233 protein-coding genes, 4 tRNA genes and 1 other RNA gene (2 of these 238 cut by a window edge) are annotated in these 218,319 nt (G+C 68.2%); 104 read left to right on the forward strand and 134 right to left on the reverse strand.

The window, feature by feature from the left end:
- Together NKT36_RS05555 and mch are read right to left on the reverse strand one after the other, a co-directional pair.
- On the reverse strand, positions 1-356 hold the 5' portion of the coding sequence (locus NKT36_RS05555) for a hypothetical protein (protein ID WP_327052963.1). It extends 130 nt beyond the left edge of the window; the window shows 356 of its 486 coding nt (coding positions 1-356); its start codon is at positions 354-356; the stop codon falls past the left edge of the window.
- A complete protein-coding gene (gene mch, locus NKT36_RS05560) occupies positions 353-1,285 on the reverse strand; it encodes a methenyltetrahydromethanopterin cyclohydrolase (protein WP_327052964.1) in 933 nt (310 codons plus the stop codon). Before mch ends, NKT36_RS05555 begins: the two co-directional genes overlap by 4 nt.
- Before the next feature lie 95 nt (positions 1,286-1,380).
- Here mch and NKT36_RS05565 point away from each other — a divergent pair, with 95 nt between their 5' ends.
- Positions 1,381-1,749: a HesB/IscA family protein gene (locus tag NKT36_RS05565; protein ID WP_327052965.1), complete on the forward strand. Its 369-nt coding sequence runs from the start codon at positions 1,381-1,383 to the stop codon at positions 1,747-1,749.
- Positions 1,750-1,775: 26 nt separating this feature from the next.
- On the opposite strand, the gene NKT36_RS05570 is transcribed toward NKT36_RS05565, so the two are convergent.
- The 28 genes from NKT36_RS05570 to NKT36_RS05705 form a co-directional block, all read right to left on the reverse strand.
- Positions 1,776-1,976 carry a dodecin gene (locus NKT36_RS05570; RefSeq protein WP_327052966.1) on the reverse strand — a complete coding sequence of 67 codons (201 nt, stop codon included), beginning with the start codon at positions 1,974-1,976 and terminating at the stop codon, positions 1,776-1,778.
- An 80-nt stretch (positions 1,977-2,056) separates the two neighbouring features.
- Positions 2,057-2,686 carry a GNAT family N-acetyltransferase gene (locus NKT36_RS05575; protein ID WP_327052967.1) on the reverse strand — a complete coding sequence of 210 codons (630 nt, stop codon included), beginning with the start codon at positions 2,684-2,686 and terminating at the stop codon, positions 2,057-2,059.
- 100 nt (positions 2,687-2,786) lie between these two features.
- Positions 2,787-3,308 (reverse strand): histidine kinase, encoded by a 522-nt coding sequence (locus tag NKT36_RS05580; protein WP_327052968.1) that lies wholly within the window; start codon positions 3,306-3,308, stop codon positions 2,787-2,789.
- Positions 3,309-3,488: 180 nt separating this feature from the next.
- Positions 3,489-4,949, reverse strand: a complete 1,461-nt coding sequence (gene secY / locus NKT36_RS05585) for a preprotein translocase subunit SecY (RefSeq protein WP_327052969.1) — start codon at positions 4,947-4,949, stop codon at positions 3,489-3,491.
- Between the two features lie 3 nt (positions 4,950-4,952).
- Positions 4,953-5,444 (reverse strand): uL15m family ribosomal protein, encoded by a 492-nt coding sequence (locus NKT36_RS05590; RefSeq protein ID WP_327052970.1) that lies wholly within the window; start codon positions 5,442-5,444, stop codon positions 4,953-4,955.
- Positions 5,445-5,446: 2 nt separating this feature from the next.
- Positions 5,447-5,911 carry a 50S ribosomal protein L30 gene (gene rpmD / locus NKT36_RS05595; RefSeq protein ID WP_327052971.1) on the reverse strand — a complete coding sequence of 155 codons (465 nt, stop codon included), beginning with the start codon at positions 5,909-5,911 and terminating at the stop codon, positions 5,447-5,449.
- Positions 5,911-6,552, reverse strand: coding sequence for a 30S ribosomal protein S5 (locus tag NKT36_RS05600; protein WP_327052972.1), 642 nt, complete (start codon positions 6,550-6,552; stop codon positions 5,911-5,913). The genes rpmD and NKT36_RS05600 overlap by 1 nt, the downstream gene beginning before the upstream one ends.
- Position 6,553: 1 nt before the next feature.
- Positions 6,554-7,108: a 50S ribosomal protein L18 gene (locus tag NKT36_RS05605; protein ID WP_327052973.1), complete on the reverse strand. Its 555-nt coding sequence runs from the start codon at positions 7,106-7,108 to the stop codon at positions 6,554-6,556.
- A 2-nt stretch (positions 7,109-7,110) separates the two neighbouring features.
- Positions 7,111-7,551 (reverse strand): 50S ribosomal protein L19e, encoded by a 441-nt coding sequence (locus NKT36_RS05610; RefSeq protein WP_327052974.1) that lies wholly within the window; start codon positions 7,549-7,551, stop codon positions 7,111-7,113.
- Positions 7,548-8,255, reverse strand: coding sequence for a 50S ribosomal protein L32e (locus NKT36_RS05615; protein WP_327052975.1), 708 nt, complete (start codon positions 8,253-8,255; stop codon positions 7,548-7,550). The genes NKT36_RS05610 and NKT36_RS05615 overlap by 4 nt, the downstream gene beginning before the upstream one ends.
- A gap of 3 nt (positions 8,256-8,258) precedes the next feature.
- On the reverse strand, positions 8,259-8,795 hold the full coding sequence (locus NKT36_RS05620) for a 50S ribosomal protein L6 (protein WP_327052976.1): 537 nt from the start codon (positions 8,793-8,795) through the stop codon (positions 8,259-8,261).
- Between the two features lie 5 nt (positions 8,796-8,800).
- Complete coding sequence (locus NKT36_RS05625) at positions 8,801-9,193, reverse strand: 30S ribosomal protein S8 (RefSeq protein ID WP_327052977.1); 393 nt, start codon at positions 9,191-9,193, stop codon at positions 8,801-8,803.
- 2 nt (positions 9,194-9,195) lie between these two features.
- On the reverse strand, positions 9,196-9,378 hold the full coding sequence (locus tag NKT36_RS05630; protein ID WP_327052978.1) for a 30S ribosomal protein S14: 183 nt from the start codon (positions 9,376-9,378) through the stop codon (positions 9,196-9,198).
- On the reverse strand, positions 9,375-9,893 hold the full coding sequence (locus tag NKT36_RS05635) for a 50S ribosomal protein L5 (protein ID WP_327052979.1): 519 nt from the start codon (positions 9,891-9,893) through the stop codon (positions 9,375-9,377). Before NKT36_RS05635 ends, NKT36_RS05630 begins: the two co-directional genes overlap by 4 nt.
- A complete protein-coding gene (locus NKT36_RS05640; RefSeq protein WP_327052980.1) occupies positions 9,890-10,594 on the reverse strand; it encodes a 30S ribosomal protein S4e in 705 nt (234 codons plus the stop codon). The genes NKT36_RS05635 and NKT36_RS05640 overlap by 4 nt, the downstream gene beginning before the upstream one ends.
- A complete protein-coding gene (gene rplX, locus NKT36_RS05645; protein ID WP_327052981.1) occupies positions 10,591-10,947 on the reverse strand; it encodes a 50S ribosomal protein L24 in 357 nt (118 codons plus the stop codon). Before rplX ends, NKT36_RS05640 begins: the two co-directional genes overlap by 4 nt.
- Positions 10,944-11,342: a 50S ribosomal protein L14 gene (locus tag NKT36_RS05650; protein WP_327052982.1), complete on the reverse strand. Its 399-nt coding sequence runs from the start codon at positions 11,340-11,342 to the stop codon at positions 10,944-10,946. The genes rplX and NKT36_RS05650 overlap by 4 nt, the downstream gene beginning before the upstream one ends.
- Complete coding sequence (locus NKT36_RS05655) at positions 11,342-11,686, reverse strand: 30S ribosomal protein S17 (protein ID WP_327052983.1); 345 nt, start codon at positions 11,684-11,686, stop codon at positions 11,342-11,344. The genes NKT36_RS05650 and NKT36_RS05655 overlap by 1 nt, the downstream gene beginning before the upstream one ends.
- Positions 11,677-12,063 (reverse strand): ribonuclease P protein component 1, encoded by a 387-nt coding sequence (locus tag NKT36_RS05660; protein ID WP_407652202.1) that lies wholly within the window; start codon positions 12,061-12,063, stop codon positions 11,677-11,679. The genes NKT36_RS05655 and NKT36_RS05660 overlap by 10 nt, the downstream gene beginning before the upstream one ends.
- On the reverse strand, positions 12,063-12,272 hold the full coding sequence (gene rpmC, locus NKT36_RS05665; protein ID WP_327052984.1) for a 50S ribosomal protein L29: 210 nt from the start codon (positions 12,270-12,272) through the stop codon (positions 12,063-12,065). Before rpmC ends, NKT36_RS05660 begins: the two co-directional genes overlap by 1 nt.
- Positions 12,272-13,195 (reverse strand): 30S ribosomal protein S3, encoded by a 924-nt coding sequence (locus NKT36_RS05670; protein WP_327052985.1) that lies wholly within the window; start codon positions 13,193-13,195, stop codon positions 12,272-12,274. The genes rpmC and NKT36_RS05670 overlap by 1 nt, the downstream gene beginning before the upstream one ends.
- Positions 13,195-13,656: a 50S ribosomal protein L22 gene (locus tag NKT36_RS05675; protein ID WP_327052986.1), complete on the reverse strand. Its 462-nt coding sequence runs from the start codon at positions 13,654-13,656 to the stop codon at positions 13,195-13,197. Before NKT36_RS05675 ends, NKT36_RS05670 begins: the two co-directional genes overlap by 1 nt.
- A 3-nt stretch (positions 13,657-13,659) precedes the next feature.
- A complete protein-coding gene (locus tag NKT36_RS05680) occupies positions 13,660-14,085 on the reverse strand; it encodes a 30S ribosomal protein S19 (protein ID WP_327052987.1) in 426 nt (141 codons plus the stop codon).
- A complete protein-coding gene (locus tag NKT36_RS05685) occupies positions 14,085-14,804 on the reverse strand; it encodes a 50S ribosomal protein L2 (protein ID WP_327052988.1) in 720 nt (239 codons plus the stop codon). Before NKT36_RS05685 ends, NKT36_RS05680 begins: the two co-directional genes overlap by 1 nt.
- Positions 14,805-14,807: 3 nt before the next feature.
- A complete protein-coding gene (locus NKT36_RS05690; RefSeq protein WP_327052989.1) occupies positions 14,808-15,059 on the reverse strand; it encodes a 50S ribosomal protein L23 in 252 nt (83 codons plus the stop codon).
- Positions 15,056-15,808, reverse strand: a complete 753-nt coding sequence (rpl4p, locus tag NKT36_RS05695; RefSeq protein ID WP_327052990.1) for a 50S ribosomal protein L4 — start codon at positions 15,806-15,808, stop codon at positions 15,056-15,058. Before rpl4p ends, NKT36_RS05690 begins: the two co-directional genes overlap by 4 nt.
- Positions 15,809-15,811: 3 nt before the next feature.
- A complete protein-coding gene (locus NKT36_RS05700; protein ID WP_327052991.1) occupies positions 15,812-16,828 on the reverse strand; it encodes a 50S ribosomal protein L3 in 1,017 nt (338 codons plus the stop codon).
- A 4-nt stretch (positions 16,829-16,832) separates the two neighbouring features.
- The gene (locus tag NKT36_RS05705) at positions 16,833-17,678 is read right to left on the reverse strand and encodes an RNA methyltransferase (protein WP_327052992.1); all 846 of its coding nucleotides are present in this window, start codon (positions 17,676-17,678) and stop codon (positions 16,833-16,835) included.
- 206 nt (positions 17,679-17,884) lie between these two features.
- Here NKT36_RS05705 and NKT36_RS05710 point away from each other — a divergent pair.
- Positions 17,885-17,955 (forward strand) — tRNA-Gly (locus NKT36_RS05710).
- Positions 17,956-18,075: 120 nt separating this feature from the next.
- Here NKT36_RS05710 and NKT36_RS05715 read toward each other — a convergent pair.
- Positions 18,076-19,080 (reverse strand): AI-2E family transporter, encoded by a 1,005-nt coding sequence (locus NKT36_RS05715; RefSeq protein WP_327052993.1) that lies wholly within the window; start codon positions 19,078-19,080, stop codon positions 18,076-18,078.
- A gap of 140 nt (positions 19,081-19,220) precedes the next feature.
- Between NKT36_RS05715 and NKT36_RS05720 the strand changes: the two genes are divergently transcribed.
- Positions 19,221-19,291: transfer RNA gene (locus NKT36_RS05720), tRNA-Gly, on the forward strand.
- 298 nt (positions 19,292-19,589) lie between these two features.
- Complete coding sequence (locus NKT36_RS05725) at positions 19,590-19,904, forward strand: MTH1187 family thiamine-binding protein (protein ID WP_327052994.1); 315 nt, start codon at positions 19,590-19,592, stop codon at positions 19,902-19,904.
- Between the two features lie 3 nt (positions 19,905-19,907).
- Here NKT36_RS05725 and hisD read toward each other — a convergent pair whose 3' ends face one another.
- The gene (gene hisD, locus NKT36_RS05730; RefSeq protein ID WP_327052995.1) at positions 19,908-21,176 is read right to left on the reverse strand and encodes a histidinol dehydrogenase; all 1,269 of its coding nucleotides are present in this window, start codon (positions 21,174-21,176) and stop codon (positions 19,908-19,910) included.
- A 92-nt stretch (positions 21,177-21,268) separates the two neighbouring features.
- Between hisD and NKT36_RS05735 the strand changes: the two genes are divergently transcribed.
- Entirely contained in the window at positions 21,269-22,963 is a 1,695-nt protein-coding gene (locus tag NKT36_RS05735) for a lipopolysaccharide biosynthesis protein (RefSeq protein ID WP_327052996.1), read from the forward strand.
- 12 nt (positions 22,964-22,975) lie between these two features.
- Here the strand turns inward: NKT36_RS05735 and NKT36_RS05740 are convergent, their stop codons facing one another.
- The gene (locus NKT36_RS05740; protein WP_327052997.1) at positions 22,976-24,025 is read right to left on the reverse strand and encodes an Acg family FMN-binding oxidoreductase; all 1,050 of its coding nucleotides are present in this window, start codon (positions 24,023-24,025) and stop codon (positions 22,976-22,978) included.
- A 313-nt stretch (positions 24,026-24,338) separates the two neighbouring features.
- Here NKT36_RS05740 and NKT36_RS05745 point away from each other — a divergent pair, with 313 nt between their 5' ends.
- Genes NKT36_RS05745 through NKT36_RS05755 form a run of 3 tightly spaced genes read left to right on the forward strand, consistent with a single transcriptional unit; the run spans position 24,339 to position 26,130 of the window.
- Positions 24,339-24,710, forward strand: a complete 372-nt coding sequence (locus NKT36_RS05745; RefSeq protein WP_327052998.1) for a cytochrome c maturation protein CcmE domain-containing protein — start codon at positions 24,339-24,341, stop codon at positions 24,708-24,710.
- Entirely contained in the window at positions 24,707-25,462 is a 756-nt protein-coding gene (locus NKT36_RS05750; RefSeq protein ID WP_327052999.1) for an ABC transporter ATP-binding protein, read from the forward strand. The genes NKT36_RS05745 and NKT36_RS05750 overlap by 4 nt, the downstream gene beginning before the upstream one ends.
- A complete protein-coding gene (locus tag NKT36_RS05755) occupies positions 25,459-26,130 on the forward strand; it encodes a heme exporter protein CcmB (RefSeq protein WP_327053000.1) in 672 nt (223 codons plus the stop codon). Before NKT36_RS05750 ends, NKT36_RS05755 begins: the two co-directional genes overlap by 4 nt.
- A 13-nt stretch (positions 26,131-26,143) precedes the next feature.
- Here the strand turns inward: NKT36_RS05755 and NKT36_RS05760 are convergent, their stop codons facing one another.
- Genes NKT36_RS05760 through NKT36_RS05770 form a run of 3 tightly spaced genes read right to left on the reverse strand, consistent with a single transcriptional unit; the run spans position 26,144 to position 30,221 of the window.
- The gene (locus tag NKT36_RS05760; protein ID WP_327053001.1) at positions 26,144-27,334 is read right to left on the reverse strand and encodes a carboxypeptidase-like regulatory domain-containing protein; all 1,191 of its coding nucleotides are present in this window, start codon (positions 27,332-27,334) and stop codon (positions 26,144-26,146) included.
- An 8-nt stretch (positions 27,335-27,342) separates the two neighbouring features.
- Entirely contained in the window at positions 27,343-29,742 is a 2,400-nt protein-coding gene (gene ccsA / locus NKT36_RS05765) for a cytochrome c biogenesis protein CcsA (protein WP_327053002.1), read from the reverse strand.
- A complete protein-coding gene (locus tag NKT36_RS05770) occupies positions 29,739-30,221 on the reverse strand; it encodes a thioredoxin family protein (protein WP_407652233.1) in 483 nt (160 codons plus the stop codon). Before NKT36_RS05770 ends, ccsA (NKT36_RS05765) begins: the two co-directional genes overlap by 4 nt.
- A 289-nt stretch (positions 30,222-30,510) precedes the next feature.
- Here NKT36_RS05770 and NKT36_RS05775 point away from each other — a divergent pair, with 289 nt between their 5' ends.
- From NKT36_RS05775 to NKT36_RS05795, 5 genes are all read left to right on the forward strand, one after another.
- Positions 30,511-31,920, forward strand: a complete 1,410-nt coding sequence (locus tag NKT36_RS05775) for a c-type cytochrome (RefSeq protein WP_327053004.1) — start codon at positions 30,511-30,513, stop codon at positions 31,918-31,920.
- Between the two features lie 28 nt (positions 31,921-31,948).
- Positions 31,949-32,641 carry a cytochrome c biogenesis CcdA family protein gene (locus NKT36_RS05780; protein ID WP_327053005.1) on the forward strand — a complete coding sequence of 231 codons (693 nt, stop codon included), beginning with the start codon at positions 31,949-31,951 and terminating at the stop codon, positions 32,639-32,641.
- A 49-nt stretch (positions 32,642-32,690) separates the two neighbouring features.
- Positions 32,691-33,416, forward strand: a complete 726-nt coding sequence (gene ccsA / locus NKT36_RS05785; protein WP_327053006.1) for a cytochrome c biogenesis protein CcsA — start codon at positions 32,691-32,693, stop codon at positions 33,414-33,416.
- A 2-nt stretch (positions 33,417-33,418) separates the two neighbouring features.
- Positions 33,419-33,538 carry a CcmD family protein gene (locus NKT36_RS05790; RefSeq protein WP_327053007.1) on the forward strand — a complete coding sequence of 40 codons (120 nt, stop codon included), beginning with the start codon at positions 33,419-33,421 and terminating at the stop codon, positions 33,536-33,538.
- Between the two features lie 187 nt (positions 33,539-33,725).
- A complete protein-coding gene (locus NKT36_RS05795; RefSeq protein ID WP_327053008.1) occupies positions 33,726-34,418 on the forward strand; it encodes a halocyanin domain-containing protein in 693 nt (230 codons plus the stop codon).
- Positions 34,419-34,541: 123 nt separating this feature from the next.
- Here the strand turns inward: NKT36_RS05795 and NKT36_RS05800 are convergent, their stop codons facing one another.
- Positions 34,542-35,225, reverse strand: a complete 684-nt coding sequence (locus NKT36_RS05800) for an HAD family hydrolase (RefSeq protein WP_327053009.1) — start codon at positions 35,223-35,225, stop codon at positions 34,542-34,544.
- Positions 35,222-35,854 (reverse strand): GNAT family N-acetyltransferase, encoded by a 633-nt coding sequence (locus tag NKT36_RS05805; RefSeq protein WP_327053010.1) that lies wholly within the window; start codon positions 35,852-35,854, stop codon positions 35,222-35,224. The genes NKT36_RS05800 and NKT36_RS05805 overlap by 4 nt, the downstream gene beginning before the upstream one ends.
- A gap of 104 nt (positions 35,855-35,958) precedes the next feature.
- Here NKT36_RS05805 and NKT36_RS05810 point away from each other — a divergent pair, with 104 nt between their 5' ends.
- Positions 35,959-36,882: a DUF7351 domain-containing protein gene (locus NKT36_RS05810; RefSeq protein ID WP_327053011.1), complete on the forward strand. Its 924-nt coding sequence runs from the start codon at positions 35,959-35,961 to the stop codon at positions 36,880-36,882.
- Positions 36,883-36,911: 29 nt separating this feature from the next.
- Here NKT36_RS05810 and NKT36_RS05815 read toward each other — a convergent pair whose 3' ends face one another.
- Positions 36,912-37,796, reverse strand: a complete 885-nt coding sequence (locus NKT36_RS05815; RefSeq protein ID WP_327053012.1) for an aldo/keto reductase — start codon at positions 37,794-37,796, stop codon at positions 36,912-36,914.
- A gap of 69 nt (positions 37,797-37,865) precedes the next feature.
- The gene (locus tag NKT36_RS05820) at positions 37,866-38,384 is read right to left on the reverse strand and encodes a hypothetical protein (protein ID WP_327053013.1); all 519 of its coding nucleotides are present in this window, start codon (positions 38,382-38,384) and stop codon (positions 37,866-37,868) included.
- Positions 38,385-38,509: 125 nt separating this feature from the next.
- Here NKT36_RS05820 and fni point away from each other — a divergent pair, with 125 nt between their 5' ends.
- Complete coding sequence (fni, locus tag NKT36_RS05825) at positions 38,510-39,571, forward strand: type 2 isopentenyl-diphosphate Delta-isomerase (protein ID WP_327053014.1); 1,062 nt, start codon at positions 38,510-38,512, stop codon at positions 39,569-39,571.
- Between the two features lie 182 nt (positions 39,572-39,753).
- Positions 39,754-39,987, forward strand: a complete 234-nt coding sequence (locus NKT36_RS05830) for a DUF7385 family protein (RefSeq protein WP_327053015.1) — start codon at positions 39,754-39,756, stop codon at positions 39,985-39,987.
- Between the two features lie 479 nt (positions 39,988-40,466).
- On the opposite strand, the gene NKT36_RS05835 is transcribed toward NKT36_RS05830, so the two are convergent.
- On the reverse strand, positions 40,467-41,840 hold the full coding sequence (locus NKT36_RS05835; protein WP_327053016.1) for an NAD(P)/FAD-dependent oxidoreductase: 1,374 nt from the start codon (positions 41,838-41,840) through the stop codon (positions 40,467-40,469).
- Positions 41,841-42,053: 213 nt separating this feature from the next.
- Here NKT36_RS05835 and NKT36_RS05840 point away from each other — a divergent pair, with 213 nt between their 5' ends.
- From NKT36_RS05840 to NKT36_RS05860, 5 genes are all read left to right on the forward strand, one after another.
- Positions 42,054-43,199, forward strand: coding sequence for an MFS transporter (locus tag NKT36_RS05840; protein WP_407652234.1), 1,146 nt, complete (start codon positions 42,054-42,056; stop codon positions 43,197-43,199).
- A 52-nt stretch (positions 43,200-43,251) separates the two neighbouring features.
- Positions 43,252-44,352, forward strand: a complete 1,101-nt coding sequence (locus NKT36_RS05845; RefSeq protein WP_327053018.1) for a glycosyltransferase family protein — start codon at positions 43,252-43,254, stop codon at positions 44,350-44,352.
- 53 nt (positions 44,353-44,405) lie between these two features.
- The gene (locus NKT36_RS05850) at positions 44,406-44,939 is read left to right on the forward strand and encodes a DUF5815 family protein (protein WP_327053019.1); all 534 of its coding nucleotides are present in this window, start codon (positions 44,406-44,408) and stop codon (positions 44,937-44,939) included.
- A gap of 120 nt (positions 44,940-45,059) precedes the next feature.
- Complete coding sequence (locus NKT36_RS05855) at positions 45,060-45,287, forward strand: hypothetical protein (protein ID WP_407652203.1); 228 nt, start codon at positions 45,060-45,062, stop codon at positions 45,285-45,287.
- 89 nt (positions 45,288-45,376) lie between these two features.
- Positions 45,377-46,264: a Vms1/Ankzf1 family peptidyl-tRNA hydrolase gene (locus NKT36_RS05860; protein ID WP_327053021.1), complete on the forward strand. Its 888-nt coding sequence runs from the start codon at positions 45,377-45,379 to the stop codon at positions 46,262-46,264.
- A 36-nt stretch (positions 46,265-46,300) separates the two neighbouring features.
- Here the strand turns inward: NKT36_RS05860 and NKT36_RS05865 are convergent, their stop codons facing one another.
- The 3 genes from NKT36_RS05865 to mptA all read right to left on the reverse strand — a co-directional run bounded on the left by NKT36_RS05865 (position 46,301) and on the right by mptA (position 48,497).
- A complete protein-coding gene (locus NKT36_RS05865; protein WP_327053022.1) occupies positions 46,301-46,510 on the reverse strand; it encodes a hypothetical protein in 210 nt (69 codons plus the stop codon).
- A gap of 42 nt (positions 46,511-46,552) precedes the next feature.
- Positions 46,553-47,434, reverse strand: coding sequence for a homoserine kinase (locus NKT36_RS05870; protein WP_327053023.1), 882 nt, complete (start codon positions 47,432-47,434; stop codon positions 46,553-46,555).
- 127 nt (positions 47,435-47,561) lie between these two features.
- The gene (gene mptA, locus NKT36_RS05875; RefSeq protein ID WP_327053024.1) at positions 47,562-48,497 is read right to left on the reverse strand and encodes a GTP cyclohydrolase MptA; all 936 of its coding nucleotides are present in this window, start codon (positions 48,495-48,497) and stop codon (positions 47,562-47,564) included.
- A 128-nt stretch (positions 48,498-48,625) separates the two neighbouring features.
- Between mptA and NKT36_RS05880 the strand changes: the two genes are divergently transcribed.
- The 6 genes from NKT36_RS05880 to NKT36_RS05905 all read left to right on the forward strand — a co-directional run bounded on the left by NKT36_RS05880 (position 48,626) and on the right by NKT36_RS05905 (position 54,774).
- The gene (locus NKT36_RS05880) at positions 48,626-49,450 is read left to right on the forward strand and encodes an NAD(+)/NADH kinase (RefSeq protein ID WP_327053025.1); all 825 of its coding nucleotides are present in this window, start codon (positions 48,626-48,628) and stop codon (positions 49,448-49,450) included.
- A 49-nt stretch (positions 49,451-49,499) separates the two neighbouring features.
- The gene (locus NKT36_RS05885) at positions 49,500-50,588 is read left to right on the forward strand and encodes a saccharopine dehydrogenase family protein (RefSeq protein WP_327053026.1); all 1,089 of its coding nucleotides are present in this window, start codon (positions 49,500-49,502) and stop codon (positions 50,586-50,588) included.
- Positions 50,589-50,646: 58 nt separating this feature from the next.
- Positions 50,647-51,672, forward strand: a complete 1,026-nt coding sequence (locus NKT36_RS05890; protein WP_327053027.1) for an ABC transporter ATP-binding protein — start codon at positions 50,647-50,649, stop codon at positions 51,670-51,672.
- A complete protein-coding gene (locus NKT36_RS05895) occupies positions 51,669-52,454 on the forward strand; it encodes an ABC transporter permease (RefSeq protein WP_327053028.1) in 786 nt (261 codons plus the stop codon). The genes NKT36_RS05890 and NKT36_RS05895 overlap by 4 nt, the downstream gene beginning before the upstream one ends.
- 43 nt (positions 52,455-52,497) lie before the next feature.
- Positions 52,498-53,064 (forward strand): NUDIX hydrolase, encoded by a 567-nt coding sequence (locus NKT36_RS05900; protein ID WP_327053029.1) that lies wholly within the window; start codon positions 52,498-52,500, stop codon positions 53,062-53,064.
- A 435-nt stretch (positions 53,065-53,499) separates the two neighbouring features.
- Entirely contained in the window at positions 53,500-54,774 is a 1,275-nt protein-coding gene (locus NKT36_RS05905) for a COG1470 family protein (protein ID WP_327053030.1), read from the forward strand.
- 111 nt (positions 54,775-54,885) lie between these two features.
- On the opposite strand, the gene NKT36_RS05910 is transcribed toward NKT36_RS05905, so the two are convergent.
- Positions 54,886-55,329 carry an FxLYD domain-containing protein gene (locus NKT36_RS05910; protein ID WP_327053031.1) on the reverse strand — a complete coding sequence of 148 codons (444 nt, stop codon included), beginning with the start codon at positions 55,327-55,329 and terminating at the stop codon, positions 54,886-54,888.
- A gap of 90 nt (positions 55,330-55,419) precedes the next feature.
- On the opposite strand from NKT36_RS05910, the gene tgtA reads away from it, so the two are divergent.
- A complete protein-coding gene (tgtA, locus tag NKT36_RS05915; RefSeq protein ID WP_327053032.1) occupies positions 55,420-56,895 on the forward strand; it encodes a tRNA guanosine(15) transglycosylase TgtA in 1,476 nt (491 codons plus the stop codon).
- 123 nt (positions 56,896-57,018) lie between these two features.
- Here the strand turns inward: tgtA and NKT36_RS05920 are convergent, their stop codons facing one another.
- Complete coding sequence (locus NKT36_RS05920) at positions 57,019-58,581, reverse strand: S8 family peptidase (RefSeq protein WP_327053033.1); 1,563 nt, start codon at positions 58,579-58,581, stop codon at positions 57,019-57,021.
- 313 nt (positions 58,582-58,894) lie between these two features.
- Here NKT36_RS05920 and NKT36_RS05925 point away from each other — a divergent pair, with 313 nt between their 5' ends.
- Both NKT36_RS05925 and NKT36_RS05930 read left to right on the forward strand, forming a co-directional pair.
- Entirely contained in the window at positions 58,895-59,038 is a 144-nt protein-coding gene (locus tag NKT36_RS05925; RefSeq protein WP_327053034.1) for a hypothetical protein, read from the forward strand.
- 44 nt (positions 59,039-59,082) lie between these two features.
- A complete protein-coding gene (locus tag NKT36_RS05930) occupies positions 59,083-59,997 on the forward strand; it encodes an alpha/beta hydrolase (protein WP_327053035.1) in 915 nt (304 codons plus the stop codon).
- Position 59,998: 1 nt separating this feature from the next.
- On the opposite strand, the gene NKT36_RS05935 is transcribed toward NKT36_RS05930, so the two are convergent.
- Positions 59,999-60,490, reverse strand: coding sequence for a metal-dependent hydrolase (locus tag NKT36_RS05935; RefSeq protein ID WP_327053036.1), 492 nt, complete (start codon positions 60,488-60,490; stop codon positions 59,999-60,001).
- 301 nt (positions 60,491-60,791) lie between these two features.
- On the opposite strand from NKT36_RS05935, the gene NKT36_RS05940 reads away from it, so the two are divergent.
- Positions 60,792-61,499, forward strand: coding sequence for an SDR family NAD(P)-dependent oxidoreductase (locus NKT36_RS05940; RefSeq protein WP_327053037.1), 708 nt, complete (start codon positions 60,792-60,794; stop codon positions 61,497-61,499).
- 17 nt (positions 61,500-61,516) lie between these two features.
- Here the strand turns inward: NKT36_RS05940 and NKT36_RS05945 are convergent, their stop codons facing one another.
- Together NKT36_RS05945 and NKT36_RS05950 are read right to left on the reverse strand one after the other, a co-directional pair.
- Complete coding sequence (locus NKT36_RS05945) at positions 61,517-61,912, reverse strand: PPOX class F420-dependent oxidoreductase (RefSeq protein WP_327053038.1); 396 nt, start codon at positions 61,910-61,912, stop codon at positions 61,517-61,519.
- A 60-nt stretch (positions 61,913-61,972) separates the two neighbouring features.
- Positions 61,973-62,890, reverse strand: a complete 918-nt coding sequence (locus NKT36_RS05950) for a dihydrodipicolinate synthase family protein (protein WP_327053039.1) — start codon at positions 62,888-62,890, stop codon at positions 61,973-61,975.
- A gap of 98 nt (positions 62,891-62,988) precedes the next feature.
- Between NKT36_RS05950 and NKT36_RS05955 the strand changes: the two genes are divergently transcribed.
- Positions 62,989-63,261: a ubiquitin family protein gene (locus NKT36_RS05955; RefSeq protein ID WP_327053040.1), complete on the forward strand. Its 273-nt coding sequence runs from the start codon at positions 62,989-62,991 to the stop codon at positions 63,259-63,261.
- A gap of 146 nt (positions 63,262-63,407) precedes the next feature.
- Here the strand turns inward: NKT36_RS05955 and NKT36_RS05960 are convergent, their stop codons facing one another.
- The 3 genes from NKT36_RS05960 to NKT36_RS05970 form a co-directional block, all read right to left on the reverse strand.
- Positions 63,408-63,551, reverse strand: a complete 144-nt coding sequence (locus tag NKT36_RS05960) for a hypothetical protein (protein ID WP_327053041.1) — start codon at positions 63,549-63,551, stop codon at positions 63,408-63,410.
- Positions 63,552-63,638: 87 nt separating this feature from the next.
- On the reverse strand, positions 63,639-64,232 hold the full coding sequence (locus NKT36_RS05965; RefSeq protein WP_327053042.1) for a GNAT family N-acetyltransferase: 594 nt from the start codon (positions 64,230-64,232) through the stop codon (positions 63,639-63,641).
- A 47-nt stretch (positions 64,233-64,279) separates the two neighbouring features.
- A complete protein-coding gene (locus tag NKT36_RS05970) occupies positions 64,280-64,738 on the reverse strand; it encodes an MGMT family protein (protein WP_327053043.1) in 459 nt (152 codons plus the stop codon).
- 181 nt (positions 64,739-64,919) lie between these two features.
- Between NKT36_RS05970 and trpC the strand changes: the two genes are divergently transcribed.
- The 7 genes from trpC (at position 64,920) to NKT36_RS06005 (ending at position 73,259) form a co-directional block, all read left to right on the forward strand.
- Entirely contained in the window at positions 64,920-65,672 is a 753-nt protein-coding gene (trpC, locus tag NKT36_RS05975) for an indole-3-glycerol phosphate synthase (RefSeq protein WP_327053044.1), read from the forward strand.
- Positions 65,669-66,904 (forward strand): tryptophan synthase subunit beta, encoded by a 1,236-nt coding sequence (gene trpB, locus NKT36_RS05980; protein ID WP_327053045.1) that lies wholly within the window; start codon positions 65,669-65,671, stop codon positions 66,902-66,904. Before trpC ends, trpB begins: the two co-directional genes overlap by 4 nt.
- Complete coding sequence (gene trpA, locus NKT36_RS05985) at positions 66,901-67,788, forward strand: tryptophan synthase subunit alpha (protein ID WP_327053046.1); 888 nt, start codon at positions 66,901-66,903, stop codon at positions 67,786-67,788. Before trpB ends, trpA begins: the two co-directional genes overlap by 4 nt.
- Before the next feature lie 26 nt (positions 67,789-67,814).
- Positions 67,815-68,597: a 2-amino-3,7-dideoxy-D-threo-hept-6-ulosonate synthase gene (locus tag NKT36_RS05990; protein ID WP_327053047.1), complete on the forward strand. Its 783-nt coding sequence runs from the start codon at positions 67,815-67,817 to the stop codon at positions 68,595-68,597.
- Between the two features lie 360 nt (positions 68,598-68,957).
- The gene (locus NKT36_RS05995; RefSeq protein WP_327053048.1) at positions 68,958-69,956 is read left to right on the forward strand and encodes an AAA family ATPase; all 999 of its coding nucleotides are present in this window, start codon (positions 68,958-68,960) and stop codon (positions 69,954-69,956) included.
- Position 69,957: 1 nt separating this feature from the next.
- Entirely contained in the window at positions 69,958-71,028 is a 1,071-nt protein-coding gene (locus NKT36_RS06000) for a DUF58 domain-containing protein (protein ID WP_327053049.1), read from the forward strand.
- Positions 71,025-73,259 carry a transglutaminase TgpA family protein gene (locus NKT36_RS06005; RefSeq protein ID WP_327053050.1) on the forward strand — a complete coding sequence of 745 codons (2,235 nt, stop codon included), beginning with the start codon at positions 71,025-71,027 and terminating at the stop codon, positions 73,257-73,259. The genes NKT36_RS06000 and NKT36_RS06005 overlap by 4 nt, the downstream gene beginning before the upstream one ends.
- Before the next feature lie 21 nt (positions 73,260-73,280).
- On the opposite strand, the gene NKT36_RS06010 is transcribed toward NKT36_RS06005, so the two are convergent.
- From NKT36_RS06010 to NKT36_RS06025, 4 genes are all read right to left on the reverse strand, one after another.
- Complete coding sequence (locus NKT36_RS06010) at positions 73,281-74,477, reverse strand: amidohydrolase (protein ID WP_327053051.1); 1,197 nt, start codon at positions 74,475-74,477, stop codon at positions 73,281-73,283.
- Positions 74,478-74,658: 181 nt separating this feature from the next.
- Positions 74,659-75,444: an enoyl-CoA hydratase/isomerase family protein gene (locus NKT36_RS06015; protein ID WP_327053052.1), complete on the reverse strand. Its 786-nt coding sequence runs from the start codon at positions 75,442-75,444 to the stop codon at positions 74,659-74,661.
- An 87-nt stretch (positions 75,445-75,531) separates the two neighbouring features.
- Positions 75,532-75,882: a helix-turn-helix transcriptional regulator gene (locus NKT36_RS06020; protein WP_327053053.1), complete on the reverse strand. Its 351-nt coding sequence runs from the start codon at positions 75,880-75,882 to the stop codon at positions 75,532-75,534.
- Positions 75,883-75,907: 25 nt separating this feature from the next.
- Positions 75,908-76,615 carry an NRDE family protein gene (locus tag NKT36_RS06025; protein ID WP_327053054.1) on the reverse strand — a complete coding sequence of 236 codons (708 nt, stop codon included), beginning with the start codon at positions 76,613-76,615 and terminating at the stop codon, positions 75,908-75,910.
- Between the two features lie 227 nt (positions 76,616-76,842).
- Here NKT36_RS06025 and NKT36_RS06030 point away from each other — a divergent pair, with 227 nt between their 5' ends.
- Positions 76,843-78,096, forward strand: a complete 1,254-nt coding sequence (locus tag NKT36_RS06030) for a DNA double-strand break repair nuclease NurA (RefSeq protein WP_327053055.1) — start codon at positions 76,843-76,845, stop codon at positions 78,094-78,096.
- Here the strand turns inward: NKT36_RS06030 and NKT36_RS06035 are convergent.
- Positions 78,090-78,425, reverse strand: a complete 336-nt coding sequence (locus NKT36_RS06035) for a DUF7113 family protein (RefSeq protein WP_327053056.1) — start codon at positions 78,423-78,425, stop codon at positions 78,090-78,092. The two genes, NKT36_RS06030 and NKT36_RS06035, sit on opposite strands and share 7 nt — an antisense overlap.
- A gap of 157 nt (positions 78,426-78,582) precedes the next feature.
- Here NKT36_RS06035 and NKT36_RS06040 point away from each other — a divergent pair, with 157 nt between their 5' ends.
- Positions 78,583-79,485, forward strand: a complete 903-nt coding sequence (locus NKT36_RS06040; RefSeq protein ID WP_327053057.1) for a NosD domain-containing protein — start codon at positions 78,583-78,585, stop codon at positions 79,483-79,485.
- A gap of 99 nt (positions 79,486-79,584) precedes the next feature.
- Here the strand turns inward: NKT36_RS06040 and NKT36_RS06045 are convergent, their stop codons facing one another.
- Complete coding sequence (locus tag NKT36_RS06045; protein WP_327053058.1) at positions 79,585-80,688, reverse strand: glycoside hydrolase 5 family protein; 1,104 nt, start codon at positions 80,686-80,688, stop codon at positions 79,585-79,587.
- 209 nt (positions 80,689-80,897) lie between these two features.
- On the opposite strand from NKT36_RS06045, the gene NKT36_RS06050 reads away from it, so the two are divergent.
- Both NKT36_RS06050 and NKT36_RS06055 read left to right on the forward strand, forming a co-directional pair.
- The gene (locus NKT36_RS06050; protein ID WP_327053059.1) at positions 80,898-82,391 is read left to right on the forward strand and encodes a DsbA family protein; all 1,494 of its coding nucleotides are present in this window, start codon (positions 80,898-80,900) and stop codon (positions 82,389-82,391) included.
- Between the two features lie 229 nt (positions 82,392-82,620).
- Entirely contained in the window at positions 82,621-82,746 is a 126-nt protein-coding gene (locus NKT36_RS06055; RefSeq protein WP_327053060.1) for a hypothetical protein, read from the forward strand.
- Positions 82,747-82,750: 4 nt separating this feature from the next.
- Here the strand turns inward: NKT36_RS06055 and NKT36_RS06060 are convergent, their stop codons facing one another.
- The gene (locus NKT36_RS06060; protein WP_327053061.1) at positions 82,751-83,740 is read right to left on the reverse strand and encodes an NAD-dependent epimerase/dehydratase family protein; all 990 of its coding nucleotides are present in this window, start codon (positions 83,738-83,740) and stop codon (positions 82,751-82,753) included.
- A 208-nt stretch (positions 83,741-83,948) separates the two neighbouring features.
- On the opposite strand from NKT36_RS06060, the gene NKT36_RS06065 reads away from it, so the two are divergent.
- Positions 83,949-84,683: a GNAT family N-acetyltransferase gene (locus NKT36_RS06065; protein ID WP_327053062.1), complete on the forward strand. Its 735-nt coding sequence runs from the start codon at positions 83,949-83,951 to the stop codon at positions 84,681-84,683.
- Positions 84,684-84,767: 84 nt separating this feature from the next.
- Here NKT36_RS06065 and gltB read toward each other — a convergent pair whose 3' ends face one another.
- The 5 genes from gltB to NKT36_RS06090 all read right to left on the reverse strand — a co-directional run bounded on the left by gltB (position 84,768) and on the right by NKT36_RS06090 (position 94,169).
- Positions 84,768-89,351, reverse strand: coding sequence for a glutamate synthase large subunit (gltB, locus tag NKT36_RS06070; protein ID WP_327053063.1), 4,584 nt, complete (start codon positions 89,349-89,351; stop codon positions 84,768-84,770).
- A gap of 202 nt (positions 89,352-89,553) precedes the next feature.
- The gene (locus NKT36_RS06075; RefSeq protein WP_327053064.1) at positions 89,554-90,054 is read right to left on the reverse strand and encodes an Lrp/AsnC family transcriptional regulator; all 501 of its coding nucleotides are present in this window, start codon (positions 90,052-90,054) and stop codon (positions 89,554-89,556) included.
- A 268-nt stretch (positions 90,055-90,322) separates the two neighbouring features.
- Entirely contained in the window at positions 90,323-92,632 is a 2,310-nt protein-coding gene (ppk1, locus tag NKT36_RS06080; RefSeq protein WP_327053065.1) for a polyphosphate kinase 1, read from the reverse strand.
- Between the two features lie 9 nt (positions 92,633-92,641).
- On the reverse strand, positions 92,642-93,334 hold the full coding sequence (locus tag NKT36_RS06085; protein ID WP_327053066.1) for a metallophosphoesterase family protein: 693 nt from the start codon (positions 93,332-93,334) through the stop codon (positions 92,642-92,644).
- A gap of 133 nt (positions 93,335-93,467) precedes the next feature.
- Positions 93,468-94,169, reverse strand: a complete 702-nt coding sequence (locus NKT36_RS06090) for a helix-turn-helix domain-containing protein (RefSeq protein WP_327053067.1) — start codon at positions 94,167-94,169, stop codon at positions 93,468-93,470.
- Between the two features lie 261 nt (positions 94,170-94,430).
- On the opposite strand from NKT36_RS06090, the gene NKT36_RS06095 reads away from it, so the two are divergent.
- From NKT36_RS06095 to NKT36_RS06115, 5 genes are all read left to right on the forward strand, one after another.
- Positions 94,431-95,720 (forward strand): ABC transporter substrate-binding protein, encoded by a 1,290-nt coding sequence (locus tag NKT36_RS06095; protein WP_327053068.1) that lies wholly within the window; start codon positions 94,431-94,433, stop codon positions 95,718-95,720.
- Positions 95,721-95,798: 78 nt separating this feature from the next.
- Positions 95,799-96,737 (forward strand): branched-chain amino acid ABC transporter permease, encoded by a 939-nt coding sequence (locus tag NKT36_RS06100; RefSeq protein ID WP_327053069.1) that lies wholly within the window; start codon positions 95,799-95,801, stop codon positions 96,735-96,737.
- Positions 96,734-97,897: a branched-chain amino acid ABC transporter permease gene (locus NKT36_RS06105; protein ID WP_327053070.1), complete on the forward strand. Its 1,164-nt coding sequence runs from the start codon at positions 96,734-96,736 to the stop codon at positions 97,895-97,897. Before NKT36_RS06100 ends, NKT36_RS06105 begins: the two co-directional genes overlap by 4 nt.
- 2 nt (positions 97,898-97,899) lie before the next feature.
- Positions 97,900-98,649 carry an ABC transporter ATP-binding protein gene (locus NKT36_RS06110; RefSeq protein WP_407652235.1) on the forward strand — a complete coding sequence of 250 codons (750 nt, stop codon included), beginning with the start codon at positions 97,900-97,902 and terminating at the stop codon, positions 98,647-98,649.
- Complete coding sequence (locus tag NKT36_RS06115) at positions 98,646-99,374, forward strand: ABC transporter ATP-binding protein (RefSeq protein ID WP_327053072.1); 729 nt, start codon at positions 98,646-98,648, stop codon at positions 99,372-99,374. Before NKT36_RS06110 ends, NKT36_RS06115 begins: the two co-directional genes overlap by 4 nt.
- A 213-nt stretch (positions 99,375-99,587) precedes the next feature.
- Here NKT36_RS06115 and NKT36_RS06120 read toward each other — a convergent pair whose 3' ends face one another.
- The gene (locus tag NKT36_RS06120) at positions 99,588-101,231 is read right to left on the reverse strand and encodes an AMP-binding protein (protein ID WP_327053073.1); all 1,644 of its coding nucleotides are present in this window, start codon (positions 101,229-101,231) and stop codon (positions 99,588-99,590) included.
- Between the two features lie 108 nt (positions 101,232-101,339).
- Positions 101,340-102,794, reverse strand: a complete 1,455-nt coding sequence (gene proS, locus NKT36_RS06125) for a proline--tRNA ligase (protein ID WP_327053074.1) — start codon at positions 102,792-102,794, stop codon at positions 101,340-101,342.
- A 122-nt stretch (positions 102,795-102,916) separates the two neighbouring features.
- On the opposite strand from proS, the gene NKT36_RS06130 reads away from it, so the two are divergent.
- From NKT36_RS06130 to NKT36_RS06140, 3 genes are all read left to right on the forward strand, one after another.
- Positions 102,917-103,309, forward strand: coding sequence for a hypothetical protein (locus NKT36_RS06130; protein ID WP_327053075.1), 393 nt, complete (start codon positions 102,917-102,919; stop codon positions 103,307-103,309).
- A gap of 40 nt (positions 103,310-103,349) precedes the next feature.
- A complete protein-coding gene (locus NKT36_RS06135; RefSeq protein WP_327053076.1) occupies positions 103,350-103,868 on the forward strand; it encodes an NUDIX domain-containing protein in 519 nt (172 codons plus the stop codon).
- Positions 103,869-103,954: 86 nt separating this feature from the next.
- Complete coding sequence (locus tag NKT36_RS06140; RefSeq protein ID WP_327053077.1) at positions 103,955-104,665, forward strand: ferredoxin--NADP reductase; 711 nt, start codon at positions 103,955-103,957, stop codon at positions 104,663-104,665.
- Here NKT36_RS06140 and NKT36_RS06145 read toward each other — a convergent pair whose 3' ends face one another.
- Positions 104,666-105,178 carry a hypothetical protein gene (locus tag NKT36_RS06145; protein WP_327053078.1) on the reverse strand — a complete coding sequence of 171 codons (513 nt, stop codon included), beginning with the start codon at positions 105,176-105,178 and terminating at the stop codon, positions 104,666-104,668.
- 311 nt (positions 105,179-105,489) lie between these two features.
- Between NKT36_RS06145 and NKT36_RS06150 the strand changes: the two genes are divergently transcribed.
- A complete protein-coding gene (locus NKT36_RS06150) occupies positions 105,490-107,400 on the forward strand; it encodes a beta-CASP ribonuclease aCPSF1 (RefSeq protein ID WP_327053079.1) in 1,911 nt (636 codons plus the stop codon).
- 59 nt (positions 107,401-107,459) lie between these two features.
- On the opposite strand, the gene mce is transcribed toward NKT36_RS06150, so the two are convergent.
- The gene (gene mce, locus NKT36_RS06155) at positions 107,460-107,843 is read right to left on the reverse strand and encodes a methylmalonyl-CoA epimerase (RefSeq protein WP_327053080.1); all 384 of its coding nucleotides are present in this window, start codon (positions 107,841-107,843) and stop codon (positions 107,460-107,462) included.
- A 262-nt stretch (positions 107,844-108,105) separates the two neighbouring features.
- Here mce and NKT36_RS06160 point away from each other — a divergent pair, with 262 nt between their 5' ends.
- Positions 108,106-109,227, forward strand: coding sequence for an aminotransferase class V-fold PLP-dependent enzyme (locus NKT36_RS06160; RefSeq protein WP_327053081.1), 1,122 nt, complete (start codon positions 108,106-108,108; stop codon positions 109,225-109,227).
- A 3-nt stretch (positions 109,228-109,230) separates the two neighbouring features.
- Here NKT36_RS06160 and NKT36_RS06165 read toward each other — a convergent pair whose 3' ends face one another.
- The 4 genes from NKT36_RS06165 to NKT36_RS06180 form a co-directional block, all read right to left on the reverse strand.
- Positions 109,231-110,913: an acyl-CoA mutase large subunit family protein gene (locus tag NKT36_RS06165; protein WP_327053082.1), complete on the reverse strand. Its 1,683-nt coding sequence runs from the start codon at positions 110,911-110,913 to the stop codon at positions 109,231-109,233.
- Between the two features lie 140 nt (positions 110,914-111,053).
- Positions 111,054-111,644 carry a trimeric intracellular cation channel family protein gene (locus tag NKT36_RS06170; RefSeq protein WP_407652236.1) on the reverse strand — a complete coding sequence of 197 codons (591 nt, stop codon included), beginning with the start codon at positions 111,642-111,644 and terminating at the stop codon, positions 111,054-111,056.
- A gap of 22 nt (positions 111,645-111,666) precedes the next feature.
- Positions 111,667-112,428, reverse strand: a complete 762-nt coding sequence (locus tag NKT36_RS06175; RefSeq protein WP_327053084.1) for an SAM hydrolase/SAM-dependent halogenase family protein — start codon at positions 112,426-112,428, stop codon at positions 111,667-111,669.
- A 38-nt stretch (positions 112,429-112,466) separates the two neighbouring features.
- Entirely contained in the window at positions 112,467-112,985 is a 519-nt protein-coding gene (locus NKT36_RS06180; protein WP_327053085.1) for a nicotinamide-nucleotide adenylyltransferase, read from the reverse strand.
- 169 nt (positions 112,986-113,154) lie between these two features.
- Here NKT36_RS06180 and lonB point away from each other — a divergent pair, with 169 nt between their 5' ends.
- The 3 genes from lonB to NKT36_RS06195 all read left to right on the forward strand — a co-directional run bounded on the left by lonB (position 113,155) and on the right by NKT36_RS06195 (position 116,924).
- A complete protein-coding gene (lonB, locus tag NKT36_RS06185) occupies positions 113,155-115,152 on the forward strand; it encodes an ATP-dependent protease LonB (RefSeq protein ID WP_327053086.1) in 1,998 nt (665 codons plus the stop codon).
- Positions 115,153-115,303: 151 nt separating this feature from the next.
- On the forward strand, positions 115,304-115,903 hold the full coding sequence (locus NKT36_RS06190) for a class I SAM-dependent methyltransferase (protein WP_327053087.1): 600 nt from the start codon (positions 115,304-115,306) through the stop codon (positions 115,901-115,903).
- Between the two features lie 85 nt (positions 115,904-115,988).
- Positions 115,989-116,924, forward strand: coding sequence for a CPBP family intramembrane glutamic endopeptidase (locus tag NKT36_RS06195; RefSeq protein ID WP_327053088.1), 936 nt, complete (start codon positions 115,989-115,991; stop codon positions 116,922-116,924).
- Between the two features lie 84 nt (positions 116,925-117,008).
- Here the strand turns inward: NKT36_RS06195 and NKT36_RS06200 are convergent, their stop codons facing one another.
- From NKT36_RS06200 to ftsZ, 3 genes are all read right to left on the reverse strand, one after another.
- Complete coding sequence (locus tag NKT36_RS06200) at positions 117,009-117,446, reverse strand: transcription elongation factor Spt5 (RefSeq protein ID WP_327053089.1); 438 nt, start codon at positions 117,444-117,446, stop codon at positions 117,009-117,011.
- Between the two features lie 9 nt (positions 117,447-117,455).
- The gene (locus tag NKT36_RS06205) at positions 117,456-117,623 is read right to left on the reverse strand and encodes a protein translocase SEC61 complex subunit gamma (RefSeq protein WP_327053090.1); all 168 of its coding nucleotides are present in this window, start codon (positions 117,621-117,623) and stop codon (positions 117,456-117,458) included.
- Between the two features lie 179 nt (positions 117,624-117,802).
- A complete protein-coding gene (ftsZ, locus tag NKT36_RS06210; protein ID WP_327053091.1) occupies positions 117,803-118,978 on the reverse strand; it encodes a cell division protein FtsZ in 1,176 nt (391 codons plus the stop codon).
- A 194-nt stretch (positions 118,979-119,172) separates the two neighbouring features.
- Between ftsZ and NKT36_RS06215 the strand changes: the two genes are divergently transcribed.
- The 4 genes from NKT36_RS06215 (at position 119,173) to NKT36_RS06230 (ending at position 122,930) form a co-directional block, all read left to right on the forward strand.
- A complete protein-coding gene (locus tag NKT36_RS06215) occupies positions 119,173-120,084 on the forward strand; it encodes a serine/threonine-protein kinase RIO2 (RefSeq protein ID WP_327053092.1) in 912 nt (303 codons plus the stop codon).
- Positions 120,085-120,763: 679 nt separating this feature from the next.
- Complete coding sequence (locus NKT36_RS06220; RefSeq protein WP_327053093.1) at positions 120,764-121,354, forward strand: 50S ribosomal protein L15e; 591 nt, start codon at positions 120,764-120,766, stop codon at positions 121,352-121,354.
- Positions 121,355-121,727: 373 nt separating this feature from the next.
- Positions 121,728-121,967 carry a hypothetical protein gene (locus tag NKT36_RS06225; RefSeq protein ID WP_327053094.1) on the forward strand — a complete coding sequence of 80 codons (240 nt, stop codon included), beginning with the start codon at positions 121,728-121,730 and terminating at the stop codon, positions 121,965-121,967.
- Positions 121,968-122,111: 144 nt separating this feature from the next.
- Complete coding sequence (locus tag NKT36_RS06230) at positions 122,112-122,930, forward strand: mechanosensitive ion channel family protein (protein WP_327053095.1); 819 nt, start codon at positions 122,112-122,114, stop codon at positions 122,928-122,930.
- Positions 122,931-122,981: 51 nt separating this feature from the next.
- On the opposite strand, the gene NKT36_RS06235 is transcribed toward NKT36_RS06230, so the two are convergent.
- The gene (locus tag NKT36_RS06235; protein ID WP_327053096.1) at positions 122,982-123,416 is read right to left on the reverse strand and encodes a hypothetical protein; all 435 of its coding nucleotides are present in this window, start codon (positions 123,414-123,416) and stop codon (positions 122,982-122,984) included.
- 43 nt (positions 123,417-123,459) lie between these two features.
- Here NKT36_RS06235 and NKT36_RS06240 point away from each other — a divergent pair, with 43 nt between their 5' ends.
- Positions 123,460-123,621, forward strand: a complete 162-nt coding sequence (locus NKT36_RS06240) for a hypothetical protein (protein WP_327053097.1) — start codon at positions 123,460-123,462, stop codon at positions 123,619-123,621.
- Between the two features lie 76 nt (positions 123,622-123,697).
- Here the strand turns inward: NKT36_RS06240 and NKT36_RS06245 are convergent, their stop codons facing one another.
- A complete protein-coding gene (locus NKT36_RS06245) occupies positions 123,698-124,717 on the reverse strand; it encodes an NADP-dependent oxidoreductase (RefSeq protein ID WP_327053098.1) in 1,020 nt (339 codons plus the stop codon).
- A gap of 123 nt (positions 124,718-124,840) precedes the next feature.
- Between NKT36_RS06245 and NKT36_RS06250 the strand changes: the two genes are divergently transcribed.
- Both NKT36_RS06250 and hisE read left to right on the forward strand, forming a co-directional pair.
- Complete coding sequence (locus NKT36_RS06250; protein WP_327053099.1) at positions 124,841-125,293, forward strand: bifunctional nuclease family protein; 453 nt, start codon at positions 124,841-124,843, stop codon at positions 125,291-125,293.
- Positions 125,290-125,592: a phosphoribosyl-ATP diphosphatase gene (hisE, locus tag NKT36_RS06255; protein ID WP_327053100.1), complete on the forward strand. Its 303-nt coding sequence runs from the start codon at positions 125,290-125,292 to the stop codon at positions 125,590-125,592. Before NKT36_RS06250 ends, hisE begins: the two co-directional genes overlap by 4 nt.
- Positions 125,593-125,682: 90 nt before the next feature.
- Here the strand turns inward: hisE and NKT36_RS06260 are convergent, their stop codons facing one another.
- On the reverse strand, positions 125,683-125,997 hold the full coding sequence (locus tag NKT36_RS06260) for an ASCH domain-containing protein (protein ID WP_327053101.1): 315 nt from the start codon (positions 125,995-125,997) through the stop codon (positions 125,683-125,685).
- A 38-nt stretch (positions 125,998-126,035) separates the two neighbouring features.
- Entirely contained in the window at positions 126,036-126,404 is a 369-nt protein-coding gene (locus NKT36_RS06265) for a DUF5518 domain-containing protein (RefSeq protein ID WP_327053102.1), read from the reverse strand.
- 137 nt (positions 126,405-126,541) lie between these two features.
- Here NKT36_RS06265 and NKT36_RS06270 point away from each other — a divergent pair, with 137 nt between their 5' ends.
- Entirely contained in the window at positions 126,542-127,282 is a 741-nt protein-coding gene (locus tag NKT36_RS06270) for a DUF2270 domain-containing protein (protein ID WP_327053103.1), read from the forward strand.
- On the opposite strand, the gene NKT36_RS06275 is transcribed toward NKT36_RS06270, so the two are convergent.
- Positions 127,267-127,902 carry a hypothetical protein gene (locus NKT36_RS06275; RefSeq protein ID WP_327053104.1) on the reverse strand — a complete coding sequence of 212 codons (636 nt, stop codon included), beginning with the start codon at positions 127,900-127,902 and terminating at the stop codon, positions 127,267-127,269. The genes NKT36_RS06270 and NKT36_RS06275 overlap by 16 nt on opposite strands.
- A gap of 230 nt (positions 127,903-128,132) precedes the next feature.
- Here NKT36_RS06275 and NKT36_RS06280 point away from each other — a divergent pair, with 230 nt between their 5' ends.
- Positions 128,133-128,489 carry a cell division protein SepF gene (locus NKT36_RS06280; RefSeq protein ID WP_327053105.1) on the forward strand — a complete coding sequence of 119 codons (357 nt, stop codon included), beginning with the start codon at positions 128,133-128,135 and terminating at the stop codon, positions 128,487-128,489.
- Here the strand turns inward: NKT36_RS06280 and NKT36_RS06285 are convergent, their stop codons facing one another.
- Genes NKT36_RS06285 through NKT36_RS06295 form a run of 3 tightly spaced genes read right to left on the reverse strand, consistent with a single transcriptional unit; the run spans position 128,490 to position 130,418 of the window.
- Positions 128,490-128,882, reverse strand: coding sequence for a DUF5611 family protein (locus NKT36_RS06285; RefSeq protein WP_327053106.1), 393 nt, complete (start codon positions 128,880-128,882; stop codon positions 128,490-128,492).
- Between the two features lie 44 nt (positions 128,883-128,926).
- Positions 128,927-129,727, reverse strand: coding sequence for a DUF7093 family protein (locus NKT36_RS06290; RefSeq protein WP_327053107.1), 801 nt, complete (start codon positions 129,725-129,727; stop codon positions 128,927-128,929).
- A 46-nt stretch (positions 129,728-129,773) separates the two neighbouring features.
- Entirely contained in the window at positions 129,774-130,418 is a 645-nt protein-coding gene (locus NKT36_RS06295; RefSeq protein ID WP_327053108.1) for an FAD-binding oxidoreductase, read from the reverse strand.
- A 283-nt stretch (positions 130,419-130,701) separates the two neighbouring features.
- Here NKT36_RS06295 and NKT36_RS06300 point away from each other — a divergent pair, with 283 nt between their 5' ends.
- Positions 130,702-131,451, forward strand: a complete 750-nt coding sequence (locus NKT36_RS06300; protein ID WP_327053109.1) for a DUF1028 domain-containing protein — start codon at positions 130,702-130,704, stop codon at positions 131,449-131,451.
- A 50-nt stretch (positions 131,452-131,501) separates the two neighbouring features.
- Here NKT36_RS06300 and NKT36_RS06305 read toward each other — a convergent pair whose 3' ends face one another.
- Entirely contained in the window at positions 131,502-131,981 is a 480-nt protein-coding gene (locus NKT36_RS06305) for an RNA-binding protein (protein WP_327053110.1), read from the reverse strand.
- Between the two features lie 215 nt (positions 131,982-132,196).
- Between NKT36_RS06305 and NKT36_RS06310 the strand changes: the two genes are divergently transcribed.
- Positions 132,197-132,496, forward strand: a complete 300-nt coding sequence (locus NKT36_RS06310; RefSeq protein ID WP_327053111.1) for a DUF7562 family protein — start codon at positions 132,197-132,199, stop codon at positions 132,494-132,496.
- 196 nt (positions 132,497-132,692) lie between these two features.
- Positions 132,693-133,973, forward strand: a complete 1,281-nt coding sequence (locus NKT36_RS06315) for a ribonuclease R family protein (RefSeq protein ID WP_327053112.1) — start codon at positions 132,693-132,695, stop codon at positions 133,971-133,973.
- Here NKT36_RS06315 and NKT36_RS06320 read toward each other — a convergent pair.
- Positions 133,970-134,470 carry a GNAT family N-acetyltransferase gene (locus NKT36_RS06320; RefSeq protein ID WP_327053113.1) on the reverse strand — a complete coding sequence of 167 codons (501 nt, stop codon included), beginning with the start codon at positions 134,468-134,470 and terminating at the stop codon, positions 133,970-133,972. The two genes, NKT36_RS06315 and NKT36_RS06320, sit on opposite strands and share 4 nt — an antisense overlap.
- Positions 134,471-134,547: 77 nt before the next feature.
- On the opposite strand from NKT36_RS06320, the gene NKT36_RS06325 reads away from it, so the two are divergent.
- Complete coding sequence (locus tag NKT36_RS06325) at positions 134,548-135,177, forward strand: uracil-DNA glycosylase (protein WP_327053114.1); 630 nt, start codon at positions 134,548-134,550, stop codon at positions 135,175-135,177.
- On the opposite strand, the gene NKT36_RS06330 is transcribed toward NKT36_RS06325, so the two are convergent.
- Positions 135,178-135,477, reverse strand: coding sequence for a HalOD1 output domain-containing protein (locus NKT36_RS06330; RefSeq protein ID WP_327053115.1), 300 nt, complete (start codon positions 135,475-135,477; stop codon positions 135,178-135,180).
- 419 nt (positions 135,478-135,896) lie between these two features.
- Between NKT36_RS06330 and NKT36_RS06335 the strand changes: the two genes are divergently transcribed.
- Entirely contained in the window at positions 135,897-136,670 is a 774-nt protein-coding gene (locus NKT36_RS06335) for a hypothetical protein (RefSeq protein WP_327053116.1), read from the forward strand.
- Positions 136,671-137,006: 336 nt separating this feature from the next.
- On the opposite strand, the gene NKT36_RS06340 is transcribed toward NKT36_RS06335, so the two are convergent.
- From NKT36_RS06340 to NKT36_RS06365, 6 genes are all read right to left on the reverse strand, one after another.
- Positions 137,007-137,078, reverse strand: a tRNA-Ala gene (locus NKT36_RS06340).
- 8 nt (positions 137,079-137,086) lie between these two features.
- Positions 137,087-137,698: a rhomboid family intramembrane serine protease gene (locus tag NKT36_RS06345; RefSeq protein WP_327053117.1), complete on the reverse strand. Its 612-nt coding sequence runs from the start codon at positions 137,696-137,698 to the stop codon at positions 137,087-137,089.
- Positions 137,699-137,796: 98 nt separating this feature from the next.
- Positions 137,797-138,105, reverse strand: a complete 309-nt coding sequence (rpsJ, locus tag NKT36_RS06350; protein WP_007979652.1) for a 30S ribosomal protein S10 — start codon at positions 138,103-138,105, stop codon at positions 137,797-137,799.
- 3 nt (positions 138,106-138,108) lie between these two features.
- A complete protein-coding gene (tuf, locus tag NKT36_RS06355) occupies positions 138,109-139,380 on the reverse strand; it encodes a translation elongation factor EF-1 subunit alpha (RefSeq protein ID WP_327053118.1) in 1,272 nt (423 codons plus the stop codon).
- A gap of 154 nt (positions 139,381-139,534) precedes the next feature.
- Positions 139,535-140,482: a homoserine dehydrogenase gene (locus NKT36_RS06360; RefSeq protein ID WP_327053119.1), complete on the reverse strand. Its 948-nt coding sequence runs from the start codon at positions 140,480-140,482 to the stop codon at positions 139,535-139,537.
- Positions 140,479-141,006 carry an amino acid-binding protein gene (locus NKT36_RS06365; RefSeq protein WP_327053120.1) on the reverse strand — a complete coding sequence of 176 codons (528 nt, stop codon included), beginning with the start codon at positions 141,004-141,006 and terminating at the stop codon, positions 140,479-140,481. The genes NKT36_RS06360 and NKT36_RS06365 overlap by 4 nt, the downstream gene beginning before the upstream one ends.
- A 215-nt stretch (positions 141,007-141,221) precedes the next feature.
- On the opposite strand from NKT36_RS06365, the gene NKT36_RS06370 reads away from it, so the two are divergent.
- On the forward strand, positions 141,222-141,359 hold the full coding sequence (locus tag NKT36_RS06370) for a DUF1272 domain-containing protein (RefSeq protein WP_327053121.1): 138 nt from the start codon (positions 141,222-141,224) through the stop codon (positions 141,357-141,359).
- 267 nt (positions 141,360-141,626) lie between these two features.
- On the opposite strand, the gene NKT36_RS06375 is transcribed toward NKT36_RS06370, so the two are convergent.
- A complete protein-coding gene (locus NKT36_RS06375; protein WP_327053122.1) occupies positions 141,627-143,810 on the reverse strand; it encodes an elongation factor EF-2 in 2,184 nt (727 codons plus the stop codon).
- A 141-nt stretch (positions 143,811-143,951) separates the two neighbouring features.
- Here NKT36_RS06375 and NKT36_RS06380 point away from each other — a divergent pair, with 141 nt between their 5' ends.
- Both NKT36_RS06380 and NKT36_RS06385 read left to right on the forward strand, forming a co-directional pair.
- A complete protein-coding gene (locus NKT36_RS06380; protein ID WP_327053123.1) occupies positions 143,952-144,701 on the forward strand; it encodes a DUF5781 family protein in 750 nt (249 codons plus the stop codon).
- A 175-nt stretch (positions 144,702-144,876) separates the two neighbouring features.
- Positions 144,877-145,206, forward strand: coding sequence for a cupin domain-containing protein (locus NKT36_RS06385; protein ID WP_327053124.1), 330 nt, complete (start codon positions 144,877-144,879; stop codon positions 145,204-145,206).
- 90 nt (positions 145,207-145,296) lie between these two features.
- Here NKT36_RS06385 and NKT36_RS06390 read toward each other — a convergent pair whose 3' ends face one another.
- From NKT36_RS06390 to NKT36_RS06425, 8 genes are all read right to left on the reverse strand, one after another.
- Positions 145,297-145,911, reverse strand: coding sequence for a 30S ribosomal protein S7 (locus NKT36_RS06390; RefSeq protein ID WP_327053125.1), 615 nt, complete (start codon positions 145,909-145,911; stop codon positions 145,297-145,299).
- A 2-nt stretch (positions 145,912-145,913) separates the two neighbouring features.
- Positions 145,914-146,342, reverse strand: a complete 429-nt coding sequence (locus tag NKT36_RS06395) for a 30S ribosomal protein S12 (protein WP_134669528.1) — start codon at positions 146,340-146,342, stop codon at positions 145,914-145,916.
- Between the two features lie 261 nt (positions 146,343-146,603).
- Entirely contained in the window at positions 146,604-147,038 is a 435-nt protein-coding gene (locus NKT36_RS06400) for a NusA-like transcription termination signal-binding factor (protein ID WP_327053126.1), read from the reverse strand.
- Complete coding sequence (gene rpoA2 / locus NKT36_RS06405; RefSeq protein ID WP_327053127.1) at positions 147,038-148,219, reverse strand: DNA-directed RNA polymerase subunit A''; 1,182 nt, start codon at positions 148,217-148,219, stop codon at positions 147,038-147,040. Before rpoA2 ends, NKT36_RS06400 begins: the two co-directional genes overlap by 1 nt.
- Positions 148,212-151,130: a DNA-directed RNA polymerase subunit A' gene (locus NKT36_RS06410; RefSeq protein ID WP_327053128.1), complete on the reverse strand. Its 2,919-nt coding sequence runs from the start codon at positions 151,128-151,130 to the stop codon at positions 148,212-148,214. Before NKT36_RS06410 ends, rpoA2 begins: the two co-directional genes overlap by 8 nt.
- A gap of 3 nt (positions 151,131-151,133) precedes the next feature.
- A complete protein-coding gene (gene rpoB, locus NKT36_RS06415; RefSeq protein ID WP_327053129.1) occupies positions 151,134-152,960 on the reverse strand; it encodes a DNA-directed RNA polymerase subunit B in 1,827 nt (608 codons plus the stop codon).
- 1 nt (position 152,961) lies between these two features.
- Positions 152,962-154,530: a DNA-directed RNA polymerase subunit B'' gene (locus NKT36_RS06420; RefSeq protein ID WP_327053130.1), complete on the reverse strand. Its 1,569-nt coding sequence runs from the start codon at positions 154,528-154,530 to the stop codon at positions 152,962-152,964.
- Positions 154,530-154,757 carry a DNA-directed RNA polymerase subunit H gene (locus NKT36_RS06425; RefSeq protein WP_327053131.1) on the reverse strand — a complete coding sequence of 76 codons (228 nt, stop codon included), beginning with the start codon at positions 154,755-154,757 and terminating at the stop codon, positions 154,530-154,532. Before NKT36_RS06425 ends, NKT36_RS06420 begins: the two co-directional genes overlap by 1 nt.
- Positions 154,758-155,047: 290 nt before the next feature.
- On the opposite strand from NKT36_RS06425, the gene NKT36_RS06430 reads away from it, so the two are divergent.
- The 3 genes from NKT36_RS06430 to NKT36_RS06440 all read left to right on the forward strand — a co-directional run bounded on the left by NKT36_RS06430 (position 155,048) and on the right by NKT36_RS06440 (position 159,540).
- A tRNA-Asp gene (locus tag NKT36_RS06430) sits at positions 155,048-155,120 on the forward strand.
- Positions 155,121-155,427: 307 nt separating this feature from the next.
- Positions 155,428-157,059: a COG1361 S-layer family protein gene (locus NKT36_RS06435; protein ID WP_327053132.1), complete on the forward strand. Its 1,632-nt coding sequence runs from the start codon at positions 155,428-155,430 to the stop codon at positions 157,057-157,059.
- Positions 157,060-159,540, forward strand: a complete 2,481-nt coding sequence (locus NKT36_RS06440; RefSeq protein ID WP_327053133.1) for an efflux RND transporter permease subunit — start codon at positions 157,060-157,062, stop codon at positions 159,538-159,540. It abuts the gene before it with no gap.
- 141 nt (positions 159,541-159,681) lie between these two features.
- Here NKT36_RS06440 and NKT36_RS06445 read toward each other — a convergent pair whose 3' ends face one another.
- Positions 159,682-160,713 carry an ATP-binding protein gene (locus NKT36_RS06445; RefSeq protein WP_327053134.1) on the reverse strand — a complete coding sequence of 344 codons (1,032 nt, stop codon included), beginning with the start codon at positions 160,711-160,713 and terminating at the stop codon, positions 159,682-159,684.
- A gap of 76 nt (positions 160,714-160,789) precedes the next feature.
- Here NKT36_RS06445 and NKT36_RS06450 point away from each other — a divergent pair, with 76 nt between their 5' ends.
- Entirely contained in the window at positions 160,790-161,239 is a 450-nt protein-coding gene (locus NKT36_RS06450; protein ID WP_327053135.1) for an Ig-like domain-containing protein, read from the forward strand.
- On the opposite strand, the gene NKT36_RS06455 is transcribed toward NKT36_RS06450, so the two are convergent.
- Together NKT36_RS06455 and NKT36_RS06460 are read right to left on the reverse strand one after the other, a co-directional pair.
- On the reverse strand, positions 161,236-161,994 hold the full coding sequence (locus NKT36_RS06455; protein ID WP_327053136.1) for a protein-L-isoaspartate O-methyltransferase family protein: 759 nt from the start codon (positions 161,992-161,994) through the stop codon (positions 161,236-161,238). The genes NKT36_RS06450 and NKT36_RS06455 overlap by 4 nt on opposite strands.
- A gap of 26 nt (positions 161,995-162,020) precedes the next feature.
- Positions 162,021-162,932 carry a class I SAM-dependent methyltransferase gene (locus NKT36_RS06460; protein ID WP_327053137.1) on the reverse strand — a complete coding sequence of 304 codons (912 nt, stop codon included), beginning with the start codon at positions 162,930-162,932 and terminating at the stop codon, positions 162,021-162,023.
- Positions 162,933-163,096: 164 nt separating this feature from the next.
- Between NKT36_RS06460 and NKT36_RS06465 the strand changes: the two genes are divergently transcribed.
- The gene (locus NKT36_RS06465; RefSeq protein WP_327053138.1) at positions 163,097-164,149 is read left to right on the forward strand and encodes a matrixin family metalloprotease; all 1,053 of its coding nucleotides are present in this window, start codon (positions 163,097-163,099) and stop codon (positions 164,147-164,149) included.
- A gap of 358 nt (positions 164,150-164,507) precedes the next feature.
- On the opposite strand, the gene NKT36_RS06470 is transcribed toward NKT36_RS06465, so the two are convergent.
- Positions 164,508-165,605: an aminopeptidase gene (locus NKT36_RS06470; protein WP_327053139.1), complete on the reverse strand. Its 1,098-nt coding sequence runs from the start codon at positions 165,603-165,605 to the stop codon at positions 164,508-164,510.
- A 48-nt stretch (positions 165,606-165,653) separates the two neighbouring features.
- On the reverse strand, positions 165,654-166,064 hold the full coding sequence (locus tag NKT36_RS06475) for a CBS domain-containing protein (RefSeq protein WP_327053140.1): 411 nt from the start codon (positions 166,062-166,064) through the stop codon (positions 165,654-165,656).
- A 189-nt stretch (positions 166,065-166,253) separates the two neighbouring features.
- Here NKT36_RS06475 and NKT36_RS06480 point away from each other — a divergent pair, with 189 nt between their 5' ends.
- A complete protein-coding gene (locus NKT36_RS06480) occupies positions 166,254-167,555 on the forward strand; it encodes an outer membrane protein assembly factor BamB family protein (protein ID WP_327053141.1) in 1,302 nt (433 codons plus the stop codon).
- Here NKT36_RS06480 and NKT36_RS06485 read toward each other — a convergent pair.
- From NKT36_RS06485 to NKT36_RS06500, 4 genes are all read right to left on the reverse strand, one after another.
- Complete coding sequence (locus tag NKT36_RS06485) at positions 167,552-168,091, reverse strand: hypothetical protein (protein ID WP_327053142.1); 540 nt, start codon at positions 168,089-168,091, stop codon at positions 167,552-167,554. The two genes, NKT36_RS06480 and NKT36_RS06485, sit on opposite strands and share 4 nt — an antisense overlap.
- A gap of 78 nt (positions 168,092-168,169) precedes the next feature.
- Positions 168,170-170,617, reverse strand: a complete 2,448-nt coding sequence (locus NKT36_RS06490) for a heavy metal translocating P-type ATPase (RefSeq protein WP_327053143.1) — start codon at positions 170,615-170,617, stop codon at positions 168,170-168,172.
- 358 nt (positions 170,618-170,975) lie between these two features.
- Positions 170,976-171,366: RNase P RNA component (gene rnpB / locus NKT36_RS06495), an RNA gene on the reverse strand.
- A gap of 58 nt (positions 171,367-171,424) precedes the next feature.
- A complete protein-coding gene (locus NKT36_RS06500; protein WP_327053144.1) occupies positions 171,425-172,777 on the reverse strand; it encodes a hypothetical protein in 1,353 nt (450 codons plus the stop codon).
- 110 nt (positions 172,778-172,887) lie between these two features.
- Here NKT36_RS06500 and NKT36_RS06505 point away from each other — a divergent pair, with 110 nt between their 5' ends.
- The 7 genes from NKT36_RS06505 to NKT36_RS06535 all read left to right on the forward strand — a co-directional run bounded on the left by NKT36_RS06505 (position 172,888) and on the right by NKT36_RS06535 (position 175,365).
- A complete protein-coding gene (locus NKT36_RS06505) occupies positions 172,888-173,607 on the forward strand; it encodes a DUF2103 domain-containing protein (protein WP_327053145.1) in 720 nt (239 codons plus the stop codon).
- A 109-nt stretch (positions 173,608-173,716) separates the two neighbouring features.
- Positions 173,717-173,878 (forward strand): hypothetical protein, encoded by a 162-nt coding sequence (locus NKT36_RS06510; protein WP_327053146.1) that lies wholly within the window; start codon positions 173,717-173,719, stop codon positions 173,876-173,878.
- Positions 173,879-173,926: 48 nt separating this feature from the next.
- Complete coding sequence (locus tag NKT36_RS06515; protein WP_327053147.1) at positions 173,927-174,205, forward strand: 50S ribosomal protein L37ae; 279 nt, start codon at positions 173,927-173,929, stop codon at positions 174,203-174,205.
- Complete coding sequence (locus NKT36_RS06520) at positions 174,202-174,336, forward strand: DNA-directed RNA polymerase subunit P (RefSeq protein WP_121817820.1); 135 nt, start codon at positions 174,202-174,204, stop codon at positions 174,334-174,336. Before NKT36_RS06515 ends, NKT36_RS06520 begins: the two co-directional genes overlap by 4 nt.
- A gap of 1 nt (position 174,337) precedes the next feature.
- Positions 174,338-174,592: a KEOPS complex subunit Pcc1 gene (locus NKT36_RS06525; RefSeq protein WP_327053148.1), complete on the forward strand. Its 255-nt coding sequence runs from the start codon at positions 174,338-174,340 to the stop codon at positions 174,590-174,592.
- A gap of 131 nt (positions 174,593-174,723) precedes the next feature.
- Entirely contained in the window at positions 174,724-175,116 is a 393-nt protein-coding gene (locus NKT36_RS06530; protein ID WP_327053149.1) for a prefoldin subunit beta, read from the forward strand.
- A 3-nt stretch (positions 175,117-175,119) separates the two neighbouring features.
- Positions 175,120-175,365 carry a DUF3194 domain-containing protein gene (locus NKT36_RS06535; RefSeq protein WP_327053150.1) on the forward strand — a complete coding sequence of 82 codons (246 nt, stop codon included), beginning with the start codon at positions 175,120-175,122 and terminating at the stop codon, positions 175,363-175,365.
- Positions 175,366-175,369: 4 nt separating this feature from the next.
- On the opposite strand, the gene NKT36_RS06540 is transcribed toward NKT36_RS06535, so the two are convergent.
- The 3 genes from NKT36_RS06540 to NKT36_RS06550 form a co-directional block, all read right to left on the reverse strand.
- A complete protein-coding gene (locus tag NKT36_RS06540) occupies positions 175,370-176,758 on the reverse strand; it encodes an FAD-binding oxidoreductase (protein WP_327053151.1) in 1,389 nt (462 codons plus the stop codon).
- 112 nt (positions 176,759-176,870) lie between these two features.
- On the reverse strand, positions 176,871-178,751 hold the full coding sequence (locus NKT36_RS06545) for a DUF2070 family protein (protein WP_327053152.1): 1,881 nt from the start codon (positions 178,749-178,751) through the stop codon (positions 176,871-176,873).
- Positions 178,752-178,881: 130 nt separating this feature from the next.
- Entirely contained in the window at positions 178,882-179,436 is a 555-nt protein-coding gene (locus NKT36_RS06550; RefSeq protein WP_327053153.1) for a GMP synthase subunit A, read from the reverse strand.
- 94 nt (positions 179,437-179,530) lie between these two features.
- On the opposite strand from NKT36_RS06550, the gene NKT36_RS06555 reads away from it, so the two are divergent.
- A complete protein-coding gene (locus NKT36_RS06555; RefSeq protein WP_327053154.1) occupies positions 179,531-180,001 on the forward strand; it encodes a VanZ family protein in 471 nt (156 codons plus the stop codon).
- 176 nt (positions 180,002-180,177) lie between these two features.
- On the forward strand, positions 180,178-180,558 hold the full coding sequence (locus tag NKT36_RS06560; RefSeq protein ID WP_327053155.1) for a DUF5811 family protein: 381 nt from the start codon (positions 180,178-180,180) through the stop codon (positions 180,556-180,558).
- A 5-nt stretch (positions 180,559-180,563) separates the two neighbouring features.
- Here NKT36_RS06560 and NKT36_RS06565 read toward each other — a convergent pair whose 3' ends face one another.
- The 7 genes from NKT36_RS06565 to infB form a co-directional block, all read right to left on the reverse strand.
- Positions 180,564-180,794 carry a hypothetical protein gene (locus tag NKT36_RS06565; RefSeq protein WP_327053156.1) on the reverse strand — a complete coding sequence of 77 codons (231 nt, stop codon included), beginning with the start codon at positions 180,792-180,794 and terminating at the stop codon, positions 180,564-180,566.
- Positions 180,795-181,382: 588 nt separating this feature from the next.
- Positions 181,383-181,778: a hypothetical protein gene (locus NKT36_RS06570; RefSeq protein WP_327053157.1), complete on the reverse strand. Its 396-nt coding sequence runs from the start codon at positions 181,776-181,778 to the stop codon at positions 181,383-181,385.
- Between the two features lie 7 nt (positions 181,779-181,785).
- A complete protein-coding gene (locus NKT36_RS06575) occupies positions 181,786-182,106 on the reverse strand; it encodes a hypothetical protein (protein ID WP_327053158.1) in 321 nt (106 codons plus the stop codon).
- Entirely contained in the window at positions 182,103-182,336 is a 234-nt protein-coding gene (locus NKT36_RS06580) for a hypothetical protein (protein ID WP_327053159.1), read from the reverse strand. The genes NKT36_RS06575 and NKT36_RS06580 overlap by 4 nt, the downstream gene beginning before the upstream one ends.
- Before the next feature lie 2 nt (positions 182,337-182,338).
- Positions 182,339-182,788 carry a hypothetical protein gene (locus tag NKT36_RS06585; protein ID WP_327053160.1) on the reverse strand — a complete coding sequence of 150 codons (450 nt, stop codon included), beginning with the start codon at positions 182,786-182,788 and terminating at the stop codon, positions 182,339-182,341.
- On the reverse strand, positions 182,781-183,092 hold the full coding sequence (locus tag NKT36_RS06590) for a DUF7343 domain-containing protein (RefSeq protein WP_327053161.1): 312 nt from the start codon (positions 183,090-183,092) through the stop codon (positions 182,781-182,783). Before NKT36_RS06590 ends, NKT36_RS06585 begins: the two co-directional genes overlap by 8 nt.
- A gap of 337 nt (positions 183,093-183,429) precedes the next feature.
- Positions 183,430-185,229, reverse strand: a complete 1,800-nt coding sequence (infB, locus tag NKT36_RS06595) for a translation initiation factor IF-2 (RefSeq protein ID WP_327053162.1) — start codon at positions 185,227-185,229, stop codon at positions 183,430-183,432.
- 385 nt (positions 185,230-185,614) lie between these two features.
- Here infB and NKT36_RS06600 point away from each other — a divergent pair, with 385 nt between their 5' ends.
- Both NKT36_RS06600 and NKT36_RS06605 read left to right on the forward strand, forming a co-directional pair.
- The gene (locus NKT36_RS06600) at positions 185,615-185,860 is read left to right on the forward strand and encodes a PRC-barrel domain-containing protein (RefSeq protein WP_327053163.1); all 246 of its coding nucleotides are present in this window, start codon (positions 185,615-185,617) and stop codon (positions 185,858-185,860) included.
- Positions 185,861-186,325, forward strand: coding sequence for an NOB1 family endonuclease (locus NKT36_RS06605; RefSeq protein WP_327053164.1), 465 nt, complete (start codon positions 185,861-185,863; stop codon positions 186,323-186,325).
- Between the two features lie 14 nt (positions 186,326-186,339).
- Here the strand turns inward: NKT36_RS06605 and NKT36_RS06610 are convergent, their stop codons facing one another.
- From NKT36_RS06610 to NKT36_RS06620, 3 genes are all read right to left on the reverse strand, one after another.
- Complete coding sequence (locus NKT36_RS06610; RefSeq protein ID WP_327053165.1) at positions 186,340-187,095, reverse strand: CPBP family intramembrane glutamic endopeptidase; 756 nt, start codon at positions 187,093-187,095, stop codon at positions 186,340-186,342.
- 149 nt (positions 187,096-187,244) lie between these two features.
- Positions 187,245-187,817 carry a response regulator transcription factor gene (locus NKT36_RS06615; RefSeq protein WP_327053166.1) on the reverse strand — a complete coding sequence of 191 codons (573 nt, stop codon included), beginning with the start codon at positions 187,815-187,817 and terminating at the stop codon, positions 187,245-187,247.
- A 39-nt stretch (positions 187,818-187,856) separates the two neighbouring features.
- Positions 187,857-190,184: a sensor histidine kinase gene (locus NKT36_RS06620; protein WP_327053167.1), complete on the reverse strand. Its 2,328-nt coding sequence runs from the start codon at positions 190,182-190,184 to the stop codon at positions 187,857-187,859.
- 191 nt (positions 190,185-190,375) lie between these two features.
- Here NKT36_RS06620 and NKT36_RS06625 point away from each other — a divergent pair, with 191 nt between their 5' ends.
- The 3 genes from NKT36_RS06625 to aspS all read left to right on the forward strand — a co-directional run bounded on the left by NKT36_RS06625 (position 190,376) and on the right by aspS (position 195,100).
- Entirely contained in the window at positions 190,376-192,871 is a 2,496-nt protein-coding gene (locus NKT36_RS06625) for a DNA topoisomerase I (protein ID WP_327053168.1), read from the forward strand.
- A gap of 99 nt (positions 192,872-192,970) precedes the next feature.
- Entirely contained in the window at positions 192,971-193,687 is a 717-nt protein-coding gene (locus NKT36_RS06630) for a phosphoglycerol geranylgeranyltransferase (protein WP_327053169.1), read from the forward strand.
- Positions 193,688-193,798: 111 nt separating this feature from the next.
- Entirely contained in the window at positions 193,799-195,100 is a 1,302-nt protein-coding gene (gene aspS / locus NKT36_RS06635) for an aspartate--tRNA(Asn) ligase (RefSeq protein ID WP_327053170.1), read from the forward strand.
- Between the two features lie 179 nt (positions 195,101-195,279).
- Here the strand turns inward: aspS and NKT36_RS06640 are convergent, their stop codons facing one another.
- Positions 195,280-195,888, reverse strand: coding sequence for a hypothetical protein (locus NKT36_RS06640; protein WP_327053171.1), 609 nt, complete (start codon positions 195,886-195,888; stop codon positions 195,280-195,282).
- 164 nt (positions 195,889-196,052) lie between these two features.
- The gene (locus NKT36_RS06645) at positions 196,053-196,598 is read right to left on the reverse strand and encodes a helix-turn-helix transcriptional regulator (RefSeq protein ID WP_327053172.1); all 546 of its coding nucleotides are present in this window, start codon (positions 196,596-196,598) and stop codon (positions 196,053-196,055) included.
- Positions 196,599-196,731: 133 nt separating this feature from the next.
- Between NKT36_RS06645 and NKT36_RS06650 the strand changes: the two genes are divergently transcribed.
- The 5 genes from NKT36_RS06650 (at position 196,732) to NKT36_RS06670 (ending at position 200,264) form a co-directional block, all read left to right on the forward strand.
- On the forward strand, positions 196,732-197,379 hold the full coding sequence (locus NKT36_RS06650; protein ID WP_327053173.1) for a hypothetical protein: 648 nt from the start codon (positions 196,732-196,734) through the stop codon (positions 197,377-197,379).
- Between the two features lie 69 nt (positions 197,380-197,448).
- Positions 197,449-198,282, forward strand: coding sequence for a pantoate kinase (locus tag NKT36_RS06655; RefSeq protein ID WP_327053174.1), 834 nt, complete (start codon positions 197,449-197,451; stop codon positions 198,280-198,282).
- A gap of 123 nt (positions 198,283-198,405) precedes the next feature.
- Positions 198,406-199,149 carry a 4-phosphopantoate--beta-alanine ligase gene (locus tag NKT36_RS06660; RefSeq protein ID WP_327053175.1) on the forward strand — a complete coding sequence of 248 codons (744 nt, stop codon included), beginning with the start codon at positions 198,406-198,408 and terminating at the stop codon, positions 199,147-199,149.
- Between the two features lie 84 nt (positions 199,150-199,233).
- Positions 199,234-200,031 carry a M48 family metallopeptidase gene (locus tag NKT36_RS06665; protein ID WP_407652204.1) on the forward strand — a complete coding sequence of 266 codons (798 nt, stop codon included), beginning with the start codon at positions 199,234-199,236 and terminating at the stop codon, positions 200,029-200,031.
- The gene (locus NKT36_RS06670) at positions 200,031-200,264 is read left to right on the forward strand and encodes a hypothetical protein (RefSeq protein ID WP_327053177.1); all 234 of its coding nucleotides are present in this window, start codon (positions 200,031-200,033) and stop codon (positions 200,262-200,264) included. The genes NKT36_RS06665 and NKT36_RS06670 overlap by 1 nt, the downstream gene beginning before the upstream one ends.
- Positions 200,265-200,281: 17 nt before the next feature.
- On the opposite strand, the gene NKT36_RS06675 is transcribed toward NKT36_RS06670, so the two are convergent.
- Positions 200,282-201,514, reverse strand: coding sequence for a digeranylgeranylglycerophospholipid reductase (locus NKT36_RS06675; RefSeq protein ID WP_327053178.1), 1,233 nt, complete (start codon positions 201,512-201,514; stop codon positions 200,282-200,284).
- Entirely contained in the window at positions 201,511-201,702 is a 192-nt protein-coding gene (locus NKT36_RS06680; RefSeq protein ID WP_327053179.1) for a hypothetical protein, read from the reverse strand. Before NKT36_RS06680 ends, NKT36_RS06675 begins: the two co-directional genes overlap by 4 nt.
- Positions 201,703-201,962: 260 nt before the next feature.
- Here NKT36_RS06680 and NKT36_RS06685 point away from each other — a divergent pair, with 260 nt between their 5' ends.
- Positions 201,963-202,709, forward strand: coding sequence for a hypothetical protein (locus NKT36_RS06685; RefSeq protein WP_327053180.1), 747 nt, complete (start codon positions 201,963-201,965; stop codon positions 202,707-202,709).
- A gap of 119 nt (positions 202,710-202,828) precedes the next feature.
- Here the strand turns inward: NKT36_RS06685 and NKT36_RS06690 are convergent, their stop codons facing one another.
- The 4 genes from NKT36_RS06690 to NKT36_RS06705 form a co-directional block, all read right to left on the reverse strand.
- Positions 202,829-203,818 carry a PQQ-binding-like beta-propeller repeat protein gene (locus NKT36_RS06690; RefSeq protein ID WP_327053181.1) on the reverse strand — a complete coding sequence of 330 codons (990 nt, stop codon included), beginning with the start codon at positions 203,816-203,818 and terminating at the stop codon, positions 202,829-202,831.
- A 185-nt stretch (positions 203,819-204,003) separates the two neighbouring features.
- Positions 204,004-207,324, reverse strand: a complete 3,321-nt coding sequence (locus NKT36_RS06695) for a hypothetical protein (RefSeq protein WP_327053182.1) — start codon at positions 207,322-207,324, stop codon at positions 204,004-204,006.
- Between the two features lie 1,292 nt (positions 207,325-208,616).
- A complete protein-coding gene (locus tag NKT36_RS06700) occupies positions 208,617-209,480 on the reverse strand; it encodes a 2-oxoacid:ferredoxin oxidoreductase subunit beta (protein WP_327053183.1) in 864 nt (287 codons plus the stop codon).
- Positions 209,477-211,237, reverse strand: coding sequence for a 2-oxoacid:acceptor oxidoreductase subunit alpha (locus NKT36_RS06705; protein ID WP_327053184.1), 1,761 nt, complete (start codon positions 211,235-211,237; stop codon positions 209,477-209,479). The genes NKT36_RS06700 and NKT36_RS06705 overlap by 4 nt, the downstream gene beginning before the upstream one ends.
- A gap of 181 nt (positions 211,238-211,418) precedes the next feature.
- Here NKT36_RS06705 and NKT36_RS06710 point away from each other — a divergent pair, with 181 nt between their 5' ends.
- Positions 211,419-212,033, forward strand: coding sequence for a metal-dependent hydrolase (locus tag NKT36_RS06710; RefSeq protein WP_327053185.1), 615 nt, complete (start codon positions 211,419-211,421; stop codon positions 212,031-212,033).
- Positions 212,034-212,128: 95 nt separating this feature from the next.
- Positions 212,129-212,659, forward strand: a complete 531-nt coding sequence (locus NKT36_RS06715; protein ID WP_327053186.1) for a 50S ribosomal protein L16 — start codon at positions 212,129-212,131, stop codon at positions 212,657-212,659.
- A 51-nt stretch (positions 212,660-212,710) separates the two neighbouring features.
- On the opposite strand, the gene NKT36_RS06720 is transcribed toward NKT36_RS06715, so the two are convergent.
- Positions 212,711-214,858, reverse strand: a complete 2,148-nt coding sequence (locus NKT36_RS06720; RefSeq protein WP_327053187.1) for an outer membrane protein assembly factor BamB family protein — start codon at positions 214,856-214,858, stop codon at positions 212,711-212,713.
- A 106-nt stretch (positions 214,859-214,964) separates the two neighbouring features.
- Here NKT36_RS06720 and NKT36_RS06725 point away from each other — a divergent pair, with 106 nt between their 5' ends.
- Positions 214,965-215,834 carry an ATP-grasp domain-containing protein gene (locus NKT36_RS06725; protein WP_327053188.1) on the forward strand — a complete coding sequence of 290 codons (870 nt, stop codon included), beginning with the start codon at positions 214,965-214,967 and terminating at the stop codon, positions 215,832-215,834.
- Between the two features lie 16 nt (positions 215,835-215,850).
- Here the strand turns inward: NKT36_RS06725 and NKT36_RS06730 are convergent, their stop codons facing one another.
- Together NKT36_RS06730 and NKT36_RS06735 are read right to left on the reverse strand one after the other, a co-directional pair.
- A complete protein-coding gene (locus NKT36_RS06730; protein ID WP_327053189.1) occupies positions 215,851-216,243 on the reverse strand; it encodes an Hsp20/alpha crystallin family protein in 393 nt (130 codons plus the stop codon).
- 122 nt (positions 216,244-216,365) lie between these two features.
- Positions 216,366-217,379 carry a type II glyceraldehyde-3-phosphate dehydrogenase gene (locus NKT36_RS06735; protein ID WP_327053190.1) on the reverse strand — a complete coding sequence of 338 codons (1,014 nt, stop codon included), beginning with the start codon at positions 217,377-217,379 and terminating at the stop codon, positions 216,366-216,368.
- A gap of 250 nt (positions 217,380-217,629) precedes the next feature.
- On the opposite strand from NKT36_RS06735, the gene NKT36_RS06740 reads away from it, so the two are divergent.
- Positions 217,630-218,319, forward strand: the 5' portion of a protein-coding gene (locus NKT36_RS06740) for an aminopeptidase (RefSeq protein ID WP_327053191.1). 258 nt of this gene lie beyond the right edge of the window; 690 of the gene's 948 nt are visible here — the first part of the coding sequence; the start codon lies at positions 217,630-217,632; the stop codon falls past the right edge of the window.

Below are 218,319 nucleotides of genomic sequence, written 5' to 3' on the forward strand. Positions count from 1 at the left end.
GGAATCGACTCCCGGAACGCCTCGAAGGCCTCGTCTGCGGTGAGCGGACCGTCGGTCGCGAGACGGTCGAGGAGTCGGTCGGCGCCGTAGACGCGCTCGCGGAACGCCGCCGCCAGGGCCTCGCGGTCGGGGTCGCGACGGATGCGGGCGAAGCCGCTGTCTGTCTCCTCGGCGAGTTCGAGCGCGCGGAGGAAGGTGAGCCACGTCCGTGCCACGTCCCGGCTCTCGAAGCCGACGCGGTCCATCAGTCGCCGGCAGCAGTCGTCCTCGGTTCCGGGGACGAGCGGGACCGCCCGCTGGGCGTCCGCGACGAACGACAGGTCCGCGGGCGGTTCGGGGACGAGTTTGAACTTCACAGACCGAAGCTCTCCGCGACCATCTCCTCGTCGGTCGCGCCGTGGACGGTGGTCGACCCGCCGACCACGTCGACGGTCACCTGTGCCGGGGCGAACACGCTCGCCGGTATCTCGTCGAAGTCCCAGTCGGCGTCGTCGAACAGCTGTTCGAACGGCGTGCCGTACTCGTCGGCGGCGGTCGACGGCAACTCGTCGAAGCGGTCGAACTCCTCGCGGACGGTGAGATGGACCTGGCCGCCGTACGCGAGCGCGTCGTTCGTCCGGCCGATGGCCGTCTCGTCGTCCGCGGCGACGGGGGCGACGGGCGCGGACCCCGACACGGAGACGACGTCGAGCGGGTCGTATCCCAGTTCCGAGAGGCGGAAGACGGCCAGTTCGGCCGCGCGCGAGGCGACGTTGACGCTGCCGGTGACGCTCGCGGTCGAGAACGTGGGGAGGAAGACCGCGCCCGGTTGCACGCCCGCGAGGTCGGCGACGTGCTCGGCGACCGGGTCGCCGGGGAGTTCGTCGGACTCGACGGCGAGCACCGCGAACTCGAAGGCGTCCGTGTAGCCGACGCGCCGGTACTCGTCCTCCTCGGCGACCAGCGCCCGGGCCGGCCCGCTGCCGAGCCCCTCGAACCCCTCGACGCCGAGTTCCCAGCCGGCCTTCTGCGAGCACAGCAGCGCGAGCGCGGGATGGTCGGTCGTCAGTTCGACGTGCTGGAGCGGCGCGCCCCCGACCTCGTCCATCCGGGTCTGCACCGTCGCCAGCCCGGCGGTCTGGAGTTCCGCGAGCAGCAGGCCGGCCTCGACGCCGCCCGACGTCTCGACGCCGAAGTCGAGCACCGTCGCCTCCGAGTCGAGTTCGTAGGCGGCGACGTTCAGTTCGTCCGCGAAGTCGATGGCCTCGTCGACGAGTTCGAGGGCCATGCGGTTCAGACTCTCCATGTCCGGCAGTTGGGCGTCGTCCCGTAAACAGTTCCGGGTTCGCGGCGACGCGGGGCGGCGACACCGTTAACATCCTGCCCCCAGAAAGGTCGGGTATGAGTACCGACACCGCACCCGACGGGGAGCCGACCCCCCAGATCGAGGTGACGGAGGACGCCGCCGAACAGGCGCTCTCCCTGCTCGACGGCGAGGGAATGGACCCCGACAGGGCCGGACTGCGACTGTTCGTCCAGCAGGGCGGCTGTGCGGGACTCTCCTACGGGATGCGCTTCGACGGCGCACCCGAGGACGACGACACGGTCTACGAGCACCACGACCTGCGCGTGTTCGTCGACCCGGCGAGCATGAACTACATCGAGGGCAGCGTCGTCGACTACGAGCAGGGCCTGCAGGGTGCCGGCTTCCACGTCGACAACCCGAACGTCGTCTCCGAGTGTGGCTGCGGCGAGAGCTTCCGGACCTGACGGCCCCCGCCGCCCGGACAGTTCCGTTACTCCTCCAGTTCGAACGCCACCGTCACCTCCGCCTGGTACTGGCGGTCCTGGACGCTCGCCACTTCGACGCCGAGTTCGTCCACCTCGACCCACTTGACGTTCTGGAGCGTGTCCTGTGCGCGGTCGATGGCGTCGTCTGCCGCTGCGTCGAAACTTTCGTCGCTCGTCCCGATGAGCGTGATCTTCTTGAAGACCATAGCACCTTGCGGTTCTCGCTCCCGCGTAAAAGCGACAACGGCCGTTGGCCCGGACCGGAGCACACCGACCCGGAGCGGAGTCACCCGTCGGGCGGCGGGATGGTCACGTCGGGGCCCGCGTCGCGGTTGCGCGCCCACTGCTCGCGGGTGACGGTGTAGCGGTGGAGGTCCCGCACCGCACCGTCCATCGGCACCCAGTTGCGCAGGATGCCGTCGTACCGGCCGCCGAACCGCTCGACGTACTTCTCGATGGCCCGCCGGGAGTTCTCGTTACCCGAGAGGTAACCGGCGGAGACTAGTTCGAGGTCCAGATGGTCGAACGCGAGTGCCAGCAGCGCCGCGGCGCGCTCGCCGGAGTAGCCCCGCCCCCAGAACGGCTTCCGGAGCCAGACGGCGAAGATGGCCGTGCGCTTCTCCCAGTCGAGGTCGAAGTCCGTCGTCCCCGCGAACTCGCCCGCGCCGTCCTCGCCGTCGCGCGGGACGAGGGCGTACGTCGCGGCCTCGCCGTCGTCCCAGCGGCGCTCCGCGTCCACGACGGCGTCCCACGTCTCCTTCGGCGTCTCGTGCGGGTCCCACGTCAGGTGCGCCGTCTCCTCGTCGACGGTGTCGCTGTGGCGCGAGTAGTACCGGTAGAGGTCCACCGGGTCGAAGTTCGCGCGACAGAGGCGAACGAGACGCAGACGCTCGGTGTCGACGCGCTCGGGGAACATACGTGACGCTCAGTGTTCGCCAGCAAAAGCGTTGGTTGCCGTCCCACCTTGCAGGACTCCCCTGTCACCGGTCAGGCCGGTCCTACCCGGAGTCGGCACGTCAGGCCGCCTGCCCGGACTTCGACCGGTCAGGTCGCGCGTTCCGCGCCGCGAGCGCGTAGGCGAGCGCGACCGGAACCGCGTACACCACGTGCCCGACGAGGCTCACGAGCGTCCCGGGCACGGCGAGGTTCGGGAACGGCGGTGCCATCGGGAAGCCGACCGCCGCGAGCCACACCGGCATCACCAGGACCGGGAGCAGTGCAGTCGTCACGACGCCGTACGCGACGCCGAGGCCGACGGCCCCCCGCAGGCGCGTCGCGACGTCCGCCAGCGGGCCGACCTGGACCAGCGCCACGTAGGCGAGGCCGAGCGCGACCCCGTGGAAGACGTGGAGCAGCCAGCCGGCGGTGGACGCGGGTCCTTCGATACCGTACATCGCCGGAATCGCCATCGCTATCGTCGCGGTGGGCATCATGAGGCCGAACAGGACGCTCCCGACGAGCCCCCCGGCGGCGCCAGCGATCCATCCGTTCCGACCGGCGCGGAACCGGCCGAGTCGAGTCTGTGTTTCGGTTGCCATCGTACTCCCCTGCACCGACGGGCCGCCGCGACATAGCTGTAATCTAACCTTCAGGTTACGGGGTTACGGGCGGGTAAGGTGGCGACGAGGACGCGAGAAAGCGCGGTCGAAGCTGCGAGAACGAGACGGCGGTCGCTCGATGGGAACGAGTGTCGCGTCGAAGAAAGGGCGTCCGGAGCGCTATCCGAACATGTCGCGCATCATCGGGTGCATCTCCATGAGCTGCTCCTCGGCGATCTCCTCGTACAGCTTGTACGTGATGGAGACCGTCAGCAGCAGGCCCGTCCCGGAGACGCCGCCGATGGTGCCGAGCATGTTCGCCAGCACGGCCAGCAGTCCGACCAGCGCGCCGCCGATGACGGTGACCTGCGGGATGTACCGCTCCATCACCTTCTCGATGACGCCGGTGTTCTGGCGGAACCCGGGAATCTGCATCCCGGAGTTCTGGATCTGCTTCGCCGTCGCCTCCGGACCCATGTCCGTCGTCTCGACCCAGAAGATGGCGAAGATGGCGCCGCCGACGATCATGAACGTCAGGTCGATGGCGACGCGCAACAGCACCTGCCACGGCTCCTGGGCGAGCCCGGTCCACCACATCCAGTCGGCCCGGTTCTGGATGGGGGCGAGATAGTAGAACAGGCCGCCGATGGCCCGTCCACCGTCGTACTGCCCGAGCCAGACCGGCATGTCGTTGCCGAGCTGGCTGTGGAGGATGCGGCCCAGGAACTGGATGTTCGCCTGCAGCGCGCGGACGAGGATCATCGGCAGGACGCTGGCGTAGATGAGCTTCACGGGGAAGCGACCGCGAGCGCCCTTCACCCGCGCGTGGCTGAGCGGAATCTCGACCCGGACGCTCTCTGCGTACACGACGATGCTGAAGATGAGCACCGTCGTGACGAGCGCGAGGATGCCGCCGCCGTCGAGCAGCAGGTACTGGATGCCCTCCGCGGTCAGCAGCGACGGGACCTCGCCCGCGTTGCCGGTGGCGATGGCGATCCAGTTCGGGATGAGGCCGGGTCGGCCCGGCAGGCCGCTCCACGCGAACAGGCCGCCGATGAGCTTCTGGCTCACGCCGGCGACGATGAACAGCCCGATACCGCTACCGACGCCCCACTTGCTGATGATCTCGTCCATGAACAGGACGAGGATGGCTCCGACGAGGATCTGGGCGAAGATGAGCCACTTGACGCCCATCTCGCCACCCGGGAACGTCGCAGCCAGTTGCGGGTCGGCCGGGAGGAAGCCGCCGGCGAACACCATCGGAAGCCCCGTCAGGAAGATCATCACGACCACCAGCAGCTTCTGGAGGCCCTGATAGAGCACCTGGTCGCGGGGGTCGTCGGTGTCCAGTCCCAGCAGGTTCGCACCGCCGAGCAGCTGCAACACGATGCTCGCCGTGACGATGGGCCCGATACCGAGGTGGAGCACGGACCCCTGTCCACCCGCCAGCAGCGAACGGAACTGGCCGAAGATGTCGGCCCCCTCGTTCGCCCCGTAGAGGGTGACGTTCGTCAGGAAGAAGTACAGCAACAGGATACCGCCCGTCCAGGTTAGCTTGCGCTTGAAGGGGACGTGCCCCTCTGGCTGCCGGACGGACGGCATTCGCGTCAGGACCGGTTCGGCGGCTTCCTTCCAACCCATGTATTATTCCTCAGTCTCGTCTTCCGACTCAACTGTTTCGGATTCGGCTTCCTCCGCCCGGTCGCTGAGGACGGCGTCGCCGCCCTCCTGCTCGATGAGTTCGACCGCGCTCGCGGAGAACGCGTCCGCCGTCACTTCGAGTTCGTTGCGGACGTTCCCGTCGCCGAGTACCTTCACGACGTCGGCGTCCCAGCCGTCGTCGGCGACGTCGCGCGCGTCGACGCGGTAGCCGAAGTCGGTCTCCTCGGCGACGCCCTCCGCAACGAGGAGCGGAACGTCCTCGTCGATCTTCTGGACGGAGACGGTCTCGACCGTCTCCTGGACGTCGTCGGGACGCTTGAAGCCGTGTTTGCCGAGCGGTCCGTGGTTGTGGAATTCGTGTTTGGAGCGACCCGCGTCACCGCGACCGCCGCGGTGACCGGCACCGCGACGGTTCTTGTGACTACCGCCGCCGTGCGTGCGCGAGCCACGCTGTCGTCGTTTCTTGTTCGTCATGGTTATCGCATCGACTTCAGGAGCGCGTTGATCTGCTCGGTCGTGTGCTTGCCGAGTTCACCGCCCTCCTTGGTGGGGTGCTTGAGGCCGTCGTGGCCGCCGCGCGGCGGGTGAAGCCGCAGCACCGGCGTCAGGCCCTGCTCTTTGAGCGTCGTCTCCTCGTCGAGCAGCGCCGAAGCGAGGTCGGCGACGTCGTCGTACTCGGTGTTCTCCGCCACCCAGTCGTCGTCGACGTCGTCGCTGCCCTCGAGCGGCTCCGCTCGCGTCGCCAGCACCGTCTCCAGGATCTCCTGGTCGGGTTCGCCGTAGGCGACGTAGTCGTTGACCTTCGTGATCATCCCGCGGTAGGCGTCGGTCTCCGGCACCAGCGCGCAGTGGTTCACCCGGTGGATGTTCAGCATCTCGAGGGTGTCCTTGACGGTCTGGCTCATGTCGACCTCGCCGCGGATTTGGACGACTGCCTTCATCAGTCGGCCACCTCCTCCTGCTCGTCGGGACGAGCGCGCGGGCCGCGCGACTGCGACGCGTTCTCCAGCGCGTTGTACGTCGCCTTCGCGAGGTTGAGCGTCGTCCGCGTGTTGCCGTGGCTCTTCGTCCAGGCGTTCTCGATGCCCGCGAGTTCGAGGATCTTGCGCACCGTGTCGGTGGCCGCAAGCCCGAGCCCCGCAGGAGCCGGGACGAGTTCGACCGTGACGCTGCCCGCCTTCCCCTCCGTGCGGTGGGTGAGCGAGTGCGGTCGGTCGCTGCGGTCCTCCCACGAGCCTGCGCCGCGGGGGACGTCGATCATGTTCAGCTTCGCGATGTCGATGGCCTTCTGGATGGCGCCCCCGACCTGGTCGTCGCGACCTTCGGCGTAGCCGACGTAGCCGTCGCGGTTGCCGATGGCGACGACGCAACGGAACTTCACGCGGCGACCGGAGTCGGTCATGCGCTGGACCATGTTGATGTCCAGCACCTCGTCTTCGAGTCCGGGGAGGAGCTGGTCGACCAGCTCCGGCTCCTTCAGCGGGAGCCCGGAGTTGAGCGCCGCCTCCATCGTGTCGATGTCGCCGTCGGCGACCTTCCGGCCGAGTCGGGTCTGGGGTTCCCAGCCGTTGTGTTCACTCATGTTATTCGTCCTCCTGGAGGTTCTCGAGCACGTCGTCGAAGTGCTCGGGCAGTTCGGTGGCGTCGAAGTCCCCGCTGTACAGCGGCTCGTCGAGCTGGTCGGCGTACTCGGCGATGTGCTCGCCGCGGTTGCGCGACCAGTCCGCCATCACGCTCTCGTTGTGGGGGACGTCGAGGCCAGCGTCGATCGCACCTTCCTGTATCGCGAACGGCTTGCTCCCGGGCGTCGCCGAGTTGAGGCCGATGTCGAGCACGGCCTCCTCGAGGCCCTCGTCGACCGCGCGCTTCCCCAGCAGGTAGCCGGTGAGGTACGCGCTCGGGAGGTTGCCCGTCGGGGCTTCCCAGCCGTATTCTTCCAGATCGCTCGAATGGGCGCTCGCCAGCGTCTCGTCGCCGTCGGGGCCCATCGTGACCAGCTGCGCCCTGACGTGCTGGTTGCTCTTGCGAGCGACCAGGCGGGGCTTGCCCGATTTCAGCAGGCGCAACCTCTGATGGTAGTCGGTCCGGACCTCGCGGCGGCGCCGCATTGGCACCTTGTATCGTGGTCCCGTTGCCATAGTTAGTAGTTGTTCTCGATGTAGTTCAGCAGGTAGCGCACGCTACGGAACTCCCCGCCTTTTGCCTTGTCGTAGAGGTCCCGGTACTGCGAGTTCGTGATCTCGCCCTGGGCGCGGAGTTCGCGGAGCTTGCTACGCTGTGCGCGGATCTCGTTCTGCCACTGTTCCTTCTCGTCCCGTCGACCGCCCGACTTCCCCTTGCGGGAACCGGGACCGGTGCGGTGGCCGTAGGCCCGCTTCGCGTCGCGTTCGCGGGCACGACCGCGGGAGTTGCTCTTCGCGTCTTTCGCCTGGATGGACCCCTCGTCGACGAGTTCGCGGATGTCCTCGCGGGTGATCGCGTCCACGATTTCACCCTGTGCGTCCGGGTCGAACCAGACGCGGTTCTCGCCGACGTCGAGGACGTCGGATGCGAGTCGCTTCTGTGCACTCAGGTCCGTCATTCTTCGACCTCCACTTCGACGTAGGTGGGGTTGAGCACGCGGATGCCCTCGTCTTCGGCGACCTCCTCGATGCGCTCGCGCTTGCGAGCGCCGACCTTCGAGGCGATGCGGACCGCTTCCGTGTCGCCGTCCACGCCGTCGAGGTCGTCGACGTTGTGGACGCGCACTTCCTCGAAGCCGCTCGGGTGCTTGCCCCGGGCGGCCTCCGGCGTGCGGAAGCCCGCCTCGACCGTGTCGCCTTTGCCCTTGACGCCGCGGCGCTGCTTCGACAACTTGCCGCGCGGTCGCCGCCAGGACTCGGGCGTGCGCTTCTTCTTGTGGTAGTCCTGTCGATTGAACTGCGGCATGCCCTCGCGCTTGCGCTGGGTGAGGAGCCGCTGCTCCTCGTCGCTCAGGTCCGGGGTCTTGTCGACCAGACCGCGGGGCTGCAGTTCGGTCTCGACGTCTTCGGCCGGTTCTTCTTCCTCCGGCTCTTCCTCTTCCTCGATCTCGGCTTCGGTCTCCTCTTCGACCTCGAGGCCGCCGACGTCAGCCTTGATGCGGGCGGCGAGCGCGTTGCCGATGCCCTCCACGTCGGCCAGGTCGTCCTGGCTCGCGGCCTTGACGTCCTCGACGGACTCGTAGCCGCTCTCGCGGAGCGCTTCGGCCTTGCTCTCGCCGACACCGCTGATGTCTTCGATCGTCTCGGGTTCGTCGTCTGCCATCTATCAGGCACCTCCCGTCGACGGCTTCTCGGTGATGTAGACGCCGTCCTGGAACACGCGCGTGTCCTTGTCGGGCACGCGGGTGAGCTGTTCGATGTCCGCGGCGGTCTGGCCCACGTCCTCGATGTCGGGGCCGCGCAGGTACAGTTCCTCGTCGTCCACCTCGACGGTGGTGTCCCCGTGGACGTCGACGCGTCGGGGAGACTTCTCTCCGAGGAAGTTCTCGATGACGACCTGGTCGCCTTCCGAGCGGACCTGCATCGGGAAGTGAGAGTAGAAGACCTCCATCTTGTACTCCCACTCCGTGGTCACGCCGTGGAACATGTTTCGTACGTGGCTCTCGAACGTGCCAAGCGTCGCGTTCGTCTTGGCGTCGCTCTCGTCGCTCTCGATGACGACCGAACCGTCGGCCACCTCGACGTTCACGTCGGGGTACCAGAGGCGTCGCGTGACGCTGCCCTCGGGCCCTTCGACGGTGAGGTCGAGGTGGTCGATCTCGGCGGTCACCTCGTCCGGAATCTCTAGTTCGATTCGTGGCATGGTTCTTAGTAGACGTACGCGATGACCTGGCCACCGACGCCCTCCTCGCGGGCCTCGTAGTGGCTCATGATGCCGTGGCTGGTCGTGACGACGAGCGTCCCGTAGTCCTGGGCGGGGAGGAACCGCTTCTCCCACTTCTCGAACTCGTCTGCACCCGCGGAGTAGCGGGGCTTGACCGCACCGCACTCGTTGATCGCGCCTTTCAGTTCGACCTCGAACTCCCCGGCTTTACCGTCGTCGACGAACTCGAAGCCGTCGATGTACCCGTGGTCGTAGAAGACCTCGAGCACGTTGCCGATCTCGTTCGAGGCGGGCTGTACCGTGTGAGATAGGTGACCGACGCTCTCGGCGTTGTCCACGCCGGAGAGTGCGTTGGCCAGCGGATCGTTTCCTGCCATGGTTATCGGTACTTCTTGAAGCCCATGTCGCGGGCGATCTCGCGGAAGCACTGCCGACACAGGTAGATGTCGTACTTGCCGACCAGACCCTGTTTGCGGCCGCACCGCTGACAGGCCTCTAGCTGGCCGGTCCGCTTGCCGGTGTGCTCGCCGGTCGCGTCGTCGTCGTGTTCGCTCTCGCTCATTCGTTGACCTCCACGTCGAAGTTCGCCTCGAGGAACGTCACCGCGTCCTCGACGGTCAGCCGGTGGCTCGACGGGATCTGGCGGGTCATCTTGTCGCGCTTGGCGACGCGGTACCCCGGCCGGACGAGGTTGACGGTCACGTCCAGCCCGTAGATCCCGACGTTCGGGTCGTACTCCTGGCTCGGGAACTCGGTGTGTTCCTCGACGCCGAAGCTGAAGTTGCCGTTGTCGTCGAACTGCGACTTCGAGAGGTCGGCGAGCGACAGCGCCGTCTCGAGGAACTCGTGGGCGTCGTCGTCGCGAAGGGTGACCTTCGCGCCGATCGGGTCGCCCTGACGGATGCCGAAGTCCGGCATCGTCGACTTGGCCTGGGTGCGAACGCTCTCCTGGCCGGTGACGTCCTCGATGATCTCCTCGGCGTCGGCGAGCTTCCGACCGCCCTCGCCCACACCCATGTGGACGACGACCTTCTCCACCTGCGGCTCGCGCATCTCGTGGAACTCGGCCTCGCTCATTCGTCGTCACCTCCGGTGAAGTTCTCGTCGATGACGACGACGTACTCCTCGACGGTCTCGAAGGTGGCGTCGTCGCCCTCGACCGTGACGCCGTTCGAACCGCTGCCGGGCGTCACTTCGATCTCGGCGACCTCGCCGACCTCGCCCGCGTGCTGGCCGCGGACGGCCGTGACGAGACAGCCTTCCTCGTAGGGGAAGTGGGCGACGACCTCCTTGTCGTCGTTGCTGACGACGATGGAGTCCTTCGCGTCGTACTCCGTGCCCTCCTCGACGAGGAGATTGCTGCCGTCGTGCAGGTTCAGCTGGGTCTTGCCACCCGTGACCTGCCGCTTGTCCTCGATCTTCGCCAGCTTGCTCCCGGCGGCGTCCTCGTCGATGGCGGTCAGCGCGAGCCGACCGCCCTCGTCGGGGAACACGCGGTAGTACTCGTCGCGCTCCGGGAACGCCAGGATGTCGAACATCCCGATGGGTCGCTGTTCGTCGCCGGTCTCGTCGCCGTTCACGAGGATGCTGCCCTGGTTGAGCGCGTAGCGCGCTTCCTTCTTGGAGTCGACGTAGCCGAGGACGTCCCGCAGCAGGACGACCAGCGGAACGCCGGCCTGCCCGTGCGGGCCGGCACCGGCCTTCACGGTGAAGGTCTCGGTCTTGCGCTCGACCGGCCAGGACTTCGGAACGGAGAGTCGTTTCTGGTGCTTCGTCATTCTTCATCACCTCGTAGGCGCGCCTCGCGGCGGTCGTCTTCGAGGTCGAGGTCGGTGACGCGGAGGTTGCTCGCGTCGAGCGGACGCGGAACCTCCTCGCCGTCGGCCTTCTCGAGGGTGACGTCCTCGACGTGGACGACGGCGTCGTCGAGGTCCACGTTGAGGACCTCGGCTTCCTCGCCGGCGAAGTCGCCGCGCATGACCTCGACGGTGTCGCCCGCGTTGACGCGGACGCTGCGCTGCCCGTACTCCTCGCGGAGGTCGTCGGACAGCGTCGCCATGACCTGCTTGTGCCGCTCGTGGAGCGGGGCGCGCTCGGTCTCGTTTCGCTGTTTGCGTGGTTGTCGAGTCATACTATCATCGTAGCGGTACTTGCGACACTTCCGAACCGCTCGGCGACCTCCCGCGCGATGGGACCCTTGATCTCGGTCCCGCGCGGCTCCTCGACGTCGTCGATGATGACGGCCGCGTTGTCTTCGAACTTCACGCGCTGGCCGTCCGGACGACGGATGGACTTGCGCTGTCGAACGACGACGGCGTCGAGCACCTGGCGACGCATCTCGGGCGTCCCCTTGGTGACCGACACCGTGATCTTGTCACCGATGCCCGCCTTCGGGTGGCGGCTCTTGGTGCCGTGGTAGTTCGACACGCTGACGACCTTCAGCTCACGCGCGCCGGTGTTGTCGGCGCACGTCAGCAGCGAGCCCTTCTCCAGGCCCTGGGTCACGTCTGCCTTCAGCGCTTCCATCAGTCGTCACCTCCGGTCGTGGCGTCCGCGGCCACGTGTTCGACGACGACGTGCGACTTCGTCTTCGAAAGCGGTCGTGTCTCTGCGATACGGACCGTCTCGCCAACTGCGAGGTCCATGCACTCCGGCGCGTGAGCCGGGACGCGCGACCGGCGCTTCATCTGCCGGTCGTACTTGGGCACGGTGACGTCGTACTCTCGCTCGACGACGACGGTCTTTTCCATGTCGGTGGAGGCGACCGTTCCTTCGATCGTCTGTCCGCGCACGGAAAGCGATCCGTGGAACGGACAGTTATCGTCGGAACAGGTCTCCTCCGGTTCTGATACGTTCAGTCCTAACGCCATTTCGATATACCTCCGATTTCGGTGCGTAGAGCGGGTCGTGAGAGCAGTATGGCTCCATCCACCGTAACGTAGGCTGCGCCCTCGCCGGCCGCGCCAGACTGACCGGAGCGGACTCCGGCAGTTTCCGACGGGGGTTCGGACGCAGTCCCCGACGCCCTTTCGGGGTCGGCGGCTTCATCTGTGAGCCGGAACTCGAACGTCGTCCCTCGCTTCGGCACCTGGCGCACCCGAGACGCGGAGTCGACGCTGAGCGTGCGCATCGTCTCGTCGACGACCCGGCCCTCGATACCGACGAGGTCGGGGTTCGTCGCCGCGACGACCCGCACGTGCAGGCCGACGAGTTCGTGTTTCGGTAGCGTCTCGGGTGTAAGCGCCATTATTCTTCGAGGTCGCCTTCTTCTCGCTGGACCGTCTTGATCCGGGCGATAGTCCGGCGGAGTTCCTTGATTCGGCCGGGGTTCTCGGGTGCGCCCCCGGCGGCTTTCACGGCCTTCGAGTTGAGGAGTTCCGTCTCGAGCTCTTCGAGTTCGGCTTCACGTTCCGCGGGCGTCATGTCCCGCAGCTCTTCGGTGTGAACGATAGCCATTATTCGTCACCCTCCTCGGACTCGTCTTCCATCTCTTCCATCAGCTCTTCGGCTTCGGCCTCGACTTCCTCTTCGAGTTCGTCGAGTTCCTCCTCGACGTCCTCGGCGTCTGCCTCGGCCTCGTCCTCGGCGGATTCGTCCGCGGTCTCTTCCTCGATGACCTCCTCGACGACCTCCTCGTCGATCTCGGTCGTCTCGGGTTCGGGTTCGGGCTCCTCCTCGACCGCCTCGGCCTGGAGCTCTTCCAGCTCTTCGTCGCTGGGCTCCTCGACGACCGCGGCGGCCTCGTTAGCCTCGACCGCGTCCGGCACGACTTCCTCGGGGTCCGCGCCCTCTTCGATGTGGAAGTCGTCGGGCAGGTCGGCTCCCGGCGGGATGATCTTGACGTCCACGCCGATGGTGCCGAGCTTCATCACGGCGACGCCCTGCCCGTGGTCGACGATGGTCTGGGCGGGTTCGCCGTTGTGCTTGATGTAGCCACGGTTGAACTTCTCCACGCGCGAGCGCGCACCCGTGACCTTCCCGGAGAGGACGATCTCGGCGCCGAGGGCGCCGGCGTCCATGATGCGGTCGATGGTCGTGTGTCCGGCCTTCCGGAAGTACCAGCCGCGCTCGAGCGCGTTGGCGAGCCGGTCGGCGACGATGCGGGCGTTGAGGTCCGGTTCGTCGACCTCCTGCACGTCGATCTGCGGGTCGTCGAGGTCGAACTTCTCCTCGAGCTGGGTCGTGATCTTCCGGATGTTCTTGCCGCCCTTGCCGATGACCATCCCGGGCTTCTCGGCCTTGAGAACGATCTGGGTGCCCATCGGGGTCTTGGCGACGTCCATACCGCCGTAGCCCGCGCGACCCAGTTCGTCGGCGAAGAACTCGTCGATCTGGGACCGCTGCAGGCCGTCCTGGATGAACTCGTGTTCGTCTGCCATCAGTCTTGCACCTCCTTCAGGATGAGTTCGACGTCGACCTCCGGCGTGTTCCAGGCGCTGGCCCGGCCCATCGCTCGGGGCTTTCGACCTTCCACCTCGCCGACCTTGTGGGCGGCGACGTGCATTATCTCCATCGTCTCACCGTCGAACCCCTGCTCGTCGGCGTTGTTGACGACGTTCTCGATGAGGTCGAGGAACGCCTCGCTCGCCTTCTCGGGGTAGCGGCCGGCGTCCCAGCCATCGATGTCGGACCGGTGTCCGACGCCGCTGTTGTGCTGCTTGAACGGAACCGACCGCTCGCCGTCGATGACGGCGTCGAGGTACGCCTTCGCGTCCTCTACGGTCTTGCCCTTGATCTCGCGGGCGATCGCCTTGCTGTGCTTGTGGCTCATGTGCCGCTCCCGGAGCATACCTTTCGCCGTCGTGTCCGGGTCGGCATCGACGCTGTAGCTGATTCCCATGATTTACTTGAGTGGCACGAACTTCGAGGAGCGGGTCGCGCCGATACCCGCCTGTCCGTGCTCGACGGACGTTCGGGTCAGCTGGAACTCGCCGAGGTAGTGGCCCAGCATCTCCGGCTCGACCTTCACGCGCTCGAAGCTCTGGCCGGTGTAGACCTCGAACGTCATTCCGACGAACGACGGCAGCACCGGCATGTCGCGCAGGTGCGTCCGGATGGGGTCGTTGGCCGAACCCTCCTCGGTCGCGTCCCGGGCTTTCTCGAGCAGCTTCTCCTGCTCGACGGTCAACCCGCGTTCGATGGTTCGCCGCTGTCGGGCGGGCAGCAGTTCCGCGACTTCCTCCAGGCTCATGTCCTGCAGCTCGTCAAGGTCGTAGCCGCGGAAGGTGAACTCCCCTTCGCGGCCGGTTCGGTAGTCGCTCTCGCTCATCAGTTACCTCCCCGTCCCGTGCGCCGGGACGAGATGTCCCCGACCTTGCGTCCCGGCGGAGCGTTCCGCGAGACGGACTTCGGTCGACCGGGGTGCTGGCGGCCACCGCCACCGAACGGGTGGTCCACGGCGTTCATCGCCACGCCGCGCACGTTCGGCCACTTGGTGCCGCGCGCTTTCATCTTGTGATACTTGTTGCCGGCCTTCACCATCGGCTTCTCCGTCCGGCCGCCACCGGCGACGACGCCGATGGTGGCCTGGCAGTCGGGCGAAAGTCGCTTGACCTCGCCGCTCGGAAGCTCGACGACGGCCGCGTCGCGGTCGTGCGTGATGAGGTCCGCGCTCACGCCGGAGGCGCGCGCGAACTTCCCGCCGTCGCCGGGCTGTCGCTCGACGTTGCACACCGGGACCCCTTCGGGGATCTCGGCGAGCGGGAGCGTGTTGCCCGGCTTGATCTCGGCGGAGACGCCGATCTGGATGGTCTCGCCGACGCCCACGCCCTCGGGGGCGAGGACGAGGCGCTGGTCGCCGTCCTCGAACTCGACGGCGGCGACGGGTGCGCTCCGCGCCGGGTCGTGTTCGATGTCGACGACGGTTCCGGAGACGACGTCGTCGTCTTCGGTCGTCTTGTGGCCCAGTTCAGCCTTGTATCGGTGCGAGGGGGCGCGGAACGTCGGCGTCCCGCGACCACGTCGCTGTCCCTGGATTCTTCGTCCCATGTGTCAGAACACCCCGATTCGCGAAGCCACTTCCTGCGCGTCGTCGTCCTCCGACAGCGTCACGGTGGCTTTCTTGCGGCCGTTCATCGTGACCTGGGTGTTGATGTTGTCGACGGTGACGTCGTAGCGGGTCTCGATCTCGTCGCGGATCTCCGGCTTGTGGGCGTCGAGGTCGACGATGAACTGGAGCTTGTTGTCGAAGTCCATCTGGTTCATCGCCTTCTCGGTCACCCAGGGGAACTCGATGACGCTCATCGGTCGGCCACCTCCTCGACGGCGCTCTCGGTCCAGACGGTGAGGCGTCCGGGGTGGGTCCCCGGGGCGAGGTCCTCCGCGTTGACCTCCGCCGCGGTCGCCACGTCGGCGCCCGCGAGGTTGCGGGCTGCCTTCGAGGGACCGGCCTCGCTGCTCGTCACGAACAGGACCGAGCTCGGCGTCCGGTACTTGCGGCCGCGGGTCGTCCCGCGACCGGCTCGGATGGTCTTGTTTGCTTCGGCACGCTCGATGTCGGCGTGGAGGCCGGTCGCTTCGAGGAAGGAGACGACCTCCTTCGTCTTCACGAGGTCCTCGAACTCGTCGCTCACGACGAGCGGGAGGTCGACGTCCTCGTCGAACTGGTGGCCGCGCTCGGCGACCAGGTCGGCGTCCGTGGTCGCCGCGACGGCGCTCCGGACGGCGAGCTTGCGCTCCTTCGTGTTGATGTCGAGCGTGCGGTCTGTCTCCTCTTTCGGCGGGTGGGCCTTGCGGCCGCCGACGGTCTGGGGGACGCGTGCGCCCTGGCCGTTCGTCCGGGGGACGTGGGCCATACCGCGACCGCTCCCCGGCGACTCGGCGGACGTCCGCATCCCCGCGTAGTCGTCGGCACCGTAGTCCTGCTTGCGGTTTGCCTGCGAGGCGAGGACGGCGCGCTTGATGAGGTCCGGCCGGACGGTCGTCTCGAACGTGTCCGGCAGGTCCAGCGTGCCCGCGTCCTCACCGTCGAGGTCTCGGATGGTTGCCTGCATGGGTTATCCCTGGTTGGACTCCGTACTTACGTAGCGCACCTCAGGGTCGAGGCGCGGCTGGTCGGTCGGTCGGATGGCAGGGCGGAAGCGCACGAGGCGCTGCTGCGGTCCGGGGACCGAACCCTTCACCAGCGTGTACGGGCCGTCGACCTCGCCGTAGTTGACGAAGCCGCCGTCGACGTTGATGTCCTCGCCGTCACCGAGCGAGACGAGTCGCTTGTTCAGCTCCGTGCGCTGGTGGTAGCCGGTCTGGCCCAGCTGGGGAACCGTCGAGCGAACGCGGCTCGGGTTCCACGGGCCGAGGTTCCCGATGCGACGGCGCCATCCCTGACGGGCGTGCTTGCCCTTCCGCTTCTGGACGCCCCATCGCTTGACCGGGCCCTGCGTACCTTTACCTTTCGTGACGCCACTTACGTCGGCGTACTCGCCCGCGCGGAACACGTCGTTCATGGCGTGTTCCCCGCCGTCGCCGAGCAGCTCGAGCGCGAAGTCGACGCGCTCCTCGAGGGAGCCGCCGCCGACGCGCGTTTCCATGACGTCCGGTCGCTTCTTCGGAACGCTCTGCAGGTCGCTGGGTACGGTGTGGGTGATGACCCGGACGTCGGCCACGTCGCCTGCCTCGAGGGCCGCGCGGAGGTCGTCCTCCGCGGCGTCGGCGTCGTGGTCCTCCGGCACGTCGAGCGTGCGGTCGAGTTCCGAGTGGAACTCGTCGCCCCACACTTCCGTCAGCGGCTTCTGCCCGTACGGCGTGTCCTCGTAGGCACGAAGCGCGACGGCTCGCATCTGCGGCGTCTCGACGATGGTGACGGGAACGGTCTCCTCCATCCCCTCGCGCGGGGAGTCGGATTCGTCGTTGACCATCACCACGTGGGTCATCCCGGCCTTGTAACCCGCGAAGCCCTGGAGCGACGGCTGTCCGTCGCTGTCGGGCCACGAGTTGAAGCGCGGCACCTCACTGGTCGCGCGCTTCCGGGGGCCGTAGCCCAGCGAACCTTTGCGTGGTCTGCTTGTTTCTGGCATCGTATCACTCGCGTTTGAGGGTCAGGCAGCCGAGCACGGCGAACATCGCTTCCTCCGTTCGCACGACCTCGCTGCCCTGGTTCGGAACCGCGTTCAGCCAGAGGTCGAACCGGCCGGGTGCGCCGGATTCGACCGCGTCGGGGAGACGCTGCACGTCCACCCCGAGCATGTCCGGCAGGCCGCGACCCGGCGATCCGAAGGCGACGGTCATCCCGTCGCGGTCGGTGCGGGTGACGTGGTCCGCCAGTCGCGACACGGTGAGCGGTTCACCGTGCCGCGAGGTGGCGATACGTACGCCCGCGTCGTCGCGGTCGAGCGCTGCCGAGAGGTCCATGCGCCTCACTGTGAACCCCGGGAGGGGCTCGTCGACCAGCTTCGCACGGACCGGACTTCTCGAAGAGATCCTGACGGTAACGCGCTCTCCCTCGTCGACCGTCATTTCTGACGGAGCGACGAGCGAGATCGGGTGTTGCAGTCCGCAATTGACCCGAACGCGCCCTTCAGGTCCGACCTCGGTCACGATTCCCTGTCTTAACGACCCCGAACCCTCTGATTCGGAGCCGGTCAGCGACGTGGCGCGGAGCGGCGGCAGGATGCCCGCGTACTCCAGTTCGTCCCGCTTGCCGAATACCTCCTTTCGGAGGTAGGGCGGCGTTGCGGCGTACGTCAGTACGGTTTCGACGAACCCGCCGCCCCACCTGCGTTCGCCCTCCGGATCGGGGAAGACGAGCAGGCGGTCCGCCCGGAACACCGTCGCCGCGCGGGCGACGTAACCGATCTTGCGAGTTGCCTCGCGTTTGTCTTCGGCTTCCCGGACGAGAGACGACGGCACGAGCACGCTGACTGTCATGCCGTGACGCTTCGACGCCTCGCCACTAGACTGTGACGAAGTGTATCCCATTGACCGTTAAAAGGGTGCCGCTTCGATTACGGGACGAGAAGCGTTCACACGGCAGAATACAAAATAGTTGGCGGGTGCGTGGTAGTTTCAACCGAGGTCGCTGGGGTTTCGCAACCCTTATAGCCACACGAGCGGCTAGGGTAAGTTGCAACAGGGCGCTGGTAGTGTAGTGGTATCACGTGACCTTGCCATGGTCACAACCTGGGTTCAAATCCCAGCCAGCGCACTTCTCTCGGTCGCAAATCCGCGAGCACCGCGGAGCGTCTGCTCGCGACGCGCGACCAAGGTCGTCGTCCGTTCCCGCCGTTCCGTGACTCTGTGTACTGCGTACCCGTCAGCAGCGCCGTCAGTCGTCGTGGGTGACCGAGTGGTGCCTGCCGAGCACCTCGACGGTGGTCTTGAACAGGCCGATGAGGATGGGACCGAGGAACAGCCCCATCACGCCGAGCAGGTACGTCCCGCCCGCGACGCCGACCAGGATGACGGCGGAGTGCATCTCCGACTCGCGGTCGATCAGCAGCGCCCGCAGGTAGTCGTCCGTCACGGCGACGGACGTCATCCCCCAGACCACGACGAACGCCGCCGCCAGTACCCGGCCGTCCACGAAGAGGTAGACGACCGCGCCCCCGAGGACCGGGGCGACGCCGACGAGGGGGACGATGGCGAGCACCATCATCGCGACGGTGAGCAGGGGAGCCCGGGGAACGCCGGTGAGGAACAGGCTCACGCCAGCGACGCTCCCCTGGATGATCGCGACGAGGACGTGACCTTTGAGCACGGCCCACACCATGGCGTCCGCCGACGCGAACAGTTCGTCGCGCACGGACGCGTCGAGCGGCGTCGACTGCTTCAGCCAGGCGACGAACAGTCGGCCGTCCTTCAGCAGGTAGTACAGGACGAAGATCAACAGCAGGAACCCGATGAACGCGTGGAGGCTGGTGCGGACGACGGTCGTCGCGCTCGCCCGGACGTAGTCAGTCAGGCGGTCGACCGTCGGCTCCACCATCGGACGGACGTCCACCTCGATTCCGAGGTTCCGTTCGAGGAGACGCTCCAGCTGGTCGAGAACGCTCGCCCGGGAGACGCCCTCCAGCAGCGCGGTGCCCTCCGTCACCAGGACGTTCGCCCCGACGGTCACCGGCACGACGACCACGAGCACGACGAGCACGGAGAGCAGTCCTGCGGAGATTCGCGGACCGATCCGGTCCTCGAGCCGACTGTGGACGGGGAAGAGGACGAACGCGAGCAGTCCCGTCGCGAGCAACCACGACAGGAACGGTCGGAGGAGCAGCCAGGTGATGACCGCCAGCACGGCGACCAGGATCCACGCGAACGCCGTCCGAGCTTTCATCGCCTCTAGCCTGCGTTCGCGTGCGGGAAACCGTTGGGGGTTGACACCGTGTCGTCCGCGCCGGAGCGTCACATCAACCCGCTTGCGTAATGCATTTATACCCGCGCGTGGCAATGGTGTAATGTCGCGACAGGCGACGCGCGCTGGTAGTGTAGTGGTATCACGTGACCTTGCCATGGTCACAACCTGGGTTCAAATCCCAGCCAGCGCACTTCTCAGAAATCAACCGACGAGCGGCGCGTCTCGTCGCGCCGCGAACCGCTGATTTCTGTGAATCGGTGCTGGGATTTGAAGGAGAGAAGACGCAGCGCACGAGCGCCGCGAGTGCGACCGTCTTCGCGTGGTTCAAATCCCGCCGGACTCACCGCGTGAGTCCGGCGACCCTCGCAGACCGCCGGTCTGCTCGGTCCCAGCCAGCGCACTTCTCAGAAATCAACCGGCGAGCACTGCGTAGCGCGTGCTCGGAACGCCCCGACAGAGTTAGGCGACCGGCGGACGCGTGTCGGCCCATGACGACGATTGCACTGCTGAGCGTCGCACCGGTCGTCGAAGGGAGCATGGCCGACGAGGTGGCGAAGGCGGTCGCCGCGCTCGACGAGTTCGACGTCGCCTACGAGACGAACCCGATGGGGACCGTCGTCGAGGCCGACTCCGTGGACGAACTGTTCGCCGCGGCGCAGGCGGCCCACGAGGCGGTCGACGGGGACCGCGTGAGCACGGTGCTGAAGATCGACGACAAGCGGACGAGCGACGACCCCGCAGCTGAGAAGGTGACGGCGGTCGAAGACGCGCTCGGTCACGAGGCGAAACGCGAGCGAGAGTAGCGGTCAGTCGAAGCGCTTGCGAACGCTCTCGGCGTGGGCCTCCAGCCCCTCGGCCTCCGCGAGCGTCTCGACGGTGTCGCGGATAGCGCCGAGCGCGTCGGCGTCGAGGCGCTGGACGGTCGTCGACCGCACGAACGTGTCGACCGAGAGGCCGCCGGTGAGCTTCGCCAGACCGTTGGTGGGGAGGACGTGGTTCGTTCCGGAGGCGTAGTCGCCGGCCGCAACGGGGGTGTACGGCCCGAGGAAGACGCTGCCGGCGCTGTCGATGCGCGACAGGATTTCCTCGTCGTCGTCGGCCTGTATCGAGAGGTGCTCGGCGGCGTACTCCTCGGCGAAGAGGATGGCCTCGCTCATCGAGCGCGCGACGAACACGCCGCTGGCGTCGTTGTCGAGCGCGTCCCGGACGACGTCCTCACGTTCGCGCCCGGCGGCCTGACGTTCTATCTCGTCGGCGACGTCGTCGGCGAGCGCGGCGTCGTCGGTCACCGCGACGACCGAGGCGTTCGGGTCGTGTTCGGCCTGCGCGACCACGTCGCTGGCGACGAGCGCGGGGTCGGCCGTCGCGTCCGCGACGACGAGCACCTCGCTCGGCCCCGCGAGGAAGTCGATGGCGACGTCGCCCTGCACCTCGGCCTTCGCCGCGGTGACCCAGCGGTTGCCGGGGCCGACGACCTTCTGCACGCGGTCGACGGTCTCGGTGCCGTACGCCAGCGCGGCGACGGCCTGCGCGCCGCCGACGCTGTACACCGCGTCCGCGCCCGCGGCGTGGATGGCGGCGAGCGTGATGGGGTTCTGCTCCTCGGCGGGCGGCGTGGCGACGACGACGTCGTCGACGCCAGCCACCTTCGCGGGGACGACGCCCATCAGCGCGCTGGAGGGGTACGCCGCCGCGCCGCCGGGGACGTAGACGCCGACGCGTTCGAGCGGGCGGAACCGCCGTCCGAGTTCGCGCCCGTCGAAGTCGGCCCGCCAGTCTTCCGGGACCTGCGCCTCGTGGAACTCGCGGACGTTGTCGGCCGCGGTCTCGATGGCCTCGCGCACGTCGGCGTCGATCTCCTCGTAGGCGCGTTCGACCTCGTCCGTGATGTCGAGGTTGCCCACCTCGACGTCGTCGAACTCGCGGCAGAACTCCCGTACCGCCACGTCGCCCTCCTCGTTCACCCGGTCGACGATGTCGCGCACGTCGCTCCGCACGGCCTCGACGCCGGCGTCTCGGTCGAACAGCGCCCGCCGCGCGTCCGGCCCGAGGTCCGCGATGTCCTGCACGTTCATGTTCGCACCTGGGAGACCGAGCGGAAAACGGTTTGCGTTACTCGCCTGCCGACATCAGCGGATTTATTCGAGCGTTGTGGCAAGAGGTCGTCGTGGTCGCCGACTCGTCTCCGGGCCTGGAACCGGCCGACAGCGACGGCGCTGCGCCGGCCGAGGAGCGGCGCAGCGACGCCGACGCGACCGACGATGTGACGACCGGCGTGGCGGATGGAGCAGCGGCCGACAGCGAGACTGCCGACGCCGGCGGCGAGGGCGCGACCGACGACGAACCCGGTCGCGACCCCGTCGAGGCGCGCCTGGAGGACGCGCTGGAGCGGGTCGCCCACGGCGCGACCGTCTCCGTGCCGAGCATCCTCCTCCAGCGCGGACTGACGCTCGCGTTCACGGCCGTCCTCACCAACGGCTTCACCGCCGGTGCGTACGGCCTCTTCGCGCTGGCGCGCCGCCTCCAGCGGTTCCTCCTCCGCCTCGCACTCGGGTTCCGGAGCGGCCTGAGCCGTTTTCTCCCCAACGCGGAGTCGGCGACGGAGCGGGACGCGCTCGCGACGTTCGCGAGCCTGCTCCTGCTCGGCGTCGCGACGGCGTTCGGCGCTGCGCTGTTCGTCGCCGCGCCGCACGTGACGCGGGCGACCGGCGAGGGAGCGCGGTTCACGCTGTTCCTGCGCGTGTTCGCCGCCGGCCTGCCCGCGAGCGTCTGGCTGTTCACCGTCACCGAAATACTCCGGGGGATGGAGGAGGTCGGACCGCTCAACCTCACGATGCGCGTCGGCTTCCCCATCGCGCAACTGCTGGTCGGCGTCGGCGGCGTCCTCGTCGTCGACGACCTCGCCGTAGTCGCCGGGGGCGTCGTCGGCGTCATGGGCCTGACCGGCGTCGCGGCGGCGACCTGGCTGGTGCGCGAGCGCGGACTCCGTCCGAGACTCCGCGGGCCGGACGTCGCGCGCCTGCGGCGGCAGTACCTGGCGTTCACGCTCCCCCTGTTCGTCGGCGGCATCGCGACGACGACCCAGCGGCTGGGGTTCTACCCCCTCATCGCGCTGTTCCTCTCCAGCGTCGCCGGCGGCGTGTTCGCCGTCGGCGTCCTCCTGGGCACGCTCGTCCGGTTGCCGCTGATGGGCATCAACCAGTTCATCCCGCCGGTCGCCGCCGCGCTCCACGAGGAGGACCAGCGCGAGGCGCTGGCCCGACTCTACCACGTCACCAGCCGACTCGTCCTGGTCGGCGTGACGGGGCTCGCGATACCCGTGATCGTCTACCGCGTCGCCGTCATGCGGCTGTTCGGCCCGACGTTCGTCGAGTACGCGCCGCTGCTCCCGGGATTCATCGTGGCACAGTACGGCGCGTGCGCCGCCGGCAGCGTCGGCATCCTCCTGACGATGACGGACAACCAGCGGGCGCTGTTGATCGTCAACGTCGCCATCACCGCCTTCCTGACGGTGACCGCCGTCCCGCTGACCCTGACCTACGGCCTGCCTGGGCTGGTCGGCAGCTACCTCCTGATGCTCACCGTCAACAACGGTCTGGAGGTCGCGGTGCTGTACTACCTCGAAGGGCTCCAGCCGTTCACGCGCCTGCACGCGAAACCACTTATCGCAGGCGTGCCGCTGGCGGCGGTCGCGCTGGCTGCTCGGGCGCTGCTGCCGGGGGCGGTCGCGGCCGTGACGGGGACCGTGCTGGGACTGGCGGCGTACGCGGCGGCGCTCCGTTCGCTGGGATTCACCCGCGTCGAGCGCCGCCTCGGGGCGACGCTCGTCAGCCGCTACCGGCAGGCGTTCGCCCACAGGTGACGGCGGGGACGTTCAACGCAGCACGTCGTCGACCGGCCGCCGCGGGGTCCGCCCCGACTCCGGTTCGCCGTACCCGAGTCGGAACAGGTGCTGCGGCGACGCGTCGGAGGAGCCGAGGAGCTCCGCGAGCTTCGCCCGGTACGCCGGGCGTTCGAGCGTCTGGCTCATCGGGTGGACGGCGAGCCCCTCGTTCGTCGCCGCGAGCGCCAGTCGCTCGAACGCCCGACCGGCCTCCACCCGCGATTCGCGGTCGTCGGTCGCGGTGGAGAGCACGGCGACCGCCGGCGCGCTCCGGAGCAGCTTCGAGTTCTTCGCGCCCTCGCGGTCGCCGAGGTCCAGGTGCTCGACGGCGAGCTGGCCGACGCGCGCCACGAGCCAGTTGGCTCCCAGCGCGCCCGACCCGACCCAGTACCCCAGCTCCTCGCGGTAGTCGGGGTCCTCGAACTGCCGTCGGTCCGCCTCGGCCTGCAGCGCCGCGAGTTCCCGCCTGCGGTCGGCGTCCTCGACCAGCGTCAGCGTCACGTCTCCGTCCGACTCGGCGGCGTATCCCCGGAAGCGGTCGAGGACGGCAGCGGGAACGGGCCGGCCCTCGTCGAACAGTTCGTGGTTCGTCCGGCGCCGTCGGATGGCATCGAACAGCGCGGCGTCGCCCACCGCCGGGTCGGGCGTCGCGGCGTCGGGAGGCGTCGCGGCGTCGGTCGGACCGGGACCCTCCCGTCCGAGAGTGACCGTCGCCACGGGGTCGTCCGCCCCGTCGCCGTAGTCGACTGCGGGGTCGTAGCCGAAGTACCGCGCTGCGACCACCAGGTTCTCCAGCGCGCATCCCAGACTGAGGTGGAGTTCGCGCCCGTCCGGGTCCGCGACCGACAGCCTGCGGGACTCGTCCGCGAACAGTCGCACCGCACCGTCGCCGATCTCGAACGCCCAGGGCTGTGAGTTGTGACTCGACGGCGCCAGCGTCGCATACCGGAGCAGGAACCGCGCCCGCTCCGCGAAGTCGCCGTCTGCCGGGAACTCCCCCGCGTCGACCTCCCACGCCGCCGTCGTTCCGTGTTCACCCATGCATGGTCACCGGCTACCTATTGGGGTGCCGTGACCCTAAACTCGCCCGTCGGTCGCCGCCGTGGCGGACGCACCGCCAGCCCGGACCAGGACGAACCGTCTCCGTCGACGCGGTCAGTGGTCGTTCGAACCGGACGGCGGCGCACCGCAGGACGAGCAGGTGGCGCGGTCGCGGGGGTTCGAGCGCCGCGACGAGCCAGCCGAACGGCCCCAGGGCGGCGCTGCGAACGCCCGACCCCGTGGCCCCCATGCAGTCTTGGACGATGGTTGAACTCCGATACAATAATACCGGTCGTTTCACAATACCCGTCCAGTGCGACGGAAGAACAAACTCATCTTCGTGGGTGTCGGCATCGTCGTGCTCCTCGGCGGCCTCGGCGCGACGACGATGAGCGCCTCGACCGAGTTCGTCTCGCCGACGGAGCTCGAGGAGGGGGACTACCAGGGCGAGTGGGTGAATCTCGAAGGTGCCGTCACGAACCTCACGACGGACGACGAGCAGGCGACGTTCCACGTGGCCGACGACAACGAGTCGGTGCGCGTCACGTACGACAAGCCGCTCCCCGATACGATGCAGAACGGTCGCATCGTCGTCGCGAAGGGCGAGTACCGCGACGGGACGGTCGTGGCGAACGAGCTGTCGGTGCGCGCCCACGAGGGGGAGGAACGGCCCGACGATACATGACCGGCGAGGGGGCGACGGCAGAGACGCCCGCCATCCGGACCGCGGACCTGACGAAGGAGTACGGACAGTTCGTCTCGGTCGCGGACCTCTCGGTCGAGATAGCGCGGGGCGAGACGGTCGGACTCTTCGGTCCGAACGGCGCGGGGAAGACGACGACGCTGCGCATCCTCGCGGGCCTCGCCCGGCCGACGCGCGGCAGCGTCTTCGTCGACGGCACGGAGCTGCGACCCGACGACCAGTCGCTCCGGCGGCGCATCGGCGTCGTCACGCACGACTCGATGCTCTACGACGACCTCACCGCGCGGGAGAACCTCCGCTTCCACGCCCGACTCCACGGCCTCGACGACGTGGCCGGGCGCTGCGAGGCGGTGCTGGAGACGGTCGGCCTCGCCCGGCGCGCGAGTCGCCGGCCCGTCGAGTTCTCTCACGGGCTCACGAAGCGGCTGTCGCTCGCGCGGGCGCTGCTCCACGACCCCGACGTCCTGCTGCTCGACGAACCGTACACCGGCCTCGACCAGCGCGCGGGCGCCGACCTCGCGGCCGCGCTCGCCGACCTCGACGACAGGACCATCGTGCTGACGACCCACGACCTGGAGCGCGGGCTCCATCACTGCTCGCGGGCGCTCGTCCTCGACCAGGGGCGGCTCGAAGCCGACTTCGCGACGGCGTCGCTCGATAGCGACGAGTTCGAGGAGCGCTACCGGGAGGCCATCGGACTCGAACCGACAGAGATGGCGGTCGGAGAGACATGAAGGGATTCCTCGCCGCGGTGTACCACGTCGTGCGGAAGGACCTGCTGGTCGAGGCGCGGACGAAGCAGGTGACGACGACCGCGGCGGTGTTCGCGCTGCTTGTCGTGCTCGCGTTCGCGTTCAGCTTCGTCCAGACGTTCGCCGACCCGCAGCTCGTCGGTCGGGGCGCGCTCTGGATCGCGTTCGTGTTCGCCGGGACGTCCGGCGTCACGAAGACGGTCGGCATCGAGTCGCAAAACGCCGCCCTCGACGGCCTGCTGCTCGCGCCCGTCGACCGGTCGGCCATCTACGTCGGGAAGGTGCTCAGCACGGCGCTGTTCGTCGTCGTCGTCGACCTCGTCACCCTGGTCGCCGCCGTCGTCTTCCTCGGCTACTCGCCCGGGGCGGCGACGCTGCCGCTGGTGGGCGTACTCGTCGTCGCGGCGTTCGGGTTCGCGGCCGTCGCGGTCGTCGTCTCGACGCTCACCCACCGCTCGGCGCTCGACGAACTCGTCATGCCGGTGCTGCTCGTCCCGCTCGTCGTCCCCGTCCTGCTCGCCGGCATCGAGCTGACCGACGCGCTCGCGGCGGGCCGGCCGACGGGGACGTGGCTGCGACTGCTCTGTGCCTACTGCGGCGTGCTCTTTCTCGCCGGCATCGCCACCTTCGACTACGTCGTCGAGGAGTGAGAAGTGAGGAGAGTCAGCGGACGCGGTACGCGACGAACCCGACCGCAACGACGGCGGCGATGCCGCCGAACAGGGGAAGGGCGGGGAACGCCGGCATCGAGTTGCTGCTGGCCGACGCCTGACCGACGTCCTGGCTCTGGCCCGCCGACCCGGTCGACGACGGGAGCGTGAGCCGGACGGTGTCGTTTGCGGCCAGCGGATCGGCGTTCGTCAGGATGGGCACCGGGGCGTCACCGGTCTCGAGGTTCGCCGAGTGGTTCACGTTCGGGAGCTGGTACCCCTGGAACGTGACCGCTATCTTGTCCGTGTCGTGGGCGAACTGCTTCTCCAGGGTCCGCCCGCGGAGCTCGTAGGCGACGCCCACGCGCGCCGAGGAGTTTGCGGGGACCGTGACGTTCACCGCGACCCCGCGAGCGGTCTCGCGGTAGGCCGTCTGCTCCTGCTGGAACATCGCCGCGTAGGGTCGCGCGGCGTCGGGCATGCGGACGGCGAACGTCCCGACGTACGGCCGGTCGCCGGTGTTGCGGACCGTGAGCGCCTCGACGACCTGCGGCGACCCCGAGGCGTTCGCGGGCGCGGACACCCGCACCACGTGGCTCGCCGGGGTGCCGCCGGAGACGCTCAGCACCGACCCGTCGTCGGTCGGCGGCGGCGTCTCGACCGTCACCGAGGCGTTCCCCTCGGCCGGCACGGTCTCCAGGTAGGGAGCGCCGTCCACGGTGGCCTGGACGCGGTAGGTGTGGTTCGGCTGGAGCGGCCCGAACGCGAAGCTCCCGTCGGAGTCGGTCCGGGCGCGGTCGACCGAGAATCCTTCCTCGCTCACGAGTTCGACGGTGGCCCCCGTCCGTGGCTCGCCCGACGGGGCGACGACGCGGCCGGAGAGCGACCGGCCGAGCTGTATCGACGTCGTCGTCTCGTTCTGGAGGACGGCGGAGTGGACCGCGCCGTCGTGGACGACCTCGACGAGGTACACCGGGGCGTCGCGCACGTCGACCGAGAAGCGGTCACCGTCGACGGTGGTCCTGACGGGGTCGTCCATCTTCCGGAAGTCCTGGGTCATCGGCGTGACGGTGACGTTCGCGCCGTCCGCGGTGCCGTCGGCGACCGTGACCGTGCCGGAGACCGCGGTGGCTGCGCCGACGGTGGCGGCGAGGGCGATGCTGGCGAAGACGAGTCCGACGACGAGTGTGGTTTTGCGTAGCATGTCGTGTATCAGTCCGCTGTTTCGGCCGCTGTGTTCGGCGTGCGTTCCGCCTCGTCGGTCGTCGTCCGCGCCCGGACGCCGTGCGCCGGGTCGTAGAGGAAGACGAGCGCCATCCCCGCGAGCAACAGCAGGAGGCTGAGCCGCATGACCGTCATCATGGGGATGCGCTTGACCGTTATCGACGCCGTCCCGTCGCTGACGCCCACGATGACGTAGGTGTCGGAGACGAGGCCGCGCTCGATGACGACGTCGCGGACCTGCATGCCGCCCTGTTCGACGTACCGGCGCTGGCCGGCGACGCCGCTCGCCACCGTCTCACCGTCGCGGTACACGTCGAGCGAGACGCCCTTCGCGACGACCCTGGTCGGGACGACGTCGTCCGGCGGCGACTGTGCCGGCCCGACCATCGACGGTCGGGTGAGCACGACGACGTCGGCGTTCCGCACGAATTCCCACATGAGCCGCCCCTTGGCGACGATGCGCTGGCCCTCCTGGACCTGCGCGGTGGTGCCGTTGCCGGTGATGCCGACCCAGACGCTGGACTGGTCCAGTTGCACGACGGTGGCCTGCGACCCCTGCCGGACGTCGGTCACGGTGCCGGTGACCGTCTGGGCGGTCCCGTTGAGCGACTGTCCCTTCGAGATGACCTTGCGGGGCGAGAGCGCGTACGAGTCGACCGGCGGGTTCCGCGGGAACTCCGAACTGGAGTAGCCGAGCACCCGGACGGAGTAGTCGGTGCCAGCGACCGGCTGGCGGGTGGAGTCGACCGAACCGCTGTCGACGCCGGTCGCCATGACCGACGCCTGGCCGGCGAAGAGGTACATGAGCGGGAGCGAGAGGACGAGCAGCGCCACGCCGACGTGGATGCTGGTGATGCCGACCTCCTTGAGCTTCGCGTTCCGGCCGGCGACCGCCGGGATGCGGACGGACGCCCGCTTCAGCATGCTGAGGAGGACGTACGACACCGGCGGCACGACCGAGAGCACGCTCACGCTGCCGATGGCCTCGTAGAACAGCGAGTCGTTCTGGGTCGACGCGGCGAGGCGCCACGTCTCCGACGGCGCGACGAACGCGGCGACAGCGGTCGCGGCCGCGAAGACCCCCAGGCCGACGAGGCTGCGCCGCTTGCCCTCGACGTCGAAGTCCATGTAGAACCCGAGCAGGAGCAGGGCGGCGACGACGAGCGGGTAGCTCCAGAGGTTGTAGTACTGCGCCTCGACGGAGACCTCGATGCCCGTGACGGCGCTCCGGAGGACGGGGAAGGTCAGCCCCCACAGCGAGACGAAGGTGAGGAGGCCGAGCAGGAGGACGGCACCGTGCAGCAGCGTCGACCGCGTGATCCAGTCCGCGTCGGCGTCGCGTCCCGTCCCGTCGCGCGCGAGCCAGTAACCGAAGGGGACGCCGACGCCGAGGACTGCGGTGACCCCCATCAGCACGAGCAGCGAGACGCCGATGCCGCCGGAGGCGAACGAGTGGATGCTCCGGAAGACGCCGCTGCGGACGACCGACGTGGTGTAGACCGCCAGCGCGAACGTCGTCGCGGTCATCGCGGGCGCGAGGACGGTGTACTCGCCGTCGGGGCGGTACCGCGTCACCGCGTGCATCGTCGCCGTCAGGAACAGCCACGGGACGAGGATGGCGGTCTCGACCGGGTCCCACGCCCAGATGCCGCCCCACCCGAGGACGGTGTACGACCAGAGACCGCCCAGCGCGACCGCGGCGGTGAGGAACAGCCAGCTCAGGCGCAGCCAGCGCGTGACGCTCCCGATCCACGACGCGAAGAGACCGCCGTTGCCGCGCAGCAGCGAGACGAAGTGGGCGGCCCCGATGGCGAACGGCATCGTGAGCAGGGCGTAGGACGCGAACATCACCGGCGGGTGGATGGCCATGTACGGGTCGACGAGCAGCGGGTTGAGGCCCTGGCCGCTCGTCGGGACGTACCCGGACGGCGCGTTGGGGAACTCGCTCGCGGTCGGGGTGAAGGGGCTCTTGAGGAGGAGCATCCCGGCGAAGTACGCGACGGTGCCGACCGTGAACGCGTGGACGAGTTTCGTGTCGCGGCCGTCCATCCCGCGGTACAGCGCCGCAGCGAACGCGACGAACGAGACGATGGTCGCCCACAGGAGGATGGACCCCTCGTTGCCCGCGTACACGCCCGTGACACGGTACAGCAGCGGGAGGTAGTCCGCCGTGTTGTGCCAGACGTAGGCGTTGGAGTAGTCGGTCGAGACGAACTGGTAGGTGAGATGGAGGAGGGCGCTGAACAGCAGGACGAACGCGCCGCCGAGCAGCAGCGTCACGTAGTCGGCGTAGCGGTCGTCGTCGACGACGTACCCGCGGACGAGGACGCCCAGCGCGGCGACGAGCACGACGAACGCCAGCGCCAGCAGGATTGTGCCAGGCGTCATCGGCTCTCACTCCCGTTGTACTGGCGGTCCGCGCTGTCGAGGTAGGAGAGGAAGTCCTGCTTCGGGGCGTACCCCGAGATGCGTGTCAGCTCCTCGCCGTCGGGCGTGATTATCACGTGCTGGGGCGGGTAGTTGACGTTGTACTGCTGTTTCAGGCGGCTGGCCTCGGTCCCGTCGTCGTCGAGGTTGACCGCCACGAGGACGAAGTCGTCGAGGCGCGACTGGACCGTCGGGTCGGAGTAGACCTTCCGGTTGTAGTCCTCGCAGTAGGTGCACCACGTCGTCCAGAAGTAGACGACGACGGGCCTGTCCTGCTCGGCCGCCACCTGCTTGGCCTCGGAAACGTCCGTTCGCCACTCGGTGTCGCCGTGGTAGGAGTAGTCGTCGTCGCTCATCACCGGCGCCGCGTGCATCGAGAGGTACCCGATTCCCAGAACGAGGGTGAGGAAGGCGAGAGTCGACGCCTTCCGCGGGGTTATGGGCATGGCTCCGAGTATACGACTACCGCCGCAAAAATGTACTGTCTTGGCATTACTTGTAACTCGTGGCAGTCACGACTCTCCAGCGACGTCCGGTTCGAACACGGACCGTCTCTAACCAGCGTGACGGCTCGTCGCGTTTCGTGGCAGTCCGACGATATTACTCGCGAATCGAGTGGGAAATCTTTAACACAGTTGTGTATGTACCGTCCACTATCGTTTCGGAATCGGACAGGAAAACGAGCGGACTACTACAGCATCCGAAGGAAGGAACGTAGACGTACGAAACATGAGCCAACGAGATTCGACACTACTACTCAAACCGGCGCTGCTCGTCATGGGCGCCGTCGTCATGGCCGTCGTGGTCACGCTGGCGGTCAACGGACTGCTGGCGTTCACCGGCTTCGGATTCGTCGGCCAACAGCCAGTGGCCGCGAACGGATCCGGCGGCGGCGGTGGCGTGATGGAGCTGCCGGGCGAGTGGAGTGGTAACAAGTGGTACAGCGAGGACTACCGGGAGGACGGGTTCAAGTACAAGGACCCGGAGGCCGGGAAGGAGGTCAAGTTCTCCCCGAAGAAGATGAACAACTCGACGCTCCCGGAGAACGAGAACCGGAAGGAGCTCATCAAGTACGGACGGAAGCTCTTCGCCAACACGTCCAAGATGATGCCCAACCACACGGGCAGCACCCGGATGTCGTGCGCCCACTGCCACGGCGGCGGTGACATGCCCACGACGACGGGCATGGTCGGCCAGGACATCGACATGATTCCGCTGGTCGGCACCGCGGCGGGCTACCCCGAGTGGACCGGCCGCACCCAGCGCATGCGCGACATGCGCCAGCGCATCATGGGTTGCTTCCTCCGTAGCATGGACGCCGCGAACGCGGAAGAGGGCGTCCCGGCCTACGACAGCAGGGAGATCCAGGCCATGGAGACCTACATGGTCTGGCTGAACAAGGGAACGCCCAGCCAGCGGGTTCCCTACTGGCGCCACATCGAGAAGCCGGAAGGCGACGAGAAGGTCCCGGTGCCGGAGGTCAACCCCGTCCGCGGAGCGGAACTCTACCTCGAGAACTGCGCGTCCTGCCACGGCAAGGACGGCCAGGGCACCGAGGGCCAGTACCCGCCGCTGTGGGGTAACAACTCCTTCAACGACGGCGCCGGCATGGGGCGGATGTACACGTCCGCCGGCTTCATCCGCGAGGCCATGCCGTACGGTTCCGGCCACTCGTTCGAGAACTGGGAGGACGTCCAGGACGTCGCCGGGTTCATGAACGCGCACAAGCGGCCCCACCTCCCGCGACAGCCCCAGGACTGGAAGGTCTCTGGCGTGAAGAAGGAAGGTATCTACTACCAGCGCGCCCAGGAACACTGGAACTACAGCATGAACCCGATGACCAAGAAGCTCATGATCGCCGGCATCCCCATCGGGGAACAGCCGGTCAACGAGAGCGTCATCCCGGACGACGTCGAGCGGTACGACGAGCCGCTCCGGGACGTCGAGGTCGACGGTTCGTGGAAGACCACGTGGTACAACGAGTCGAACACCTACGCCAACTGGGAGATGAAGCCCGACTCGGCCGACTCGAACGGTTCGAACAACTCGAGCAGTTCGCAGTCGCTGACCGCCCAGGGGGCGATCACCGACGCGATGGGTAGCGACGCGGCCGCCGCGGACGCGAACCAGGCCAGCTAACTCGCACCCACCACATCTCAGAACACACGTGACGAGCGCACCGACGACGACTGCGGTGTTTCTGGCCGGCGTCGTGACGATACTGACGCCGTGCTGTCTGCCGATGATTCCGGTCCTCGTAGTGGGTAGTGCCGGCCACCGGTTGCGCCCGGTCGCCATCGTCACCGGGAGCACGCTCACGTTCACCGTTCTCGGCGTTGCGACGGGGACCATCGGCGCGCTCACGCCCGACGACGTCCGGTTGCCGTTCGCCGTCCTCATGCTGGCGTTCGGTGCGGTGATGGCCGACGAGGACCTCAACGAGGTGTACTCCCGCTACGCGTCGAAGCTCACCGGTCGGGCCAGCACGGCGACGCGGGCCATCGACGAGGAACAGCGTCCGCTGGCGAACGGCTTCCTCGTCGGACTGCTCCTCGGCGTCATCTGGCTCCCCTGCGTAGGCCCGATCCTCGGGGGCGTGCTCGCGTACGTCGGCACGACGGGCGACGTCGCGGGGAGCGCGCAGTTGCTGTTCACCTACGGCGTCGGATTCTCCGTCCCGCTGCTCGGCGTCGCCTACGCGACCAGGCGCGGCGGACGGCGGGTCGTCGACTCGCTCACCGACGGCGGCGTCGCCAGAAGCGTGGAGACGGTGACGGGGTACAGTTTCGTACTGCTCGGGGTGGCGATGCTGTTCGGACTGGACAAGCTGGCGCTCGCCGCACTCGTCGAACTGATATAACGATGCTACGAGACAACACGACAGACGGGGACGAATCGAGAGGGGAACGATGACAGGGTTCACCAACGTACTCAGCCGACTCATGCGGCTCCTGCGGTGGCTCGTCGAGAGCCGCGGCGTCAAGTGGGGGACGCTCGTCGCGGGCGTCGTCTCGCTGGCGCTCGTGTTCGGCGTCGCCTCCGACACGATGTACGGCATCGAACACGGCGCGAACCTGCTGGCATACTGGCACATCGCGCTGGCGTGGGTCGCCGCGGTCGCGCTCGGCACGACGTTCGTCGGGAGCGCGCTGTACCTCCGCTACAGGGGGCGGTTCTGGAACCGCCTCGCCCACAGCGCGGGCGAGATCGGGTTCCTGTTCGCCACGCTCACCCTGCTCCTCGGCAGCATGTGGGGGAAGGTGATCTGGAACTCGTGGTGGGAGTGGACCGACGTGCGACTGGTGACGTTCCTCGTCGTCTGGTTCATCTACGCGGGCTACCTGGTGGTCTACTCGGCGACCGAGCGCGACAGCGACGAGCTGTACGCCGCCGTGTACGGTGTCATCGGGTTCGTGACGGTCCCCATCTCGTACCTGTCCACGCGGCTGTGGACGCCGACGTTCCACGAGACGACGGTCGGGAACCCCCAGGTCAGCGCCAACATCGACCCGCTCACGCTCGTCGCGTCGCTGGTCGCGGCCAGCTTCCTGTACCTCTACCTCGTCGGACTGCGGATCAACATGCACGAACTGGAAGACAAGATACTTCGGCTCCACTCACCGAGGAGGTCCTGACGATGGAACCACTACTGCTCGCCGGATACACGACCGTGTTCGTCGTCCTGTTCGGGTACGTCACCTACCTGCAGCGGCGGATGAGCCGACTCGAACGGCGCGTGACGGACCTGCGCGACTGACGCGGACCAGCGCGACGGTCGGCGCGCGCTGCCGCGTGGCGATACGATTTCTGCGTCGCCGCGCGAGAACGACGGCGACGAGCGAGCACTCACGACACCCGAGCATCCCGCTCGCGTGTAACCGTTCCGAACGGTTCCGCGAAAGTTTACTATGGTTTTATCACAACCGTGCAATACAGTGAGTAGTATGCGTCTCGAAACGGACATCGACGGGACGGCAACGAGACGGTCGTTCCTGCGAGGGGCTGCTGCAGCCGTCGGGACGACGGCCGCCGCGAGCGCGGGGGTCGGGACGACGACGGCCCAGAGCGGCCCGGACTACGGGGACTGGTTCAGCAACACGGATAACTTCGACGGAACGTACGACTACACCGGCAAGAAGGAGGTGACGGTGTACGTCGGGACGGACGGCAACGGCACCGCCTACGGGTTCGGCCCAGCCGCCGCGATCCGCGTCGACCCCGGCACGAAGGTCACGTGGGAGTGGACCGGGAAGGGCGGCTCGCACAACGTCGAGGCCTCGGACGGGTCGTTCAAGAGCGACATGTACTCCGACGCTGGCGCGACGTTCTCCCACACGTTCGAGAAGGAGGGGACGTTCGAGTACTTCTGTCGCCCCCACAAGATGATGGGCATGAAGGGCGCCGTGGTCGTCGGCGGGTCCGGCGGCAAGGACCCGAGCGGGCTGAGCGCACCCCAGGTCGACAGCGGTGGCGGAGGCGGCGAGAGCGGCGGCAGCGGTGACGGCGACGGGTCCGGGTCGAACAACTCGACGCTGGTCAGCGCGAGCGTCCTGACGGGCGGCGTGATGGCCTTCCTCTCGCCGATCGTGTTCGGCATCTTCCTGCTGTTGCAGAGCTCCGACGACGGGCCCGAATAGCGGCGTCCCGACCGGATTCGTCGACGGATAACGGTTGCGAACCGCTCGCGTCCAGGGCAATCTTCTCGCGATGCGTTCGATCGGAGGTCCGAACGGAAACGCCGTCGAGCGACGGCGTCTCCACTAGAGGACAGTCGGCAGTTCGGCGAGCGACTGGAGGATGTGAGTCGGCTCCGGGTCGCTCGCCGTCCGACGCCGGTCGCCGTAGGGCACCCAGACGGTGTCGATGCCGAGGTCGTTCGCGCCGGCGACGTCGGTCCGGAGCGAGTCGCCGATCTTCAGCGTGCGGTCGGGGGTCACCCCGAGGTCGGCCAGTGCGCGCTCGAACGGCTCTCGCGCCGGCTTGACCCGGGGGACGTCGCTCCCGAACACGGTCGTCTCGAACCAGTCGCCGAGACCGACCGCGTCGAGACGGGTCTCGTGGGTGCGCGCCGGACCGTTGGTGACGAGCGCGCAGTCGTACGCCGCCGCCGCGTCCAGGGCCGTCCACGCGCCGGGGCGGAGCGACACGGCCTCGTGGTCGAGCGCGTCGCGGAACGCCCGTGCGAGCGCCGTCGCGTCCACGTCGACGCCGGCGGCCGCGGCAGCGGTCTCGAACACCCGTCGTTCGAAGGCTCCGGCGTCGATGGCCGTCGACCCGCTCCGGACCACCTCGGCCGCCCGTTCCAGCGTCGCCGGGTCACAGAACGGCTCGCGACCGACGGCGGCGCAGGCGGCCTCGAACGCGGCACCCGGCGGCTGGTCGTGCTCGACGAGCGTCCGGTCGAGGTCGAAGAGCAGGGCTTCGTACCCGTCGGAAGCGGTCATTCGTAGCCCTCGCTCGCGTCCCGCCACTCGTCGGCCAGCACGGCGTACCGCTCGACGTCACGGTACTTCCCGTCCGCGATGCGACACTCCCTGGCCGTCCCCTCGTGGACGAAGCCCAGTCGGTCGAGGAGGCGCTGGGACGACTCGTTCTCGGCGAACGCCTCGGCCGCGACGCGGTGGAGCCCCAGCTGGTCGACGGCGTGGTCGACCAGCAGCGAGACGGCCTCCGTCGCGTAGCCCTCGCCGCGGTGGTCCTCGTCCAGCCAGTAGCTGAGCGTGCCCGAGACGCGGTCGACGTCGAAGAGGTTGACTGCGCCGATCGGGACGACGGGGGCGTCGCCGGAACCGTCGGCGGTACCCCGCGACGGATCGTCCGCGCCGCCGAGCGCCGATTCGCTCGACGCCTCGCCGTCGGCGAGGCAGACGAGCAGGTTGAAGCTCGTCTCGTCGTCCGCCGTCGCCTCGACGAACGACTCGACGCGGCTCCGCGGCCACGGCGCGTCGAAGCCGAGCGTCCGGCGGAACGCCGGTTCGTTCCTGACGCGACCGAGGACGTCGACGTCGCGGTCGTCGCCGTCGACCGTCCGGAGGACCACGCGGTCCCCCCTGAGGAAGACGTGTCCTGGCATACGTCCCGACCGAGGGACGTGCGGGCCATAGTGATTTGGAGAACTTTCGTTCCCCGGGCGCGCGACCAGAACGTATTCCCGCCGGGAGCGCTGAGACCGACCGTATGGAGGGCCCGGAGGAGCACCCCGACGACGCTCGCACGGAGCGACCGCGGTTCGACGTCGACGGCGACTCGTTCGGCGGGCTGGCGGACGCCACGCGCCTCGCCATCCTGGACGTCCTGGCCCGGACCGACGGCGCGGTCGCGTACGCCGACCTGTTCGACCGGACGCCGGTCGAGGACAAGGGCCGGTTCAACTACCACCTGCGGCAGTTGCGCGACCGGTACGTCCGACAGGACGAGGACGGGTACGCGCTCACCCAGTCGGGGGCGTGGGCCTCGAACCTCCTCGCCGCCGGCGTGCTCGACGACGCGGTCGACCGGCCGTTCCGCGAGGTCGACGCCGTCTGCGGTCGCTGTGGCACCGCGGCCGTCGAGATGGGGTACCGCGACGGCGAAGGCGTCGTGCGGTGCCGGGACTGCGACGAGCGGCTCACCCGGTTCGACTTCCCGTCCGGCGCTGCGGCCGACCTCCCGCTCGACGCGTTCGCCGACGCGTACGACCGACGCACGCGGGCGTACGTCGGCCTCGCGGACGACGGCGTCTGCCCGTTCTGCGGCCACGAGACGACGACCGAACTCCGGCCCGGGGCCGCACGGCGACCGGACGGGCTCCCCGTCGTCTGCGAGTGCTCGCGCTGCTCGGCGGGGCTGGCGGCCCCGCTCGGCCTCGTCCTCGCGAACCGGTCGCGGGTCGCGGCGGCGCTCCACGACCGCGGCGTCGACCCCGACGGGGGCCGGTTCTGGGAGCAGCCGTGGTGTACGTTCTCCGCGCCGACGGTCCACGGGACGGACCCGCTGGTCGTCGCACTCGAAGTGGAGGCAGACGACGCGATGGAGGGTGAGGACGGGACGGGTGACGCGGACGGCGGGACGGTGCGGTTCCTGGTGGACGCGGCCGTCGAACTGGTGGCGATAGAGCGCTGAGAGGGGCGCAGTCGCCGAAGAACGGTTTCTCAGTGGTGGAGCTGTTCGGGGACGGGACTCTCCTCGTGACGCAGTCGCTCGACGAGCGACCGCATGGCGTCCTCGTCCATCCCGTCGTAGCGCTCGGCCGCGTCGAGCACCATCGCGACCAGCTTCGGGTCGCCCGGGCTGACGACGCTCGTCATCCCCGTCGCGGCGGCGTAGTCGAACCGCTCCCGTATCTCGGTGGGCGTGTCGACCGGCTCGTACCAGTTCGCGTACGGGCGGTCCTCGGCGGGCAGTTCGTCGGTCGGCGGCCACGGTCCCTTCGCGAAGGCCTTGATGCCGAGCGTGCCGACGTCGAGGTCGTCGGCGCGCTCCAGCACCGCCTCGTAGTCGTGCTCGTCGTCGTCCTTGCCGGCGACGACCGGGTTCATGGGGAACATCACGGTCGCCAGGTCGTCGATGCGGTCGAGGGCGTCCAGGATGAGGTCGGGGTCGCCGTGGCTCGTCAGACCGACGTGGTCGACGAGCCCCTCCGACTTCGCGTCGCGGATGGCTTCGAGCGCGCCGCCCCCGCCCGTGATGGTGTCCAGTTCCGACTCGTACTCCAGGCCGTGGACCTGGTAGAGGTCGATGGTGTCGACGCCGAGGCGGTCGAGCGACCGTTCGAGCTTCCGCCGCGCCCCCTCGTACTCCCGTTCCTGCGTCTTGCAGCCGAGGAATATCTCCTCGCGGTGCTGGCGCAGCTTCGGCCCGAGCTTGAGCTCCGCGTCCCCGTAGGTCGGGGCGACGTCGAAGTGGTTGACGCCGTGGTCGAGCAGGAGTTCGACCATCTGGTTCGCGCCCTCCTGTTCGAGCCAGTTGAGCGCGATGGCGCCGAAGGTCATGACGGTGCTGTCGTGGCCGGTCTCGCCCAGAGCACGTGTCTCCATACCGCGGTGGTCGATTTCGGTTCACATAAACGATGCGTCCGCCCTCACGTCCGTCACAGAGTCGCGCCGCTATCCCTCCGACCGGTGCGGTGACGCTACGCCTTCCGCCCGCCGCTTGACGCCGAGCAGCATCTTCCGCGTCATCAGGAACGCCGGCAGTTCGATGAGAGCAAGCAGCGCCGGCCAGCGCGGCGACCACTCGACCCGCGCACGGTTCCGCGTGAGCAGTCGCGTCCGCCCGCCGGGGAGCGGTTCGAGAGCGAAGACCCAGGTGAGCTTTCCGCCGGGGAACGCCTCCGGAACGGTGACGAGCGCCCGCTCGGGGGCGACCGTCTCGACGAGGAGGTCGCCGCCGCCCAGCGGGATGGTCTCGCCGGCGTCGAGGTGCTGGTGCTCCGGCAGGAGTTCGTCCGCGCTCGGGGCGTCGAGCACGCCGAAGACGACGTCGAGCCAGTCGTAGCTGTAGAGCCCGCCGCGGGCGGCCCCCATCTGGACGAGCCACGGCCGGACGACGGCATACCCGCCGAGGAGCGCGAGGCCGACGGCGGCGACGCGCCGCGGCGTTACGGTCCGTTCGCTGGTGGTCATCGACGATGGTGTTCGCTCGCGACGGACGTGGGTGCGTCGGGCACCCGACGGTAGCCATCGATTCGGAGAGTTCGGGTCTCGTCCAGAACCGGGTAGTTGATTGGGCGCGTTCGAAAAGTGACGATATGGAACCCGAGACGTCCGACCGGAAGGACGATCACATCGACATCATCCTCGAAGAAGACGTCGAGACGGCGGGGAGCGGCTTCATCGACGTCCAGCTGGTCCACGAAGCGCTCCCGGAGATGCACCGGGGCGAGATCGACACCACAGTCGACTTCTGTGGCCACGAACTCGCCGCGCCGATCGTCATCGAGAGCATGACCGGCGGGCATTCCAACACGACGAAGATCAACCGGGCGCTGGCGGAAGCCGCCCAGGAGACGGGCATCGCGATGGGCGTCGGCAGCCAGCGGGCAGGACTGGAGGAACCGGACGACGAGGCACTCATGGAGTCGTTCACCGTCGTCCGGGACGTCGCGCCCGACGCATTCCTCTACGGGAACATCGGCGCCGCACAGCTCGCGGAGTACGGCGTCGAGGGCGTCGAGCGGGCGGTCGAAATGATCGACGCCGACGCGATGGCGATCCACCTCAACTTCCTGCAGGAGGCCGCCCAGCCCGAGGGCGACGTCGACGCGCGCGGCTGTCTCGCCGAAATCGAGACGGTGGCAAGCGAGCTCAGCGTCCCCGTCATCGTCAAGGAGACCGGGAACGGCCTCTCGCGCAGCACGGCGCGGCGGCTCACCGAGGCCGGCGTCGACGTGCTCGACGTCGCGGGGAAGGGCGGGACCACGTGGTCCGGCGTCGAAGCCTACCGTGCCGCCGCCGCCGGCGCCGACCGCCACGCGAAGATCGGCGAGCGGTTCCGGAGCTGGGGGATCCCGACGGCCGTCAGCACGATCGAGGCGGCGGACGTCAACCCGTGCGTCGTCGCCAGCGGCGGGGTCCGGTCCGGCCTCGACGTCGCGAAGGCCATCGCGCTCGGCGCGCGGGCGGGCGGGCTGGCGAAACCCTTCCTGCAGCCCGCGGGCACGGGGACCGACGCGGTCGTCGGCCTGATCGAGGACCTGACGGCCGAACTGGAGACGGCGATGTTCGTCTCCGGGTCGGAGTCGGTCGACGAACTGCGGACCGCGGACTACGTCCTGCTGGGCCGAACCAGGGAGTTCCTCGAACAGTGTTGAGCCGGTCGGCGGCCGCGGGCGTCCGCGCGTAGGTCGTTCAGCGCTCGTCGACAGGTCATCATTCAGCGCTCGTCGACAGGTCATCAGGGCGAGGGGCGGTGCCCGCGACCGAGGAGCGAGGGCGACCGTCGCGGTCCGCCACCCGCACTCGATTTTATGAGTGTTGAATCAGAAGGGACCGTATGGACGACGTCGACTTCGACGAACTCGTGGCATCGATGACGCTCCGCGAGGAGAACGAGGCGATCAAGAGCTACCAGAACACGGTGGCGATCGCCTGCCCGGCCTGCGACACGCCGTTCGACGACCTCGTCGTGTGCAAGGAGAATCCGACGAGCCTCAACCTCTCGAAGCAACTGGACCTGTGCGTGGGGACGGCGGACGAGAAGGCGCTCATCTTCACGCACAAGAAGTAAGCGGACCAGTCACCGGGCGCAGGGCACACCGTCCAGTTCGACCGACGGTGAGCGTCGGGGAGCGCGACGGACGTGTCCGCTGGTCGGCGTCGAGTGCGTGACCCGGATAGCACCGCTGTCTCGGACGTCGTCCTCCCTGGACTCCGCGAGTGGCGTAGAAACGACGGCTGTCGCACGGCGAGATGTCGCCCGGAACACTAACTTCCAGCCTCATCCCGGGGCAGCGTGCCGCGTCGGCTGGCAAACCCTCGTGCCGGGCGGGTGGACTGCGCGCCACCGGACGGGTCGCGCTACGGGCGACCGAAACTGCGGGTCGATGTCGCGCACCCGGGTTCTCCGCGCGTTCATCGCGCCCAAGACGGGCGTGCTCGGGCGGGGACTTGAGGTGCGCACCCGAACGTAGTGGTTCGACCAGTTAAGACCTTCCGGGGTTCGACGACGTTCCGCGGCGACGCGTCGAGGGGCAGTGAAGAACGGGTTCAGACGGTGTACTCGGACTCGGGCAACTGGACGTACCCGCCGTTGCGGAAGCCGTACTTCGTCTTCTTGTACGTCGCGGCGAGCTTCGCGCCGCGGACGCCCGAGGAGAGCTTGGTGTTGATGACGCTTCCCCCGTCGTCGCCGGGAAGCAGGTTGTCGACCATCGAGAACGCGCGGTCCCAGTCGTCCGGACTGTAGTCGGCGACGATGTCGGCGAACGAGACGTTGCGGAGGATTTCGTCGCCGATGGCCGCCTTCCACTCGTCGTTGTACGACGCCAGCGAGTCGGTGGCGGCGAGTTCGCCGGCGATCTTCCCGGTGCGGACGGCGACGTGGTAGCCGCCCTCGTGGAACGCGCTGGTGGTCCCCATCGCACCGCCGGCGACGGCGATGCCCGCGCCGGTCGGCGAGTCGATGGGACGGGTCGAAGAGATGGCGTAGGTCTCGGTGCCGCCGGACTTCCCGCGACCCTCCACGATGGGGAAGTCGCGCTCGACGTCGTACTCGTCGCCGTACTCGCGTTCGAGCAGGCGGCGGACGTACTCGCCGCCGCGGGGGATGCGCTCGTCGTCGGGGCGCAGCAGGTCGTAGTCCTCGCGGTCCTCGACGGCGTCGACGTCCATCCCGATGGGCATCGTCAGCCCGACGCGGGCGACCGTGCCGTCGTTCGGGAACACCCACGGGTACGCCGTCTCGCCCGGCATGACGCCCCACCAGAACTTCAGCGTCGACGGCTCGAACAGTTCCTCGGGGAACTCGCGGTACTCCTGGTAGGCGATGTGGTTCGCCTCGGGCGGCGAGAGGTGCTCGCTCGCCGACCGACCGTCTGGAAGAAACTGGTCGAGGGCGTCCAGGGTCACCTGGCGCTGGGGGCCGTCGGCGAGCACGAGGTACTCGGCGGCCACGTCCTCGCCGTCCGCGAGGGCGACGGTGTGACGGTACCGGGCGTCGAGGTCCGTGTCGACGCCCCTGACGCCGACGCCGACGCGGTACTCTGCGCCGGCCGCCTCGGCGCGCTCGCGGAACCAGTCGTCCAGCCGGGCGCGGTGGAAGGTGAACCCGAACTTCGGGTAGCTGGCCTCGATGCCGGTGCTGTCGAGGACGCAGGACTCGTTCGGACCGAGGAACTCGACCCGGTCGAGTTCCTGCAGGACCACCTCGTCCGGGACGTCGCGGTAGTCCTCGTCCATGATGTCCACCCAGTAGTCGAGCATCCCCGCGGCGTCGGTCGAGTCCGGCCCCAGGACCTCGCGGTCGGCCCGCGGGACGCCTTTCTCCAGGACGACCGTGTCGGCCCCACGCTCGGCAGCCTGCTCCGCCGCTGCCATCCCGGCCGGGCCACCCCCGACGATAGCTACGTCGAAACGCTCCATATCACTAGCCTACTCGACAAAGGGTACTAAATTCTTGACCTTCTGCGCTGGCACTGATGCTCCACTGGGCCCTCTCTGACCCAGTCGTCGACGTCCGGACCCTCCTGGCCACGCCAACCCATCGCACCGATGACCGGATTCGGAACCTTTGAATCGACCCCCCTGAAACTGTACTCCGTGTCTCGGCGTAGTCTCTTCGTCTCGCTCAGTTCGATGGTCTTCCTGGTGAACTTCGCCCGGGTGGTGTTCGCGCCGCTCGTGGAACCGCTGAAGGCGGCGTTCACCGTCGGCGACGCCACCGTCGGACTGATCGCGACGCTCGCGTGGCTCGGGAGCGCGCTCCCCCGCATCCCGACGGGCTACCTGCTCACGCGGGTCCCGCGCCACCATGTCGTCCTCGCGACGGGCGGCGTGCTCACCGTCGCCGCCGGCTTCACGGCGGTGGCGGAATCCATCGCGGTGCTCGGCCTCGGTGCGTTCCTGATGGGGCTGGCCAGCGGCGCGTACTTCATCGCCGCGAACCCGCTGGTGAGCGAGCTCTACCCCGAGCGCGTCGGACGGGCCATCGGCATCCACGGCACCGCGAGCCAGACCGCGGCCGTTGCCGCGCCGCTGTTCGTCGGGGCCGTCCTCGCGCAGACCGGCGTCGCCGGGTGGCGGCTCGTCATGGGCACCATCGGCGTCGCGGCGGCGGTCGCGACCGTCGTCCTCTTCGTCGTCGCGCGGCGCACCGACCTCCCGGAGGCGGGAACGGCCGACCGCGCGCTGCTCGCCGCGCTACGCCGCCAGTGGCCCATCATCCTCAGCGGCGTCGCCATCATCGGCGCGACGGGGTTCGTCTGGAACGGGCTGTTCAACTTCTACCCGACCTACCTGGAGACGAAGGGGCTCGCCCCCGGCACGGCGCGGACGATGCTCACCGTCGTCTTCGCCACGGGCGTCCCGGCGTTCTGGGTGACGGGGCGACTCGCCGACCGCGTGCCCCACGTCCCGCTCATGCTCGCCATCCTCGGCGGGTTCGTCACCTGCCTGTTCGCCATCGTCGCCGTCGACGGCTTCGTCGCCATCCTCGCCGTGACCGCCGTGCTGGGCTACGTCATCCACAGCCTCTTCCCGGCGCTGGACACGTACATGCTCGACTCGCTGCCGGACGAGAACCGCGCCAGCGCCTACGCCCTCTACAGCGGGACGATGATGATCGTGCAGGCGAGCGGCAGTTCCGTCGTCGGCGCGCTGAGCGGCACCTACGCGTTCGACGCCATCTTCCAGACGTTCGGCGTCGGCCTCGTCGCCATCCTCGGCGTGCTCCTCGCGCTGCACTCGCTCGACCGGTTGCCGACCGAGGCCGCGACCGGATAGAAGCGTTCCGCGTTCGCTCCCTTTTTGACGGCGCTCTCCTAACCCATCCCCGATGGAGTACGTCCAGGAGCGGATCGCGACGCTCCACGACCTGACCGGCGACGCCCCCGACGTCCCCACCGGCGACGCCGCCGTCGTCGTTCCGATGGCGGACCGCGAACTCCAAACGCCGGCCGCCCGGCGCGTCCTCTCGGAACTGGAGGTCGTCGACCCCGGCGCGGTCGTCGTGCCGCTCCGCGCGGCCCCGGAGAACGTCGGAGCGTTCCGGGACTGGCTGGCGTCGTACGACCTGCCGACGACCCTGCTGTGGTGCAACGGGCCGGGCGTCGCCGACCTGCTTTCGACCCACGACCTCGACGGCCCGGCGGGCAAGGGCCGGGACGTCTGGCTGGCGCTCGGCGTCGCTGCCGACCGGGCCGACCACGTCGTCGTCCACGACGCCGACGCCAAGACCTACGACGCGACCTGGGTGCCGCGCCTGCTCGCCCCCGTCGCGGGCGAGTTCTCGTTCGCGAAGGGCTACTACGCCCGCGTCGAGGACGACCGCCTCTACGGCCGCCTCTTCCGCCTGTTCTACGCGCCGCTGGTGGCCGCGCTCGACGAGCGCCACGACGCGGCGGTGCTGGACTACCTCGCGGCGTTCCGGTACGCGCTGGCGGGCGAGTTCGCCGCGACCGCCGACCTCGCTCGCGACCTCCGGATCGAACGCAAGTGGGGGCTGGAGGTCGGGACGCTCGGGGGTGCGTTCGAGTACGCCGGCACCGACGGCACCGCGCAGGTCGACCTCGGACGGTACGAGCACGACCACCGCGGCGTCGACGGCCCCGGCGGCCTCTCGGCGATGAGCGAGGGGGTCGCCGCGGCGCTGTTCCGCGTGTGCGAGGCGCACGGCGTCGCGCCCGACTACCCCTCGCTCGCGGAGCGCTACCGGGAGACGGCCGACCGGTTCGTCCGACAGTACGCGGCCGACGCCGCGCACAACGGCCTGGCGTACGACCCGGTGGAGGAACGCGAGCAGGTCGCCACCTACGCCGACGCCGTCGCGCCGCCGAGCGATGGGAGCACGCTACCCGCCTGGTCCGACGTCGCGCTGACGCCGGACGCCGTCGTCGACGCCGCCCGACCGCGCGTCCCGGGGCAGCCCTCGGACTAGGGGCGGGGGTCCGTTCCGCGATATTTAAACGCGCGAAGGCCGAACCGGGAGACATGGCAGAACCGCGCGTACCGGGCGGTCGCGGGGCGGAGCTGGAGCTCCCCTGCGGCGAGTCGGTGCACGTCCACGACCTCGACATGGGGATGCGGGAGTACGACTGCGACTGCGGTGACGCCCACGCCGTCGTCATGGACGTCCACCCGCCGTCCCGGTTCGTCCCAGAGTTCCTCGTCGACGTGCTCCGGGAGACGGTCGACACGGCAGACGAGACGGGGGAGTTCGGAACGATGCACGTCATGGGGGTCGTGATGGAGGAGTTCCCCGGCGAGGTCGCGAGCGAGAACGTCGAGGAGGACCAGGACGTCGGCTACTCGCTCGTGTGGGTGACCGACTTCGACTCGCGGCGACTCCACGAGGTCGTCGTCGAACTCGTCGTCGAACTGATGGAGCACGCCGTCAGCCACGCCGACGACTCCGACGCGATGACCCAGTTCGAGGAGGCGATGCTGGACTTCGACGTGCCGGAGTTCGTCGAGCAGTACCGCCGCGAGCGCGACTTCTCCGGACCCCACGACACCGCTCGCTGACTCCGCTGGCTCTCGCGAGCACCCGTGCTGGCCCTCGCGAGCATCCTTCTCCCCGTTCCGCGCGTGCGTCTGACACACGTCTGACGTACAACTAAGTGTGAATCGACCGGTATGTCGTGCATGGACACTCTTGGGAGAGAGTTCGAGCGCATCCGGGAGGTCGTCGCCGAGGCCGACGTCGACGGACCACTGACGGCGAAGGAGATTCTGACGCTGCTCGAGGAGTGCGACGAGGAGTTCGAGAGTGCCCACGAGATAGCCACCATCCTGGGTCGACAGGCAGAGTACGGCGACGTCCGGGTCATCCGGTCGTCACCCTACCAGTACGAACTCGGCGAACGAGCGTAATCGAGGCGAGCAAACGGCGATGGACGCGGCCGACGGCACGCGCCGTCGACACCAAACCTACAAGTTCTGGCGGTACGGCCTCCTATCCGATGCTAGACGAGTTGCTCGGGCGCGCGGAGCTGAAAGAACGCATCGAGGACCTCGAAGAGGAGAAGCGTCACCTCGAGCGCCAGCTGGACGCCGAACAGGAGCGCCGCTCGGAGGCCGCGACGGCCCGGCAGGACGCCGAGGAGCGGGTCAACCGGCTCGAGGACCGCGTCGCCGAACTCCAGGACCGCGTCGAGCGCCTCGGGAGCGACGACCCCGACCTCGACTACCGGGGCGTCGAGACGCTACGGGGCGACCGCCTCGACGCCGTCCTCGACCGCCTCGACGCCGTCGAGACCGGACCGGAGGAGGCGCTGACGGCGTTCGTCGGCGACGGCATCCCCGACGAGGTCCGGTCAGCGTTCGACGACCACGCCACGCTCGTCGACCGGGCGGCACCCTGTCTCGCCGTGACCGACGACGCCGGCCTCGTCAGCGCCGCGCTCGTCCCGCCGGCTCCGCCCGAACCGTTCGTCGAGTGGGGTGACGGCTTCCGGGTGAACCGGCGCTGGTTCCAGCCCGAGGGGGAGTTCGCCCTCGCACTCGTCCGCTCGGACGTGTTCGCACTCGGGGAGTTCTCCGGCCGCGAGCGCACCGCCTTCGAGGGGTTCGAGAGCGACGTGAAGGCCGACCACTCCAAGGGCGGCTTCTCGCAGGGTCGGTTCGAGCGCCGCCGCGACGCCCAGATAGCGGAGCACGTCGAGCAGTGCCGCGAACGCATCGCGGCGCGCGACGCCGACCGTTGCTACGTCGTCGGCCAGAAAACGCTCCTCTCGGAGTTCCACGACGAGGCCGACCGGACGGCGGCGGTCGACGCGACCGGGAACCCCGAGGACGCGCTCGACGACGCCGTCCACGAGTTCTGGACGACGCGACTGTACCGCATCTGACGGAGGGGCGCATCCTGTTCCTGGCGCTCCGGTCCGTCATCCGTCCAGTTCGGCGTGGAACAGCAGGCGACCGCACTCCGGACACATCCGGGCCGTCACGTCCTTCGATTCCTTCGCGCCGAGCGACCCGAGGATGCCGTCGCGAGCCTCGTTCGTCTTCACGTGCGGGTTCCACGCGTCGCTCATGCCGAACTTCACCTGTTCCATCGTGACGTCGCAGTCGGGGCAGCGTTTCGGGCCGGACATGCGTCACGTTCGTCGAGGAAACGAGAAGGGCGTTGGGGTCGCTCAGCGCTCGACGACCGTCGCGCCCTTCCCGATCGCCGTCTGGTAGGCCCGCGCGTCGACGTCCGCCTCGGCGAACGCGTCGAGCATCGCGCCCGCGACCGCCCGACGGACGTCCTCCCGGCAGACCGCCAGCACGCTCGGGCCGGCGCCGCTGATGGCGACGCCCGTCGCGCCGGCGTCGAGGGCGGCTTCGCGCACCGCATCGTACCCGTCGACGAGCGACGCCCGCGATTCGGTGACCGCGCCGTCGCGCAGTCCGCGTCCGACGACCGCCGGGTCGTCGCGGGCCATCCCCGCCGTCAGCGTCGCGGCGTCGCCGACCGTCCGGACGTGGTCCGCGCGGGAGACGGAGTCGGGAATTACCTGTCGCGCGTCGCGGGTCGAGACGACTGTCTCCGGCAGGCACGCCACCAGCGGGACGCTGGCGTCGATCTGCGTGACGTCGTCGTCGGTGACGACGGTGAACCCGCCGAGGATAGCGGGCGCGACGTTGTCCGCGTGCGCCTCCCCGGAGACGGCCGCCTCCCCCTCGGCGGCGACGCGGACGAGTTCGCGGTCCGTCAGCCCGCAGTCGTAGCACTCGTTCAGCGCGACGGCGGCCGCGGCGGCGCTGGCCGCCGACGACCCCAGTCCCGAGGAGGGTCGGACTCCCTTGTCGATGCGGATGCGGGCCGGCGTCCCCAGCTCCTCGGCGACGACGCCGGCGGTGTTCTCCGTCGGGTCCTCCGGGACGTACCGACTTCCCACCCCCGTCGCCTCTATCGTCGTCCGTTCGGCGCGCTCGACGCGCACCACGTCGGCGGGCCGTCCGAGCGCCAGCCCGAACACGTCGAACCCGCTGCCGAGATTGGCGCTCGACGCGGGTGCCCGTACGGTGACCATGGACTACATTTAAAAACGACGACCAAAAACCTTCGCTTCGAACGGCCCGCTCTCCGGCGGTCGCGGCAATTTTTTCATCGCACGCTCCGGTCACCGAACTCCGTCGCACGACGAACTCGTGCTCCAGTCACTCCTCCGACGCGGCGACTTCCTCGCGCAGCGTCGCCAGCTCGGCGACGCGCTCGGCGTGGGCGTTGTGCTGGTGGATGGACTCGTCGTTGCTCTGTTTCATCGTCACGACGGCGTCGTCCGGCAGGTCGGGGAAGGCGTCGACGACGCCGTGGGCCAGGTCGCGCACGCAGTCCTCGACGAACTTGGCGTTCGCGTGCGCCTGGTAAGTCATGTGGTCCTCGTCCGGACGCTTGGCGAGGTTGTAGATGCGGGCGCTCATCGAGTCGCGCGCCACCTCGATGAGTTCGTGCATGTCGACCTCGGGCGCGCCGTTGGTCTCGACGGTGAGGGTGGCGTGGCCGCGCTGGGCGTGGCCGGCCTGCGGGACCTCGCGCAGGAACTCCCTGACCTCGTCCTCCTCGACGCCGAGGTCCTGGAGCTTCTCGCGGGTGCGCTCCTCCATCATCCCCTGCGAGCAGGGGCAGACGGTCATGCCGGTGACGCGCGCGCCGATCTCCTCGGTCGTCTCCTCCTCGGTGGCAGTGGCGCTGGCGACGATGTCGACCGTCGCCTGCGTCGGTCGCTCGCTTTCGGGCGTCTCGTCGCGCACCATGAACTCCGCCTCCATGCTGACCTCCGCCTTCGTCGTGTAGTCGTGCTTGGCGAGCAGGCGCTCGGCCGCGTCGCCACAGACGTCTTCGATGCGGTAGGTCGGCTCGCTCACGGCGTCCTCCAGCACCTCGTCGACGACCTCCATGTTCCGGCTCATGTCCGCACCCTTCCGCCAGCTCGGCAGGTCGACGAGCACGTCGAACTCCGCCATCAGGACGTAGGGACGTTTGTCGGGCCGCGCGACCTCGACGAGCTTCTCCACGCCGGTGACGCCGACGCGGTTCAGGCCGACCGTCACGTCGGGTTCCGTCGCCTGGACGTCAGGCAACTGCTCTTTCATTACGCCACACTTGTGCGAGCCGAAGTTAGAGCTTTCCGGTTCCGGAACTGAGACAGGTGAGACGCCGCCTCACGGCGGTCCGACGCCCGTCGGCGGCTTTTTGGGCAGGGGGAGCGAACGGCCGGGTGATGAACGTCGGAATCGTCGCCCAGCGCGGCAACGAGAACGCGACGGACCTCGCCGGTGCCCTCTGTGAGATGCTCGACGAGGAGGACGTCACCATCTGGGTCGACGAGGCGACCTCGGAGCACGTGGACGCCCGCGGCGTCGACGTCGACCGGATGACCGAGTGCAACCTCGTGGTGAGCATCGGCGGCGACGGAACCTTCCTGTTCGCAGCTCGCGGTGCCGGCGGGACGCCCATCCTCGGCGTGAACCTCGGCGAGGTCGGGTTCCTGAACGCGGTCGCGCCGGAGGACGCCGTCGAGGAGGTGCGCGAGACGGTCACCACCTACCGCGAGCGCGGGGCCGTCCCCTCGCGCGAGGCGCCGCGCCTCACCGCGTCCGGCGACGGCGACTGGTCGACCCACCCGGCGCTGAACGAGATCGTCGTCCTGGGTGCCCAGCGCGGCCACGGCCAGGGCGCGGAGTTCGAGGTCCAGGTCGACGGCACCACGTACGACCGGGGGCACGCCGACGGCGTGCTCGTCTCCACGCCGACCGGCAGTTCGGCGTACAACCTGAGCGAGGGCGGGCCGCTCGTCCACCCGGACGCCGACGGCCTGGTGCTCACCGAGATGTGCGCCCGCGACCCCATGCCGCCGCTGGTCGTCGACGCCGACAGCGACATCAGCATCCGCGTGTCGAACGCGCCCCACGCGGTCGTCAGCAGCGACGGCTCCCGCAGGCAGGTCGCCGTCCCCGAGACCATCAGCGTCTCGCTGACGCCCGAACCCGCCCGCATCGCCGGCCCGGCGACGGACTTCTTCGAGGCGCTCGGGAAGCTCGACTGACCGTCGCTCGGCCCCTGACGTTTTTCCGGTACCGGTCGACGTTGGCGACATGGACTGGGAGGTGCTCGTCTACGGGTCGTACGGGTACACCGGCGCGCTGGTCGCCCGGACGGCGGTCGAGTCCGGCTACTCGCCGACGCTCGCCGGGCGGACGACGGAGCGGGTCGAGCGACAGGCGACCGAACTCGACCTCGACCACCGCGCGTTCAGCCTCGAACACCGGACGGTCGTCGAGGACCAGGTCGCGGCGTTCGACGCGGTGCTGAACTGCGCCGGACCGTTCTCGGCGACCGCGGGACCGCTCGCGTCGGCGTGCATCGCGACCGGCACGGACTACCTCGACATCACCGGCGAGATAGCCGTGCTGGAGAGCCTCGCCGGGCGCGACGAGGAGGCCCGGAACGCCGGCGTCACCCTGCTTCCGGCGGTGGGGTTCGACGTCGTCCCGACCGACTGCCTGGCCGCCCACCTCGCGTCGCGGCTCTCGTCGCCGACGCGACTCACCCTCGCCATCGACGGCCTGGACACGTTCTCGCCCGGCACCGGCAAGTCCATGGTCGAGGGGCTCTCCCGCCCCGCCGCGGTCCGCGAGGACGGCGAGATACGCACCGTGCCGGCGGCGGCGGAGACTCGCCGCATCGACTTCGGGCGCGGGACGAAGACGGCGGTGTCCATCCCCTGGGGCGACGTCGCGACCGCCTACTACACGACGGGCATCCCGGACGTCCGGACGTTCGCCGCCGTGCCGGAGTTCGCCGTCGGACTGCTGCGGCGGACGCGTCCGCTCGCGCCGCTGTTCGCCTCCGCGCCGGTCCAGCGGGCGCTGAAGGCGCTCGTCGACGCGACCGTCTCCGGGCCGACCGCCGAGGAGCGCGCCCAGGACGTCGCCCGGGTCTGGGGCGAGGTGGTCGACGACGAGGGCGACCGGGCGGCCGCACGCCTGCGCACCCCGGACCCGTACGACCTGACCGCCCGGACAGCCGTCGTCGCGACCCAGCGCCTGGTCGCCGGCGAGGTCGCGGACGGCTTCCAGACGCCGGCGTCCGCGTTCGGCCCCGACTTCGTGCTGGAGTTCGAGGGCGTCGAGCGCGAGGACGCGACCGCGGGCGTGGGGGCGACGGCTGGTCCCGGGGACTGACGGCGACGAAGGACACTATCAACGCCCTTAATCGCGTCACCCGGCTAGACCGCTCTGAATGACTGCCGCCATCGAAACCGAGAATCTACGCAAACGATACGCGGACGTGCAGGCGCTCGACGGCGTCTCGCTGTCCGTTCCGGAGGGGAGCTTCTTCGGCCTGCTCGGGCCGAACGGGGCGGGCAAGACCACCTTCATCAACGTCCTCGTCGGTCTCGTCCGGCGGAGCGGCGGCCGCGCCGAGGTGTTCGGCCACGACGTCGAGGACGACTACCAGCAGGCCCGCGACGCAATCGGCGTCGCGCCCCAGGAGTTCAACGTCGACCGGTTCTTCCCCATCCGGGAGGTGCTGGAGCACAAGGCCGGCTACCACGGCATCCCCGAGGCGGAGGCGCGCGAGCGCGCCGACAGGGTGCTCGAACGCGTCGGCATCTACGACAAGCGGGACACGCGCTTCGACTGGCTCTCCGGCGGGATGAAGCGGCGGTTCATGCTCGCGCGGGCGCTCATCACCGAGCCCGACCTGCTCATCCTCGACGAGCCGACGGCGGGCGTCGACGTGCAACTGCGCCACGACCTCTGGGACCTCATCACCGACCTCAACGAGTCGGGGACGACCATCCTGCTGACGACCCACTACATCGAGGAGGCCGAGCGGCTCTGCGACGAGGTGGCCATCCTCGACTCGGGGTCGCTGCTGACGGTCGCGACGCCGGAGGAGCTGATGGACCGCGGCCCCGACCGCATCACGGTGACGCTGCGCGACCCGCCGGCCTCCGCGCCCGCCGTCTCCTCGCTGCCGTCGGTCGCCGACGCGGACCACGACGTCGAGTCGGTCGACGTGGAGGGCGACCAGCTCGTCGTCACCGCGCGCCAGGGCGGACTCGTCGCGCCGGACCTCGTCCGCGACCTCGACCGGGACGGCCACGAGATAATCGACCTCGACATCTCGCGGACGTCGCTGGAGGAGGTGTTCGTCGAGATGACCCGCGAGGCGGAGGGCGACGACGCCGGAGAGGCGGACGACGAGGCCGCGGCCGACCCCGAGCCTGCGGTCGCCAGCGACGGAGGTGAGCGGCCGTGAGTCTCGTCTCCGGGCTGACGGGGTTCAAGACGCTCACGAGACGGGAGATCCTGCGGTTCCTGCGCCGGCCGCGCAACACGTTCGTCCCGCCGTTCGTCACGAACGTCCTCTACTTCGCCGTGTTCGGCGTCATCCTCGGGGACCGCGTCGGCGTCGTCCGGGCCGACGGCCAGGCCATCCCCTACATCCTCTACATCCTGCCCGGCCTGGTCGTCCTCGGGGCCATCTCGAACGCCTTCGAGAACTCCTCCTTTTCCATCTTCCACGGCCGCTGGAACGAGTACATCGAGGAGGCGCTCACGTCGCCGATGTCGTACTCGCGGATGGTCGCCGCCTACATCGTCTCCGGCGCGACCCGGGGGCTGCTCGTCGGCGCGCTCATCGCCGTCATCGGCGCGTTCTTCACGCCCGTCGGCGTCGCCCGCCCGCTGTACCTCGTCGCGTTCGCGCTCGTCGTCACCCTGCTGTTCTCCAGTTTCGGGGTCGTCGGCGGCCTCTGGGCGGAGGACTGGGACAACCTCACCATGATGAACCAGTTCATCGTCCGCCCGCTCGTGTTCTTCGGCGGCATCTTCTACTCCATCACGGAACTACCGTCGCCGTACCAGGAGCTGTCGCTGCTGAACCCGATGGTGTACATGGTCAACGGCGTCCGCTACGGCTTCCTCGGCGTCGCGGAGGTCGACCCGACGCTGTCGCTGGTCGTCCTCGCGGCGCTGACGGGCGTCGTCGTCGCCGTCGACGTGGCCCTGTTCCAGCGCGGGTACGGCCTGACGGACTGACCGCGAACGCGGCTTTTTTCGGCGCTGCTGATAACCACCGAGTATGCCCGAGGAAGACGACCCGCTGGCGTGGGAGACGCTCGACTCCACCGTCTCCTACTCCTGCCCCGGCTTCGACGTGGTGACCGACGACGTGCGCCTGCCCGACGGGACCGAGACGGCGTACGACTACCTCTCCGAACCCGAGAGCGTGGTCGTCCTGCCGTTCACGCCGGATGGCGAGGTGGTCGTCATCGAGGAGTGGCGGCAGGCCGTCTCGGGCGTCTCGCGGGGGCTGCCGGTCGGCGGCGTCGAAGCCGAGGACGCGGACCTCGCCGCGGCCGCTCACCGCGAACTGACGGAGGAGACGGGCCACGAGGCCGAGCGCGTCGAGCACCTCACCACCGTCGAACCCGCCAACGGCATCGCCAACTCGGTGCTGCACTTCTTCGTCGCCCGCGACTGCACGCCGACCGGCGCGCAGGAACTCGACCACAACGAGAGCATCCGCCCGGACACGACGACGTTCGAGGCGCTGCGCGCGGCGATCGCGAACGACGACGTACGCGACGGCCGGACTGCGCTCGGCGTCCTCTACTACGACGCCTTCGGCGACGGGGGCGGGAACTGACGGGGGGATTATCACCGGGAAGGTTCTGAAGACCAGATCCGAAGTCCGACAACGATGACTAGCAGATAACAGACAAACCCGAGGACGATGGCTAGTGTCTCATCGTTTGTCCATTGGTGGATAACGTACGTCACCAGTAGCATCACTGGTGCCCCAAGAGCGATCAGTCGTCGTGTTCTCACCTCCCGGATTGCTTTTTGCTCCCGAGTCCGTTCGCCCATACTTTTCGGGCGAGAAAGAGAGAGATAAATATTGTGCCGTCACCAGCATCGAGTCACGAAAACCAACGGCAGAAAGGACGGTAAACTGTAACCTACCACCGAGCCACCTGTTTTGCGAAAGACATTTATCTGGTCGCGAAAGATACAGTAGCCGAACGGCTCCCGTCGCCCTCCAGCCGGAGACGTCCTGGAAAACGGGAGCTGTGATACAACCATGAAGCTTAGAGTAATCGCAACCCTGATACTGGTCATCGGCGCCGTCCCGATGGCGACGGCGTACGCGGCCCCCGCGAGCGACGCCGCCGCATCGACCGCGCCGGTACCGAACGCACAGGAGACGAGCGCAGCAGACGAATCGAGCGCGTCGGCCGACGGCGACGCTGACTACACGAAGCTCTACATCGAGAGCGACCACGACCACCCGGAGCTCAAGCCGGGTGAGAGCGGCGAGTTCACCATCACCGTGAAGAACGGCGAGGACGAGTCGGTGGAAGTGAACCCGCACCTCTACGTGTCGCCCGTCGGTGAGGACCGCGTGAAGAAGTCGTGGGTCACCATCGAGGGTGACACCACGATCGACGCCGGCGAGAAGGAGACGTACACCGTGACCGTCGAGGTCCCGTCCGACGCGAAGAAGGGCTACTACAACGGGCAGGTCGCGTTCACGGACGAGACGGTCGCCTACCCCGGTCGCCCCGCTCGCCCGGTCCACGCCGCGAGCATCAGCCTCGAAGTCTGGCGCCCGCCGACGGTCGAGATCGTCTCCAACACCTACCTCCGCGGCCAGGTCGAGGCCGGTGACAGCATGACGAAGCAGATCGTCATCGAGAACTCCGGCGACCAGGCCGTTCCCCTGAGCCCGCAGCTCAAGAGCGAGCGCCGCTACGGCGGTTCGAGCTCGTCCGTCGACCCGTCGTGGGTCGACATCGACGCGCCGAACCAGATCGCGGCCGGTGAGACGGAGACCGTCACCGTGACGGTCTCGACGCCCGAGGACGCCGATAACGGCCGGTACGACGGCAACCTCGACCTCGGCCTGAAGGACCCCGCACGCAACGACCAGAACAGCTACTGGCAGGAGGTCAGCCTCAACTTCGAGGTGTGGAGCCAGCCCGAAGAGCCGATGACGACCTCCTTCCAGGTCAGCGAGGACGCCGAGGACGTCACGCTCACGCTCTCGCCACGGTCCGCCATGTACGGCCAGAGCAGCTCCGACAAGCAGTCGAGCTTCGACGTGACGTTCGTGAGTCCGAGCGGTGAGACCGTCGAGGCCAACCGCGTGAAGGTCTCGGACCGCGGCCACGTCGACCTGAGCGACACCGACGACCCGTCCGTCGTCGAACAGGGCGACTACGCCGTCCGTAGCGGTGGTCAGGAGTTCGTCTACCGCGTCGACGACCCCGAGGCCGGCAGCTGGGACGTCCAGATCATGCCGGAGAACACCATCGGGTTCAGCTACGAGATCGCCCGCAACGAGTCGTCCAGCTAACCGTCGACCCGGTCAGGTCAACGGTATCTGTCGCTTTTCTTTCGGTGCAATCGGAGAACGGGCAGCTGCCGGGCTCGTCCTCGAAACGACTCCAGAAACCGCGAGCGGTGGTTACTCGTCCGTCTCCGTCGCGAGTTCGTAGTCCGCGACGGCGCGCGCGTCCTCGCCGACGTCGGGGTACGTGAGTTCGAACGTCCACGTGCTCCCGGCGGCGAGGTCGGCGACTTCGGCCGTCGAACTGTCCAGAGCGGTGCCGTCTTCGTCGAGGAAGGTCGCTTCGACGGTGACCGCTTCGAGCGGGGCAGTCCCGTCGTTGCGGACGGTCCCGACCACGGCGGCGAGTTCGCTCTCCGAGCCGGCGTTCTCCCGGGTCAGTTCGTGCTCCACCAGTTCGACGGCCGGTGCCGTCGTGGTCGTCGTGTCGGTCGTCTGCCCGGCCGACGTCGTCGTCGAGCCGGTCGCGTCGGTCGTCGTACTGTCGTCTGGCGATGTGTTCCCGCCGCAGCCGGCGAGAACGGTCGCTCCGAAGAGCGACAGGAGGGCTCTGCGTCGCATGGCTGGAGAATCGGTCAGGGAAGTGATAAAGATGTCGCGTCCGGCCGACGAACGGAACCCTTACCGTCGCCCTCCGGTTACTCCGCGACGATGACCAGAGAGGTCTTCGAGATACGCGACCAGGACGGCGCGGGCCGCATCGGCGAGTTGACGGTGCCGCGAGCGGGCGTGACCGTCGAGACGCCCGCCCTGCTCCCGGTCGTCAACCCGCACGTCCGGACCGTAGAGCCCGCCCGCCTCGAATCCGAGTTCGGCGCGGAGATCCTCATCACCAACTCCTACATCCTCTACGGCAGCGACGACTTCCGCGAGGACGCGCTGGACCAGGGCCTCCACGACCTGCTCGACTTCTCGGGTGCCATCATGACAGACTCCGGCTCCTTCCAGCTCGCCGAGTACGGCGAGATCGACGTGACGACGGCGGAGATACTCCAGTTCCAGCACGACGTCGGGTCCGACATCGGCACGCCGGTCGACATCCCGACGCCGCCGGACGCCCCGCGCGAGCAGGCCGAGTCCGAACTGGCGACGACCCGGGAGCGACTGGCGGTGGCCGAGGACGTCGACGTCGGAGACATGCTCGTCAACGCGCCGGTCCAGGGCTCGACGTACGCCGACCTTCGCGAGCGGGCGGCCAGCGACGCCTACGCGACGTCGCTGGACGTGTTCCCGGTCGGCGCGGTCGTCCCGCTGATGAACGAGTACCGCTACGCCGACATGGTCGACGTCGTCGCCGCCGCCAAGCGCGGGCTGGGCGTGGACGCGCCCGTCCACCTGTTCGGGGCCGGTCACCCGATGATGTTCGCGCTCGCCGTCGCGATGGGCTGTGACCTCTTCGACTCCGCGGCCTACGCCCTCTACGCCCGCGACGACCGCTACCTCACGGTCCGCGGCACCGAACACCTCGAAGACCTCGACTACCTCCCCTGCTCGTGTCCCGTCTGCGCCGAGCACACCCCCGACGAACTGCGAGCCTGCGAGGACCGCGAGCGCGAGCGCCTGCTCGCCGAGCACAACCTGCACGTCACGTTCGAGGAGCTTCGCACCGTCAAGCAGGCGTTGCGCTCGGGCAACCTGCTCGAACTGGTCGAGAACCGCGCCCGTGCCCATCCGGCGATGCTCGACGGCTACCGCGCACTCTGTGACCACGCCGACCAGCTGGAGCTGTCGGACCCGACCGTCAAGGGTTCGTTCTTCTACCTCTCCGGGGAGAGCGCGGCGCGTCCCGAGGTGGTCCGCCACCACGAGCGCCTCGCGCGCCTGGACCCGACGGGCGAGGTGCTTCTGACCGAGGGCAATCCGAGCGACAACTTCGACGAGTCCTGGCGCGTCGTCCCGCCCTTCGGACCCTTCCCGCGCGCGCTCTCGGAGACGTACCCGCTCACCGCGGAGACGCCCGAACGCATGGACACCCGCGGATACCGGGCGGCCGCCCGCGGCGTCGCGCGGCTGGTCGCCGAGAACCGCGACTGCGAGTTCACGCTGGCCCACCACGCCTGGCCCGCGTCGGCGCTGGCGCTGGTCCCCGACGCGGTCCGGGTGGTCGACCTGAGCGAGGAACACTGACCACGCTCGACGACGAGCGACGACGAGCGACGAAGGGGCAGCGTCGCCACTGCGGGCGTGGTACGCGGAGGAGGGGGACCAGTCGCGGGAAACCGTCACTGCTACTCCAGAACCGTCGGAGAGTTACTGGTACTCCGTGATGGTCAGGTCGTAGCTGCCCGACCCGCTGTAGGAGTCCACGTTTATCTGCATGTCCGTCGAGTCGTCGGGGTCGTCGATGGTGATGGCCTCCTGGCTGTTCGTGCTCGTGGAGGCGTAGTCGTGGTCACTCGGGGCCGCGTTCGCCGTGGTGCCCGTGTTGACGTAGAGGTCGAAGTCGGCGTCAGCCGGGCCGTCGAGGACGACCTCGACCCTGCTCGGGTTGCTGTACTCCCACGCCCACGTCCAGTCGTCGTAGTCGGCGTAACTCGACAGCGAGTCGGAGACCGTCGTGCTCGTCGAATCGCCGTCACCGCCGCCGCCGCTGTCGGACGGGTCGGTGGTGACCGCGGCGTACGCGTCGACCTGGCCACTGCCCTGCTCGTCGCTGGAGAGACCGACGTCCTCGGCCGTGTTCTTGAGGTGGCTGCGGAGTTCGGCGTTGGTGAGGTCCCACTTCGCGAGGGTCAGCCCCGCGACGCCGGACGTCACGGGGGTCGCCATCGAGGTGCCCGACAGCGTCTCGTAGCTCCCGCGAGTCTCCGTGGTGGTCGAGAGGACGTCCACGCCGGGCGCACAGAGTTCGACCTCGCTACCGTACTGGGAGAACGACGCCAGGTTCTCGCCGTCGTCGACCGCCGAGATGGCCATGCACTCGCTGTACGCCGCGGGGTAGCTCACGCTACCGGTTCCGTCGTTGCCCGCCGCGCAGACGACCAGGCTGCCGCTGTCGTAGGCGTAGGAGACGGCGTTCTTCATCGTGTCCGTGTAGCCGCCGCCACCGAGGGACATGTTGATGACGTCGGCACCCTGGTCGGCGGCCCACTCGACGGCGTCGGCGATGTCGGACGTCGAACCAGAACCGTCCTCGTCGAGCGCGCGGCCGTTGACGAGCGAGGAGTTCCCCTGCCCGGAGACGCCGGTGCCGTTGTCGACGACGGCCGCTGCACACCCGGAGACGTGCGTGCCGTGGTACTCGTCGGACGGGACGTCGGGGGCCGGGTCGGAGTCGTCGTCGACGAAGTCGTACCCGGGGTCGGACCGGTAGTTCTCCGCGAGGTCGGGGTGGCTGTACTGGGCGCCGGTGTCGACGACGGCGACGGTGACGCTGGCGTCGCCGAGCGTCGTGTCCCAGGCCTGGTCGGACTTGACCTGCTGGGGCGCGTACTGCTGGTCGAAGTCGGGGTCGCTCGGCGTGTACTGGGTCTGCAGCGTCTCGTTCTTCTCGGCGTACTTGATGCCGTCCTTCGACGTCACGGCGTCGACGAAGTTCTCCCGGGCAGTCGCGTTCCCGGGGAACTTCACCGCGACGTATCGGAGCGTCTCGTTCTTGTGGACGACTTCGGCGTTGCCGGGGACGTGCTGGGCGACCGTCCGCTCGACGTCGCCTGCACCGGCCGACACGCCGACCAGTACCTCGTCCTCCTTGGCACCCGGTTCACGGCCCGGCGTCGCGGCCGTGACGCCGCCGAGCGCCGCCGCGGCACCGGCCGCGCCAGTCGCTTTCAGGAACGTACGTCGGTCGAATCTATCGTTGTCGTCTGGCATGCAACGAACTAGCAACTAGGTGGAGAGTATTTAAATTTTATTTAGTCTATTAATAAAATATATACTAGACGCTGATTGCGTTACACCGGTATCAGCGACGCACAGCGTTCCTGTTCCGGCCCGGAGCCGTCGTACTCTTCGGTGTCAGTTCCATCTCGCAAGAATGTGGACCAGCGTCTACCGCGTCGGCGGCGCAGGACCGGTGCCCGCCACGTCGGTGGCGCTGGACTGCTGTCGACGGCGCAAGAGGTCCGCGAGGGCCGTCACCCGAAACGGGCAGGAGATTGAACTACGCGCCCGTCGAGGACGGGGTATGGACGCCTGTGAGATCTGCGAGGAGCGAAAGGAGAAGGGAACGCGCCTGGTCTCCCGGACCGGGGAGATGTGGGTGTGTCGGGGGTGTATGATGCAGGCCGTGACCGGGAAGAAAGACGAACTGTCGTTCGCGGATTTCTGACCCGGTTTTAAGTCGGTGGCGGCCGTCGGTCCGGCCGATATCAGATGCAGACGGGACGTCGGCTGTCACACCTCCGCTACGCGCGCGACGACGTTGACTTCGAGAGCGACGGCACGCGGTGTGCCGGCTGGCTGTACACCCCGGAGGGGACGGCGAGACCGCCGGTGGTCGTCATGGCCCACGGGTTCGCGGGCGAACGGACCTTCGGCCTGCAGGCGTACGCCGAGGCGTTCGTCGCCCGCGGCTACGCCGTCTTCCTGTTCGACTACCGCGGCTTCGGCGACAGCGGCGGCGAGCCGCGCGGCCTCGTCGACCCGGCGCGGCAGGTCGCCGACTGGGAGGCCGCCGTCGAGCGCGTGCGCCGACTGGACGGCGTCGACGGCGGACAGGTCGCGCTCTGGGGCGTCTCGCTGAGCGGCGGCCACGTCGTCGAGGTGGCGGCGGGCGACCCCCGCGTCCGCGCCGTCGTCGCGCAGGTGCCGTTCCTCGACGGACGCGCGGTGACCCGGGCGGCGGGGGTCGGCCACGCACTGAAGGGCACGGTGGCGGGCGTCCGCGACCTCGTCCGGAAGTACACCTTCCGAGCGCCGTACCGCGTCCCGGTCGTCGCCGACCCCGACGAGTTCGCGGTGATGAACTCCCCGGGCGCGAAGCGCGGCGTGCTGAACATGGTGCCGGACCCGAAGACCTGGGACAACGCCGTCCCGGCGCGCACGCTGCTTCGCGTGCCGTTCTACCGGCCGGTGACGAGCGCCGGGGAGGTCGACTGTCCCGTCCTGCTGGTCGCCGGCCGGGAGGACGACGTCGTCCCGGCGTCGTCGGTCGCCTCGGCCGTCGACGCGTTCGACGACGCGACGCTGCTCTCGCTGCCGATGGGCCACTTCGACGGGTTCGACGCGGCGTTCGACGAACTGGTCGCCCACGAGGCGACGTTCCTCGACGAACACCTGCCGGGCTGAGTCACCGCAGCGCCGACCCGACGAACCACGCGAGGACCGAGGCCAGGACGCCGACGGCGAGCAGCACGTAGTTCGCGGCGCGGTTGCTCGCCAGCACCAGGTCGAGCGTGAGCCGGCGCGACGAGAACGGCCAGAAGGGTCGGACGCCCATGGGGTTCAGCACGTCGGCGACGAGGTGCGCGACGATGCCGAGCACGCCCACGAGGAACCCGACCATGGCCACCCCCAGCACCGCGACGGGACCGAGTTCGAAGGCCAGCAGGCCGGCGACCATGGCGGTGAGGAGACCCACGAAGAGGGCGAACACCAGCGAGTGGGTCGGCCCGCGGTGCTGGAGCCTGTCGGTCTTGCCGTCGACGTCCGGAAGGTTCGTCACCGCGAGGACGCCGACGCCGCCCGCGAGCGCCAGCGCCGACTGGTCGTACGCCACGAGCGTGCCGCCGAGCGGCGCGTACAGCGCCAGCGCCACGCCGTAGTGGCCCGGCCGATGCATGGCGAGGTGGTCGGCTCCCAGCGGAATAACTGTCCGTGTCCGTCGACTGATAGTGTACGAATACGTGACGTGGTGCCGGAGGAGCCACGAAATGGTGGTGTGCAGACGTACAGCCGGGACGGGGAGCGGTCGGGACGGCCAGCGAGCCCCCGGCCGACCCGGCTCCACGTTCCGGGAGACGAACGCAGTGCGTCGTCCGTCGGCTCGTTCGCTCCGCCCACGAGACGCTCGCCGTGCGCGTTCGCGCCCGGCGGTCGCACCGACGGAAACCGGTTTCAGCCAGCCGACCGTCTGTGGGGACATGGACGAACGAACCGTGGTGGTGACGGGTGCGACGCGGGGAATCGGTGCGGCAGTCGCTCGCGCGTTCGCCGACGCGGGCGCGACCGTGGTCGTCTGCGGTCGAGCGGGCGAGGACGTCGAGGACGCCGTCGCGGACGTCGAGGAGGCGGGCGGGACGGTCCGCGGCATGCGGGCGGACGTGCGCGACGAGTACGACGTCGAGCGCCTGCTTGAGACCGCGGCGCGGGTCGGCGGCGAGGGCGTCGACGTCGTCGCCGCGTGCGCCGGCGTCTACCACGGGACGCCCGGGGAGACGCCGCTCGTCGAGGAGTCGTACGCCGCCTTCGACGACACGCTCCGGACGAACGTCCGCGGGGTGCACGCGACCGTCCGTGAGGCGCTCCCGCACCTGAACGACGCCGCGCACGTGCTGGTGCCCACCGGTTCCATCGGCCACGAGTCGCGACCGGGGTACGGCTCCTACGCCGTCTCGAAGGCCGCCGCCGAGGCGCTGGTCCGCGGGTTCGCGGCCGAACTCGACGCGACGGTCGTCGGCCTCGACCCCGGCGTCGTGGCGACGGAGATGATGGGCGAGAAAGGGGCCGCCGGCCGCGACCCGGAGGACGTCGCCGGACTCTTCCTGTGGGCGGCGTCCGACGCCGACCCGGCCGAGGTCGACGGACAGGTCGTCGGCCTCAAGGAGTGGCGGCAGGCGACGCGCGGGTGAGTGGTGCGACAGCGTCGCTACCCGGTCGTAACCTGGTCGGGGCGGATGCGCAGCAGGACCCGCGGTGCCGACTCCTGGTCGAGTCGCGGGTACTCCTCGACGTCCATGTAGCGCCGGGCGAGTTCGTTGACGTGGTCGACCGCGCCCTCCTCGGTCGCCTCGACGACCTCGCCGCGGACGGCGAGGAATCGCGTCGGGTCGTCGGGGTCGACGAGCGAGAGCGCGACGCGGCGGTCCTGGCGGAGGTTGCGCTCCTTGCGGGTGCCGCGGACGGTGTTGACCAGCAGGTGGTCGCCGTCGCGGTCGATCCAGACGGGGACGACGTGGGGCGCGCCGTCGGGGAGCACCGTCGCGAAGTGCGCCAGCGTCTCCCGCTCGAAGAGGTCGTCGTACGCGTCCGGGATGGCTGTCATGGTCGGACTGCGTCTCGACGGCAGCGCCGACAATAAACCTTGTAGCTCGGAGCCGGTCGCTCAGAGCAGGTCGAACTCGCGGAGGTCGGACTCGAGGGTCGCGCGGTCCTCGTCGTCCATCGTCCGGAGCGGACTGCGGAGCGGACCGGGGTCGAAGCCGACGTCGCGCAGGTCGAGCGCGGTCTTCACGCCGGCCATGTACGGGCCGGTCTTGAGCGCGTCGCGGACCGCGTACACCCGGCTCTGGAGTTCGCGGGCGCGGTCCTCGTCGCCGTCGTCGTACGCCTCGTAGAGGTCCACGACGAGTTCCGGGAACGCGTTCGCGACGGCGCTGACCATGCCGGTGCAGCCGACCTCGAGGCCGGGGAACAGTAGCGAATCGGACCCGGCGAGGAAGGTGAGTTCGGGGTGGGCGTCGATGGCCTGCCCGAGCCACGGCACGTCCTTGCTGGAGTCCTTGACGCCGGCGAGGTTCGGCAGGCCGGCGAGCTCCGACACCGTGTCGAGCGACAGTTCGTTGCCGGTCTTGCTCGGGATGTGGTAGACGTACACCGGCAGGTCGACCGCCTCGCAGACGCGCCGGTAGTGCTCGACGGCGGCCTCGGCGTCCAGCGGGTAGTAGTACGGCGTCACGACGACGACGCCGTCCGCGCCCGCCATCTCCGCGCGCTCGGCGTGGCCGACGGTCTCGCGCGTGCTCGGCGCGCCGACGCCGGCGATGACCGGCACCTCGCCGCCGACGGTCTCGACGACGGCCTCGACCACGTCGTCGCGCTCTCCTGTCGTCAGCAGCGGGAACTCGCCGTTCGTCCCCAGCGGGAAGACGCCGTGAGCGCCGTGGTCGACGACGAACCGCGCGTGGGCCGCCGTCGCCTCGTAGTCGACCGACTCGTCCTCGTCGAACGCCGTGATGGTCGGCGGGACGACCCCGTGCAGGTCCAGCGGGTCGTCGTCCCCCGGTGCTGGTGCGTTCGTCATGTCCGGAGCGTCACCCGCCGGACGCATAAGCACCATTGTTCGCGAGGACTTTTTCGACCGTGAGTAAACTTTTTGGGCCGCCAGTCGTATGTACGAGTATGAACGTCAGAATCGAGCTCACCGGGTCGGTGGTCGCGCGCACCGGAACGCGCGACGCCCGCGTCGCGGTCCCCGAGTCGGCGACGGTCGCCGACGTCATCGAGAAACTCGGCGAGAAGCGCGGCCCGCAGGCTCGCGCCGGCATCCTGGGCGAGCGCGGCTTCCGCCCGGACGTCCGCGTCGTCCGCGAGTCGAAGGACGCGACCGAACCGGTGTCGACGAGGAGCACCGTCGAGGCCGGCGACACCGTCCGCGTCCAGCCGAACGCCTGAGTAGCCGCGAACCGCCGGTCCCGCCCCCGGGTAACGCCGACCGCAAGAAGTAGCTCGCACGGCGCGCTCTCGACTGTTACTCCCTCACCGTCCTCTCTCGACGTTCCAGTCCGACCCCGCAAACCTCCCGTCGCCGTCCTGCTGTCTCAGTCGTACTCGCCGGGGGTCGCCTCGAACTCGTCGCGGTGTTCCGCCGAGCAGAAGCGGTAGCGCTGCCCCAGGTGCATGGTGGGGAACTCGTTCGCGCGATTCTCGTACAGTTCCATCCCGCAGACTGGACACCGCTCCATGGAGGGAGGTCGACGGGAAGCGACAAGTTCGCTGTGGCTCCCGGAACGTGGCGGCCGCGCCGGCCGACACCGGCTACCGGTGTCGTACTACTGGCCGCCGGTGTCGTACTTGTAGGTCGCGCTGTCGGGGTCGATGCCGAAGTCCTCCGGCGACTCCTCCGGTTCGTCGGTCTCGCGGTCGTCGCGCGGTTCGGCGTGTTTGAACCGCTCGCGGAGGCGGTCGGGCATCTCGAACTCGTCGACCGGGAGGACCGCCGGCACGGCGTCCGGTTCGACGCCCTCCCGCTTCGATTCGAGTCGGTCCTGCAACTTCTCGGGGAGGGCGCTCCTGTCGACGAGGTCGAAGCCGAACTGGGTGAGGTACCTCGGTTCCCCGACGAGGGCGTACACCTCCTCGAAGCCCTGGTCGCCGGCCTGCTCGACGAGGCGCTCGACGACGTGCGCGCCGACGCCCTGCTCGCGCCACGCGTCGAGGACGCCGATGCTGGTGAGTTCGCAGATCTCGGGCGCGTCCTCGGGCTTGTGGATGCGGATGCGGCCGAAACCGGCCTTCTCGCCCGTCTCCTCGTCGATGGCGACGACGTAATCCCGGGAACGGAAGGCGGTTTCGTCCAGACCCATCGCCTCGATGTGATCGAGTAACCAGACCTCCTCCCTGTTTTTGGCGTCCCGGACGTACATGGCAGGAGGTTCGCCACCGGGAGGTAAAAAGGTGTGGCGGAACCTGCCTACAGCCCTTCGAGCGACCGCAGTTTCTGCTCAACGTCCGGCGGTGCGGCGCTGGGACCGTCCCGGACGCGGTGGTCCGGCACCAGCAGCGGCGCGGGATTCTCGTCGAGCGCGGTGCGGACCACGTTCAGGTCCTCGTCGTCGGTGTGGTCGACGCCGCTGGTCATCCGCGCCAGCGTCTCGACGTCGATCTGGTCGCCGTAGGGGATCTCGCGCACGCGCTCCAGGACGCTGCGCTGGTCGGTCGGGAGGGTGAGCGCGACCTGCACGTCCGCGAAGTCCTCCTCGACGCCCTCGAGGTAGGCGAAGATGCGGTCGAGCAGGTCGTGGGCGTCCGCGGCCTCCTCGTCCGGTTCCCGGGGGAACGAGACGCTGAGGACCCGCCCGCTGGCCACCCCGACCTGGACGTAGCGGTCCAGGTACGTCGACTCGCGCGCGTAGATGCCGGCATCGTCCATACGCGACCCGACGCCGCTCGCGGACTTGAAGATTCTCGTCCGACCGCGGACGCGTTCGGCATCCGGGACGCCGGCGGAAGCGCCCCGTATAACGTCAGACACCAGTGAGGAGGCGGCGGTGGTCCGACGCGCGCCGCCGGACGCAATCCTTATGTACAATCTAGTCCGTTGGTGTACGATAATGGATACAGGTAGCGAACTCGCACCGCCCGTCAGGTCCATCCTCCGGGCCGCGGAGACGCGAGCGACGCCGGACGAGCGCGTGGACGTGCGGCCGCGCTCGCTCCCGGACGCGCTCGCCGCGGCGGAGGCCGACGGCCGGGTGCCCGTCATCGCAGAGGTGAAACCGACCAGTCCGACGACGGACGGCGAGCGCACGGACGACCCCGTGGCGCTGGCGCGCGAGATGGTCGACGGCGGCGCGGCGGCGCTGTCGGTGCTGACCGAACCCGAGCACTTCGGCGGGTCGCCGGAGAACCTCCGGCGCGTCCGCGAGGCCGTCGACGTCCCGGTGCTGCGGAAGGACTTCGTCCTCCGGGAGGAACAGTTCGACGCCGTCGCCGCGGACGTGGTCCTGCTCGTCGTCCGGTTCGTCGACGACCTCGACGGCCTGCTCGCGGCGGCCCGCGAGCGCGGCTTCCAGGTGCTCGTCGAGGTCCACACGCGCGAAGAACTGCGCGAAGCCGTCGACGCCGGTGCGGACGTCGTCGGCGTCAACAACCGCGACCTCGCCCGTCTCGACGTCGACCTCGGGACGTTCGAGTCGGTCGCCCCGGACGCGCCCGACGACGTCACGCTGGTCGCCGAGAGCGGCGTCTCGACGCCGGGCGACGTCCGGCGGATGCGCGAGGCCGGCGCGGACGCCCTGCTCGTCGGGAGCGCCATCATGGACGGCGACGTGGCCGCGAACACGCGGAGGCTGGTGAACGCATGAGCGGGACGCGCGAGGACGGCAAGTTCGGCGACTACGGCGGCCAGTACGTCCCCGAGGTGCTGATGCCCGCCGTCGAGGAACTGACCGACGCCTACGAGCGGTACGTCCTCGACAACGAGGACGGGTTCGTGGACGAGTTCCGCCGTCACCTCCGGGAGTTCGGCGGCCGGCCGACGCCGCTGTCGCACGCGGCGAACCTCTCCGAGCGCTACGGCTTCGACGTCTATCTGAAGCGCGAGGACCTGCTGCACGGCGGCGCGCACAAGCTGAACAACGCGCTCGGGCAGGTGCTGCTCGCGAAGTACATGGGCAAAGAGCGCGTCGTCGCGGAGACCGGCGCGGGCCAGCACGGCACCGCGACGGCGATGGCCTGCGCGTACCTCGACGTCCCCTGCGAGATATACATGGGTCGCACCGACGTGAACCGCCAGCGGCCCAACGTGTTCCGGATGCGCGTCCACGACGCCGAGGTCAACCCCGTCGACGTCGGGTCGGGAACGCTGAAGGAGGCTATCAACGAGACGATGCGCGACTGGGCGACGAACGTCCAGGACACCCACTACGTCATCGGGAGCGTCGTCGGCCCGCACCCCTTCCCGGCGATGGTCCGCGACTTCCAGTCGGTCATCAGCGAGGAGGCCCGCGAGCAGTCGCTCGACCGGCTCGACCGCTTCCCCGAGGCCGTCGTCGCCTGTTCCGGCGGCGGGTCGAACACCATGGGCGCGTTCGCGGAGTTCCTGGGAGATGAAAGCGTCGACCTGCTCGCCGTCGAGGCGGGCGGCGACAGCCTGGGCGTGGACGCCGAGGCGGGCTACGCACCCAACTCCGCCTCCCTCTCGACGGGGACGGAGGGCGTCCTCCACGGCGCGCGCACGAAGCTCCTCCAGACCGACGAGGGCCAGATCGTCGAGTCCCACTCCGTCAGCGCGGGCCTGGACTACGCCGGCGTGGGTCCGGAACTCGCCCACCTCGTCGACACCGGGCGCGTGACGCCGGTGAACGTCGACGACGACGCGGCGCTGGAAGCGTTCCATCGGCTCTCCCGGGAGGAGGGCATCATCCCCGCGCTGGAGTCGAGCCACGCCGTCGCCTACCTGGAGGAGTACGAGGGCGACGGACCGGTCGTGGTGAACGTCTCCGGGCGCGGCGACAAGGACCTCGACACCGTCATCGAGGAGTCCGACGCCCGCGACGTCGCGGGCGCGCCGTCGATGGAGGTGTTCGAGGAGTGAGCTCCGACCTCCGGGCGGCGTTCGATGGCGACCCGCCGCTGATATCGTACGTCGCGGCTGGCGACCCGAGCGCCGAGGCGACGAAGGCGTACGTCGAGGCGCTCGTCGCGGGCGGGACCGACGTCGTCGAACTCGGCCTGCCGTTCAGCGAACCGGTCGCGGAGGGAACCACCATCCAGCGCGCCATCAAGCGCGCGCTCGACGCCGGGATGACGCCGGACGCCTACCTCGACCTCGTCCGCGACCTCGACGTCGACGTCCCCGTCGTCTGCATGACCTACTACAACCTCATCTACCAGTACGGCGAGGCGCGAAGCGCCTCGGAACGGACGAGCGGGGAGCAGAGCGACCCGCGAGAAGACGACGGCGCCGGACCGGAAGCGTTCGTCGAAGCCGCGGCGGAGGCCGGTATCTCCGGGTTCGTCGTCCCCGACCTCCCCGTGGACGAGTCCGGGCCGATGTACGAGGCGTGCCGCGAGCACGGCGTCGACCTCGTCTTCATCGTCGCACCGACGACCACCGAGGACCGCCTCGAACGGATGCTCGAACGGACCTCCGGGTTCGTCTACGTCCAGGGTCGCCTCGGGACGACCGGCGCGCGCGAGGACGTGAGCGCCGACACGCACGTGAGCCTCGACCGCCTGGCGGACGCGGACGTGCCGACCGCGGTCGGCTTCGGCATCAGCGAGCGCGACCACGCCCGCGAGATCGTCGCCGGCGGCGCCGACGGCATCATCGTCGGCAGCGCGTACGTCGACGTCATCGCCGACGGCCTCGACGACCCGACCGACGAGGTGGCCGGCCGCCTCGAATCGAAAGCCGCTGCACTGAAATCGGGGGCGTGCGAAGGGTCGTCAGAAACGCCGCAACCGGAACGCACATAATTCGTCTTGCCACACTTTCACACACCATGAACACGGGAACTGCAGCACGACTCGATCGCATCGGACGCGACGGCCGGTTCGTCGTCGTGCCGATGGATCACGGTATCACACTCGGAGCAGTACGAGGACTCAAGGACATCGAGGCGACCATCGACGCCGTGACGCGCGGCGGCGCGGACGCCGTCCTCACCCAGAAAGGCATCGCGCCGCGGGTCCACGACAACAGGAACGGCGCTGGCTACGTCGTCCACCTGAACGCCTCGACGACCATCGGCCCGGACGCCAACGACAAGCGCATGACGGGGACCGTCGAGGAGGCCGTCCGCGCGGGCGCCGACGCCGTCTCCTTCCACATCAACGTCGGCAGCGACCACGAACCGGACCAGATAACCCAGCTCGCGGAGGTCTGCGACGACGCCGACCGCCTCGGGATGCCCGTCCTCGCGATGGCCTACGCCCGCGGCCCGGGCGTCGACGAACACGACGCCGAGAGCCTGGGCCACGCGGTCCGTCTCGCGGAGGAACTCGGCGCGGACGTCGTGAAGACGGCCTACAGCGGCGACGCCGGGAGCTTCGAGCACGTCGTCGAGTCGACGCGCCTGCCCGTCATCATCGCTGGCGGAGAACCGGAGGGCGACCGCGCGACGCTCGACGCCGTCCGGGGGGCGATGGACGCCGGCGGGGCCGGCGTCTCGATGGGTCGCTCGGTCTTCCAGCACGACGACCCGGAGGCCATCGCGCGCGCCGTCGCCGGCGTCGTCCACGAGGACATGACCGCGGCGGACGCCCTCCGCGAGGCGGGACTGTAGCGAGAGTCGACGTCTCACGTTCGAGACGCACGTCGCAATCCCGGCATCGTCCTGCCAGAAATCCGAACGGATCGCTGACAGCAATCCGAACGGACCACCGCTCGACGACGCCGCACTCCGGTTTCGGTGCCGGGCATCGTCAACGAGAGGCCGCTCACGTCGCCCTCCAGGCTGTGCTTTCGTCACCGAAGACCCTGACACTCGTTTGAGTAGTGACAAAAGTTACAAAGGTACGTGCACACAGGTACGGGTAACGACGGAGACGCATTCGAGGACTGTTCGTTTCGGTGGCGCGTCGTCCAGGCTTCGGACGTGCCACCGCCGCGGTCCAGCGTCGTCCACCTACCCCGCCACCAGAGCATGAAGGAAGCCAATACAGACCCAACGCCGCAGGCGAAGGAACGACCGACGGAGGAGTTGGCCGAACCGCTCCCCGTCGAGGAAGCCGCCGACCTGTCCCAGCGCATCATCGACAACATCGAGCAGGTCATCGTCGGTCAGCACGACGTCGCCGAACACACCCTGACGACGCTGCTCGCCGGCGGACACCTCCTGCTCGAGGACGTCCCCGGGGTCGGCAAGACGATGCTCGCGAGGTCGCTTGCCCGCTCCATCGACTGCTCGTTCAAGCGCGTGCAGTTCACGCCCGATCTCCTGCCGTCCGACGTGACCGGCGTCAACGTGTTCAACCAGAAGTCCCGCGAGTTCGAGTTCCAGCCCGGACCGGTGTTCGGGAACGTCGTGCTCGCGGACGAGATCAACCGCGCGCCGCCGAAGACGCAGTCGGCGCTGCTCGAAGCGATGGAGGAGCGACAGGTGACCATCGACGGCGAGACCCACGAGGTGCCCGAGCCGTTCACGGTCGTCGCGACGCAGAACGCCGTCGAACAGGACCGCACCTACGAGCTCCCCATCGCCGAGGTCGACCGGTTCATGAAGAAGCTCTCGCTCGGCTACCCCAACCCCGAGCAGGAGTCGGAGGTGCTGCGCCGGATGGTCGGCGAGCACCCAATCCGCCAGCTCGACGCGGTGGCGAACGTCAGCGACGTGCTCCGCGCCCAGGCGACCATCACGAACGTCACGGTCGAGAAGCCGATCCGCGACTACGTCACCCGGCTGGCGAACTACACGCGCGACCACAGCCGCCTCGGCGTCAGCCCCCGCGGGTCCATCGCCGTGCTGCGGGCCGCCCAGGCCCGGGCGACGCTACGCGGCCGCGACTACGTCGTCCCTGACGACGTGAAGACGGAGGCCGAGACGGTGCTCTCCCACCGCGTGCGCAGCGAGTCGGGGTCGATGGGCGGCGAGCACGGACGGACGGTCGTCAGGAACGCCCTCGACAGCGTTCCGGTGGAGTGAGATGCTGACGCGACGCGGACTCGCCCTCATCGGCGTCGCGGCAGTGGCGTTCGCGATGGCCGTCTCGTTCGGCGCCCGGACACTGAACGCGGTCGTCGCACCTCTCGTCGTCGCGATCGGCGTCGGGTACGTCCAGGCGAAGCGGCTCGACCCGGCGGACCTCGACGTGTCGGTCCCCTCCTACGGGTTCCGGGACGAGACGACGACGGCGACGCTCGCGTTCAGCGCGTCGGACCCGTTCGCCGGACGGGTTGCGCTCGACGTGGACGACGGCCTCCGCGTCGACCCGGACGCCGTCGAGACGACGGTCGGGGAGACGACCGTCGAGTTCGACGTGCGGCTGGTCGACCGGGGCGAGCAGCGCGTCGGTCCCGTCCGGGTCGTCGCGTCCGACGTGTTCGGGCTGTTCACCCGGACGTTTACGCACCGCATCCGCGAGACGGTCCTCGTCTTCCCCCGGGTCCACGAGGTAGCGACGCCAGCGGCCATCACCGCACTCAACGAGGACGGCCTGGTCGTCGACGACCGCGAGTTCGACCAGTTGCGCGAGTACGAGCGCGGCGACCCGCTCCGGGACGTCCACTGGAAGTCCAGCGCGAAGCAGCCGGACGGCGACCTTCTCGTCCGCGAGTTTCAGCCCGAATCGGAGCGGCCGGAGCTCGAGGTCGTCGCCGAGGCCGACGGCGGCCGGGTCGACGACGTGGCCGACGCCGCGGCGAGCATCGGCCTGGCGCTCCTCGACGCCGGGTTCGCCGTCGGCCTGACGACGCCGGGCGGCAGGGTCGGTCCCGCCGACGACGACCACCAGCGGACGCAACTGCTCACGCTGCTCGCGCGCATGGAGACCGGCGACGTCCACGACGCGGAACTGCAACGCGCGAACGTCGTCGTCCGCGGCGCGGCCGACAGCGACACCGCCGAGGTGCGCATCGGCGACGTCGCGTCGACGTTCGACGAGTTCGCCGCCAGCGAGGACGCGGTGGCGGACGAGTCCTCGGTGCAACGTCGCGTCCGGACGACGGAGTCCGGCGACCCGACCAGCGCCGCCTCCGACGGGGGTGAGCCGCGATGAGCACGACGACCGACGACCGCCTCCGGGTCGGCGACGTCGGCATCTCGTTCCACTGGCTGGCCGTCGCGTCGACGGCCGTGCTCGTCTGGTCGTACCTGCGCGTCCTCTACGGGATCACGAACGTCGTCGGCGGCAAGGCGGACCTCGCGCTACTCGTCGCCGGCGCGCTGGTGGCGGCGACGGTCCTGGCGCGGAAGCTCCCCGCGTGGACGGCGTTCGTCCTGGGCGGGGGACTGCTGGTCGCCGGGATGCTCGCCTACTACGCGACGGTGCCGGGGGCGTACCTCGCGCTCTCTCGCACCGGGCGCATCATCGCGGACAACGTCGCGCTACTGACCGGCCTCTCGGTGCTGCAGATGCGCGAGGTGGGGACGTGGGCGCTCGCCGTCGCGCCGGCGACGGTGTTCGTCCCCTGGTACCTCGTCTTCCGGCGCCGGTACGCGCTCGCGGCGGCGACCGGCGGGGTCGCGCTGGGCTTCTTCGTGCTCACGGGCGACGTCGGTTCGTTCGCGACGCTGGCGGGCGTGCTGGGCGCGCTCGGCGTCGTCGCGTTCGGCACCCTCGCGCGCTACGGCGGCACGGGCGCACAGCTCGACGTGCTGGCCGTGGCGCTGGTGCTGATGGTCCTGCTCTCGACGACGGTGAGCGTCGTCCCCGGCGGGCAGGCGAGCCCCATCCTCCCCAGCGGCGGGGACGCCGGGGCGGCCAGCGGCAGCCTCGTCACCAACGAGCGCCGCGTCTCCGTCGGCGGCAGCATCGACCTCTCGCCGGAGGTCCAGTTCGTCGTGGAAGCCGACCGGTGGGGGTACTGGCGCGTCGGCGCCTACGACCGCTACACCGGCGACGACTGGGTCCGGAGCGGTCAGGGCACCGCCGAACTGCCACAGTCGTCGCCGCCCGGGGTGGACTACGGGCTCCGCCAGACGGTGACGGTGAAGACCGACGCGATGGACGCGATGCCCGCGGCGTGGAAGCCCGTCCGCGCCTCCGGCATCGGCGCGAGCGGCGTCCGCGTCAGCAGCACCGGCGGACTCATCCCGGGGAGCACGCTGACGGAGAACGACTCCTACACCGTCGTCAGTCGCGTCCCCGCGAAGACGCCGGCACAGCTCCGGAACGCCGGCACCGACTACCCCGCGGGGGTGGAGCGGCAGTACACGCAACTGCCGGCCAGCACCTCCGACCGCCTGAAGGAGCGGGCCAGTTCGATCACCAGCGACGCCGACAACCCCTACGAGTCGGCGGTCGCCATCGAGAACTGGCTCGAGGGGAACAAGGAGTACTCGCTCGACGCTGAGAACCCGTCGGGCGGCGTCGCCGACGAGTTCGTCTTCGAGATGGAGCAGGGGTACTGCGTCCACTACGCCACCTCGATGGTCGTCATGCTGCGCTCGCAGGGCGTGCCCGCCCGGTTCGTCACCGGGTACACGCCCGGCCAGCGCGTCACCGAGGACGAGTGGGTCGTCCGCGGCCTCGACTCCCACGCCTGGGTCGAGGCGTACTTCCCCGACGTCGGCTGGGTCCGCTTCGACCCGACGCCGAGCGGACCCCGCCGGGAGGCCGAACAGACGCGCGTCGACCGGGCGCGGGAGGCCGGCGAATCCGGCGTCGACGCCGAGGGCAGCGAGAACGGCACGTGGACGCCCGAACCGACGACGACGCCCCCGTCGGACTCGACGTCCACCACGACGCCCGACGACGACACCTCGACCAGCGACGGGCGCGACGGTCCGAACCCCATCGACGGGCGCGACAGAATCGCCCCAGGAACCGGCACCACGACCACGACCACGCCACCGACGAACGGCACGACGACGCCCGGGACGGGTGGGTCGATCCCCGTCGAACCGCCGTCGACGGAGCAGTTGCTGTACGGCGGACTGGTGCTGTTCGGCCTGGCCGTCGTGGCGCGACGGACGAACGCCCTGGACCGAGTGTACCGCGTCGCGTGGGTGCGGTGGCAGCCGCGCAAGGACCCCGAGACTGACGTCGAACGAGCGTTCGACCGGCTCGAACACCGGCTCGGTCAAAAGTTCCGCGAGCGACGGCCGGGCGAGACGCCGCGCGAGTACCTGGACGCGCTCTCGCACGTCGGCCTCGACGACCGGGCGCACCGCGTCGGCGAGCTGTACGAGCGCGCGCGCTACGCCGGCGAGGTGAACCGCGAGCAGGCAGACGAGGCGGTGTCGCTCGTGGACGACCTCGTCCGCGGACGGTCGCTGGGAGAGTAGAGCTGGCCGTTTCGACCGCGCTCACCACGCCCAGTCCTCGCGAGGGTCGGTGTCGTCGCGGTCGGCGTCGTAGACGTGCTCGCCGTCGACGAAGACGTCCCTGGCGTCGGAGCCGAGGTCGAACATCGGACCGTCCCAGACGACGACGTCGGCGTCGGTTCCTTCCGCCAGCGTCCCGACGCGGTCCTCGACGCCGAGGATCTCGGCGGGGTTGCGGGTGACCGTCCGGAGCGCGGCCGATTCAGGGAGCCCCTCCCGGACCGCCAGCCCGACGCAGACGTCGAGGTGCTCCTGGGGGAGCACCGGCGCGTCGGTCTGGATGGCGACCGTGACGCCCGCCTCGTGGAGGATGCCGGGCGTGTCGAAGGTGATGTTCCGGAGTTCGTACTTCGAGGCGGAGGACAGCGACGGCCCGACGACCGCGGGCACGTCGCGCTCGACGAACGCGTCGGCGAGGACGTGGCCCTCCGTCGCGTGCTCGATGGAGAGGTCGTCGATGCCGAACTCGTCGGCGATGCGGAACACGGTGGCGATGTCGTCGGCGCGGTGGGCGTGCACCCGCAGCGGCAGGTCGCCCTCGACGACGCGCGCGAGGTTCTCCATGCCGAGGTCGCGCTCGAACGGCTCGCCCGCCTCGCGAGCGTGCTCGCGTCGGTCGACGTAGTCCTCGGCGGCCATCAGCGCCTCGCGGAGCGTCGCGGCGACGCCGGAGCGCGTCGTCGGTTCGCGGCCGTTCTCCTCACCGTGGATGCGCTTGGGGTTCTCGCCCATCGCGGCCTTCATGCCGTCCTCGCGGAGCAGCATCTCGTCGGCGACGTCGCCGTAGGTCTTCATCGAGCAGATGACGCCGCCGACGACGTTGCCGCTGCCCATCCGGGCGCTGACCGTCGTCACGCCGCCCTGGTAGGCGTGGCGCAGTTCCTCGTCGCGCGGGTGGAACCCGTCGATGGCGTTGACGTGCGGCGTGACCGGGTCCGTAAGCTCGTTGACGTCGCTGTCCTCCGGTTCGCCCCACTCGTCCATCCCGGCGTGGCTGTGAGCGTCGACGAGACCGGGGGTCACCGGGTCGCCGCCGGCGTCGACGACCGTGGCCTCGTCTGGGACTTCGACGTCCGCGCCGACCGCGACTATCTCGCCGTCCGCGAGCAGGACGGTTCCGTCCTCGATCGTACCGGCGTCGGCGACGGTGTGCACCTCGCCGTTGACGATAGCGTGCATGGGCTACCGTGCGAGAGAGCCACAATCAGTATTTCGGTTCGAAATACGAGCTGGCGGCGTAGCGTCACGTTCCGGGGAGGGGGTCGAGTACAGGAACCGGGCGACAGCGCCGGCTGGCGCGCGCCGTGCCAGCCGACACGTGCTGTGCCGGCCGGCGGCTGCCGTACTGCCAAGCGGCCGGCTACCGACCTTCGAACGCGGGGTCGGCGTCGTCGAAGAAGGCGGCGAGACCGCGCCGGTAGTCGCCGGTGGTCGTCATCCGCGCGACGGCGTCCGTCTCGGCCGCCATCTGGGTGGAGAGGCCGCGGCCAGCGCTCTCCGTCAGCAGACGCTTGGTCCTGGCGTGGGCCCGGGTCGGGCCGTCGGAGAGGTGGGCCGCCAGTTCCGCGACGCGCTCGTCGAACGTCCCAGCGGGGACGGCCTCGGTCGCCAGGCCCATCTCGACTGCCCGTTCGGGGCCGATCGGTTCGTCGAGCAGCGCGATCTCCTTCGCGCGCCGGAGGCCGACCAGTCGCGGGAGGAAGAAGGTCGACCCGCCGTCGCCGGTCAACCCGACGCGGGGGTAGGCGAACTCGAACCGGGCGTCGTCGGCGACGACCACCAGGTCGCCCGCGAGCGCCAGGCCGAAGCCGCCGCCCGCCGCGACGCCGTTCACGGCGGTCACGACCGGCTTGCGCGCTCGCACGAGGTTCTCGACCGCGCGGTGCAGGCTGGACGCGATCTTCCGGAGCGTGCGGGCGTCGCTCCCGTCGCCGTCGAGGACGGAGAGGTCCGCGCCGGTGTTGAACACGCCCTCGCTGCCCGTGAGGACGACGCAGCGCGAGTCCCCGTTGACGACGTTCGCCGTCGCGGTCCGGAGGTCGGCCGCCATCGACCGGTCCATGGCGTTGTTCGTGGCCGGCCGGTCCATGACGATTCGGACCACGCCCTCGGTGCGTTCGACGTCGAGGTGTTCGTACTCGGTCACGGCCGAACGTGCGGACAGGGAGGTGAAAATCGTACCGCGTCGCGGTCGCTGGTGGGCTGCGAATGCGGCGAGAATCGCACCGGCGCGCTACTCCTCGTAGGCGAGGTTCATCATCCACTGCGAGAAGGCGTCGCTCTCGGGGTCGATCTCCTCCTCGCCGATGAAGGGCGAGAGCATGTCGCCGGCCATCAGCAGCGAGAAGTCGAGGTCGCGCGCGGCGGGCGTGACGAAGTAGGTGTTGTGCCCCTCGTAGACGGTCTCCTCGCGCTGGACGAGTCCCTTCTCGACCAGCGACTCGATGATGCGGCTCCCCTTCCGCGACGACACGTCGATCTCCTTCCAGAAGTCGCTCTGGTGGATGCCGCCGGACTCGCGGACGAGTTCGAGACCCTTGCGCTCGTCCTCGGTGAGGTCCTCCTCGGACGCTGCCGTGCTCATGTTCTATACAGGCACCGGGGAGCGTTTAAAGCTGACCTTCCGCGACGTCGCGGTACTCGGTCTCGCAGGGCGGGCCGTCGGCGAACCGGTAGCTCGCCGTTCCGTCGGCGCGGAGGACGACCACGGACGACGACCGCGTCCCGTAGCCGTCGCCGTGGACGCAGGCGTCGAGGTCGTGGTCCGCCAGCACGTCCTCGACGTGGTCGAGCCACTCCGCCGGCTCGTCGGCGCTCGACGGCGGCTCCGGGCGGACGGCCTCGCGCAGTCGCTCGGCCTTCGGCGCGACGTCGTTCAGCCCCTCGTTGACGAGGACGTGCACGCCGGGGTCGAGGTGGGTCGCCCGGAGCACGCCGTCCCACTCCAGCACCGTCGCGGTGTCGGCGTCGGCGACGAACAGGTTGAATCCGGCGTAGTCGCGGTTCGCGAGCTCGTGCTCGACGTACTGGACCGCCCCGTCGGCCGACTCGCGGGCCAGCGCGTCCCGGACCAGCAGGCCGCGCGAGCGCTCGCCCTCGACGTCGGCCCGCCGGTTCGTCACGCCGACGAACAGCCCATGCTCGTTGTAACCGATCCACGTGCCGCCGGCCTCCTCGTCCTGCGGCGCGACGACGGCCGGGTCGGCGTCGATGACGTCCGGCGGCAGCGACGGCCGGCCGAGCGCCTCGTCACGGTTCGCGGCCGCGACGACCGGGGCGTCGTCGAACACCTGCCACGCGACTATCAGGGTACACACGCTTTCGAGGTAGGACCGCCTGCGATTAAAATTGTTCGTCGCTAGCACGGGCCATCGAGTCCGGAGGAAGTCGTCCCGCTAAAACGGGTGGGCGGCCGCGAAACCCCCTGACGTCGGCGGTCGGGGCCGCTCCAGCAAACCAACTGCGCACCCCGGTTACCACCGACGTGGCAATTCTCCGCCCGCTCACCGGGAGCTTTTTTCCACGGGGATGGGTTGACCCGGGTATGACGCTCGACCCGGTGCACTTCGACGGCATCGCCGAACTGGCCGACAGGGTCGACTACGAGGGCGAGGAGCGCGACCACCGGGACCTCGCGGAGACCGTCTGGACGGAGTTCATGGACCCGCTCGTCCACGACGGCACGGCGACGCTGGAACCGCTCGACGAACTCCAGCGGCGACGTGTCGACGTCGAGGACGTCGCGCTGGAGCCCGACCGGTTCCCGACGATGCACGGCCTCGACGCCGGCAGCATCACGCCGGCGGTGTTCAAGAACGGCCTCGTGGTCGACGTGGCCCACGCCGCCATGAGCGCGACGCCCTCCGACCTCGACCTCCACGACTCCCGGACCGTCGTGAAGGCGCTGCACACCAACGACGTCGCGCGGGACTTCGCCAGCGAGTGGGAGTGCTACGGCGAGGCGAGCAAGCGTCGCATCGTCCACGCGCCCCGCTGCGACGAGTACGAGGAGGACGTCGTCCACGCGCTCTCGCTCTACCTCGCGGAGAGCCAGCACGCGCTCGACCACGCCGACGACGTGGACGACTTCCTGCTGCTGGACGGCCCCATCTACCCGAAGGGCATCCTGCGCTGGCGCGACCGCAGCCCGGAGCTCACCGCGCTGTTCGAGGACGCCGACGAGATCCGGACCATCCTCGACAACTACGTGCGCCTGGTCGAGCGGTTCGTCGAGCGCGACGTGCCGCTCGCGGGGTTCGTCAAGAACACCTCGGCGAAGGCCGTCGTCCGCGCGCTGCGGGACAAGGACCTGAACGCGCCGTGGGCGCACGACGCCGCCCTGTTCGCGCAGTTGCTCGAACGCCGGGAGTACGACGGCGACGGCGGGTACGAACGGCTCACCGACGACCTGACGCTGACGAACTGGTTCCGCTCGCGCGCCGGGTCCGACGCCTTCTTCGGGAGCGACGCGGCCGAGCGCTACCTGGACCGCGACCTCGACCCCGAGCAGTACGCGGTGACGTTCTGCATGGTGTACGACCCGCGGCGTGACCTCATCTACAAGGTGGAGGCGCCGTACGCGTTCACCAGCGACCCGGACTGCCGCGAGAAGATCGAGCGGCAGGTGCTGAAGGAGGTGGCCGTCGAGCGCGGCCCGCCGACCGCCATCGCCAAGGCGGACGCGCTGGCGCGCATCAGCCGCGAGGGAACGCGGTCGCTGCTGGAGCGGTTCGAGCGGTCGTTCGACAGCGAACTCGACGACAACTACGACGCGGTCAGGTGGGGCCGCGACTACTGAAGTTCAGCCTTCTCGACGGTTATGTCGACGTCCTCGGCGTCGACGCCGATGCGGACGAACTGCGTCCGGACGTGGTCGCGGGCCGCCGTGAGCGCCTGCTCGCGGGTGTCGAACCCGCGCGGCATCGGCGACTCGAAGGCGACGTTCACCTCCTCCCCCTCGACGACCTGTTCGGTCCCCCCGCTCTCGACCTCGTAGAACTCGTCGCAGACCCACACGTACGGGGCGTCCTCGTCGGGCGCGCCCTTGAACGAGGGAGCGCGCTCGCCGCGCTCGTAGAGCGTCCCCGTCAGGGTGGTCCCCCCGGCTTCGCCGCGGATGAGCAACATGGACGTTCGTACGCGACCACGGAACAAAAGCGACGCGGGGGCGTCAGACGGACGGCTGCCGGCGATCCGGTCCGGCGCGACCGTCGGGGCGGCGCCCGACGGGTGATCCGACGGACCGGGCGCAGAATATAACCGACAGAGCGGCGTGAACGAATCCATGGTTCCCGCACGCAGTGTCGGTCTGGCGGTCGCCGTCGCGCTCGCGGTCGCCGTCGCGGGCGTCGCGCCCGCCCACTCGACCGACGCACCCGACGCCGCCGCACCCGACGCCGCCGCAACCAACGCCCCCGCAACCAACGCCGCCGCCACCGCCACCGACGCCACCGGCGACGCGACGCCGGCGGGCGCGACCGCCCTCGACTCCTGCACCACCGTCGACGAGTCCGGCCGGTACGTCCTCGCGGGCGGGACGCTCGACGGGAATCCGCCCATCTCCTCCCCCTGCCTCCACGTCACCGCGGACGACGTCGTGCTCGACGGCCGCGGCGGCAAGGTCGACGGCAACGGCGTCAGCGACACGACCGGCGTCCTCGTCGACGGCGCGGCGAACGTGACCGTCCGGAACCTGCGGGTCGAGAACTGGAACCGCGGCGTCGCCGTCCGCAACGCCTCCCGCGTAACGGTGCGCGGCGTGACAGCGAGGGGGAACGCCATCGGCGTCGGCGTCCGCAACGCCAGCGCGCGCGTGGTCGACGCGACGGTCGCGTCGAACCTGCGCGGCGTCGTCCTCGCCGACCCCGGCGACGACGTCCTCCGCGGCACCCGGACGCGGGGGAGCCACGTGGTCGGCGTCCACGCGCCGGTCCCGCTCGTCGACGCGTTCGGCGTCCGCCTCGCTCTCGGACCGCCGCTCGACCCCGACGGCGACGGACGCTACGAGGACGTGACCGGCGACGGCGACGTCGGCGTCCTCGACGTCGCGGCGCTGCCGGTCGTCGTCGCGGCCCACCACCTCGGCGTGATGGCGGCGACGACCGACCAGCAGCGCGGGTTCGACTTCGACGGCGACGGCGACCTGGGCTTCGACGACGTGTTCACGTACGTCGGCCTCCCGCTCTGACGGACGGCGGCCGCTCGCCCGGGCCGTCGGAGAGCGACCCGACGGGACGACCCGGGCGCTCTCGCGCCGTCAGCGCGCGACCCGACGCCACGGCGGCCGTCACAGGCGGTCCGTGATACCGCTGGCCCACGCCGGCCACTCCCGGCGCTCCTCGCCGTGGAAGGTGTCGTCGCCCGACATCGACGCGATGGCGCGGGCGTCCTCTACGTCCCAGACCGCGCCGTCCTCGTGGAAGACGCCGTTGAGGACGCCCCGACGCCGCTGGCCGACCATGTAGGCCGGTTTCAGCATGAGCGACCAGAAGAAATTCCCGACGCCCGCGTCGCGGACGAGCGGCGCGAGCGAGGCGTAGTCCGGCCCGCGCTGGAGCGGCGACGTCAGCTCGCCCCCGAAGTTGGCGACGCGCTGCCACTCCGAGAGCCAGACCGGCACGTCGGTGCTCGCGCGGAGGTCGCGCGCCTGCCGGAGCAGGTCCCGGAACTTCGCCGTCGAGTTCGGGAAGTTGTAGTGGAACTGGACGACGTCGATGCCCCAGTCGTAGTAGTCGGCGGCGTTGGCGAGGCTGGTCGCCCCCACCGACAGCGGGACCCGGCCGCGCTCGTCGACCAGGACGTCGAACATCGCGCGGGCGAACCGCTTCTTCCACTGGCGCCACCCCGGTTCGTTCATCAACTCGACGGCGAGCAGGCGGTCGTCGTCGCGGTGGCGGTCCATCACCCAGCGCACGAACCGGCGCGGCCCGTCCCAGCGGTCGGGGTTCTTCATCACGACCATGCCCGGCGAGAACGTCGACGTGCCGGTCCAGGGGTCGACGTCGTGGAGGTTCTGCGGCGTCGGCGGGCGGCCGACCCCCTCGAAGATGCCGAGCAGCACCCGGAGTCCGCGGTCGTCGGCCGTCTGCAGGAAGTGGTCGAGCGCCCGTCCGAACGCTGCCCTGTCCTCCTCCCAGGCCTCGTAGCTCAGCCACGTCCGGACGGCGTTGAGGTCCAGGCGCTCGGCGAACCCCAGGTCGCGCTCGGTGACGCCGGGTTCGTAGGTCGCCCACATCTGGTAGGTGTTGAACGCCCGCGGCGGGAGGTACATCGCGCCGCGGACGTTCACCGGCGGGTCGCCCGCGGCGTCGGTGACGTCGCCGGTGAGCAGCGTCGTCCCCGCGGCGGCGCAGGTGCCGAGGAACCGTCGTCGGGAGTAGCGGGAAACCATTCGTCGTGACGACCACCTGAATCGACGTGTAAGTGACGGTCGTCCCAACCGTCAGGTTCCGCTGAACTTGTCCTCGGAGAGAATAAATCGGCGGCTGAAAGGTGTGAGCCCATCGATAGCGGTTCGAAACGGTATGAACGATTTAGGGTGCGTCTAGAACCACGCAACGATTCTTCCCCTTTACGTCACCCCCGTCACTTCGGGCGAATATGACGCGACGCGACACGACGCGACGACAGTTCCTGCAACTTGCCGGCGGGGCGGCACTGGTCGGCGCCGCCACGGGCACGGCGAGCGCGAGCGAGTCGGTGTCGACCGCACCGGTACCGGACGACCCGGGCGCGTTCACCTACGCGACGATGGGGGAAGGGTCGAACCCCACCGCGACGCTGTACGGCAACTTCAAATGTCCGTACACCCGCGAGTTCGTCCTCGGTAACCTCGACGACGTCATCGACGAGTTCGTCGCCCCGGGGAAACTCGACCTCCGCTACCGGGCGCTGGCGTACGAGCCCGACCCGGACGACCCCTCCCACGGGTCGTCGTACTACTACATCTCCGACAGCGACCCGCGCATCTCCGAGTGCGCGATGGGGGCCTGGGACGCGGACCCCCACGGCTACTGGCGGTTCTTCCGCGACATGTTCGAGACGCAGGTGTCCGGCACCGTCACCTACGACGAGATGCGCGACCGGATGGCCGACAGCGGCGTCGACGGCCGTGACGCCGCCATCTCGCGGGCGGAGGACGGCCGGTACCACGACCCGGTCTACTGGACCCGCGACGCCGCCTACGACGTGGAGGTTCCGTTCACGCCGACGCTCGAACTGAACGGCGACACGACGGCGCCACACCACGACACCCAGGAGGTGCTCGACTGGATCGCCGACCACCTGCCAGCCAGCAGTTCGTCGACGAGCACGTCGGGCGAGGCCGGGCGGGCAACCGTCCGCCAGGGGTCGACGGGCGACTGGTTCGGCCAGCCCCTGTCGGGGACCTACGACGCGCCGGTCGTCGTCGCCAAGTCGACGTCGTACGACGGCGCGGACCCGACCCACGTCCGCCTGCGCGCCGTCGACGACGACCGCTTCGAGTTCAGGCTGGAGGAGTGGGAGTACGAGGACGGCCCGCACACCAGCGAGACGGTGGGCTACCTCGCGTTCGACGCCGGCACCCACTCGCTCGACGGCGCGACCGTCGAGGCGGGCACCGTCTGGACCGACCACGGCTTCTCGGACGTCTCGTTCGACGCGGACTTCGGCGGGACGCCGGTCGTGTTCAGCCAGCCCCAGACCCGGCGGGGACTGGACGCCATCGTCACGCGCAACCGCGACGTGTCCGCCGACGGGATGGCCGTCCGGTGCCAGGAGCAGGACGCCTACGGCGCGCACATGGACGAACAGGTCGGCTACCTCGCGGTGGGACAGGGGTACGGCACGCTCGGCGACGCCGCCTTCGAGGCCGGGCGCACGGCCGACGCGGTGACCCACGAGTGGCACGAGGTCACGTTCGACCGCGAGTATCTCAAGCCGCAGTTCGTCGCCGACCTCCAGACGTACCACGGGTACGACGCCTCGCAGGTCCGCTACCGCAACCTCACCTCCTCCGGCGTCGAGGTGAAGGTCGAGGAGGAGCGCAGCGTCGACGACGAGACGATCCACCGGACCGAGCGCGTCGGCTACCTCGTCGTCGAGGGGACGTAGCGACGCGGACGCGACCCCGACGGACGACGAGGTAGCCGACGCGGGTCGACCCACGGCAGTTAGCAGGTGCTTAATCGCCGGACTGCAACCCCGTCCGCGAGCGCGGTGGCTCGCGTCGACGGACGCGAACGCGGCGCTCGTTCGAACCGGGATAACGCGTTTCGCCGGAACTGTCGGCGAGTTAACTGGTGAATAGTAAGGCCGGAGGAGGTCGTAGCGAGGTACAAGGATGCCGGAACAGGAGACCGAGCCCCGCGTCGTGGGCTACTACCGCGGCGGCCGGTTCGAACTGCGCACCGAAGACTCCGTCCACGCCTGGATCAGCGCGGAGAACCCGTCGGACGTGTTGCGGTAGATTCTCAGATGGTGTCGAGCACGCCGAGCGCGCGCTCTTCCTTCTCGCGGCCGGGGTCGTGGTCGCTGCCGTCGCGGTCGCTCTCGCGGTAGTCGGCGACGGTGCGCGCCATCGCCTCCTCGACCGGCGTCGACTCCCAGCCCAGGGCGGCCAGCTTGTTCGTGTCGAGGACGTGGGGGTAGTCGCGGTAGAGCACGTAGTCGTCCGTCGAGAGGTCCGCCGTCGACAGTTCCCGCTCGCTGGCGGTGACGACCTCGACGTCGGTGTCGAGGACGTCCGCGATGACCTCGACCATCTCGCCGAGCGTGACGAGGCGGCGGTCGCCGACGTTGTACGCCTCGCCGGGCGTGCCCGCCTCGGCGACGACGCGGAGCGCGCTCGCGACGTCCTCGACGTAGGCGCGATGCCAGACGTTCGTCCCGTCGCCGGGGACGACGACGCGGTCGTGGTTGGCGACGCGGTCGATCCAGAAGTTCAGGCGCTCGGTGTAGTCGTGGGGCCCGTAGACGATGCAGGGGCGGAGACTCATCGCGTTCACGCCGCGGTCGGCGGCCTCGAACACGGCGCGGTCGCCCTCGGCCTTCCGGGGGCCGTACGACGACGCGGAGTCGTCGACGGCCTGCTCGGGCGTGCACGAACAGAGCTCCGTCTCCCCCTCGCGCTTGGGGATCTCCTCGGTGCCGTAGGCGGCCCCGCTGGAGATGTAGACGTAGGCGTCCACGTCGGCGAAGATCTCCGTCGCGGCGCGGACGTCCTTCGGCTGGTAGGCCACGCAGTCGAAGACGGCGTCGGGGGCGGCCTTCTCGCGAGCCAGTTCCAGCGCGGAGTCGTTCGTCCGGTCGCCCTCGACGTGGTCGACCCGGCCGTCGTCCGCGAACGGGTTCTCGTGGTTGCCGCGGTTGAAGATGGTCACGTCGTAGCCGTTGTCGAGCAGGTCGTCGACGAGGTGGCGGCCGATGAACCGCGTGCCGCCGACGACGAGTGCGGAGTTCATGCCCGTTCGGTTTCGCGGCGCGGCGGAAAACCCTACCGAAGGCGGAACCCCGGACGGATTTCCCGGTCGCGTTCGCCGGCGACGAGGGACGCCACCGGACGGTGGCAGGCGGTGACGAAGGACGGCGGCAGTCGAGCGTCGACGACGGAGAGATTCCGACACGCAGTCGGGGGAACGTTTACGCACCACGACGGCGTAAGCAGGTAGCATGCAGGTGCGCGAAGCCCGAACGGAAGACATCGCCGACATCAGGGACGTCGCGTCCCGTTCGCTCGAGGCGTCGTACTCACACGTCCTGGACGAGGCGACCATCGAGAAGGCCATCGCGGAGTGGTACGAGCGCGGTCGGCTCGAGTCGGAGATAACGAGCCAGGGGACGCTGTTCGTCGTCGCGGAGGAGGGCGGCGACGTGGTCGGCTTCTCCCAGAGCGAGGTCCTCCCGGACGTGCCCGAGGCCAACGTCCTCTGGATCCACGTCGACCCGGACCACCGCGACGGCGGGGTGGGCACGACGCTGCTCGGTCGGACCCGCGAGCGTCTCCAGGAGCTCGACAACGACGCGATAAGCGGGTTCGTGCTCGCGGACAACGAGGAGGGCAACGAGTTCTACCGGTCGCACGGGTTCCGGAAGGTCGACGAGCGGACGGCCGACATCGGCGACGAGGAGTTCGCCGAGAACGTCTACACCGACACCGACCAGGCCATCCTCGAACCGTACGATGTCGACGGGCGGACGCTGTACGTGAACCGCGCCGAGAGCAGTCGCGGGTCGGAGGCGCCGTTCTACGTCGCGTTCGCCGACGAGGACGGCGAGGACCGCTACGGCTACTTCTGCTCGAACTGCGAGTCGTTCGACACCGCGATGGACAGCATGGAGCGCATCCGGTGCAACGACTGCGGCAACCAGCGGAAGGGCGCGCGCTGGGACGCCTCCTACCTCTGAGCGAGTACGTCAGGGCGGAGCGGGCGGACCGTAACCGTCCCGGCGTGAAACAATACGTATCCGCCCGTAGACAGGACGTGGAAGTCAGTCGTCGCTCGACGCCGCGTCGCTCACCCGCACCTCGCTGGCGGCGGGCGACGACGCCTTCGCCGGCAGCGTCGTCCGGACGTCCTCGCGGCCCTCCTCGGTGATGACCCGGCGGTAGGCGTCGGGCATGACCCGGACGAACCGGGCGAGAGTCTCGTCCCAGTTCTCCAGCAGCGCCTCGGCCCGCTCGCTGCCGGTGTACCGGGCGTGGTTCTCGACCAGGCGGCGCAGGACGCGCTCGTCGCGGTCGTCGACGTCGCGCACCGTCACCATCCCGGTGTTGACGCTGTCAGCGACGGCGTCGGCCGGGTCGCCCTCGTCGGCCAGCACGTAGGCCACGCCCCCGGACATCCCGGCCGCGAAGTTCTCGCCGGTGTCGCCCAGCACCGCGACGACGCCGCCGGTCATGTACTCGCAACCGTGGTCGCCGACGCCCTCGACGACCGCCGTGACGCCGCTGTTGCGGACGGCGAACCGCTCGCCGGCCACGCCGTTGACGTACGCTTCGCCGCTGGTCGCGCCGTAGAGGGCGACGTTGCCGACGACCGCGTTCGCGGCGGGGTCGTAGCCGGCGTCGTCGGGCGTGTCGACGACGAGGCGGCCGCCCGACAGCCCCTTGCCGACGTAGTCGTTGGCCGCGCCGGAGAGGTGCATCGAGACGCCGGGCGCGAGGAACGCGCCGAAGCTCTGGCCAGCGGTCCCCTCGAAGCGACAGGTGATAGAGGTGTCCGTCAGCCCCTCGCCGCCGTGGCGCTTCGATATCTCGCCGGAGAGCATCGCGCCGACCGAGCGGTCCTCGTTGGAGACGTCGCGGTGGAGTTCGACCGAGCGCTCCTCGGCGAGCGCGGGTTCGGCGGCGGCGAGCAGGTCGCGGTCGAGGTGGTCGTCGATGCCGTGGTCCTGCTCGCGGGTCTTCGTGCGCTCGGCCCCGCCGTCGGTGGCCGCGGTCGCCGCGCCGGGAACCGCTGCGCCGGCCGCGTCGCCGTCGCTCGCGGGGTCGGCGAGCACGGACGCGAGGTCGAGTTCGCGGGCCTTCGGGTGGTCGGTGTCGCGCTGGCGGAGGGCGTCGACGCGGCCGACCATCTCCTCGACCGTCCGGAAGCCGAGGTCGGCCATGATCTCCCGGAGTTCGGCGGCGATGAACTGCATGTAGTTGACGACGTGCTCCGGTTCGCCGGGGAAACGCGAGCGGAGGTCCTCGTCCTGCGTGGCGACGCCGACCGGGCAGGTGTTCTCGTGGCACTGGCGAGCCATCACGCAGCCGCTCGTGACGAGACTCGCGGTGCCGAAGACGTACTCCTCGGCACCGAGCAGGGCGGCGACGGCGACGTCGCGCCCGGTCTTCAGCCCGCCGTCGACGCTCACGCGGACCCGCGACCGCAGGCCGGTCTCGCGCAGCATCTGGTTCGCCTCCGCCAGCCCGAGCTCCCACGGTAGACCGGCGTGCTTGATGGAGGTGCGGGGGCTCGCGCCCGTGCCGCCGGAGTGGCCGCTGACGTGGACGACGTCGGCGTTGGCCTTCGCGACGCCGGCGGCGATGGTGCCGATGCCGGCCTCCGAGACCAGCTTCACGTTCACGTCGGCGTCCTCGTTGGCGACCTTGAGGTCGTGGACGAGTTGCTTCAGGTCCTCGATGCTGTAGATGTCGTGCTGTGGCGGCGGCGAGATGAGGCCGACGCCGGGCGTCGCACAGCGGACGTCCGCGATCATCTCGTTGACCTTGCCGCCGGGGAGGTGGCCGCCCTCGCCGGGCTTGGAGCCCTGCGCCATCTTGATCTGGAGTTCGTCCGCGGCCGCGAGGTACTGGCTGGTGACGCCGAACCGGCCGCTGGCGACCTGCTTGACCGAACACTCCGCGTCGGTGCCGAACCGCTCGGGCGGTTCGCCGCCCTCGCCGGTGTTGGCCTTCCCGCCGGTGCGGGCCATCGCCTTCGCGTTGTTCTCGTGGGCCTCCGGGGAGAGCGACCCGAGGCTCATCGCCGCCGTCGAGAACCGCTCGACGATGTCGGTGACCGGTTCGACCTCCGCTATCGGGACGGACTCGCGGTCCTCGGCGTCGAACGCGAGGAGACCGCGCAGGGTCTGCAGTTGCGACTCCTGGTCGTTGATCTGGGTCGCGAACTCCTCGTAGGAGTCGGGGTCGTCCCCGCGGACCGCGCGCTGGAGCGCGCCGACCGTCCCGGGGTTCCACTGGTGGTGGATGCCGTTCGAGCGGTGGGCGTGCTCGCCGCGGTGGTCGATGGCGGGGTCGTCGAACGCCGCGTCGTGGCGCGACCGGAGGTCGCTCTCGACCTCGTCGATGCCGATGCCCTCGGTGCGGTTCTCCGTGCCCTCGAAGTACTCGGCCACGAAGTCCGAGTCGAGGCCGACGGCCTCGAACACCTGTGCGCCCTGGTAGCTCTCGACCGTCGAGATGCCCATCTTCGCCATCGTCTTCAGGAGACCGTCCTCCAGCGCTTTGACGTAGGCCGCGAGCGCCTCCTCCTCGTCTACGCCGTCCGGGCCGGCGACGACGTCCGCGATGGACTGGTAGGCGAGGTAGGGGTCGACCGCGCCCGCGCCGTAGCCGACCAGCGTCGCGACGTGGTGGACGGTCCGCGGGTCGCCCGACTCGACGACGAGACCGGTCCGGGCGCGCAGGCCGCGCCGAACCAGGTCGTGGTGGACCGCGCCGGTCGCCAGCAGGCTCGGGACGGGAACGCGGTCCGCGTCCGTCGCGCGGTCGGAGAGGACGACCACGTCCGCGCCGTCCTCGACCGCGGCGCGGGCGTCGGCGCGCACCCGCTCGACGGCGTCTTCGAGCGACGTCGTGGGGTCGTAGGTGATGTCGACCGTCTCGCTCCGCAGGTCGTCTCCGTCGCCGTCGAGGTCGCGGACGGCGGCCGTCTCCGCGTCGGTCAACACGGGCGAGTCGGCGACCAGTTGCCGGGCGTGGGCCGGCGACTCGTCGAGCAGGTTGCGCTGGGGGCCGAGCCGGGTCTCGAGGCTCGTCACCAGTTCCTCGCGGATGTAGTCCAGCGGCGGGTTGGTCACCTGCGCGAACAGCTGCTTGAAGTAGGAAAAGAGTGGACGGTTGAACTCAGACAGCACCGACAGCGGCGTGTCGTCACCCATCGAGCCGACCGGGTCCTTGCCGTCGGTCGCCATCGGTTCGAGCATCTCGTCGAGTTCGTCGCGCGAGTAGCCGTAGACGGCCTGGTGGGCGCGCAGTTCGTCCGCGCGCTCGGCGGACGCGAGCGGTGCGTCCCCGGCGACGTCGTCGAGGTGGACCTGCTCCTGCTCGACCCACTCGGCGTACTTTGCGTCGGTGAGGTCGGCGAACACCTCCTCGTCGGGGACGATGCGGCCCTCGTCGGGGTCCGCGAGGAACAGCTGACCGGGTTCGAGGCGGCCGCGCTCGTCGATGTCGCACGGCTGCGTGTCGAGCGCGCCCGCCTCGCTGGCCATCACGAGCCGGCCGTCGGTCGTCACGTCGTACCGACAGGGGCGAAGCCCGTTGCGGTCCAGCACCGCGCCGACGCGCTCGCCGTCGGTCGCGACGACCAGCGCGGGGCCGTCCCAGGGTTCGACCAGCGACGCGTGGAAGTCGTACCACGCCTTGCGGTCCTCGTCGACGTCGCGGCCGCGCCACGCCTCGGGGACGAGCATCCGAAGGGCGTGGGGGAGTTCGCGTCCGTCGTGGAGCAGCAGGTCGAGCACGTCGTCGACGACCGCCGTGTCGCTGCCGTCGGCCTCCGTGATGGGCGTGACGTCGTCGACGTCGAACCGGTCGCTCTCGAGGTCGGACTCGCGGGCCGTCATCCAGTTGACGTTCCCCTGGATGGTGTTGATCTCGCCGTTGTGGACGACGTTGCGGTAGGGGTGAGCGAGGTGCCACGCACCGAGCGTGTTGGTCGAGAACCGGGCGTGGACCAGGGCGAACGTCGACCCGAGCCGTTCGTCGCGGAGGTCGGGGTAGTATCCCGCGAGCTGGTCGCCCTTCAGCAGGCCCTTGTAGACGAGCGTCTGGCGGTCCAGCGAGCAGACGTAGAACCGGTCGGCGTCGAGGTCGTCGTCCGCTTCGGCGCGCTCGTCGACCGCCTGCTCGACGGCACGACGGGCGACGTACAGCGAGCGGTCGAACGCCTCGGTCGACCGGTCGTCGTCGGGCGCGACGAAGCACTGGTAGACGGCCGGCTCGGACGCCAGCGCCGTCGCGCCGAGGTCCTCGTTGGTAGTCGGCACCACGCGCCAGTGGAGGCAGTCGAGGCCCTCGTCGGCCAGCACGTCGGCGACGAGCGCCTGCAGTTCGGCGCGCGCGTCGTCGTCGCGCGGCAGGAACAGCTGGCCGACGGCGTACGTCTCGGGCAGGTCGACGTCCAGTTCGTCGGCGAAGAACTCGCGCGGTTGCTGGAGCAGGACGCCTGCTCCGTCCCCGGTGTTCGGTTCCGCACCGGTGGTGCCGCGGTGTTCGAGGTTCGCGAGCAGTTCGAGCGCGTCGGCGACGACGTCGTGACCCCCAGTCCCGTCGAGGTCCATCACGACGCCGACCCCGCAGTTCGACCGCTGGTCGGTCGGGTCGGCGAGAGTGGGCTGAGTCATGTGGGGACGAATGACAAACCCGTATAAGAGCCTACTCCTGAAACACTAGATGAATGTTATTGTCAGTTTACCACCCTTATATACTGGACGAATCGGCAACGATTTCCATGTAGGGATAGAAATTGCTGCAGAAGTTTGTAGATAGAGCCACACACGTCCCTCTACCGACACTATAATTTGTGTTCTTCGAGCCGGGAACGAGCTACGCCTGGACGATGAGCTCTTCGAGGTCCTCGTCGTCGTAGTTGACAAGCAGACGCTCCTCGTCCTTGAACGTCTTCAGGGCGACCTGCGTCGAGGCGCGCTCGACGCCATCGGTCGCCATGACGCTGTCGACGTACTCCTGGAGGTGGTCGTGGTCGCGCAGGTGAGCGATGACCTTGAACGACTTCTCGCCGAGCATGAAGTACACCGTCTGGACGCCGGAGATGTCACACAGACGGTCGCCGACCTCCTCGTGGCCGGGTCCGTGGGCGCTCTCGATCTCGGTGATGGCCGTCAGGTCGAGGCCGAGTTCCTGCGCGTCGAGTTTCGATACGGTCCCCGAGAGGATGTCCTGCTTCCGGTACTTGTCGAGCCGGTAGTACACCGTCGACGTCGAGATGTCGAGTTCGTCGCTCACTTCGTCGACGTCGATGTCGCCCTCTCGGTCCAGCCAGCGAAGGATCTTGAAATCCTTCTCGTCGAGGTCAATTTCTGTCATACGTACTCAATTGTAGGCGGGTTTCTAAAACTTTGCCAAGCATTCTCCGTTTGGATAAATTCGGGCGAGTCCGATTCCAACGCCGGAAAAGGCGGCGCTGGCCTGTATTCGGGTTGTCCTGGAACGTTACTACCGGGCTGGAACAGCCCCGTCAGACTGGAGCGGCACTACCGGTCTAGAGCGTCATCGGCAGAACGTCGTTATCGGCAGAACGTCGTTATCGGCAGAACGTCGTTATCGGCAGAACGTCGTTACCGGCAGGACATCGCTACCGGTCGTCGTTCTGCCGCGCACGGTCCATCAACCGTCGGTGCGCGTTCCGCGGCGCGTCGCCGTCCGGCCGACGCTGGTGATAACTCCCGTCGGCGTGCATCTTCCAGCACTTCCGGTCGTCGGAGCGGAGCGCGTCGAGGACGGTCTGGAGTTCCGCACGCAGGGCCGGGTCCTCGACGGGGACGACCGTCTCGACGCGGTTGTCGAGGTTGCGCGTCATCCAGTCGGCGGAGCCGATGAAGTAGCGCGGGTCGCCGTCGTTCCCGAAGTGGTAGATGCGGGAGTGTTCGAGGAAGCGCCCGACGACGCTGTACACGTCGACCGTCTCGCTGATGCCAGGCAGTCCGGGACGGAGCCGGCAGATGCCGCGAACGACGAGGTCGACGTCCACGCCCGCCATCGCGGCACGGTACAGCTCCGCCACGATGTCGGGGTCCTCCAGGGCGTTCATCTTGACGACGATCTTGCCCTCCTTGCCCTCACGGGCGAGGCGCGCCTCGTTGCGGACGAGTTCCGTGAACCGCTCGCGCATGTTGCCGGGCGCGACCAGCAGCGACCGGTAGTCCTCCTGGTAGGTGTGGCCGGTGTAGAAGTTGAACAGTTCGCTCAGGTCCTGGCCGATCGCGCGGTCGGCGGTGAACAGCCCCAGGTCGGTGTAGGTCTTCGCCGTCTCCGAGTGGTAGTTGCCCGTGGCGACGTGGGAGTAGAGCCTGACGCCGTCGGCCTCCTCGCGGACGACCAGCGCCGTCTTGCTGTGGGTCTTGTACCCGAGGGTGCCGTAGGCGACGTGGATGCCCTCCTCCTCGAGTCGCTTGCCCCACTCCAGGTTGTTGGCCTCGTCGAACCGAGCCTTCAGTTCGACCATCACCGCCACCTGCTTGCCGTTCTGGGCCGCCTCGATGAGGCTCTGGACGACCCGCGAGTCGCTGGCGGTCCGGTACAGCGAGAGCTTGATGGCGAGCACGTCCGGGTCGGCGGCCGCCTGGCTGAGGAACCGGTGGACGGTCTCGTCGAACGAGTGGTAGGGATGGTGGACGAGCACGTCGTCGCGGCGGACGACGTCGAAGACGTCCACCGTCTCGTCCGGACGGTCTGCCGTCAACCGGGGGTGTGGCTGGGGCGTCCACGGCTCCAGTTTCAGATCGGGGCGGTCCAGCTCCACGAGGTCCCCGAAGTCGCGGAAGTCGAGCGGCCCGGGGAGTTCGAACACCTCCCGCTCGTCGACGTCGAGCTGGTCGACCAGCAGGTCCCGGACCCGGTCGGGCATCCCCTCGGCCACCTCCAGGCGGACGACCGTGGCGAACCGACGCTCGCGCAGCACCTCCTCGATCTTGTCGATGAGGTCCTCGGCCACTTCCTCGTCCTTCCCGACCTCGGCGTTGCGCGTGACGCGGAACAGCGAGCAGTCGACGACCTCTGCCTTCGGGAACAGCAGGTCGAGGTTCGCGGCGACGACCGCCTCCAGTCGCACGAACGTCGACTCGTCGTCGACCGGGACGAGTCGCGGCCGGTTCTTCGGTATCTTCACCCGCGAGAACCGCGGCTCCTCGTCGTCCGGCCCCTTCGTCAGCACCGCCAGCGAGAGGCTCAGGTTCGAGATGAAGGGGAACGGATGGGCGGGGTCGAAGGTGAGCGGGGTCAGCGTCGGCAGCACGGAGCTCTCGAAGTAGTCGCGCAACTCTCGCTGCTGGGCGGTCGTGAGGTCGTCGTGGTCCGCGACCTGGATGCCTGCGTCGGCGAGCGCGGGCCGGACGACGTCCCGGTAGCACGCCGCCTGCTGGGCGAACATGTCGCGCGCGGTGTCGAGGACCGCCCGCCACTGCTCGCGCGGCGTCCGGCCGTCCGGCGACGGGTCGGTGACGCCGGCGTCCATCTGCTGTTTCAGGCCGCCGACCCGTTTGCGGAAGAACTCGTCCATGTTCCGCGTGAAGATGGCGAGGAACTTCACGCGCTCCAGCAGCGGATTCCGACCGTCGATGGCCTCGTACAGCACGCGCTTCTGGAACTCCAGTTCGCTCAGTTCGCGGTTGAGGTAGTACTCCGGGTCCGAGAGGTCGACGTCCTCGGGCGCGGCGTCGGACCGGTCGGCCGCCTCGTCGCTCCGGCCGTCTGCCGCGGCCGACGCCGCGCCGGAGGGGTCAGGGTCGTCACTCGCTGCACGTGCCACGTCGGACCGGTCGCTGTCGGTCGCCGGTTCTTCAGCGGGCCGGTCGTCTCGCTCGACGACGCCGGAGCCGTCGTCCGACCTCGCGGCGTCGTCGGCCGTTCCGTCCCGATCCTCGTCGTCGAACTGGTTCTCCGACATCGTCGGACGTCAGGGCGACGACGAGCGCGGCGAGACGATGGAGTCGTCGCTGCGCTCCTCGACCGTTCGTTCGGCCGGTTCGACGACGAGTTCGTCCGCGCGGTAGTCGTAGGCGGTCAGTTCGCCACCGTACACGCACCCGGTGTCGAGGCCGACGGCCCACTCCCGCTCGACAGGCCGCTCGAGGACGGTGTGGCCGAAGAACACCTGCCAGGGACCGTCGTGTTCCTCGAACCAGAACGGCCGTTCGTAGCTGCCGCCGGCGAGCGAGCGCATGTTCTGCAGGTCGTCGACGGAGTGCTCGTCGAGCGGTCGCCGCGGGTCGACGCCGCCGTGGACGACGAGTGCGTCGTCGAACGAGATGGCGACCGGCAGCGACGCGACGTACTCGCGCTCGGCCGGGCCGAACGACTGGACGACGGCGTCGCCGCGGAGCAGTTTCTCCTCGTTGTTGCCGCGGACGCTCGTCACGTTCGGTCTCCTGCGGACGAGGTCGAGCACGCCGAGGCTGTCCGGTCCCTTCCGCACGAGATCGCCGACGAAGACGACGAGGTCGTCGTCGCCGACGTCGAGTCGTGCGAGCAGCGACTGGAGTTCGGCGAGACAGCCGTGCACGTCGCCGACGACGTAGATGTCGTCGTGCTCGTCGGCGTCGATGTGTCGATGCGCCACGCTGTCGTCGAACGTCGGTTCCGAGGTCATAGATAATGCTCCTGGGGTGTCCCGATACCGGAGACACCCGACCGAGCAGTTAAGCGATTTATAATAGGCGGACGGAGCGATATATAGCACCCAATCGACTACAGAGACGGTGGCGACGAGCGGGTATCGACGGTCAGTCGAGGTCGTCCAGCGCGTCGACGACGCGGGCGATGATCTTGCGCTGGCCGCGGCGCAGGTTCTTCGAGACCGCCGGACTGGACACGCCGAACTCCTCGCCGACGTCAGCGAGCGTCGCCTCCCGGGGCGTGTCGAAGTACCCGCCCGCCATCGCGGCCCGGAGCGTCTGGCGCTCGACCGTCGAGAGTTCGTGACAGCCCTCGACCAGCGACATCCCGACGTCGACGTTCTGGGCGAACCGCTGGAGCGTGCTCATCTCCAGTCGCTCCCGCGAGACGACGTCGAAGTCGTTGCGCTTCTCCAGGTCAGCCAGCGCGTCGTCGGTCACGCTCGGGGAGTCGAAGCCGACGTTCCACAGTTCGCTGCCGTCCTGGATGTGGAATGGCCCGGTGATGTAGCCACCGCTGTTGCGGATGACGCCCATCGCGTTCGTCTCGCCGATGACCGTCCGGATGTGGGCGGTCGACCCCCGCTTCGAGAGCAGTTCGTAGTCACAGAGGTTCGAGTGGTCGGTGAGCGCGTGGAGGCCGTTCTCGAGCGCGCCGCGGTCGTCGCCCTCGACGACGATGCGCGTCTCCAGTTCGTCGACCGCCGCGTCGAAGTCCCAGTGGAGCGTGGCGAACGACACGTCGTGGTCGTCGCTCGTCTCGATGAACGGACAGTCGTACTGCTCCATATCCATTGCGATGGTTATCATTGTTACCGCTAACGCTGAGCACACCCTATGCAACCACACCACAAAGTCTTTTCGTCCTCGGTTTCCCACGTTAAGTCATTAACCACCGAATATTAGCGGTAACGAGCACCCATTTTGTATGTGATAGTATCACACGGTGGCGGCACCCGCGGGCGCGCGTCGGCGACGACCGACCAGGACGCGACCGCCACCAGCAGGCGACACAGGTGACCTAACATGGATGCTTCAGAACCGACGGACGACGGAATCGACCGACGAGACATGCTCAAAGCCGCAGGCGGGACGGCGCTGGCAGCCGCACTCGCCGGCTGTAGCTCGCTCGTAGGTGGCGGCGGCGACGACGGCGGGGGCGGACAGGCCGACGTCCCGGACAAGCCGGTCAAGGCCGGCCTCCAGACGTTCACGGAGGGCGCGGCCTCGGTGCTCGGCCTCCAGGCGCAGTACGGCGCACAGCTTGCGGTCGACCGCATCAACGCGGCGGGCGGCGTCGCGGGCCGGGAGATGAATCTCGACGTGGTCCACGAGGCCGACAAGCACGTCGAGAACTACAAGCAGTTCGTCGACGAGGGCAAGGACGTCACCTTCGGCCCCATCTCCAGCGGCGGTCACGCGGCGATGGCCCCCGAGGTCGAGTCACAGGGGGTCGTCAACGTCAGCACCGACGGCACGGTCACGACCCTCTACGAGGAGACGGTGACGGACCCGACCTACTCGTTCCGGTTCCAGAACTACGACGTGATGGAGACGACCGCGGCGGCCCGCGAGGTCGTCCGACGCCTCGGCCCCGACAACGTCTCGACGGTCGCCGGCATCAACCCCAACTACGCGTTCGGCAAGGACGAGTTCGGCATGTTCCTGAAGGCGCTCAGGAAGATGACGAACGGGTCGCTGGAGGTCGTCCACGAGGGGTATCCCGACCTCGGGGCCAGCGACATGTCCGCGCACATCACCGCGGTGAACGACAACCAGCCCGACGTGACGTTCTCCAGCTGCTGGGGCGGCGACGTGACGACGCTGCTCTCGCAGGCCGCGGCGAACGACATGTTCGGCAACACCCAGCTCGTCGGCTCGGTGCTGTACAGCGCCGTCAACGACCTGAAACAGGACGTCGTCGAGCAGGCCGACGCCATCTCCGGGTCGCGCAACTACTACTGGGGCGAACCGGCCACCGGGCGCTGGAAGCCGGGCAAGACGCTCCTGGACGAGGTGAAAGAGCGGTGGGACATCCTGCCGAGCGCGCACTTCATGAGCGGCTACGGCGCGGTCACGGCCTGGGCAACGGCCGTCGAGAAGGTGGTGAACATCACCGGCGGCTGGCCGTCCCAGAAGCAGATCAGCCAGGCGCTGGAGGGCCACGGCTTCTACACGCCCGCGGGCTACCACGTCATGGCCACCGACCACCAGGGGATGTCCAACGCCTACTACGGGAAGATGGCCTACTCGAACGAGCAGGGCGGTCCCGTCCTCGAGGACCTGAACATGTACAACCCGCGAGAGGTCGCGCCGCCGCCGGGCACGAAGTCCACGAAATGGATCGACTCGTGGTCGTAGGACGACGACGTCGGCACGGACGACGGGTGCGTCGGCCCGCGCGCGGTGCGCCGGAAACGTTCGCTACCACAGAACACAATGGTCACGATAGAAACCTTCGTCACACACACGCTCCACGGCCTCCAGTACGGCTTCATCCTCTTCCTGATAGCGTCGGGACTGACCATCATCCTCGGAATCCTGGACGTGCTGAACCTCGCCCACGGCGAACTGTTCGCGCTCGGGGCGTACGTCGGGTTCAGCGTCCTCGGCTACCTGACGGGGCTGGTCGGTCCGCCATCGGGACCAGCGGAGCAGGCGGGCTTCCTCGCCCTCGTGCTGGTCGGGGCGCTCCTCACCGCGCTGGTGATGGTTCCCGTGGGCGTGCTGATAGAGACCGTCCTGCTTCGCCCCATCTACGAACGGGACGAGGTGTACCAGCTGGTGCTCACCTTCGCGCTGCTGTTGCTCGTCAAGGACTTCAACAAGTTCGCCTGGGGGCCCCAGCCCCTGCGGGTGCAGGGCGTCTACAGCGGCATCAACTCGATCCCCACCTCGGAACTCGTCGGGCTCTCGTACCCGACGTACAACTTCGTCGTCATCGTCGTCGGCGCGGTGGTCGTCGCCGGCCTGTTCTGGTTCTTCGAGCGGACGAAGACGGGCCGCATCATCCGCGCGACGGCCATCGACCGCGAGATGGCGACCGCCATCGGCGTCGACACGGGACGGACGTTCACGCTCGTGTTCGCGCTCGGGGCGTTCTTCGCCGGCTTCGCTGGCGCGATGGCGCTCCCGCCGATGAACGCCTCGCTCGACATGGGTGCCGAGCCGCTCGTGCTGTCGTTCGTCGTCATCGTCATCGGCGGACTCGGCAGCCTGCAGGGCGCGTTCGTCGCGGCGCTCTCGGTGGGGCTGCTCACCAACTGGGCGACCTGGCTCTACCCGGCGGGGGAGCTCGCCGCCCCGTTCGCCATCATGGCGGTCCTCCTGCTCGTCAAGCCGGAGGGGCTGTTCGGAACGTGGGGTGAGACCGAATGAGCACCGGCCGTCGACCCGGACTCGTCGACCGCGACGGCGAGACCCGGGTGCGCGTGATGCGCGGCCTGGAGCTCTCCCGTCGCCAGGCGCTGCTGGCGGTGCTGGGCGTCGTCGCCCTCTTCGCCGTCCCGGACCTGGCACGGCTCTCACCGGTGGTCCAGCTCGGCGTCATCCACCAGGGCGTCGCGTTCGGCCTCGCGGCGGTGGGCCTGAACCTGCTGTTGCGCCACACGCGACTCGTGTCGTTCGGCCACGCGGCCTTCTTCGGCACCGGCGCGTACGCGACGGCCGTCCTCGCCGCGAAGTACGACGTGGCGCTGATGACCGTGCTGCTGCTCACCGCCGTCCTCGCGGCGGCGGTGCTGGCGGCCGTCGTCGGCTACCTGTCGCTGCGCCACACGGGGCTGTACTTCTCGCTTTTGACGCTCGCGTTCGGGCAGTTGCTGTACGCGCTCGTCCAGGGGCAGTCGTACCTCGGGTCGAGCGACGGACTGCCGGTCCGTCCAGGCGAGGCGAACCAGCCGCTCATCTTCGGCCTGGCGCTCGACGCCGACGCCTACGCGGTGTTGCTGTACTACGTCAGCATCGTGCTCGTGCTCGTCTCGCTGCTGGTGATGTACCGCATCACCCGCTCGCCGTTCGGAACGGCGCTGGACGCCATCGGCCAGGACCGCACCCGCGCGCGGTTCATCGGCATCCCGGTCCGCCGGTACGTCTGGGGCGCGTTCGTCATCTCCGGCGTTTACGGCGGTCTCGCCGGCGGGCTGTACGCGATGGTGCAACAGCACGTCCGACCGGAGGCGACGTTACACTTCCTGACCTCCGGGGACATCCTGTTCATGGCCATCCTCGGCGGGTTCCAGACGCTGCTCGGCCCGCTCGTGGGCGGCGTCGTCCTCGTCGTGCTCGGCGACGTGGGCCGCGACGTGACGAACTACTTCGACGCGCTGACGGGTATCGTACTGGTGCTGATCGTGTTCGCGTTCCCGCGCGGCATCGTCGGCTCGTTCACGGGCGACGGCAGGGTCCGGACCGGCCTGCGCCGCCTCGCCGACGACCCGACTGTCGCGGGGACGTGGCTCTCCCGCGGCGGGGCCGCCATCGTCGGCGCCGTCCGGGAGTGGCTGCGGGACGTCCGGTCCGTCTTCGGGGTGCGATGACCATGCTTGAAGCGAAGAACCTCCACAAGACGTTCGGGAAGGTACTGGCGACGGACGACATCAGCGTCGAGTTCGGCCGCGAACCGGGGGAGATGGTGTTCATCGTCGGCCCCAACGGCGCGGGCAAGACGACCCTCGTGAACCTGCTCACCGGGCGACTGGAACCGGACCAGGGCCGGGTCGTCCTCGACGGCGAGGACGTGACGAGCGAGTCGCCGGACGAGCGCGTCCACGACGGCCTCGTCCGCAGCTTCCAGGTCGTGCGACTGTTCGAGGAGATGACCGTCCGCGAGAACCTCCGGACGGCCGTCCTCTCGCGCGAGCGGCTGACGTCGAGCCTCGCGAGCCTCTCGGAAGACCACGAGGAGGTCGAGGCGACCGTCGACGGCCTGCTCGCGCGGTTCAACCTCGACGACGTGGCCGACGCGGTCGCCGAGGAGCTCCCCCACGGCAACCGCAAGCTGCTCGACGTGGCGATGTCGTTCGGGCTCGACCCCGAGTACCTGCTGCTCGACGAGCCGACCGCCGGCGTCTCGACCAGCGAGAAGGAGTACGTCATCGACACCATCGCGGAGGTCGGCAAGGAACGGGGCGTGACGACGGTGACCATCGAGCACGACATGGACATCGTCAGCGAGTACGCCGACCGCGTGATCGCGCTCCACCGCGGGCAGGTCCACGGCGAGGGGCCCCCTTCGATGCTCGAGACCGACCAGGAGCTCCGCCGCCTCCTGCTGGGGGTGGAAGAATGAGCCTGCTCGAACTGCACGACGTGAGCGCCGCCGTCGAGGGGTTCGACGTCACCCACGAGGTGAACCTCACCGTCGACGCGGGCGAGGCGGTCGGTCTCGTCGGGCGCAACGGCGCGGGCAAGACGACGACGTTCCGCAGCGTCATGGGCCTGACCGAGGTGACCGGCGGCGTGGTCCGGTTCGACGGCGAGGCGCTCACCAGCCTCGACTCCGACCGCATCCCCGGACGCGGCATCGGCTACCAGCCCGAGGACCGCAAGCTGTTCACCGGGATGACCGTCGACGAGAACTTCCGGCTCCCCATCTGGTCGGTCGGCGACGAGCGCGGCATCGACGACGAGGACGCCGTCGTGGAGGACATCTACGACGTGTTCTCCGAACTCGATGACCGCCGCGACGCGAAGGTCGAGAACCTCAGCGGCGGCCAGGCGAAGATGGTCGCCATCGGCCGCGCGCTCGCGCTCCAGCCCGACCTCCTGCTGCTCGACGAGCCGCTGGAGGGGCTGGCGCCCGTCGTCGTCTCGAACCTGAAAGAGCACATCCGCGACATCAACGACCGCGGCATCGCCGTCCTCGTCGCCGAGTCGAACGTCACCCACGTCCCCGACGTCGTCGACCGCATCTACGTCGTCGAGCGCGGGGAGATCGTCGCCAGCGGCGACCCCGACGAGCTCGCCGGCGACGAGGAGATCCAGAAGCTGATGCAGGGCAGCGGCAACGAGTAGCCGGCCGACGCGGTCGCTCTTTTTCGCGTCGAGCAGTCGAGAGACGCGTCGACGACCGTCGACCTGGACTCCGGGGACGCGCGAGAGGACGGACGAACGGGAGACGGACGACGCGGAGAACAGCGAACGGGAGACGGACGACGCGGAGAACAGCGAACGGGAGACGGACGACGCGGAGAACAGCGAACGGTCGCAGGGTCGCCTGCTACGGGATCACTCTGCTTCTCGCTCGCGGAGTCGCCGGCGCTGTATCTTGCCGGTCGTCGTCTGGGGCAGCCGCTCCACGAACTCGATCTCGCGGGGGTACTCGTACTTGGCGAGCTGGTCGCGCACGAGGTCGCGGATGGCCGCACGAAGCGCGTCGTCGCCGTCGACGCCCGGCACCGTCTGGACGAACGCCTTGATTATCTCGCCGCGCCGGTCGTCGGGAACGCCGACGACGCCGACCTGTTCGACCGCCTCGTGTTCGAGGATGGCCGACTCGACCTCGCCGGGGCCGACGCGGTAGCCGCTGGTGATGATGAGGTCGTCGTCGCGCGACTTGAACCAGACGTAGCCCTCCTCGTCCTGGACGGCAAGGTCGCCAGTGAGGTGCCAGTCGCCGACCCGCACCGACTCGGTCTTCTCCGGATTCTGCCAGTACTCCGTGAAGATGGCGGGTTCGGTCGGGTTCCGGACCGCTATCTGGCCGACCTCGCCGCGCGGGAGCTCCTCGCCGGTCTCGCCGTCGACGATGGCGACGTCGTGGCCGGGGACGGGCTTGCCCATGCTCCCCGGCCGGGCCTCGAACCAGTCGTGGCAGTTCGAGACCAGCAGGTTCGCCTCCGTCTGGCCGTAGATCTCGTTGACCGTGACGCCCGACAGCGCCTCGTCGGCCCAGTCGAGTATCTCCGGCGTGAGCGGTTCGCCGCCGGAGCTGATGGCGTCGAGGTCGAGGTCGTAGCGCTCGTCGGGGGCGTCGACCTCCATCATCATCCGGATGGCCGTCGGCGGCAGGAACGTGTCCGTGACGCCGAACTCCTCGATTATCTCGAACGCCTCCTCGGGGTCGAACTTGCCCATCGGGTAGCCGACGACGGGGCGACCGTAGTGCCAGGCCGGGAACACGAGGTCGCCGAGCGCGCCGATCCAGGCCCAGTCGGCGGGCGTCCACGCCACCGTCTTGCCGACGACGTCGCGCTCGAAGTACATCTGGTAGGCGGGACAGTGGCCGAGCCACGCCTCGTGGGGGTGCAGCGCGCCCTTCGGCGGGCCGGTGCTCCCGCTCGTGTAGATGATGATGGCGGGCGTCTCCGGGCCGGTGTCGGCGAGGTCGCAACGACGCGACTCGCCGGCGTAGACGTCCTCGAACGCCCGCGCGTCGCCCTCTGCGTCGCCGTCCACCTCGACCACGTGGTCGAGGTCCGGACAGTCGTCGCGCACCGCGTCCAGCGTCTCCCGGACCGACTCGTCGACGACGGCTACCTTCGTACCGCTGTCGGAGAGCCGGTAGCCGAGCGCCTCCTCGCCGAAGAGCACGGACAGCGGCACCGACACCGCGCCGAGCTTCCAGCAGGCGAGGTGGGTGATGGGGTTCGCCGGCTTCTGCGGGAGCGCGACGGCGACGCGGTCGCCGAACCCGACGCCCATCGACGCCAGCGCGTTCGCGACCTGGTTCGAGCGGACGTCGAGGTCGTGGAAGGTGTACGTCTCGCGCCGCCCGTCGGGGTACGCCTGGAAGAGCGCCACCTGCCCCTTCGGGTCGTCGTGCTTGCGGAGGAGGTCGTGGGCGGCGTTGTAGTCGTCCGGCACCGACCACTCGAACTCCTCTCTGGCCTGCTGGTGTGACTCGTAGTCGAGCGTGAGATACGACGGCATGCTACAAGATTCCAGTCTCGGACCTATCTAATCCGAGGTTAATATATTGCCGTCGGCTGGCGATTGTACGGGTCGTCGGCGAAAACCAGTCCGCGTCGGGAGAGCGGGTCAGTACGACTTCGCGAAGTACGCCGTCTCCTCGGCCTCGTCGCCGCAGACGGCACACTCCTCGCCGATGGGTTCCTCGTCGCGGTCGAGGGGAACCATCACGATCTCGGCGGCGATCTCGTCCTTGACGACCGTCTCGCAGGCCTCGTCACCGCACCACGGCGTCTTGACGTAGCCGCCGTGCTGGCCGATGGTGCCGAGGATCTGGGGCACCTCGTACGCCTCGCGGACGTTCTCCTCCAGGTTCTGTTCGGCGGCCTCGTACAACTTGTCGAAGACGGCGTCGAAGTGGTCGCGCGTGGTCTCGGCGATGTCGTCGCGGTCCTCGGTGACGCTCTCGCCGTCCGGCCGATGGACGACGGTGACCTCCTCGTCCTCGACCTCGTTGGGGCCGATCTCGAACCGGACGGGGACGCCCTTCAGCTCCCACTCGTTGAACTTGAAGCCGGGGTTGCGCTCGTCGCGGTCGTCGAGTTCGACGCGGATGCCGGCGGATTCGAGGTCCTCGGCGACGTCCTCGGCGTAGTCGAGGACCTCCTCGCGGTTGTCCTCCTGCCAGATGGGGACGACGACGACCTGCTCGGGGGCGATTGCGGGCGGGCAGACGAACCCCTGGTCGTCGCTGTGGGTCATGATGAGCGCGCCGAGCGAGCGCCACGACAGGCCCCAGGAGGTGGTGTGAGCGACGCGGTCCTCCTCGTCGGCGTCGGTGAAGACGAGGTCGTACGCCTCCGCGAACCCCTGGCCGAGGTAGTGGCTGGTCGCGCTCTGGACGGACTTGCCGTCGGGCATCAGCGCCTCGATGGACGTCGTGGTGTGCGCGCCGGGGAACTTGTCGTGGGCGGGCTTGCGGCCGCGCATGACCGGGATGGCGAGCACCTCCTCCATCAGCCGCTCGTACTGGTCGAGGCGCAGCATCGTCTCGTCCCACGCCTCCTCCTCCGTCTCGTGGGCGGTGTGGCCCTCCTGCCAGAGGAACTCCTTCGTGCGGAAGAACGGCTTCGTCTCCGTCGCCTCCCAGCGGATGACGCTGCACCACTGGTTCAGGCGCAGGGGCAGGTCGCGGTGGCTGCGGACCCACTCGCTCATGAACGGCGTGATGATGCTCTCGCTGGTGGGGCGGAACGCGAGGCGCTCCTCCAGTTCGTCGTGGCCGCCCTGGGTCACCCACGCCACCTCGGGGTCGAACCCCTCGACGATGTCGCTCTCGCGTTCGAGGTAGCTCTCGGGGATGAGCGCGGGGAAGTAGGCGTTCTGCGATCCGGTGTCCTTGAACCAGCCGTCGAGGTGGTCCTGGATGCCCTCCCACAGCGCGTACCCGCGGGGACGGGTGACGATGAACCCGCCCATGGGCGCGTAGTCGGCGAGCTCGGCCTTCTGGACGACCTCGGCGTACCAGTCGCCGGGGCTGTACTCCTTGGACTCGGTGATGCCGAGTTCCTGCTCGTTGCTCATACGTGGAGGTCAGCCACGAGAATAATAAACCCGCTGTGTTCGCCGCCGGAGGCGTCGTCGCGCGAAGCAGTACGCGGGGTCGGCCGACCAACGCTTTTGTCAATCGGTCCCAAAGTGCGGCTATGCGAGCGCCGACGATCCGCGCACCGACGGGCGGCATGAACCGGCGCATCTTCCGCTGGGCCGGACTGTTGGTCCTGGCGCTGAACGGCGGGCTGGTCGCGCTGTTCGGCGTCGGGAGGCTGACCCAGGTCGACGTGGCGGTCCAGTTCCTGCTCGGCGTCTGCTCGGGACTCCTGCTGGTGCTCTCGACGGTCGAGCTCCCGTGGGACGTCCCGTGGTACCGGCTCGCCGGCCTGGGGTACGTCTGCTTCGCAGTGTGGATGCTCCTGACGCTACTCGCCAGCGACGACGCCATCTGGTGGCGGACCGTGGCGGTCCTGAACGCGCTGGTCGTCACGTTCGTCGGCGTCGACGTCGCGCGCGGCGGCCGGCACTTCGACGTCGAGAGGTGACCCCTGCAATTGATACGACGGCGATACGTCGTCGGCACCGATGATAGCCGTCGCGGCGAACTACTGCCCGGAGTGTGGACGCGAACTCACGACGATCGAGTTCGAGGGACGGGAGCGAGACCACTGTCCGACGTGCGAGCGGACGTGGTGGCGCCAGTCGGTGCCGACGACGAGCGTGACGGTCCGCGACGACGACCGCGTGCTGTTGATCCAGCGCGCCGACGGGCCGGACGCCGGTCGCTGGGACCTCCCGGCGGGTCACCCGGAGCACGACGAACCGGGACGCGAGGCCGCAGCCCGCGAGCTCACAGAGGAGACGGGGCTGGTCGCGGACCCCGCCGCCCTGGACCTCGTCGGAACGGTTCTGGCGGAACGACCCTGGGGAACGAACCGGTCGATAAACTACCGCGTCGACCGCGCCACGACCGACGGCGAGGTGACGGCAGGGTCCGACGCCGCAGACGCCCGATTCGTCCCCACTGCTGCGGTCCGCGAGGGGGACGTGGACGTTCGGCCGCTCGGACGGCGCAGGCTTCGGGACGCTGGCGTACTGGAGTAGCACTGGTGCCGGTGAGGAGTGGTCACCGACGGTTCCCGCGGCCGTCCGAGTTATCCCTGCGCCGGTCGAACTGCCAGCGGTTCAGCATGTCCGACACGCACGAGGTCACCGTCGCGTCCGTCCACCAGATGACGCCGGACGTCAAACAGTTCGTACTGGAGGCCGACGACCACACCTTCGACTTCCGACCGGGCCAGCACACCCAGATCCACTTCGAGCAGGACGGGGAGGAGGTGGTGCGGCCGTACACCGCGACGTCGTTGCCGGGCACCGACCGCATCACGCTGGCCATCAAGCGCTACCCGGACGGCACGGCGTCGACCTGGATGCACGAGCGGTCGCCCGGCGACGCCATCACCGTCGAGGAACTGGACGGCAACCTCTACCTCCGCGACCCCGATTCGGACGTGGCGTTCGTCGCGACGGGGACCGGCATCACCCCGATGATGGCGATGTGCAAGCAGTACCTCGAGGAGGGGTCGGGGGATGCCCACTTCTTCTTCGGCGAGAAAGACGAGGCACACGTCGTCTACCGCGAGACGCTCGACCAGTTCGCCGCCGAGAACGACGACTTCGACGTGACGTACGTCCTCTCGGATGACGACTGGGCCGGCGACGAGGGGCACGTCCAGGATCACCTGGCCGACCACCTCGACGGGTTCGACGGGCGCGACTTCTACGTCTGCGGCGTGCCCGGGATGGTGGTCGAGACGCAGGACCACCTCCACGAGCGGGGCGTCGACGACGACCGCATCTACACGGAGGGATGGGAGGGCGACGAGGTGGCCGGGGAGTGACTACTCCACGGCGAACGGGCTGTCGCCCTCAGTCCAGTCCCACCCCGGCAAGCGGGTCTGGAAGCCGGCGGCGAGCGCGGCCTCCAGGTCGTCGACGCCGGCGGGTTCCGACGGCTCGTGCTCGCCACCGCCGGGCGCGGTCTCGCCCTCGGGATGGTGGGTGACGTCCGCGTAGTGGAAGGTGGCCTCGCCGAGCAGGCGCAGGGGCTGGCTGCCGGCGATCATCCCGGCGAGTTCGCGGCCGAGGAGTTCGTCCACGACGAACCCCGGGTAGTCGTCCTCGACGTCGAGGTCGCGTAGCAGCGCCACCAGCGCCGCGACGTTGACGGCGAGGTCGCCGTCGGCGAAGACGGCGTCCACCTCGGCGCGGTAGTCGGCCTCGGAGACGGGGGCGACCTCGACGCCGAACGCCGCACCGAGGTCGCTGCGAACGCCGTTGATGAGTCGCACGACGGCGGTACGGTCGCGGACCCAGTCGCGCTCCGCCGCGACCGTGGCAGGTGAGAGTCGCATGGAGAGAAGGACGGTGCCGGTCGATTTAGGGATTTTGAGAAAGCTTTTATAATCGCACCGTTTAGATTGTGGTAAGCGGGTTTTCCTGCGTCTCCCCTCTCACTTCCGGGGAGTACGTCACGCGCTCAAACGCGGTCCCGCGGAAAACCGAGACAATCTATGCTGTGCTGTACTGTCAGTCGTAGTCGTCACGGTAGGAGGTCGCCACACAGCGTGGCGGCCGACTCCTGCCTGCGGCGACGGAACCGGCGTCGGACGTGGAGTCCCAGCATGCGCTCTCCGAGTAACGGTCGAAGTGGACCTTTCTCACCATGAGTCAAGTAGAACAACAACTTGAGGACCTCAAAGCAGAGATCACGAGCGAACTACCGAGCGACATTTCGGTGTCGGACGTCAAGTACGAAGGCCCGGAACTGGTCGTCTACACGCGCAACCCGAAGAAGTTCGCGCGCAACGGCGACCTCATCCGGAAGCTCGCGAGTCAACTCCGGAAGCGGATCACCGTGCGTCCCGACCCGGACGTGCTCTCGCGGCCGGACGACGCGCGCGAGGACGTCCTCGACGTCATCCCCGACGAGGCCGGGGTGACCGACCTCGACTTCCACGCCGACACCGGCGAGGTCGTCATCGAGGCCGAGAAGCCCGGCATGGTCATCGGCAAGCACGGATCGACGCTCCGCGAGATAACCCAGGAGGTCGGCTGGACGCCCGAGGTCGTCCGCACGCCGCCCATCGAGTCCTCGACGGTGTCGAACGTGCGGAACTTCCTGAAACAGGAGCGCGAGGAGCGACGGACCATCCTGGAGAAGGTGGGTCGCCAGATCCACCGCGAGGAGATGAGCGACGAGGAGTGGGTCCGCATCACCACCCTCGGCTGCTGTCGCGAGGTCGGCCGCGCGAGCTTCATCCTCTCGACGCCCGAGACGCGCATCCTCATCGATTGCGGCGACAAACCCGGCTCCGACGACGTGCCGTACCTCCAGGTGGAGGAGGCGCTGGGCGCGGGCGCGAACACCATCGACGCGGTCGTGCTCACCCACGCCCACCTCGACCACAGCGCGCTCATCCCCCTCCTCTTCAAGTACGGCTACGACGGCCCCATCTACACCACCGAACCGACCCGCGACCTGATGGGTCTGCTCCAGCTGGACTACCTGGACGTGGCCGCCAAGGAGGGGCGGACGCCGCCCTACGACAGCGAGATGGTGCGCGAGGCCATCAAGCACACCATCCCGCTGGAGTACGGCGACGTGACCGACATCGCGCCGGACGTGAAGCTCACGTTCCACAACGCGGGCCACATCCTCGGCTCCGCCGTCTCCCACTTCCACATCGGCGACGGCCTGTACAACGTCGCGTTCTCCGGCGACATCCACTACACCGACACGCGCCTGTTCAACGGCGCGGTCAACGACTTCCCACGCGTCGAGACGCTCGTGCTCGAATCGACGTACGGCGGTCGCAACGACTACCAGACCGACCAGGAGGACAGCGAGCGCCACCTCAAGGAGGTCATCAACGAGACCTACGACGAGGGCGGGAAGATACTCATCCCGGCGTTCGCCGTCGGTCGCTCCCAGGAGCTCATGCTCGTCCTCGAACAGGCGATGCGCAACGGCGACATCCCCACCATGCCCGTCCACCTCGACGGGATGATCTGGGAGGCGACCGCCATCCACACGACGTACCCCGAGTACCTCCGCGACGACCTGCGCGACCGCATCTTCCACGAGGACGAGAACCCGTTCCTCGCGCCGCAGTTCAACCACATCGACGGCGGCGAGGAGGAGCGCCAGGACGTCGCCGACGGCGACCAGTGCATCGTCCTCTCGACGTCCGGCATGGTCACCGGCGGCCCCATCATGTCGTGGCTCGAACACCTCGGCAGCGACCCCGACAACACGATGGTGTTCGTCGGCTACCAGGCCCAGGGAACCCTCGGCCGCCGCATCCAGAACGGCTGGGACGAGATCCCGATGGAGGGCCGCGGCCGCGGCACGCTGACGCTCAACCTCGACGTCGAGACCGTGGACGGCTTCTCCGGCCACGCCGACCGCCAGGGCCTGATGAACTTCGTGAAGACGATGAACCCGCGCCCGGAGAAGGTGCTCTGTGTCCACGGCGACGAGTCCTCGACGCAGGACCTCTCCTCGTCGCTGTACCACGAGCACAACATCCGCACCTTCGCGCCGAAGAATCTGGAGACGTTCCGGTTCAAGTGAGAGCGCGAAGCGGGTGAACCGCCCATCCGGTCGGAAATTCGACCGGTCGATTCTCCGTTCTAGTGCTCGACGAACTCGACGAGCACGCCGCCCGTCGACTTCGGATGCAGGAAGGCGACGTCGTGGCCCCACGCGCCGGGGCGCGGTTCCTCGTCGATGCACTCGACGCCCGCGTCGCGGACCCTTTCGAGCGCAGCCTCGATGTCCTCGGTCTCCAGCGCGACGTGGTGGATGCCCGGGCCGTTGCGGTCGAGGTAGCGCGCTATCGTCCCCTCCCCCAGCGGTTCGAGCAACTCGAAGTAGCTGTCGCCGAACTCGAGGAAGGCGACGCCGAGACCGTCGAACTCCTCCTCGTGGACGACCGGCGCGTCGAACAGCGTCCCGTACAGGTCGGCCAGTTCGGCGACGTCGTCGGTGGCGATGCCGATGTGGTCGATGTGCATGGCCGAGTCGTCCGCCGCCGCCGGCATAACGATGGTGGTCCGGCCGAACTGACAGAACGGCTACGCCCCGGCCGAGAACCGTCTGCCGTGCTGGCGGCGTCGACGGCGCCGTCGAACTGCTGACGTACGGGACTGCCGTGAAACTGGACTGACGGGTCGGCGAGCCGGAAAAAACGACCGGCGGTTCGTTCGCCGCGTACACCCCCGACGGTCGTTGCCGGGGGAGAGGCATTATTACGGCTGGCGGTTCCGAGTACGCACCATGGAACCGAGCGAGCTACGCGCCGACGTACCGGCGCTGGAGCGGACGACGTACTTCAACACGGGCGCGAGTGGCCCGAGTCCGACGCGCGTGGTCGAGGCCGTCGAGTCGTGCCTGGAGTACCACGAGTACGAGGCACCCGCGAGCGAGGGGATGTACTCCGCGGCGTTCGACGTCTTCGACCGCACCAGGGAGGCGGTCGCGGACCACCTCGGGGCGACGACCGAGGAGGTCGCGCTCACCCAGAGCACGACCGACGGCATCAACCGCATCGCGGCCGCGCTCGACTGGGAACCCGGCGACGTCGTCGTGCGGACCGACCTCGAACACTCCTCGGGCATCTTGCCGTGGAAGCGGCTTTCGCGGCAGGGCGTTGACGTGGCGGTGGCCGAGAGCGAAGACGGACGGGTCGACGTCGAGGAGATGGAAGCCGCGCTCGACGACGCCAAGCTCGTCGTCCTGAGTTCGCTGACGTGGAGTCACGGGACGCGGCTCCCCGTCGCCGAGGTCGTCGAGCGCGCCCACGAGGCGGGCGCGTTCGTCCTGGTGGACGCGGTCCAGAGCCCCGGCCAGATGCCCGTCGACGTGAAGCAGTGGGGCGCGGACTTCGTCGCCGGCGCGGGCCACAAGTGGCTGCTCGGCCCCTACGGCGCAGGGTTCCTCTACGTCGACGAGGGCGTCGAGCGCCACCTCGAACCGTCCCACATCGGTTACCGGAGCGTCGAGGACCCGAACGCCGAGGAGTACGCCTACGAACCCGGCGCGCACCGCCTAGAGGTCGGCACCGTCTCGCCCGCGCCGTACGCCGGTCTCCAGGAGGCAATCGAACTCGTCGAGGAGATCGGGTACGACAGCATCCAGGACCGCATCGCGGAGCTGACCGACCGCCTCAAGGAGGGCATCGTCGCGGCCGACGGCGTCGACCTCGTGAGCCCCCGCGAGTACGAGTCCGGACTGGTGACGTTCACGGTGGACGACCGCGACCCCGAGTCGTTCGTCGCGGAGCTGGCCGACGACGGCATCCAGATCCGGTCGCTGCCGTTCCCCGACGGCGCGGTCCGGGCGTCGGTGCACGTGTTCAACACGGTCGACGACGTCGACGAACTGGTCGCACGACTGTAGCTATCAGACCGTCGAACCGGGCCGGTACTCGCCGAAGGTGTCGCGGAGCACGTCGCTGATCTCGCCGACGGTGGCGTACGCCTTCACGGCGTCGACGATGTACGGCATCAGGTTGTCGTCGCCCTCGGCGGCGTCGCGGAGCGCGGCGAGTTTCGCCTCGACCGCTTCGTCGTCGCGGTCGGCCTTGACGTCGTCGAGGCTGTCGATCTGGCGCTGTTCGTCCTCGGCGGTGACCTCCTGGATGTCCATCTCCTTCTCCTCGTCGACCTCGAACTCGTTGACGCCGACGATGATGCGGTCGCCGTCCTCGATCTCCTGCTGGCGCTCGAAGGCGACGTCCTGGATCTGTCGCTGGACCCACTGCTGCTCGATGGCCGACAGCATCCCGCCCTTGTCGTCGACGGTGTCGAGGAGGTCGAACGCCTCATCCTCGAGGTCGTCGGTGAGGCTCTCGACGTAGTAGCTACCGGCGAGCGGGTCGATGGTGTCGGCGGCACCGCTCTCGTGGGCGAGGATCTGCTGGGTGCGGAGCGCGGTACGGACGCTCTCCTCGGTCGGCAGCGCCAGCGCCTCGTCCTTGCCGTTCGTGTGGAGGCTCTGGGTGCCGCCGAGGACGGCGGCGAGCGCCTGGTAGGCCACCCGGACGACGTTGTTCTCGATCTGCTGGGCGGTCAGCGTCGACCCGGCGGTCTGGGTGTGGAACTTCAGCTGCTTGGACTTGGGGTCGTCGGCGCCGAAGCGCTCCTCCATGATCGTCGCCCACATCCGCCGGGCGGCGCGGAACTTGGCGGCCTCCTCGAAGACGTCGTTGTGGGCGTTGAAGAAGAACGAGAGCTGCGGCGCGAAGTCGTCGACGTCGAGACCGGCGTCGAGGGCGGCCTCGACGTACTCGATGCCGTTGCCGAGCGTGAACGCGATCTCCTGGGCGGCGGTCGCGCCCGCCTCGCGGATGTGGTAGCCCGAGATGGAGATGGTGTTGAACTTCGGCGTCTCCTCGGCGCAGAACTCGAAGATGTCGGTGATGATGCGCATCGACGGCTCCGGGGGGTAGATGTACGTGTTCCGGGCGACGTACTCCTTGAGCAGGTCGTTCTGGATGGTGCCCCGGAGCTGTTCGCGCGGGACGCCCTGCTCGTCGCCGACGGCGATGTACATCGCGAGCAGGATGGACGCCGGCGCGTTGATGGTCATCGACGTGCTCACCTCGTCGAGCGGGATGCCGTCGAAGACGGTCTCCATGTCGGCGAGCGTATCGATGGCGACGCCGGACTTGCCCACCTCGCCGGCCGCCATCTCGGCGTCGGAGTCGAACCCCATCTGGGTCGGGAGGTCGAACGCCATCGACAGCCCCGTCTGGCCCTGGTCGAGCAGGTAATGGTAGCGCTCGTTTGTCTCCTCGGGCGTTCCGAAGCCGGCGTACTGGCGCATCGTCCACAGCCGACCGCGGTACATCGTCGGGTAGACCCCGCGCGTGTAGGGGTCCTCGCCCGGGAACCCGAGGTCCTCCTCGTAGTCGGTGTCGGCCACGTCGTCGGGCGTGTAGAGGCGGTCGACCGTCTGGCCGTCCGTGTCCGTGGTGAACTCCTCCTTGCGCTCGCCGAACCGCTCCAGCGTCGGGTCGAGCGTCTCCTCGGCCCACTCCTCTTTCCCTCGGCGTATCTCGTCGAGGTCGTCCGGGTCGAACATTAGTTCGAACGACGGGTCGGCGGGGCTTAATGGTTGACGGACTCACCCCACACGATACTTAAGTTTCGGCCGGTGAAGCGCCGGACGACGGCAAGTACTGCCGGCGAGCGACGCCGGATTCCGGGGCGACCGCTCGAGCGTCACGGCGACGGCAGTTCCCACCCGCGGCGGATGGCGGTCAGGCGCAGTCCGAGGACGACCGCCGCACAGACCACGGCTGCCCGCTGGTCGGGGACGCCGACGACGGCGAGCGTCCAGAACGTCGCGCCGCCGACGATGGCGGGCGTCGCGTAGAAGTCCTCGACGAGCACCGACGGGACCGTCCGCAGGAGCAGGTCGCCGATGAGACCGCCGCCGACGCCCGTCACGGTCGCGAGGAGGACGACGCCGAAGGGCGAGAGGTTGGCGTCGGTCGCGACCAGCGCGCCCGTCGTCGCGAACGCCGAGAGGCCGACGGCGTCGGGCAGGAGGACGACGGATCGGTCGGTCAGGTCGCCGGGCGCGCCCGCCCGCGCGAGCGCGACCCCGAGGCCGACGCCGACGAGCGCGACGGTCACGTCCGACGTCGTCCGGAGCGCGGCCGGCGTCGCGTTCACCAGCAGGTCGCGGGTGACGCCGCCGCCGAGCGCGGTCATCACGCCGAGGACGACGACGCCGAGCGCGTCGAGGTCGGCGTCGACGGCGCGCAGCGACCCCACGACTGCGAACGCCAGCAGGCCGACGGCGTTCATGGCCCCGAAGGCGTCCACGGACTCACCCCCGCCGGAACCGCACGTCGTCGCCCGGTGCGACGTCGAACGCCGCCTCGCCACGGCCGCGGTTCACCGCGAGTTCGACGTTGCCGTGGCTCCCCACCGTGACGAGTCGCTGGCCCTCCGCGACGTGGGCGTACGACGGCGCGACGGGGGCGCGCTCGCCGTCGACCCGAACGGTTTCGAAGCCGTCGAGGAAGCCGCCAGGAACGTTCGTGACGGCGTTGCCGAAGTCGTCGACCACGAGCACCTCGCCGACGGCCTCGTCGCCGTCGACCGACGGTTCCGAGAATCGAAGGTCGACGAACTCGTCGGCGGGCGCGACGTCCGGCAGGGTCTCGACGGCTTCGACGCCGACCTCGTGGACCCGCGCCGCGGCGGGGGCGAAGACGTCCCGGCCGTGGAACGTCGAGCTCGCGGCGTCCTCGTACTCGACGGTGAAGACGTCTATCTCGTCCTCATCCACGGCGAGTGCGCGCGCCGCCGGAAGCAGGACGCCGTTGTCAGGGCCGACGAGGGCGTGGTCGCCGGCGCGCACCGCGAGGGCCGCGCGGTCAGTGCCGACGCCGGGGTCGACGACGACGAGGTGAACTGCGGGGGGAAAGGTCGGCAACACCTCCCGGAGCCAGAACGCGGCGGCGCGCACGTCCTGCCGCGGGAAGTCGTGCGCCACGTCGACGAGGCGGGCGTCGGTCCGCTGGAGCACGACGCCCTTCATCGCCGCGGGGTACGGCGAACCGAAGTCGGAGGCCAGCGTTATCATGCGCGGTGGTTCGGACCTGGTCGTCAAATCGGTTAGGCTTACGACCCGTTCGAGTCGGAGTCGCTGACCTGCTGGATGCGGTCGATGCCGTCGATCTCCTCGACGACCTCGACGACGGCGTCGGGGACGAGTCGCTCCCAGTCCTCGCCGGCGACCATGCGGTCGCGCACCTCCGTTCCCTCCAGCACGTCGCGTTTGAACATCGGCGACTGGCGCACCTCGACGCCGGCCTCCCCGAACAGGCGGATGACGAGCGGGTTGTTGGAGTAGGCCACGTCGAAGTCCGGACTCATGCTCTGGACGTGGCTCACCCAGACCGAGTTGCGTTCGAGGTCCTCGATGGGGACCGCGTAGGTGACGACGTCGAGGTCGACGAGCGACTTCGTTATCATCATGATGCGTTCGCCCGCCGTGAACGGGTCGTGTCGCGTGTGGGAGTCACCGGCGCTCCCGATGCCGACCACCAGTTCGTCGACCTCCTCGGCGATGGTCTCGACCACGTTGTGGTGGCCGTTGTGGTAGGGCTGGAAGCGACCGATGTAGAACCCGCGGGTCATGTACGAATCGTTGTGGGGTGTTTTAATAAGGGTGGCGAGTTGCCAGCCAGCCGCCGATATCGTCTCTATCCACTGATAACAGCGGTTGGCGCGACCGGCAGACGGGACCGGAGGGAGAAAGTATATCAGTTCGCCAGCCCTCCCTTCGAACACGACGAAGACGATTTCTATGAGCAACGACACCGAAGCTCCGCCACCGGAGCAAGAGACCGAGCAGGGGTTCGACGAGGACCTCGGTAGCGACATCGACGCAGATGTCGACGACGAGGTCGCAGAGGACGACCTGCTCGGTGGGCTCGAAATCGGGAGCACCGACGAGATCGATATCCCCGACCGGCTGGTCGACCAGGTCATCGGTCAGGATCACGCTCGCGACGTAGTGCTGAAGGCGGCCAAGCAGCGCCGCCACGTGATGATGATCGGGACGCCCGGCACCGGGAAGTCGATGCTGGCGAAGGCGATGAGCGAGCTCCTCCCCAAGGAGGACCTGCAGGACGTGCTCGTCTACCACAACCCCGACGACGGGAACGAGCCCAAGGTCCGGACGGTCCCCGCCGGCAAGGGTGAACAGATCATCGAGGCCCACAAGGAGGAGGCCCGCAAGCGCAACCAGATGCGGTCGTTCCTGATGTGGGTCATCATCGCCATCGTGGTGGGCTACGCCCTCCTCATCGCGATGCGCCCGCTGCTGGGCATCCTGGCGGCCGGCGTCATCTACCTCGCGTTCCGTTACGGCTCGCGCGGTAGCGACGCGATGATCCCGAACCTGCTGGTCAACAACAGCGACGTGACCAGCGCCCCGTTCGAGGACGCGACCGGCGCCCACGCCGGTGCGCTGCTGGGCGACGTCCGCCACGACCCGTTCCAGTCCGGCGGCATGGAGACGCCGTCCCACGACCGCGTCGAACCGGGCGCCATCCACAAGGCCAACAAGGGCGTGCTGTTCGTCGACGAGATCAACACGCTCGACATCCGCAGCCAGCAGAAGCTGATGACGGCCATCCAGGAGGGCGAGTTCGGCATCACGGGCCAGTCCGAGCGCTCCTCGGGCGCGATGGTCCAGACCGAACCCGTCCCGACGGACTTCATCATGATCGCGGCGGGGAACCTCGACGCCATGGAGAACATGCACCCCGCGCTCCGTTCCCGCATCAAGGGGTACGGGTACGAGGTGTACATGGACGACACCATCGAGGACACGCCGGAGATGCGCCGCAAGTACGCGCGGTTCATCGCGCAGGAGGTCGAGAAGGACGGTCGGCTGCCGCACTTCGACGAGGACGCCATCGAGGAGGTCCTCCTCGAAGCCCAGCGCCGCGCCGGTCGCAAGGACCACCTGACGCTGAAGCTGCGCGACCTCGGCGGTCTCGTCCGCGTCGCGGGCGACATCGCTCGCGCCGAGAACGCCGACTTCACGACGCGCGACCACGTGCTCCAGGCCAAGCGCCGCTCGCGTTCCATCGAGCAGCAGATCGCCGACGACATGATCGAGCGCCGCAAGGACTACGACATGACCGTCTCCGAGGGCGAGGTCGCAGGCCGCGTCAACGGGCTCGCCGTCATGGGCGAAGACTCCGGCATCATGCTCCCCGTGATGGCCGAGGTCACGCCGTCGCAGGGTCCCGGCGAGGTCATCGCCACCGGGCAGCTCAAGGAGATGGCCGAGGAGTCCGTCCAGAACGTCTCCGCCATCATCAAGAAGTACAGCGACGAGAACCTCAGCGAGAAGGACGTCCACATCCAGTTCGTCCAGGCCGGCCAGCAGGGCGTCGACGGCGACTCCGCGTCCATCACGGTGGCCACCGCGGTCATCAGCGCGCTGGAGGACGCTCCCATCGAGCAGAGCCTCGCCATGACCGGCTCGCTGTCGGTCCGCGGCGACGTGCTCCCCGTCGGCGGCGTCACGCACAAGATCGAGGCGGCCGCGAAGGCCGGCCTCGACAAGGTCATCATCCCGAAGGCCAACGAGCAGGACGTCATGATCGAGGAGGAGTACGAGGAGATGATCGAGATCATCCCGGTCAGCCACATCAGCGAGGTGCTGGACGTGGCGCTCGCGGGCGAACCCGAGAAGGACAGCCTCGTGGACCGCCTGAAGAACATCACCGGGAGCGCGCTCGAACACGACACCAGCGGATCCGGGTACGGTAGCCCCAGTCCGCAGTAGTCGAGCGCGATTTCGAGCCGTCGTTCTTCGTTTTTCACTCGTTCCCAGCGCCGACAGCGCCCGTCATCCCCCGGCGTCGCCCGCCGTCGTACCCATCGAACGTATCGCTCGAACCGAACGAACTTTCCTGGCGTGACACGACGAACGAAGTATGACCGACGACTGGTGGAACGACGCCTACGACGACGACCCGCCGTGGGACGTCGGGCGACCGCAACCCGCGCTCGTCCGACTCGTCGAGGACGGAGTCGTCGACGGGCGCGTGCTCGACGTGGGATGCGGGACGGGAACGAACGCGCTCTATCTCGCCGAGCACGGCCACCCCGTGACCGGCGTGGACGTGTCCGAGCGCGCCATCGAGCAGGCGCGGGAGAAGGCGCGCCGGGCCAGCGACGACGAGGACCGCAACGTGAGGTTCCGCGTCGCCGACGCCCTCGACCTGTCCGCCGACCTCGGGCCGTTCGATTCGGTCGTCGACAGCGGGACGTTCCACGTCTTCGAGGACGAGCAGCGCGGGACGTACGTCGACAACCTGGCGGCAGTCCTCCGGTCTGGCGGGCACGCGTTCGTCCTCGCGTTCGGTAACGACGCACCAGACGACTGGGGACCGAACCTGGTCTCGCGCGACGACGTCACCGACGCGTTCAGCAGCGACGACTGGCGCATCGACGACGTACGCGAGACGGTGTTCCTGGCGAACCACGGCGACGACGAGGTAGCCGGCCTGCTCGCCGTCGTCGAGCGGCGCTGATGCGACGGCGGCGAACCCACAGCGACCCTCCACGCGAAACCGACCCGGACACCTTTTTCGACGTCCGCGCGAAAGTGAGACCAGGATGCCAGCGCCGCAGTGGGAATCGTTCGCGGGGGTCGTGCTGCTCGTGCTCGCCATGCTCGTGCTGCTCGCGCGGGCCTCGCAGTCGGCGCTCTCCGGGCCACCCGACGGCGAGGACGAACAGCAGAGCGGCGAGCGAGAGCGCCACGACGACCTGTGGAGTGGGGAGAGAGTCGAGTCCGGACGGTCCGTCACGGAGACGGAGGCGACGGCCGGCGACGCGGCGGACGACCGCGAGGCGTCGAACGGGGGCAGCCGGATACCCGACGCCGGGCAGGCGCGCCCGGTCGACGGCTCCCCGGAGCACGACCCGGACGTCGCCGTCCCGCCGGGGCGACGCCGCCCCGACGAGTCAGCAAGGGACGACGCCATGACGACCGGGGCGCTGCTGGTGAACGTCGCGATCAGCCAGGGGCTGTTCGGGGCGATGATCGTCGCGGCGGCGTGGCTGGCCGGCGTCCCGGCCGGCGCGCTCGGCGTCGAGGCGGTCACTCTCCCCGTTCTGGGGGTCGGCGTCGCCCTCGGCGTCGCGCTGTTCGGCGCGAACGAACTCGGGCAACGAATCGCCGACGCGTCCGGCGTCGACTACGCCGAGGGGTTGCGCGAACAGCTCACGCCGGAGTCGCTACGCGGGTGGGCCGTCCTCCTGCTGGTCGTCCTGCCGATCATCGCCGGCTTCGAGGAACTGCTCTTTCGCGGCGCGCTCATCGGCGCGCTCTCGGTCGGGTTCGGCGTGTCGCCGTGGCTGCTCGCCGTCGGGTCGACGGTGGCGTTCGCGCTGGGCCACGGGGCACAGGGACCCGGCGGCGTGCTGGTCACGGGGATCCTCGGCGGCGTACTCGCCGCCGCGTTCGTCCTCACCGGGAGCCTGTTCGCCGTCGTCGTCGCCCACTACCTCGTCAACGCGCTGGAGTTCGTCGTCCACGCCCGCGATTAGATGCTGCTATCGCGCTGACGCCGACCGTTTCGCGCGGCTCCGGAACGGGAGAACTGGAAGGAGTCGTTCGCGCGGTTCGAAGGGTTATCGTTCTTCCGAGTCGAGCACGCGGATCTGGTCGCCGCGGACGGTGACCGGGATGGGGACCGTCGCCTCGTACAGTTCGACGGTGACCTGGTCCTTGCCCTCGTCGATGCGCTGGACCTGCGCCTTCTCGCCCTTGAACGGGCCGGCGATGAGTTCGACGATGTCGCCCTCCGCGATGCCCTCGACGTCGGGGGTCGGCGAGAGGAAGTGTTCGACCTCGGAGATGTCGCTGGTTCCGGGCACGATGCTCCGGGCGTGCGGGATCTCCTCCAGCACGCGCGAGAGGATACCGTCGTCGTCCGCCTCGACCATCACGTAACTCGTCAGCGAGTCGGGCGCGAGCGCCGCGTGGATCTCGTCCTCCTCGCGGTTCATGATCATGTCCGCGACGGTGCGTTCCTGGCTTGCCGTCGTCTTCACTGCGTAGATTCCCATGTTGTCCACCTATGCCGGAATGAAGCTCATGATCGCGAAGATGACGAAGCCGAGCAGGCCGACGAGCACGATGCCCGCGCCGGCGATCTTCGAGATCTTCGAGAACTCCTCCCACGAGGGCGTACTCGCCAGTTTGAGCACGCGCACGTACGATGCGAGGTCGAGTTTGACGTCCATGTTACTGGCTGTTAGCCGTGCTGCTTTTTCTATCTTTCCAACGAGAGGGATAGCGACCGAACGTGAGAGACGCGACGCTACGGGTCGCGAAAGGCGCGGCACAACGGGCCGCGAACACAGCGCGACGCTACGGGTCGCGGAAACAGCGCAGCACGACTCCCAGAGAGAACGGCGCCAGATTACTCGACGTAGTCGATGTCTTCGGTGGGGGCCTGGTCCTGCTGGGTCTGCTGGGCCTGCTCGGCCTCGTTGCGACCGTAGATCTGGGGCGACTCGACGCCCGTGACGACGATCATCGTCCGCATCGCGCCCTCGAGTTCCTCGTCGATGGAGGTCCCCCAGATGATGCGCGCGTCGGGGTCGATGCGGTCGTAGATCTGCTCGACGACGCCTTCGGCTTCCTCGATGGACATGTCGTTGCCACCGGTGACGTTGACGAGCGCGGACTTCGCACCGCTGATGTCGACGTCGAGCAGGGGCGACCGGAGCGCGGACTTGACCGAGTCCTGGGCCTTCGAGTCGGAGTCGCTCTCGCCGAGGCCGATCATGGCGACGCCGCCCTTCTCCATGACCGTGCGGACGTCGGCGAAGTCGAGGTTGACGAGGCCGGGCTTGGTGATGAGTTCCGTGATTCCCTTCACCGAGCGCATCAGCACCTCGTCGGCGACCTTGAACGCCTGCTTGACGGGGAGCTTGCCGACGGAGTCGAGCAGGCGGTCGTTCGGGACGACGATGACCGTGTCGCTCACGTCGCGAAGTCGCTCCAGTCCCGCCTCGGCGTTGGTGCGTCGCACCTCGCCCTCGGCGGTGAACGGCGTCGTGACGATGGCGATGGTCAGCGCGCCCGCCTCGCGGGCCGCCTTGGCGACGACGGGGGCGCTCCCCGTGCCGGTGCCGCCGCCGAGGCCGGCCGTGACGAACACCATGTCGGAGCCGTCGATGGCGTCGTAGATCTCGTCCTGGCTCTCGAGGGCCGCCTCCTCGCCGACCTGGGGGAGCGACCCGGCGCCGCGCCCGCTGGTCTTCTGCTCGCCCATGAGGATCTTCTCGTCGGCCTCGATCTCCACGAGGTGCTGGACGTCGGTGTTCGCGGCGACCAGCGTCGCGCCGTGGATTCCCTCCTCGGCCATCCGGTTGACGGTGTTGCCCCCACCGCCGCCGCAGCCGACGACCGTGATGTTTGTCTTGAGGTCCTGGAGAACGTCCTTGAGTTCCTCGTCGGTCATGTTGCCCGAGGGCGAGGGGTCACTCGTGGCGTTCGCCGCGTTCGTGCCACCACCCATCTGGGACTGCTGGGGTTGTTGCTGTTGTCCCCCTTCAGCCTCCTCAATGGCGTCTTCGACAATCGAGTCCATCCTTAGAACTTCGTTTACAAACGCAGATTAATTATCTTTCCCCTCTGGCTGACGCATGTCTGACGCATACCAACGTGACAGCCCCCGAATTCGGGAATACTCGAGGACGACGAAGCGCAACGGGGCCGACGGCGGCCGGCACAGTCGTGACCGGGTCGCAAGCGCCTTAGGCCGCGGGCGTCTACCGGGAACCGATGGTGCAGAACGTCGCCCCCGAGATGGCTGAACTGGAGGAGGAGGACTTCTACCTCCTCTCGGGCGTCGAGCAGGGGATGCGATTCAGCGAGTGGGTCCAGAAGGAGAAGATTCCGGACTTCTCCCGGCTCACGTCCGAGGAGGTCGACTACCGGATCGACCGCTGTCTCGACCGGGGACTGCTCGAACGCAAGACGATCCAGTACGAGGGCTACACCCTCAAGTTCGAAGGGTACGACGCGCTGGCCCTGCACACCTTCGCCGAACGCGACAGCATCGAGGGCGTCGGCTCGCCGCTCGGCGTCGGCAAGGAGAGCGACGTCTACGAGGCCCGCTCGTTCCAGCCGCTGGCGTTGAAGTACCACCGCGAGGGGTACACGAACTTCCGCGAGGTGATGAAAGAGCGCGACTACACCTCCGACCGCGAGCACGTCTCGTGGCTCTACACCGCCCGGAAGGCCGCCGAGCGCGAGTACGACGCACTCGAAACGCTCTACCCGACGGTGAGCGTCCCGCGGCCAGTCGACCACAACCGCCACGCCATCCTGATGGAGAAGATCGACGGCGTGGAGCTGGCGCGGGCGAAGTTCGAGGACGAGCAGGTCGTGCCGGTCCTGGACCTCGTCCTCCGCGAGATGGCAGACGCTCACGACCAGGGGTACGTCCACGCCGACATGAGCGAGTACAACGTCTTCGTCGCCAGCGACGGCGTGACCATCTTCGACTGGCCCCAGTCGGTCCCGACCGACCACGAGAACGCCGCGGAGTTCCTCGAACGCGACGTGGACAACGTCGTCGGCTACTTCCAGCGCAAGTACCCCCGACTCGTCCCGGACGTCGACGCGGCCGCGGTCGCCGACGCCATCGCCGACGGCGAGTTCGAGACGGTCCGCGACTTCGCGGCGGAGTAACGGCGGCGAGCGAGCAGTCCCGATTCCTTCCGGCAGGCGTCACCACCGATGGTCGGCCGTACACTCCTGGGAAGCCGCTGGTACTGCATCGGTTCCGTATCGCCACACCCGCGATTCTGTATCGCAACAGATGGTTTATGGCCGGACAAGGCCAGAGACGCCAGACTCGCACGATCCGCCGACAGAGGCCATCTTCCGGCGATACTCGGAGACAGTGTGCAGTTCGGCGAACGACGGGCCGACCGGCGGCAGCGGTCGCGACGCAGTGCGTCTCTCGACCCGGTCTGGGACGACGATTCCGCACGTCGTGAGAGACCTCGAGCCGACGAGCGAGTCGCAGGAGCCCACGTCTGGTCGCAAGAGACAATCACCCGTCTTTTTTGATACGCGCGCACGTGTCGCGCGTCGCGAACACCCGCCAGAACACGACCCCCCGAGCAAGAACACGACCCCCGGATCACGAGGGCACACGGAGAGACAGCTACAGCCATCGCGACGCGTGCGAAGACGAAGCGCTTAAAGCCCGACGACGAAAATCTATCCGTAACTCGCTGGGACGACGGGCACCAGCGGGCACCTGCGAACGCAGGTCGGAATGTGGCGTGCGCGGTTCCACGAACCGCGGGGAGGCGGCACGACCGCCGAATCGCTGAACCACTCAACGCCCGTGGTGATAACCATGGCAAAGAGCTTCTACTCGCACATCAAGGACGCCTGGAAGGACCCGGACGACGGCAAGCTCGCCGAACTCCAGTGGCAGCGCAAACAGGAGTGGCGCGACCAGGGCGCCATCGAACGCATCGACCGACCGACGCGACTCGACAAGGCCCGCGAGCTCGGCTACAAGGCCAAGCAGGGCGTCGTCGTGGTGCGCGCGAGCGTCCGCAAGGGCGGCGCGCGCAAGGAGCGGTTCACCGCCGGTCGGCGGTCCAAGCGCCAGGGCGTCAACCGCATCGGTCGCCGCAAGAACATCCAGCGCATCGCCGAGGAGCGGGTCAGCCGCAAGTACCCCAACCTGCGCGTGCTGAACTCCTACTGGGTCGGCGAGGACGGTAGCCAGAAGTGGCACGAAGTGATTCTGCTCGACCCCGAGCACCCGGCCATCCAGAACGACCCCGACCTGAACTGGATCTGCGACGACAGCCACCGCGGGCGCGCCTTCCGCGGCCTGACGAGCGCCGGCAAGAGCAACCGCGGGCTCCAGCAGCGCGGCAAGGGCACCGAGCACACCCGCCCGAGCAACACGAGCGGCAAGGGCCGCGGCAAGTAACCCAGGCGTTTCGGTCACCAGTTTTTCTCGAACCACCGTCGTAGCGACGCGTCAGTCGGTCGTCGTCGAACGGCCGCCGAGGACCACGGGCCGTCGAGCCACGAGCATCGGACAACACCTGAACGAGCGGTAGCACCGTTCTCAGCGTCGATCACCGCGGTCTGCGAACAACACTCGAACCAACAAGTAAACCACATTCTGCTATAGCAAATCCGGTCCAGCCAGCTCGGCAGCGAGTGGAGGGAACGTCCGCGAGCGTGCTCGAATCGGCCGTTCAGTCGAGAAGCGACCGTCGGCAGAGTGCTGGACGGGGACGGTGCTTGCGCACGCAACCAGCACGAGTAGCCGTCGGCGGGCGCAATCACCGGACGCGATGACACGAGACATCAACTCCGGCGACGTCGGCAAGCGAGTCGTCACGAGCGACGGAACGCACGTCGGCGAGGTATCGGACGTCCGTAACGGGAACGCACACGTCCAGACCAGCGACGACAGCGACCTGACGGACAAGGTGAAGTCGATGCTCGGCTGGGACGACTCCGACGACACCCACGAACTGCGCAACGAGCACGTCGAACGCGTCGGCGACGACATCCGACTTCGAGGCCGGTAACCGCCGCATTCTCCGACGTCGAGACGAAAGCGACAGCGGAGCGGCGGCGGGCGTTATCCTCCGCCGCGTTCCTCGATACTTTTGGGGCAATCGGCCAGTCGCCAGCCAGACAGGGATATATCGATGACTGGCGTAGGAAGAGGCGTGTCATACGACATCGTACTTCAACAGGGGAGCGGAACGCTCGTGGACCAGTACGGTGGACTCGTCGGGACGGTAGCGACGTTCGTCGTCGCGTTCCTTGCAGTCTACTACGTCGGACGTGTGGTCCTCGTCCGCGTCCTCGACGGCGTGCTCGAACGGCGCGGGTTCGACGAGGCGGTCCGGAGTCTCGGCGGGAAGGTGATGGGCGGGACCGCGCTCGTGCTCGCCATCGCCATCGCGTTCACCGTCGTCGGGTACGGGAGCGTGCTCGCCGCCTTCGCGACCCTGGCCGGCGCGCTCTCGCTGGCCGTCGGCTTCGCACTTCAGGACCTCATCGCCAACTTCGTCTCCGGACTGTTCATCCTGAAGGACAAGCCGTTCACCATTGGCGACCAGATAGAGTGGGGGGAGATGTCGGGTCGCGTCGAGGACATCGACCTGCGGGTCACCCGCGTTCGCAGCGGCAACAACGAACTCGTGACCGTCCCGAACTCGGAGCTGACGGGCAACGCCGTGACGAACCCCGCAGCGTACGACCGGCACCAGGAACGGTTCACGCTGGACGTCGACCTCGACCAGAGCATCGACGAGGTCCGGGACACCATCCTGGCGGAGGCAAAACGGGTCGGCGACATCCTCACCGACCCCGCGCCCGAGGTCGACGTGACCGAACTCGGCGACGAGACGGTCAGCCTGGAGACGAAGTACTGGATCGGCGACCCGCGCGACGCGGACGCGGCCGGCATCCGGTCCAGCCTCATCCAGGCGATAAAGGAGCAGTTCGAGTCCCGGGAGCGGATGCGGCCCGCGGACGACTGACCGGACGGTCCCTTTTCGACCCGACGTGAGGTCCGAACAGCATCGTGCGCGCTACTCCGAGGCTGGCGTACACCACAGGACTGTCCCGTCGGTCGTCCGCGGGTCAGGGTATTCGGCGCGGGGTTTCTCGACGCGGCAGACGACGTGCTCACCGAGGAAGTAGCTCACTCGCTGCGCCCCGTCCGCGTGAGTGCCCGCCGTCTCACCCGGGTCGCCCGTCGAGTAGCCGAACTCGACGGTGACGTCGACGACTGTGCCGTCGTCGCTCCGCTCGACGTCCGCGATAGAGACGAACTTCACGTCGACGTACCCCAGTTCTGTCGCGCTTTCCCGCCGAAGGATGCGGTTGTGGGTGTACGCACGCTCGGTCGCCTTCACGAACTCGCGGAGCGCGTCGCCGGAGGGCTGTGCCGGGCGGTCGGGGTAGGACTTCGGCGTCGGGGCGTCGTCCGCGGTCGTCGCGACCGTCGGCGTCTGCGGCGTCACCGCCTGGTCGCAGCGTCGCCACGCGGGCGGACCAGTCGTCGTGGTGGTCGTTCTGGACGTGGTGGTTTCAGTCGTCTCGGTCGACCCGTTCGTCGGCGTCGCGTCGTCCGAACCGACCGCGCCCGAGAGGCAGCCGGCAGTGAGGGCGACCGATCCGGCGACGGTGCTCAGAAGCGAACGGCGGGAGGGCTGGCGAGACATGTGACCAGGCTAACTGCCCGCCAGTGGAAGTTTTCTGGTTCGGACGCGGTCCGGATTCGTAACAGCGAAGCAGAGAGGCGCTACGCGTCGCGTTCGCCGACCTTCACGAGTTGCTTCCCGACGTTCTCGCCCTCGAACAGGCCGAGGAAGGCGTCGGGGGCGTTCTCCAGTCCCTCCGTGACCGTCTCGCGGTACGTGACGTCGCCGGACGCGACCCACTCGGCGAGCTTGCGGGTGGCCTCCTCGAACCGGGGCATGAAGTCCTGGACGAGGAACCCCTCGACCGTGGCCCGCGACTCGATGAGCGCCGGGAGTTTCCGGGGACCCGTCGGAATCTCCTCCGCGTTGTACAGCGATATCTGGCCACAGACTGCGACGCGGGCGTCCACGTTCAGCCGCGTGAAGACGGCGTCGGTTATCTCGCCGCCGACGTTGTCGTAGTAGGCGTCGACGCCGTTCGGGGCCGCCTCGTCGAGCGCCGCAGCGTAGTCGTCGGTCGCCTTGTAGTTGATGCCGGCGTCGAAGCCCAGGTCGTCCTCGAGGAAGGCGACCTTCTCGTCGGACCCGGCGAAGCCGACGACGCGTGCGCCCGAGAGCTTCGCTATCTGGCCCGCGACGGAGCCGACGGCGCCGGCAGCGCCGGTGACGACGAAGGTGTCACCGGCCGAGACGTCGGCCACCTCGCGGGTGCCGAAGTAGGCGGTCCGGCCCGGCATCCCGAGGACGCCGAGCGCCGTCGAGACGGGGGCGAGGTCGGGGTCCACCTGGTGGAGGTCGGTTCCGGCCGCGGTGGCGTAGTCGGCCCACTGGAGGTTGCCCGTCACCACGTCGCCCGGTTCGAAGCCGGCGCCGTTGGACTCGACGACCTCGCCGACGACGCCGCCACGGAGTGGGTCGCCGACGGCCCACGGTTCGGCGTACGACTCGCCGGCGTTCATCCGGTCGCGCATGTAGGGGTCGACGGAGAGGTAGAGCGTGCGGACCAGCGCCTCGCCGGGCCCCGGTTGCGGCACCTCCTCCTCGGTCAGTTCGAAGGTGTCGCGGTCCGGCTTGCCTTCGGGGCGTTTCGACAGCAGGTACGTCCGGTTCGTCTCCGGCATGGTACCGGGTTCGGTCTCCGTCGGAAAGGGTCCTCCGGAAGGGGAAGCACCGTGGGGGAACGAAGCCCTGCGGGCCTTGCACGTGTGAGCAAGTTTTTGGCGCTGGCTACCGTCGTGGGGCGTATGGACGTGACAATCGACGCGGTGCGCGTCGCCCTGACGGAGGAAGGGGCACAACCCATCGTGGTGCTCGCACCGGACGACGACGACGACATCCTGCCGATCTTCATCCGTCTCGAGGAGGGCGTGAGCATCGCCCGGGGGATGGAGGCCGAGGACATCGGTCGCCCGCTCACGCACGACCTGTTGCTCGACGTGATGGAGGAGCTCGGGGGCCGCGTCGAACGCGTCGTCGTCAGCGAACTCGACGACCACACCTACATCGCAGACCTCCACATCCAGACGCCGCGGGGCGAGACGGTCATCGACGCCCGCCCGAGCGACTCGCTCGCGCTCGCGGCGCGCACGAACGCCGCCGTCGAGGTCGCCGACGAGGTGTTCGAGGACGGCCGACAGTCCCGCGCGCAGTTCGACGACCTGCAGGACATCCGCGACGTCGCGGAGATCGGCACATGAGCGGCGAACTCGCCACCGACGACGTGCTGGACGACCTGTTCGCGGTCATCGAGGAGCGCAAGGAGACCCTCCCCGAGGATTCGTACACCGCGTCGCTGTTCACCCACGAGAAGGGCGAGAACGCCGTCCTCGAGAAGCTCGGCGAGGAGACGACGGAACTCGTCCTCGCCGCGAAGGACGACGACCGCGACGAGCTCGCCCACGAGAGCGCCGACATCGTCTACCATCTGCTCGTTCTACTCGCGATGAAGGACATGGACGTCGCCGACCTGCGGGACGAACTGGCCGCGCGGCGTTAATCCTGCAGTCGCGCGCCGACGCCGACGGCTCGCCAGTCCGGCATGCCACCGGAGTTGTAACTACAGTTATAAAATACTGTCCGCGTTCCGTCACTCGGCCCGTTCGAAGCGGTGGCGGTAGACGGTGGCGTCGTCGTCCCACTCGAAGTCGTCGTGCGCGCGGTCCAGGCGTTCGCGGTAGGCGTCGAGGTCCTCCGAACCCTCCGCCCGGGCGTCCTCGTCGGTCAGGTCGCCCAGTTTCCGCTCGGTCACCTCGACCACCTCGAAGCGCTCGCCGTCGATTGCGAAGGTGTCGCCCTCCTCGGCGTAGGCGTCGCCGCGGTGGAGTTGCGAGATGCGGCCCGATGCGACCGCGCTCCGGATGTGCTCCGCCGGTAGGACCGTGCTGGCGTCGATGGATGCCATGGGTGCGAGTTCGAGCGCCCGCGACAAAACGGCACGGGTCACGCCTTCCTCAGCCAGCCGCCGACCGCGCCCCCGATGGCGCTGTCGACTGCGAGCAGGAACGTGACGATGACGGCCGCGAGGAACAGACCCGCGCCGCCGAACAGCGACCCGACGGGGCCGCCGACGAGGCCGCCGAACACCGTCCCGGCCAGACCGAGGAGCAGGGCGACGACGACGCCGGCGACCGACCCCGCGAGCAGTCCGTGCCAGAAGCCCGACCCGAGGCCGCCACCCGCGACGTAGCCGGCGGCGAATCCGCCGACGAGCCCCGCCCCGACGTGGCCGACTCCCGGGACGGCGGTTGCGACCACGCCCGCGACCACCGAGACGACGAACCCGACCGCGACCGCGTACCAGTCAGTCATACGAATCGATAGGTGGGACGGCCCTAAAAGACGTCCGTCCGGGCAGCTCCCGGAACGGGCCGGTTCCCGAAACGCACGAGTTTTACCGTCCCGCGCACGACTGTCAGCTACACCGGCCGTCCGAACCGGAGGATATCATGAGCGAAGGGAGCAAGACCGAACCGACCGACGAGGGTGACGGCGAACCCGACGTCTTCACGGTCGACGAGACGATCGGCGAGGGCGTCTTCGAGGAATCGATGGGTCCCGGGTCCTCGTTCGCGCACCTGTATCGTGGCGAGATCCACCGAATGAAGCTCTGGCGCGAGCGCCTGGACAGGACGAGCAACTGGGCAATCACGGTGATGGCGGCCACGCTGACGTTCGCCTTCTCCAGCAGGAGCAACCCACACTACATCGTCCTGCTGGCGATCGTCACCGTCAGCATCTTCCTGCTCATCGAGGCGCGTCGCTTCCGCGCCTACGACATCTGGCGCTCGCGGGTGCGGATGTTCCAGCAGAACGTGTTCGCCTACGCGCTCGACCCGGAACTCGGGGTCGTCGACGACGAGTGGCGCCAGAAGCTGGGCCGCGACTACCGCATCCCGAAGATGAAGGTGTCGCTGGAGGAGGCGCTCGCCCACCGCCTGCGCCGGGTGTACGCCCCGCTGTTCCTCGTGATGCTCGCGGCGTGGGCGTTCCACCTGACCACGTACGCGCAGGCGCAGGGATGGCCCCAGAACGCCGGCGTCGAGGGGCTGTCAGGGACGGTCGTCACCCTCCTCGTGGTGCTGTTCTACGCCGGCCTGTTCACCATCGCGTACCGGCCGCGGACCTGGCACGTCAACGGCGAACTCATGTCCAGCGACGTGACCGGCTGGGACTACTCCGAGGACTGATCGCCCTCCAGGCGCGCGACGAGCGTCTCGACGGAGGACGAGAGTTGCCTCGTGCCGAACAGTGCGACGAGCAGTGCGCCGGCGGCGTCGAAGACGAGGTCGACGATGGTGTCCTCCAGCCCGTACTGGACGAGGACGGGGTCGGCACCGATGGCGTAGGCGACGCCGCGCGCGGCGAACTCCACGACCTCCCAGAGGACGCCGAGCGCGAGCGTAAAGAGCAGGACGAAGACGAACAGGAACTTCGGCGGGAACGAGACGGCGTCGGAGTGCTCGTCGAACGCGCGGGCGGTGGCGTAGCCGACCCCGGCGACGATGGTGGCCGAGAGCGTGTGCGTGAGGTGGTCCCACCACGGCACCGACTCGTAGAGGCCGAGCATTCCGATCGCGTGGAGGAAGACGGCCGTCGTGATCCACAGCGTCTGCAGCGGCGAGAGCGCGACGGAGTAGTCGCGTTCGAGCACGCCGGGGAGCAGGGTCACGCCGAGCGCGAGGACGCCGTTGACGAGCACGGCCACGTTCCGGGTGACGATGCCCGCCAGCACGATGCCGACGATGGCGAGCTGCAGCAGCCGGACCACCCATCGCTCGCGTGGGCGGGCTGCGCTCGGAGGGGACATACCCGAACGTACACACTCCGGTACGTAAACCGTGGGCTTCGGCGGCGGCGCGAACCCGCCAGGGCGTCGGCCGCCCATCCGACAGACGAAGCCGTGTCGGGCCGCTGGTGGTCCCGACCGCACGGGTCCCGACGCTGGAGGTGTCGGCCGCGTACGAGCGGTCCCGGGAGGGGTGTCGCACCCGTACGTCTGACGTAAGAACTATACTCGCTCGAAAGTCCCTTTTTCCTATGGGATTCATGAGCAAAATTCTCGGCGACCGTCCCGCCGGGACCGTCGACGACTACGTCGAGCTCGACCTCGACGACTTCGAGACGGAGACGGACGACGCACAGATGAGCGTCCACATCGCGGAAGTGCAGGGCCAACAGGACATGATCGACATCAAGGACGCCATCTACGACGGCGACCTCGTCATCGCCGACATCACGCGCCTCCGGACGGAGGACACGACCGTCGAGCGCATCACCGCCGAGCTCCAGCAGGTCGCGCGCGAGGTCGACGGCGACATCGTCCAGAAGGGGGACGACCAGCTCATCGTCACGCCGACGGGCGTCGGAATCAGTCGCGAGAAACTCGGTCGGTGACTAGACGTCGTCGGGAGCGTCCGCGTCGTCCTCGACTGCTCGCTTCATCGAGTCGCGGCGCGACTTCGCGTCGCGACCGGTCGCCTCGAGGAGGAACTCGTTCTTCTTGTTGACCGCGTCCGCCGCGGCGTCGGCGTGGCCCTCGGCGATGACGTCCTCGGCGGGGCGCTCCTCGAAGTGGACCGCGAGCTTGTCCTTCTTGCCGCTGTACTCGGCGGCACCGGCCACGATGCGGTCGAACACCGGATTGTCGGGGTCCGCGACCACGTAGAGCTCGTGTCCGTCGACCTCCTCGGTACCGGAGACGGTGCCGAAGTACTCCTCGATCTTCCCCTTCAAGTCCGGAATACGGTCTTCGAGATGCTCACCGCGTCGCATCTTGTACTCTTTCATGGATAGCAGCACGTTGGACAGCGTGATGTATACCCTTTTCGCGTTCAGGTGCGCTCGCTGAGATAGCCCCTGCGACACTCGGGACAGATGTCGCCGGCGCGCAGGGAGGAGTCGGTCACGTCGTCGACGTGGTTGCACTCGGGGCAGACGAGGTCCGCGTCCAGGGTCGTCTCGGCCGCCTGGTCCGGCTTCGGTGCCTCGCGCGCCCGGGTGAACCCGGTGTCCTCCTGGGGAGCAGGCGTCGACGGCGAGGACTGCGATTCGGCCTCGACGAACTCCGCGTCGTCCTCGACCTCGGGCGCATCCTCTGGGGTCAGGCCGCCGCCGAACTCGACGTCCGCACCGTCGCCGTCGTCGGGCCGTGCGTCGAACCCCTCGTCTTCCCCCTCGGTGTCGGGCCACTCGCCGTGCCCGCGCTCGGTCGGCTCCTCGGTGTCGTCCGACTCCGGCCACTCGCCGTGCCCGCGCTCGTCGTCGTCCGCCCCCTCGTCCTCGTCGTCATCGTCGTCGTCGAGGATGACGCCGTCGTCCTCCTCGGCGTTCTCCGGCGGTTCGAACCCGTCGTCGAAGGTCGACGGCTCCTCGCCGTCGCTCGTCGTGCCAGTGTCGACGGCGTTCACCGGTTCCGTCTCGACGGCCTGGCTCTCGGGGGGCTCGGGATTCGGTTCCGGGTCCTCGATAGCCGTTACTTCCTTGTTCTCGCTGACGACGCTCCGGTCGCCACAGCGGCTGCACTCCTTGAACTCCCGGACGGTGACGACGACTTCGTTGCCCTGCTCCTCGCGCTCACGCTCGATTTCGGGCTCGCCGTAGTCGTGCCCCAGCAGCGAACACCTGAGACCCATTGACAGTGACTTTTTTTCACCGGGTACTAAAAGGGTACTGCTTCCTCTAGCTCGGGCCGAAGTTCTCTGCCTTCGCCGCGTCGGGGTCGTGGCCGGCCGCTGCGAGGGCGTCCTCGGCGTCCGCGAGGAAGTCGGCGAAGCCGTAGACGAACGGCTGGCCGTCGGCCGCCGAGAGCACCTCCCGCACGCGGTCGTCGTCGGACAGCGGCTCCGTCGTCATCACGACGGTCGCCCCCTCTGCTTCGAGCGCGCGCAGGCGGTCCTCGTGGGCCGGTTCCTCGTCGCGGTAGACGACCGTCACGTCGCTGCCGTCGTCGGCGGCGCGCTCGCCGATGCCGACCGCCGGGCCGACGCCGGGACCGCCGGCGAGCACGACGACCGACGCTTCGTCCTCGTAGTAGGCGTCGCCGTAGGGACCCGCGACGCCGACGGTGTCGCCGGGATCGCGCTCGGCAAGCCACGGACTGAGGTCGCCCTCGGGGTCGACCCCGACCGTTATCTCGAACGTCTCCTCGGCCGACGGCGAGGAGAGCGTGTAGTGGCGGGTGACCGCCTCGCCGTCCACCTCGCCCCGCACCTGGACGAACTGCCCGGGGCGGGCGTCGAACCCTGCCGGCGTCGCCAGTTCCAGCGCGACCGTCGCCGGGCCGACATCCCTGACGGCCCGCACCTCGACTTCGGTTGCGTCCATGTTCGGGGGTTGGTGCGGACGCGACTAAGAAGTTCCCGCTCTGGATCCGGAGAACGTCTGGAGCGCACGGCGCGCGAACCAGCATCTCCACGGCCACCCAGAAAGCCCCTGTCGGTTGGTCGCCCACTGAAACGGGGGAAGCCACCCGATCGAGTGGAACGATGGACACTTTCTGACCCCCGCACTGGGGGACGCGAACCCAGGACGTCCACTCACCCCGTTTTCGGGGAGCGGATTCACCGGAAAGCGGGCCTTTTTGCTCGCGCGACTCCACGGCCCGACCATGACGTTCAGCATCTGCGTGCGCGAGGAGTACGAGGACGAATCGGGCGAGGACCAGCTCCGGTTCGGCGTCGCGGTAACGACCCGCCTGCCGGGGGTGGGGACGCTGTGCCCGTTCGCGAGCGAGAACGGCGCGGTGGCGACCCAGAGCCTCGTCAACGTCGACCTCGGCCGGAAGGGCATCGAGTACCTCGACGACGGCCTCGCGGTCGAGGACGCGCTCGACGCCCTGCTCTCGGCCGACGACGGCGCACCCCAGCGCCAGCTGCACGGCGTCGACGCCGAGGGGACGTTCACCTTCTCCGGCGAGGAGTGCAAGGAGTGGTACGGCCACACGAGCGGCGACAACTACACCGTCGCCGGGAACCTGCTGACCGGGGAAGCCGTCGTCAGGGAGACGGCGCAGGCGTACGAGGACGCCGCGAGCGACGCCCGGACGGGCCTCGGCGACGAGACGGACGCGCCGCTCGCGGAGCGACTCGTCGACGCGCTGGCGGCCGGCCACGCCGAGGGCGGCGACAAGCGCGAGGAACTCCACGTCCAGAGCGCGGCGGTGGTCGTCGAGCGCACCGAGGACGAGGAGATGGAGCCGTACTACGACGACCTGCGCGTCGACGCCACCGAGACGCCCATCGCGGACCTCCGGGAGACCTACGAACTCGCCCGGGAGGGGTACGAGATGGCGGTCGAGCGCTACAGCGAAGCCTACGAGGAGGACGACCTGTCGGGGAGCGACGAGGACGGAGAGTAGGAACGACGAGAACGAGAGTAGGGGTGAACAGCGACGGAAGCGGCGGTCGTTCAGACGGTGAACTCGAACAGTTCGTCGCCGACGTGGTGGAGCGACTCGACGACCTTGCCGCTGTCGCCGACCATGTCGTCGCCCGCGGTCTTCGCGCGGCCGACGGCCAGCACCTTCCCGTGGGTCTCCTCGGCGATGACGACGAGGTCGCCGGGGTCGATGGAGTCGTCGGCCTCGACGATGCCGGGGCGCATCACGTCGGCCCCGTCGCTGACGAACGAGATGGCGCCGGCGTCGACGGTGACGACGCGGTCCTGCGGCGGGTGGGCGTTCGCACCCTCGACGGTGAGGAACGGTTCGTCGTCGACGTAGAGGACGTGTTGCTCGCCGTCGACCAGCACGACGTCGAACTCCGAATCCTCCAGCTCGACGAGTTCGTACGTGTCGGCGTCGAGGTCGACGCCCACGCGGTCCGCGAGCGCGTCCTCGATCTCGCGCACCTCGTCGCTGCGGAGGTGGTGGCGTGACTTGACCTGCATACCACATCGTCCGTCGCTGCTCGGCATAAAGCCCCGACTTTCGCGACGCCGCGGGCGGTCGGTCACCGCCGACGCGGCCCGAGTGGCCGCTGTCCGATGACCGTCGCCCAGGTGCCGGACCGACGTCCCCGCACGCCTGGACGGGGCCAGTCGCCGGAAACCGGCGACCCGATTCCGGCAAAAGGGCGAAGTAGGCAGGGGTCGAATGGAGTGGTATGTGGGGTTCCCGGAAGGGCGGGGACAAGCAGTCGGTCGTTTGCATCGCCTGTGGCACCGCCGTTCGCCGCGACGCTGCACGAGAGTACGACAAGGAGGGCAACCGCTGGGACCGCAAGGACAAGACCTTCGAGCACCTCTGCAAGGACTGTCACCGCGGTCTCTGTCACCAGCCACGGGCGGAACTGGAGGACATCCTCGTCGACATCGACGCCGGTAGCATCGACCAGCAGGAGTTCTTCGCACGGTACGAGACGACCGTGAACGAACGCTACGGGCCGCTCGAAGAGGAGCGGTAGGGCGTCGCGGCGGCGGAACGCGGCGGTCGAAGACCGACCGGCGAACGTTCGGGCGGACGAACGGGGCGTGGAGAGACGTGGAAGGCGACGGAGAGGGGTCGAGGGGGCGACGAATCCGCACGAGGCGGACGACGTGACGGGGAGGACGGACCGACCAGTCGATACGACTAACTGGCCGACCCTCCTAGGGTCGGTCATGACCAGCGACGCACAGGCCGAGGCCGGAACGGCCGAGGGCCAGGGTCCCGTCGAGATCTCGCCGGAACTCGCGCGGAAGCTCGAGGACCACCGCGAGGAGCTCTTCGAGAAGTTCGACATCCGCGACGAGTTCCCCAGCGCCGTGATGACCGAGGCGGAGAAGCGGACCGAGGACATCCAGGCCGAAATCCAGGAGGAGGTCGACGAGCGCCGCGACCTGCGCGACATGACGACCTGGACGACCGACCCGGTGGACGCCCAGGACTTCGACGACGCACTCTCCGTCGAGGAGCGCGAAGACGAGTACGTTCTCTGGGTCCACATCGCCGACGTGACCCACTACGTCACGCCGGACACGAACATGTGGGAGGAGGCGGTCGAGCGCGCCAACACGGTGTACCTGCCCGCCTACACCATGCACATGCTCCCGCCGATGCTGGCGGAGACGGTCTGTTCGCTCGTCCCGGAGGAGGACCGGCTCGCCCACACCGTCGAGATGCACCTCGACAAGGAGACGCTGGGCTACGAGGAGATAGACATCTACAAGTCCGTCATCCGCAGCGACGAGCGACTCACCTACACGCAGGCGGAGAACCGCATCGACGACGAGGACGCGCCACTGCACGAGGAGAACGCGCTGGCGTTCGAACTCGCCGACCAGATGCACGAGCAGCGCAAGGAGGACGGCAGCCTCGTCCTCAACCCGCGCCGGGACCGCGCCCACACCATCATCGAGGAGTCGATGCTGAAGGCGAACAAGGCGGTCACGCACGAGCTGATGTGGGACCGCGGCGTCGAGGCGATGTACCGCGTCCACCCCCAGCCCACGCCGGACGAGTGGAGCGAGGCACTCCAGGAGATCCAGGACCTCGACGGCGTCTCCATCCCCGGCGAGGCGTGGGACGACCCGCGGAAGGCCGTCAACGCGACGCTGGAGGACGCCCCCGGCCGCCAGCTCGACAAGATCCAGTGGGCCGTGATGAAAGTGATGCCGCGCGCGAAGTACATGAGCGACCCGTTCGGCGGCCACCACGCGCTGAACTTCGAGATCTACGGCCACTTCACCAGTCCCATCCGGCGGCTCTCGGACCTCGTCAACCACTGGATCGTCTACACGAACGACGTGCCCGAGGACCTCCCCGCGCTCTGCGAGCACGCGAGCGACAAGCAGGCCGACGCCGAGGCCTGCGAGCGCGAGTACAAGCAGTTCCTCGAGGAGGTCGGCCTCGACGCGGCCGCCGTCAACAACCGCGGCATCGAGGTCGTCGAAGAGGACTAGAGCTCCTTCTCGCGAAGGTAATCGTCGACGGTCGCGCCGAACAGTTCCTGTTCGCGCTCCTCGACCACCGCGTACCCGCGCTTCTCGTAGAAGGCGTTGCCGACGTCGTTGCCGGCCATGACCGCCAACCGGAGGCGGTCAGCCTCCTCGTCGCGAAGCCAGCCTTCGATCCGGTCGAGCAGGGCGGTGCCGACGCCCTCTCCCCACTGCTCCGGGTCGACGTAGATGCGCGCGAGCCACGCTGGCTCGCCCTCGTCGCCGAGGACGGCCTGCGCGAAGCCGACGACGCCGACCCCGACGGCCGCCACCAGGAACAGGCCGTCGTCTCGCCGTACCGACTCCGCGAGACTGTCCACGTCGTACCACTCGTCTATCGCGCGCTCGACGGCGTCCGGACCGACGACGTCGTCGTGAGCGGCGTGCCACGACTCGCGCGCGACCCGTCGGATGGCCGCGACGTCGTCGGCCGTCGCCTCGCGGACGGTCGAGTCGTCCATGCGCGAGACGTACACATCGAGCGACAAATCCTTTCCGCGAGCGCAGGGTTGAGTACCGAGCGTCGCCAACGCCGACCGTGCCCGCGTTCCCCGACCCGGACTCCCGCAACGTCCTCGAACCCGACTGCTCGCGCTGTCCCGACCTCGTCGAGTGCCGCGAGCGCATCGCGTGGGGGAACGGCCCGCTCGACGCTGACGTGGTGGTGGTCGGGGAAGCGCCCGCATACGGGAACGCCGACGCCGACCGCTGGCGGGGCGGCAACTGGACGGGGATGGCCTACACCTCGCGTCACTCCGGCCGGCGCGTCCGGAACCTGTTCGCGGCGGCCGGCTACGGACCGGACGACTGCTACTTCACGAACGCGGTGAAGTGCTTCCCGGAGGGCGATGACGGGAGCAACCGCGAGCCCCGACCCGAGGAGCGAGCGAACTGCTTCGACCACCTGCGGACGGAGATCGCGCAGGTCGACCCGGGCGTGGTGGCGACGACTGGCAAGCACGCGACGGCGGCGCTGCTCGAGTTCGAGTCGATACCGATGGACAGGTTCCTCGACCGCGTTCTCGACCCCGTCGACTGCAAGCGACTGGGCGTGACCGCGCTGCCGCTACTTCATCCGTCGTACGAGAACGTCTGGCAGGCGCGGCTCGGCTACGACCGCGAGGAGTACGTCGCCGCAGTCGCGGTGCGGCTCGACGCGCACGTCTGACTACTCGTCTGCCGAACCGGCGTCGGAGTCGCCCGTCTCGTCGGCATCGCCGACGTACACGTCGCCATCGCTGTGCGCGCTCACCTGGTGGCCGTGATAGGCGAAGACTATCTTCCCGCCCTTCCGTGGTTTCCCGTCGACGCGTGGACCGAACAGCGCGTCCAGCGCGTCGGGGTCGACCACGTCGTACAGCTGTGGACGGACGTCGTTGGGGTCGGTGTCTTCGTGCGCCGCGATGGCGTTGACGACGGCCGTGCTCAACCGCTCGCCGTCGTCTCGGCTGTAGACCGTATGGGCCATTTCACAACCGCAACAGAGGAAGGTAGAGCGAATAAGCATGTCGGCGGAAAGCGTCGGTTACGAGCGCGTCGTTCGCCGTCGTCTCAGGGCGCGTCGAGGCATATTCCGGGCGTCGAGCGGTATGATTGCGTGACCGGCGACGAAGAGAGTGACCCATTCGTCGGGAACCGAAGCCAGAGCGCCCCGACCCGGCGCTAACAACCGATACACCCCGCCGGTTTGATATCGGGGACTCCCGCGTTACCGGCCTGCGTAGCCTTCGCGGCGGGCGTGCGGCGTCAAGCGACTGGCGAACAGGCGGAGCGCGTCGGGCATGGCACGGCGCAGCCCGAACCCGGACGTGGTCGGCCGGGAATCGCCAGTGAACGACGAGTCGGCGGCCCCAATGTTAAATATGTTACCCGAGTGAAGTCAAATGAATGACGGTCTCGGAGGAGCTGGCGGAGGAGCGGATCGAACGGTTCGAGCGGTCGATGACCCGGTCGAAGTGGAAACTGGAGAATCAGGACCTCAGCCAGGAGAGCGTCTCCCGCGTCCACAACTCCATCGGACGGGACGAAGAAAAGATCGGCCTGTACCGGCTTCTGCTTGGGGACGTCGCGGCCGCTACGGAGCACCTCGAAGAGGCGACGCGGCGGTACGCGCTGAAGTACGAGCACAAGCGGACGTACGAAGCGGAGGAGAACGACCAGGCGACCTGGCAGACGCAGCGATCGATCCTCGAACGGCTGACGTACGCCGCGCTCCTCTCGCGGAACGACGCGTCGGTCGAGGAGGCGGCCGCGAAGGTCGACGACCTGGACGCGTACAGACGCCAGTTCCCCAGGATGGTCCACAAGTACCACTTCACGACGGCGCTGGCACGTGTGGCGGCGGACGCCGACGACCAGCGGGAGCGCGTGGACGCGTTCGGCGACAGTCTCGCCGACGTGAAGCCGGACCACCAGCCGTACTTCGGCAACCTGGCGACGATACTCGATGGAATCGTCAGCGGCGACGAAGCGACGGTGCGCGACGGACTAGAGGCCTACCTCGACGACTACGACGAGGACAGGAACGACGACCCGGAGTCGCTCTCCGACCGCGTCTCCAAACGGGCCACGGCGCTGTACCTGCTCGCGAAGCGACGCGGGGTCGACGTCGAGATCGAGAGCCGGTACATTCCGGACTGTCTCCGCTCGGTCGGACAGTGAGCGGCTGCCACCACGACGAGCCGAAACCACGCGCTTCGTTCCGGACGGCGACGTCGTCCAGCGAGACGGGAACGGCCTGGTTCGAGGACCGATTCGACGGATGGCGTGACGAGGAGCTTTTCTGAAGGGACGGGACCGAGCAAGCAAGCGGACGCGAATGGACTCACCCAGAGAGAACCGTGAACTCGCCGAGGAGAGAGGTAGTCCCATCGAGAGAGAATAGTGGACTCGCCGAGACAGAATAGTGGACTCGCCGGGACCGAGCAAACGCTTCGCGTTTGCGAGGGTCGGCGAGTCCACGAACGACTGACGGAGCGAAGCGACGGAAGGAGTGAGTGGACTCGCCGGGATTTGAACCCGGGGCCTCTTCCTTGCGAAGGAAGCGATCTGCCGCTGATCTACGAGCCCTCGCATCATCATACCGGCCGGCGATTATTAGTACCTTGTGTTTCGACGCGCAGGATGTGAAGACGTCCCGCGACCAGTCCGAGCGCGAGGCCGGTGAAGTGGGCGATGAGGGCGACGCCAGGGGCGGCCGTCGTGGCGGTCACGGCGAGCGCGAACGCGGCGACGAGCGCGACCTGCACCCCGGGAGAGAGTTCGACGCGGCCGAGCACGGCGTCGGTGACGAGGTTCCCGGCGAGCAGGTAGCCGAAGAGGCCGAACACCGCGCCGCTTGCGCCGAGGACGGCGGTGGGCGGGCCGAAGAGGTCGCCGAGCAGCACCTGCGACACGCCGGCCGCCATCCCGACGGACGCGAAGAAGGCGTGGAAGCGTAGGGTCGTGGTCACGCGTTCGACGAGCATGCCCACGAACAGCAGGGCGACGGAGTTCGACAGCAGGTGGGGAACGGACGCGTGGGCGTAGACGCTCAGCGGGAGCGTCCACGGGTGCGTCGTGAGCGGCGGGGCGAGGGCGAAGAGTCCGATCGCTACCGTCGGCGCGACGAGACCGACGAGGGACTGGAGGGAGAAGACGACGGCGAAGACGGTCAGCGTCTGGACCGTCGGACTACCGGACGTTCGCATACCCACTACAGGTGCCGGGTCGACAAAAAACGTCGTGGAGCGAGTCCCGGGACGGTGCCGCAGCTAGGTGGGAAAAGAAAACAGGAAGATAGGGTGGATCAGTCCTCGAGGACGATCTCGATGCTCACGTCGTTCGGGACCTGGATGCGCATCAGCTGCCGGAGCGCCCGTTCGTCGGCGTCGAGGTCGATGAGGCGCTTGTGGACGCGCATCTCCCAGTGTTCCCACGTCGCGGTCCCTTCGCCGTCGGGGGACTTGCGGGTGGGAATCTCCAGCGTTTTCGTCGGAAGCGGGATGGGCCCGCTCAGGGAGACGCCGGTTTTCTCGGCGATCTCGCGGACGTCGTCGCAGATGTCGTCGAGGTCCGAGGGGTTGGCACCTGCGAGACGGACTCGTGCCTGCTGCATCGTTTAGTTGCCTTCGTCGACGCTGAGGACCTTGCCAGCCGCGATGGTCTGACCCATGTCGCGGATGGCGAAGCTGCCGAGTTCGGGGATCTCGCTCGACGGCTCGATGCTGAGCGGCTTCTGGGGTCGGATGGTGACGACCGCGGCGTCGCCGCTCTGGATGAAGTCGGGGTTCTCCTCCGCGACCTCACCGCTGGACGGGTCCATCTTCTTGTCGATGGATTCGATCGTACAGGCAACCTGAGCCGTGTGAGCGTGGAAGACCGGCGTGTAGCCGGACGTGATGACGCTCGGGTGCTGCATCACGACGATCTGGGCCTGGAACGTCTCGGCGACCGACGGCGGGTCGTCGGCGGGGCCACAGACGTCGCCGCGGCGGATGTCGTCCTTGCCGATGCCGCGGACGTTGAACCCGACGTTGTCACCGGGTTCTGCCTTCGGCACCTCTTCGTGGTGCATCTCGATGGTCTTGACCTCGCCACCGACGTCGCTGGGCTGGAAGCTGACGTTGTCGCCCGTGTTCAGGGTACCCGTCTCGACGCGGCCGACCGGGACGGTCCCGATGCCGGAGATCGTGTAGACGTCCTGGATGGGCAGACGGAGGTCGGCCGACGTCGGCGGTTCCGGAACCGGCAGACCGTTGAGAGCCTCGAGGAGGGTCTCGCCGTCGTACCAGTCCGTCTCGTCCGACTCCTCGGCGATGTTGTCGCCCTCGAAGGCGGAGATCGGGATGAACGAGGCGTCGTCCGTGTTGAACTGGACCTGCTTGAGCAGTTCCTCGACCTCGTTGACGACCTCGTCGTACGTGCTCTGCTGGTAGTCGACGACGTCCATCTTGTTGATACCGACGATGAGCTCGTCGATACCGAGGGTGCGAGCCAGGAAGACGTGCTCCTGGGTCTGGGGCGCGACACCGTCGTCAGCGGCGACGACGAGGACGGCGTTGTCGGCCTGGGACGCGCCCGTGATCATGTTCTTCACGAAGTCGCGGTGGCCCGGACAGTCGACGATGGTGAAGTAGTACTCGTCGGTGTCGAACTCCTGGTGGGCGATGTCGATGGTGACACCACGCTCGCGCTCCTCGGCGAGGTTGTCCATCACGTAGGCGAACTCGAAGCCGCCCTTGCCCTTCTCTTCGGCCTCTTCCTTGTGCTGTTCGATGACGTGCTCGGGTACGTTCCCCGTTTCGTAGAGGAGACGCCCGACCAGCGTGCTCTTACCGTGGTCGACGTGGCCGATGACGGCCAGGTTCTGGTGGGGTTTATCTTCGCTCATTGTATCTCACGCGCAGACGCGCTCTGTCGGAATGATTTGGCAGAAGCGGTTAAAACCATTTCGATACGCTATGCAGGCCATCTCCGCGCCGTCTGGCGGTTAGTGGCAACGAGTGGCACGGATTGGGGCGAGCCTGAATCGTCGAACGGACCGCTTACCGCTGCGGGTCGAGCGCGTTGACGTCGGCGAGCACGGCCGACGCGGTCTCCGGACCGCCCGCGCCCCGGCCGCTCAGGTTCAGTCGCCCGCCGCGGCGGGTCTCGAACTGCACGATGTTGCGCGTCCCCGACACGGCGAGCGTCCCGTGTTCCGGAACGAGGCGCGGCCCGACCCGGACGCCGCCGTCGACCTCCCCGACGAGTCGGATGGTGCGGCCGTCCTCGGCGGCGAGCGCGAGCGCGCTCGTCGGCAGGTCGCGGATGCCGGCCACCGTCGCGTCGTCGAGCGTGTGGCCGCCGCCCTTGAGCACGTTGGCGAGGATGACGCACTTCAGCGCAGCGTCGGTCCCGTCCACGTCGAACGTGGGGTCGGCCTCGGCCACCCCGAGGTCCTGGGCCTCCGCGAGCACGTGCTCGTAGCTCAGCCCCTCCGCTGCCATCCGCGAGAGGACGAAGTTCGCGGTGCCGTTCAGCACGCCCCGGACCGCCGTGACGTTCTCCGCACCGCGGCCCTCGATGGTCGAGAGGACGGGGATGGCCCCGCCTACGGTCGCCTCGAACCGGACCTGGCCCTCGCTCTCGCGTTCGAGCGCGCGCAGGTCGTCGTACCGCTGGGCCACGGGTCCCTTGTTCGCCAGCACGACGTGCCGGTCGGCCTCCAGGGCGGCCCGGACGTGGCCGAACCCGGGCTGGGCGTCGCCCAGCGTCGTCGGCGTCGCCTCGACCAGCGCGTCGTACTCGGCCGCGAGGGCGTCCTCGACGGACGCCGAACCGACGCTGCCCGCCTCGTCCTTGCGGGCGAACGCGCGCTCGACGTCGACGCCCGCGGGGTCGACGACCGCGCCGGTGGAGTCGGCCAGCGCGGTCACCTCGTGGCCGTACTCGTGTGCGAGTTCGGCGACCGAGCGCCCGACAGCGCCGGCCCCCAGGACGGCGAGCCTCACGCCATCCCCTCCGTGAGCGGCTCGATGGCGCGCAGTTCCTTCTCGGCCGCGACCGCACGGACGGACGCGATCACGTCGCCGACGCGGTCGGACGACGTCGCGAGGCGCAGGCGGGCGCTGGCGGTCTCGCCGGCCGGCGCGGACATCGACAGGTCGACGACCGAGGCGCCGGTCTCGGACTCGATGCGCGAGACGGTCGCGGAGACGTCGGCCTCGACGACCGGTCCCGTCAACAGCACGGTGACCTCCTCGTCGTAGCGTTCCGCCCCCGCCCGGACGACGTTCACGCTCGCCTCGCGCAGCGCCGCCACGATAGCGTCGAAGCGGTCGGGCGGACACTCCATGTCGACCTCGATGGGGATGTGGCCGCGCGGTGTGAGCGACCCGCGTTCGTGGAACACGCTCAGCAGGTTCCCGCCGTGTTCCGCGATGGGTTCGAGGGCGCGCAGCAGTTCGCCGGGTTCGTCCGCCAGTTCGAGACGGACGGTGTACGCCTGCACGGATCCGTCACCGTGGTCGGTCATGATGAGGGGATTCCGGGCCGGGAACGCATAAACGTTCACTCGGTCGCAACATTGTCCGGGGGCGCGACCGGTCGGTACAGCCACGCTGGCCGGGCGAGAACGGCACTCCTAACGGTTAGCAACGGACTGCAACCGGGGTAGGTCCGGCGTTCGGACGGCGTTAGTCGGCACGTAGTAATAGCGCTGGAACGAGCACGTGATGGCAGGTGCTCTCGATGACCGTCGACGACCACAGCGACACCGGCGTTCGAACCGACCAGCACGTCTGTGCGTTCTGCCAGACGATGTTCGACAGCAGCAAGCGGGTCTGTCCGTCCTGCGGCGCGGAGATCGTCATGCGCGGGGAACGGTGACGTCGGCGACCCGGCGGCAGGTCCGCCGTCGACGTGACCCCGTCGGGAACCACGTGCGCTGACCACGGACGCTGACGGCCTTCGAACGCTGACGGACGACCGTCGGACTCGACCGGCGACGGTCGGACCGTACCGCGGCGGCCGGGCAGGCGGTGACGCCGACGCCGTGAGCCGGTAGCGGTGCGGAACGCCGGAGACGGCACTCGGGAGCGGTGCCGGACGCAGAACTCACCGGGCGCGAAAAAGCGGAAGAAGGACGGGTCGAACCTAGAGGTAGTCGACGGCCTCGGGCAGTTCGAGCTTCATGCCCTTGCGCTCGCGGATGTCCATGATCTGTTCGCGCTGGAGATTGTCGGCCATGACGCGGAAGCCGGCGTTCTCCGTGTTCCAGGAGGCGCGGCCCTCGGTCGCGGAGCGGATGTCGGACGCGAAGCCGATCATCTCCTCGACGGGCGCGATGCCCTCGACGACCATCAGGTCGCCTTCCTGGTACATGTCGTCGACGCGGCCACGGCGACCCTGGATCTCGCCGGAGGCGGCGCCCATGTGCTCGTTCGGCACGTCGATGCGGACGTCCTGGATGGGTTCGAGCAGGCGGATCTCACCCTGGACCAGCGCGCTGTGGACGGCGTGGCGGACGGCCGGGATGACCTGGGCCGGACCGCGGTGGATGGTGTCCTCGTGGAGCCGGGCGTCCTCGAGACGGATGAGCGTTCCCTGGACGGGTTCGCCGGCGAGCGGACCCTCGTCGAGCGCCTCTTCGAGCCCCTCGATGACGAGCTCCATCGTCTCGTTGAGGTGCTGGATACCCTTCGTGTCGTCGATGAGGATGTTCGTGCCGTGGATCTCCTCGACGTTCTGGCTCGTGTCCTTGTCCATGCCGGCCTCCTGCAGTTCCTCGCGGCGGTCCTGCTCTGGCATGTCCATCGACACGTCGCCCAGCTGGATCTTCTCGACGATGTCCTCCTCGAGCGGTTCTGCGGTCAGGTAGAACCGGTTGTGGCGGTTCGGGGAGATGCCCTCGACCGTGTCCGTGGCCTGCTGGATGGCCTCGCGGAACACGACGATGGGTTCGCCCGTGTTCACCGGGATGCCCTGGTTGCGCTCGATGCGCTGGCTGATGACCTCCAGGTGGAGTTCACCCTGGCCGGAGATGAGGTGCTCGCCCGTGTCCTCGTTGATCTCGATCTGGATGGTCGGGTCCTCCTTGGAGACCTGGCGCAGCGTCTCGATGAGCTTCGGCAGGTCGTCCATGTTCTTCGCCTCGACGGACTTCGTGATGACCGGCTCCGAGATGTGCTCGATGGACTCGAACGGCGTCATCTCGACGGAGGAGACGGTCGACCCGGCGATGGAGTCCTTCAGCCCCGTGACGGAGGCGATGTTCCCTGCGGGGACGGACTCGACCTCCTCGCGTTCCCCACCCATGAAGATACCGACGGACTGGAGCCGGTTCTTCCCGGCGGTACCGGAGACGTACAGCTCCTGGCCCTTCTCCAGCGTGCCGGAGAAGACGCGACCCGTCGCGATCTCGCCGGCGTGCGGGTCCATGCCGATGTCGGTGACCATGAAGACGACCTCGCCGTCCTTGTTCACCATCTGCATGTCCTCGGCGATCTGGCTGTCGGCGTCGCCACGCCAGACGTTCGGGATGCGCTCGGGCTGGGCGTCGACGGGGTTCGGGAAGTGCTCGGCGACCATGTCGAGCACGACGTTCGAGAGCGGCGACCGCTCCTTGAGTTCGTCGACGTTGTCGTTGCGGTTCATCTCGATGATGTCACCGAAGTCGATGCCCGTCCGCTGCATCGACGGCATGCTGACGGCCCAGTTGTACAGCGCGGAGCCGAAGGCGACGGTCCCGTCCTCGACGGAGACCTTCCAGCCTTCCTCGTACTTCTCCTCGTTCATGCCCCGGATGAGCTCGTTGACGTCGCGGATGACGTCCATGAGCCGCTCCTGCATCTCCTCGGGACCCTCCTGGAGCTCATTGATGAGGCGGTCGACCTTGTTGATGAACAGGGTCGGCTTGACGCCCTCGCGGAGCGCCTGGCGCAGCACCGTCTCCGTCTGGGGCATCGACCCCTCGACGGCGTCGACGACCACGAGCGCGCCGTCGACGGCGCGCATCGCGCGCGTCACGTCGCCACCGAAGTCGACGTGGCCCGGCGTGTCGATGAGGTTGATGAGGTAGTCGGTGTCCTCGTACTCGTGGGTCATCGAGACGTTCGCCGCGTCGATGGTGATGCCGCGTTCCTGCTCGTCCTCCTCGGTGTCCATCGCGCGCTGTTCGCCCGCGGTCTCCGAGGAGATCATGCCGGCACCCGCCAGCAGGTTGTCGGTGAGCGTCGTCTTTCCGTGGTCGATGTGTGCAGCGATGGCGATGTTGCGGATCTGCTCCGGCTTGTCCATCAGCCGCTCACACTGTTCGACGATCTTCTTTCGTCTGCCCATATATGGGTACTCCTACCCGCACGAGGTTGAAAAGCATAGTGTTTCGCCACAGCCGAAATCGGCGTGAAACGGCCAGACTCCCTGATATACGGTCACAAGCGTCACAAGAGTAATGCCTGCTCAGACCTTCACACGACACGCATGGACATACGAGTACAGGGCCCCGCACCGACGACGCCGTTCCTCAGCGCGGGCGACCTCTTCGAGACCGAGTGGGACCTCGACCGGCCCGTGCACGTCCGCGTCCGCCAGGACCCCGACGAGCGCACGTGGACCGCCCACCCGGACGGCATCCACGTCCTCAACATCTCCGAGAAGGCCGCCACGAGCGCGATGGCGCGCGAACTCGCCCTCCACGAGTACGCGCACATGGCGCGCCACGAGCAGGCCCACCCCTCCCACACCCAGTCGACCGAGGAGGCGCTCTTTCTCGCGCTCGCCGGCCGGTCGGTCGAGCGGCGCAAGCTCACGCACTGCTACCAGATCGCCAACCACATGAAGGACATCTACGCCGACGACATCACCCTCCGCGTCGGACCGAGCGACAAGCTCGTCGCGTTCCTCGAATCCGAACTCGCGTCGGCCGTCGCCGACCGCCCCGCCGACCTGCGCGGCACCCGGACGACCGCCACCGCCGACCCCGAGATAACGGCGGTCAACGCCGCGTTCGCGCTCGCGCTGGTCGAGCGCCACGACCTCGTCTCGCGCGACCACCGCCTCTACGACCTCGCCCACGCCGCGGCCGACGACGCGCCGGACGTCGACGTGCAGGCGTTCAAGTACCGCTTCCGGTCGCTCGGCGACGACCCGGGCGAGAGCGAGTACCGGAAGCACCTGGTCGACGCGACCCAGGAGTACGTCCTGGGCGGCGGCGGACGGGCGGCCGACTAGCGGGCGGGGCCGGACCGTCCAGGTCTGGCCGCGGCGGTCCACCCGGGTCCGGCCACGCGGGTCGAACCCGACGACGAAGTTCGGCTCACGACGTAGCGCCGGCAGGCGAACCGTCGCTCGTCGCCGACCGGGTTCGCCCAGCACTTATTATACGGACCGCGCCGTATCGCCGACGATGTCCTACACCAAGGTCGATTCGAGCGACGTCGAACCCGTCGCCGAGGGAATGCGCTTTCTCGGGGGGCCGCTCGACTGCGAGAAACTGGGCGTGACGCTCGTCGACGCCGACCCGGGCTGGACCAGCAAGGAGCACGACCACGCCGAGGACGCCCAGGAGGAGGTGTACGTCCTGCTCGACGGCTCTGCGACGGTGACGGTCGAGGGCGAGGACGTCGACCTGTCCGCGGGCGAGGCACTCCGGATTCCGCCCGGCACGACCCGCCAGATACGGAACGACGACGTCGAGAGCCGGTTCGTGCTTGTCGGCGCCTCGGGCGAGGAGTGAAGACGGCGGACGTCCGGGTCGGACACGGGCGTCGCGCGTCGATACCCGTCGCTGACGAGTGGTCGAGAACGAAAGAAGGGGGAACCGATATCAGCGTGCCGCGGCGGCGACGCGTTCCTTCTCTTCCTTCTGGTTGATGGCGTACGTCTGGACGTCGTAGTCGGCCGCGCCGATGAGCTGCTCGGCGAGCGCCTCCTCGGCGTCGGTCGCGCTCTTGAAGGAGGCGTTGTAGACGCCCTCGGCGATGAACTTCAGGGACTGGTCGACGCGGCGCTGGGGCGCGACGTCGACGGCCTTCGGGACGGAGATGCCACCGTACTTCAGGCGCACCGTCTCCTCGCGCGGGGCGGCGTTCTCGACGGCCGTGACGAGCACCTGCACCGGGTTCTCCTCGGTGCGCTCGTGGACGATGTCGAACGCCTCGCGCGTGATCTTCATCGTCTGCTGCTTCTTGCCCGTGTTCTCCTCGGTCTGCATCAGGCGGTTGACGAGGCGCTCGACGATGCTGACCTCGCTCTTCTGGAACTGCTTGCTTGCGTGGCGGCCCATCGTGTGCGCGACGGGCGTGACCGAGATGTAGCGCTCGGTGCTGGGGTCGTCGTACTCGACGTTGGTGACGTCCCACTTGCCGAACAGTTCCGCCGCCGCGCCCTCGCCCTCGGTTCCGACGTGCTTGTCGGGTTCGGGTTGTTCGTCGGCACTCATGGTTATCGGACCGGCTTCTCCGCGTTCCCGCGAACCAGTTCTTCGAGGCTCACGCCGTTGACCTTCTCGACCTTGTAGTTAACGCCGGAGAGGTCGCCCATCGCGCGACCCTTCGCGCCGCCGATGCCGGCGATGGTGACCTCGTCGTGTTCGTCGATGAACGAGATGGCGCCGTCGCCGGGGCAGAAGGCGGTGACCTGTTTGCCGTTCTTGATCAGCTGAACCCGGACGCACTTCCGGATGGCCGAGTTGGGCTGTTTGGCCTCGATGCCGACCTTCTCGAGCACGATTCCACGGCCCTGCGGCGCGCCTTCGAGGGGGTCTGACTTCTCCCCGAGACCGCGCTCGCGTCGGGCGTAATCGGAGTCGGACCACCGGTGGTTCTGGCGGTCCTTCTTCAGCTTGCGAGCTGCGTACTTGCCGTTCGCCATATGACGTGACCTATCCGACGGAGCCACTTAAGCGTCCCCTTTCGAAGTCGTCGTTACGGCCGCAGCTTCGCGTAGCGGGGTGCGAGGAGGAATCTGAGGCCGTCTCGCGGCTCTCGAAACTAGTTCTCTGGCCGGCCGAACTCCGAAACGGGCCGGAGAATCCGTCTCGGTTCAGGACGCCGAGGCTGCGCGGTCGACCCACGCCGACCGACTCGCGCGGGTCGTGTGACGGTGAGAATCGGAAAGAAGTCGACAGTCGCGTCAGGTCAACTGGATGTCGTCCACGTCGAAGTGGCGGTCGGCCAGCAGCTTCGCGGTCTCGATGTTGCGGCCGCCCGCGCCGATGGCGACGCCTGTGTCCTCCTCGGCCACCTCCACGTACGCGAGCACGTCGTCGTTCTCGCTGATGGTGACGTTGTACACCGCCGCGGGCGCGAGCGCGTTGGCGACGAAGTCCTCGGCCGTGTCGGCGTCCTCGACGAGTTCCACGTCGGCACCGACCTGCTCCTCGACGCGCTGGACGGTCTGGCCGCCGGGACCGATGGCCTGACCCATGTCACCCGGCTTGACGACGAAGACGACCCGCTTGTCCGCCTCCTCGTCGTCGAGGACGACGCAGTCGCGCGCCGTCGCGCCGGTCTCGTCCTCGAAGAGGGCGATGTACTGCCGGGCGGCGTCCGAGAGGGTGACCGTCATCAGTCGGACGGCTCGGCACCGCGACTGATCGACCCCATGCGGAGGTCGACGTCGCCGGTACCCAGCTTGATGGGCTTGCCGACGATGACGTTCTCGGTGACGCCGTTGAGGTCGTCGACCTCACCGTGGATGGCGGCGTCGAGCAGGTGGTTGACCGTGACCTCGAACGCCGCACGCGCGAGGACGCTCTCCTTGCTACCGGAGATGCCGTGGCGGCCGATGGACTCGATCTCGCCGCGGTTGGTCATGATGTCCGCGACCAGCATCAGGTGGCGGACGTTCACGTCGTCGAGGCCCTGCTCCTCGAGCGTGTCCATCGTCTCCTCGATGATGGCCTCGCGGGCCGCCTCGATGCCGAGGTTCTTGCGCACCTCGTGGATGTTGTTCGTCGTCGTCCGGGAGGCGTCGACGCCCTCGATGTCGATGACGTCGCCGAACGCCGACCCCTCGGTGTAGAGGACGAACTCCTCCCCGTCGTCGGTCTGCTCCTTGCGGATGACGACGCGGGTGATGTCCTCGATGCCCTTGAAGACGATCTCGCGGAGCTGTTCGACCAGCTGGAGCAGCTCGCGGTAGCTGGGCTGCTCGGGGCCGAACTCGATGACCGCGCCCTGCTTGTTCGTCTGGACGCCGAGCTCGTCCTCGATGATGCTGGCCACCTCGTCGGGCGTGATGAGCCGCTCCTCGAGGGTGTCCTCGTTCAGGTCGATGGAGACGATCATGTCGGCGACGTTCGTCGAGATGTCGCCGAGCGCGAGGATCTTCGTCGCCTCGATCTGCCAGACGACCTCGTGGGCGAGCTCGCGGTCGTCCGCGTACTCGTCCTCGAGGTAGACCGTCATCATCGGCGTGTCCGGCGTCTTCCGAGCGTCCACGAGCTCGATGAGCCGTGGCAGGCCCTGGGTCACGTCGATCTCCGCCACGCCCGCGTAGTGGAACGTGTTCATCGTCATCTGCGTCCCCGGTTCGCCGATGCTCTGGGCGCTCACCGTTCCGACGGGGTCGAGCGGGTCGACGCGGGTGTTCAGGTAGCGGTTCTCGACGGCGCGGGCGATCTCGTCGACCTGGTCGACGGTGACGCCGTCGCGCGATTCGATGGTGTCGTACACCTCCTCTTTCAGCCGCTTCGGGAGTTCGGTGTCCTCCACCAGTGTTCGCATGTCGTCGGTAATCTCAGTCATCGGATTCCACCTGCCGTGCGTCCGCGTGCTCCGAGAGGTTCGTCGGCGGGCGTCGCTCGCCGAGGAACTCCTGCTTGCGTCGTTCGCTGTCGAACTCCTCGTCCAGGACGCTGTCGACGATCCCGTCCACGTCGATGGGGTTCTCCTCCGCGGAGGAGACCCGGACGGGCGAGGTGCCGTCCTCGCCGAACTCGAACTGGACGATGGTGTCGGAGGTGTCCCGCACCGTGCCGTCGTACTGGGTCTCCAGCTCGGACAGCGCGTTGATGAGCCGGCGCTGCAGGTAGCCGGACTTGGAGGTACGGACCGCCGTGTCCACGAGCCCCTCGCGGCCACCCATCGCGTGGAAGAAGAACTCCAGAGGCGTCAGTCCGCCCGTGTAGGAGTGCTCCACGAAGCCGTGGGCGTCCGCGGAGAGGTCGTTCGGCTTGTAGTGGCTCAGCGTGCGGTCCTCGTACCCGCGGTTGATCCGCTCGCCGCGAACCGCCTGCTGGCCGACGCAGCCGGCCATCTGGGTCAGGTTGAGCATCGACCCACGCGCGCCGGATTCGGCCATGACCACGGCGGGGTTGTCGCCCGCGAAGTGGTCCTCGGCGATGTCGCCCGCGGAGTCGCGGGCCTTGCCGAGCGTCTGCATGATCTTCATCTCCAGCGTCTCGTCGACGGTGCGGCCCGGCAGCGACTCGAGGTCGCCGTTCTCGTAGGTCTCGATGAGCTCCTCGACGCGGTCGTAGGCGTTGCCGATGGCCTCGTCGATCTGCTCCTGGGCCGCAGCGGGGATGGTCTCGTCGTCGATGGCCAGCGAGAACCCGAAGTGCATGATCGAGCGCATCGCCAGCGACGCGACCTCGTTGATGAACTGCCGCGAACGGGTCTCGCCGTACTGCTTGGTGATGGTGTCGACGATCTCGCCGCCGAACGCGCCGACCGCGTCCTCGTCGATGGTGCCGTCGGTCAGCCGGCCGTTCTCGATGACGACCGTGTCACCGGCGGAGCTGGTGAACTCGAGGTCGAGCCCGTCCGGCATCAGTTCGCTGAACAGCTGGCGACCCGTCCAGTACGGCTCGCCGTCGTGCTCGCCGGCCGGTTCGGGGAGTTCGTCGACGCGCGTGGCACGCAGCAGGTCGAGCGCCTGCGTCTCGTTGAACTCGGGGTTCTCGTGGGTCAGCAGGTACGTCCCGGAGATGTGGTCCTGGATGGGACCGATGATGTTCTCGCCGAAGCGCGGGGAGAGAATCTGCTCCTGCACGCGCATGAGGACGCGCGCCTCCGCGCGGGCCTCCTCGTTCTGCAGCGCGTGCATGTTCATCTCGTCCCCGTCGAAGTCGGCGTTGTACGGCGTACAGACCGTCGTGTTCAGCCGGAACGTCTTGTACGGCATCACGACGACCTCGTGGGCCATGATGGACATCCGGTGCAGCGACGGCTGGCGGTTGAAGATGACGATGTCGCCGTCGACGAGGTGGCGGTTGACCTCCCAGCCGGCCTCGACCTTCTCGGCGAGCTCCTCGCAGTTCTTCTCGGTCACCTTCAGGCGGCGGCCGTCGGGGCGCTTGACGTAGTTGGCACCCGGGTGGCCCTCGGGGCCGTTGCTGACGTACCGGCGGGCCTCGTCGACGTTCCGGTCGGTGACGTTCATCGTCTGGGTCATCTCGCGAGCGACCCGCTCGGGGACACCGACCTCGTTGAGGCTCAGCGTCGGGTCCGGACTGATGACGGTCCGGGCGGAGAAGTTCACGCGCTTGCCGGAGAGGCTACCCCGGAAGCGGCCTTCCTTGCCCTTCAGGCGCTGGGAGAGCGTCTTCAGGGGCCGGCCGGAGCGGTGCCGGGCCGGCGGCGTGCCCGAAATCTCGTTGTCCATGAACGTCGTGACGTGGTACTGCAGCAGTTCCCAGAGGTCCTCGATGATGAGCTGGGGCGCACCCGCCTCGCGGTTCTCCATGAACCGCTGGTTGATGCGGATGATGTCGACCAGCTTGTGCGTGAGGTCGTCCTCGCTGCGCTGACCGTTGTCCAGCGTGATGGAGGGGCGGGCCGTGACCGGCGGCACCGGCAGCACGGTGAGGATCATCCACTCCGGCCGGGAGCGGTCGGGGTCGATGCCCAGGACGGCGATGTCCTCGTCCGGGATGTCCTCGAACCAGTCCCGGATGTCGCTGGGCATCAGCTTGTTCATGTCCTCCTCGGTGAGGTCGATGTCGAGCGCCTTCTCGATGGCCCGGCGGTCGTCCTCGCGCGGCCGGAACTCGCCGGACATGATGTCGTTGATGCGCGAGAGGTCGATGCCGGTCTGGTCGGCGAGCTCCTGGGGCGCGACCGGTTCGCGCTCCTCGTCCTCGCCGACGTCGCCCTGCATCGCGGCCGCGATGCGTTCGCTGTACTCGCTCGTCAGGACCTGCTGGACCTCGTAGTAGGTCGTCGGCTTCTCGTGGTTGATGTCGTACTGGACCTCGCCACAGTGGGGGCAGCGGTCCTTCTTGCGGGCCTCGCGGATGGCCGACTTCGTGACGTCGTTGATGTCGTTGCCGAGCTCCTTCGTCCGGTCCAGCATGGTCCGGTACTTCTCCTTCTCGTCCTCGGTGAGCAGCAGCCGCGAGCAGTTGCGGCAGGTGCCACGGAGGAGGCGACGGATGAGCTTCGTGAACCCGACGTGGATGACCGGCGCGGCCAGCTCGATGTGGCCGAAGTGGCCGTTACAGGAGCCGGAGTGCTTGCCGCAGGTCTTGCACTCCAGGCCGGGGTCGATGACGCCCAGCCGGGGGTCCATCAGTCCCATGTCGATGGGGAACCCGTCGTCGTCGTAGGTGTCGGCCGTGATGATCTTCGTGGCCGACATCTCGCGGTACTCCTCCGGGTCCATCAGCCCGAAGCTGATTTCGCCGATCTCCTTGGGTGTTTGACCTGTTGACATGGTTTAGACTGCGTCCTCCAGTTCGAGTCGCGGCGCGATACCGAGCGCCTTCATCTCGTCGAGCAGGAGCTTGAACGCGTAGGACATCTCGATCTCGTGGATGTCCGTCTCCTCGTCGCAGTTCGGGCAGTAGACGCGGTTCTGCTCGACGTTCTCGACGCCGCTCATCCCGCAGTTGGCACAGACGTAGATCCACTCGCGGTCGGACTCGTCGAGCAGCCGTTCCTTCAGCGTCAGGGCGGCGCCGTGCCCGATGAGCACGTCGCGCTCCATCTCCCCGACGCGCAGACCGCCTTCGCGCGCACGGCCCTCGGTGGGCTGGCGGGTCAGCACCTGCACCGGCCCGCGCGAGCGGGCGTGCAGCTTGTTCGACACCATGTGGTACAGCTTCTGGTAGAAGATGGTGCCGACGAAGATCTCCGCCTCGATCTTCTCCCCGGTGACGCCGGAGTACATCGTCTCCTTGCCGCTGGACTTGAACCCGTGCTCCTCCAGCGACGACCGGAGTTCCTCCTCGTCCTCGCCGGTGAACGCGGTGCCGTCGACGCGACGTCCTTCGAACGCGCCGACCTTCCCGCCGATCATCTCCAGCACGTGGCCGACCGTCATCCGCGACGGAAGCGCGTGCGGGTTGATGATGAGGTCGGGGACGACGCCCTCCTGGGTGAACGGCATGTCCTCCTGGGGCGCGATGTGGCCGACGACCCCCTTCTGGCCGTGTCGCGACGCGAACTTGTCACCGAGTTCGGGGATGCGCTCGTCGCGCACCGACACCTTCGACAGCTTCGAGCCGTCCTCGCCCTCCATCAGCGTGACCGTGTCGACGACGCCGGACTCGCCCGAGCGCATCGTCACGGACGTCTCGCGGCGCTTCTGCGGCGACAGCCCGCCCATGTCGTCCGGCTCCTCGAGGAACCGCGGCGGACTCGTCTTGCCCAGCAGGACGCTGTTCTCGTCGACCTGCGTCTCCGGGTTGACGAGGCCGTCCTCGTCGAGGTGAGTGTAGGCGTCCTCGCCGCGAGCGCCGCGCACGTCGTCGCTCGGAATCTCGAAGCGGTCCTCCTGGCCGCCGGGGTAGCGGCGCTCCTCGCCCTCGTAGGTGCGGAAGAAGTGCGACCGCGCGAGCGCGCGCTCGACGCTGCCCTTGTTCATGACGAGGGCGTCCTCGATGTTGAACCCCTCGTAGCTCATCACCGCGACGGTGAAGTTCTGGGCGGCCGGCCGGTCGTCGTAGCCGATCTGCTCGGTCGTCTGCGTCTTCACCATCGACAGCTGCGGGTAGTGCAGCAGGTGCTGGCGCGTGTCCGGGCGGATCCGGTAGTTCGCCGACGGGAGCCCCAGCGACTGCTTGATCATCCCCGACCCCATCGTGATGCGGGGGCTCGCGTTGTGTTCGGGGTAGGGAATCATCCCCGCACCGATGCCGAAGATGAGCTGCGGGTCGACCTCGAGGTGGGTGTGGTCGGCGGTGAGTTCGTCCTCGTCGACCGCCACGTAGATGTCCTCCTCCTCCTCGGCGTCGATGAACTCGACCTTCCCGCGGTCGACGAGGTCCGTGAAGTCGAGGTCGCCCTGCTTGACCGCCTCGACCTCGTCCTCGGTGACGAGGGGCTCGCCGTTCTCGACGACGAGCAGCGGCCGGCGGGCGCGTCCCGCGTCCGCGTTGATGATGACCTCGCGCGTCCGGTCTTTCACCGAGACGTTGACCATCTCGCTGACGTCGCCGCGGCGGCGCGCTTCCCGGACCTGACCTGCGAGCTGTTCGGGGTCGGGATGGGTCCCGACCAGACTACCGTTGACGTATACTTTCGCTTCTCGTCCCTGGCTCATGTTAATCGTCTGCGCTCGTAGCGCTGCCTTCGATGCTCTCGATGCCGGGGATACCTTCGACCCCCATCGAGGAGAGTTCTCGTTTGAGTTCCTGTTCGTCGCCGACGTTCTGGCTCAGCTCCATCGCCTGCGCGAAGTTCTTCACCAGACCGCAGTTCGGCCCCTCGGGCGTCTCGGAGGGGCAGATGCGACCCCACTGGGTCGCGTGCAGGTCGCGCGCCTCGAAGTGCGGCTGGCTGCGCGACAGCGGGCTGCGCAGTCGTCGGAGGTGCGAGAGGACGCCCATGAAGTCCGTCCGGTCGACGAGCTGGGAGACGCCGGACCGGCCGCCGACCCAGTTGCCCGTCGCGATGGGGTGTTCGAGCCGCTCGGTGAGGACGTCGGACCGGACGACCGTGTTCACCGAGAGCTGGCGGTTGCGCATGTTCGCGCGTTCGAGCTGGTACTTCACGTCGCGGGCCAGCTTGTTCAGCGCCGTCCGGAACAGGTCCTTCATGAGGTCGCCGCTGACCTTCAGGCGCTTGTTGGCGTAGTGGTCCTTGTCGTCGGCCTCGCGGCGGCCGAGGGCGAGCTCGAAGCACGCTTCCGCCATCCGCGCGAGGTAGTACGCCTTGTTGATCCGGACGTCCTCCTCCTCGACGCCGTCCTCGTGGAGGTGCGGCAGGAGGTAGCGGTCGATGACGTAGTTCGCCCGCTTGAGCTGGTAGTTCTTGCCCTGCCCGGAGGCGACGCGCTTGCCCAGTGCCTCGATGGCCTCCTCCTGGGTCTGGACGTCGGCCGCCTCCAGGTTCTCCAGCATGAACTTCACGATCTCGGGGTCGTCGCTGACGCGGTGGACGATCTCCTCGTCGGACTCCAGCCCGAGCGCGCGGACGAGCGTGACGAAGTTGACGCTCCCCGAGACGGAGGGGAACGACACCTCGAGCAGGCCGTCACGCGAGCGCTCGACCAGCACGAGCGCGCGGTACCCGCGGCGCTGGCTGAACGTCTTGGCGACCTGGATCTCGTCGCCGTACTTCGTGTCGTACTCCGCGAGGATCTTGTTCGGCGCGAGGTCCTCGCTCGTCATCAGCACCCGCTCGGAGCCGTTGACGATGAAGTAGCCGCCGGGGTCGGCGGGGTCCTCCCCGATCTCGATGAGCTCGTCGTCGTCGAAGCCCGCGATGTTGCACTTCTCGGAGCCGACCATGATGGGCATCCGGCCCACCTTCGTCTCGGTGGAGTCGACGACGCGCTTGTCGTCGTTCTCGCCCTTGACGATGGTCATCTCCATGAACACCGGCGCGGCGTAGGTGATGTTCCGGAGGCGGGCCTCCTGCGGGTAGAGAAGTTCCTCGCTGCCGTCCGCTTCCCGGACGCGGGGCGTGACGACGCGGATGTCGCCGAGTTCGACGTACACCGGTTCCTCGCCCTCCTTGTCACCGATGTCCGTGTCGATCGTTCCCTTCTCGTCGACGACCTCCTGCATCCCGCGGGTCAGGAAGGCGTTGAACGAGCGGTAGTGGTGTTCTGCGAGTCGTTCCTTCGAGAAGTACTCCTTCGATAGTTCGCGTCGGTCTTGCCGTTCCATTATTCCACCACGAGTCGGTATACCGTCGCCGTATCGGTCGTTCGCGAGTCGCGAACGATCTCGATGACGTCGCCGACCTCCGCGTCGTCCGGCAGCGCGGGGTCGGTTCGCTTTATTTTCGGCAGGTCTGTGCGTTTGATGTCGTACTCCGAGAGCACCTCGTCCAGGTCGCCCTCGTCGAGGACGGAGTGCTCCGGAACCATGTCGTGTTGGCTTACGTCTACCATGTGTGCGCGGTCCTCTGGCCAGGGGGAGAAATGGCTATCACGAGATACTACAGGGTATTACACAGGGCTCCAATTTAAGGCTTGCTAACTAGACCGCGGACGGCAGGCTATCGCACCCCCGGAGCCGGGGGACGTTCGTTGACGGGCCTACCTACTCCATTCTGGTATAAATCGTTTGGGCCCGTGGCGAGTGAATCGAACGTGATTCGCGGGGCGGCACCGCCCCGCACACCGCCGTCGTTTGGAAAGTCTTAAGTCTATCACCGGGAAACGATTAGATGCGTTCGAAAGCCCGGGTGGTGTAGTGGCCCATCATACGACCCTGTCACGGTCGTGACGCGGGTTCAAATCCCGCCTCGGGCGCTTCTTCCGAATTCAGTCCTCCAGCGAGGCGTCTGGTCGCAGAACGTCGACCCCGTCTCGTTCTAGCGGCAGTTCACGTCGATAGCGATGACGTAGTCGTCCAGTTGCCGACAGAACGGAGACCAGACCTTTAGGCATCGTCGTCGTGAGGCGTGACGGGGGCGGAACAGATGACACAGAGTGCGGCGGGGGAGCGACTCCCGCCACGGGAGGCAGTCGAATCGGACGGTGGGGGAAACGCGACCGACGGACGGACCTCGGCAGCGACGGCGACCGTCACGCACTCGGTCGAGGATAGCCGGGACGGATGATGGAGACGACGCGCCGAGCGCTAGCGGTTGCACTGGCGGTCCTGCTCGTCTCGCCGGCGGTCGCCGCCGTCGCGGGGACGCCCGAGGAGGCCGCGGCGGCCACCGACGCCAGTGCCGTCGCTGCCCAGGGAACGACGACCGCGACGCAGGGGAACGGCCAGTTCCGCCTGGTGTCGACCAGTACGAACGTGCCGGTCGACGGACGGGGGACGCTGGCGCTGACGTTCGAAAACACCGGCGACGCCGTCCGCAACGCCAGCGTGCGCGTGCAGTCGCCCAACGAGAGCCTGCGGTTCGGCCCCGCCCAGAACGCCACCCGGTTCGCCGGCACCTGGAACGCCGGAGAGCGTCGCACCGTGACCTTCGACCTGCTGGCGGAGGAGTTCGCCGAGACGCGCAGCTACCCCTTCGAGGCGACCGTCGCCTACACCGCCACGAACGGCACCCGGGTTCGGACCCCGCCGTTCACGTTCGACGTGCGCCCCTCCGGGCGCATCACCCTCGACCGCTTCGAAGTAACGCGGATTTCCTCGACGGTACAGGCCGGCGACACCGGCACCATCTCGGTCACCGTCGAGAACACCGGCCCCGACGTCGACGACGCCATCGTCACGCTGCGGCCGCGGACCGACACCATCCGCATCGGCGGCGATACGCGCGGCGGCGGGGCCCCCAACGCGACGCGGTTCGTCGGCGACTGGGCGTCCAACGAGGACGTCACCTTCGAGTTCGACGCCAGCGCCGGCAACGACACCGTCGTCGCCAGCTACCCCTTCTCGATGACCGTCTCCTACGCCACCAACGGCAACCGCACCCAGACCCAACTGGAGACCTTCGGCGTGATCCCCGCACCCGAGCAGTCGTTCGCGCTCGGCAACGTCACCAGCACCCTCCGCGTCGGCGACGAGGGCAACGTCACCGGCACCGTGACCAACGAGGGGCCGCAACCCGCCGCGAACGCGGTTCTCGTCCTCCAGTCGTCGGGAGACACCATCTTCCCGCGGGAGAAGGAGTTCGCGCTCGGAACCCTGGCCCCGGACAGGTCGGAGCGGTTCAGGTACCGGCTCGACGTCAGCGACGACGCCGACCAGGGGCCGCGACAGCTGTCGTTCGCCGTCCAGTACGAGAACCAGGACGGCGACCCGCGACGGAGCGAGTCGCTGGAGGCGCGCGTCGACGTCGGCCCACGGCGCGACGAGTTCCGCCTCGACGTTCGGGAGGCGTCCGTCGAGGCCGGCGGAAGCACGGCCGTGGTCGTCGAGGTGACGAACAACGACGACCGGGTGCTGCGGAACGTCGACGCGCGGGCGTTCGCCGACAGCCCGCTGAGCATCGACGACGACCAGGCGTTCGTCCCGCAGCTGGCGCCGAACGAGTCGGCGACCATCCGCTTCAGCGTCAGCGCGGACAGTGGCGCGCTCCCGGCGACGTACCCGCTGTCGCTCGACTTCCAGTACGAGACGCCGGACGGCGAGACGAAGCTCTCCGACACCTACGAGGTTCCGGTTCGGGTGACCGAACCGGAGGACGACGGACTGCTGCCGTTCGCGGACGTCGGCGTGCTGGCGGTCGTCGCGATCGCGACCGTGCTACTCGTCGGCGTCGTCGCCGTGTGGAGGTGGCGGTGAGTGGTCGACTACCAGCGGGTCATCGACTGGCTCGACGAGTGGATCGTCGAGCGGTCGCGGACCGTGCTGGTCGTCTTCCTCGTGCTGACCGCCGGGTTCGCCGTCGGGACGACGCGCATCTCGACCGAGGCCGGGACGAGCCAGTTCACCGAGGACACGCCCGCCGTCGAGGCGTTCGACGCCGTCAACGAGGAGTTCTCGCCGCCCTTCGGCGACGACGAGGGGACCACTCAGCTCATCCAGAGCGGCCGGAACGTGCTCTCGAAGTCCGCATTGCTGGCGATGCTCACCGTCGAGGAACGACTCGAACGCCGACAAGGACTGCGCGTCGTCGGGACGACGAGCGCGGCCGGCATCGTCGCACAGCAACTCGACCCGAACGCGACGACGCCCGAAGCGCAGATCCGTGCACTGGAGCAGGCGACCCCGACGGAGGTCGAGAGCGCCGTCCGGGCGGCCGCCTCGAATCCCGAGTTCAGGGGCCTGCTCAGCAAGGACTTCAACCGGCGCGCGGCGTCGGCGTCGGCGACCGTCGCCGTCGTCCAGCACCGCATCCCGGCCGGCATCGACCCGGCGGCGGGGGCGGAAGCCGAGGGCGGCGACGACCCGCTCAGCGAGGTGCAGTTCCGCTCGCAGGCCGTCGTCGAGACGGTCGACAGCGACATCCGCGTGTTCGGCAGCGGCATCGTCTCATCGGAGCTGTCGAGCGTCACCTTCGACTCGCTGATCATCGTCGTCCCCGCCGCCGTCGTCCTCATCTTCGTCTTCCTGCTGGTCGTCTACCGCGACCCGGTCGACCTCCTGCTCGGCGTCGCCGCGCTCGGGATGACCATCGTCTGGACGATGGGCTTCATGGGGCTGGTCGGCATCCCGTTCACGCAGTTGCTCGTCGCCGTCCCACCGCTGCTGCTGGCGGTCGGCATCGACTACGGCATCCACGCCATCAACCGCTACCGCGAGGAGCGCGTCACCGGGGCGGAGATCCAGCCCGCGATGCGGACGGCCACCGACCAGTTGCTCGTCGCGTTCGCCATCGTCACGGGGACCACGGTGGTCGGGTTCGGGTCGAACGTCACGAGTCGCCTGCAACCCATCCAGGAGTTCGGCGTGGTTGCGGCCATCGGCATCGTCTTTACGTTCCTCATCTTCGGCATCTTCCTCCCCGCGGCGAAGGTCTGGGCCGACCGGTTCCGCGAGCGGACCGGCCTCCCGCTGTTCGGCCGCCGGCCGCTCGGTCGGGAAGGGTCGCTGCTCGGGCGGGTGCTGCAGGGCAGCGTCACGGTCGCCCGGCGCGGTGCCGGCGCGGTGCTGCTGCTCGCGCTCCTGACGACGGTCGCCTCGGGCTACTACGCGACGGGCATCGACACCTCGTTCTCGAACGAGGACTTCCTGCCGCCGGAGGAGACGCCGTCCTACCTCCGGTCGCTGCCCGAGCCGTTCGCGCCGGAGACGTACACCGTCACGGACAACATCAACTTCCTGGAGGAGAAGTTCGCCTCCGCACAGGACGACACGGTGACCGTGTTCGTCGAGGGGCCGTTGCGCGAGGACTACGCGCTCGAGTCCATCCACCACGCCAACCGGAACCCGCCGGACACCTTTCTCGCGACGGACCGGCAGGCCGACGCCCAGAGCATCATCTCGGTCATCCGGTCGTACAGCGAGCGGTCCGAGTCGTTCCGGCGACTCGTCGAGCGCAACGACGTGAACGACGACGGTATCCCGGACGACAACCTCGACCGCATCTACGAGCGACTGCTCTCCTCGCCGGTCCGCGAGCAGGCGCTGCAGTACATCACGGAGGACCGGCGGAGCGCGCGTGTCGTCTACTCCGTGAAGGGCACCGCTACCCAGGAGGCCATCACGCGCGACGCTCGCCGCATCGCCGACCGGTACCGGCTCGACGCCACCGCGACCGGCGAGGTCGTCGTCTTCCAGTCCGTCGCCGGCATCATCCTCGCGTCGGCGGCGCGGAGCCTCGCGACGGCACTGGTCGCCACCGCCATCTTCCTCGCGCTCGTCTACCGCGTCCTCGTCGGGCGGGCGACGTTCGGCGTCATCAACCTCTTCCCCATCGTCGTCGCCGTCGCGCTGTTGGCCGGGACGATGCGACTGCTCGACATCCCCTTCAACGCGCTCACCGCGACCATCCTCGCCATCGCGCTCGGCCTCGGCGTGGACTACTCGGCCCACGTCGTCCACCGCTTCACCGACGAGTACGACTGGGAGGCCGACGACCGGGACGTCGACGAACAGGCGGCCGTCGCCGCCGCGCTCGACCGGACCGTCCGCGGCACTGGCGGCGCGCTGACCGGGAGCATGATCACGACGGTCTCCGGGACCGCCATCCTCGTGCTCGCCATCACGCCCGTGCTCGGACAGTTCGGCCTCGTGACCGCGCTGAGCATCTTCTACTCCTACCTCACCGCGGTCGCGCTGACGCCGTCGGTCGTCGTCGTGTGGGCGCGCTACGCGCGGTGAGGCGCCGGACGGGTGGCGTCAGACCGCCGCGGCGACCGCGCTGTCGACCGCAACCGCGACCAGCAGGACGGTATCGACGCCCTTCGCGTCCGCGTCCTGGACTGTCGAGAGACCGCTCGCCGTCCGGAACCGTCGGCGTCACTATCGATTTCGCAGTTCGCCCGCTCGCGGACTCTCACCCCCGTGTGGTACCTCGCGCTCGCGAACGCGAAGCGAGTGGACAGTCTCGGTCGCGTCGTCGACGACCACGGCCTCGCCGGGCGCGGCCGGCATCCGGTCGGCCAGCGAGGCGTCCATGAACGTCGGTCGGGAGCGCGAAAGGGCGTCGAGGTCGGCGCGCGACGTCAGGCGGTGGGCGACGAGCAGGTCGGCTTGCGAGACGGCGACGTCCGGTAGCGCGTCGGGGCGCTGCGTAGCGGCCACGAGGCTGACGCCGGGGCGGCGCCCGCGCGTCAGGATCGTCCGCAACGCCGGGCCAGCGACGCCGTCGAAGAAGGCGTGCGCCTCGTCGACCAGTAGCCACGGGAGCGGTCCGCGGCCCGCGACGCGGGCGTCGTACAGCGCGGACGCCACGGAGCCGACGACCGCGTTCATCGGCGCCCGGTCGTACCCCGAGAGGTCCAGCACGACGCCGGACGCCGCCGTGAGCTCGGTCGCCGTGAGGCCGTCCGCGGCGAACGCGTCCCACGAGTCGGCGAGGGCGAGGTGGTTCGCGGCCGCGCGCCGGGTCGCGTCCGGCGCGGCCGCCTCGCGCACCCACTCTCGCATTCCGGAGAGCGACGACGACTCGACCGCTGCACGCCAGACGAGCGACCCGGCGGCGCTCTCGCGGTCGAGACCGAGCAGGTCGCACCACGCCTGCGGCGCGAGCGCGTCCGCCGTCGCGCGCGGGGAGTCTACGACCGTGACGTCGCGCCGGGCATCCGCGAACGTCCGGAACGCGCCCATCGGGTCCGCGACGACCGGAACGACGCCCTCGGTGGCTGCGAGCTCCTCGACCAGCACGCCGAGTGTGTACGACTTGCCGTAGCCGCGCTTGCCGACGACCAGCGTGGCGTGCGGCCTATCGACGTCCACGTGGACGGGCGTACCTGCGCTCCCGTCGCGCGCACGGTACGCGCCGAGGTGGCCGGTCGCACCGTCACCCTCCGTTCGGCCGAGCACTCGCGTCACACCACGCCGTGGTCCCGGCTTCGGCTATAAACCCTCGTGCGAGACTTCTTGAGGGAAGCCGGGACCAGACCGGGCCATGCGTGCACTGGAACGCTTCCGCTCGGACGACCGTGCCATCGAGGGACTGCCGATCCGACTCGTCATCGCGCTCGTGGTCGGCGTCGCGAGCCTGTCGGTGATGATGAACATGCTCTCGGGGGTGGGCGGCCTCTCCGTGAGCGAACTCGACGCGAAGCCGTCGCCAGAGGTCGTCTCGCCCGGTCCGACGGAGGTCGAGATAGCGGTCGTCGACGCCGAGGGAGAACCGGTCGCCGACGCGACGGTCGTCGTCCGTAGCGCCACCGCGAGGCTGGCGGAGGTGCGAACGGCGACGACGGACGAGGACGGCACGGTGACCGTCTCGGTCGACCCGAAACTGGGGCCGAACCAGGAGGAGGGAACGCTCGAAATCGACATCAAGCCGCCGGCGGGGAGCGAGTTCGCCGACGAGCGGGAGAACACGAGGATACTGGTGGTCGACGACTAGCCGTCGTCCCAGTCGATCCACTCGTGCTCCCAGCCGCGCTGGACCTGCGCGTGGCGCTCGGCGTGCTCGCGGTCCTCGCGTGCGGTCCGGTTGCGCTCGATAGCGCCCGACTGCTCGCCCTCGACGAGCAGCGGTGCGAACGCGACCGACCCGCAGCGGTCGACGACCTCGGGGTGGTCGGCCGCCTCGCACTCGACGACGGCCAGGTGCTGGTCGCCGCTGCCGAGGGGTATGACGAGCTGGCCGTCCGGCGCGAGCTGGCGGAGCAGCGCCCGCGGTGGCTCGACGGCGGCGGCCTCGACGAGGATCCGGTCGAACGGCGCGTACTCGGGGAGGCCGTCGGCGCCGTCCCGGCAGTCGGCGAAGACGCCGCCGTAGCCCGCCGATTCGAGGTTCCGGCGGGCGTCGTACACGATCGCTCGCGTGATGTCGACGGCGTGAACGTTGCGCTCGCCGGCGATCTCGGCGAGCACGGCCGCGGTGTACCCGACGCCGACGCCGACGACGAGCACCGAGTCGTCGGGTCCGACGTCGAGGGCTTCGACTAGGCGCGCGACCGTGCTCGGCGACAGCGTCCGGGTACCGCGGTAGTCGAACGACTGGTCGAGGTACGCGCCGCGGTCGGCGTCGGCGGGGACGAACTCGTGGCGGGGGACGGTCCGGAGCGCGGTGGCGACGGCCTCGCTCTGCACGAGCGCCTTCGTCTCGTGCTCGAGGCTGTCCACCATGTCGTCGCGCAACACCGCGGAGTCCATGTCGAGCCGTTCGGGGTGGAGGCTCTTCAATCGCGCGGCGTGCGTCCGGTCGCAGCCTGGCGGTCCGTCCCCGGAACATCGCGCACGTCGACGTCGACGAAACCGGCGTCGTCGAGCCACCCGGTGACCCGGTCGACGGTGTAGGCGTCGCCGTTCGCCGTCTGGGCGAGCATGTGGGCACCCAGCAGCGCGGCGTCGTCGGACCGGCCGCGAAGGCGGTCGACCAGGACGACCGCCCCACCCGGGCGGAGAGCGTCGAACGCGTTCGCGAGGAGTCGGCCGTTCTCGTCGGGACCGAGCGCGTGCGCGACCCGCGAGCAGAACGCGATGTCGAACCCCGTCGGCAGGTCGTCGGTGGCGTCGCCCGCGACCAGTTCGACCGGCTCGTCCGCGAGGCGTCGCTCGGCGGCCTCGACCATCTCGGGGCGGTCGACGAGCGTCACGTCCAGTCCGCGGGCGACGAACTCCAGCGCGAACGCGCCCGGGCCCCCGCCCACGTCGAGGACGCGCTCGGCGTCGGGGTGTTCGTGCATCGCTTCGGTGACGCTGGCGCGCACGGTGGCCTCGTCGACGGCGGCCATCGCACCCGCGAGGTTGATGGTCCAGTCGTCGGGCTTCGCCGGCGGCTCGCCGGTCCGCATCGTCTCGGGGAGCTGGAACCACCGGTCGAGGCAGTCGAGCTGGTGGGGCACCGACCCGACGGAACGCACGTCGGTCGTGGCGAAGAAGCCGAGCGCGCGGTTGGTCGCCTCGTACTCGTCGCCGACGCGTTCGAGGAACCCCATCTCGGTGAGCGCCTGCAGGGTGATGCGCGCGGCGCGCCCGGTGACGCCCGCCTCCTCGGCGACCGCCTCGGGCGTGCCGGCGTGGAGCATCACCGCGTCGAGGACGCCAGTCTCGCGCGCGGCCCACAGCAGGATGAGTTCGCGATAGTCCATATCCCCTCGCTGGCGCGCCAGCGACAAAAACGCCGTCCCACCGACGGCTGCACGGACGGGTAGATTCCGGCGGGAGTCGACCGAATGTCGACGGCGTCATCCCGGTAAATTGTCACGTCATGCCGGAAAGCTTGATACGTTCTTCGGTGTACGAAAGGGTGTACATGAGGTGGCGCGCGATCGTTCTCGTCGTCCTCGTCGTGCTCGCTGGCTGTTCGGGGATCCAGTTCGACGACGACTGGGCGGACGGCGGAACGACGTCGGTCGACACCGCAGGAACGTCGCAGACGGCCGACCGCGGAGCGCGAACGACGAGCGCGGACGTCCCCCCCGACAACCCGTGGGGCGAGGCGACGCTCACGGTTGCCGTGAAGCAACCAGGTGCCCCGGAACGAGACTTCACCGGCCCGCTTCGGGAGGCACTCGGCTACTGGGAGCACAACAGCGAGCAGTACGCGGGCTACCCGATCGAGTACGAACTCGACCCCGACGCCGAGAACCCCGACCTCGTCGTCCGGTTCGTCGAGGAGGTAACCTCCTGCCCGAACGTCGAGCACGCCGCCGGCTGTGCGCCGTACGTCACCGAGTCGGCCGAGGTCGACCGGCCGATGAAGGTCGACGTCGACGCGTCGTTCGCGAACGAATCGACCGCGCTCGTCCTCAAACACGAACTCGGCCACACGCTGGGACTGGACCACGACTCTGCGCCGCAGTCCATCATGAACGGGGAAGCGATCCTCGCGACGGCACCGAAACGTGACGCCACCGAACGACCGCTCCCGTGGGCCGACAGCGAGTTGACCGTCTACCTCGGCCCGACGCCGGACCGCGACCGGGCCGCGGTCCACGAGCAGGTCAGCCACGCCCTCGCGTACTACGCGGACGGCGCGGCGGGCACCGTCCCGTCGAACGTCTCGTTCGAGTTCACTCGCTTCCGGAGCGAAGCCGACGTCGTCGTCCGGTTCCCCGACGACCTGCAGTGCACCGGCGGCGCAGGAGGGTCGTGTGGCTCGGTCCGCGGCGTCGACCCCGACCGCGACGACGAACTGGAGCGCTACGAGCGACTGAACGTCTCCATCGCCGGCGTCGACACGGAGGCGGTCGGCTGGTACGTCGGCTACTGGCTCGGCTACGGGATGGGGCTCGACGAGTCGGAGCTCGCACCGCCGCTCCGCGACGACTCCTACGACAACCGGCGGAGCGACTGGTGGGACTAGCCTTTTCCACCGCTCGCGAAAAGACCGGAGTCCGGCGTCAGCCCTCGAAGCCGTCCTCGAACCGGAACGCGCCGTTCCGCTGGACGACCTGCGCGCACCTTTTATCTCGCTTCGCTCGCAAAAGCTGCACCAAAAGCCGTCGCGTCAACCCTCGAACCCGTCCTCGAACCGGAACGTACCGTTTCGCTGGACGACCTGCGCGCACCTTTTATCTCGCTTCGCTCGCAAAAGCTGCACCAAAAGCCGTCGCGTCAACCCTCGAACCCGTCCTCGAACCGGAACGTACCGTTTCGCTGGACGACCTGCGCGCACCTTTTATCTCGCTTCGCTCGCAAAAGCTGCACCAAAAGCCGTCGCGTCAACCCTCGAACCCGTCCTCGAACCGGAACGTACCGTTTCGCTGGACGACCTCGCCGTCGACCTCCAGGCGCGACTCCTCGCTCACGTCGGTGATCATGTCGACGTGGACGGCGCTGTCGTTGCCCGACTCGCCCTCGGGCAGACAGGCGTCGTACGCCCGGCCGACCGCGAGGTGGACGGTGTCACCCATCTTCTCGTCGAAGAGGATGTTGTCCGTGAAGCGGTCGATGCCGCGGTTCATCCCGATGCCGAGTTCGCCCAGGCGGCGCGCACCCGCGTCGGTCTCGAACACGTCGTCGAGCGCGTCCTCGCCCGTCTCGGCGCTGTAGTCGACCACCTCGCCGTCCTCGAACGTGAGGCGGACGTTCCGCACCCGGCGGTCCTGGATGGTCATCGGGACGTCGAAGACCACCTCGCCCTCCGGGTCGTACGGCGCGGTGAACACCTCGCCGCTGGGGAGGTTGTGCGAGTCGTAGGCGACGGAGGCGGCGGAGTTGACGGCCGTCCGACCCTCGATGGACATCGTCAGGTCGGTACCGCCGGAGACCAGACGGACCTCGCTCCCCTCGTCGAGGATAGACTTCATCTTCGCCATCTCGTCGGCCAGCGACCCCCAGTCGCGGAGGACGGCGTCGTAGACGAAGTCCTGGTACTCCTCGTATGCCATGCCGGCCTGCTGTGCGTACGCCCGCGTCGGGTGGAGCGTGCTCACCCAGTCGGTCGAGAGGCGCGCCTCGCGGACGCCCTGCCGCGCCGTCGAGTACTCCTGGCGTCGCTCGCCGGGAACGTCGGCGGCCGCCGTCGTGTTCCGGGTGCCGCCGAGCGAGAGGACGGCGTCGGCGTTCTCGTACAGCGCCAGTTCGAACTCGGGGTCGACCTCGAACTCGTCGTCGTGGGCGCGGAGGTACGCCCGCCGGAGTTCGCCCGCGTCGTAGGTCGCCACCAGGTTCGCGCCGCGCTCGCCGAGTTTCTCCGCGACCGCGACCGCCAGGTCGTGAGCGCCCTCGTCGACCGAGAGCACCACGTCGTCGCCCGCCTCGATCCGCGCGCTCCAGTCGACGAGCACCTCGGCGTGCTCGTGGATTCGTTCGTCCATACCGCCACCGTCGCTGGCGGGCAGAAAAACCCCGGCGATTCCCGGGAGTCAGAACGCCGGCGACTGGCGGTCGACGACGTCCATCGCGTCCTCGAACTCCGCGGCGAGCAGTCCGAGCACGTCGTCGAGCGCGACGATACCTTCCACGGAGCCGTCCGCGACCACCGGCATCCGTCGAACGCCCGCGGCGTCCATCCGTTCGAGCAACTCGAAGACGCTGGCGTCCGGCGCGACCGTCACCGGGTCCGCGGTCATCACGTCGCCCGCCGTGCGGTCGGTCGCGTCCGGGTCGTCGGCGAGCGAGAGCGCGACGTCCCGGTCGGTGAGGATGCCGACCAGGTCGCTCTCGTCGAGGACGAGCACGCTCCCGACGTTCTCGCTCCGCATCCGCGCCGCGACGTCCGCGAGCGCGGTGTTGCTGTCCGCCGTGATTACCTCCGTGACTACGACGTCGTTCACTGACATGGGAACCCCCAGGGTCTCCGTACGACGGACGTGGCGGTAAATTCGTCGGTTACACCGACTGTCGAACGCTCACTCCCTGATATCGCCGCTGGGTGGAGTTCGTCGTCGCCGCCTCCGCGACGGCCTTCCTGAGCGGTTCGACCCACCTGAAAACATTTCCCGCGGCAGCACGTACCTGGGTGCGTGCCCTCCAGACGGACGTTCCTCGCGGCCCTCGGCACCGGCGCTCTCGGCGCGCTCGCTGGCTGTACCGACGGCGACCCGGTCGACGGGCGCTGGTACCGCGCCGGCTACGACGACCGCAACACCGGCCACGCGCCGCGGCGGCGCGGCCCGGGGTCGGACCCCACCGTGCGGTGGTCGGCCGACGTCCCGGAGAGCTACCACACGCCGTCGCCGGTGCTCGTCGACGACCGCGTGTATCTCGGTCACGCGTCCGGGTGGCCCTCCGGACAGAACGTCCGGGTGGGGCTCCGCGTCCTCGACGCCGGAGGCGGCGAGACGCGACGGGACGTCACGGTCACCACGTTGGCAGGCGTCGACACCTCCGATGCACGTTACCTCGACTCGCTCGTGTTCGCGGACGGGGCGCTCTACGTCGTCGCGTACGACGGCCTGTACAGTCTCACGCCGGATGGCGAGGAGCGGTGGCACGTACCGATGGGCGGCGGTCCGACGAACAGCATCCAGCGCACCGGCCACCCGGTCGTCGTCGACGGGACGGTGTACGCCCCGACCGCGAGCACCACGAACGACGCCGACGCGCCGGAGGCGCTGTACGCCGTCGACGCCGAAAGCGGCGACGTGCGGTGGCGGTACGTGCCGGCGAAGGATGCGGCGCTGGACGCACGACCGGGCGACCCGTGGACCTTCCCGCCCGCGTACGCCGACGGCGTCGTCTACCTCGGCGTGCTGGACCACGGCGTCGTCGCGCTCGACGCCCGGGACGGTACGGTGCGATGGCGGAGGCAGGTTCGAGTCTACGGTCCGCCGACGCTAGCGGACGGGCGAGTGTACGCATCGATAGAGTCACCGAGCGACGAACGTTTCCACGTCGTCGCGCTCGACGCCGCCTCGGGCGAGGAGGACTGGCGGACGACGGACGACGGGAGTCGGTTCGGGCGGCGCATCGCCGCCGCCGGCAGGCGTGTCTACCACCGCGAGAACCTCGGGACGCTGGTCGCCCGCGACGCCGCGACTGGCGAGCAGGTCTGGCGCTACGCGGGCGCCGACAACGTGTACCCCGGCACGCCGGCCGTCACGGACGACGCACTCTACGTCTGCGTCCACGACGACGACAGCACGGGCGTCGCGGCCCTCGACCCGACGACCGGGGAGCGGGAAGGGTTCGCTAGCGCCAGCAGTAGCCCCGTCTACGCTTCCCTCTCGCTCTCGGACGGCCTCGCGGTCGTCGTTTCCAGTTCGGGACGAGCCTACGCCTTCGAGGCCTGTTCGGCCGGCGTCGCCGGCCACTGCCTCTTCTAGCAGATGGCGTACGTGACCTGCACCGACCCGTCGTCGGAGACGGTCACGAGCGTGTGGGCGTAGCACTGGCTCGTCTTGACGGTGACGCAGTTGCTGCTCGACGCTTCGACGGCGGGCGACGCGGTGGTCGTCGTACTGGTCGCGGGGGCGGTCGCACAGACGGTGAACGACTCGACCCCGTCGGGGCCGGCCCGCGCCAGGTTGTACGGTTCCCGTTCGTTTCCGGGGCCGACGGTCGTGGTCCCGCCGAAGACCGTCTCACCGGTCGCGTGCCGGAACACGCGGAGGTGGACCGTCTGCCGCCTGTCGCCCTCGTTGGACACGGTTATCGAGTGGTCGGCGTCGGGTGCGGTCGGACCGTCCGTCGACGTACCACCCGACTCCGGGTCGGTCGTGGTGGTGTCTGTCGGGGCGTCCGTCGTCGTGTCGGTAACGTCGTCGGGGGCGGCGACGTTCTCGTCGTCGCCACCCAGGCAACCGGCGGTCGCGCCCGCGCCGATGGCAGCGAGGAGGGCGCGCCGGGTGGAGTCGGTCATGTCCGACTGGACTGTTCGCGAGGGGAAATTTCCTCCGCAGGGTCAAGTCGGCGTTTGAGTCATCGACCGGGGCTCGCGTCAGTCGTCGTCGGGGGCGACGCCGGCGAGGCGCATCGCGTTACCGGTGACGCCGAGGCTCATGCCCATGTCGCCGACGACGATGGCGTGGACGACGGTGACGAAGCCGAGCGGCGCGCCCACCGCGAGCACGGCCTTCACGGCGAGGCTGGACCAGACGTTCTGGCGGATGACGCGGTTGGCCTGCCGGGCGAGGTCGCGGAGGTAGGGAAGCTTCCGGAGGTCGTCGCCGAGCAGCGCCACGTCGGCCGTCTCGATGGCGGTGTCGGTGCCGGCCGCGCCCATGGCGACGCCGACCGTCGCGGCGGCCATCGCGGGCGCGTCGTTGACGCCGTCGCCGACCATCGCCACGCCGTCCGCGCCGAGCTCCTCGACGGCCGCGACCTTGTCCTCGGGGAGCAGTTCCGCGCGGTAGTCGTCGACGCCCACCTGCTCGGCGATGGCGCGGGCGGTGCCCTCGTTGTCCCCCGTGAGCATGACGACCCGCTCGATGCCGAGGTCCTGGAGGCGGGCGACCGCCTCGCGGGCACCGGGCCGGACCTCGTCGGCGACCGCGACGACGCCCTCCAGTTCGTCCTCGGTGCCGACGAGCACGATGGTCTTGCCCTCGCGCTGGAACTTCGGGACGACCTCCGCGAGCAGGTCGAGGCAGTCGTCGCGCTCGGCGCAGCGGTCGTCGGCAGCGAGGGAGAGTTCCCCGCCGTCGGTCGTCAGGTGGGTGTGTCCGAGGTCGAAGCCGAGGTCGTCGAACAGCGCCGGCTTGCCGGCGTAGTGGGTCACGCCGTCGATGTCGGCGCGGACGCCCTTCCCCGGGAGGTTCTCGAAGTCCTCGACGGGGCGATCGTCGTCGCTGCCGCGCTCGGCGGCGTGCTCGACGACGGCGGACGCGATGGGGTGTTCGCTGCGGCGTTCGAGGCTGTAGGCGCACGCGAGCACGTCCTCCTCCCTGTTGCCGTTCAGGCCGACGACGTCGGTCACCGCGAGTTCGCCCTTCGTCAGCGTGCCCGTCTTGTCGACGGCGACGGCGTCGAGTTCGCCCATCGCCTCGAGGCGGTCGCCGCCCTTCACGAGCACGCCGTTGCGCGCCGCGCTGGTGATGCCGGAGACGACGCTGACGGGCGTGCTGATGACGAACGCGCAGGGACAGGCGACGACGAGCAGGGTCAGCCCCCGGACGAACCACGTCTCGAACGGACGGCCGAAGGCGAGCGGCGGCACCGCGACCGTCAGGATGGCGAGCGCGACGACGAGCGGCGTGTAGTAGGCGGCGAACCGGTCGACGAACTGCTCGTGGTCGGTGCGGTGCTTCTCGGCGTCGCCGACCAGTTCGACGATGCGCGAGATGGTCGACTCGTCGGCCTCCGAGGTCGCCTCCACCTCGAGGTAGCCCTCCTCGTTGACGGTGCCGGCGAACACCTCGTCGTCGACCGCCTTGCCGACCGGGACGCTCTCGCCCGTGATCGGCGACTGGTCGACGGCGCTGGTTCCCTCGCGGACGACGCCGTCGACGGGCACCTTCTCGCCGGGGCGGACGGCCACCGTCTCGCCCGGGTCGACGGCCTCGACGGGGACCGTCTCCTCCTCGCCGTCCCGGACCACCGTGGCGGTGTCCGGCGACAGCTCCATCAGCTCCCGCAGTGAGTCGCGGGCGCGGTCCATCGAGTACTGCTCGAGCAGTTCCGCGATGCTGAAGAGGACGGCCAGCGTCGCCGCCTCGAAGTAGAGCCCGACCGCGACGGCACCGAGGATGCCCGCGCTCATCAGCAGGTCGATGTCGAGGCTCGCGTTCTTCGCGGAGTAGTAGCCGTTCCGGAGCACGGCCTGGCCGGCGAGCGCCGCGGCGAACAGGAAGGCGGCGTCCGCGGCGGTGACGGTCACGCCCGCGGCGCGTGCGAGTTCGGCGTTCGCCGCAGGTGCGACGAATTCGAGGACGAGGCCGGCGACGAGCAGCGCCGCGCCGGCCCAGGTCTTCAGGGCCCGGAGACTCCTCCAGACGGAGGCTGGCGACTCGGCGTCGTCGTCCGCCTCGACCTCGTAGCCGGCACCCTCGATGGCCGACACGACGTCGTCGCGGGACGCCGCGCCCGTCTCGACGACGACCCGTCCCGTCGCCGGCTGGGTCTCGTACCCCGCGACGTCGGCACCGTCGAGCGCGTTCTCGACCTTGCCGGCACAGGACGGACAGTCCATGCTGGGCACGGACAGCGTCTCGGTGCCCCCGGCCTCGACCTCGTAGCCGGCGCTCTCCACCGCCTCGCGGACCGCATCCTCGTCGGTCCGGCCGGCGTCGTAGGTGACGTCGAGTCGCCCCGCGGTCACCTGCGCGTCGGCGCCTTCCACGCCGTCGACGGACTCCACGCTGCCGGTCACCTTGCCGGCACAGGACGGGCAGTCCATGTCGGGAACGGAGAGGCGTAGCGTGTCCGCCCCGTCGTCGGTGTCGCTCATTGGACGGGGGTAGTCGCCACGAAGCTATTAATCCTCCTGTCACAGATGACCGGATAACTGCTAAGACGTAACAATTAGCCGAGTGCTAGTTAATAACATCGCGGCGGCAGTTCGTGGTAGGCGACCGTTCGACGACGGTTCAGGACCGTTCAACCGCGGTAATCCGGCGTTGAACGTGGAAACGGTTGTCAACCATCGTTCTCACTTATTGAGGGGGTACACGATGCGTTGAACGAGACGTATGGGAACCGCAACAGGCAGTATGCGTACCGTGAAAGTCAGTGCGGCCGTGCTGGTCGTCGTCCTCGAAGTGCTCGTAGCGGTCGCGTTGTTGATACTCGCGTTCGGCATCTGAAGCGGCTGAGGGGAGTAAGCCCCCTTCTGTTCGGCCCGGTATTCGGCTGAGCGTCCGCGCCGCGTCCGGGCTACCATGGTGGCGCGGACTTGCACCGGCGAGGATTCGCCGTTCCATCCGTTCTCCGCGGTCGACGTGCCGAGTGGCACGGCGTGGCGACGCCACGCACCCTCGGTGGGTCAACTCCCTTCCCTTGCGGGTCGGTTCGCACACCTCATCGGTCACGCGGAGCGGTCTCGTTTCTGTTCCAGAGCCAGTGGTCTCCCACTCCGGGCTTGCGCCCGGTCGCCTGCCCGGACGGTGGGGGGACTTTCCTCACGTGTGTGCCGGCGATGCCGACACCGTACGCGCGCGGCGAGGCCGCGCACACCGCGGAAACCGGGCTCCCTCTGCCAGTGGAAATAAACAGTGCGCTCGCTTAAGGGGTTCGGTTGGCGCGATTCCGGGCCGCGCTACTCCGCCGCGGCCGCCACCGCTCGCCCGAGGAGGAACGCGGGCAGGCCGAAGACGACGACGACGGCAGCCACGACGACGGGCACCGCCAGCAGGACCACCGAAAGATGATTCTGCGGATAGGTCAGCGGCGTCCGGAGCGCGTTCCAGACGGCGAGCGCGACCGGTGGACCGACGACCGCCACGCGACGATACCTGCGCTCCGCGGCCGCGTAGCCGACGACCGCCATCGAGAGGAGCCACAGGGTGGCGAACGCCGCGACGCCGGCCCGGTCGACCGCGTAGTAGGTCCCGGTGGCGAGTTGTTCGAGATACCACGGCGCGACGAATGCAGCGATTCCGAGCGCCGACGCGAACCCGACCAGCGCCGCGACGCCCACGCCGGCCACGGCGCGGGGAAGCGTCGGGCGGACGTCCGAGCGCGCGAGGGCGGCCAGCGCGACGTGCGCCGTGGCCACGGCCGCGGCGAACAGGCGCTGGAAGCCGCCGAGCGCCAGCAGGGCGGCCACGAAGACGACGACGCCGAGGCCACCGACGGCAGCGGCGGTACGGGTCACGCATCTCTCGCTGCCGGAGCCGCGACCGACGAGACGGGCCGTCCCGGCGAGCGCCGCCAGAAGGAGCGCCGCCGGAAACAGGACAACGGCGAGCAGGTTCGTCGCGACGGACAACCAGACGGCGTCCGCGACGGCGACTCCCGCGAGCGCGTGGCCGGTGACGCCCGGCGGTGCGAAGGTGACGAACCCGCTGCCGTCGTCGCCGTAGGTCGTCAGGGTGAGCGCGTTGCCATCAACGTCGGCCGCCGCGGGCGCGCCGCGGACGACGGTTCCCGGCGGACCGCGGACGGTGAGTCGGTCCGCACCGAGGCCGTCGAAGTGGTGGCTGCGCGTCTCGCGGAAGTGGTCGAACCGGACTGCGCCGCCCGGAGCGACGGCCGCCGCGTCCGGCGTCCGGTACCGGAGCACGACGACGCCGTCGGTGGTGACGCGGGCGTCGAGGAGTCGTCCGGGCGTCGCGTCCGCCGCGACGGCGGCGAGCGCCGTCCCGTTCTCGCGGAGGAGTTCGACGGCGGCGCCGTTCGCGAGGCGGTTCCGGACGGTCCAGGCGACGGTGCCGTTCTCGTCGACGCGAACCGTCGCCGTGCTGCGTTCGACGTCGGTGACGGTCGCCGAGGCGTTCAGGTCGTGCAGTTCGCCGTGCCACTGCAACTCGTCGGCGAACCCGTCGCCACAGGGTTCGCAGACGGGTTCCGGCGGCGGGCGGGCCGCCGCGGGCACGGTGAGAGCGGGGGCGACGATGGCTGGAGTGACGAGGAGCGCGACGAGGACGAAGGGGAGGGACGGACGGCGCATGGTCGTAGTCGTGTGGCGATTGACATGAATCTTCACCTCGGCGTGCAGACTGGAATCGTCACTGCACCGCGAACGGACGAACTTATCCCGACCCAGCGCCATCGTCCGATATGAACTGTCGGCGGTGTGGCACGGACCTCGATCGGCCGGGCGACTACTGCCTGGCGTGCGACACCGCCAACTGCGACGCAGTGGTCGTCGCGTTCGACGAGGACCGCGCGACGCTGACGATCCTCGACGAGGACGAGGTGCTCGGAGAGACGACGGTGACGACGATTCCCGAGTCGGGCGACGAGGTGGGCACAGTGCAACTGCGGAACTTCGCCGGTCGCGTCGCCGACGAGATACGCCGCAAGCGTCCGGAGACGGTGTACGCCGCCGGGGACCGCGCGGCGCTGCGCGAGACGCGAGCGCAGTTGCACCACCAGTTCTACCGCGTCGGCGACGAGGACCCCGTCGAGGAGGTGCTGGCCCGCCGGAACGACCGCTCGCTGGAGGTCGTCGACCGCGACCCGATGGAGAAACTCGGCGGGTCGCACTCCACGCTCATCGGCGACCGCGACGGGATGGCCGCCATCCGGACCGTCGCCCAGCACCCCCACGTCAAGAAGGTCGTCCCGGGACCCATCAGCGCCGGCGGGTCGAGTTCGCCCTCCGGCGTCAGGGCGAAGGCGACCCGGGCGGACGGCAACGGCAACGTTCGCCTGCTGCTGCGGGACGGCTCCAGCGTCCAGGAGAACCGCGTCGTCACCACCGCGATGGACCGCGAGCGCGGCGAGCGGGTGCGCGAGGACCTCAACGAGGCGCTAGCCGAGGCCGGAATGCAGTGAGAAACGGTAATCCGGAGTACGCCGCCCACGAACGGTTGTGAACCGTTCACACCAACCACTGCGAAGCCCCAAGCTTCTTGGCGGAGTCTAATTATATCTAATTACACCGATGGTGACGCACTACGACGCTGCCCTCGCCGCGATTCCGGTCCTCTCGGGGGGTGGGTTCGTCGCGGCACAGTTCACCTCGCTACCGCTCACGGTGGCGGGGCTGGTGGGGTCGCTGCTGGTCATCTGCTACGAGATGGTGAACCCGCCGACCGACGAGTGACGGGAACTCAAAGGGTTTATCTGTCCTCTGGCGCAATTCCCCGGTACTATGGCCGAAGACACGAAGAAGCGAACCGGCAGCGCCGGACGCTTCGGGGCGCGATACGGTCGCGTCGCGCGCAAGCGCGTCGCCGAGATCGAGTCGGACATGCACGAGGACCACGTCTGCCCGGACTGCGGCAGCGAGGCCGTCGACCGACAGGGGACCGGCATCTGGCAGTGCGAGCGGTGCGACTACAAGTACGCCGGTGGCACCTACCGGCCCGAGACGCCGGCCGGCCGGACCGTCAAACGCTCCATCCGCGCGGCACTGGCCGAGGAAGAATGAGCTACAAGTGTTCCCGTTGCAAGCGCGACGTGGAACTGGACGAGTACGGCGGCGTCCGCTGTCCCTACTGCGGACACCGCGTCCTGCTGAAAGAGCGGAGTCGGGACGTCAAGGAAGTCGACGTCCGGTAACGTGAACGACGCCGTCCTGGAGTACGAGTACGACTCCGGCGAACGCGCCACCACGGTCCTCCGCAGCGTCGAACAGGAGGTGGGGGAGATAGAGGGCGGACGTTCGCGGACCACCATTTCTCGCGACGAGTCGACAGTCGTCGTCCGCGTCGAAGCCGACGACCTCGTCGCGCTCCGCGCCGCGCTGAACACCTGGCAGACGCTCGTCGGCGTCGCCGAGGAGAGCGCCAACCTGGGCGAGATAGTCCGTCGCTGAACAGTAACGCACCACGGTAGCGCGAGACGGCCGAACGCCGCCATCGCCCGGCGACAGCAGCGTCCCGAACGCCGTTCTTTCGAGCAGTCGCAAAGAGTGGCTTTTTCTGTCCGGGCCGCGAGGTGGGAGGTATGCAGGGTAATCTACCGCCGGAAGCACAGGAGAAACTCGAGGAACTGCAGGACCTTCAGGACACGGCACAGCAGGTCGCCGTCCAGAAGAACCAGGCCGAGACGCAGCTGAACGAGGCCCAGACCGCGCTGGAGGAACTCGACGACATCGACGAGGACACGACGATGTTCCGCGAGGTCGGCGAACTGTTCGTCAAGACCGGCTACGACGAGGCCAAAGACGACCTCGACGAGAAGGTCGACAGTCTCGAGATCCGCGTCGAGACGCTGGAGAAGCAGGAGGAGCGCGTCCAGGAGCAGTTCGAGAAGCTCCAGACCGAGCTCCAGAACATGCTCGGCGGTGCCGGCGGACCGGGTGGCGCTGGCGGACCGGGCGGCGCTGGCGGCGCGTAAGCGATGGTCGACGACGAAGAAGTCGTGCAGACCGCTGCGGAAGCAGCCGAAGGCCTGATCTTTTCGCGATACAAGCAGTCGTCGGTCAAGGACTTCGACGTGACGGTCACGTTCGAGGACGGCGTGCTCGACGTGGACGTGTACGTCAACGCGCCCGACGCCGAGGCGGACGAGGCGACGGTCGCCGACGACGCCGCGCTGGCGGCCCGCGCCGCGGTCGACGAGCTGTTCGCCGACGAGGAAGCGTAGGCGACTACTCCTCCGGGGCGACCGTTCGCGCCCCGCCGAACAGGTTCTCCGGGTCGTACTCGGTCGTGACCGCCCGGAGTCGCTCGGCGCTCTCGCCGTAGGCGGTCCGCTCGTCGTCCTCGCCGAAACCGGCGAAGTTGACGTACAGGCCGGCGGCGGCCGAGCGGTCGCGCATCGTCTCGACGCTGTCGCGCACCCACTCGATGGCGGCGTCCGTCTCGCGCGGGTCGTCCCAGTTCGCCTCGAAGTTGCACAGGTACGACGCGTCGCGGTTGGTGTAGGCCGTATTGCGCTCGTCGACGTCGGCGATAGCGCCGCCGAGGTGCCAGAGGTCGACGGTCGAGAGCGGAACCGGACACTTCTCGGACGTCTCGACGATGGCGTCGATGGCGTCGTCGTCCAGGTCGTCGAGGTACAGCGACTTCCAGTAGTAGTAGCGGCCGTGCGGGTAGTCCACGTCGAGCATCTTCTGCAGGTCGAGGTAGGACATCCGACCGCTGAAGTCGACTATCGGGTCGGCGAACTCGCCGAGCGGCGCGAGCGCGTCCTCGCCCTCGTCGGGGTCGTCGGCGTAGCAACCGAAGAAGACGACCGCGGGGTCTCCCCAGGACGCCTCGGGGAACGGCTCCTCGTCGGGCACCCAGGCGTAGAACGGCAGCACGCTCACCGCCCTCGACGCCTCCGCGGCGTAGTCGCGGAAGAACGCGAACGCCTCGCGCGCCCGGTCGCCGCGGTGCCAGACGAAGGTCGTGGCCACCTCCGGGCCGACGGGGTGACACTCGTACTCGAAGGACGTGACGACGCCGACGCCCCCGCCGCCGCCGCGGAGCGCCCAGAACAGGTCCGCGTGCTCGTCGGCGCTCGACGTGACGAGGTCGCCGTCCGCGGTCACGACGTCCGCAGAGACGAGGTTGTCGCAGCTCAGGCCGTACTTCCGGCGGACGTGCCCCATCCCCCCGCCGAGCGTCAGGCCCGCGATGCCGGTGTCGGAGACGACGCCGCCAGGCACCGCGAGCCCGAACGGCTGCGTCTCGCGGTCCACGTCGCCCCACGTCGCGCCCGCACCGGCGCGGACGCGGCGGTTCTCCGGGTCGAGGCGCACCCAGTCCATCGGCGAGAGGTCGACGACGAGGCCGTCGTCGACGGTGCCCCCGCCGGCGACGCCGTGGCCGCCGCCCCGGACGGCGACCGGCAGGCCGTGCTCGCGCGCGGACGCGACCGCCGCGCGCACGTCGGCGACGCCGGTACACGGCGCAACCATCGCCGGCCGACGGTTGATGCTCCCGTTCCAGACGCGCCGCGCCTCGTCGTACGCCTCGTCGTCGGGCGTCACCAGGTCGCCGGCCAGTTCCTCGTCTAACGTCGCCACTGTCGAATCGGATGGCTCCTGCATGCTCCCCCACCGTGAGGACGTACGCCGAACTGGACGATAACCGTGCCGATCGTTCACATCCACCACACGGTTCCGGGGCGGATTTCCGGAGTAAACGGTCCGAACCCGTGTCTCACGTCGGGGCCGCGAGGAAGAAGATGAGGACGCTGATGGCGGTGACGGCCAGGATGACCGCGCCGGCGAGCGCGGCCCCCATGGCGATGACGGCGTTGGCGTGGCTGGCCAGCGTCTCGGTGCGGTCGTTGCCGAACACGGTGACGTCGGCGCGCTCGCTCGCCATGCCCGCCTCGACCGGTTCGAGGTCGGCCGCCGCCTCGTCGACCAGGTCCTCGACGAGCGCGACGAGTTCGTCGTCGTCGATGGCCTCGCCGACCTGGTTCGACGCCTCGACCTGGTTGACGACGTGGGTGTCGGTGGTCATGACCTCCACCGCGTCGATGGTGGCGGTCGCCTGGATCGCGTCGACGATGCGGTCGCGGAGGCCGGGCTCCATGTTGTTGCCGTCCACCAGCACGTACGCCGTGCGCTGGTCGGCCACCTCCAGGACGGCCGCGCGGATGCCGAGCGGACCGATGCCGTCCAGCGGTCCCCAGTCGGTCTCGTCCCAGGCGACGCCGAGGTGCGGACGACCGACGTCGACCGCCGCCAGTTCCGTGGCGGCGGCGCGCGCGGCCTGTATCATCTGGAAGGAGCGCTCGCTGCCCGGATAGACGTGGCCGAGGTCCTCGCCCTGCAGGCCGTTGTTGCAGTTGTGGGCGTCGACGAGCATCACGTCGTCGAGGCCGTTCGAGCGCGCCTCCGCGGCCGCGGAGAGGCCGACCGCGTACTCGACGTCGTCGGCGAACTCCGGGGAGTAGGTGGCCACGAGCAGGGCGTCGCCGCCGAACGACTGGCCGAGCATCTTCGCGTCGCCCGACCGCGTGCGGACGCTCTGGGTCGCCGCGTCGGAGTACTCGATGCGGTCGTATGCTTCGGCAGCGGTGTCGATGATGGCGTCCACCTCGCGCTCGGTGACCAGGTTGAAGTCGTGCCCGGCGGTCGCGTGCGGCGGGAACGCCAGGCCCTCCGCCTCGGTGGCGACGCGGTTCGGGAGGTTACCGCCGCCGATCTCGCCCATCGGCCCGGGGTGGATCATCGGCAGGACGAACCGCGCCTTCTCGCGCCCGTCGTCGGCGCGCCGGAAGGAGAGCACCGTGACCGGCACGACGGCGTCCTCGCCGATCTGCTCGAAGAAGTCCTCCAGTTCGCGGGTCCCCTCCGCGACGTGGCCGATGAACCCCCGGAGGAAGTCGAGCATGCTGACGCCGAGGCTGCGCCGCCACGGACGGTCGAGCACGACGAGGAAGCCGTACACCCCGAGCGCGTACAGGCCGCTGACGGCGGCGAGCAGGATGAAGTCGCGCGGCCTGACGACCGACGATATCTCGGAGGGTGCCTTCTCGGGGCGGGCGAGCACGTCCTGGACGAGCGGTCCGCCGAGTTCGAGGATGCGGACCGTCTCGCTGTAGACGAAGAAGAGCACGGCGGCCGCGCCCGTCTGGATGCCCGCCGGCACCGTGGAGACGAGGAAGGAGGTGCGCGAGACGGCCATGACGACGAGCAGGCGCAGGGCGAACACGGACGCGAGGCTGACGATGAGCGCGTCGAAGACGAACTGCTGGCCGAAGGACGTGAACACCGCGATGCTGCCGGCCGCGGTGAGGACGACGACCACGAGCACCTCGCAGGTGAGCGCCAGCAGCGACGCCCGGTTGTACGTCAACTGCCCGCCCAGGCGGCGGTCGACCGGCGTCGTGAACAGACTCGCCACCACGGTGGGGAGGCCGATGAAGAAGACGCCCTCCCACGCGTCCTGGAGGACGTACGCGGAGTCGAACGCCCCGACCCCGGTGACGGCGGCGATGAGCAGCGCGAAGGTGACGCTGGCGTACCACTTCGGCGCGCGGAAGATGTACCGTGAGAGGTCCGCCAGGTCACTCTGGGTCGCGGTCATTGTCGATAGGCTATGCCGGGGGAAGTTAAAGTATCCCGCTCCTGACCTGCACACTTCGGGGTCGTGCGACGTGTAACCGCGGGACGCAGTGGCGGTGGAGAGAGCCGGACCGCCGGTCACCCGGCTCGTGTCAGTGCGACTCGCAGATGTCGCGGAAGTTCTCGAAGACCGCCTCCCCTTCGGCGGTGTGGGCGACCTCGGGGTGCCACTGGACGCCGTAGAGGTCCCGGTCGACGTCGCTCATCGCCTCGACGCCGCAGACGTCGCTCGTCGCGGTACGTTCGAAGCCCGACGGGACCGCCTTGACCTCGTCGGCGTGGCTGGCCCACACGCGCGTCTCGGGGGCGAGCGACCCGACGAGCGGGTCGTCGGCGGCCTCGACGTCGACCGTCACGTCGGCGTAGCCGCCGTAGTCGCCCTCGCCGACCTCGCCGTCGAGCACGTGGGCGATGGCCTGCATCCCGAGACAGATGCCGAGCACGGGCACGTCGAGGTCGAGGTAGTCCGCACAGTTGCCGATGTCGTCGAGGGTCGGCCCGCCGGAGAGGACGAGGCCGTCGGCGTCGATCTCCGACGCCGGCGTGTCGTTGTCGATCATCTCGGTGTCGACGCCCATGTCGCGGAGCGCACGGTGTTCGAGGTGCGTGAACTGGCCGTGGTTGTCCACGACGAGGATTCGAGTCATTGGCGGGCCGTACGGATGGGGGCCGTAAAAAGGGCTCGTCGTCGGCTCGCGGCCGACCGAAACCCATTTTCCCGGACCCGGTCACGTTCGCTGCGTGAGAGACAGCGACCACGGAGTAGGGAACGGCGAACGCGCGGGCGGCGTCGAACGCGCGGGTGGCGGACGCGCGGGCGGCGGTGGCGACCGCACCGAGGACAGCGCCGCTCGCGCCCGCCTGCGGTGGGCCGTCGCCCTCCTCGTCGCGGTCGCCATCGGCGTCGCCTCCGTCGTCAGCGCGCCGGGTGGCGTCGGGGCGGCCGGCCCGCTCGGGGCCGGCGTCGACAAGTGGTTCCACGCTGCCGGCTACGCCGCACTCGCGCTGGCGCTCGCGGCGGCGCTGGACGGTCGTCGCCCGCGACGGACCACGGCGCTTGCGGCCATCCTCGCGGTGACGTACGGGGCAGCCATCGAGCTCGTCCAGGGGCCGCTGGCGACCCGGACGTGCGACCCGCTCGACCTGGCCGCGAACGCCGTCGGCGCTGTCGTCGCCGCGCTCGGGTGGTGGGTCGTCGGTCGCCGGTCCTGATCCGGACCGCTCCGTTGGCGGTGACGTAGACGGTGGCGGTCGCAGGAGTCCGCGTCGGGGCAGACGCTTCGATCGTCGGCGAACGGGACGTACGCTCCGCTAGCCGCGACGTGGACGTTGAGGATTTCCGGCGGCGACGGGTTTTTACCGCGGTCGCACATAGCGACAGCCAATCGATGAACGGAAACACCCCCTACGCGGGCCGCCCCGACGTCTCCAAGGTCGCCGTCGAGGACCTCACCACCGACCAGCGGCGCCAGCTCCGGAACAACGTCGCCGACATCGCGACGCTGACCCGGAAGTACCTCCCCGACGAGTACGTCGTCGGCTCGCAGGTGTCGACGAGCGCGACCGGCCCGCAGGCGACGGTCTCCGTCCGGCCGCCCGTCGGCCGTCCGGTCAGCGCCGGGTTCGAACCCGACGCCGGCGACCTGAGCGACGACAACGTGCTCATCGAGGCCGACGAGCGCGACGAGGTCGCTCGCGGACTCGCGGCGAGCGCCGCCCTCCAGGTCAAGCAGGCGATGCAGAACAAGGTCACGCCGACCGCTCGCTGAAGGCGTCACGCCGTCCGCCCGCCCGTCGGCGGGTTGCGGAACACGGCGTCGGCGAGGATGAGGGCCGACAGGGTCGCCGCCGCCACCACGCCGACCCGGAGCGGGATCGACAGCGTCACGCCGGCGAACAGGCCGACGAGGAGGGGGATGGGCAACAGGACCAGGACGAGGTCGTAGTAGGTGAGTGCAGTCGCCCAACGAGCGATGCGACTACCGAGTTTTCTCTGACCCATCATGGTCGTCCCTCCGTGCAATCGTTGGGTCGCTTGCGACTAAAATATTACCCCGCACTTAAACGGTGGGTCAAGTGGTCGGTACCAGAGGCGGCGGTCACTTCCCCCAGAAGCCGAGTGATTCGTTCCCGTTTCGTCCCCCTTAGATATACCAATATAGAGCGAAACTGATCACGAGAAGACCATACACAATTAGCAGATAGATTTCTGCAGGTAGAAGACCCCACGGTGCCAAATAGGTAATTCCGCCGAAGACGATTGTGAGACCGATTGCATGAAGAACGACACTCCAATAGTGCCATTCAGGATTTCCGACTCTCTCCTTTAACCCCGATTTGTACTGGTTGAGTGAAGTATTATTATTTTCAGCGAACCGTCTCAGGTTATTGTTCTTCCGAGGATTCCGTAGATCTCGGGCTAAATCATCACGGTCTACGCTTTGGTCATATCCGTTCCGAGCGTTGTAAGACCGAATCTTGTCCCCCAGTTCCTCCAATTGACTCTGCCACTTCCCGTAATGTTCGTACGACAGAGCAGTCCAAGCTAACAGAGCCGTTCCCCACACGCCAAAATAGACCGCAGGGGAGAGAGTCACAGGTCGTCAAATCTATCCTCAATACGGTTTTCTAAACCAACTCTAGTTGATATGTCTGCCTTATCGTAGCAGGTATTTCCGTCTCTATCTTCTTTAATTAATACCCCCTGCCTTGTGAGCTCGGAGACATAGTTTTCAATTGTGCTCCGTGTCGAGTCTGTTAGCTCAGTTAAATCAGATATAGTAGTAGTCCCATCCGCATAGTACCAACATTTCCGCTTGAGGTCAGAACGTCCAAACTTCCCTTCAATCAAATTTATTATATCATCAGTATGCCTCTCTTTGTTTAGGGTTGCCATGATATTCGTATCACCCTGAATATGATTTACGTCCTGCCTCAGTTCATCGATTTTCCGATTTAGCTCATTCAGAAGGTCTTCTTGGTCAGTCATGGTGTTTTCACTCCGTTGAAACCAGTTCTGCAGCCCTAAGGATCCCAGTTTTTCTGTATTCGGTAGCAGCACCCTTCCCTTGTCTTTCGATCAATCTATCGTCCATCAAATCCCTTATACGTCTTCTGACTGCCTCATTTGAGACATCATGTTCATCGGCGATTTCTGAGGTGGGGATAGACGACCACTCATCGCCCGAGAGTCCGTCTAAAATTTGGTTTTGAATCTCGCTGTGGTTATCCACAAAGCCATTCAACTGCTCTTCCTTATCCAATGCAAGCAACGTCCGAATCGTTCGTAACTCGGCAAGGATTTCTTCATCGCTCATGAATCAATCTCCCCCTCATCTCGAAGAGTTGAAACTGTCCCTCGGATACTGCTGGCCGACGTTCCTACCACCTCGGCCATTTCCTGATGGCCGAATCCCATCTGGTAAAGCAACTTCACCTTCTCCTTGTTCGTGGCCCCGTCGTCAAATTGCTCTTCTACGCGCAGCTGGAGTAGCCACTTTAGCCGATTGTCTATGCTGTCGAGCAGCTCTTTGGCGTCTTCGTCCATTATTAGTAATCCGTCAGTTCAGCTGATGCAGCGGTATCTTCCTCTGCCGATTCTGAAGATTCATCTTCCTCGGTTTCTTCGCCGTCGGACGATTCACCTGAATCCTCAAAATCCTCTTCAGGGTCGGGGATTTCTGGAATCTCAATCCCTGCTTCTTCTAAACTAATTATGTGTTCGTACGGTGAATTAGAACCGTCTCGCTCAATCACTCCCATGTTTGACCACTCATCATAGCGGCTGGAAATCCAGTAACGCGAGTAAGAGATACGTTCAGAAATATCGCGTGTACTGTGCTCTCCATCAGTTAGGTGATAAGTGATCCGCAGATCACGCTCTTCTTCTTCGTCGTCAGATGAAAGTGACTCAACAAGTGCGGGCTTAGCTTCCTGTATTCCGATTATCTTGACCCACCGCCGTATGTCGCGCAGAATGTCGTCAGTATCTTCAGTCACTCTTCAGTACCTCCGTCTCGTAGAAGTGCTGAATCATAGGATGGTCAAGCGCTGGAAGAGTTTTCGTGTAGCCGTTCTCAGCCTCCTCGATGAGTTCGTATTCTTCCAGTTCACTAACCGCTCGTGATACTGTCGCACTGCTAGTCCCGACTTCTTCTGCGATTTCCGCTTGTGCCTTTCCTTCTTCCACCGCCATTAGCACTCTCACGTAATTGTCACTACTCAGCATCTCGTATAGGCTGGCGAAAAGATCCTCTCTGGTCTCAAGTGCCAATAGGACCGCTTCTTCCGTCGTTGCAGCCATATATCTAAAGTCAAGTTATTAGACCGACATTAAACTAACCCTAAACGTCATGTTAGTTATAATAATTTGGTATGAAAGCCGCAAGCAGAGCGGATTTTGATACCCCACCCACCGCTGTGTACACTCCCTGTAAGAACTAATTTTGCCACTGTGGGTGCCGACAACCACTGAGACGCGAATCACTGTACAGCGCTAAGATAACTTTTTTATAAATTAATTCTGGTAGTTGTTTGGTGCCCTCACAGCGGGCTACACGGGGAAGAATCAGCAATCGACAGCGAGATAACGGGGTCGAACAGCGTTCTGCTGCGTGTAGCCAATCGACTACACAAAACCCCTACTTCCCCCAGAAGGGGTCCCGCTTGCGCTGCTTGTCGAGGTACATCTGGAGCGCCTCGAGTTCGTCGACCGGGATGTCGTCGTCGAGTTCCTGCTCCAGTATCTTGGCGTGCTTCTCGGGGAGTTCGATCCAGAGCTCGTCGCCCTCCTCGATCTGGCGGCCGACCGTCGGGCCGTCGATGGCGACGCTGACGCGGTTGCCGCTGCGGGCCTCGTCGACGTCCTCGCCCTGCTCCTGGATGCCCTTGACGTTGCCGACGCGCTTCGGCTCGTTGCCCTCGAACTTGGCGACGTTGGCGTTCTTCCGGACCGTCCCGGACAGCACCTCGACGCCGACGACCGCCGGGTCGTTCTGGCGGAACACGTGGTCCTCCAGGATGCGGAACCGCGCGGGCCGGGTGATGTTGTCGAGGACGGTCTGCTGCTGGGCGCGTTCGAGTTCCTCGACGTACTCGTCGAACTCCTCGACGAGCTGGTAGATGACGTCGCGGGCGAAGATGCGGACGTCCTGCTGGTCGGCCGCGACCTCGGCGTCCGCGAGCACGTCCACGTTGAACGCGAGGATGGTCTGGTGCTTGTCCTCGGCGGCGGTCGTGGCGACGCTCACGTCCCGAGGCGCGACGTCGCCCACCTCCGCGCGCATGACCGGGATCTCGGCCTCCTCCAGCGCGCTCACGATGGCCTCGAGGCTGCCGAGCGTGTCGGCCTTCACCACGATGCCCTCGTCCTGGGTCGCGACCTCGACCTCGGCGAGTTCCGCGCGGACCTCCTCGATGACGTCCTCGATCTCGCGGTCGCGGACGACGCGGACCGGCGCGCCGGCCATGGCCTCGTCGAGGTCCGGCGCGGCGATCTTCAGGCCGGCCGCGGCGGCGATGGAGTCGACCTGCTCGAAGCGGTCCTCGGTGCGGATCTCGGCCAGCGGGCGCGGCTTCAGCAGCGCGCGCACGTCGGTGACGATGGGGTCGTTCGCGCCGCCGACGACGATGGTCTCGTCGGCCTCGACGGTGCCGTCGTACAGCACCACGTCGATGGTCGTCCCGAACCCTTTCTCCTCTTTCACCTCGAGGACGGTCCCCGCTCCCGGGCCGGCGACGTCGATCTCCATGTCCTGGCGCATGTAGCGCTGGGCGAGTCCCATCAGGACGGTGAGCACGTCCGGGACGCCCTCGCCGGTCTCGGCGCTGACGGGGACGACGCCGACGTTGTTCTGGAAGTCCTGGACGCGCCAGTAGAGGTCGGCGGAGAAGCCCGCGTCGCTCAGTTCGCCGATGAGTTCGTACAGCTGCTCGTCGAGCTTCGAGCGGGCACGGTCGCTCTGGTCGTCGTAGGTCACCTGGATCGGCGCGTTCTCGTTCGGTTTCCACCCCGGTACCGTGTCGATCTTGTTCGCGGCGACGATGAACGGCGTCTGCGACTGCGTGAGGATGTTGATCGCCTCCTCGGTCTGGGGCTGGAACCCGTCGTTGACGTCGACGACGAGGATGGCGATGTCGGCCAGCGCACCGCCACGCGACCGCAGCGTCGTGAAGGAGTGGTGCCCCGGCGTGTCGATGAACAGCAGTCCCGGCAGGTCGAAGTCGGCCGGGTCGACGAGCTGTCCGGCGACCTTCGACACCACGTCGAGCGGTACCGCGGTCGCGCCGATGTGTTGCGTGATCGCCCCGGCCTCGCCCTCGATGACCGTCGAACCGCGGATCTTGTCGAGCAGGCTCGTCTTGCCGTGGTCGACGTGCCCGAGTACGGCGACGATGGGCGTTCGGAGGGAGCGTGTTTCGTCCTGTGATGTGTCAGACATACCTACCACCCGGGAGAAGTTCTTATGAGAGAACAACCCCGCGCGGCATTTAACTCCATCGTCACGACGACGGTGCGGCCGTGCCGGTCAACGCCCGTCGGCGGCGAAGGCGGACGTCTGACGACCGAACCGCTCGACCGACGACACCGACGAGTCGGGCCGGTCCGGACGACGGGCGAGGGTCGGTGGCGGCGTAACCGACGTCGAGCGAGGGCGGCGACGGTCGCGGCCGGTGTCGACTCGCGATGGTCGGTGGAGACGCCCGAGGCCATCACCGCGCGCGGCGGGACGAGAGCGCACGGCAGGACGAGGGGCGCTGAGGGAGCCGGCGGCGAAAGACGTAAGCCCCGTGGAGTTTATATACGAGCAATCGGTAACGGGAGGTATGCCGGACATACTCGCGGAGAATCTCTCGGGGAAGGCCGTCATGGGTTCTGACGGGACGGAACTGGGGATGCTCTACAACATCACGATGAACCTGAAGACGGGGACGCTCGCGGACCTCGTCGTCGAACCCGACGAACAGATCGATCCCGACGACGTCGACTTCCCGACCGACGAAGAAGGGAACTTCGAACTGCCCGTCCAGCGGGTCCAGGCGGTCAAAGATTACATCGTCGTCCAGCGGTAAATGTACGTCCTAGACGCCTCAGCTTTTATCAACGAGTACCACACCACCGAACAGACCGCGTCTATCCCCATGGTCCAGGAGGAACTCGAGGGCGAACACGCCTTCCGGTTCGACGCCATGGAGGGGTCGGGGATGCACATCCACCTGCCCCAGGAGGCGGCCGTCGAGAAGGTCCGCCGGGCCGCCGACGAGACCGGCGACCTCGACGAACTGTCCGACACGGACGTTCGCCTCGTCGCGGCCACCTTCGAACTCGACGGGACGCTCGTCACCGACGACTACGCGATGCAGAACGTCGCCGAGCGCATGAACGTCGACGTCGAGGTCATCGCCCAGGACGGCATCGAAGAGCAGCGCGACTGGCGGTTCCAGTGTCAGGGCTGCGGTCGCGAGTTCGACGAGAACAAGCCCCGGTGTCCCATCTGCGGCAGCGAACTGTCACGCAAGAACCCCTCGAACGCCTGAAAACGAACGCTCTCCTACGTCATGCTGACCCACATTGCGGCGAACAGCACCGCGTCGAAGGTGCCGTGGACCAGCGCCGGCACGGTCGTGTTCCCCGTCCGGAGGTAGACGACCCCGAGGACGAGCGACAGCAGGAAGATGACGCCGAGCGCCGCGACCGTCGCGACCAGCGACGCTGCGGTGGCGTAGGCGAGGCCGTGTGCCAGCGCGAAGACGGCGCTAGCGACGACGACCGCGCCGCGCTCGGAGAACGTCTCGTACAGCGACTTCTGGATGATGTTACGATACAGTAGCTCCTCGCCCGGCCCGATGAGCAGCCACGCCGCCGGAATCAGCGCGAGCAGGATGTCGGGGTTGCCCTGCCGGGCGGCCTGCTCGACGCTGTGGTCGGCGGTGTTCACCCCCGCCTGCGTGAGCGCCACGCCGACGGCTATCTGGAGGCCGAGCAGCGCCATCGACCCGCCGAGGACGTACAGGAGGTCCCGCCGGTCCGGGACGCGGAAGTCGAGGTACGAGAGACCCTTCCCCCGGCCGACCAGGTAGAAGACCGCGATCGTTCCCGTCCCGAGACCGAGCGCCACGGCCGACACGCCCTGCTGGACGACCGGTCCGAGCCCCTCGAAGATGCCGAGCAGGATCGAGAACCATATCGAGATGGCGAGCAGTCCCGAGAGACCGAGCGCGCCGCTTCGCAGGACGGCGAGCACCATCGTGCCGAGACCCGGGGACCCGGCCGCGTCGCCGGCCCCGGTCGCCGTGCTATCTGCCATGGTCGAAGCCAGGGGGTCGCATGCTAAAGTCCCTGCGACTGGAGACGGCGGGTTACGACGATGGCCAGGGGACGACGGTTGACAGGGCACGAAGGTCGACAGGGATACGTCTGGAGACGGACGGGACAGGACGGGCCGGGCGGAGCGCGCTAGTCGAGTTCGCGGAGGAGGTGCTGGACCTCGCGGTGGTCGTCGAAGTCGACCGTCCCGGCGAGTTCCTCGCGGACGTGTTCGATCTCCAGTTCGAGCCGCGCGAACTCCTCGCTTCCCCGGAGTTCCGACGCAGGGAGTTCCTCGCGGAGGCTGGCGTGCTTCGCGACGAGGGAGTAGTAGCGCGTCAGCAGTTCGGCGTACTGCGTCCGACGGTACAGCGACTCGACCGTCTCGCGGAGCGTCTCGCCGTCGACCGGTTTCGTGACGTAGTCGTCGAACTCCATCTCGACGATGTCGTAGTCCGGTTTCACGGCGGTTATCATGGCGACGCGGCAGTCGTACTCCCGCTCGCGGATCGCCGCGAGGACGTCCTCGCCGTTGCGTCCCGGCATCTTCCGGTCCAGGAGGACGACGTCGACCCGGTCGCCCAGTCGGTCGAGCGTCGCTATCGCCTCGTCCCCGTCGTGGACGACGTGGGGATCGTACTCGTCGAGCCACCGTTCGTAGAGGTCCGTGACCTCGGACTCGTCGTCCACGACCAGCACTCCGGCGTCGCCTGTAGCACTCATTCGTCGTACACGTCTCCGGGAGAGAAGAACTAGCACGGGTTAATCAGGCTTTTGGTTGCCGCGAGCGCCGCCGGGGGACGCGGTCGGGAACGAGAGCACCGCGACGGCGCCACCGGCGTCGGCGTCCTCGAACCAGACCTCGCCGCCGTACTGCTCCATCATCACCGACGCGAAGTGGAGTCCGAATCCGACCGACCCGGACTCCTCGGCGGTGACCTCGCGCTCGAACACGGCGGACTTCATCTCGTCCGGGATGCCCGGCCCGTCGTCCGCGATCTCGACGCGCACTGCGTCGTCGGCCCGACGGGCGCGAACCTCGATCTCCGGCGCGGAACCAGCGTGCTCGACGGCGTTCAGCAGGAGGTTCTCGACCACCTCGCCGAGCAGGTCGTTACCCCGCACCCGGAGGCCGTCGTCGACGTCGCAGCGGACGGCGACCGCCTCGTACGTGGCGTCGACCTTCCGGGCCTTCTCGCGTAACGTCTCCGAGAGGGAGACCGACTCCAGCGAGACCGACTCCGTCGCCGTCACCGTCTCGACGACCGACCGCACCTTCCGGGTCAGGCTGGCGACGTCCTCGCTCCAGCGAGAGACCGTCTCGAGGTGCCGCCGCCCCTCCTCGTCGACGTGGTCCTCGAGCAGTTCGAGGTTGCCGCTGACGACGGTCATCCCGTTCAGGATGTCGTGCCGGAGGACGCCGTTGAAGAACTCGATCTGCTCGTTGCGCTCGGCGACCGTGGCGCGACTCGCGCGCAACTGCGCCTCCCGTCGCGCCCTGTCGAGCGCCGTCTCGGCCGTCGCCGCCAGGATGCGCACGAGTCGACGCTCGTCGTCGCCGAACGTCTGCTCGCCGCCCCGACAGCCCACGACTAGCGTGCCGTGGTCGCCGAGCGGGAGCGCCAGCAGGCAGCGGACCGGCAGGTCCGCGAGCCACGACGCGTCGGTCGAGTCGCCGGGTCCGCCGTCCGCCTCGGCCGCCTCGCAGACGACGGCCTCCCCGGACTCGAACGCGCGCCACGCGGGGTCCGCGGAGGCGGAGACGACGGGGTCGCCGTCGAGCGCCGTCGCGAGACGCCGGGTCGTCGCGGCCGGGCGCAGTACGTCGTCGACGTCGTCGCGGAGCAGGACCGCGGCGAACGGGTGGTCGAGCACCTGCTCGACCGTCTCCACGACGACGTCGGCGATGTCGGCGCGACGCTCCGCGTCCATGAGCCGGCACGTCGTCGACTGCAGCGCCCGGAGCGTCTCCTCGCGGCGCTTCTGGAGCGTCGTCTCGCGGAGGACGACCACCTCGCCGCGCCGGACGCCGTGGTGGTCGCGGACGACCGTCCGCCGGGGGTCGAAGACCACCGCACCGCCGGCGGCGACGCCCGCGGACCCGTCCGTGCGTGGCTCGGCCGAACTGCGTGGTTCGTCCGCGGACGGTTCCCCCGAGGACGAGCCGCCCGCCGGACCATCGCCCGGCAACCGGTAGGAGGCGTCGGCCGCCAGCGCGTCGCGAAGGCCGGGGACGGCCGTCTCGACGTGGCGGTCGACCGGGTCCGGGACGGCGAACAGCGACCCGGCGGCGTCGTTGTGCTCGACAATCACGTCGTCCCGGAGAACGAGCACCGGGTCGTCCATCTCCGCGAGCACCAGGTCGGCAGCCAGCGGCGCGACGTCGAGGAAGTCGTAGCGGAACAGCGAGAGCGCGACCACGACGCCGCCGGCGACGAAGGAGACGGGCGTCAGGTCGAACACGGGCGGGAACGTCGCCCCGGTGAGAAAGAGGACGCTCCCGGCGACGGGGAGGAGTCCGGCGACGACGACGGCGAACGCCTGCCGCCGGTAGAGGCGGTCGGCTCTGAGCGCGAACGACGTGAGGAAGCCGAAGCCGATGGCGACGACGACGAAGCCGTAGGCGAGGTGGAAGTAGAACGGCGCGGCGTGGGTGACGGAGAGCAGCGTGAGGCCGTCCACCGTCGCCGTCGACGCAACCGGGTCGGTGAACCCGAACTCGGGGCTGGCGAGCGCGAGCGCGAGGTAGGCCGCGGGTTCTGCCCAGACGAGCGGCGTCGTCGTCCGCGTCAGCCAGTCGCCGCGGTCGGTGTACTCCAGCGCGAACGTGAGCCAGAGGATGGGCACCGCGGTCGCGAAGACCCCGGCGAGGGTCGCCCACATGCGAGCGCGCGCTGGCGTCTCGCTCGTCAACTGCAGCGCGTAGAACCCGGACCAGCCGGCGGCGGCGACGAGCAGACCACCGAACGGCGTGGCGGCCGGGACGTCGCGATTCGTCCACGCGACGCCGGCGAGCGCCAGGCCGACGACGGTCCCGGCTATCGTCGAGCCGAGGACGAGCGTCGCCGGAAAAGTCGTCGTACCAAACATGTTCGTTCTCGAACACAGTTCGAAGCGGCACGCATTAGGCGTTTCCTGGATTATCACGGCGGATAATCGCCCGCGGGCGCGTTCGAACGCGTTCGCCCGTCTGCGCGGGGTTCACTGGCGAAACGTTTACCAGCGCAGTGACCTTACCGGGCGACAATGACTGCAGGGACGCGAGTCGGAGGTGGGGCGTAGTGGAACTCATCATCACCGAGAAGAACAACGCCGCGCGGCGCATCGCCGACATCCTGAGCGGCGGCACCGCGGAGACGGACCGCCGCAACGGCGTCAACGTCTACCGGTGGGGCGGCAAGCGCTGCATCGGCCTCTCCGGCCACGTCGTCGGCGTCGACTTCCCAGACGAGTACAACGACTGGCGCGACGTCGAACCCGTCGAACTCATCGACGCCGAGGTCGAGAAGAAGCCGACGAAGGAGAACATCGTCCGCACGTTGCGCCTGCTCGCCCGCGACGCGGACACCGTCACCATCGCGACCGACTACGACCGCGAGGGCGAACTCATCGGCAAGGAGGCGTACGAGCTCGTCCGCGAGGTCAACGAGGAGGCACCCGTCCGGCGCGTGCGCTTCTCCTCCATCACCGACAACGAGGTGACGTCGGCGTTCGAGAACCCCGACGACATCGACTTCGACCTGGCGGCGGCCGGCGAGGCGCGCCAGGTCATCGACCTCGTCTGGGGCGCGGCACTGACGCGGTTCCTCTCGCTGTCCGCCCGCCAACTCGGCGACGACTTCATCAGCGTCGGCCGGGTCCAGAGCCCGACGCTGAAGCTCATCGTCGACCGCGAGCGCGAGATCGAGGCGTTCGAACCCGACGACTACTGGGAGCTGTTCGCCGACCTCCAGACGACCGACGACGAGGCGGCGACGTTCGAGGCGCAGTACTTCTACCGCGACGAGGACGGCAACGAGGCCGAGCGCGTCTGGAACGAGGCGGACGCGACGACCGCGTTCGAGGCGCTGCAGTCCGCCTCGCAGGCGACCGTCGAGCGCGTCTCCCGACGCACCCGGACCGACGACCCGCCCGCGCCGTTCAACACCACGCAGTTCATCCGCGCCGCCGGCAGTCTCGGCTACTCCGCCCAGCGCGCCATGAGCATCGCCGAGGACCTCTACACGGCGGGGTACATCACCTACCCGCGGACCGACAACACCGTCTACCCCGACGACCTCGACCCCGAGGAGTTGCTGGAGACGTTCGCGGACGACTACAACTTCGGCGACGACGCCGAGAGCCTGCTCGGGCGCGACATCGAGCCGACTGAGGGCGACGAGGAGACGACCGACCATCCGCCCATCCACCCGACCGAGGACGTGCCGACGAAGGGCGAACTCGGCGACGACGAGTGGGAGGTGTACGAACTCGTCGTCCGACGGTTCTTCGCCACGGTCGCCGACGCCGCGCGGTGGGAGCACCTCAAGGTGGTCGCCGAGGTCGCGGACCACTCGCTGAAGGCCAACGGCAAGCGCCTGCTCGAACCCGGCTACCACGCCGTCTATCCGTACTTCAACACCAGCGAGAACTACGTGCCGGACGTCGAGGAGGGCGAGGAGCTCGCCGTCACCGACGCCGAGATGGAGGACAAGCAGACCCAGCCCCCGCGGCGCTACGGCCAGTCGCGGCTCATCGAGAAGATGGAGTCGATGGGCATCGGGACCAAGAGTACCCGCCACAACACCATCCAGAAGCTGTACGACCGCGGCTACCTGGAGAGCGACCCGCCGCGGCCGACCCGGCTGGCGCAGGCGGTCGTCGAGGCCGCCGAGGAGTACGCCGACCTCGTCGTCAGCGAGGCGATGACCCGCGAACTCGAGCAGGACATGACCGCCATCGCGGAGGGCGACGCCAACTTCGAGGACGTCGCCGACGAGTCCCGCGAGATGCTGGCGACGGTGTTCGAGGAGCTGGAGGACTCCCGCGAGGACATCGGCGACCACCTCCAGCAGTCGCTGAAGGAGGACAAGACGCTCGGCCCCTGCCCGGAGTGTGGCTCCGACCTGCTCGTCCGCCAGAGCCGCAACGGGTCGTACTTCGTCGGCTGCGACGGCTACCCCGACTGCACGTACACCCTCCCGCTGCCGAATCGCGGGAAGCCGCTCCTGCTGGACGAGACCTGCGACGACCACGACATGCGGAAGGTGAAGATGCTCGCCGGCCGCCAGACGTTCGTCCACGGCTGTCCGCTCTGCAAGGCCGAGGAGGCCGAGGAGGAGGAGGACCAGGTCATCGGCGACTGCCCTGAATGTGGTGAGGAACACGGCGGCGAACTCGCCATCAAGCACCTCCAGAACGGCTCGCGGCTGGTCGGCTGTACGCGCTACCCCGACTGCGACTACTCGCTGCCGTTGCCGCGCCGCGGCGACATCGAGGTGACCGACGAGCGCTGCGAGGAGCACGACCTCCCCGAACTCGTCGTCCACAGCGGCGACGAACCCTGGGAGCTGGGCTGTCCCATCTGCAACTACCGGGAGTACCAGGAGCGCCAGAACGAGTCCGGTACCGACCTCGAATCCATCGAGGGCATCGGCGCGAAGACCGCCGAGAAGCTCTCGAAGGCCGGCATCGAGAGCATCGACGACCTCAAGGACGCCGAGGTGGAGTCGGTCGCCGCGGACGTCAGCGGCGTCAGCGAGGACCGCCTCCGCACCTGGCAGGCGAAGGCCGACTGACGCGCACGCCATCCGGTTCGTCTGACGAAGTCACGGACCAGCGCGGCAGTAAGACGTGGTTTCGAAGCTGTTTTAGCCCGCAATTATGTACGAAGCCCTATGACCGCTCGCTGGGACGAATGGGACCACATCATCAAGCTGGACCCGGACAAGACGCTCGCGGAGGGGGACACGTTCGAGGACGTCTGCCGGACGGGCACCGACGCCCTCGAGATCGGCGGGACGCTCGACATGACCCAGGAGAAGATGCAGTCGGTCATCGACGCCTGCGCGAAGTACGACGTGCCGCTGTACCAGGAGCCGAGCAACCCCGCGGTCGTCGTCGACGACGACGCGCTCGCGGGCTACCTCGTGCCGGTCGTGCTCAACGCCGGCGACGTCGCCTGGATGACCGGCTTCCACAAGGAGTGGGTGAAGACGAGCGACGTCGACTGGGAGACGACGACCACCGAGGCGTACATCGTCATGAACCCCGACGCCAGCGTCGCCGAACTCACGTCGGCCGACTGTGACCAGGACGCCGCGGACGTGGCGGCCTACGCCGAGGTCGCCGAGCAGGTGTACGGCCAGGACATCGTCTACGTCGAGTACTCCGGCACGTTCGGCGACCCCGAGGTGGTCGCGGCCGCGGCGGACGCCCTCGACGAGACGACGCTGTTCTACGGCGGCGGCATCCACGACTACGAGTCGGCGCACACCATGGCCCAGCACGCCGACACCATCGTCGTCGGCGACCTCGTCCACGACGAGGGCGTCGAGGCCGTCCGCGAGACGGTCGAAGGAGCGAAAGACGCCAGGCGCGCCGTCGCCGAGTAGCTGTCCGTCTCCTCGCGGCCGTCACTTCTCTTTCACGGTCCCGGATTCCAGCGTCGCCCGGCCGGAACCGAAATGACCGCGTTTAAGACCGCGCCCGCAGAACGGAACCTTATGCAGGACCGAACCTACACCGCCGACGCCGCACCCGGCGAGACGGTGACGGTGGCCGGCTGGGTTCACGAGATCCGTGACCTCGGCGGCATCGCCTTCATCATCGTCCGGGACACGACCGGAAAGATACAGGTCAAGTTCGAGAAGGACGAGATGGACGACGACCTCGTCGAGACCGGACTGGGCGTCAACCGCGAGAGCGTCGTTCGCGTGAGCGGCGACGTCGAAGAAGAGGACCGCGCCCCGACCGGCGTCGAGATCGTTCCGGACGAGGTCGAGGTCGTCGCCGATGCCGAGCCGGAACTCCCGCTCGACCCCAGCGGAAAGGTCGACGCCGACATCTCGACCCGCCTCGACAACCGCACGCTCGACCTCCGCAAGGAGGAGGTCAAGGCCATCTTCGAGATCCGCGCCGAGATGCTGCGCTCCGTGCGCGAGCAGTTCCGCGCGCTCGGCGGCACCGAGATCAACACGCCGAAGATCGTCGCCACCGGGACCGAGGGCGGCACCGAGCTGTTCCCCATCACCTACTTCGGCCGCGAGGCGTTCATGAACCAGTCGCCCCAGCTGTTCAAGCAGCTGATGGTCGGCTCCGGGCTCGAGCGCGTCTTCGAGGTCGGCCCCATCTTCCGCGCCGAGGAGCACAACACGCCCCGCCACCTCAACGAGGCGACCTCCATCGACTTCGAGTCGGCCTTCTACGACCACGAGGAGGCCATGGACGCCTGCGAGGCCGTCGTCAAGGCCGCCTACGAGGGCGTCGCCGAGAACTGCCAGGCGGAACTGGAGCTGCTCGGCTACGACGACTTCGAGGCTCCGCAGGGCGACTTCCCGCGCATCTCCTACGAGGAGGCCATCGAGCGCATCAACGCCACGGGCGAGCTCGACGAACAGCTCGTCTGGGGCGACGACCTCCCGACCGAGGGCGAGAAGGCGCTCGGCGAGGACGTCGGCAGCCACTACTTCATCACCGACTGGCCCAGCGAGATCAAGCCGTTCTACATCAAGGACCACGACGACGACCCCGAACTGTCGACGGGCTTCGACCTGATGCACCCGCGCATGGAACTCGTCTCCGGCGGTCAGCGTGAACACCGCTTCGACCACCTCGTCGACGGGTTCGAACAGCAGGGCCTCGACCCCGAGCAGTTCGAGTACTACACGAAGATGTTCAAGTACGGCATGCCGCCCCACGCCGGCTGGGCCATCGGCGGCGAGCGCCTCATCATGACGATGCTCGGCCTCGACAACATCCGCGAAGCCGTGCTCTACCCGCGCGATCGCCAGCGTCTGAGCCCGTAAGACGCTCGCGGCGACCCGACACCCGTTCTTTCGACCTCTCCGACCAGTAGCGGCAGGTGTGAACCGGTGGCCGGCGCTCGCCGCGCGGAGCGGGGGCGAGATAAAAGAAAGCGACGGGAAGGCCGAAACGGAGGACGGAACCGGAGACTGCGGACGGAGCGCGGGATTTGGAACGGGGCCTATTCGTCGTCGATGGCGACGGAGAACGCGTCGCTCGCGACCGTGACCAGGTTCTCTCCGGCGTCGAGCTGACCGACCACGTCGAGGGTGACCTGCGTGGTGTCTTCGACGCGGTGGACGCTGACGTTGTCCAATCCGGTCGTCTCGTCGGCAGTGACGAAGGTGACGTTCCCGTCGTCGTCGGAACGGACGACGTCGACGCTTCTGGTCTCGGACTCGCTAGCGCTAACCAGTTCGACATCTTCTATCTCGACCGTCTCGTCGTCGAGGTCGACGACGACCGCAGTCTCGGGATGTGCGCCCGGTGCCGTCGCGTCCAGATGGACGTGCCCGGACGGGTCGACCCCGTGGACCGCGAGCGTCACCGACTCGGGGTCGTCGAAGCGGTCCCGGAGCGCCTCCATGGCGTCCTCGTCTTCGGCGAGGGCCGACCGGACCGTCTCCAGCTGCGAGTCGTCCAGTTCGTCGTTCTCGTCGACGACGTCGACGCCGTCGAGCTGTTCGCGTGCTGTGCTGTCGTCTGCGTCCGCGTCCGCAGCGACGACCGACCCTCCGCCGAGGGCCGACGCCACCAGGAACACGGACAGTATCAGGGCAGTGCGTTTCATGGTCGTACTCTTCGCGACCCGGACGGGCCGTCCGCGGAGCGACGGGGACCGCCGTCCGCGAGCGGCAAGGTCCGTCCGGACCGCGACGGGTACACCTCGCGTGAAAGACCGGATATATCCCCGTTGGTAACGGGCGGAAGGAGCGTTCGAAACTACCGTTCCGGCTACAGCAGCATGACGACGTTCCCCATCCCACGACGCTTGCGCTCGACGAGGTTCTTGCTCTCCAGGTTGTCCAGCGTGCGGCTCACCGTCGCCTTCGAGAGGTCGGTCTGTTCGACGATCTCGTTCTGGGCCAGCACGCCGTCGGCGTCCAGGACGACCTCGTAGATCTGGCGTTCGTTGTTGACGAGCTGGTCGGCCGTCTCGTCCCACTCCTCGCGACGCATCTCCAGCAGTTCGTCGCTGGACTCGGGGACGGGCTCCGGCGTGTCGGCGGCCGTCCCGGTTGCGGTCCCGCCGTCGGGACGGGCGCGACCGCCGACCAGCAGGTACGTCCCGCTCGCGCCGAGAAGGGTCGCCGCGACGGTTATCACGCCGACGTCGCTGTACCGGAAGTAACCGCCAAGCTCCGCCACCTTCGTCCCGTTCTCGCCCACGGAGACCATGACCGGGGACGGGGTGATCAACTGTACCGCGAGGACGATGATCGCGGCGACGAAGACGACCGCTGCGAAGAGTTGCTTGCGGTGGAGGGCCCGCACGTCCATAGTTGGGCGTCCGACGGCAGCCCTTAATGACCGTCGGTTTACATTCGCGGAACGCCACTGAAACGCCCGTGAAACGCGTTCGGAACGCGTTTCGGCCGTAGATTGATGAGGTCTTTCACCCAAAACGTACACGATGACGAACGACCTTCGCTCCCGGTTCGTCGCGCTGTTCGGTTTCGCGGTGCTCGCGACGGGCGTGGTCTGGGGCGGGACCACCCTGGGCGTGGGTGCGCCCGTCACGGATGCCGACCCCGCCGCGACGTTCAACGTTACCGGCGACGGCGTCACGCTCTCGGACGGCGACCGGGAGGTCACGGTCGTCGACAACTTCACCGAAGGGAAGGAAGTCGAGATCGAACAGACCGACGGCCGTTTCACGGTGAGGACGACGCAGCCACTGACCGCCGACGAACGCGAGCGGGCGGTCGACGTCGTCCGGAGCAACGAGACGGTCCAGAATCACCTCGACGAGATGGACGACTACGGGTTCGCGGTCGAGCCCATCCGCAAGGTCGAGGCGAGTGAGTCCGTCGAGATCGACGTGAAAGCGCCCGGAAACGCCAGCAGCGTCGTCGAGGTCGCCAACGGATCTACGGCGACGTTCACGCTGGAGATGGAGAACGCCAGCGTCGAGACCGACGACGACTCGGTCCTGGTCGCCGACGAGCGGTCGTACGTCGAAGACGAGGCGGCCGTCGAGATACGGCGGGCCGACGGGACGGTGGCGTACGACGTGTTCGTGGACCTGGAACGGGGAACCGTCGTGCAGATAAGCGGGTGAACCACGGGCGACCGCGCGCCGCGACTCCGAATTGCAAGGGTTATACCGGCCCGACTGAAACCGGGGAGTATGAGCGACGAGGACGGCCGGGCGTTCGTCCCGGGACACGTGACCGGCTTCTTCAGCAGTCACGAGGCCGACGACCCCGAGCGGGCGGGGTCGCGCGGGGCGGGACTGGCGCTGTCGGACGGCGTCACGGTGACGGTCGAACCGGCCGCGGAGACGAGCATCGAACTCGACGGCGAGTACGCGTCCGTCGAGGCCGGGCGGCGCGTGCTGGACGAACTCGACGTGACCGCCCGCGTCACGGCGGAGACGGACCTCCCGGTCGGCGCGGGGTTCGGCGTCTCGGGAGCGCTGGCGCTCGGCACCGCGCTCGCCGCCAACGACGCGTTCGACTGCGGGCGCTCGGAGAACGAACTGGTGACCGTCGCCCACGTCGCGGAGGTGGCAGCGGGGACGGGGCTCGGCGACGTCGTCGCCCAGTCGCGCGGCGGCGTGCCGATACGGCTCGAACCGGGCGCGCCCGAGTACAACCGCCTCGACGGCGTGCCGGCCCGGACGCGCGTGGAGTACTGCTCGCTCGGCGAACTCTCGACCGCCGAGGTGCTGGCGGGCAACACCGACCGCCTCTCGGAGGCGGGCGTGAACGCGCTCGTCGACCTGGTGACCGAACCGACGCTCGACGAGTTCGTCCGCCTCTCCCGCGAGTTCGCCGAGGAGGCCGACCTCCTCACCGACGACGTGCGCGCGGTCATCGAGGACGTGGAGGCCGAGGGCGGGCAGGCGTCGATGGCGATGCTCGGCGAGACGGTGTTCGCGCTCGGAACCGGGCTGACAGACGCTGGCTACGACGCCACCGCCTGCGAGGTCCACCCAGGCGGCGCGACGCTGGTCGAGTGACGGCCGGGGGACGAGGTCTGGAGACGACTGGAGACTCCGTCTGGAGTGACGGCCAGAGGACGACGCTGGGCGCGTCGCGCGGAAACGAACTGCTTTTTGACGCCTCACGACCGAGTGAAACGCATGACCGACATCCCCGACGACCACCCGCGCGCGCAGTCGCTGCGGACGCGCCACCGCATCGAGGACGGCGTCGAGAAGGGCATCACGAGCAAGCAGGGCCTCATCGCCGAGGGGCGCGGCGAGGCGTTCGACTACCTGCTGGGGGAGCGGACGCTCCCGAGCGCCGATGCGGCCGAGCGCGCCGCGGCCGCGCAGTTGCTGCTGGCCGACCACCCCGTGCTCTCGGTCAACGGGAACGTGGCTGCGCTCGTTCCAGCGGAGATGGTCGAACTCGCCGACGTAACCGGGGCCGACCTGGAGGTGAACCTGTTCAACCGGACCGAGGAGCGCATCGAGGCCATCGCGGACCACCTCCGCGAGCACGGGGCCGAGGAGGTCAAGGGACTCGCGGCGGACGAACGCATCCCGGGCCTGGAGCACGAGCGGGCGAAGGTGGACGCCGACGGCATCTACGCCGCCGACGTCGTGCTGGTCCCGCTGGAGGACGGCGACCGCGCGGCGGCGCTGGCCGAGATGGGCAAGACCGAGATCGTCGTCGACCTCAACCCGATGTCGCGGTCGCCGCAGGCCGCCGCCATCCCCGTCGTCGACAACGTGATGCGCGCGATCCCGAACGTCACCGAGCACGCCCGCGACCTGGCCGACGCGCCAGCGGCCGAACTGGAACGCATCGTCGAGGAGTTCGACCCCGACGAGGCGCTGGCCGCCGCGGAACGGGCGCTACGGACGCTCGACGACGACTGAGGGCGTCGGTGCGGCAGTTCCATCGATTTTTTCCGTCGCGATTACGAACCATTATCCATGCGTCATCTCGGTCTGAAAGCTCGCATGGCAATCGTCGGGGCGGTACTGTTCGCGTTCTACGCCGTCGCCGCCGTCGTCGTGATGGGCGTGTTCGGCTGGCCGCTCGCGCTCGTGCTGGTCGCCACCGTCGGCTTCGTCGGCGTCCAGTACAAGATCGGCAAGTGGGCCGCGCTCAGGAGCGTCGGTGCCGAGGAACTGCCGAAGGACCGCTACGGCGACGTCCATCGCCGCGTCGAGGCGCTCGCGGACGACATGGGCATCGACAAACCGCGACTGATGGTCGCCCGGATGGGCGTGCCGAACGCCTTCGCCGTCGGCCGGAAGGGCGCGGGAACGGTCGTCGTCTCGGAGGAACTGCTCCAGTTGCTCGACCCGGACGAACTCGAGGGCGTCCTCGCCCACGAGCTCGCGCACATCAGCAACCGGGACGTCGTGATGATGGTGCTCGGTCAGGGGGTCGCCTCCATCGTCGCCATCGTCGCCCAGTGGGCGGTCCTGCTGACCGGCGACAACGACATCGCGGACTTCTTCCTCGCCATCGTCGTCGGTCAGATAACCCAGTTCCTCGTCCTCATCTTCGTCTTCGCCATCTCGCGCTACCGCGAGTACGTCGCCGACAGCGACGCCGCCGAGAAGGTCGGCGGCGGGGAACCGCTGGCCCGCGCGCTGGAGAAGATCCAGCGGGGGAGCCAGCGCACTCGCGAGACGGAGGTCGACGCACAGGTGAACGCCCTGTGCATCTTCGGCGAGGAGCGCGGGCTCGAACGGCTGGTCGCGACCCACCCGCCGGTCGAGAAGCGCATCGAGCGGCTCCGTAGCTGATGGACGTCCGAACCCTCCTGGCCGGCGTCCTCGGGGTCGCGCTCGGTCTCGCGCTGGTCGCGTTCCCGGACGCCGTAATCCGCGTCCAGACCGCGGGCCGTCTCCCGGACGACCGCGGCGGCGAGTACGGCACCGGGGCGGCGACGCCCGAGCGCTGGCGACGGCTGGTCCAGGTGCTGGGCGTCGTCTTCCTCGCAGGTGGCCTCTACTTCGCGGCGACCGTGCTCGGCTAGATAGAGCGGACGCGGCGTCACTCGCTGAGGCGCTCGCGGAGGAACCGCGCCAGCAGCGGGGCGTCGCCGACGTGCAGCAGTTTCGCGATGGAGAGCAGGTTGCCGGCGTTCGCGTCGCTCAGCGTCTCCATGTTCATGCGGTCGAGGTCGCGCATCAGCGTGTCGTAGCGTTCGTTCGACGCGAGATAGAGGAGCTGAGTCATCAGCAGGCGGGTCCGCATCTGCGGCGCGACGCGGTCGTGCCAGAGGTCGTCGTAGATGGCCATGCTCTCGGCCGACGTGTCAGGCTCCTCGGGCGTGAAACAGCGGTCGGCGGTGATGGCCGCAGCGCGACCGGACTGCATCCCCTTGTGGATGCCCTCGCCCCAGAGCGGGTCGACGGTCGGGACGGTGTCGCCGACGGCCATGAAGTTGTCCGTACTCAGGCCGTCGGGCATCTGGATGTGGGCGGATCCGCGGTGGTGTTCCCCCTCGATGCGCTCGGCGTCCGCGAACCGTGGGTCGGTGTCGAGCCAGTGCTTTAGGTAGTCGTCGATGCCCATGCCGTCGCGGGCCTTGTCCTTGTGGGTCTGGTTCTTGATGTAGCAGACGCCGACCTTCGCGGTGTCTTCGCCGGTGTGGAAGATCCACGAGTAGCCGCCGGGCGCGATGTCGTGGTCGAGGCGGAGCATCATCGCGTCCCGGAGATCCGCGAAGTCCTCGTGGGCCATGTCGATGCCCTCCAGTTCGTACTCGACGCCGATGGCCTGCTTGTCGCGCTTGAGGTCGCTCACGCCGAGCTTCTTCGCGAGCGGCGCGCTCGGCCCGGTGGCGTCGACGACGATGTCGGCGTACACCTCCTGGTCACCGGCGTACTGCACGCCGACGACCTCGCCGTCCTCCATGACGGGGTTGGCGACGCGGGCGTCGAACCAGTATTCCGCACCCTTCTCGCGGCCGTCGCGGACCAGGTAGCGCTTGAAGTCGGCGAACTCCAGGACCGCACCCGGCTGGGACTGGCGGTAGTGCTCGTTCGGCGATTCGAGGACGACGCTGTCGGTGTACTGCATCACGACGTCGTCCGGGATGCCGAACGACCCCATCATCGACGGGAACGTCCCGGCGGTCGACTTGTTGCTCTGGCGCGGGAACTCGTCCTCGGACTCCGCTTCGAGGACGACGACGTCGTAGCCCCGCTGGGCCAGGTCGCGCGCACACTGGGCACCGGCGGGCCCGGCGCCTGCGACGACGACGTCGAAGTGGTCGGTCATCGCCCGCTCCCCCCTGGTCGGTCGTCGTCGGTTGCGTTCGCAAGCCCGGCAGTGGCGACCGCCCGGACGACCGCCGCGCCACTGGCGCGGCCATCGCAGGCGTCGACGCACTCGCCGGCCGTCGCCGCCGCGGCGAACCCGGCGGGTTCGTGGGGTACGGCGGCGACGTCGCGTGGTTCCGCAGTCATCTCTACACTGTGTTGCCGGTCATATCATAAAAAACGGGCGCAAACGCTTTGAGGACGGAATTAAGTCGTTGTTCGTTGGTCGCAACTCGACGCGGCGGTGAAATCTGGCCCGGACAGACACCTCCTCCGCGGACGAGTATGGGCGGGCAAAGGTTCGGCGTTCCGACGCGGTCGCGCTGGTAGCGACCCCAGATAGCGAAGGTAAAGATGACATCTACCAAAGATATTATTACTGTTAGGTAGGAACTGAAACCTGTTCGATGAGAGTAAGCCACGTCGTCGTTATCGCAACACTCGCAATATACGTCTTCTTCGCGATAGCGGCGACGTTCCAGGTCGTCGACCCCCGGCTTACCCAGGCGAGCCAGCCCCCCGACGTCGACTTCTCGGACCCGCCGTCGGACGTCGTCGCGACGTCAGTCACGAAGCTCGAGCATATGGACTACAGCTCCAAGTTCATCGCGTCACCCAACGAATCTGGAACGAACAGTAGTTCGAAATCCATCGAAACCCGAGTCGAACATTCTGACGCGGAGTACGTCGTGGACAATTTGTTCGGGGTCGACGGTATGAAACTGTACGCCAACGACGCGACAGCGTGGATTTGGACGAGCGGCGATGGCTGGCAGCTGCTCAGAAAGACGCATATATCGTTCCCGTCGAACTACGCGTACCCGACAGCGGACAAGCTCCACCCGTTCAACGTCTCGTCGATTAGACGGGCGGAAGGCGCGATCGTCGACGAAACCGCGACGCAGGTCGTCATCCGGATCAACGATACGACGACGAGTGGTACTGACGTGCCGGGATACACGCGTTTCCACATCGACAAGCGGAGCGGAAACCTCCGGAAGGCGGTCCAGGTAGGGCGATACGACGGCGAAACGGGAACAGTGAAGATTAGGTTCAACGAGGTCGGAACGACCACCGTCGAGCGACCGGACGCGATCGGATTCTCGGCGTGGGAGCTAGTCGGCGACCTCATGCGGTACACGCCCGCAGAGTAGTTCGGGCACCGTCTCGTCGAGCGTCCGTAACATTCGATGGCGGTCTCGGTTACGTACACGCCCCCGAGAGACGTCCGGAAACTGACGGCTCGAAGAGTTTCCGGAGGTTCGACCGTCGCTCACTCCGGTCCGACGGCGATCACCTTTCCACTCGCGGCGTAGAGGCTTTCACCGGCAACGACGACGCCCGTATCGAGGTGCGTTTCGTCGCCCACGGATAGCTGCCACTGCTTCGTTCCGCGGTCAAGATCGAGTGCGTACACGTTGCTGCCACGGTTACCCACGTAGAGCGTTCCGTCTGCAATTGCCGGATTGCAGTTCACGAGCCAACTCGTATCGAACGCCCACTGTTTCTCACCTGTTGCGGTGTCCAGCGCGTACACGTTTTCGTCCTGGCTGCCGAAGTACACCGTTCCGTCGACGGCGGCGGGAGCCGACCGTACCCAAGCGCCGGTGTCGAATCGCCACCGCAAGTCACCGGTCTCGGCGTCGACCGCGTACAGGTTGCCGTCGTCGGACCCGAAGAACACCGTCCCGTCCGCGACGGTCGGTCCCGCAGTGGTGGCCGCGCGAGCGATGTATCGCCAGTCGCCCTTTCGAATGCCACCATCGTGTTCCCCGATGTCGAATCGCCATCGTTCGTCGCCGGTCTCGGCGTCCAGTGCGTAGAGATAGCGGCGAGTGCTGAGAGCGTAGACCGTCCCGTCCGTGACAGCGGGAGCGTAGGGGGCTTCGTCCAAGCCCTTGAAGCGCCAGCGTTTCTTCCCCGTCTCGGCGTCGAGCGCGTGGACGTTTCCACCCCAATCGACGATGTAGACCGTTCCGTCGACTACCGTCGGCGAGGATCCCATCGCTGGTTGCTGTCGCCACCGTTTATCACCAGTCTGGGCGTCGAGCGCGTACAGGTTACCGTCACTGCTCGCGACGTAGACCGTCCCGTCGCTTACGGCCGGTGCAGAGTACACCCAGTCATCGGTTTCGAACGCCCACTGCTCTTCGCCGTCGGCCACCCCGAGCGCGAAGACGGTGCCGTGCTCGTCACCGAGGTAGAGCCGACCGTCGGCGACCGCCGGGAACGTGAAGACGTCGCGGTCGAGCGTCCAGCGCACCGCGGCATCGCTGCCGGGACCGGACGCGTCGGGGTTGTACCCCGAATTGGTGCTGTCGTATCCCTGGCCCGGCCAGCGACCGGCATAACCCGCGGTGGATATGGAGCCGAGGCAACCGGCAGTTGCAACCCCGGCTGCAAGTGAAGCAAGCAAGTGGCGACGACTACATCGTTGTCCATGCATTGTTAATTTCTCCGAATTATCATCTGACCGCCTGGGTCGACTTCCGCATCTATTTCGTCCAGTTGTTGCTCCTTAGTGTTCTTAATTTGACTTTGGAACATTGTGATGCCCTCTGTCGCCGCACTCGTCAGTATCGATTCGCCCGGCGAGTTAGGGTCAATTGGGATTGTTTCGCCCTTCACGAACTCGTACAGCGCGACTCGAACTGCCTCATCTGCGGTTCCTCCGTTCTTGATTACGAGCTCCCCTTTACCTGCTGCACCGGCGATAGCGATACCATTTGAATAAACTCTCTTGGTCGTCTTCAGCATGTACTTCGTCGAATCCAACATCACCGCCGCTGGCACGGTGTACCGCTGACTCACCTCGGGCGTCTCGCCTAGACCGTCCCGTTCAGGACGTGCGAACGCTGTATTCTCCACGCCACGAAGTTCCAGTTTGAACTTGCCGAAGTGCTCCATCGTCGGAAGGATAGCATCGCCTGTGGATTGGTCCACTGTGACGGTGAACGGCACCGTCTTCTGACCCTTACTCACCACTACTTTCTTTTGTTCTACAACTTCCCCATCATCTATAATTTTTGACTCCATCCCATCAGGAGATGTTAACGTCAGCACTGCTTCCACGTCCGACTGTTCTAGTAACCTTTCACCATACTTATTTGTTTGTAGATAAACTGTAGCATCCACCGTTACCGTTCCGACGTTGGCGTTAAGACCCTCAAGGCCACTGCCACTGCCTGATGAGGACGGACTCACTGCCAAGTAGCTTGATGGGAAGTACTCACTCTCATCCAGTTTGTCGGCTTTCACGGGATCGCCGTCTCTCGTAAACGTCGCCACCGAGTAACCTGCGGATAGCGTCTCTGGCACCCTGGCCTTGCTGCGCGGATTCGAATAGTATTCTTCGCTGTCGTCGAGTCCGACACCGTCCGTGTTCGTGGAGTTTGGATGTGAATAATATTTTTCCACTTCCACCTTTCTAATCAGATTTCCACTTGTACCTTTCACAAAGCGCTTCTCAAACGAAACTTCCTGCATGTCGGTAAGTCCGTCACCGTCGGTGTCGGTAGCGTATGGGTCAAGGTTGAGGTCTCGCCATTTGCACGTATGCTCGCCGTTCTTCATTCGGCACACTGGTCTCTCTAACTTGCTCGCCCTCCGTTCGATGCTAGTGGGAATACCGTCCCCGTCGTCCTGCGTGATGCGGATACTGGAAACCTTGACAGTCGCGTCTTCCTCAGCCATGACTTCGATAGAAGCCGTCCCGCCAGCGAACGATGAGAGGTCGACCTTCTTGGTCGTCCACCCTTTCGAACCAGACGTGACGCTGAACGCCGTCTCCTGTGTGGTAGTACCGTTCACGACGACCTTCGCCGCCGAGTCAGAACCAGATGCTTCGCCTTTCACACGCAATTTAAGCGTTATCTCCGAAGCATAGTGGAAACGGACTGACCGACTTGCACGCGACGCGGTATCCAGACTGCCCTCACTGTGGAAAGTGGTCGTTTTGATACAGAGGTCCTGATCGATAGCCATTCCGACATCCTGCGTCGAATACGTACAGGTAGGTGGTGAGTCGGTATCGTCGTCATCGTCACTGTCATCACCACCGTCATCGCCGCCGCCATCATCGCCACCGTCGTCGCCGCCGTCATCGCCGCCGCCATCATCGCCACCGTCGCTACTGGAGTCATGCGAGACGACGAGCACATTGCCCTCGGTCTCGGTTTCCTCGATCCGACCGTCGCCGCTCCACCCGTCCAGGTCCGAGAACCCCTCGTAGACTGGCCACTTCTGCTGAATCGTCGCTACTTGCGTCTCGCGCCATTCCTCGTAATCCACGACCATGAAGTACGAGAACCCACTGACGGTCGTCGATGCGGTTCGGTTTTCGGAATCTATCGCTGTCTCGACCGTGTGGATGGACTCGTTGTCGACGGGGTCCCATTTGACGATCGTGAGATTGTTGTCGGCGACGTCGACGGAGTCTCCGAGAGGGACCGACACCGACGCGTTGTCGAACGTCTGTTGGCTGGTAAGATGCATCACGCCGGATTTCCGCATTTCGTTCGTGGTGTCGTTCGAAACTTGCTCGACGGCGACGCCGTTTGCGACGTTCCCATCGCCCGTCATGTTGACCGTGACGCCGGTTTCCTCGTCCGTCTTCTCCGTGGTGAACGTCTCGTTGCCGTCGAGGATGCCATCGCCGTCGGTGTCGGCGACGAGCGGGTTGGTTCCGAGTTCCAGTTCATTGGGGTCGGGAAGGCCGTCGTCGTCGGTGTCAGACTGAGTCGGAGCAGTTCCGTACTCGTTCACCTCCGCGCCGTCCGAGAGCCCGTCACCGTCAGTGTCGTTGTAGACGAGTTTCGTCTTCGCGTCTACCTCCTCTATGTTGGTGAGACCGTCGTCGTCGAAGTCCTCCTGCCCGTCGAGGACGCCGTCGGTGTCAGTGTCGTTCGTCGTCGGGTCGAGGCTGACGTACTGGAGTTCGAATCCGTCGGTCAACTCGTCGCCGTCGGTGTCGGAGTCGAAGGGATCCAGTCCCAACCTGTACTCGCGGAAGGTGATGGCACCGTCGTTGTCGAAGTCCTCCAGGCCGTCCAGCCGGCCGTCACCGGCCTCGGAGACATTCGTCCGGTTCGAGTCGCTGTCGGCGTTCGTCGGGTCGGTTCCGGTCACCCTCCGCTCGTACGTGTCGGGCAACCCGTCGCCGTCCATGCGAACGACGTCAGTCCCTCGCTGTGGACCGTGGATATCCTCCTGGTCGGACTCGTCGTAGCCGCTGTCGGCAACGTCGACGCCAGGGTCGAACGCGGACAGGTTGATCCGCTGAATAGTAGAGTCGTTGAAACTGAGAGGGTCGAGACGAACGCTCGTGTTGAACGTCGCCGTCGTGCCCGGAACGGTCGAGGACGCAAGCGACACGTTGCGAGTCCGGTTCGACCAGCGGACGGTCGCGGTCAGTTCGTAGGGTCGCACGTCGAAGACCGATCCTGCTACCGAGTGGTTCTTGATTTCTTCGCGTGGAACGTCGCGTCGAGTTTCGACCGTCACGTTCGGCGTGGTCGCCTCGTCCATGATGTCGAGTGCGCGCTGTGCGGAGGTCCACGCCTGCCGATACTGTTCGATTGCTCCTGCCTGAGAGTGCTCTCGGATGCGTTCAGCCCGCTGGTAGGCCTCACGCGCCGCACTGATGTTCTCTCGAACTGCGGTCTCGTCGAACGAGACGTTGCGTTCACGCAAGACGTCGGCAACCCGCTTTGCGTCAGCGATGCCGGTCTGCGCATGGATCTCGTCGGCCGCGACCACGTGGACTGTCACGTTCGGAGCGCGCCTGGCCAGTGGTGCGACGACTCGTTTGTCAGATCGGAACGTGGCAGCGGACGTCGTTCGGTTCCCGTCCAGTAGTGTCTCTTGCGTCCCGTCCAACTCCCGCAGTAGTCGTCGTTTCAGTCCACTACTGTCGCCCTTACCCGGATTCAAGCGAGCGTCCTGCAAGAGATTTCGTGCCGCCGCGCGGTGGTCGTGCGCACTGGCGGTCGGGGAGAGTTCGATGCTTTCGTTCAGAGCGTCGAACGTCGCCGGCCCTGTTTCGACGACGGCCGATGGCCCGTTCTGGCGTAACTTGGGAAGACCTGTGCGTACTGGTCCGTTTGCTCTCGACCGGCCGAAGTCGCGTCGATCTCGACTGACCGAATTTTGATCATCCGATTGGGAGGTATCGTCAGTTTTGACGGTGTCCGTTTCTCGGTTACCATTATTTCCATCGCGTTCGGACTGCCCGCGCTCGTTATCAGTTCCGCGTTGATGGGTGGCACGGTTGCTCTGGGACTGGTCCGACCGATCTTGCTCGCTGGGGGTCGCTTCGTTCCGCGAGCGGTCAGACTGACCCTGGTCGCCACGGTTCCCGTTGTTTGTCTGCCGGTTATCTCCGTTTTCGGCCTGCCCATGTGTAGTTCGTTCGTCACGACCACGGTCGTGAGTCGAGCGTTCGCCGTTTCCCCGGTCCTGTCGTCCTGTTGGCTGCTGTTCGGTCGAGGTCGCAGGAGGCGTTGTTTCGGTCGTTGTCACTGGAGCGGTCGTCGCTGTCGACTGAGACGTCCGAACGCTCGTTGACTGTTGCGTAGTCGTCCCGCGTGGTCCGGTTTGCTGATTCCCCTGCCCCTTGTTAGACCCACGCTTGTCATCCGATTGGTGTTTATCTGTCGTCTGCTTGCTTCCGGCAGTGGGTTTCCCGTTCCCTTTTCCGTCGTCAGTGTGGCCGTTTGCTTGTTCGTTGCCCTTGTCTCCATTTCCGAGGAGGAAGGTCAGTAACTTCTCTCCACTTTCGAGAAGAGAGTTCTCGTCCGTAGTATCGTCGGCAACGGATTCTGAAACCGTTGAAGCCGAACTAATCGGAGTCACGATGAGAAGTACCGCGAAGAAAAGGGCGAAGATTCGATTTTGCGTCGAGCTCATGTGAACCCATCATAAATACAAACTGAAGAACATATCGTATATTATTATAATTGAGAATGAAAAGAGTGGGAGTCGAGAACGAGGGCTAGTAACCACTTCCACCGATACGCCACCCTCGTCGGTCTGCGAAAACGAAGAAAGACGGGACCGCAGCGTCAGTAGAACTCGCGGACGAGGTCCATCGCGCCCTCGGGCGCGCCGTCCGGGATGTCGGCCATGTTGCTGTCGAGGCCGTGGAGTTCGGAGTAGGGGACGCTCCCCTCGTCCTGGTAGATGACGCCCTGGTACTCCTTGTCCGCGTCGAGGATCTTGTCCTTGGCCGCGTCGCGGTCGCTCGCGTCGTGGTCCTCGTCGGCGAGGTCGACGATGGAGTCGCGGAAGTAGTCGTAGGTGTCGACGTCGTTGAACGTGACGCAGGGCGAGAACACGTTGACGAAGCCGAAGCCGTCGTGCTCGATGGCCTGCTGGACGATCTCGGCGTGACGCTGGGCGTCCGTCGAGAACGACTGGGCGATGAAGGTGCCGCCGGCCGACAGCGCGAGCGCGAGCGGGTTGACCGGGGGCTGCTGAGGGCCCTCGGGCGTCGTGCTCGTCTCGAAGTCCTCGCGCGAGGTCGGGGAGGCCTGCCCCTTCGTCAGGCCGTAGATGCGGTTGTCCATGACGACGTAGGTCATGTCGACGTTCCGGCGGACGGCGTGGACGAAGTGACCCGCGCCGATGGAGTAGCCGTCGCCGTCGCCGCCCGCGACCATCACTTCGAGGTCGGGGTTGGCGAGCTTGACGCCCGTCCCGACGGGGAGCGCGCGGCCGTGGACCCCGTGGAGCGCGTAGCTGTGCATGAACGTCCCGATCTTGCCGGAACATCCGATGCCAGCCACGACGAACGTGTTGTCGGGGTCGTTCCCCGTCTCCGCGAGGGCTTTCATCATGCCGTTCATCGTGCCGAAGTCCCCACATCCGGGGCACCACGTCGGCTGCTTGTCCGACTTGAAGTCGGTGAATCGTACGTCTGAGCTCATGCTGTGACCTCCTCCTGCTGGAGCGCGTCCTCGATTTCCTCGGCGAGTTCGTCGGCCTTGAACCTGACGCCGTTGTACTTGTTGACGCGCTTGAGACGCGTAAGCGCGTCGCGTTCGAGCAGGTTCGCGAACTGCCCGGTCTCGTTACACTCGACGACGACGACCTCGTCGGCCGCCTCGATCTCGTCGGAGAGGTCGGGGCGCGGGAAGATGTACGGCACCGAGAGGAACCGCACGTCGACGCCGTCCTCCTCGAGGAAGGCGAGCGCCTCGTTCATCGCGCCCTCGTTCGACCCCCACGAGATGACGAGGTTGTCCGCGTCCTCGTCGCCGAACTCGCGCGGCTCGAACGCCTCGCGCTCCTTCGCGGTCTCGACCTTCTGGTTGCGCTTCTCGACCTGTTCGACGCGGACCTCGGTGTCCTCGGTCCGGCGACCGAGCGCGTTGTGTTCGAGGCCGGTCGACATGTGCGCGCCGTCGGTCGTGCCGGGGAACGCCCGGGGGCTGATGCCGTCGGCGGTCGGGAAGTGGGGCTGGAAACGGCCCTGCTCGTCCGTCCACGAGTCGACCTCGTCCTCGTCGACGACCTTGCCGCGGTCGATCTCGACGGCGTCCATGTCGAACTCCTCGGGTTCGAACGTCTGCTCGGTGACGGCCATCGAGAGGTCCGCGAGCAGGAAGACGGGGATCTGGTACTTCTCGGCGAGGTTGAACGCCTCGACGGTCTTGTGGAAGCACTCGCTGATGGTGGTCGGCGCGAGGACGAACCGCGGGACCTCGCCGTGACCGCCGTACAGCGTCATGTTCAGGTCGCCCTGCTCCTGCTTGGTCGGCATCCCGGTCGAGGGACCGGAACGCATCACGTCGGCGATGACCAGCGGCGTCTCGCTCTGGGCGACGAGTCCGAACGTCTCGGTCATCAGGTCGATGCCCGGCCCGGAGGTGGCGGTCATCGCGCGAGCGCCGGCGCGCGCCGCGCCGAGCGCCATGTTGATGGCCGACAGTTCGTCCTCGGCCTGCACGACTTCGCCGCCGAACTGCTCGATGCGGCCCGTCAGGTACTCCATCACGTCGGTCGCGGGGGTGATGGGGTAGCCGGAGTAGAACCGGCAGCCGGCGGCGATGGCACCCATGCCGATGGCCTCGTCGCCGTTCAGCAGGACGTAGTCGTTGTCGGTCGTGTCGATGTCGTAGTCGAACTCGTAGTCGAAGTTCTCCTGGACGTACTCCTGGCCCTTGCGGGCCGCGGTCTTGTTGTTCTCGACGATGGACTCGCCCTTCGCCCCGAACTTCTTCTCCAGCGCGCTGTCGAGGTTCTCGATGGGGAAGTTGGTCGCCTCGCAGGCCGCACCCAGCGCGACGATGTTCTGCATGATGGCACCGCCGGCCTCCTCGGCGAGGCGCTTCAGCGGCACGTCGAGCCCGATCATCCCCTCGGGTACCTCGACGTCCTCCATCTCGGTGCGCTCACCGTCGTAGATGATGACGCTCCCCTCGTGGAGCTCGTCCATGTTCTCGTCGATGGTCCGTTCGGTGAGCGCGACGAGGATGTCCAGTCGGTCGACGACGCTCTCGACGCGGTCCGTCGAGGAACGGATCTTGTACGCGGTGTACCCTCCACGGATGCGGGACGCGAAGTCCTTCGACGTGAAGACGTGTCGACCCGCGCGCGAGAGAGCTTGCGCGAAGATTTTCCCGGTTGAATCGATTCCATCGCCGGCTTCGCCGCCGATGGCCCAGTTCAGGTCTTTCGGCATCGTGCAAAGGATTCCCGGTGACAAATCAAAAGCCTTCTGAAGCCAGTACGTGGCGTCGTTCCCGGTCTTTGCCAGTGCAAGCCCGGGGTCCGGTGGACGCGCGTCCAGCCTGACTGCGGTGTGCTACCCGTTGGCTACACTCGACAGCGCTTTCAGTGAACGCTACGTAGCGAGGGACGCAATGATGGCGACGACGCACGCCCTCGCCGGGGCACTGCTGGGAAGCGTCGCACTGCTGGTCGCGCCGGAGTTCGCGCCGGCGGCGGTGCTGGCGGGGCTCGCCGGCGGCGTGTTCCCCGACCTCGACCTCTACGCCGGCCACCGGCGAACGCTGCACTTCCCGGTGTACTACACGGCGGCCGCGCTCGTGGCGCTCGGCGTCGCCGTGCTGACGCCCGCGACGTGGAGCGTCGCGCTCGCCGTCTTCCTGCTCGCCGCCGCGCTCCACGCCGTCTCGGACGCGTTGGGCGGCGGGCTGGAGCTGAAGCCGTGGCGCGGCGAGTCCGAGCGAGCGGTGTACGACCACTACCGCGGCCGGTGGGTCCCACCCCGGCGGTGGGTCCGGTACGACGGCGCGCCCGAGGACTTCGCGCTGGCGCTCGTGCTGGCCGCGCCCGCGGTCGCGCTCCACGACGGCGTCGTCCAGACGCTCGTGCTGGCCGCCGTCCTCGTCTCGGGCGTCTACGCCCTGCTCCGGAAGCGCCTCGTCGTGGTCGCGGAGTGGCTGGTCGCCAGGGTTCCGGAGTCCGCGCTGGCGTACGTTCCGGAGCGGTTCGTCTCGGACCTGGCGCGGTAGGAGCAGCGGGAAATCGCGGCCGCGTGCAGGCCGCCGTCGCCGCTCCGGTTCGAAGGGTTTATTCGTCCTCTGGGCCTCAGACCCCAGTAGTAACCATGTCGGACAAACCCGCCTCCATGTACCGGGAGATTAGCAAGCCCGCGTACACGCGACGTGAGTACATCACGGGCATCCCGGGCTCGAAGATCGCACAGCACAAGATGGGGAACGTCGAGCGCGACGAGGACGACTACCCCGTCCAGATCTCGCTCATCCTCGAGGAGGAGTGCCAGATCCGCCACGGCTCGATGGAGGCCTCCCGCCTCTCGGCCAACCGCCACCTCCTCAAGGAGCTCGGTCAGGAGAACTACAAGATGATCCTGCGCAAGTTCCCCCACCACGTCATCCGGGAGAACAAGCAGGCGACCGGCGCGGGTGCGGACCGTGTCTCCGACGGGATGCGCCAGGCGTTCGGGAAGATCGTCGGCACTGCCGCACGCATCCAGAACGGCGAACGCCTGTTCACCGCGTGGTGCGAGGTCGAGGACGCCGAGGAAGTCAAGGAAGCGTTCCGCCGCGCGTACAACAAGATCTCACCGCCGTGCCGCATCAAGGTCGAGCGCGGCGAAGCGAAGCTCATCAGCTAACGCGGCCCACTTTTCCCGTCGTTCTCTGTTCTCCAGTCGCGTCGCCCGGTCTCAGGAGCGCAGCGCCGCCCACCGCAGCATGTCGTCGAACTTCACGACCGACCCGTAGCGGTCGGCCGGGTCCGTCGCCGTCGCCGTGGCGAGCACCCGCTCCAGGTCGTCTGAGCGCTCCGAACTTGCACTCGCGTCCGTCACGTCGTCGACCGCATCCACGTCGAGGACCGCCGCGGCCGTCGCACCCAGCCGATACACGTCCGTCCGCTCGTCGACCGTCCCGGAGCCGTTGCGCTGCTCGGGGGCGTCGAACGGCGACGGTTCGCGGTGGTCGACGAGCGCGGCCCCCAGTTCCCAGTCGCCGACGAGCGCGTCGTCGCCGTCGAGTCGTATCGCCGACGGCGTGACGCCGCCGTGGAGGATGCCGTCGTCGTGCGCCCGGTGGACCGTCAGGTTCGCGTCCGAGAGCGCGTGGACGCGGTCCTCGAACGGGCGGTCGGCGTCGGCGAGCGAGCCGTCGAGGACCGGGGCCACGACCCGCTCGTCGTCGTGGTCGAGGACGGGGACGACGCCGTCCCTGTCGTCGAGGTGCGCCCACCGCGCGACCGACGCCCGGAACGGCTCCGCGAGGGCGGGGTCCGTCAGGCGCGTCTCGACGACGACGCGGGAGCCGTCCGGGGTGCGCTCGCGGACGCGGTACGTCTCGGTGACGGCGTCGCTGTCGAGGCGTTCCAGGCGACCGAACTCGGGTTCCGGTTCGTCGTCGGTCGCGTCGGCGTCGGCGGACTCGCCGTCGCTCATCTGTTCGTCCGCGGGCGAGTCGCCGTCCACATGGTCGTCCGCGTCGTCGTTCAGCCGCCGGTAGGCCGCCAGCGCGCCGGTGCCGACCACCAGTCCCGACAGCGCGAGGCCGGCCGTCGACCCGAGAAACGTCGTGGCGTCATCGGCGAGCGAGGCGAGTCCCGACTCCGCCAGGTCGAAGCCGTACAGCGACGCCTCCGTCCCGAAGACGAGGGTGTCGTCGCCGAACGCCGCCCCGTGCGGGCGCTCGTCCGTCTCGAACGTCCACCGCTCGGTGCCGTCGGCGGCGTCCCGTGCGACCAGCCCGTCCCGCTCGACGACGTACGCGACACCGTCGTGCACGCCGCCCCACGACCGGCCGGTAGGAGACCCGGGGAGGTCCATCGACCACCGCTGGGACCCGTCGTCGACGTTCACGACGTGGAACTCGTCGCGGGGTGGGTCGTCGTCGACGGTGGCGAACAGCGCGCCGTCCGCGAGGGTCAGTCCGGTGCCGATTCCGCCCGGTTCGTCGTACGTCCAGCGCACCGTGCCGCCGCCGACGTCGACTGCGTGGAGTGTCTCGTCGGTCCAGCAGTACAGCGTTCCGTCGTCGAGCAGGGTCCGCGGATACCCGGAGAAGGGGTGCGACCACGCGATCTCGCCGTCGCCGGCAACGAGCGCGAACACACTCTCCTCGTCCGCGCAGTAGACGTAATCGTCGTCGGCCGCCAGCACGGCCGGTCGCTGCGATTCCCAGGAGTCGGATTGCCACTGCTTCGTCCCGTCGTCCGTCAAGACGGCGAAGACACCGTTCGCTGCGCCGACGTACGCCATCGATCCGACGATTACAGACCGTCCGAACGCGTCACGCGGTTCGCGGAACGTCCATTTCCGGCCACCCGACTCGGCGTCCAGCGCGACGAGTCCGGACTTGCGGGTGAGCAACACTGTCCCGGGCTCGACAGCGGGGAGCGGGACGAAGTCGTTGGTCAGCATCGTACGCCAGGACCGGTCACCGGTCACGGCGTCGATGGCGATCAAGCGCCACTCGGGTCGGTCGTCGTCGACCGAGTCGACGGCGCTGACGTACAGCGTCCCGTCAACGAGGATCGGTCCCAGGACGATGGACGGAAGATCGTACGACCACCGCCGCTCGCCGGTCGCGGCGTCGACCGCGAGCAGCGACCGTTCGGCGGGGCCCGTTCCCTTCGCGTCGGTTCGGGCGAACGCATACACCGACCCGTCCGCGGTCAGTTCCGGTTCGAAGTTCTCCGCGTCCGGGGCGTCGAGCGACCAGTCCGGCCTCGACGCGTCGCTCGCTGGGGTCGTCGTCGCGGCGCGGCCGACCGACGTTGCCGCGCCGAGCGTTCCCGTGCCGGCGAGAAAGCCGCGTCTGGAGAGGCTGGAAGGCGGGGAAGCCATATCCGTACCATCCGTGAAACGTCAGTTATACTTGATGATGTGTGGCGGTGGCCACGAGAAGTTCCGAGGGGGAGGTTTTTCATCGCGCGCTCACAATCCACGGTCGATGTTCGACCTGGCGGTCGCGTACGGCGAGGAGACGTTCGAGCGGATGCGCGACCCGCTCGCGGAGCGCGGTATCGCGGCTCACCACGTGCCGATGGAGGCGCGGACCATCGACCTCGCGGACCCGCCGTGGGGCCCCGACGAGTTCGACGCGGGGTTCGTCTACCCCTCGCGAGCGATGGAGGGCGGGGCTGTCGACGCGCTGCTGGACGTGCCGTGGGTCAACGACCGCGAGGCCGTACTCACCTCGCGGAACAAGGCCGGCGTCGTCGCGGCGCTCGGCCGGGAAGACCTCCCGGTGCCGGACACGGTGCTGGTCTCGAACCCGGTCGACGACGAGCAACTGCGGGCGGCGTTCGAGCGGTTCGACGGGCCGGTCGTCGTGAAGCCGAACTCGACGACGCGTGGTGCGGGCGTGACGCGCGTCGACGACCTCGACTCCTTCCTCGGCGTCACCGACTACCTCGACCTCGTCCACGACTACCGCGCGACCGGCGACAAGTCCTTTCTCGTCCAGGAGTACCTCCCCGGCGCGAGCGACTACCGCGCGATGGTCGTCGACGGCGAGTACGTCGGTGCCGTCGAGCGACGTCTCTCCGCGGACGCACAGGAAGCGGGACGGTGGAAGCACAACGTCCATCGCGGGGCCGAGGCGCGGGGGGTCGACCTGCCGGCAGAGATGCGGACGCTCGTCGAGCAGGTCGCGGCGGTGCTCGACGTGCCGTTCCTCGGGGTCGACCTGCTCGACACCGGCGACCGCGTCGTGGTCAACGAGACGAACGCACGACCGACCATCGACGCCGAGACGAAGTACGAAGAAGGGTTCTACGACAGACTCGCCGAACTGATCCGGACGGCGCGACCCGCGTAGCGGACCGGCGCGAGGACTACTCGACGCTGATGTCGGCGGACTCGTCGCTCTTCTCGAAGGTCACCTCGAGGATGCCGTTGTTGTAGGTGGCGTTGGCCGAGCGCTCGTCGACGCGCGTCGGGAGCGTGATGCGCTCGTCGTACTCGCGGTGGTCGCTGGAGGCGCTGATGGTCAGGTACTCGCCGTCGCACTTGAGGTCGATGCCGTCCTTCTCGACGCCCGGCAGGTCGGCGATGACCCGCACGACGTCGTCGTCCTCGTGGATGTCGACGTGCGTGTCCGCGCCGAACCCGGTCGTGCCCTCGGTGTCGACGCGCATGTCGACGTTGCCACCCATCATCTCGTTCATCATGCGCTCTATCTCGCGGAAGAGGTCGTCGAACGGGTCGTCGCGGTCGTCTCTGCGCATAGGAGATGATAGGCAACTGAGGGGGAAAAGGTTTTGGACGGGACGGGAACGCGCCGGGTTCTGTCCGCCGCGGCCCGGACGACCCCGACTGGTGCGCGCGGCGAACGGAGAGGACGGCCGGGCTAGATGCCCATGCCCATCGCGCTGTTCGTGCGTTCGATGCTCTCGCGGGCGTCGGCGGCGTTCGTCACGGCGCGGATGGCGTCGACGTTCTCGGGAACGACGTCGCTCTCCTGGTGGATGGCCTGGAACAGGTAGAGGTCCTTCCCCTCGGTCGTGATGGACTCGCCCCAGATGGCGTTCTCCCAGATGTCGCCGCGCGGGCGGCCGACGTCCTGGGCGAGTTCCTTCAGTTTGCCCGCGCCGTCGATGTCGAAGTGCTCGGGGATGACGAACGTGCGGGACTGCTCTTCGAGCAGGTCGCGGACGGCCGCGGCGTCCGTCTCGGTCTCGAGCGTGACGTTGACGCTGTGCATGTGCATCAGCGTCGCGGGCACCTTCAGCCCGAGCGTGTCGATGGCGAGGTCGGGGAAGATGGTGTTGACGTCGGGGCCGTGGTGGGAGGGCAGCGAGACCGGGTTCGGCAGGATGTCGTTGATGGGGCCGCGACCGGTCTGGGCGGGGTCGCCGCCGCGCCGGACCAGCGTCGCGCGGACCTTCTCGACGCCGTACTCCTCGCGGAGCGGAGCGACGAGGCGCGAGAGACCCGTCGTGTTGCAGGAGACGACGCGGACGTGGTCGGCGTCGACGGCGTCCTCGAAGTTCGAGCGGGCGTTGAAGCTGACGTCGGCGACGTCGGCGTCCTCGCCACCCTGGTACAGCGCGGGGGTGTCGTACTCCTCGTAGAGGGACCTGTTGTCCGCGCCGACGCCGGAGGGACAGGCGTCGACGACGACGTCGGCGGCGTCGACGAGCTCGTCGACCATGCCGGCGAGGTCGATGCCGGCGGCGTCGAACTTGTCGGCGCGCTCCTCGATGGCGGCGTAGAGGGGGTACCCGTTCTCGACGGCCTGCTCGGCCTCGAAGTTCGGCCGCGTCTTCGCGACGCCGACGACCTCCATGTCCGGTTGGGCGCGTACGGCGTCGGCGACTCGCTTGCCGATGGTCCCGTAGCCGTTGATGGCGACCTGAAGCATGTACACCTGCCGCTCCGACGCCCGCACTCAAAACGGTTTCGAGGGGGATTCGTGGAAAACAATCCGGTTTCGAGTAAGTTACTTCCGGGCGGTCACGGCGGCGACGGACGTGAGACTGCAGCGAGTTCGAACCGGGTGACTGCGGCGGGTGAAACGGGCGTCGCATCCCGCAAACGCATCCGCAGACGGCGCTTCGACTGGAGCGCCCCGAACGGAAAACCTAACGGCGGCGGCGGCCGTCGCTTCGGGCATGAGTCTCGAAGACGCGGCCCGGACGGCCGTCGAGCAGTGCATGGGCCTGGAAGCCGGCGAGTCGTGCGTCGTGGTCACCGACGACAAGCGCGAGGCCATCGGCGAGGCCCTGTACGACGCCGCCAGCGCCGTCACCGACGACGTGGTCGTGGCGCGGTACCCGCCGGGCGACCAGCACGGCGAGGAGCCACCCGAGCCGGTCGCCGCCGCGATGGCCGGCGCGGACGTGTTCCTCGCGCCGACGACCAAGAGCCTGAGCCACACCCGCGCCCGCGGCGACGCCAACGACGCCGGGGCGCGCGGCGCGACCCTCCCCGGCATCACCGAGTCGGTGTTCACGACCGGCCTCGACGCCGACTACGACGCCATCCAGCGCCACTGTCTCGACGTGATGGAGCAGGTCGCGGACGCGGAAGAGGTCCGGGTCACCTCCCCGCAGGGCACCGACATCACCTTCCGGCCCGGAAGCCGGGAGTGGCTCTCGGACACCGGCAACGTCACCGAACCGGGCGCGTTCTCGAACCTCCCCGCAGGCGAGGTGTTCGTCAGCCCCGAGGACGCCGAGGGCCGCTACGTCGTCGACGGGACGATGATGCCCCACGGCCTGCTCGACGACGACCAGACGCTCTCGTTCGAGGTCGCGGACGGCCAGGTGACCGACATCAGCGACGACGACATCCGCGAGCAG

It is taken from the genome of Halomicrococcus gelatinilyticus (assembly GCA_024227995.1).
Taxonomy (GTDB): domain Archaea; phylum Halobacteriota; class Halobacteria; order Halobacteriales; family Haladaptataceae; genus Halomicrococcus; species Halomicrococcus gelatinilyticus.

What these genes read in the sequence shown, in the direction of transcription:
- mch (WP_327052964.1), bottom strand. Translation starts at nt 1,285, where the DNA reads ATGGAGAGTCTGAACCGCATGGCCCTCGAACTCGTCGACGAGGCCATC.
- NKT36_RS05565 (WP_327052965.1), top strand. Translation starts at nt 1,381, where the DNA reads ATGAGTACCGACACCGCACCCGACGGGGAGCCGACCCCCCAGATCGAG.
- NKT36_RS05570 (WP_327052966.1), bottom strand. Translation starts at nt 1,976, where the DNA reads ATGGTCTTCAAGAAGATCACGCTCATCGGGACGAGCGACGAAAGTTTC.
- NKT36_RS05575 (WP_327052967.1), bottom strand. Translation starts at nt 2,686, where the DNA reads ATGTTCCCCGAGCGCGTCGACACCGAGCGTCTGCGTCTCGTTCGCCTC.
- NKT36_RS05580 (WP_327052968.1), bottom strand. Translation starts at nt 3,308, where the DNA reads ATGGCAACCGAAACACAGACTCGACTCGGCCGGTTCCGCGCCGGTCGG.
- secY (WP_327052969.1), bottom strand. Translation starts at nt 4,949, where the DNA reads ATGGGTTGGAAGGAAGCCGCCGAACCGGTCCTGACGCGAATGCCGTCC.
- NKT36_RS05590 (WP_327052970.1), bottom strand. Translation starts at nt 5,444, where the DNA reads ATGACGAACAAGAAACGACGACAGCGTGGCTCGCGCACGCACGGCGGC.
- rpmD (WP_327052971.1), bottom strand. Translation starts at nt 5,911, where the DNA reads ATGAAGGCAGTCGTCCAAATCCGCGGCGAGGTCGACATGAGCCAGACC.
- NKT36_RS05600 (WP_327052972.1), bottom strand. Translation starts at nt 6,552, where the DNA reads ATGAGTGAACACAACGGCTGGGAACCCCAGACCCGACTCGGCCGGAAG.
- NKT36_RS05605 (WP_327052973.1), bottom strand. Translation starts at nt 7,108, where the DNA reads ATGGCAACGGGACCACGATACAAGGTGCCAATGCGGCGCCGCCGCGAG.
- NKT36_RS05610 (WP_327052974.1), bottom strand. Translation starts at nt 7,551, where the DNA reads ATGACGGACCTGAGTGCACAGAAGCGACTCGCATCCGACGTCCTCGAC.
- NKT36_RS05615 (WP_327052975.1), bottom strand. Translation starts at nt 8,255, where the DNA reads ATGGCAGACGACGAACCCGAGACGATCGAAGACATCAGCGGTGTCGGC.
- NKT36_RS05620 (WP_327052976.1), bottom strand. Translation starts at nt 8,795, where the DNA reads ATGCCACGAATCGAACTAGAGATTCCGGACGAGGTGACCGCCGAGATC.
- NKT36_RS05625 (WP_327052977.1), bottom strand. Translation starts at nt 9,193, where the DNA reads ATGGCAGGAAACGATCCGCTGGCCAACGCACTCTCCGGCGTGGACAAC.
- NKT36_RS05630 (WP_327052978.1), bottom strand. Translation starts at nt 9,378, where the DNA reads ATGAGCGAGAGCGAACACGACGACGACGCGACCGGCGAGCACACCGGC.
- NKT36_RS05635 (WP_327052979.1), bottom strand. Translation starts at nt 9,893, where the DNA reads ATGAGCGAGGCCGAGTTCCACGAGATGCGCGAGCCGCAGGTGGAGAAG.
- NKT36_RS05640 (WP_327052980.1), bottom strand. Translation starts at nt 10,594, where the DNA reads ATGACGAAGCACCAGAAACGACTCTCCGTTCCGAAGTCCTGGCCGGTC.
- rplX (WP_327052981.1), bottom strand. Translation starts at nt 10,947, where the DNA reads ATGACTCGACAACCACGCAAACAGCGAAACGAGACCGAGCGCGCCCCG.
- NKT36_RS05650 (WP_327052982.1), bottom strand. Translation starts at nt 11,342, where the DNA reads ATGGAAGCGCTGAAGGCAGACGTGACCCAGGGCCTGGAGAAGGGCTCG.
- NKT36_RS05655 (WP_327052983.1), bottom strand. Translation starts at nt 11,686, where the DNA reads ATGGCGTTAGGACTGAACGTATCAGAACCGGAGGAGACCTGTTCCGAC.
- NKT36_RS05660 (WP_407652202.1), bottom strand. Translation starts at nt 12,063, where the DNA reads ATGGCGCTTACACCCGAGACGCTACCGAAACACGAACTCGTCGGCCTG.
- rpmC (WP_327052984.1), bottom strand. Translation starts at nt 12,272, where the DNA reads ATGGCTATCGTTCACACCGAAGAGCTGCGGGACATGACGCCCGCGGAA.
- NKT36_RS05670 (WP_327052985.1), bottom strand. Translation starts at nt 13,195, where the DNA reads ATGGCAGACGAACACGAGTTCATCCAGGACGGCCTGCAGCGGTCCCAG.
- NKT36_RS05675 (WP_327052986.1), bottom strand. Translation starts at nt 13,656, where the DNA reads ATGGGAATCAGCTACAGCGTCGATGCCGACCCGGACACGACGGCGAAA.
- NKT36_RS05680 (WP_327052987.1), bottom strand. Translation starts at nt 14,085, where the DNA reads ATGAGCGAGAGCGACTACCGAACCGGCCGCGAAGGGGAGTTCACCTTC.
- NKT36_RS05685 (WP_327052988.1), bottom strand. Translation starts at nt 14,804, where the DNA reads ATGGGACGAAGAATCCAGGGACAGCGACGTGGTCGCGGGACGCCGACG.
- NKT36_RS05690 (WP_327052989.1), bottom strand. Translation starts at nt 15,059, where the DNA reads ATGAGCGTCATCGAGTTCCCCTGGGTGACCGAGAAGGCGATGAACCAG.
- rpl4p (WP_327052990.1), bottom strand. Translation starts at nt 15,808, where the DNA reads ATGCAGGCAACCATCCGAGACCTCGACGGTGAGGACGCGGGCACGCTG.
- NKT36_RS05700 (WP_327052991.1), bottom strand. Translation starts at nt 16,828, where the DNA reads ATGCCAGAAACAAGCAGACCACGCAAAGGTTCGCTGGGCTACGGCCCC.
- NKT36_RS05705 (WP_327052992.1), bottom strand. Translation starts at nt 17,678, where the DNA reads ATGACAGTCAGCGTGCTCGTGCCGTCGTCTCTCGTCCGGGAAGCCGAA.
- NKT36_RS05715 (WP_327052993.1), bottom strand. Translation starts at nt 19,080, where the DNA reads ATGAAAGCTCGGACGGCGTTCGCGTGGATCCTGGTCGCCGTGCTGGCG.
- NKT36_RS05725 (WP_327052994.1), top strand. Translation starts at nt 19,590, where the DNA reads ATGACGACGATTGCACTGCTGAGCGTCGCACCGGTCGTCGAAGGGAGC.
- hisD (WP_327052995.1), bottom strand. Translation starts at nt 21,176, where the DNA reads ATGAACGTGCAGGACATCGCGGACCTCGGGCCGGACGCGCGGCGGGCG.
- NKT36_RS05740 (WP_327052997.1), bottom strand. Translation starts at nt 24,025, where the DNA reads ATGGGTGAACACGGAACGACGGCGGCGTGGGAGGTCGACGCGGGGGAG.
- NKT36_RS05750 (WP_327052999.1), top strand. Translation starts at nt 24,707, where the DNA reads ATGACCGGCGAGGGGGCGACGGCAGAGACGCCCGCCATCCGGACCGCG.
- NKT36_RS05755 (WP_327053000.1), top strand. Translation starts at nt 25,459, where the DNA reads ATGAAGGGATTCCTCGCCGCGGTGTACCACGTCGTGCGGAAGGACCTG.
- NKT36_RS05760 (WP_327053001.1), bottom strand. Translation starts at nt 27,334, where the DNA reads ATGCTACGCAAAACCACACTCGTCGTCGGACTCGTCTTCGCCAGCATC.
- ccsA (WP_327053002.1), bottom strand. Translation starts at nt 29,742, where the DNA reads ATGACGCCTGGCACAATCCTGCTGGCGCTGGCGTTCGTCGTGCTCGTC.
- NKT36_RS05775 (WP_327053004.1), top strand. Translation starts at nt 30,511, where the DNA reads ATGAGCCAACGAGATTCGACACTACTACTCAAACCGGCGCTGCTCGTC.
- ccsA (WP_327053006.1), top strand. Translation starts at nt 32,691, where the DNA reads ATGACAGGGTTCACCAACGTACTCAGCCGACTCATGCGGCTCCTGCGG.
- NKT36_RS05790 (WP_327053007.1), top strand. Translation starts at nt 33,419, where the DNA reads ATGGAACCACTACTGCTCGCCGGATACACGACCGTGTTCGTCGTCCTG.
- NKT36_RS05795 (WP_327053008.1), top strand. Translation starts at nt 33,726, where the DNA reads ATGCGTCTCGAAACGGACATCGACGGGACGGCAACGAGACGGTCGTTC.
- NKT36_RS05800 (WP_327053009.1), bottom strand. Translation starts at nt 35,225, where the DNA reads ATGACCGCTTCCGACGGGTACGAAGCCCTGCTCTTCGACCTCGACCGG.
- NKT36_RS05805 (WP_327053010.1), bottom strand. Translation starts at nt 35,854, where the DNA reads ATGCCAGGACACGTCTTCCTCAGGGGGGACCGCGTGGTCCTCCGGACG.
- NKT36_RS05810 (WP_327053011.1), top strand. Translation starts at nt 35,959, where the DNA reads ATGGAGGGCCCGGAGGAGCACCCCGACGACGCTCGCACGGAGCGACCG.
- NKT36_RS05815 (WP_327053012.1), bottom strand. Translation starts at nt 37,796, where the DNA reads ATGGAGACACGTGCTCTGGGCGAGACCGGCCACGACAGCACCGTCATG.
- NKT36_RS05820 (WP_327053013.1), bottom strand. Translation starts at nt 38,384, where the DNA reads ATGACCACCAGCGAACGGACCGTAACGCCGCGGCGCGTCGCCGCCGTC.
- fni (WP_327053014.1), top strand. Translation starts at nt 38,510, where the DNA reads ATGGAACCCGAGACGTCCGACCGGAAGGACGATCACATCGACATCATC.
- NKT36_RS05830 (WP_327053015.1), top strand. Translation starts at nt 39,754, where the DNA reads ATGGACGACGTCGACTTCGACGAACTCGTGGCATCGATGACGCTCCGC.
- NKT36_RS05835 (WP_327053016.1), bottom strand. Translation starts at nt 41,840, where the DNA reads ATGGAGCGTTTCGACGTAGCTATCGTCGGGGGTGGCCCGGCCGGGATG.
- NKT36_RS05840 (WP_407652234.1), top strand. Translation starts at nt 42,054, where the DNA reads ATGGTCTTCCTGGTGAACTTCGCCCGGGTGGTGTTCGCGCCGCTCGTG.
- NKT36_RS05845 (WP_327053018.1), top strand. Translation starts at nt 43,252, where the DNA reads ATGGAGTACGTCCAGGAGCGGATCGCGACGCTCCACGACCTGACCGGC.
- NKT36_RS05850 (WP_327053019.1), top strand. Translation starts at nt 44,406, where the DNA reads ATGGCAGAACCGCGCGTACCGGGCGGTCGCGGGGCGGAGCTGGAGCTC.
- NKT36_RS05855 (WP_407652203.1), top strand. Translation starts at nt 45,060, where the DNA reads ATGGACACTCTTGGGAGAGAGTTCGAGCGCATCCGGGAGGTCGTCGCC.
- NKT36_RS05860 (WP_327053021.1), top strand. Translation starts at nt 45,377, where the DNA reads ATGCTAGACGAGTTGCTCGGGCGCGCGGAGCTGAAAGAACGCATCGAG.
- NKT36_RS05865 (WP_327053022.1), bottom strand. Translation starts at nt 46,510, where the DNA reads ATGTCCGGCCCGAAACGCTGCCCCGACTGCGACGTCACGATGGAACAG.
- NKT36_RS05870 (WP_327053023.1), bottom strand. Translation starts at nt 47,434, where the DNA reads ATGGTCACCGTACGGGCACCCGCGTCGAGCGCCAATCTCGGCAGCGGG.
- mptA (WP_327053024.1), bottom strand. Translation starts at nt 48,497, where the DNA reads ATGAAAGAGCAGTTGCCTGACGTCCAGGCGACGGAACCCGACGTGACG.
- NKT36_RS05880 (WP_327053025.1), top strand. Translation starts at nt 48,626, where the DNA reads ATGAACGTCGGAATCGTCGCCCAGCGCGGCAACGAGAACGCGACGGAC.
- NKT36_RS05885 (WP_327053026.1), top strand. Translation starts at nt 49,500, where the DNA reads ATGGACTGGGAGGTGCTCGTCTACGGGTCGTACGGGTACACCGGCGCG.
- NKT36_RS05890 (WP_327053027.1), top strand. Translation starts at nt 50,647, where the DNA reads ATGACTGCCGCCATCGAAACCGAGAATCTACGCAAACGATACGCGGAC.
- NKT36_RS05900 (WP_327053029.1), top strand. Translation starts at nt 52,498, where the DNA reads ATGCCCGAGGAAGACGACCCGCTGGCGTGGGAGACGCTCGACTCCACC.
- NKT36_RS05905 (WP_327053030.1), top strand. Translation starts at nt 53,500, where the DNA reads ATGAAGCTTAGAGTAATCGCAACCCTGATACTGGTCATCGGCGCCGTC.
- NKT36_RS05910 (WP_327053031.1), bottom strand. Translation starts at nt 55,329, where the DNA reads ATGCGACGCAGAGCCCTCCTGTCGCTCTTCGGAGCGACCGTTCTCGCC.
- tgtA (WP_327053032.1), top strand. Translation starts at nt 55,420, where the DNA reads ATGACCAGAGAGGTCTTCGAGATACGCGACCAGGACGGCGCGGGCCGC.
- NKT36_RS05920 (WP_327053033.1), bottom strand. Translation starts at nt 58,581, where the DNA reads ATGCCAGACGACAACGATAGATTCGACCGACGTACGTTCCTGAAAGCG.
- NKT36_RS05925 (WP_327053034.1), top strand. Translation starts at nt 58,895, where the DNA reads ATGGACGCCTGTGAGATCTGCGAGGAGCGAAAGGAGAAGGGAACGCGC.
- NKT36_RS05930 (WP_327053035.1), top strand. Translation starts at nt 59,083, where the DNA reads ATGCAGACGGGACGTCGGCTGTCACACCTCCGCTACGCGCGCGACGAC.
- NKT36_RS05935 (WP_327053036.1), bottom strand. Translation starts at nt 60,490, where the DNA reads ATGCATCGGCCGGGCCACTACGGCGTGGCGCTGGCGCTGTACGCGCCG.
- NKT36_RS05940 (WP_327053037.1), top strand. Translation starts at nt 60,792, where the DNA reads ATGGACGAACGAACCGTGGTGGTGACGGGTGCGACGCGGGGAATCGGT.
- NKT36_RS05945 (WP_327053038.1), bottom strand. Translation starts at nt 61,912, where the DNA reads ATGACAGCCATCCCGGACGCGTACGACGACCTCTTCGAGCGGGAGACG.
- NKT36_RS05950 (WP_327053039.1), bottom strand. Translation starts at nt 62,890, where the DNA reads ATGACGAACGCACCAGCACCGGGGGACGACGACCCGCTGGACCTGCAC.
- NKT36_RS05955 (WP_327053040.1), top strand. Translation starts at nt 62,989, where the DNA reads ATGAACGTCAGAATCGAGCTCACCGGGTCGGTGGTCGCGCGCACCGGA.
- NKT36_RS05960 (WP_327053041.1), bottom strand. Translation starts at nt 63,551, where the DNA reads ATGGAGCGGTGTCCAGTCTGCGGGATGGAACTGTACGAGAATCGCGCG.
- NKT36_RS05965 (WP_327053042.1), bottom strand. Translation starts at nt 64,232, where the DNA reads ATGTACGTCCGGGACGCCAAAAACAGGGAGGAGGTCTGGTTACTCGAT.
- NKT36_RS05970 (WP_327053043.1), bottom strand. Translation starts at nt 64,738, where the DNA reads ATGGACGATGCCGGCATCTACGCGCGCGAGTCGACGTACCTGGACCGC.
- trpC (WP_327053044.1), top strand. Translation starts at nt 64,920, where the DNA reads ATGGATACAGGTAGCGAACTCGCACCGCCCGTCAGGTCCATCCTCCGG.
- trpB (WP_327053045.1), top strand. Translation starts at nt 65,669, where the DNA reads ATGAGCGGGACGCGCGAGGACGGCAAGTTCGGCGACTACGGCGGCCAG.
- NKT36_RS05990 (WP_327053047.1), top strand. Translation starts at nt 67,815, where the DNA reads ATGAACACGGGAACTGCAGCACGACTCGATCGCATCGGACGCGACGGC.
- NKT36_RS05995 (WP_327053048.1), top strand. Translation starts at nt 68,958, where the DNA reads ATGAAGGAAGCCAATACAGACCCAACGCCGCAGGCGAAGGAACGACCG.
- NKT36_RS06000 (WP_327053049.1), top strand. Translation starts at nt 69,958, where the DNA reads ATGCTGACGCGACGCGGACTCGCCCTCATCGGCGTCGCGGCAGTGGCG.
- NKT36_RS06005 (WP_327053050.1), top strand. Translation starts at nt 71,025, where the DNA reads ATGAGCACGACGACCGACGACCGCCTCCGGGTCGGCGACGTCGGCATC.
- NKT36_RS06010 (WP_327053051.1), bottom strand. Translation starts at nt 74,477, where the DNA reads ATGCACGCTATCGTCAACGGCGAGGTGCACACCGTCGCCGACGCCGGT.
- NKT36_RS06020 (WP_327053053.1), bottom strand. Translation starts at nt 75,882, where the DNA reads ATGAGCACGGCAGCGTCCGAGGAGGACCTCACCGAGGACGAGCGCAAG.
- NKT36_RS06030 (WP_327053055.1), top strand. Translation starts at nt 76,843, where the DNA reads ATGACGCTCGACCCGGTGCACTTCGACGGCATCGCCGAACTGGCCGAC.
- NKT36_RS06035 (WP_327053056.1), bottom strand. Translation starts at nt 78,425, where the DNA reads ATGTTGCTCATCCGCGGCGAAGCCGGGGGGACCACCCTGACGGGGACG.
- NKT36_RS06040 (WP_327053057.1), top strand. Translation starts at nt 78,583, where the DNA reads ATGGTTCCCGCACGCAGTGTCGGTCTGGCGGTCGCCGTCGCGCTCGCG.
- NKT36_RS06045 (WP_327053058.1), bottom strand. Translation starts at nt 80,688, where the DNA reads ATGGTTTCCCGCTACTCCCGACGACGGTTCCTCGGCACCTGCGCCGCC.
- NKT36_RS06050 (WP_327053059.1), top strand. Translation starts at nt 80,898, where the DNA reads ATGACGCGACGCGACACGACGCGACGACAGTTCCTGCAACTTGCCGGC.
- NKT36_RS06055 (WP_327053060.1), top strand. Translation starts at nt 82,621, where the DNA reads ATGCCGGAACAGGAGACCGAGCCCCGCGTCGTGGGCTACTACCGCGGC.
- NKT36_RS06060 (WP_327053061.1), bottom strand. Translation starts at nt 83,740, where the DNA reads ATGAACTCCGCACTCGTCGTCGGCGGCACGCGGTTCATCGGCCGCCAC.
- NKT36_RS06065 (WP_327053062.1), top strand. Translation starts at nt 83,949, where the DNA reads ATGCAGGTGCGCGAAGCCCGAACGGAAGACATCGCCGACATCAGGGAC.
- gltB (WP_327053063.1), bottom strand. Translation starts at nt 89,351, where the DNA reads ATGACTCAGCCCACTCTCGCCGACCCGACCGACCAGCGGTCGAACTGC.
- NKT36_RS06075 (WP_327053064.1), bottom strand. Translation starts at nt 90,054, where the DNA reads ATGACAGAAATTGACCTCGACGAGAAGGATTTCAAGATCCTTCGCTGG.
- ppk1 (WP_327053065.1), bottom strand. Translation starts at nt 92,632, where the DNA reads ATGTCGGAGAACCAGTTCGACGACGAGGATCGGGACGGAACGGCCGAC.
- NKT36_RS06085 (WP_327053066.1), bottom strand. Translation starts at nt 93,334, where the DNA reads ATGACCTCGGAACCGACGTTCGACGACAGCGTGGCGCATCGACACATC.
- NKT36_RS06090 (WP_327053067.1), bottom strand. Translation starts at nt 94,169, where the DNA reads ATGATAACCATCGCAATGGATATGGAGCAGTACGACTGTCCGTTCATC.
- NKT36_RS06095 (WP_327053068.1), top strand. Translation starts at nt 94,431, where the DNA reads ATGCTCAAAGCCGCAGGCGGGACGGCGCTGGCAGCCGCACTCGCCGGC.
- NKT36_RS06100 (WP_327053069.1), top strand. Translation starts at nt 95,799, where the DNA reads ATGGTCACGATAGAAACCTTCGTCACACACACGCTCCACGGCCTCCAG.
- NKT36_RS06105 (WP_327053070.1), top strand. Translation starts at nt 96,734, where the DNA reads ATGAGCACCGGCCGTCGACCCGGACTCGTCGACCGCGACGGCGAGACC.
- NKT36_RS06110 (WP_407652235.1), top strand. Translation starts at nt 97,900, where the DNA reads ATGCTTGAAGCGAAGAACCTCCACAAGACGTTCGGGAAGGTACTGGCG.
- NKT36_RS06115 (WP_327053072.1), top strand. Translation starts at nt 98,646, where the DNA reads ATGAGCCTGCTCGAACTGCACGACGTGAGCGCCGCCGTCGAGGGGTTC.
- NKT36_RS06120 (WP_327053073.1), bottom strand. Translation starts at nt 101,231, where the DNA reads ATGCCGTCGTATCTCACGCTCGACTACGAGTCACACCAGCAGGCCAGA.
- proS (WP_327053074.1), bottom strand. Translation starts at nt 102,794, where the DNA reads ATGAGCAACGAGCAGGAACTCGGCATCACCGAGTCCAAGGAGTACAGC.
- NKT36_RS06130 (WP_327053075.1), top strand. Translation starts at nt 102,917, where the DNA reads ATGCGAGCGCCGACGATCCGCGCACCGACGGGCGGCATGAACCGGCGC.
- NKT36_RS06135 (WP_327053076.1), top strand. Translation starts at nt 103,350, where the DNA reads ATGATAGCCGTCGCGGCGAACTACTGCCCGGAGTGTGGACGCGAACTC.
- NKT36_RS06140 (WP_327053077.1), top strand. Translation starts at nt 103,955, where the DNA reads ATGTCCGACACGCACGAGGTCACCGTCGCGTCCGTCCACCAGATGACG.
- NKT36_RS06145 (WP_327053078.1), bottom strand. Translation starts at nt 105,178, where the DNA reads ATGCGACTCTCACCTGCCACGGTCGCGGCGGAGCGCGACTGGGTCCGC.
- NKT36_RS06150 (WP_327053079.1), top strand. Translation starts at nt 105,490, where the DNA reads ATGAGTCAAGTAGAACAACAACTTGAGGACCTCAAAGCAGAGATCACG.
- mce (WP_327053080.1), bottom strand. Translation starts at nt 107,843, where the DNA reads ATGCACATCGACCACATCGGCATCGCCACCGACGACGTCGCCGAACTG.
- NKT36_RS06160 (WP_327053081.1), top strand. Translation starts at nt 108,106, where the DNA reads ATGGAACCGAGCGAGCTACGCGCCGACGTACCGGCGCTGGAGCGGACG.
- NKT36_RS06165 (WP_327053082.1), bottom strand. Translation starts at nt 110,913, where the DNA reads ATGTTCGACCCGGACGACCTCGACGAGATACGCCGAGGGAAAGAGGAG.
- NKT36_RS06170 (WP_407652236.1), bottom strand. Translation starts at nt 111,644, where the DNA reads ATGAACGCCGTCGGCCTGCTGGCGTTCGCAGTCGTGGGGTCGCTGCGC.
- NKT36_RS06175 (WP_327053084.1), bottom strand. Translation starts at nt 112,428, where the DNA reads ATGATAACGCTGGCCTCCGACTTCGGTTCGCCGTACCCCGCGGCGATG.
- NKT36_RS06180 (WP_327053085.1), bottom strand. Translation starts at nt 112,985, where the DNA reads ATGACCCGCGGGTTCTACATCGGTCGCTTCCAGCCCTACCACAACGGC.
- lonB (WP_327053086.1), top strand. Translation starts at nt 113,155, where the DNA reads ATGAGCAACGACACCGAAGCTCCGCCACCGGAGCAAGAGACCGAGCAG.
- NKT36_RS06190 (WP_327053087.1), top strand. Translation starts at nt 115,304, where the DNA reads ATGACCGACGACTGGTGGAACGACGCCTACGACGACGACCCGCCGTGG.
- NKT36_RS06195 (WP_327053088.1), top strand. Translation starts at nt 115,989, where the DNA reads ATGCCAGCGCCGCAGTGGGAATCGTTCGCGGGGGTCGTGCTGCTCGTG.
- NKT36_RS06200 (WP_327053089.1), bottom strand. Translation starts at nt 117,446, where the DNA reads ATGGGAATCTACGCAGTGAAGACGACGGCAAGCCAGGAACGCACCGTC.
- NKT36_RS06205 (WP_327053090.1), bottom strand. Translation starts at nt 117,623, where the DNA reads ATGGACGTCAAACTCGACCTCGCATCGTACGTGCGCGTGCTCAAACTG.
- ftsZ (WP_327053091.1), bottom strand. Translation starts at nt 118,978, where the DNA reads ATGGACTCGATTGTCGAAGACGCCATTGAGGAGGCTGAAGGGGGACAA.
- NKT36_RS06215 (WP_327053092.1), top strand. Translation starts at nt 119,173, where the DNA reads ATGGTGCAGAACGTCGCCCCCGAGATGGCTGAACTGGAGGAGGAGGAC.
- NKT36_RS06220 (WP_327053093.1), top strand. Translation starts at nt 120,764, where the DNA reads ATGGCAAAGAGCTTCTACTCGCACATCAAGGACGCCTGGAAGGACCCG.
- NKT36_RS06225 (WP_327053094.1), top strand. Translation starts at nt 121,728, where the DNA reads ATGACACGAGACATCAACTCCGGCGACGTCGGCAAGCGAGTCGTCACG.
- NKT36_RS06245 (WP_327053098.1), bottom strand. Translation starts at nt 124,717, where the DNA reads ATGCCGGAGACGAACCGGACGTACCTGCTGTCGAAACGCCCCGAAGGC.
- NKT36_RS06250 (WP_327053099.1), top strand. Translation starts at nt 124,841, where the DNA reads ATGGACGTGACAATCGACGCGGTGCGCGTCGCCCTGACGGAGGAAGGG.
- hisE (WP_327053100.1), top strand. Translation starts at nt 125,290, where the DNA reads ATGAGCGGCGAACTCGCCACCGACGACGTGCTGGACGACCTGTTCGCG.
- NKT36_RS06260 (WP_327053101.1), bottom strand. Translation starts at nt 125,997, where the DNA reads ATGGCATCCATCGACGCCAGCACGGTCCTACCGGCGGAGCACATCCGG.
- NKT36_RS06265 (WP_327053102.1), bottom strand. Translation starts at nt 126,404, where the DNA reads ATGACTGACTGGTACGCGGTCGCGGTCGGGTTCGTCGTCTCGGTGGTC.
- NKT36_RS06270 (WP_327053103.1), top strand. Translation starts at nt 126,542, where the DNA reads ATGAGCGAAGGGAGCAAGACCGAACCGACCGACGAGGGTGACGGCGAA.
- NKT36_RS06275 (WP_327053104.1), bottom strand. Translation starts at nt 127,902, where the DNA reads ATGTCCCCTCCGAGCGCAGCCCGCCCACGCGAGCGATGGGTGGTCCGG.
- NKT36_RS06280 (WP_327053105.1), top strand. Translation starts at nt 128,133, where the DNA reads ATGGGATTCATGAGCAAAATTCTCGGCGACCGTCCCGCCGGGACCGTC.
- NKT36_RS06285 (WP_327053106.1), bottom strand. Translation starts at nt 128,882, where the DNA reads ATGAAAGAGTACAAGATGCGACGCGGTGAGCATCTCGAAGACCGTATT.
- NKT36_RS06290 (WP_327053107.1), bottom strand. Translation starts at nt 129,727, where the DNA reads ATGGGTCTCAGGTGTTCGCTGCTGGGGCACGACTACGGCGAGCCCGAA.
- NKT36_RS06295 (WP_327053108.1), bottom strand. Translation starts at nt 130,418, where the DNA reads ATGGACGCAACCGAAGTCGAGGTGCGGGCCGTCAGGGATGTCGGCCCG.
- NKT36_RS06300 (WP_327053109.1), top strand. Translation starts at nt 130,702, where the DNA reads ATGACGTTCAGCATCTGCGTGCGCGAGGAGTACGAGGACGAATCGGGC.
- NKT36_RS06305 (WP_327053110.1), bottom strand. Translation starts at nt 131,981, where the DNA reads ATGCAGGTCAAGTCACGCCACCACCTCCGCAGCGACGAGGTGCGCGAG.
- NKT36_RS06310 (WP_327053111.1), top strand. Translation starts at nt 132,197, where the DNA reads ATGTGGGGTTCCCGGAAGGGCGGGGACAAGCAGTCGGTCGTTTGCATC.
- NKT36_RS06315 (WP_327053112.1), top strand. Translation starts at nt 132,693, where the DNA reads ATGACCAGCGACGCACAGGCCGAGGCCGGAACGGCCGAGGGCCAGGGT.
- NKT36_RS06320 (WP_327053113.1), bottom strand. Translation starts at nt 134,470, where the DNA reads ATGGACGACTCGACCGTCCGCGAGGCGACGGCCGACGACGTCGCGGCC.
- NKT36_RS06330 (WP_327053115.1), bottom strand. Translation starts at nt 135,477, where the DNA reads ATGGCCCATACGGTCTACAGCCGAGACGACGGCGAGCGGTTGAGCACG.
- NKT36_RS06335 (WP_327053116.1), top strand. Translation starts at nt 135,897, where the DNA reads ATGACGGTCTCGGAGGAGCTGGCGGAGGAGCGGATCGAACGGTTCGAG.
- NKT36_RS06345 (WP_327053117.1), bottom strand. Translation starts at nt 137,698, where the DNA reads ATGCGAACGTCCGGTAGTCCGACGGTCCAGACGCTGACCGTCTTCGCC.
- rpsJ (WP_007979652.1), bottom strand. Translation starts at nt 138,105, where the DNA reads ATGCAGCAGGCACGAGTCCGTCTCGCAGGTGCCAACCCCTCGGACCTC.
- tuf (WP_327053118.1), bottom strand. Translation starts at nt 139,380, where the DNA reads ATGAGCGAAGATAAACCCCACCAGAACCTGGCCGTCATCGGCCACGTC.
- NKT36_RS06365 (WP_327053120.1), bottom strand. Translation starts at nt 141,006, where the DNA reads ATGACCGACCACGGTGACGGATCCGTGCAGGCGTACACCGTCCGTCTC.
- NKT36_RS06370 (WP_327053121.1), top strand. Translation starts at nt 141,222, where the DNA reads ATGACCGTCGACGACCACAGCGACACCGGCGTTCGAACCGACCAGCAC.
- NKT36_RS06375 (WP_327053122.1), bottom strand. Translation starts at nt 143,810, where the DNA reads ATGGGCAGACGAAAGAAGATCGTCGAACAGTGTGAGCGGCTGATGGAC.
- NKT36_RS06380 (WP_327053123.1), top strand. Translation starts at nt 143,952, where the DNA reads ATGGACATACGAGTACAGGGCCCCGCACCGACGACGCCGTTCCTCAGC.
- NKT36_RS06385 (WP_327053124.1), top strand. Translation starts at nt 144,877, where the DNA reads ATGTCCTACACCAAGGTCGATTCGAGCGACGTCGAACCCGTCGCCGAG.
- NKT36_RS06390 (WP_327053125.1), bottom strand. Translation starts at nt 145,911, where the DNA reads ATGAGTGCCGACGAACAACCCGAACCCGACAAGCACGTCGGAACCGAG.
- NKT36_RS06395 (WP_134669528.1), bottom strand. Translation starts at nt 146,342, where the DNA reads ATGGCGAACGGCAAGTACGCAGCTCGCAAGCTGAAGAAGGACCGCCAG.
- NKT36_RS06400 (WP_327053126.1), bottom strand. Translation starts at nt 147,038, where the DNA reads ATGACGGTCACCCTCTCGGACGCCGCCCGGCAGTACATCGCCCTCTTC.
- rpoA2 (WP_327053127.1), bottom strand. Translation starts at nt 148,219, where the DNA reads ATGACTGAGATTACCGACGACATGCGAACACTGGTGGAGGACACCGAA.
- NKT36_RS06410 (WP_327053128.1), bottom strand. Translation starts at nt 151,130, where the DNA reads ATGTCAACAGGTCAAACACCCAAGGAGATCGGCGAAATCAGCTTCGGG.
- rpoB (WP_327053129.1), bottom strand. Translation starts at nt 152,960, where the DNA reads ATGAGCCAGGGACGAGAAGCGAAAGTATACGTCAACGGTAGTCTGGTC.
- NKT36_RS06420 (WP_327053130.1), bottom strand. Translation starts at nt 154,530, where the DNA reads ATGGAACGGCAAGACCGACGCGAACTATCGAAGGAGTACTTCTCGAAG.
- NKT36_RS06425 (WP_327053131.1), bottom strand. Translation starts at nt 154,757, where the DNA reads ATGGTAGACGTAAGCCAACACGACATGGTTCCGGAGCACTCCGTCCTC.
- NKT36_RS06435 (WP_327053132.1), top strand. Translation starts at nt 155,428, where the DNA reads ATGATGGAGACGACGCGCCGAGCGCTAGCGGTTGCACTGGCGGTCCTG.
- NKT36_RS06450 (WP_327053135.1), top strand. Translation starts at nt 160,790, where the DNA reads ATGCGTGCACTGGAACGCTTCCGCTCGGACGACCGTGCCATCGAGGGA.
- NKT36_RS06455 (WP_327053136.1), bottom strand. Translation starts at nt 161,994, where the DNA reads ATGGACTCCGCGGTGTTGCGCGACGACATGGTGGACAGCCTCGAGCAC.
- NKT36_RS06460 (WP_327053137.1), bottom strand. Translation starts at nt 162,932, where the DNA reads ATGGACTATCGCGAACTCATCCTGCTGTGGGCCGCGCGCGAGACTGGC.
- NKT36_RS06465 (WP_327053138.1), top strand. Translation starts at nt 163,097, where the DNA reads ATGAGGTGGCGCGCGATCGTTCTCGTCGTCCTCGTCGTGCTCGCTGGC.
- NKT36_RS06470 (WP_327053139.1), bottom strand. Translation starts at nt 165,605, where the DNA reads ATGGACGAACGAATCCACGAGCACGCCGAGGTGCTCGTCGACTGGAGC.
- NKT36_RS06485 (WP_327053142.1), bottom strand. Translation starts at nt 168,091, where the DNA reads ATGACCGACTCCACCCGGCGCGCCCTCCTCGCTGCCATCGGCGCGGGC.
- NKT36_RS06490 (WP_327053143.1), bottom strand. Translation starts at nt 170,617, where the DNA reads ATGAGCGACACCGACGACGGGGCGGACACGCTACGCCTCTCCGTTCCC.
- NKT36_RS06500 (WP_327053144.1), bottom strand. Translation starts at nt 172,777, where the DNA reads ATGCGCCGTCCGTCCCTCCCCTTCGTCCTCGTCGCGCTCCTCGTCACT.
- NKT36_RS06505 (WP_327053145.1), top strand. Translation starts at nt 172,888, where the DNA reads ATGAACTGTCGGCGGTGTGGCACGGACCTCGATCGGCCGGGCGACTAC.
- NKT36_RS06510 (WP_327053146.1), top strand. Translation starts at nt 173,717, where the DNA reads ATGGTGACGCACTACGACGCTGCCCTCGCCGCGATTCCGGTCCTCTCG.
- NKT36_RS06515 (WP_327053147.1), top strand. Translation starts at nt 173,927, where the DNA reads ATGGCCGAAGACACGAAGAAGCGAACCGGCAGCGCCGGACGCTTCGGG.
- NKT36_RS06520 (WP_121817820.1), top strand. Translation starts at nt 174,202, where the DNA reads ATGAGCTACAAGTGTTCCCGTTGCAAGCGCGACGTGGAACTGGACGAG.
- NKT36_RS06530 (WP_327053149.1), top strand. Translation starts at nt 174,724, where the DNA reads ATGCAGGGTAATCTACCGCCGGAAGCACAGGAGAAACTCGAGGAACTG.
- NKT36_RS06535 (WP_327053150.1), top strand. Translation starts at nt 175,120, where the DNA reads ATGGTCGACGACGAAGAAGTCGTGCAGACCGCTGCGGAAGCAGCCGAA.
- NKT36_RS06540 (WP_327053151.1), bottom strand. Translation starts at nt 176,758, where the DNA reads ATGCAGGAGCCATCCGATTCGACAGTGGCGACGTTAGACGAGGAACTG.
- NKT36_RS06545 (WP_327053152.1), bottom strand. Translation starts at nt 178,751, where the DNA reads ATGACCGCGACCCAGAGTGACCTGGCGGACCTCTCACGGTACATCTTC.
- NKT36_RS06550 (WP_327053153.1), bottom strand. Translation starts at nt 179,436, where the DNA reads ATGACTCGAATCCTCGTCGTGGACAACCACGGCCAGTTCACGCACCTC.
- NKT36_RS06560 (WP_327053155.1), top strand. Translation starts at nt 180,178, where the DNA reads ATGAACGGAAACACCCCCTACGCGGGCCGCCCCGACGTCTCCAAGGTC.
- NKT36_RS06565 (WP_327053156.1), bottom strand. Translation starts at nt 180,794, where the DNA reads ATGATGGGTCAGAGAAAACTCGGTAGTCGCATCGCTCGTTGGGCGACT.
- NKT36_RS06570 (WP_327053157.1), bottom strand. Translation starts at nt 181,778, where the DNA reads ATGACTGACCAAGAAGACCTTCTGAATGAGCTAAATCGGAAAATCGAT.
- NKT36_RS06575 (WP_327053158.1), bottom strand. Translation starts at nt 182,106, where the DNA reads ATGAGCGATGAAGAAATCCTTGCCGAGTTACGAACGATTCGGACGTTG.
- NKT36_RS06580 (WP_327053159.1), bottom strand. Translation starts at nt 182,336, where the DNA reads ATGGACGAAGACGCCAAAGAGCTGCTCGACAGCATAGACAATCGGCTA.
- NKT36_RS06590 (WP_327053161.1), bottom strand. Translation starts at nt 183,092, where the DNA reads ATGGCTGCAACGACGGAAGAAGCGGTCCTATTGGCACTTGAGACCAGA.
- infB (WP_327053162.1), bottom strand. Translation starts at nt 185,229, where the DNA reads ATGTCTGACACATCACAGGACGAAACACGCTCCCTCCGAACGCCCATC.
- NKT36_RS06600 (WP_327053163.1), top strand. Translation starts at nt 185,615, where the DNA reads ATGCCGGACATACTCGCGGAGAATCTCTCGGGGAAGGCCGTCATGGGT.
- NKT36_RS06605 (WP_327053164.1), top strand. Translation starts at nt 185,861, where the DNA reads ATGTACGTCCTAGACGCCTCAGCTTTTATCAACGAGTACCACACCACC.
- NKT36_RS06610 (WP_327053165.1), bottom strand. Translation starts at nt 187,095, where the DNA reads ATGGCAGATAGCACGGCGACCGGGGCCGGCGACGCGGCCGGGTCCCCG.
- NKT36_RS06615 (WP_327053166.1), bottom strand. Translation starts at nt 187,817, where the DNA reads ATGAGTGCTACAGGCGACGCCGGAGTGCTGGTCGTGGACGACGAGTCC.
- NKT36_RS06620 (WP_327053167.1), bottom strand. Translation starts at nt 190,184, where the DNA reads ATGTTTGGTACGACGACTTTTCCGGCGACGCTCGTCCTCGGCTCGACG.
- NKT36_RS06630 (WP_327053169.1), top strand. Translation starts at nt 192,971, where the DNA reads ATGACCGCTCGCTGGGACGAATGGGACCACATCATCAAGCTGGACCCG.
- aspS (WP_327053170.1), top strand. Translation starts at nt 193,799, where the DNA reads ATGCAGGACCGAACCTACACCGCCGACGCCGCACCCGGCGAGACGGTG.
- NKT36_RS06640 (WP_327053171.1), bottom strand. Translation starts at nt 195,888, where the DNA reads ATGAAACGCACTGCCCTGATACTGTCCGTGTTCCTGGTGGCGTCGGCC.
- NKT36_RS06645 (WP_327053172.1), bottom strand. Translation starts at nt 196,598, where the DNA reads ATGGACGTGCGGGCCCTCCACCGCAAGCAACTCTTCGCAGCGGTCGTC.
- NKT36_RS06650 (WP_327053173.1), top strand. Translation starts at nt 196,732, where the DNA reads ATGACGAACGACCTTCGCTCCCGGTTCGTCGCGCTGTTCGGTTTCGCG.
- NKT36_RS06655 (WP_327053174.1), top strand. Translation starts at nt 197,449, where the DNA reads ATGAGCGACGAGGACGGCCGGGCGTTCGTCCCGGGACACGTGACCGGC.
- NKT36_RS06660 (WP_327053175.1), top strand. Translation starts at nt 198,406, where the DNA reads ATGACCGACATCCCCGACGACCACCCGCGCGCGCAGTCGCTGCGGACG.
- NKT36_RS06665 (WP_407652204.1), top strand. Translation starts at nt 199,234, where the DNA reads ATGGCAATCGTCGGGGCGGTACTGTTCGCGTTCTACGCCGTCGCCGCC.
- NKT36_RS06670 (WP_327053177.1), top strand. Translation starts at nt 200,031, where the DNA reads ATGGACGTCCGAACCCTCCTGGCCGGCGTCCTCGGGGTCGCGCTCGGT.
- NKT36_RS06675 (WP_327053178.1), bottom strand. Translation starts at nt 201,514, where the DNA reads ATGACCGACCACTTCGACGTCGTCGTCGCAGGCGCCGGGCCCGCCGGT.
- NKT36_RS06680 (WP_327053179.1), bottom strand. Translation starts at nt 201,702, where the DNA reads ATGACTGCGGAACCACGCGACGTCGCCGCCGTACCCCACGAACCCGCC.
- NKT36_RS06685 (WP_327053180.1), top strand. Translation starts at nt 201,963, where the DNA reads ATGAGAGTAAGCCACGTCGTCGTTATCGCAACACTCGCAATATACGTC.
- NKT36_RS06700 (WP_327053183.1), bottom strand. Translation starts at nt 209,480, where the DNA reads ATGAGCTCAGACGTACGATTCACCGACTTCAAGTCGGACAAGCAGCCG.
- NKT36_RS06705 (WP_327053184.1), bottom strand. Translation starts at nt 211,237, where the DNA reads ATGCCGAAAGACCTGAACTGGGCCATCGGCGGCGAAGCCGGCGATGGA.
- NKT36_RS06710 (WP_327053185.1), top strand. Translation starts at nt 211,419, where the DNA reads ATGATGGCGACGACGCACGCCCTCGCCGGGGCACTGCTGGGAAGCGTC.
- NKT36_RS06715 (WP_327053186.1), top strand. Translation starts at nt 212,129, where the DNA reads ATGTCGGACAAACCCGCCTCCATGTACCGGGAGATTAGCAAGCCCGCG.
- NKT36_RS06720 (WP_327053187.1), bottom strand. Translation starts at nt 214,858, where the DNA reads ATGGCTTCCCCGCCTTCCAGCCTCTCCAGACGCGGCTTTCTCGCCGGC.
- NKT36_RS06725 (WP_327053188.1), top strand. Translation starts at nt 214,965, where the DNA reads ATGTTCGACCTGGCGGTCGCGTACGGCGAGGAGACGTTCGAGCGGATG.
- NKT36_RS06730 (WP_327053189.1), bottom strand. Translation starts at nt 216,243, where the DNA reads ATGCGCAGAGACGACCGCGACGACCCGTTCGACGACCTCTTCCGCGAG.
- NKT36_RS06735 (WP_327053190.1), bottom strand. Translation starts at nt 217,379, where the DNA reads ATGCTTCAGGTCGCCATCAACGGCTACGGGACCATCGGCAAGCGAGTC.